Below are 230686 nucleotides of genomic sequence, written 5' to 3'. Positions count from 1 at the left end.
CTGGCTCTTTCGCCCCCTCCCGCAAGCCGCTAACCTACCGGCACTATGTCCCCCTTGTGGAAACCGTCATGAACGCACAGACCGTCAACTTCACGCCTGAACAGATCACTGCCCTGTTCATTGACGCCGCCCGTGAGGGTGACACGGACCTCCTGACCCAGTTCCTGGATGCAGGAATGGTCATCGATACACCTGACAGTCGCGGCTACACGGCCCTCATTGTCTCGACCTACAACGGACATCTGGATGCCGCGCGGCTACTCCTCGCACGCGGAGCCAATACGGAATCCGTTGATCTGAAGGGGGCCACGGCCCTGTCCGGCGTCGCCTTCAAAGGCATGACGGACATTGCACAGGTCCTGATCGACAATGGGGCTCAGGTGGATCACGCAAATTTCTCGGGCCGGACGCCTCTGATGTTCGCCATCATGTTTGGCCGTACGGACATGGCACGGCTTCTTCTGTCTGCGGGCGCCAATCCGGATCATCGGGACGGCGACGGCGTTTCTGCCCGTGACCTCGCAGAGCGACAGGGTGTGACTGGCTTTTTCGATCAGGAAACAGGCGCATGAGCCGCTTCTGGAACAAACGCGTCCACGCTCTGGACCCTTACGTCCCTGGCGAACAACCTAAACTAACCAACCTGCTGAAGCTCAATACGAACGAGTCTCCGTATGGTCCGAGCCCGCGGGTACTAGAGGCTATCCGAGAGACTGCAACGGACGACCTTCGCCTTTACCCGGACCCAACTGCAACAATCCTGTGTGAAACCATCGCGAAGCGCTTCGGTGTCACAACAGACCGGGTTTTCGTTGGAAATGGCTCCGATGAAGTCTTGGCTCACGCCTTCCGTGCCCTCTTTCACGATGACGCACCGCTCTACTTCTCGGACGTCACTTACGGCTTCTATCCGGTCTATTGCAGCCTGTTTGAACAGCCCTTCAAGCAGTTCCCGCTCAACGACGACTACGAGATCGACATCAACGCTTATGATGGCCCCTGCGGTGGCGTTGTCGTTGCCAACCCCAACGCCAATACGGGTCTGGCCCTCTCGCTTGAGCAGATCGAAACGCTCGCTCTTCGCCACCCGGATCGGACGGTCATCATCGACGAAGCATACGTGGATTTCGGTGCCGACTCGACTATCGAACTGACGAAGCGTTATGACAACCTTCTGGTCGTGCAGACACTTTCCAAATCCTACGCGTTGGCAGGCCTGCGTGTCGGTTTCGCAATTGGTTCACCGGAACTGATTGAGGGCCTGATCCGGGTGAAGGACAGTTTCAACTCCTATCCGCTTTCACGCCCGGCACAGGCAGGGGCCATTGCCGCCATCAAGGATACGGACTGGCTGGAAGAGATTACGGCCCGAGTGATTGCCAGCCGGAAAACACTTGTCCCTGAACTGGAAAATCTCGGCTTCCAAGTCCTTCCATCCTGTGCCAACTTCATTCTCATGCGCCACCCGGCGCATCCGGCCGGATCGGTTGCGAGCGCCCTGCGCGAGCGTTCGATCCTGGTGCGGCATCTTTCAACCCCGCGTATCCAGAACTGGCTACGCGTCACGATCGGAACGGACGAGGCCTGCACACGCCTGATTGACGCCCTGCGGGCCATCATTCTCACAAACCGATCCTGAACCACAGTTGGGCGGACTGATCCGCCCTCACGATCATGACCTTTCAGAGGCTGCCCGGTGTGCATTCGCGCACCGTTCCGCATTCAGTGATGATGCGGAGGCCTCTGGCGTTTCGTGCTGAAAGACCAAGACCATGCGCGCATTCCACGGACAGATGTCCGACAATCAGCCTATCCGCCGTAACCAGGCAGAGAAGGAAAAGCAGCTTCGGGACCTCAAGGAAACACTTGCTTCCATGAAGTCTCACACATCCCCTGCTCTGAAAGAGAGCGTCCAGCGCCGTATCAAGGAGCTGGAAACTGAACTCCGTGCCGCAGCCCGTGAAAAGGCTACCCGCGCCGCCAACCCGAGCGCCCAACCGCAGGACCAGCAGCGTCAGCGCCGCGCGCCGCGCCGGAACACCATTCGCTCCATGTGAAATTACGAACCGGGCAGCCTTACAGGCCTGCCCGGTTCCACGCCTCTCCCATGCACTGCAGACGAACCGGATGCATGCCGTCCGTTTCTGTCAGAACATAGAATGCTGAGTACTTTCCGGTAGGTTTGCCGGGCCTGCTTTTCAGCCAGTTAAAAACACTTCGATCTGCCGTCATCCCGCCCTGATCCTGCGGAAGAGGCTGGTTCCAGAGATCCAGAACCTCCGGAACTCTCGTCCGATCAATCATCAGACAATTCGGGTCTACAAACCCTCCAAAGGACTCGCGGAAGAGCCCCCCGCCCGGGCCCACAGATTCCCACTGATCTTCGCAGACCGGCTTTAACGTTTTGGGATGTACAAACCATCGACCTGACCAGGCCCAGTCCTTTTCCTCAATCGCTTCAAGAAGCGATGACAGATGATCCGGTGCCCACCAGTTGTCATCATCCAGATAAGCCACCCGAGGCGCATTGGAGAGCTGGCTCAGGACACTCCGCAGCACGCCTCCATCACGTGCGCGGCCAAACCCTCCATGCCGCACAGACGTGGAATATCCCGGCCATAGCACGTCCACTGACCAGCCCTCCGGACGCGCCTGACAGGCACTCTCCAGCATCTCCCGCGCTCCATCTGGTGGCGTAGTATCCGCACCGATCATGATCTGCACGCGCAGGTCACCACTCTGGGCGAAGATCGACCGCAAAGCGTGAAATAATGAGGGCCTCAGCAGGCTGGGCATGACAACAGCGACATCAAACGACTGCTGGTCCGGCTGACCATCGTCAGCAAAAATATGAAGTCCAGGACGCATTCTGCAAGACTACGGCGTGCAGCACTCTCCGTCCATGCTGGTCAACCCGGCACTTAATCTCGTCCCTGCACAAAGAGCCATGCCAACCGCACTAGAGCGAAGGTCCACCCACTTCAGGCGCCACCAGGCATGCTCTTGCGCTTCGGTCGTGCAGCCCCCACGATGAAAACAGAATTCCACTGCGAAAGAGCAAGATGTGTCCGCTACTTCCCAATTTTCGCACGAGCAGCTTCTTGACCGCCTCGGCGAAGTCGCAGTTCGCGTCGGACTGAACATCAAGCCGGGGCAGCAGCTCCTCATTACGGCACCGCTGGATGCCGTTCCGCTGGTCCGGCGCGTTACCGAACACGCCTATAAGGCTGGAGCATCACTCGTCACAACGCTGTACGCCGACGATGAGACGACACTCGCCCGTTACGTCCATGCCTCTGATGCCGCCTTCGATACAGCCCCGACCTGGCTGGCTGACGGTATTGCCCGCGCCTTCCGTGAAGGGGCAGCGCGCATGGCCATTACTGGTGCCAACCCAACTCTTCTTGCAGGCCAGGATCCAGAGCGGATTTCACGCGCAAACCGCGCAAACTCAGCAGCCAACCGCCCGGCGATGGAAATCATTACCCAGTTCGCAGTGAACTGGAACATCATCGCCTGCGCCACCCCGGCATGGGCCGCACAGGTCTTCCCCGATCTGGCTCCGGAAGACGCACTGACGGCGCTATGGAACGGCATCTTCAAAGCTTCGCGCGTGGATGTCCCAGACCCGGTAGCAGACTGGAAGGCCCACAACGCCCGCCTGCATGCCCGTGCAAAATTCATGAACGACACACGCTTTGACGCCCTGCACTTCACCGGTCCGGGCACTGATCTTACGGTTGGCCTTGCAGATGGCCATGCCTGGGCTGGCGGATCAGAAGAGGCACTGAACGGCATTGTCTGCAATCCAAACATCCCGACCGAAGAAATCTTCACAACACCGCACCGCTCCCGTGTGAACGGCACCGTCTGCAGTACCAAGCCGCTATTCCATCAGGGTACACTGATCGACGACATTTCCGTCCGTTTTGAAGATGGCCGCATTGTCGAAGCACACGCGAGCAAGGGTGAAAACGTTCTCCATCGTATTCTAGACACCGATGAAGGCGCATGCCGGATTGGCGAGGTGGCCCTTGTGCCCCACTCGTCGCCAATTTCCGCAAGCGAAATCCTCTATCGGAACACCTTGTTCGATGAAAACGCATCCAGCCACATTGCGCTGGGCCAAGCCTACACCAAGTGCATGGTCGACATTGAAGGTCTGACGCCGGAACAGCTTCTGGAGCGTGGCGTTAATGACTCCCTGATCCATATCGACTGGATGATTGGCTCGGATAAAATCGATCTCGATGGGATCAAAAACGGCAGCCGCACGCCTCTGATGCGTTCCGGCGAATGGGTAAACGCATGACTTTGAACATCAAAACGCTCACAGCGCTCGCTCTCTTCGCCAGCGCGGCTCTTCCTTTTTCTGCGCACGCACAGGGCTACCCAAGCCAGACCCAGGTTGATGGGCAGCAAGCCCAGCAGCCTGCGCAGGTTCCCCCGCAGTTCAAGGCCGACACAGAGCGCGCCATGCGCTACGCCCTGCCCGCAGACTTCATGCCACGTGCCACGAGCGCGATTGGGGAGCTTCAGGCCCGCAATATCCAGCCACCCAACTCTCAGGGGCTCGGCTTGCAGGCGATGATTAGCCAGGCAGGTCAGGTTCCCGGTTTTGCCGCTGTGCTCTCATCCCATGGCTTTACGCCGGAAAGCTTCATCACGGGCATGACGACCTTTGGCATGACACTTGCCGTAAGCAACGGACAGGTTCCAGCAGGCATGCCGTCTCCCAACCCGAACAACGTTGCGCTGTTCAAAGCCCATCCGGATCAGGTCAACGCCCTGATGCAGGCTATGGGCAACCCTCCCCACTAATTTTACGGGCGTGCTCTGACTTTATGCAGGGCGCGCCTTCTTTTCCCACTCTCTCACTGATAAAAAGCCGACATGTCTGTCGCGCTTGATCCTTCCACACTCCCTGCCGTCAACATTCTGGGGCTTGCCCAGTCTGGAGCTATTCTCCGTGCTGAACGGGACACACCGCCCGACGGTGTTCCTGCGTTCATCACAAAAGAAGGATGGGACGAGCTTGTTGCTGCACACGCCGCAGAACATGATAAGCCGCACACCATCGTCCTTCCGGCCCTCGAAAAAGCCGTAACGCGACTCTTGGCCCATGCCGCTCAGGCAGCGTCGGAAGAAGGCGGGACTGCTCCCGTCGTCAGCCTTGAAAGCGATCTTTTCCCGAGCGACGAGACTTTGATTCTCGCCTTCGTCCGTGATGAAACGCACCCTGTTGCCTGCACACTTATCGGAACGGCACACCAACTCGCAGGCGTTCTACGCTCAGCAACGTCAGTATAGGGCCCTCTGACGCAGAGCCAGTTCGTCCAGAGCGGCTTGCTCCTTACGAAGAGCGAGATAATTCATCTCAAGCCGCTGCTTATCCTGCAGTTTCTCAACAGCTTTTAGAGCTGCCTGAGCCATCAGTAGAGCCGAACGAAGACAATCCCGATCAAGTGCTGCCTCCCGGCAAAGCTCCTGTGCGTCAGCGATCGCACGCTGGCCAACGGGCAACCAGCGGCTGAATGCTTCTACTGCATCGTCATCAGCCTGCGGATCTGACGCCAGCCCCTGCTCCTGAATCAGTAGCAGATGAGCCTTGCTCAACACTGCTTCAGCAGCAGTCTCGCGCGCTACTGCTTCGCCAAACGCCTTCTCAACAGCCTCCAGTTCATGGCGCCGCAGGCGCTTGAGCGTATCCAAGGGCATCTGCTTCATTTTACCTGCTCCCATCGTGTTCAGGCCTCGGTATTCATAATGCTGGAGAGCTGTTCAAACGCTTCCGCACAGTTAGACCGTTCGCTCTTGCCTTGAGAAAGAAACTCTTCAAGCCTGGGCATAAGCCGTACAGCCTCATCGACGTCCGGCTCTGTTCCAGCCTTGTATGCCCCCAGACGAATCATATCGGCCATCCGCTCATAGGTTGCGATGGTTGCCCGCGCCTGCTTCGTGAGCCTGTTTTCCTCAGCTGAATTACATCCCGGTACGGCACGTGACAGAGACCGAAGAACGTCAATCGCGGGGTAACGCCCCTGCTCACCAATCCGCCGATCCAGCACAATATGTCCGTCGAGAATTCCACGAACGGCGTCTGCAACCGGCTCGTTATGATCGTCACCTTCCACGAGAACCGTGAACAGGGCGGTAATCATGCCTTCTCCCGGATAACCAGGCCCCGCGCGTTCGAGCAATCGCGGCAGTTCAGCAAAAACAGATGGAGGATAGCCACGCGTAGCAGGAGGTTCCCCAGCTGACAGACCGATCTCACGCAAGGCCATGCAATAGCGGGTCACACTATCCATCAGCAAAAGCACGGATTTACCCTGATCACGGAAGTGCTCTGCAATCGCCATACCCGCAACGGCAGCATCCCGACGCATCAACGGAGGGGCATCTGATGTGGCAATGACCACCACACTCCGCGCCAGCCCCTCAGCCCCCAGATCGTCTTCAATGAATTCACGAACTTCACGGCCGCGCTCACCGACCAGTGCAATGACCGCCACATCGCAGTTCGCACCGCGCGCCAGCATGGACAGCAAAGTGGATTTTCCGACACCAGACCCGGCAAACAATCCCAGCCTTTGACCACGCCGACAGGTTGTAAACGCATCCAGCGCCCGCACTCCCAAGTCTATGCGCTCTCCAAGCCGTGCCCGCGTTGCAGCGTTTGGAGGTGCCGCACTGACAGACTGTTGCTGAAATGCCGGCGCTAACGGCCCCTTCCCGTCAATCGGTATCCCGAGGGGGTCCACGACTCTTCCAAGCCAGCTTTCATTCACACCCAGACTGGCTGACTGACGCCCACTCAAAGAAATACGCGCTTCACACCCAGGCCCAATCCCTTCAAGGCTACCGAACGCCATGACCCTCGCGTGTGCATTATGAAATCCCACAACCTCAGACTGTATTGATGACCCAGAACGAGCCTTCACGTTAATTCTGTCACCAATGGAAACGAGTCCCTCCAGGCCGTGAATGGTCATGCACAACCCTGTCACATCCCGAACAACTCCGATTGCACTATCAACGCGCACGGATGAGAGCTTTTCGAGAAGACTCTTTAATCGACTTTTTTCGGCAATTTCCTGAGAGTTTTCGCGATGTGACGTCATCAAACAACCATAAGGAGCGCGACCTTAACAAACCCTGAACAAGCGCTCCTTAATGACGTAATAATGAAATTTTTACGCTTTTTGATTTGTATCTATCGACAAACACAACCTTGGGTAGTAACCATTGCTTCACCAATCCGGGAGTTGAGAAACATGCGTATCCTTCTTGTCGATAGCGATCTTCAGGCCGCAGCCCATCTGTCTCAGACCCTTCGTACGGCTGCCTTCACCGTCGATCATACGTCCTCTGGCGAGGAAGCAATCGAAATGCTCCGGCATTACGATTATGATCTGATGGTACTGGAACTGATGCTGAACGATATCGAAGGTTACGATGTCATCCGCCGTGTCCGCGCAGCCCGGATTACGACGCCCGTTCTCGTTCTCTCTGCCCTGCTCCGCCCCCAGGCCAAAATCCGTGCCTTCTCGATGGGGGCCGATGATTACATGACAAAGCCTTATGACTCAGGCGAACTTGTTGCCCGTCTTCAGGCCGTCATGCGTCGCTCTCGCGGATTTGCCGAACCTTGCCTGCGCATTGGCAATCTGGAACTGGATCTGAACGGGAAAAACGTCACTGTTGAGGGGAATCCCCTGCACCTGACGGGTAAGGAATACGCCATTCTGGAGCTTCTGGTCATTCGGAAAGGCTCTGTCCTGACCAAGGATGCTTTCCTGAATCATCTTTATGGCGGCATTGATGAGCCTGAAATGAAGATCATTGATGTCTTCATCTGCAAACTGCGCCGTAAGCTTCAGAAAGCAGGAGCCAGCAATCTCATCTCTACAGTCTGGGGACGTGGCTACATTCTGCGTGAAGAAACAGCGGCCGAGCCCCTGCCCGCCTCTGTCAGCCCAATGACCAGAGCCACATCTGAACTGACCGTCGCCTAAAACGTGATCTTCAGGATTGGTACCAGTCTGGCCGGATCGTCACACCATGATTGACCGGCCCGTGACCAGCTCCATATCCCGGCGCATCTGAGAGCGCGCGCCGTAGATAGGCATTAGCCCGACGTACCGCCGCTTCAAGATCCATGCCCTGTGCAATGCCCGTCGCAATGGCACTGGCAAGCGTACAACCCGTTCCATGAGTATGACGCGTATGAATCCGCGTTGCGCGGTGTACGTACTCATTTCCATTTGGGAAGACCAGAAGATCTTCGAGATCCTCTCCCGCCATATGCCCCCCCTTAAGCAGAACGGCCGCAGCTCCCCGCTCTTGCAGGATATGAGCTGCCCGACGCATTCCTGCCAGATCATGAATGACCTCACCCGTCATGACTTCTGCTTCGGGAATATTGGGAGTCACGACCAAGGCCCGCGGCAAAAGACGGGTCATCACAGCTTCTACAGCGTCATCAGCCAGAAGAGCTGACCCGCTGGTGGACACCATGACCGGGTCAAGCACTAGTGGGAGATGCGTATGACTTTCCAGTTCGTCAGCAACGGCATGAACAATGTCTGCCGTCGCCAGCATTCCGGTTTTGCAGCAATCTGCACCCAGATCATCGATAACGACCTGCATCTGCTGTCGAACAAATGCTGGAGAGACAGCCTCCACCCCAAAGACGCCGAGTGTATTTTGTGCCGTCAGGGCTGTAACGGCGCTCATTCCAAAGCCCCCCAGAGCGGTAATGGTCTTCAGGTCGGCTTGAATCCCGGCCCCGCCACCCGAGTCACTTCCCGCAACTGTCAGAACCCGGCCACGCATACGTCAGGCCTCCGTAATTGCTCTGATCGCCTCACAGACATGATCCACGACCTGAAGAACCAGCGCATCGTCTTCTGCTTCCGCCATTACGCGAATCAGAGGCTCGGTCCCACTAGCTCTCAGAACCAGACGACCGCGCCCGGCGAGACGTTCTTCCGCCCAGGCTTTGGCAGCCGCCAGTTCGGGACTGCTCAACGGATTAGCCCCAGAGTAGCGAACGTTTTTGAGAAGTTGCGGGAAAGGCTGGAAGACCTGACAGATCTCACTAGCGGGCTTCTTGGTCTCCACTGAAACAGCCAGAACCTGTAGAGCGGCAATCAGCCCATCTCCGGTCGTAGCGTAATCGGACAGCACCATGTGCCCGGATTGCTCCCCGCCTAGGTTCCCACCATTCTCACGCATGCGCTCGACGACGTAGCGATCCCCGACGGCCGTCCGCTGAAGCTCCAGACCATCTTCCGCAAGAGCCTTCTCCAGCCCCATATTGGACATGACCGTGGCCACAACCGTGTTGGTCCGCAGACGTCCATGCTGCTTCCAGAATCGGGCGATCAACCCAAGAATCTGGTCGCCATCAACCAGATTGCCGTTCTCATCGGCGATCAGAACACGGTCGGCGTCTCCGTCCAGCGCAATGCCGAAGTCCGCGCCATGTTCTTTCACGGCAGCACAAAGCGTCTCTGGATGGGTAGAGCCAACACCGTCATTGATGTTCAGGCCATCCGGTGAACAACCAATCTTGATGACTTCCGCACCCAGCTCCCAGAGAGCAGTTGGTGCAACGCGATATGCAGACCCATTCGCGCAATCGAGAACAATCTTCAAACCATCCAGACGCAGCCCCCGCGGGAAGGAAGCTTTGGCATTCTCAATGTAGCGGCCAGCAGCATCGTTCAAACGAGAGGCACGCCCGATTTCTGCCGGTGAAGCCAAACGCTGAGACAGGTCTTGTCCCATCATGGCTTCAATCTCCCCTTCAACTTCATCGGAAAGCTTGAAACCGTCTGGGCCAAACAGCTTGATGCCATTGTCGGTGAAGGGATTGTGAGAAGCTGAAATCATAACACCGAGGTCTGCCCGCAAAGACCGCGTCAGCATGGCAATCGCTGGCGTCGGAAGCGGACCGACAAGGATCACATCCATACCGGCAGACAGAAAGCCAGCCACAAGCGCACATTCAATCATATACCCGGACAGGCGCGTGTCCTTGCCCAGCACAACAGTATGTCGACGGCTCTGACTGCGCATGAAATACAGGCCCGCGGCCTGTCCAAGCTTCTGGGAAACTTCCACCGTCATCGGAGCGGTGTTTGCAGTTCCCCTGATGCCGTCCGTCCCGAACAGAGCCCTCTTGCTGGCCATGGTTATGAAATCCTGCCTGTCTCGATAGATAAGAAAAAGGCGCGGCACCGGAGAGGAAATTCCCCTCCAATGACGCGCCTTGCGGTGCGGTTAACGGTTTGATTAGCCTGCCTGAGGAGCCGGATCAAACGCACCCGGACGCGTCGTCGGCACAGAGGCGCGGCGATTATCGGGCAATTGCTCGTCATCGGATGGACGCTCGATCGCCTCTCCCCGCATGATCCGACCAACATCATCCCCAGTCAGCGTCTCGTACTCGAGCAGAGCCGCTGTCAGACGGTGCAGATCATCAATCCGCGTCAGAAGCAGATGATGCGCCTGCTGGTAAGCCGTATCAATCAGAGCCTTGATCTCTACGTCGATATCGCGCGCCGTCTGCTCAGACAGATTCTTGTTCTGCGTGACAGAGTGACCCAGGAAGACTTCCTGTCCGTTATCGCCATAGGAAATCATGCCGAGCTTGTCGCTCATGCCCCATTCCGTGACCATTCGGCGAGCCAGATCGGTAGCGCTCTTGATATCACCCGACGCACCGGCACTGACTTCTTCCGGGCCAAAGATGATTTCTTCAGCAACACGGCCACCCATGGCAATTACCAGACGCGCCAGGCACCATTTCCGGCTGTAGGAAATGTTGTCTTTCTCAGGCAGCGTCATCACCAGACCCAGAGCGCGCCCACGCGGCACAATCGTGGCCTTATGAATGGGGTCACTACCCGGCGTGAAGATCGCGCAGATGGCGTGTCCGGCTTCATGATAAGCCGTCGAGCGCTTTTCGTCTTCGGTCATGACCATGGACCGACGCTCTGCGCCCATCATGACCTTGTCCTTGGCCTCTTCAAACTGAGCCATTCCGACCGTACGGCGTCCCTGACGGGCAGCCATCAGAGCAGCTTCATTCACAAGGTTGGCAAGATCAGCACCGGAGAAGCCTGGCGTACCACGAGCAATCACTTTTGGGTCCACATCTGAAGACAGTGGTACTTTCTTCATGTGAACGCGCAGGATCTTTTCGCGACCAGCAACATCAGGGTTCGGCACAACGACCTGACGATCAAAACGCCCCGGACGCAGCAGAGCCGGATCCAGAACATCCGGACGGTTGGTTGCTGCAATCAGGATAACGCCCTCATTGCTCTCAAAACCATCCATCTCGACGAGCATCTGGTTAAGGGTCTGCTCGCGCTCATCATTGCCGCCACCAAGACCGGCACCACGATGGCGGCCAACGGCGTCAATTTCATCGATGAAGATAATGCACGGAGCAGCCTTCTTGCCCTGCTCGAACATGTCACGCACACGGGATGCACCGACACCAACGAACATCTCCACGAAGTCCGAACCGGAAATCGTAAAGAACGGCACATTGGCTTCACCAGCAATTGCACGGGCCAGAAGCGTCTTACCCGTACCCGGAGGGCCGACCAGCAGGGCGCCCTTGGGGATCTTGCCACCCAGACGCGTAAACTTCTGCGGGTCTTTCAGGAATTCGACGATTTCCTCTAGTTCAGCCTTGGCTTCATCGATACCTGCCACATCGTCAAATGTGACGCGGCCCGTCTTTTCCGTCAGCAGACGAGCCTTGGACTTGCCAAAACCCATCGCACGGCCACCACCGGCCTGCATCTGGCGAAACACCATGAAGCACAGGCCAACAAGCAGAAGAACGGGAAGATAATTTCCCACATACCGCAGGATGGAGTTCTCACCGCTATCCATTGGCTTGGCTGTCACTTCAACACCCGCGCCGGTCAGACGAGCCGGAAGGCCCGGATCCATCGGTGCATAGGTTTCGAAGGAGGTACCGTTCGTCAGTGTTCCAGAAATATTCTGTTCCTGGATAACCACCGAGCGCACCTGGTGCTCGTCCACATCATGGACAAAATCGGAATAGGCGATCTGCTGGGCAGCATGCTGGCTTCCACCGGGCTGGAAGGCGGTCAGCACTGCCATTCCGACCATGATGATGACCACCCAGATCGCAACGTTACGGCCTAAATTGTTCATCTCGTTCTCTGTCGTCCTTCAGACTGTCCGTCAGATGCAGCGGGGCTTCATCATCTCAACAGGCCGACGTCATAGTCTGCGTTGACTTCATAACATAGGCGGTCCTGCCCATGATCCTACCCCATCAAGGGCAGGAAAACGCATTTCCACGCATTTTGGTACGCTTTTCACCCGTTTACGCCGTTTTCGCCGGTAACTGGAACCCCTCCAGCCCAGACGAATGGAACCGTTCCGGCCCTTTCCATAAGATCTGGCAACCCTATGACATAGCCGTCGCGCCAGAGAGCGGGGAGTGCCTGTAACGCTTCGACAGGAATTCCCAATCGTCTGGCATCAAGACCCTGCGCCCCACTTCCAAGAGCTCCAATAAGAGTTCCTTCAGGCACATCCTCTTGCAGGCATCGCCAGCGCCCATCCCAGAGAGGCTGCCCGGCAGCACAGACAGATGCCTCTACAGATCGCATTTCTCTGACAAAGATAACGCCGTCCCCAAACCGCCCTGCTGCCCGCATGATCACGCCCCCGAGTGAGCCTTGTCCCTGCTTTATGAGTGACAGGACTTTCTCACGCGATGGGCGATAACGACTGCCAGAAACCAACCGCACCAGAGCAGACACGCTGTCCTCGCAAATGCCGTCTTCTCTGAGGAAAACCCAGCCTGCGGAATGCCATACGGCCGCATGCGCCAGTAATTTGGCCAAAGCAACATCTCGCGCCTCACGCGTCCGTATAGCGTCCCCTTGCCAACTGCGTGCTTGCGACCGCTCGCTCTCCGTCAGGTCCTGTCGCCATCGAACGCGCTCAAACCGGCGATTCTGATTAGAGGGATCTTCGACCCAATTTACGCCAGCAGCCCGTAAGGTCGCTCTCAGCCGTTCCGGGTGACAGGCCAACAACGGCCGAACAATCCTGATCCGCCCGCGAATAGCGGTTTCGGCAATCCCAGCCAGCCCGGCTTCGCCGCTTCCCGCACCATACCGCATGGAGACGGTCTCATCCTGATCGTGCAGATGATGTGCAACCAGAAGGTCCAGACATCCGGCAGAGACACAGGCCCGTTCCAGAGCATCAAATCTCGCATCCCGGGCTCGCTCCTGGAGCCGCCCCTTCGGGAATGGCGCCAAGGTTAACACCCGCGCCTCCACTCCCATTTTCGCAAGCCTGTCAGTTGTAAGGTGTGCCTCTGCCGCAGAATTCGGCCGCAAGGCGTGATCAACAACGAATGCGAGAACATGCGTTCGCCAGCGTCGTGCCAACCACGCGAGCGCCAGGGAATCCGCCCCTCCGGAAACTGCCAGCCCGACGGGAGCAGATGGCATATCAGGCAGCCAAGGCCCCACACGATCCATCCAGACAGAGAATTCCTCCGCCTGAATAGGATTGTTCAGATCAATGACAGGCTGCACGCCCACGGAACGTTGCTGCTGCGGATTTCACGCGAGGCGTCGGCGTTGGGAACTCAGTCTTCAGCTTATCAAGCGCCTGACAGGCTGAATTCTTATCCCCCATAGCCAGGAGAGAAGCCGCAACGCCTAACAGGGAGTCCTGTGCCTTCGGCGTTTTCGGAGCTTTGTTGTAGGCGTCGTAATAAGCAACAGCAGACTCGCGATACTGCTTCTGACCGGCCAGAGACTGAGCCAGAAGGAATTGGGAATCCATCTTGCCGGAAGCGCTCTTGGCAGTCTTTATTGCAAAGCGCGCATTCGTCTCAGCATCTTCATACTTACCCGCTTTTAAGGCCGCGTTCCCCAGCTTTAATGCATCAATAGCTGTCTTGGGAGCATCGTCAGAAGTCGGGGACACCGTTTCTGCTGCTTTCGGAGATGTTGTCGAACTGCTGGCAGCAGCCGGGGCAGACGCGGCGGCGCCATTTCCACCATTCTGCGACGCAAACTGCATGTCTGAAATCTGCTTCGACAGATTAGCCTGCGTTTCCTTCTGCGCATTGCTCAGCTGATCCAGCTCCCCGCGCATCTGACGGTTCTGCTCTTCGAGGGCAGAAACACGCTCCAGAAGCTGTGCCGTCATGTTGCCATCGGCTCCCGAGGTGGAAGAACCGCGCGACGACGAAGAGCTTGGAGCAGGCAGAGGCCCACTGTTCTGAATCTGGGAAAGCTGCTGACGGAGCGACGCAATTTCGTCCTGAAGAGCAATCGCCTCTCGGGAGGAAATACCCCCACCATCTGACGCGTCCTGAGCCATGACTGGCAGGACAGGACAAAGCACAGAAAGCGCCGTTCCGAGCATGACGGCACGGAGGGGACGGGACAGGGCCATGCAAGATCTCCTGAAACATTGTCAGCGCCCGGCCTGGGCGCCCTCTCGCAATGACCGGCGAGTTCGGTTGATGAACAGTCTTAAAACAGAAACGGCCGGGGGATAAACTCCCCCGGCCGTTCAAACTGTCAGTCCGTCAGACGGATGACCTGGGTTCAGCGAACCGAGGTGATCGCGTTACGGTTCTGAGCCCATGAGGCTTCATCGTCACCGTCAGCCGTCGGACGATCCTTGCCGTAGGAGATCGTCGTGATGCGGGAAGCGCTCACGCCCTTGGCAACAAGATAGTCACGAGCAGCATTCGCACGACGCTGGCCGAGAGCAATGTTGTATTCTTCGGTGCCGCGATCATCGCAGTTACCAGCGATCTGAACGCTGACCTGCGGATACTTCGCGAGCCATGCAACCTGCTTGTCCAGCGTTGCACGAGCTTCTTCAGAAAGCTGGGATACATTCAGCTCGTAGAAGATACGGTCGCCAACATTGGCAACCAGGTCAGCTTCGCTGCCCGGCGTCGGGCCGGCTTCCTGCGTGGCTGCGCCAGCGCCGGTGCTGTTGCCCGTATCGGTTTTGCCGTTGGAGCAGGCTGCGAGAACAAGCGCCAGACCAAGCGCACCAAACACCTTGAACTTCATGTGTCTCAACCCTGAGAACGGTTCCGTATCAGAAACCGAAATGCGGCATATTGCCGCGTTGTTCCGGACCACACACCTTTCCACTCAGGAACGCTCAAGAATCCTTAACGAACTCTCTGCGAACCACTGGAAAAGCACTGGCCACTAGCGCCCATACCCATGACTTAAATCCGGGGTCAAGCATCCTGTGAGGTGCTCCCCCCAAGCCAGAGAACGATTCTGTTTCGAAACCAGAAGATGCAACATAAATGTCACAGCACTTAGACAGGAATGTGGCGGAATTCTGCCAATTGCTTTGCTGAATATTCTTTAATCGCTTTATCATCATGCAAGACTTGCGCATCAGCCAAGCGTAGCTTGCGTGGCACATTGTGCCCGACAACTGGGGCGCTAAAGTCAGTTTATAGAAGATGCGATGGAAAGCTGGACTCTGGCGTCAGAGGAAAACACCTCAAATCGACTCCACGCGAAGCTCTTTCGCGCCTATTCCAAAAGCGGAATTGGTCTTTTATGCCCCTACGGTCGAGCAATCGCTCCAGACCTTCTCGGGGGAATACTCCCCGCTGACCATCGCCAGCAGGGAGGTAGAAACCTGCTCAGCCGTTCAGCGGAGACCAGGCCGGGTCAGACGCACCCGTTGCCGTACGGATCGGGCGCTCATTGAAGCCCGTGATGTCGATTGTACCGATGCCAGATGAGAACCCTGCTCCGCCCGCACTAGAGGCGCTCTGACGGCAGAACGCCAGAACACGACCATTTGGACAGAACGTCGGCGATTCAACCGTAAAGCCCTGCGTCAGAATACGCTCGCCACTTCCGTCAGGGTTCATGACGCCCAACGAGAAGCCACCGTGACCAATACGGGTGAAGGCAATCAGATCGCCACGAGGTGACCAGACCGGAGATCCATACTGGCCAGAGCCATAGGAAATCCGGCGTGCACCACCGCCCGATGCGCCCATGATGTAAAGCTGCGGGCTACCGCCACGATCGGAGTTGAACACGATCTGGCTGCCATCCGGGCTGAAGCACGGGCTGGTATCAATCGCACCACCGGAGCTGGTGATCTGATGCTTGCTGCGAGAAGCCAGATCCACAACAAAGATGTCAGATCCACCACCACGCGTTGCAGACAGAACAACGCGGCTTCCATCTGGAGAGAAGCGCGGCGCGAAGGAAATGCCGTCAAACTCACCCAGCATCTGCTGGCGGCCAGAGCCCAGATCAAACAAATAGACGCGCGGACGGTTGTTCGCATAAGACATGAACGCAACCTGGTCGCGAGCCGGGTTGAAGCGCGGCGTCAGCGTCAGCCACTGGCCGCCTGTCAGCATCCGGGAATTGAACCCATCCTGATCCATCAGCGCCAAACGGGTGATCTGATGGCGGCGCGGACCTGTACGGGCAATATAAGCGATACGGGTATCAAAGTACCCCTTCTCGCCCAGCATCCGCTCATAGATCACATCAGCAATAATATGAGCAATCCGACGCCAGTTGGATTGCGAGGCCGTGTAGGCCGTGCCCTGAAGCTGCTCGCCGGCTACAACGTTCCACAGACGCATTTCCACACGAACACTGCCGGAGCCGATTGCGCGCCCCGCAACAGCAGCGCGTGCGCCCTGAGCCTTGAGCCCGCTGAAGTCCGGAGTGCCCGTAGGTGACACATCGCCTGTCATCACCTTGAACAGACCGGTTCCAGCCAGATCGGAAGAAATGACACTGGAGATCTGTTCACCCATTCCGGCACCGAAGCTCGGAATGACAATGGGGATAGGCGCCTGACGGGCCTGATCTACAGTAATTTCAGCTTCTCCCGCCCCACCGGCCGCAGTTCCTTGCGCAAAAGCGGAAAGCGGGGTTGCAAGAAGACCACCAGCCGCGGCTGTGGCACCGAGGATGGAACGGCGCGACAGCAGCGCGCTCAGAGCATCAGCTTCGGAATCGGAAATGAAGGTCATGATGATTCCTCTAGGGTTTACGGCCTGAAGACAAAACGCAGCTGATGCGTCTGGCCTAGCAGGTTGGAAGGAATGGGGAGATGGGCACAGGTCGGGCTCAGAACCGCATCCCGCGCACGCTCCGCCAGCACACGATAGGACGGATCTGCCGCCATCTTCGCTGCCGTATCAGGAGCATACTTCACAAGACGCGCCTCACCCGTTGCATCCACCGTCACAATCAGATGCGCGACAAAGCTCGCATAGTTCCGCGCTTCCGTGTCTTCCGTGTAGCAACGCCGCACGGAGCCACCGATCGCCTTCTGATCCGCCATGGAAAGAGACTTGGTGATATCGCCATTCGGCACACCGCCGCCGTCCGGGGCTCCTCCCTGTGGCGGATTGGCCTTCGCCTTGGGTGCATGCGTCTGCTTCTGGTCAGACCGGAAACTATCCAGTGTGGCCAGCAGGGAGTGACTGTCCGCCTGCGTATTCTTGGACGCATTCGGCTGGGTCAAATGCGAGAACTTCGGCGTATCCGGCAGTTTGTCAGCCTTCTGTGTCTGCGGGCTCGGCGGAGCCACCATTGCAGACTTAGACGGCGGAGACGGCTTCGGCGGAGACGCAGGAACAGGCTCAGGCGACGGCTCCGTAATTTTTGGCGGAAGCTTCGTCGGCGGGAGAGGCTGAGGCTTGGTCTCAGGCGTAGGCGGAACAGGCTGCGGCGGCGGCGGCGGCGGAGGCGGTTCTTCCGTCGGCGCCTTCAAAGGAGGCGTCGGAGACGGAGGAGCCTCGTTCTTCACGGGCGCAGGCGCAGGAGCCGGCTTGGGAGCCGGATGGTCAGCCTTGATGGGATGGGTAGGAGGCCCTGCCTCCTCAAATTCCATCTGCACCGCCGGAGGCTCCGGCGGCTCAGGTGGTTTCTCGAACGGGATCCGCACAACCAGGTACAGGATCAGTGCCGCATGGACACCGACTGAACCCAGAAGCGCGTTGCGAAAGCGACGCCTGTCCGAACGACGTGGACGCACCACTGCGGTGTCCTCTTACTGGCCGCTCTGAGGCTGCTGAGCCAGCAGTGCCACATGCGTAAAGCCGCCAGACGTAATCTGTCCCATGACCTGCATCACGCGACCATAGTCGATATGTGCATCAGCCCGGACAAAGATCCGATGGTTCGGATCGTTCTGGGACTGGACCTTGAGCTGGTCCACAAGCTGCTCGGGTGTGATCGGGTCTTCCCCCAGATACAACGAACCATCGTTGCGCAGGGAAACCGTGATCGGCTTGGTGTCAGCATTGACCGGGCTGGCATCCGTCTTGGGCAGATCGACATTGACGCCACTGGTCATCATCGGCGCCGTCACCATGAAAATGATGAGCAACACCAGCATGACGTCCACAAGTGGCGTAACGTTGATCTCAGACGCGGGGCGCCGACGACGGCCACCCATACGCCCACCTCCTCCAGCGGACATCCCCATGGATCAGGCCTTCCCGCTGGACGTCTCGTCCGCACGTTCTTCCGACTGACGGGAAAGAATGGCGGCAAATTCGGTCCCGAACGCATCCATGCGGTCCGCGAACTTGTCCAGCGAGTTGCTGATGACGTTATAGGCCACATAGGCTGGGATAGCGGTCACAAGACCGATCGCCGTTGCGAACAGAGCTTCGGAAATACCCGGAGCCACAACGGAGAGGTTAGTGTTGTGCATGGCAGCGATCGAGCCGAACGCATGCATGATACCCCAGACCGTTCCGAACAGTCCGACGAACGGCGCAACCGGGCCAATCGTGGCAAGGAAAATCACGCGGCGACCCAGACGGTCGTTTTCGCGCGAAACGGTGATGTTGATGGCACGGTCGATACGGTCCCGCACGCCACCGCGCGCCAGATCAATTCCGACAATCCGTGCCGAACGACGCCACTCGCCCATGGCAGCGCCGAACACGGCGGCCATCGGATGAGTCGGGCGTGCGCCATCAGATTCGTAAAGGTCGTCCAGCGAACCGCCGGACCAGAAACGGTCTTCAAATTCCGTTGCTTCGCGATTGACGCGACGCATCAGAAGGATTTTTTCCGCAATGATCGCCCACACGCCTGCACTGCACAGGACGAGCCCGACCATGACCAGCTTAACGACGATGGACGCGTGCAGGAACAGGTCCAGAGGCGACAGACCGGCCGCACCGACCGCCCCAAGCGCACTCGAACTTACCTCATGATCCACTGTTCTCTCCTGTCCAGATCCTGTCCCTTACGGGTCAGGACTCTCCATTGCACTTCGTGAGGAAACAGGAAAGTGGGTCAGACCTCTCCAGCCTCGAGTTTTCGAACAGCATCACACCACCGAGGCGGAATTTTGGCAGGTTTCATGGCTTTGGCAGAAAGACACGCCAGCTCTACGTCAATGACGACGGCGGTTTCGTTGCTATTCGTGCTGTTTCGAACAGTTTGTTCAAGTTTCAACCGCGTTGGCGTCATTGCAACCAGTGCTGTCTCGATTTCCATTTCATCATCGAGTCGCAACGGCGCGCGATAACGCACCCCAACCTGCCGCACGACAAACGCCAGACCAAAATCGCGCAGAAGCTCCGTCACCGAAGCCCCTGCATCGCGCATGGCTTCACTGCGCGCGCGTTCCGCAAAGCCGAGATAGCGGGCATGATAGACGATGCCACCTGCATCCGTGTCTTCGTAATAAACCCGGAAACGGATCTTATGCGTTGCCATCAGTTTCTCCGCTCATTGGCAGTAGCTCTTCAGCCTGCCGTGTCGTCGTCGAGCCCGGACAGAAGATCAACCTGGCTCGCTGGCGGGTTCAGGCCCAGATGTCTCCACCCAGCCTCACCCAACATGCGCCCCCGCGCTGTCCGCAGGATGAGCCCTTCCTGAATCAGATAAGGCTCGATGACGTCTTCCAGTGTGTCACGCGCCTCTGCCAGACCGGCAGCCAGCGTCTCGACACCCACAGGGCCACCATGGTGATGCTCTGCGATACGCTGCAGATAGCGGCGGTCCATCGCATCCAGACCGCGCTCATCAACTTCAAGACGGGAAAGTGCGGCATCAGCCGTCGCGCGATCAATGATCGGCTTCTTCGCGACAAGCGCAAAATCCCGAACACGACGCAGAAGACGGCCCGCAATACGGGGAGTGCCGCGGGAACGACGGGCAATTTCCTCGGCTCCGTCATCATTCAGATGAACTCCGAGCTTCGTGGCGCCGCGTGATACGATCGCCCGTAGCTCTTCCGGCGTGTAGAACACCAACCGCAAAGGGATACCAAAACGATCCCGAAGAGGTGTTGCCAACAGACCTGCACGGGTTGTTGCGGCTACAAGCGTGAACGGCGCCAGATCAATCCGCACCGAACGCGCCGCCGGCCCTTCCCCGATAATCAGGTCGAGCTGGAAATCTTCCATCGCCGGATAGAGAATTTCCTCAATCGCCGGCTGAAGACGATGAATTTCATCGATAAACAGCACATCACGAGGCTGGAGATTTGTCAGGATTGCCGCAAGGTCTCCAGCACGCTGAATCACCGGCCCGGACGTCGCCCGAAATCCAACACCCAGTTCACGCGCCACAATCTGCGCCAGTGTCGTCTTACCCAGACCTGGCGGTCCATGCAGCAACACGTGATCCAGGGCATCTCCACGGGCCTTGGTTGCCTCGATGAAGATGGCCAGATTTTCACGGCTTGCTTTTTGCCCTGTAAAATCCGCGAGCGTTTCAGGCCGCAAGCCACCTTCGGCAATATCATCCGGCAGGCGTGCGGCGTCCGTTTCACGAAATTCGCTCATCGGGCGAGATCCTTAAGGCAAAGGCGGATTGCCAGATCAAGCGAGGCATTTTCGTTTTCGGCCAGAACACGACTGAGAACAGGCCAGGCCTCTGCCCGCCGAAAGCCGAGACCAGCCAAAGCCAGGAGCGCATCATTCTCGACGCTTGGCCCTGTCACCACGCCTGGCATCGGGGCGGACGCGCCACCACCGGGCATTTTGGCAACCTTGTTGCGAAGTTCGCTCAGAATTCGATCAGCAAGACGAGGGCCGACACCAGCCGCCCGCGTCAGCGAACCACGATCGCCCGCATTGATTGCCAGGAGAAGCTCACCGGGAGAGTTGGTCGAAAGGATCGCCAGCGCGACTTTGGCACCCACACCTTGCACGGTCGTCAACAGGCGGAACCACTCGCGTTCGTGCGTTGTCACGAACCCATACAGAAGGATCGCGTCTTCCCGAACAACGGTTTCGATCAGAAGACGCACGACTTCCGGAGGCTGCGGAACGGATGAGAGTGTGCGTGTTGACGCTGACACCACATAACCAACGCCATTGACGTCAACAATGCAGCGCTCTCCTTCGATCTGCCCGACGAGCCCTGTAAGCTGTCCAATCACGCCATCCGCCTTCCAGCCGTTACATAGGCCGCGCTTGCACGATAATGGGCATGGCAGATCGCTACAGCCAGCGCGTCCGAAGCATCAGCCTTGTAGATGGCGACGCCGGGCAAAAGCCGCTTCACCATCATCGTGACCTGTTCCTTCGTGGCAGATCCGGTTCCCACAACAGATTTCTTGACTGTCATAGCGCCATATTCCGCTACCGGGAGGCCTTCGTAAGCGGGCGTCAGAAGCGCCACGCCACGTGCATAACCGAGCTTGAGCGTGGAAGAGCCATTGCGGTTTACGTAAGTTTCCTCAACCGCTGCTTCGGCGGGAGCATACTCACGAATCAGATTCTGGAGTTTCCCGTGCAGCTCACAGAGCCGCAGGGGAACCGATTCATGACCATCTGTCGCAATCACACCAGAGGCCACATGCTTCAGGCGGTTGCCATCCACATCAATAATTCCCCAGCCCATGAAACGCAGGCCGGGGTCTATTCCCATCAGACGGATCAAGCGGCGAGCGCCTGCGCCACGTCGTCTGGAAGATCAAAGTTGGCGTAAACAGCCTGAATATCGTCGTTATCTTCCAGAACGTCGATCAGCTTCAGAACCGTCCGGGCCTTCTCTTCGTCCAGCGAGACACTGTTTTCCGGACGCCAGTCGAGTTTGGCAGACTGCGGTTCGCCAAAACGGCCTTCAAGAGCGTCACGCACTGCGAAGAAGTTTTCCATCTCGCAGGTGATCTCGTGCCCTTCCTCGGTTAGCACGGCATTATCCGCACCAGCCTCAATCGCGGCTTCCAGCATCTCGTCTTCCGAGGCAGCATCGACGGGATACGTCACAACACCCAGACGCTGGAACATGAAGGACACGGAGTTCGATTCACCCAGCGAGCCACCATGCTTGGAAAACGCGGCACGAACTTCACCGGCCGTCCGGTTCCGATTGTCGGTCAGACCTTCGACGATGATTGCCACGCCAGCCGGGCCGTAGCCTTCGTAGCGCACTTCCACATAGTCTTCGCCGCCAGCGGCGCCAGATGCCTTCTTGATGGCACGCTCGACGTTATCTTTCGGCATATTCGCTTCACGTGCTGCGGTAACAGCAGCACGCAGACGCGGGTTGGATGCCGGGTCAGGCAGACCGGATCGCGCGGCAACCGTGATTTCACGCAGGATCTTGGCGAACTGCTTGGCGCGCTTGGCATCCTGCGCACCTTTACGGTGCATGATGTTCTTAAACTGTGAATGACCGGCCATCGGTCGCTCCTTCCTCTACGGGTGTCAGAGGCTCAGACGAGCCTGCCATGACAGTGTTTGAACTTCTGGCCCGAGCCACACGGGCAAAGCGCATTGCGCGGCGTTTCTTCATACCACTGCTGAAGCGTCGCTGCATCCGGCTCGTTAACTGAGCCCGCGGCCGCAAACTGCGCCTGCGGCGCGGCAAAGCTCACAACAGGCTCTGGTTGCGTCAATGCGGGCGCTGCTGGCGGCGCTTCGAAGCTTTCATGGTGTGCTGAGCTATCGACTACTGGATACGGCGGCGGCTCACTCACAGCCTGGATACGGCACATCGTCTGCGTCACACGCAGGCGCATGTCATCCAGCATCGCCGTGAACATCTGGAAGGCTTCCTGCTTGTATTCGTTCAGCGGATCCCGCTGACCATATGCACGCAGGCCGATACCCTGGCGAAGCTGATCCAGCCCATGCAGATGCTCTTTCCAGACGGCATCGAACGTGGTGAGAACAACCTGCTTCTCGATCATGCGCATGAGGTCCGGCCCCATATTGGCCGTCCGGGCAGCCTGAGCCTTCTGAGCTTCAGCTTCCACGCGCTCGATCACGCTGTCAGCGTCCATGCCGTCTTCCTTCGCCCAGTCAGCGATCGGAAGTTCAAGATTCAGGACGCGGGAAATTTCAGCCATGAGCCCGGCCGTATCCCAAGCCTCGGCAAAGGACTTCTCAGGAATGTGGGCGTGAACCAGATCTTCGATAGTGTGCAGGCGCAGTTCCGCAATCACACCCGACAGATCTTCAGACGACATATATTCCTTGCGCTGGGAATACACTTCCTTGCGCTGGTCATTCATGACGTCGTCGTATTTCAGCGTGTTCTTGCGCATGTCGAAGTTACGGGCTTCAACGCGCTTCTGAGCCTTCTCGACGGCCTTGTTCAGCCAAGGGTGAACAATGGCCTCCCCTTCCTTCAGGCCCATCTTCTGCATCATCGCACCCATACGATCGCCAGAGAAAATGCGGATCAGATCGTCTTCAAGGGACAGGAAGAAGCGGGAATTACCCGGATCACCCTGACGTCCCGAACGGCCACGCAACTGGTTATCAACACGACGGCTCTCATGACGCTCTGTACCGATGACATACAGGCCGCCGGATTCATGAACCGCGCCATGATTGGCTTCGACGGCTGCACGGATTTCTTCGGTGATGCGCGCACGCTCTGCGTCATCCTCGATCCCATCCGTATAAGCATGGGTCAGCATCTCGATGTTGCCGCCCAGTTTGATGTCCGTTCCACGACCCGCCATGTTCGTGGCAATCGTAATCGCACCCGGCGCACCAGCCTGCGCAATGATACTGGCTTCTTTTTCATGATGACGCGCATTGAGCACGCTATGCTTGATGCCGCGCTGATCCAGAATGCTGGAGAGGTACTCACTTCTTTCGATGGACGTTGTCCCCACCAGGATTGGCTGCCCTTTGGCGCTCACTTCCTGGATCAGATCCGCAACGGCGTTATATTTTTCGCCCGCAGTCAGATAGACTTCATCGTCCGTATCAATCCGCTTGACGGCACGGTTCGTCGGAATTTCAACAACCGTCAGGTTATAGATTTCCGCAAACTCATCCGCTTCCGTCATGGCCGTACCCGTCATACCAGAGAGCTTCGGATACAGGCGGAAGTAGTTCTGGAATGTGATGGATGCGAGCGTCTGGTTTTCCTGCTGGATCTCGACGTGCTCTTTCGCTTCCAGCGCCTGATGCAGGCCATCGGAATAACGACGGCCATCCATCATACGTCCGGTGAATTCATCAATGATGATCACCTTGCCGTCACGGACGATGTAATCAACGTCCCGCGTGAAGAGCGTATAAGCGCGAAGCGACTGCTGGACGTGGTGAACGACAGCCACGTTATGAATATCGTACAGGCCACCTTCCTGCAGAACACCGTCCTGGTTCAGGAGCTCTTCGATACGGTGTGAGCCAGCTTCCGTCAGCGTAACACTGCGCAGCTTTTCATCCTTATCGTAAGCTTCCGGCTCCAGCACCAGCTTGGCCACAACCGCATCAACAGTCCGATAAAGGTCGGAGCTGTCATCTGCCGGGCCAGAAATGATCAGGGGCGTCCTGGCTTCGTCGATCAGGATGCTATCCACCTCATCCACGATTGCGTGGTTGAACGGACGCTGCACCATATCGCCGAGCGAATATTTCATATTGTCGCGCAGATAATCGAACCCGAACTCGTTATTCGTTCCGTAAGTAATATCTGCTGCGTAAGCTTCACGACGTTCCTCATCCCCCAGATTCGGGATGATCACGCCGGTTGTCAGACCAAGGAAGCTGTAAAGAACAGACATTTCCTCGGCATCACGACGGGCCAGATAATCGTTCACCGTCACAACATGCACGCCCTTGCCGGACAGCGCGTTCAGGTAAACAGCCAGCGTCGCAACAAGGGTCTTGCCCTCACCGGTCCGCATTTCCGCAATGCGACCGTCATGCAGAACCATCGCACCGATCAGCTGCACGTCAAAATGACGCTTGCCCAGAACACGGCGAGAAGCCTCACGGCAAACGGCAAAAGCTTCAGGCAGCAGTTTATCAAGGGTTTCGCCTTGGGCGACCCGCTCCTTGAACTCTACAGTCTTGTGCTGAAGCTGCTCGTCACTGAGCCCCTGAACCGTGGGCTCCAGAGCGTTGATCTCCGGCACACGGCGCTGATACGCCTTGAGCGAACGATCATTGGCGGAGCCGAAAAGGGCGCGTGCGAGGCGTGCGAACATGCTGAACCTTGAGATGCCGAGCACCCGGCCGGAAAAGCTCTTTCCACCATCGGAAAGACCTCCCAAACCGGGCAATGACGATTTTCACGTCAGGTGGAGATAGGACCCGTGTGCCCATGGGTCAATGGAGAGGGACCAGAGAAGGCCCTCAAAATACCCATTTCCGCTACGTGACGGAATGGTAAGGGTGCGCGCACTTGCAGGGTTGAGCGGCCTTTGTCATGGTGCAGTCCATTCGGTTTTTCTTATTCTTTATGGTCCGAGGTATTTTCATGCGGCTTTCCCGCTCCACTCTCGCCTGTGCAGCTCTTCTGGCTGGCACGTCGGTTTCGGCTCCCCTCGCATTTGCTGCTCCGGCCGCACCTGCTGCAACCGCTCCGGCCCCGGCTGCTGCACCTGCTCCGAACCCGGACATGGTGATTGCAACCGTTAACGGCGAAAAAATTACCTTGGGTGACGTTCAGCAGGCTGCTGGCAACCTGCCGCCGCAGGCTCGTCAGCTTCAGCCGTCCATGCTGATCCCGCTGCTGGTCAACCAGCTCGTCGATCAGAAGGCAATCCAGATTGCCGCTGGCAAGGAAGGCCTGACCAACAAGCCTGAAGTCAAGGAAGCCATGCAGAACGCCGCCAACAGCGCGCTGCAGAATGCTTATCTTGAAACCAAGGTTGGCCCGCAGATCACGGATGCTGCCCTGCACGACTACTACCAGACGCATTACGCCAACCAGAAGCCAGAGCAGGAAGTCCACGCTCGCCACATCCTCGTGGAGACGGAAGCACAGGCCAAGGACATCATCGCCCAGCTCAACAAGGGCGCTGATTTCGCCAAGCTTGCTGGCCAACTGTCCAAGGACAAGGGCTCCGCTGGTGCCAATGGTGGCGATCTGGGCTGGTTCAAGAAGGGCGACATGCTGCCGGCCTTCTCTGAAGCCGCTTTTTCCATGAAGCCGAACACAATCTCCCAGACGCCGGTTCACACGCAGTACGGTTACCACGTGATCCAGGTTCTGGGCTCCCGCACGGCTCCGATCCCGAGCTTTGACCAGATCCACGACCAGGTCCGTCAGGAACTGATCCGCGAGAAGGTTCGCCAGATCGTTCAGCAGGCTGAATCCCAGGTGAAGGTTGTTCACTTCGACGCACAGGGCAAGCCGGTCACGGCCGCTCCGGCACCGGCTCCAGTCAAGAAGTAAGACTAAGACCATGGCAAAGCCGATCCCCGTCTCTCCGCTGGCCCGTCCTCTCCCGGACCTTTCAACGGTTGCTGGTGTTCGGCTTTCCGCCGTCGCCGCGGGCGTCCGCTATCAGGGACGAACAGACCTGATGCTCGCGGAATTTGTCCCCGGCACGATTGTTGCAGGCGTTTACACCAAGAACGCCTGCCCTGGCGCACCCATCCTGTGGTGCCGCCAGGCTCAGACAACTCCCTATGCGCGCGCTCTTCTGGTCAATGCTGGAAACGCCAACGTCTTCACAGGACGGGCCGGAATTCAGGCCTGCGAAGACTGTGCAGACGCGGTGAGCAAGCTGCTCGACTGCCCCCCGCAGGACGTTTTCCTCTCATCGACAGGCGTCATTGGGGAAAAACTTCCACAGGATAGAATTATTGCGGCCCTGCCCGCCGCACAGGCTGGCCTCTCGGAAGATAACTGGGCACAGGCTGCCCGCGCCATCATGACGACGGATACCTTCCCCAAGGCCGCACGTCGTGACGTGACGATTGGTGGCAAGCCGGTTCGCCTTCAGGGTATTGCCAAGGGTTCTGGAATGGTCGCCCCCGACATGGCCACGATGCTGGCCTATGTCGCGACGGATGCGAAGCTTCCTCAGAATGTTCTCCAGTCCCTTCTGGCCTCCGGCTGCGCGCAGAGCTTCAATTCGATCACAGTCGATTCGGACACCTCCACGTCAGACACCCTGATGCTGTTCGCAACCGGCCTGGCCGATAATCCGGCCGTTGATGACGTCAACGATCCCGCTCTCGCCGAATTTACCCTCGCCCTGAATGACCTGCTTCTGGAGCTTGCCCTGCTGGTTGTCCGGGACGGTGAAGGTGCGACGAAGCAGATCCGCGTTGAAGTCACCGGTGCGGACTCCAATCTTTCCGCACACCGCATTGCGCTCTCGATTGCCAACTCGCCACTGGTCAAAACGGCCATCGCTGGTGAGGACGCAAACTGGGGCCGTGTCGTGATGGCTGTAGGCAAGAGTGGTGAACCCGCAGACCGTGACCTTCTGTCCGTCGCCATCGGCGGAACCTGGATCGCGCGCGATGGCGGCGTTGTCGAGAACTACGATGAAGCCCCTGTCGTCGCACACATGAAGGGCCAGGACATCGAAATTACAGTCGATATGGGGCTTGATGATGGACAGGCCCGCGTGTGGACGTGTGACCTGACGCATGGCTACATCGACATCAATGGTTCTTACCGCAGCTAGAGCGATCAACACGAGAGCGGGAGCGGGGGTTGTGCAGCCCTCCGCCTCCCGTTAGCACAGGTATCGCTCCAATTGGCGGGCGCTTGGTATGAGGAAACTGTCCATGTCTGCTGCAACTCGTGTCGTTGTTCTCGGTGGCGGTGTCGGAGGTCTTGAGGCTGCTACGGCCCTTGGCCGCCGAAACAACATAGCCGTGACACTCGTTGACCGCAGTCCGGTCCATTACTGGAAGCCTTCCCTGCATGAATTTGCAGCAGGCACGATGCAGCACGACGGCAACTGTATTCCTTTCGCGGAAACGGCTGGAAAATTCGGTTTCAGCTTTGTCCAGAGCCTACCTACCGCTGTTGACCGTACCGCCCAGACGGTCACGCTCGAAAACGGCAGCACCCTCCCCTACGATTATCTGGTTGTCGCTCTGGGTTCCCGCGCCAATGACTTCGGCATTCCGGGTATCGTCGATCACTGTCGCTTCATTGATAACCTTAATGATGCCGACACGCTGTACTCCGAATTTCGCAAGGCCCTTCAGGCAGCTCGCGCAGCTGGTCAGAAGCTGAGCCTAGGCATTGTTGGTGGTGGTGCCACAGGTGTTCAGCTCGCCGCCGAGCTTTGCAAAGCCATTGATGAAGCGCCCGGCCTTGGCCCATCAGTCCGCAAGACAGGCCTTGATGCTGTTCTGATCGAAACCGGGCCGCGCATTCTGCCCGCATTCCCGGAAGCCGTTTCCACAGCGGCAGCCAGTCAGCTCGAAAAGCTCGGCATCTCTGTTCGCACCGGCGCTATGGTTGTCGGCGCGGACGAGCATGGCTTCAATCTCAAGTCCGGCGAACAGATTCCTGCGACGCTCCGAATCTGGGCTGCTGGTGTCCGTGCCTCTGATGCCACCAGCCTGTTCGATGGCCTGGAACGTGGCCGCGCAGGCCAGCTTGGCGTGACGCAGACGCTTCAGACAACTGAAGACGCCAAGATCTTCGCGATTGGCGACTGCGCCCGCATTGACGCTGCGCCAGTGGCCCCAACGGCTCAGGCTGCCCGCCAGCAAGGGCAGTATGTTGGGCGTGTCCTGCCGCAGATCATTGCCGGCCAGACACCTGCCGCATTCGTTTACAATGATCGCGGCGCTGTCGTGGCATTGGGTGATTATAACGGCTGGGGTATGCTGGATGCCAACCGCAGCTTTGGTGGGGGTCTGCTGTCTGGCCTGTTTGCACGCCTCATTCACGAAGGGCTGTACCGCCAGCATCAGGCTGGTATCGTGGGTCTGGTAAAGACGGCTTGCACGACGGCGAAAGAGCATCTTTCTCCCGTGAAGCCAGACCTCGGCGCCTGAAACTGCCCGACAGATGTGACCGTCGGGCCTTGTCATCACCAAGTGAGCAGACATGACCGACGCACTTCTGCCTTCCACGTTCGATCAGACCATGCAACGGGTCGAAACGATCCTGTCTGACAAGGGCTTCAAGTTCCTCCAGGCGGACACCATGCGTCCGCTTCTGGAGCATGAAGGCCTGACAGACTGGGACACTTTTGCCGCCAGTTGGAACAACCTCGGTCTTGATCTCTATATGGCCGATGGAGGCCGCTATCGGCGTCGTCGCTATGCGACGTTTGCGGTCAGTTCCTCAAACATCACGCGCAAACCGAATCAGCCCCATTATCAAAGTCGCGATCACAACCTGCTTAATGGTGGCATCGAACGCTGGTTCGGGCCCATTGAAGACACGATCGCCACTCATCCGGCCATGCTGGCAGCCATTCGGACAATTGGTCGATTCGCAGACGCCCTGACGCCATCCGAATCACGCCCTGAAACGTGGCACGCAGAGGTTCACCAGTTCCGCATTGAAGCGAACCCCAACAGTGAGGGGCGCCCTACCCCGGAAGGCATGCATCGCGATGGCGTAGACTGGGTGCTCGTCCTGATGATCGGCCGTCACAACGTCGAGCAGGGTGTGACGACAATTCACGATGATCAGAAAGACCTTCTGGGATCATTCACCCTGACCCAGCCATTTGATGCTGCAATTGTGGACGATCATCGCGTTTATCATGGCGTGACAGCCGTCACACCACAGGATGCAGACAAGCCTGCCTATCGCGATGTGCTGGTTATTACCCTTCGCCACGAATAAACCTGAAATCTCCAATGGATCGACAGGCTTAATTCCGTGTTAAGAATAACATCATGACGATCCAGCAGATTCTTTCCCGTATCCGGCTTCGCCATCTGGCGCTGCTTACAGTCTCAGCCCTCTCGGTCGCCGCAACGGTGAGCGCTGCGACAACACATCACCGGACGCATCATACGCGTCGGGCTAACGCCGTGGGGACAGGGGCCGCACCGGTTATCCTGTCTGCCCATCCCGGCACGCAGCTTGATATTGATGCGCGCAAACTGAACACGGACGATCTGGAAGATGCCGCCAAGCATCACGATCATCCGGTCGTGCTCGTCGGCTCTGCCCCGCTATCCGCAGGCAAGAATGATGAAGCCCTGTTCGTTCAGCTTCAGTCGGCCCGCCTCTGTGGGTCTGCTGGCTGCACCACATCCGTGTATCTGCGCCATAACGACAGCTGGAAGACGGTTCTGGATTCCGTGAACGGCGATATTTCCGTTCTCCCCACACGCCACAAAGGCATGCATGACCTTCTCGTTGGCAAGAACGACAAGTGGATCTGGGACGGCAATGAGTATCAGGACACGCTCAGCGCGCCACCCATGCCCAAAATGAACGGGCCAAACTGACAATTTTCAGGAAAGTCTGGAGCGGGTGAAGGGAATCGAACCCTCGTATGCAGCTTGGGAAGCTGCCGTTCTACCATTGAACTACACCCGCGACGTCGCTACTTATACCCCCCCCTTCGCGCCTCTGCAATCCATGCCGAAGGGGTGTTGACGCAAAACCACTCCTCGGCCCATAGTCCGCTCGTGAAATGGCCATAAAGACCGTTTCATCCTCGTGATTTGAGCGGCCGGCTTGCGGCGAGGATAAATAATTGCGCTAAAGAGGCCCTGCGGTTTTCCATCCAAGATTTCCCAGGACTTCCACGGCCCGCCACATGCTTTCCGCCTGTCTGGGTGGAAACCTTATGGAGGGACTGATTTATGTCTTCAGAAAACTGGCGTACTGCCACCCGTCTCCTGCACGACGCACCGAACCGCACTGAATTCGGTGAAACGTCCGAAGCCATTTTCCTGACATCCGGCTTTGTCTACGATAGCGCTGAACAGGCTGCGGCGACGTTTACGGGTGACGTTGAGCACTTCCAGTACTCCCGCTTCGGCAACCCCACTGTTGACACGCTTCAGGAGCGCCTAGCTCTGCTCGAAGGTGCGGAAGCCTGCATCGCGACTTCTACAGGCATGGGTGCCGTTTCTTCGGCTCTTCTGGCCCATGTGAAAACTGGGGAGCGCGTTGTCGCATCTCGCGCCATCTTTGGGTCCTGTTACTGGATCGTCACCAGCCTGCTGCCGCGCTACGGCATTGAGACGGAACTAGTCGATGGTGATGACTATGAGGCATGGGAGCGCGCGCTGTCCCGCCCGACAGCCGCTGTTCTGATTGAAAGCCCGTCCAACCCAATGCTGGACGTTCTCGATATCCAGCGCATTGCAGACCTTGCTCACAAGGCAGGCGCGCTGCTGATGGTGGACAACGTGTTTGCTTCCCCCATCGGACAGTCTCCCCTCAAGCTTGGTGCTGACGTCGTGCTGTATTCCTGCACGAAGCACATTGATGGTCAGGGCCGTGTTCTGGGTGGCGCCGTTCTGGGCAGCGACAAATGGGTCAAGGAGACCCTCCAGCCCTTCACCCGCAACACTGGTAACGCGCTGTCTCCGTTCAATGCATGGGTGCTGCTAAAGGGGCTGGAAACTCTCAAGCTCCGGACCGAAGCCATGGCGCGCAATGCGGCGGATGTCGCAGATGCGCTCGCTGGCCTGCCGGGCGTCGTGAATGTCCGCTATCCAGGCCGTAGCGATCATCCGCAGCATGAGCTTGCTCAGAAGCAAATGAGCAACGGTGGATCTCTCGTCGCTTTCGAAGTCGAGAACGGCAAGGCCGGCGCTTTCGCATGCCTCAACGCCTTCGGCCTCATCGCAATTTCCAACAACCTGGGTGACGCCCGCAGTCTGGCCACGCATCCGGCAACCACGACGCATATGCGTGTTGGCGAAGATGAACGCGCACGTCTGGGCATCACCGACGGCGTGATTCGTCTTTCCGTTGGTCTGGAAGATGCCGCCGATCTGATTGCAGACGTCACCGCCGGCGCCGCCGCTGCTCACGCTGCAAAATAAGTTTTCCTGACAAAGGCGCGGGATGACATTAGAATGGCCTTATGCCTGACAAGTCATCCCAACCCCATCTCCTGGCTGATCCGGAAGCGGCAATGGCCGAAGCCATGGAAAACGCCCCCCGTTTCAGCCAGATAACGGACGACGTGACCGTAACCGTCCGCACGTTCTGGCTGGACGACCAGTCCCAGCCGGAAGACCACCGCTTTGCGTGGGCGTATCATATCTGCATTGAAAATGGTCGGAAGGACACCTTCCAGCTGATTTCCCGGAGTTGGGAAATTGTGGATGGCCTTGGACGGACTGAGCACGTTCACGGAGATGGCGTTGTTGGAGAACAGCCCATCATCGGTTCGAAAGACCAGTATGATTATACGTCTGGCGCCATGCTCACCACGCCAAGCGGTTTCATGCGCGGCACGTACCACATGCTCGAGCCGGTTTCAGGCCAGCGCTTTGACGTGCATATCCCCACGTTCAGCCTCGACAGCCCCCACGAAGCCGGGCTGCTGCACTAACTCCTGACGCCTACCCTTGACGTTGCGCGCCCGGCAGCCCATTCCTGCGCGCATGCGTATTGCTGCCCTTCTTCTCGCCGCCGGTCGTGGCCGGCGCTTTGCAGCTGGCTCGCCCGAAGGTGAGGGCTCCAGCAAGCAATTCCGGATGCTGCGGGGAAAACCCGTCATCCGCCGTGCCGCCGAAGCTCTGCTTCCACACGTGGATATCCTGCTTCCCGTAGGAGATGATCCGCTGCTGGCTGACAGTCTGGCTGGCCTGAATGTTCTGCCACCCGTATCAGGCGGCGCAGAGCGTCATGATAGTGTGCGTAACGGACTGGAAACACTCGCTAATCTGGCAGAGCCACCGGATCTTGTGCTTATCCATGACGGAGCACGCCCCTGCGTGCCGCCCGAGGTGGTTCAGAAGGTCATTGAAGCGCTGAAAACCCATGCCGGTGTTATCCCTGCCGTTGCGGTCAGCGATACGATCAAGAAGGTGGAGAACGGTATCATTGTCGATACCGTCTCCCGTGAAGGCCTGTGGCGCGCACAGACCCCGCAGGGCTTTCACTTCCCGACCCTGCTCGAACTTCACCGAACCCAACGTGATGCCCGCACCGATGATGCCGCATTGCTGGAACATGCAGGCCATCCAGTCGCCATCGTTCAGGGCTCGGACAACAATATCAAACTGACAGTTGCGGAGGATCTGATGCGTCTTGAAGGTGTAATCGACGGCAACCTGCTGCCCCGCGTTGGGCTTGGCTATGACGTCCACGCATTCGAGGAAGGCCGTAAGCTGATCCTCTGCGGTATTGAAGTTCCCCATACGAAGGGTCTGGCCGGTCATTCAGACGCCGATGTTGGCATCCATACGCTGTGTGACGCCATTTATGGTGCGCTGGCTGAGGGCGACATTGGGCGTCATTTCCCACCAACGGACAACGAGTGGAAGGATATGGATTCCGCCCGCTTCCTCATCCACGCTGGCGAACGTATCCGTGCCCGTGGCGGCTTCCTTGTCAACGCGGACATCACTCTGATCTGCGAACGCCCGAAAATCGGCCCTCATGCCAAGGCGATGCAGGATCGTCTGGCAGAGCTGCTACAGGTGAATGTCAGCCGCATCTCCGTGAAGGCCACCACATCGGAACGCCTTGGCTTCACAGGCCGTGAGGAAGGGATTGCAGCAACAGCTGCCGTCAGCATTATGGTGCCGGATAACGGAGACGCCTGAGCGTCCAGGTTTACTTTCTAGGAAAATTCCAGAGCCCATTCTTCATAGCGGAGAGTGGGCTTTTTTCTTGTCGCACTAACAAAAGCGACAGGCCTGACAGGTTCTCAGGCCCAGTTTATGGCGCTTCAACCGTGGATAGCGCAGACCACGACAATAATCGGTGTAGCGGCAAGCAGAAACCATGCCCCCATGGAGCACTTTGCTACAAGACGTTTACCCATGTGACGCATGGGACGACTGACGGATACCGACATATCTTCCTCGACTCTGACATTGCAGGACAGAGCGGAAACTGCGCCATAACTCCCCTTGGAAGCCAGTCACTAATCATCTCGTTCTGTCACAGCGCCAGATGCGCCCCGATTATGGCAAGATCATGCCCTAAACCGGGAAATCAGGTGTTTCGGGATAACTTTAGAAACTGAACGGTTTCCGCCGTATCTTTTTCCCGAATTGCCATGATGCGAATCAGCTCATCGTCCTGTCCCCAGACCAGAAGCTGCTGCCGTTCATCAGCATTTGCGACAAAGGTCGCCTCTTCCAGACTGATCGCGTCGTAAAGCAGCGCCAGAGACAGCAGAAGGCTTCCAAAACACTGTGTCAGCACCCCTAGGGCCGCGAGCTCCGTTTCTCCCTGGCGGGATAGCAGACGCTCCAGCCCCGTCACGTAATCACCAGACTGCGTTACAGGCATAAGTCCGTCTGTTACTTCCGGACGAATGCCCTGCGTCGCCAGCCAGGCAAAGACACGCTCCACTGTCGAGTCGGCGGCACCTTTGCGATAGCAGAGCCCGTCATCCAGACCCAATCGTAGAAGCGCTTCCCGCGCCTCAATCAGATCCGGGCGAATCCGCTCGATCATGGTTCCGGCAACGCGCGTCATGGAGAGCTGTTCAGGCGTAAAGGAGGCATCCTTTGGAATAGCCTCCCATTCTGCCGCAATTGCCTGCGCCAGGGACGGCGAGGCAACGGCCAGTACAGTTCCCTGAGGAAGCCGGATGGGCCGCCCGTCCAACTCAGGAGAGAACAGCCCGTCCCGCTCCCCGACTGAAACGCTCTGCCAGAATCGTTTGCGGCTGCTCAATGGAGAACTCCCAGCGCGCGCAGAATGTCACCCGCTTTGTTGTGATGATGAGACTGCTCGGACGGCGGTGGTCCAGCCTGCCCTTCACGGGCAGCCGCAAGCGCAGCTGTGCAGGGATCAGCCGGGGCTTCCCCACCAATCGAAAGCTGGAATCGGCCACCGGCATCCCTGTCCTGCTTCGCCTGTGGCGCAGACAAGGTGCCTGTTACGATAACAGGGGTGGAAGCACCGGCACCTTCGAAGTCGATACTGGGCACGAGATGCAACTGGAGTTCCTGTGATCCCAGACGGACCTCACCATGCCCAGCCGTAGAGAACCGGCCAGACTGGAGCCCAATCGTGTCCAGCGTGGCAGTATCGTTAGCAAGCGCCATGTGCAGACCGATACAACGCAGCGGCCGCACTCCGCTTCCCAGAAGGGAATCCGCGCCTGGCCCAGCAATGCGGCCCAAGATCTGGCTGTCGACTTTTCCGTCCACCATGGAGACGCCCAGATGCCCGTTCAAAGACTGCCGCAGATCCTCAGCCGTCTGGCCCTGACCCGACACTTCACCCACAAGCTGGACTGGCCCCTGAAGCAGCAATGGCAGCCCCAGGCCCTCTTCCAGAAGACCGATCGGGAGTACCAAAGGCTGGAACGTCAAATGAGTTGTGACCGGCAGATGGGATGCATCCAGATCCGCCTGTCCCGATAGAGTCAGACCTTGTCCTTGTCCGGAAATCGGCTCCAGGCGCAGATGACCGTCTGACAGGGTCAGGTGCGTGGCCAGGTTGGTGTAGTCATGCCCATAGAACACAACCCGGTCGAGCGTCAGATGAAGGTCAAGGTCCTGGGCCCGCAGACGCTTGACCCATGCAGGCACAGCCGCACTCTCCACAACACCTGCATCAGACACGGCAGGAACAGAAGACTGATCCTGCATCTGCACAGGCCGTGTCGCTGCTTTTTCTACGGTCCCCGTCGCTCCCGGAATAGGTGCAGGCGGAGCTTTCGCAGGCTGCTGAGCAGCTTTCGCATCCTTCAGCCAGACATCTCTCAGCGCATCGAGATCAAGCTGGGTTGCGTGCAGATGCCCATTGAGTAGCGGCGTAGAGTTTTCATCAGTCAGAAGATGAAGGGCGCCATCAAAGTCTGCCTCGCGGCTCTTGAAAGCCATATCATCCAGCGTGGCTTCACTCAGCCCTTTGCTGCTGACCGTACCCTGAAGCGAAACGTCATGCAAAAGAACGCGCGGCAGATGAAGCGCCTTAGCGCCGCCCTGCACTACAAGATGACTCTTCTCAGTTCCTACAGTGCCGGAGACCGTGACTTTGGCATCATCCTGAGCATTAATGGGCGGCGTCGCGCCTTCAACATTCAACGCGGTGGACAGAGACAGCGGCATGGACCGCAGTTCAGCCTCGACAGGCACTTCCGTATGGAAATGATCACGTCTTGCGAGATCCACCTGCTCGAGGGTCCCGGCTTTACCAAGAATTCTCCAGCCCGTATCGCGCCACAGCACATCTGCCGCCACGGAAAGAGGCGCAGACGCTGCATCGGCATCAAGGTGCAGATTACTGACCGCTGTTTCATGAACTGTCAGACCCGCAACATGCAGATGGATGCGGCTGGGTGCCAGACTCGCCAGTAAGGCCCGCGCCTTTTCGGTCCAGGTCGCATTCGCCACCTGCCCGGCATCACCCTGCACCGTGATGTCTCCACCAAGTCCACGCATGTCAGGCAGGCTGGCATGAGGAAACAGGCGATGAGCATCCTGCAGGTTAGGCCATTCTCCCTGCGCAGTCAGAACGAGGCCGCGCAGATTCGATGCATCATGAATCTGACCGTCCACATTCAGCCAGTCGCGCTTGGCATCCGTTCCAAGCGTCGAACCCAGGCTGAAAGTCCATGGCTTTGCGCCAGAGCGCAGAAGCGCCAGATCACCCACATGCCCCTGCACCGTGAAGGGGGTTCCGCCGTGGCTCCCCTGCAAATTGATCCACGGGCTTTGGCTTCGCAGACCAGCCAGATCCATCGTGCCAATCTGGAAGCTACCGCTCATTTTCTGAGCCTGATCGCGCCAGCTCACTGCGCTGTTCGTTAGATGTAGCGCATCCAGAGAAAGATCCCAGTGAGCCTGCACGCGCTCACCAACATGCTGTCGAACCGGCAACGGAGCCTCTGCGCCACCTGCGTCTGAACGCGATGGCTGACTGAACGTCCAGTTGGCATTCCCGTCCGCATCACGCTCCAGGGAGAGCGTGGCACCATCCACTACGAAGTCCTGAAAGCGGACCTCGCGGTGAAGAAGCGCCAGAACAGAAAGACCCGCATGCACGGTCCTGGCCTGAAACACCGGAGCCTGGCCCGGGCGCTGCAACACCAGATTGCGCGCCTCGAAAGACGGCCATGGCAGGATCTGGATGGTGGAGCTTTTCACCACCATCGAAAGACCCGTCTCTTTTTTCAGAGCCTCGGCCACACGCTGGCGCAGCACATCCTGATCAATCAGCTCATGTGCAGCAATGCTGACGCCCACGAAGGCAACGATGACCCCGATGAGCGCGCCAGTGAGTTTCCTCATTTTGCAGGCCCTCTGCTTCCCTTGATGCGCTTCGGCGCAGGTGTATCGCCCGGCACGAACCCAAGTGAACGGAACGTTTCACGCATATGCGGCGGCAGTGGTGCCGTCACGATCAGACGACCACCGGCCGGATGCGGAATATCCAGCTGACGGGCATGCAGATGCAGCTTGTCGATAAAGCCTTCCGGATGAGCGGTTTTCCCACCGTAGCGCGGATCACCCACAATCGGCGTGCCCAGAGACTCACAGTGCACACGAAGCTGATGCGTCCGTCCTGTCAGTGGAGACAGGCCGAGCCAGGAGAACTTCTTTCCCGCAGCGTCGATCGTCTCGTATTCGCTCTTGGCAGAAACCGCATCTTCTTCACCGCGGGATGCCGCCACGACAAGCGCAGCACCGCCTGCACCGATCTTGGCCAGAGGCTGGTCAATAATCCCAGACGCCTGCGCCGGACGGCCGACGACAATCGCCCAGTAGGTCTTGCCAACATCACGCCCACGGAACGCTGCTGCCAGTTTGGCAGCGACACCAGGCGTACGCGCAATCAGGAGAATACCAGACGTGTCCCGGTCAATCCGGTGCACAAGGCGCGGACGGTCTTCGTCTTCCTTGCGCAAGCCGTCCAGCATCATGTCCACATGCTTGGTGATACCCGGGCCACCTTGCGTAGCCAGACCAGATGGCTTGTCCAGCACCAGAAGATGATCATCCTGATAGATCACCATCTTCTCGATTTCGCGCACCAGCATCGGATCTGGCGGCGGCAGCGGGGCCTGACGGGTCATGTCCGGCAGCGGCGGAATACGCACGCTCTGCCCAGGAGCAAGACGTGCGTTGCTCTGGACCCGGCTACCATCAACGCGGATCTGGCCTTTACGGCACAGCTTCTGGAGCGCGCCCTGAGTGAGATTGGGGTAGTGACGTCTGAACCAGCGGTCGAGGCGCAGATCGGCTTCGTCTTCGGTTACAATGCGGTTGGAAACTTTCATGGATCGCGGGATGCCCTTTTGGCGGCCCGTATGTCCAGAAGTTTTCTGATACGGCCCTCGTAACCCCGGTCTGTCGGCTGATAGAGCGAGACCCGCTCCATGCCCTCCGGGAAATAATTCTGTCCCGAAAATGCGTCTTCGGAATCATGGTCGTACTCGTAGCCCTTCCCGTAGCCAATGTCTTTCATCAACGTCGTCGGGGCATTGAGAATATGAGACGGCGGCATGCGGGTTCCGGTCTCACGGGCCAGCTTCCGTGCGGCCTTGTAAGCCATATACACGGCATTCGACTTGGGCGCCGTCGCCAGATGAACCACGACCTGCGCCAGAGCCAGCTCACCTTCCGGAGACCCCAGCCGCTCGTAAGTCTGCCAGGCAGCTACGGCCATCGGCAGAGCGTTCGGGTCCGCCTGACCGACGTCTTCTGCTGCAAACCGGGTCAGGCGACGGGCGATATACCGCGGATCTTCGCCACCTTCGAGCATCCGGGCGAACCAGTACAGCCCTGCATCCGGATCGCTTCCCCGCAGGGATTTGTGCAGTGCAGAAATGAGATTGTAATGCTCTTCCCGGTCACGGTCATACAAAATGGCCCGTCGGGACAGGATAGCCGCAAGATCTTTCGGGGTCAGTTCCCTGTCAGAGTCCAGAACAACCAGCTGCTCCACCATGTTCAACAGGTAGCGTCCATCGCCATCCGCCATTGCCCGAAGGCTGGCACGCGCTTCCCGATCCAGCGGCAGGCGATGGCCCACGTCTTTTTCCGCATGCGTCAGCAACGCTTCCAGACTGGCATCGTCCAGCCGGTTCAGCACCAGAACCTGACATCGGGATAAAAGCGCGGCGTTCAGTGCAAAAGATGGATTCTCTGTCGTCGCCCCCACCAGAACGACCGTCCCGCGCTCGACATACGGCAGGAATCCATCCTGCTGTGCCCGGTTGAACCGATGGATTTCATCCACGAAAAGCAACGTGCCACGGCCTGTTACGTCCTGACGCCGATCTGCCTCTTCAAAGGCTTTGCGCAGTTCAGCCACACCAGAAAAAACAGCCGAAATCTGTGCATAATGAAGATTGGCTTTACCTGCCAGCAGGCGCGCAATGGTCGTTTTGCCGCAGCCGGGCCCACCCCACAGGATGAGGCTGGACAATGTGCCCCGCGCAAGCATTCGCGTCAGAGTACCTTCTGGCCCCAGCAGATGATCCTGGCCGCGCACCTCTTCCAGAGTTTTCGGGCGTAGACGATCTGCGAGGGGCTGCGTCCGTGAAGGCGGACGAGCGGGTATTTTGGGCGCCTCAATAGGGCGGGGCGGTGAAGGCTGCCGAGCAGATTGCGTGTTCCCACGGGACGGCGGCTCGCGTTCCGCAGGTCCGGGGTTTGTCCCGAACAGATCTGTCATGTCCGCCATGGCTGCCTCCTGATACGGGAACGATCATAGAACTCCCGTACATATTTCGGAACAGCTGTGCCTTTAAGGAAGAGCGCCTACTGGAGAATTTTCCGTAAAGCTCCAGGAAGAAGCATGGAAAGCGGATTGACGGTCAACTCAGGCTGACCAACAACACCCGTCACATCAAATGTCGCGGCCAATACACCGCCGCCCTTCTCTGGCGCCAGAATATGCCCGATCCCCGGTAGTTTCCCCGGCAGCGCGTTCAGGCCAAAAAGCGGCACAATAGTGCCATGCAGAGCCAGCGCTGACGTATCCAGATCCACCGGCCCTTCTACAGTAGCGCCAAGAGCCTGATTACCGATTGTTCCATCGCGCAGGACGAGCTTTCGCCCTTCCAGAGCAATCTTCGTGGACACGTGGCTTACACTGAAACGATCCGTGCGGCTTTGCGACCAGTGTAGCGGGGAAAGATCGGAAACGGCCGTGAGGGTAAAGGGCGGCTGAAGGAACTGGAACGGCCCGATTTCCAGCTGCCCCCGGAAAGGCGGAAGTCCCAGCCCAAGGCCTGACGTGCCAGCTTTCTCTCGCAGGAAATTCCCATCCAGATGTGCTGCGCCGCCGCCGATCCGATCATATAAGCCCAGCCCCTTCAGCAGTGCTCCCAGATTGTCCACATCCAGAACGAAGGGCTGCCTCCGGCCTGTATCCGCCAGAACGGCTCTCACACGCGACGGGGCATCCAGTGCAAATCGCCCGGATGTCAGGCTGCCGTTTCGTAGTTCGATATGCGACACGACGCCCCCAACCAGCCCTTTAGGACCAAAATAAACCCGCGGGGCGTGCAGATCGATTGACCAGGCATCTCCGGCACTAGCGGTCTTGTCAGACGAGCTTCCAGCTTCACGCGTAGCAATCGCAGCCGCATCGCGAGATGCCTTGCGGGATTCCGGGTCAAAAAGCGGCGCAAGATCCAGCGGATCAGCATTCAGAATGATCTGAATGGGAGAAGATGGTTCCTTGGGCAAGGTGATCTGCGCATCACCCTCACTCCGGCCCAGACGAAAGCCTTCAATGATAATATCGTTGAGCCGCCCTCCCTGCGTCACACCACGGCCAGCGACAGAAAGTGTCTGGCCATGCGCCTGCAACCCATCCAGCGCCACCATGTCATGGCCCCGGAAGCCAATATGGGCCGACGCGACAGCTGCCTCACCTTCAGGCTTGGTCCAGACCGGAACAGTAATTCCGGCCTTCTCCATGTTCAGGGAAAGAGCAAGATCCGCAAGCGTATCGGCATGCTCTATGTAATGCGCTGAAAGCGTGGCATGGCCGGTAAACAAACCCGCTGGCACAAGATGCGACTTCACTGCAGACAGGGGATCCAGAAGCGCCGTTGCACGAATATCCTGCAACACACGTCCCGGCGCTCCCTGCTGGAAATTTTCATCCAGCGCGACATGGACAGGAATGCCCGACAACCGCCCATCCCCTGTCAGGTTCAGGCCGTTTTCCGTCGCTCCGAGTGTGCCGGACGCTCCATCAACAGGCCGCCCCATCAAGACATTGCCAAGATGCACGTTGGCAAACGAGGCTTTGGCCTGAACATGAATGTCACTGTTTTTGAGACGCGCCGTCAGCGGCAGCGTTAGCCGAGCCTGAGCATCAATAGTCCCGGAAGGCTCCGTGAACGGAAGCGGATGCCGTGACAGAAGATGCAGCCTGGGATGAGAGAGAATATCCCGAAAAGCCGCGACCGATCCCTGAAGATGGGTCTTGATATCCCCTGTCGTCGGGCCTTTCTCATACAGATTACCAATGCGCACCTGACCGTCAGGGATGCTGATGATTCCATCTGGCGTGGCCTGCTGACCATGCTCCAGATCAAGAACCAGCGTATCAAATCCATCAAACCCGAGACGTGCATCGATACCCGTCGCGGGCGGCACAGGCCGCAGCCAGTGCACGGTCAGGTCATGGCCCAGCAACTGGCCATCCATGCTGGTGGGGAGGATGTGCGACAGCCCATCGCTCGTATGAAGATGGGTTCGAACCATCAGGTCCCGGCCCTGCCCGCTGGTGATGTTAGCAGCGATCCATTTCCGCCCCCCCTTGATGATACCGGAAGGCCAAACGCTCCCGAGCGTCGCAAAATCAAACCCGTCAAGACTGGCCGTCGCATCTCCATCCAGCACGTGAATATGCTGGAGATTATTGACGGTCAGATCAGCGGTCGCATGAAGGTGCGTCAGGGCATTATTGGTATCAGCAAGCGTCAGCGAACAGTCAGGAACGGAAAGTCTCGCGGCCCCCTCTGTCCCAGGTTTTGCCATAACCAGATGAAGGGACGCCTTGCCGTCACGCAGATCAACGGGCAGCGCTTCTTTCTGCGCAACATGCCCGGCTCCAAGGGCAACCTGCATCTCAATGCTGGCTGGAAGCTCTCCCATGCCATGAGGCACGACATGAATGTCCGCGCCAACGGTCAGCGGGACGTCCCATGCCGCTAGAGCCGGGGCGAACATACTTAACCCGGACGGTCGGAACGTCGTGGACGTCAAATGCCACTGGCCAGTGGTCGGGGAGGTCTGTCCGCCTTTTGCCGTCAGAAGCGTCTGGAATGATCCAACACGCACGGAACTGCGCCACCAACCATTCCACAGGTAATCATGAGACGCAGCAGCGACTTTCAGCCGCTGCCCGTGTGCTTCAATCGGCCCCAATAGCAGTCGTTGTCCATTGGGAAGCCCCAGCAGCGTAATACTGACGTTCTTGAGGTCCAAGGCCGCCAGTCGGTCCATCTGTGTCGGAACACCGCGGCCACCATGTTTCTGGGATGGCAGATCCAGATCGACATCGCCATTCGGCTGACGACGCAAAACCAGTGTGACATCCTGCAGGCGCAACCTGCGTGGGGCAATGATGCCGTGCAGAAGCGGCGCAAGTGCCAGAACCGTATCGGCCTCACCGGCTTGTTCAGCAGGCGTGCCATCCAGCCGGGCAACTGTCAGCCCGCGCGCTTCAAGCATCAGCCCGGCAGAAATACCGCCGGAGCTTGGTTGCCATTGAACACGCAGCCGGGACCACGAAAGGCGCCCAGCGGGATGCCCCGGCTTTTTGCCTGCGACAACAGACACCGGTTCAATGAGACGTGAAACCGCTGTGATATCGACTGGCCCATGCGCCAGCTTCCACAACAGGACAGCCGACAGCGCCCCGGCCACGGCGACAGGAGCAACAAAGGCAATGCAGGCCCACCGCGCAACATGCAGATGACGGGGCAAATGAAACGGGCCGGGTGTGTAAGGATCAGGCAGGGCCATGACTGGTATGCCGGGAAGCCTCCGGCGTTCTCCCTGTCTGTGAAAGAGATGGCTGGAGAGGCTCTCAGGCCCCTGAGGTCAGGCTCCGGAACGCTTCTGCCACGAGGGCAGAGTGCTCAGCAGGCTTAACTTTGCGCCAGATGTGACGGATGACGCCGCTCCCATCCACCAGAAAGGAACTGCGTTCCATACCCATGTAGGTGCGGCCATACATGGATTTCTCAACCCAGGTACCATAAGCCTCAGCCACCACATGGTCTTCATCCGACGCCAACGGGAACGTCAGTGAGTACTTTGCAGCGAAGCGCTCAATTTTTGAGACGGCATCCGGGCTAACACCGATAATGGTGAGGCCTTCACTGTCAAAAGACGGCAGATTTTCCTGAATGGAGCAGGCCTGCGTCGTACAGCCGGGCGTGTCAGCTTTCGGATAGAAATAAAGCAGATATGGCTTACCCTTCAGCGCATCGCTGCTGACGGTACCGCCTCCCGAGACGGGAAGCGAAAACGCAGGGGCCTGGTCGCCCACCTGAAGAGCATGATCTGTCATAGGCACCATGATTGCCTGACACCCTTCGCCCGATCAAGGCGGACGAAGGGTAAAAAGGGCTCAGTATTGCGGATAAACCACAACTGGCGGCGGCGGAGCATAAACGACCGGCGGCGGTGGCGCATAAACCACACGTGGCGGCGGGGCGTACACGACCGGCGGTGGTGGCGGACCATAAGAGTTGCTCAGCATAGCGCCACCAACAGCGCCGATTGCTAGACCGCCCAGAATGCCACCAACGACGGCACCGGTATTTCCACGATGACCGCCACGATGCCAGCCCGGACCCGGGCCATAATATCCACGCCCTGGGCCACCGTATCCGGGGCCGCCATATCCGCCATGCCAATGAGCTTCAGCGGCGGGAACTACGGCATTAGGGGCAACTACTGCCGTGCCGATCAGCAGGGGCGCAGCCAGAAGGACTGCACGGGTGATGCGACGCATGGCAAATCTCCTCATTACGTCAGACGGGGGATCAGAAGAGATCCTGTCCGTCCTGTGAGAAGAAATCTGCCACACGAAAATGGCAGGAAAAGGCAACAATCATGGCAAGATTTTCTCAAATTATGACTATTGCCCACCCCTCTCAGTGCTTCGGGTCAATCCGGTGATAACCGGCTGGTGGATCAAAGAGTTCTGCTGGCTGAGACGCTCGATTTACCGAGGCAGCCTGCACCACAAGCCGTCCGCTCTGGGTTGCGCCAAGTAGCAGACCATCTGCCGTGTAACAGAAGTCTGTGGGCTTGTTGTCGGTGTCCGCGGCTTCCCAGATGACGCACGGCTCCCCAGCAATTGTGGCCGGACCGACCTGTTTCCATGCCCCTGGCGCAGGTGTTCCCGGAGCAGAAAACGATTCGCCCGGGGCCTCGGTGACCGTGGCAGTTTTCAGAGCCGTATCCAGAACCATCAGACGATGAAGCCGGTAATCCGTCAGCATGACCGTTGAGGCCCCTTCCGGATCAACGCGCTGACGCCACATCTGCGAGTTCCAACGCATCCGCTGGTGCAGATGCTGCCCTCCCGGCCCCACCATGACGTAATCGATATCCGCATCGTGCATCGGTGTGACAAAGGGGGCTGTCATGGTGTCAGCAGCGTTCGCTGCGCCGACTACGAGAACAGCCAAGGTAAAGGCGGCGACCAGAGAAATACGCTTCATTCTTTCATGCCACCGTTTGCTGGTCCGCTTGGCGGCTGATCAGGTGAGGAGACCGTTCCGTCGCCAGCCGAATCATTAGGAACAGATGGCTGGGTTGTATCCTGTGACGGCGCAACCTGCCCTGGCAAAAGCGTTGGAGCCGCGGGACCTGACGTTTCTGCAGGAGTGCCTTCTGCTGCAATATGACCCGGCGTCTGCACACTGGAATCGCCCGCAGCGCCACCTTCCGGCACAGGAGACGGCGTTAGTGTGTTCGCCTGATTGCTGCCCCCCCCCTGACGGCGAGACGCTGTGCGGGGCGTGATTTCCTGGAAACCAGCCGGGGGCTGGAACGTCGCGGTAGGGAGATCCCCATAGGACAGGCTTACAGCGCGGATAGAGCCCGAGGCACCATCGGCATCCACACCATCCTCGGCGAGAATGACACCATCATCCGTCACGCAGGCCGAAGCTTTACCATGGGCTGTCTGGATATCCCAATGATCACAGACGGCCCCGGCAATCGTCTCTTTACCGCCCTTGGTGTACTTCATGCCCAGATCCAGCATGAACGGATTATGCAGTCCGTGCTGGGGACGGATATGTGCGTACAGTTTGCGCGGCACCATCACGAGCGTCACGACCTGCCCCGGCCGGTCCAGAATCGTGATGCCTTGCCCATCTGCTGAGTCGATCCGCAGCAGATCACCCGACCCTGAGAAATAGACCTTCACATCGCCGCCCTGAGAGGCCGGAGCAGACAGATGATAGGTCACGGTCGCATCACGCGCGGGCGCCAGTCTCGGATGGTCATCAGCGAGAGCCGATCCGCCACTGCCTGCGAGAAGCAGGCCAATGAGAAGAGCAGACTGATGCCGCCGGAGGAATGAAATCATCAGGATTCTCCTGGATGTGGGCGCAGAGACGCGATGTCATCGCGCAGAGCGTGCAGATTGAAATCATCCGGCCAGATGGTACGGACAGTCAAAGCCTGGTTCAGCAGCGCCAGATAATCTGCCGCCGGGATACCGATGCCCCCAAGTGTTATCAGATGGGGAGTGGTATATTGTGTATCCAGAAGGCGATACCCTCCCTTGCGTAATCCTGCAACGAGATGGACGAGTGCAATCTTGGAAACATCGCGCTGGCGGGAAAACATGCTCTCCCCGAAAAATGCTCCGCCGAGGGCAACGCCATACAGCCCCCCTACCAAGGCACCGTCGTCCCAGACTTCGATCGAATGTGCAAAACCACGCTGATGCAGAGCGCCATAGAGGTCACAAATTTTCGGGCTGATCCATGTTTCCTCCCGGCCCGGTGCAGGGTCTGCACACGCAAGCATGACGTCCCCAAAAGCCCGATCTGACGTAACCTGAACCTTGCCAGACCGGATCGTGCGCATCAGTTTTCGGGGAACAATCATTGCGTCGAGCGGAAGTACTCCACGCTCTTCCGGAAAATACCAACTGAGCTCATCACTGTCCCGATCAGGGGCCATCGGAAAAATTCCCGAGGCGTAAGCATCCAGCAGGATTTCAGGCGTAATGTCAGACATCCGGTTTCTGCTTCGCATCGTACATGGGGGATTATTCACCTTTCTGTACCCGGATGTGGTACATGGTACTCCAATCTCGATGGAGTACTGCATTGCCTATAGCGTTTGTTTATCTGATCTGTCTGATTCCGCTCGGGCTCGCACGCTTCCTGCTCCCTGAAGCTGACGGCCTGCTGATGGCACTCGTCAAAATCTGTTTTGCAGGAATTGTGTTCTGGGGCCTGCTGGACTTCTGGCGCCTTCGCCCCAAGCGAAGCTGATCGTCAGATCAGTCCGCCCAGAACCAGAAACAGCCCGATCATCGACACCCCCCAGATCAAACTGCGGATGCTTCCCAGACCCAGGGCATAGGCTGGAATATAAGCCAGTCGCCCCAGGAAGTAGAGGCCTGCTCCCCACGTCACCAGACTTCCGTCCCGACCGGCCACATGGGCCACAAGGACTGCCCCGATAAAGATCGGGAGCGTCTCCTGAAAATTTGCCTGTGCCCGCCGCATTCTGGCGGCAACGCCTGTGTATCGCGGGGCTTCGCCATCCCGGTTACTCGTAGCCCACTGCACACCATCTTGCCTGCGGCAGGCTGCTGACGTCAGAAACAGCTGCACGACAGCCAGAACCAATGTGAAACTCAGCCAAAGAAGACTGCTCGGCATCATATTTCCAGCTTTCGTTCAGCGTCCTGAAAAATCAGGAAAAGGTTTCCGATGCGGCACCTGAGCGAATGTCCACAGCAGCTTCGTGAACAGCCCGACCGTGAGTGCGCTCCAGACGACGGATCGTGAAATGTGCCCGCGCAAGTGCGCGATAATGGGCGAGGAAGGCAGCGTTAAGCGAGGCACCACACAGCGCACCTGCAACAGGAACCATCTGCAACGCGAACTTCCGCGACAGGCCAATTCCATAATGAGATGCCACTTCGGAAATCAGCATCACGACCGGGCGTCCACGCAGCAAAGCACGCGCAGAGAAGAACCCGAGCTCCCCATCTTCCTCTTCCTGACGGGCAGGGAAAGTTTTGAGTGCAAACACTTCAAGGCACGCCCGACGTGTTCCCTCATCACGCAGGTCTTCACCTTCTTCACGGGCAATTCGGGCAATTTCCCGCATGATGGTCAGAGTTGTGAACCCGACGTCAGGGGCCAGTCCGAAAATTCCACCAAAACCACCGACGGCGCCCGACACGGCAACAGCAGCCTGTCCGGCATTCTCACGCCACGGCTCACGAACGAGCGGGACGTCATTCTTGATGCCGACAATCGCAATATTGAAGGCACGTTCAATCGCGATTTCAGCCGTCTTCTGAATTTTCTGCTGCACTGTGGGTGCAAGGCCGAGGCCTTTCATCCCGAGTCGCGCAGCCTGCCCGACGGCTCCTCCCATCAGATCCGCCAGACGGACAAGGACACCACGCCCCTGTTCGACGCGTTCCAGCACGGACTGAAGTTGGGCCAACGAGTCCCCGTCCAGCGCCAGTGATGCAAATTCGCTACTCGGAAGCTGCGAGCCATTCTCTACGGTCATGACGATCAAAACTCCTGTTCGTAAGACCTGAAACCGTTTACCCGATAGCAGGTTTCATATCGCATCACGAAAGCCCCCTGCTTGACGGGTGCCCCGGCCGGGTGTGGAGAAGGACATATTATGAAAACATTTTCCCGCTGGATCCTGTCTGCCCCGCTGGTAGCCAGCCTCCTTGTGACAGCAGCCGCACCGGCCCTGTCCGCTCCACATCATGCCCATCGTAGCCATAGTACGGCCGATCTGCCACAGATCCCGCCCTCAACGGCGCATCAGCTGAACAACCCGCCAGAGAAAAACCTGACGCCCGCCCAGCAGGTTGCACTGCCAGACGGTGGAGCTCCTCCGCCGCCGCACGGCTATGTTGCCGTGGAAGACTCCGAGGAAAGACTCGCAAATTTCAGCGGCGAAGTGCGAACGCATCTTCCTGTCGGAATGCCGGGCACCAATGCTGAGCAGAAAACCAATGGCACAAACAACCTGCCATCCCACTTCAGCATTTTCGGTATGCCAGTGAAGTTTAACGCCCCCGTTACGGCGCCCTATCACAGCGAAGATCTTCCCCTGACCTACGCTGGGCACCCGTCCAACGGGCAGACCAATGTTCTCGTCAACGGAGATGCGTCAGACATTCACTGACCGGTAACGGGTCCGTCAGGCGCGGACCCACCCGCCGATTTTCGTCAGATGCTGGAACTCCTGCTCCGTCACCGGGGCGACAGAAAGGCGGGATTGTCTGAGAAGAGCCATCTCTTCCAAAGCCGGATCGGCCTTGATCTGAGCCAGGCTCACTGGAGTCGTGAAAGCACCATTCGCCTTCACATCCACGCAAACCCAACGCGGATCGTCCGCAGTCGGGTCCGGATAAGCTTCTTTCACGACCCTGACGACACCAACGATCTGCTTTTCGCTCACCGAATGATAGAAAAACGCCAGGTCCCCCGTTTTCATGGCCGCAAGATTGTTCCGCGCCTGATAGTTGCGAACGCCGGTCCATGGTTCGATGTCATTACGAACCTGTTCATTCCACGAAAAGGCTTCGGGTTCGGATTTTATCAGCCAGTACGCCACGTCTTTCTCCTGCGGAAAGTTCCCATTTCGCGCTCATTTCCGTGAAACGTGATAACAGTCATAGGAACAATGGGACAATGCGCCCCTTCCGAATGCGTGGGGTTCGGACTATTTCAAGTAGAAATATTTCTCCGAGTTGAGAGTTCCCGTGCGCCCTACGCCCAATCTGCTCCATCGTTATGCCAATCCGGGGCAATTCCTGCGTCTGGCCCGTGCGCTTCAGCCGTGGCTATCCACAGGTGCGATCATCTTCCTGACCGTCGGCATTGTCTGGGGTCTCTTTTTCGCCCCCGCTGACTGGCAACAGGGCGAGACGGTCCGGATCATGTATGTGCATGTGCCGATGGCTTGGCTTGCGTCCTCCTGCTACCTTGGCCTTGCAGTCTGCGGGCTTCTGTCGCTCGTGTGGCGACATCCGCTGGCGGATCTCGCCGCCATTGAAATCGGGCCGGTCGGGGCCTGCGCCGCAGCTCTTTGCCTCATCACAGGTTCGCTTTGGGGCCAGCCGATGTGGGGAACCTGGTGGGTCTGGGACGCGCGCCTGACATCCGTGCTCGTGCTGTTCTTCCTGTACCTGGGGCACATCGCCCTGATCCGGGCCTTTGATGAACCTGCCCGTGGACAGCGCGCCGCTGCCATTCTGGCACTGGCCGGAGCCATTGATCTGCCGATCATAAAGTTCAGCGTCCAATGGTGGAATACGCTGCATCAGCCGGACAGCATCACGCTGACCGGTGCACCGACCATGTCCATGACGATGCTCTGGCCGCTCCTCATCACAACCATCGGCTTCACACTTGGTGTCGCCGCTGTCATTTTCGCCCGGCTGAGTGCCGCAATCCACGAGAGCCGCGCGCGTCAGCTGATGGCACGCTCCAGGCTCAACCGTCCGGACAGGTCCGCAGCATGATGCACCTTCCCAATCACTGGCCCTATATCGCCGCAGCTTATGGTCTCACCATCGGCTGCTCGCTGGTTCTCGGTATCGGCGCGGCTTTGCGTCTGCGCCGTGCCAAAGCCCGGCTGGCGGCTGTCGAAAGCCAGCTCCGCCATCGTGAAAGCTCTGCATCATGACCCGCAAGACACGTCGCCTGTGGATTGTCATCGCCTGCCTCGCCTGCATCAGTTCCGCGGCAGCCCTGACGCTGAGGGCCTTCTCTTCCAACATCGTATTCTTCATGGCCCCGTCTCAGGTCAAGGCGCACCCCCCGGCGCCTGATCGCACGATCCGCTTGGGCGGAATGGTTGTTGCAGGCTCACTGCACCGCATCACGGAACACGATGCCCCGGTAAACTCCTTCAACGTGACGGATGGTCAGGCTTCAGTCGAAGTTCACTACACCGGCATCCTTCCTGACCTTTTCCGCGAAGGCCAGAGCGTAGTGGCACTCGGCACGGTGCAGAAGGATGGTGGTTTCACGGCCAGTGAAGTGCTTGCCAAGCATGACGAGACTTACATGCCCAAAGAAGTGGCCGAAGAACTGAAGCGTACCGGCAAGTGGGACCCTCGTTTTGGTAAAGCCCCTGACGCGGCAAGCTGGGACACCATGACAGCCAAGAAAACCGGAGGCTGAACGCCATAATGTTTGGACCAGAACAGGGCCATTTTGCCCTGGCCCTCGCCTGCGTTCTCGCACTCATTCAGTTTGTCGTTCCCCTCTGGGGCGCTCACAAGCGCAATGCCCGCCTTGTCGCCATGGCGCCATTTCTCGCGGTTTCACAGCTTTTCGCTCTGGCCATCTCTTTCTTCAGCCTGATCATGTGCGCCGTTCGGGATGATTTCTCCGTCCAGAACGTCGCGGCAAACTCCGCTGCCTCCAAACCGCTGCTTTATAAAATCACGGGTGTCTGGGGGAACCATGAAGGGTCCGTCCTGCTCTGGACCCTGATCCTCGGCGTATGTGGTGCAGCCGTATCGACCTTTGGACGCAATCTTCCGGACATTCTCCGTGGGCGCGTTCTGGCCATTCTTGGCGGTGTTTCAGCCGGGTTCCAGCTGTTCTGCCTCCTGACCTCCGACCCATTCGACCGTGTTTTTCCGGCGCCCATGGATGGTCAGGGCATGAACCCGCTGCTTCAGGACCCGGGCCTCGCCTTCCATCCGCCTATTCTCTACACGGGCTATGTTGGCTTTGCCGTCCCATTTGCGTTTGCCGTTGCTGCTTTGCTTGAAGGCCGGGTGGATGCCGCCTGGGGCCGCTGGGTTCGACCTTGGGCCGTAGCGGCCTGGTGCTTCCTGACCTGCGGCATCGCACTTGGGTCTTGGTGGTCTTATTATGTGCTGGGTTGGGGCGGCTACTGGTTCTGGGACCCGGTTGAGAACGCTTCGCTCATTCCCTGGCTGACCGGAACCGCACTCGTCCACTCCGCTATCGTCGTAGAAAAGCGCGAGGGCCTGAAAATCTGGACGGTTCTGCTGGCTATTGCGACATTCTCGTTCTCCCTGTCCGGCACATTCCTTGTCCGCTCAGGTATTCTAAATTCAGTCCATGCCTTCGCGAATGATCCGGCCCGTGGCGTGTTCATTCTGGCACTTCTGGCTTTGGTCATTGGCGGTTCGCTCGCTCTCTTTGCATGGCGCGCACCGTCTTTGACATCTGGCGGCCTGTTCTCACCCGTCTCGCGAGAAGGCTCGCTCGTTCTGAACAATATCCTGCTGTGCTCGATTTGTGCGGTTGTTGTGACAGGCACGATGTATCCGCCGTTCATGCAGCTTCTGGCAGGTCGCACCATTTCGGTGGGCAAGCCCTTCTTCGATGCTGCAACCATCCCGCTCACAATTCCGCTTCTTCTGGCCATGGGTGTCGGAACCGCGCTTCCGTGGAAACGGGCGCAACTGGCACGAACATTCTCCCACCTGTTTGTTGCAGCTATTCTCGCGGCCATCGGCCTGGTCCTGTGTTTCTGGAAGTTCTCTGGAGCATTGCCTATCGCCTGTGGCGCTCTGGCGATCTGGGTCATGGCGGCCTCCGTCACGGATGTTCTGCGCCGCATTGGCCTTGGTCATTCCAGCCGCAGTGACATGCTGGCGCGCGCCAAGAGCCTTCCCCGCTCAAGCTGGGGAGCAGCGCTGGCACATATCGGTGCGGGCATTACCGTGCTGGGTCTGTGTGGAATGTCTGGTGCCCAGCATGCGATCGTAGAGATCCACGTTGGCGAGACCCGCAGCCTTGCCGGGGACGACTGGACGCTCGTCAACGTTCATGACTATGCCGGGCCGAATTACCGCGCGATGCAGGCAGATATTGCCGTACGCCACAACGGCAAACTGGTCACGATGCTGCATCCGGAAAAACGGGACTTCACCACCCAGAACCAGACCACAACGGAAGTCGCGATCCATACGAACTTCATCACGGATCTTTATGGTGTCGTGGGAGACCGGCACGGAACGGGCGCCGATGCGACCTATGTGCTACGTCTGCACAAGAACCCGCTTGCCCCGTGGATGTGGCTGGGCGGGCTTGTTATGGCCATCGGCGGAGCGTTCTCGCTCTCGGATCGTCGTCTGCGCGTTGGCGCACCGAAGCGGTCTGCCGCACGGACCATGGCCAAAGCCTGAGGAGAGACACGCATGAATGCAACACGACGCGGCCTCCTGACGGCCCTTCCGATTGTTGGCGCTGGCGTTCTGGGCGTCGGGTTCTGGAAAATGCTGCAAGGAATGGAAAGCGGCGGCTTTGACCCGCGGGCCATCAAAAACCCGAATGTCGGCCGCCCTATTCCTGAATTCGCCATGCCAGGTCTGCCCGGGCTGGGTGACGGATTTACGGATAAGGAACTAAAGGCTGAAACACGCCCGGTTCTGGTAAATTTCTTTGCGTCCTGGTGCATTCCCTGCGTTCAGGAAATGCCTGGCCTACGATCCATTTCCCGCAATATGCCCATCTGGGGCATCGCATATGAAGACAAGCCAGAAAATGCGAGCGCCTTTGTTCAACGTGATGGCACGCCTTATGCCCGCGTGGCTTCTGACAGACATGGCCGCGTCGCGATCGACTGGGGTGTAACAGGCGTTCCCGAGAGCTTTCTTGTCGCCCCCGGCGGCCGGATTCTCTGGCATGGCAGCGCCGCTCTCGATCCGCAAATCTATGACGCGGAAATCCGACCAAGGCTTGCAGGATTATGATGAAACGTCTGTCTGCCCTGCTGCTCGCGGTGACACTGGCGGGAGGCGGCATCGCTCTCGCTGTTGATGACCCGTCAGAAATGCTCCCCAATCCAGTGCAAGAAAAGCGTGCGGAAGCCATCGGTGCTCACCTCCGTTGCCTCGTCTGTCAGAATGAGAGCATCGAAGACAGCAGTGCACCGCTGGCCCGCGATCTGCGCAAAGTTGTTCGCGAGCAGGTCGCAGCGGGGAAGTCTGACCAGCAGATCATGGACTGGATGGGCGATCGCTATGGCGAATTCATCCGTCTGGCTCCCCAGCTTTCATGGTCCACAGCCCTGCTCTGGCTGATGCCTGCTCTGGCTCTGGTGGCCGGTCTTGTTATTGCGTGGCGTGCGACGAGGCGTCGCATCGTTACACCTGTGCCGCTCTCAGATGATGAGCGTGCACGCCTGGATGCCCTGTCGGGCCGGGAGTAAAGTCTTGTTCTGGTTGGGAATCCTGAGTGTTGCAGCTATCACGCTGCTACCGGCCCTTTATGGCCTCCGCCGTCTCCGCCGCCGCGTGGACGCGCGGGACTCTGCTTTGACGCTCTATCGCGGCCAGCTCGCCGAACTCGACCGGGACCGGGATCTGGGCCTCGTCAACGAAGACGAATATGGGGCAGCCCGCATCGAGATCCAGCGGAGGCTTCTGGCTGCCGACGAATCTTCCGCCACACCAGACCTGAAAGATGCAACGGCCCGTTCGAAGCGTTTTCTTCCCGTTCTTGCTGTTGGTCTTGGCATCCCGGTTGCAGCATTTGCGCTGTATATCGTGAACGGGCACCCCTCTCTTCCGCCTCAGCCTCTAAGCGCCCGTCAGGTCAAGCCAGACGCTAAAGCGATGGTCATGATCCAGAAGCTTCAGGCGCAGGTCGCCACGATTCCAAAGGACAATCCGACCTACGAGACTGGTCATGTCCTGCTGGGTCAGATCGAGGCGCGCGCTGGCCTGACCTCAGAAGCCATCGCTGACTGGAAGTCCGCTCTGGACATTCATTTCACTCCAGAGCTTGCAATCCAGCTCGCAGAACTCCAGACCCAGAAGGACGGGCACATTTCCGCGAGCAGTCTTGATCTGTATCGCCGTGCCCTGGCGGCCGCCCCGGCTGATGCGCAATGGCGCCTGGCTGTGGAAGCGCGGATCGCCGTCGGTGAACATGAGGAGAATCACGGCCAATGATGGAACCCCTTTCCACAGCCGTCACAATCTGTCCGGTCTGCCGGCAAAAAATCCGGTCGACCGCAGAGCACTGTCCGAACTGCGGTGCTGAACGTCATTTCGGGCCCCGGATGATCGAATCCGCCATCTGTGCCTTCGCAGGGATGGTTCTGCTTTCAGCCGTTTCGACCATGCTCCTCCCGATCTCCCTGTGGACGATCGTCTTTGCAGCCGCAGGTCTTTGCGCGGGTTTTCTGTTCTCCCACAATCGCTTCGGTGGAGATCGCTGGCTCGGCCGTTAAAGGCCGACATCTCAGTCAGCAGTTGTCTGTGCTTCAAGCAAAAGCGCCCATCTGCTGATCGTCTGCGTCCGACAATGCTGGGGAACGTTTTTCACGCGCCCAGCCTCATCTGCGTCCCTTCCCCTGTTTTCCCCCTGATCCTTCTGGGATAGTTTCCGCGCAGGCATGAACTCCGTCCTGCAGGAAAGCTCCAGACCGCATGAGCCGTATTGAAACCGATGGCATGGGCCAGATCGAAGTTGCTGATGATGTTCTGTGGGGCGCTCAGACACAGCGCTCCCTGAAATATTTCAGCATCGGCCGCGAACTGATGCCGCAGGAAATGATCGAGGCTTATGCGATCATGAAGCGTGCCTGCGCCTCGGCCAATGCAGCCAGTGGCCGTCTGTCCCAGGATCGCGCCGATCTGATCCATACCGTCTGCGATGAGATCATGACCGGGCAGCATAACCGGATGTTCCCGCTTCATGTCTGGATGACGGGCTCTGGCACGCAGTTCAACATGAACGTCAATGAAGTCATCGCAAACCGGGCCAGCCAAATCACGGGTCAGCCGCTGGGTAGCAAGGCACCGTTGCATCCGAACGATCACGTCAACATGGCGCAGTCCACCAACTGCAACTTCCCAACCGCCATGCACATTGCGGCTGTTCTGGGTGTACATCGCCGCCTCATTCCTGCCCTCGCCAGACTGCGGGATGCCATCGCTGCCAAAGCGGAAGAGTGGAAGGACCTGGTCAAAGTTGGCCGCACGCATCTTCAGGATGCTGTCCCCATTACGCTTGGTCAGGAATGGCATGGCTACGCCGGGATGCTGACAGACAACATCGCACGCCTTGAAGCGGCCCGGGATGGCCTCCTTCCACTGGCTCTCGGCGGAACGGCGCTCGGCACTGGCGTGAACACAGACCCCGGATTTGACATCCGCGCCTGCGGAGAAATCGCGCATCTGACGCAACTGGGCTTCACGGCTGGCGAAAACAAATTTGCCCTTCAGGGCGCGCACGATGCACTTGTCCACCTGTCGGGTTGCCTGCGGACTGCGGCGGGAAGCCTGTTCAAACTCGCCAATGACATCCGCCTGCTGGCCTGCGGCCCTCGTGCTGGTTTCGGCGAACTGCTGCTGCCAGAAAACGAGCCGGGCTCTTCCATCATGCCAGGCAAGATCAACCCGACACAGGCTGAAGCCCTGTCCATGCTCGCCCTTCAGGTCATGAGCAATGATGTGGCGGTTGGCTTGGGTGGCGCGTCCGGCATGATCGACATGAACGTGTACAAGCCGCTCATGATCCACAACATCATGCAGGGCATCACGCTTCTTCATGACGGGTCAGAGAACTTCCGTCAGCATCTTGTCGAAGGCATTCGCGCTAACGAAGACAAACTGAAGCAAGATCTGGACCGCTCCCTCGTGCTTGTTACGGCGCTTTCTCCCGCCATTGGATACGACAAAGCCGCACAGGTCGCCCATCATGCGATGGAAAAGAACCTGAGCCCCAAGGAAGCTGCTCTGGAACTGGGCTTCATGACAGCCGATGACTATGATCGCGTTGCGGATCCGCGGCTGATGCTGTCTCCCAACATCAAGGCGCCTCAGGGCCAGTAACAAGACAATACCGGCCTTGCATGACGAAAACTTCATGCGGGGCCGGTGGCAGACGAGCATCCGTGCTGGTAGGGCAGAAACAACCCTGCAATTCTCATCGGAGATGACAGACAGATGATGTCCCGCCGCGCGCTGCTGCTTGCCCTGTCCCTTCTTTCCCCCGTTTCTGCCTTTCCTGCCCTGGCGGCAGATGCCCCGAAGGACACGCCCAAAGCTGACGCAGCCAAGGCCTCAGACAGCTTTACCGGTGAAGCCGCTCTGCTACCCACTGACTCGGTTACGAAGCATCATCTGAATGGCATCGCCTACACCGCGCATGCTGGCACCCTGACCCTCCGTGGCCCCGATGGGAAGCCGACGGCGCGCATGTTCTACGTGTCCTACACCAAGGACGGCGCAGCGGACGCCAAGCGTCCTGTCTCGTATTTCTTCAACGGTGGCCCTGGTGCCGCAACAGCCTATCTGAACCTTGGTGCCGCAGGCCCGGTCGCACTGACCATGCCTCCCAAGGATGCAACCGACGGCACTCACGCGAAGCTCGGTGACAATCCGGATAGCTGGCTTCCGTTCACGGACATGGTGTTCTTCGATGCCGTGGGGACAGGCTATTCACGCCCGCTCGACACTGCCAAGGCTGGAGACCAGTTCTACGGCGTCAAACAGGACGCCAGCACGTTTGCCAAGGCCATCCAGCTCTGGACAGCCAAGAACAGTCGCCAGTCCTCACCGCATTATCTGGTGGGTGAAAGCTATGGTGGCATCCGCTCCATTCAGGTGGCAAATGCGCTTCAGATGGAACAGGGAATTCTGTTGAACGGCGTCGTGATGCTGTCGCCTGCCATCGAAATGCCGCTTCTGGACACGGACGAGAACCCTCTGTCTGCTGCCCTCATGATCCCCAGCCTGATTTCGGCTCATGAAAGCCCGAACGTCACCCAACAGTCGGCTGATGCAGCATATGAATGGGCGATGGGCACTTATCTTCCCAAGGTTGCGGGCAAAATCCCCAGTGGAGAAGACGCCAAGGCGTTCTATGCCGAAGTCGCGAACCGTACGGGCCTTCCGGAAGATGTCGTAACGCGCCAGCATGGTGTCCCGGCTATCGGGTCGCATGACGTCATGTCCCAGAACGGTCGCCTTCACGGCCTGTATGACTTTACGCAGACGATTGCCGACCCTGCGGCAGACGGTCTGGACGAGAGCCCTGACCCAACGCTGTTCGGCTTTGGCCGGGCCTATGGCAACGCGTTTTCCGGTTATGCTGCCAACGACCTCGGTTTCCAGACTCCACTGACCTATGACCTGCTCTCCTTCAAGGTCAATTCAAGCTGGAAATGGAGCGAAGGCGGTCCTGCTCCTGTCCATCAGATTCCAGTGTTGAACCGTCTGCTGGCGCTTGATCCCGGTCTGCGTGTGTTCGTTGCAAACGGGTACTACGATCTTGCCTGTCCATTCGGCACAGCCCGCTGGATGAAGGACCATCTGACCGTCGGAGCGGACCGCGTTTCCCTGCATCTCTATCAGGGTGGCCACATGCTCTATACGCGCCCGGCCAGCCGTCATGCCCTGTCTCTGGACGTCGCATCCTGGATGCAGCAGGACGCAATCCAGCAGTAAGCCAAATTGACAACAGGGGGCAGAAAACCTTAAGGTTCACGATATATTCCTGTTGAATTGTCGTATTTTCACAGGGGTTTGCTTTTCGGGCAGCCCCTGCCTAGATGACAAGACCAGATACTTTCTGCATTTCCGCCAAGAGGGATTTTCAGACCTTGACCTTATCGTCGAAGATCTCTCTCCAGTCGGGGCAGCCCCTTTCAGATGCCCTGCTCACATCCTGCGATCGTGAGCAGATCCATCGCCCGGATGCGATCCAGCCCTATGGGCTTCTCCTGATTGCCAAGGCCGATACTCTTCAGATTATTGCCGGCGCAGGCGATCTGGAAGCGCGCCTCAATCCGAACTGGCTCGGCCAGAGCCTACCTGATCTTCTGAACATTCCAGCAGATGGGCTGAAACAGTCAGGCGGCAAGGCCCTGAACAATACCCGGGTCTCCGGCCTGCAGGACGAGACATTCAATGCCCAGTTCCACGTCTCTGGCGAGCACCTTCTGGTAGAGCTGGAGCCTCTGGACAGTCGTAATTTCCTGACGTGGGAAATCTTCAGCCAGATTGATGCCACAGCTGATCGTTTCGAGCGTTGCCCGGACATTGCTGCCGTGTGCCATCACGGCGCGCAGATCTTCGCCAAGCTGACCGAATTTGACCGCGTTCTTGTCTATCGCTTTCAGGAGGACGGTTCTGGCTGCGTGATGGGGGAAAAGCGCAATGAGGCTTTCCCATCCCTCATGAATCACCACTTTCCAGCCAGCGATATTCCCCGGCAGGCGCGTGCGCTTTATCTGCGCAACCGTATCCGTGTCATTCCAGACATTCATTATGAAGCTGCCCCTATTCGCCCTGTTGAGGCTGGCACCACAGGTATCGACCTGAGCGATGTGCAGCTTCGCAGCATCTCACCCGTCCATTTGCAGTATATGTCGAACATGGGGGTGGCGGCCTCAGCCTCGATCTCCCTGGTCGTGGACGGCATTTTGTGGGGCATGATCACCTGCCACAACGCGACACCGCGCATCCTCTCTGAGGACATCAGAGCCGCATGCCGGACGCTCGCTGGCGTCATGTCCCGTCAGCTTCGAAACAAGGAAGAACTCATCACGTACCAGGAGCGTTTGCGCCTGAGGAATGCCATTGAGTTCGCGACATCCCATTTCGACCCTGCCGCGTCCGTAAAGGACAACCTGCAGCGATCCGTTACGGAGTTACGCAGCCTGTTTCCCTGCGATGGCTTTGCAGTCATTGATCAGAAAGAAATCAAAACGTCTGGCAAGGTCCCCGAACATTCGGATCTCCTCGCCATCCGTGACTGGCTCCGTCTGGGCAGCAACGGGGGGATTTTCTGTAGCTCCAGTCTGGGCAAGGACTACCCCCCCGCAGAGATGTGGCCCGAGGCTTCTGCCGGAATTCTGGCCATCACACTGCCTTTCCGAACCTCCCTGACGCTTGTCTGGAGCAGGGTCGAGATCGTTCAGGTCATTGAATGGGCAGGCAATCCTCACAAAGGAGCGCCAGACCATGACGGCATTCTGCATCCTCGCAAATCTTTTGAATCCTGGGAGCAGACCGTTCTGGGTCATTCCCATCGATGGACAACAGAACAGAAGCAGGCCGCCCGTCGTCTCCGCCGCAGCCTGATTGCCGATTATCAGACCCAGCAACTCCGCGAACTGAATGCGACCCTGACGGCGACAGTTCAGGAGCGTGAGAGCCTGATTCAACAGAAAGACTTCCTGATCCGTGAGGTAAACCATCGTGTGCAGAATTCACTGCAAATGGTGGCATCTTTCCTGAAGCTTCAGGCCCGGACGTCCACGAACGAAGAAACCACCGAAGCCCTTTCTGAAGCCCAGCACCGGATTGCGGCCATCGGGCTGGTTCATCGGCGCCTGTATCGTGGCGATCAGATGGGCATGGTTGATCTGAGCCGCTACCTTGAAGAGTTGATGGAAGAGCTCTGCTCTTCACTCGGCGAGGAATGGCAGGCGCAACTTCGCATGGTTCTGTCACCCGTCTCCATTTCGGCAGACCGCGCCATCAATGTCGGGCTGGTGCTGACGGAGCTGGTCATCAATGCCAGCAAATATGCCTACGGCGGCCAGGCCGGTCCGCTTTACCTCTCACTTTCCGTCACTGGCGACCGTCTGACGCTGACTGTTTCCGATCAGGGCCGTCATGACATCAATCTGAACGGAAGCGGTTTCGGGACACGCATGATGAAAGCCGTCGTCGGCAGCCTTGGTGGCACCCTCACTTATACGCCGCTTTCCCCGGGCCTTGAGGCTGTTATGGCCGTGCCGCTCGACATCAACGGACCTGCCTCAGCGCATGAAGACATTCCTGACGGTCTGTATTCCTGAAAGCATCTGTCTGAGCACAAAAAAAGCGCCTGCTCCCTCATGAGAGCAGGCGCTTTTTTATATGGTCGCAATAGAGCGAATATCACTCAGGAAACCAGATTTCCTTCTTTATCCACGAGTGCAATCGGATAATCGCCCGTGAAGCAGGCATCACAATAGCGACCGGCCCCATCTGCACGGCTTTCATGGCCGAGCGCCCGATACAGGCCGTCGAAGCTGATGAACGCCAGACTATCGACCCCAATAACGGAAGCCATTTCTTCCATTGTGTGCGTCGCTGCCATCAGCTTGCTCTCTTCAGGCGTATCAATGCCATAGAAGCAGGGGTGGCGTGTTGGGGGAGACGTAATGCGCATATGCACTTCCGTCGCACCGGCCGCGCGCACCATATCCACAATCTTGCGAGACGTCGTTCCACGCACGATCGAGTCATCAACCAGAACGACCCGACGCCCGGCCAGAACCGGACGATTGGCGGAGTGCTTCATCTTTACGCCAAGATTTCGGATCTGATCCGTTGGCTCAATGAATGTCCGGCCGACGTAATGATTGCGGATGATACCCAGCTCAAACGGGATACCGCTCTCAGCCGCATATCCGATAGCAGACGGAACGCCAGAATCCGGCACTGGCACGACAACGTCTGCTTCGACTGCCGTCTCGCGTGCCAGCTCCGCACCGATGCGCTTGCGGGCTTCATAGACAGGCTGGCCTTCAAGCACTGAATCAGGCCGTGCAAAGTAGATGTATTCAAAAACGCAGAAGCGCCCACCCTGATCGCCAAACGGGCGAAGAGACCGAAGCCCCTCAGAGTTTATCACTACGATTTCGCCTGGCTCGATGTCCCGAACATATTCCGCACCAATGATGTCGAGCGCACAGGTCTCACTGGAAAGAACCCAGCCACCATTCGAATCTTCGTAACCCGGCATCCGACCCAGAACCAGCGGACGAACGCCCAATGGATCACGCATGCCGATCAGGCCGTCATCGGGCGTCAGGGTAATGAGGGAATAAGCCCCCTTCACCTGCTTGACAGCATCAATGAACCGATCGAGCACTGTGGTGTACAGAGAGATGGCAATGAGGTGAATGAAGACTTCCGTATCCGTGGAGGAATGGAAGATACATCCGCGCTTTACCAACGCCTGCTTCAGGGTCGCGGAGTTGGTGAGGTTCCCGTTATGGGCGACTGCCAACCCACCGAACTCATAATCCGCATACAGCGGCTGCACATTCCGGACATGCGTTCCGCCTGTGGTGGCGTATCGGTTATGACCGATTGCAACGCTTCCCGGCAGCGTCGCCATGACACGGCTGTCTCCGAAGACATCACCGACCAGCCCCAGACCTTTGTGCTGATGGAACCGTTCGTTATCGAAACTGACGATTCCAGCAGCTTCCTGACCACGATGCTGAAGCGCATGGAGTCCAAGAGCGGTCAGGGCAGACGCATCAGGCACGCCCCAGACGCCGAAAACGCCACATTCCTCGTAAGGACGGTTGAGAGTATCGGAGGCAGTCATGCAGTTCGGCCTTTCCGGACTGGGTTCACAACGACGCGTCATGACCGCTTGTGGGCGGCGATGCAAGATGTGGTTGCAATGAATGTGGCAGATAACCGGCAAGTCGGGATGCTCCGGCCTCAATATATGGCCCGGTGAAGCTTCCCTGCATCAGGTAGGAGGTCCAGGACCCGAAAAAAGACCCTGCCAGCAGATAAAGTGCGATCAGCATCACATATCCGCGCAGAATGCCGAAAATAGCGCCCAGTATGCGGTCTACGCCCCCAAAAAGAGTGCCCCTCACCGCTGCTCCTACACGCCCGGCGATCGTCGTCAGAGTTAGCAGAATGACGATGAACAGGACTGCCGCGCTTACGCTCTCCGCCAACCAGCTTTCATGCAGATACGGAGAAATCCACGGAACAAGGGCAGCGTGAAACCGATAGGTGAGAATGACGGCAGACGCCCAGGCAACAAGCCCAGATAGCTCGGTCGTAAAACCGCGCGTGAGTCCCCACAGAGCAGACAGACCAATAACGATCAGCACGCCGATATCCAGCCGGCTCAGATCATCCGGCGAAATATGAGACAGATCTGGAAGAGAGGGCATGGCTCAGGGCAGTTTGGTGGAACGGTAATGACCGCCTTTACGGGGACGGATGCCATTAGCACGAAGTTCTTCCGCCAGGCGGATTCTTTCGTTCAGTTCTGCCCAGACCTGGTCAGCATCAACACCCCGCGCCTTCCACACCTTCTCAAGAAGGCCGACAAAAGCCGCACTTTCCCGAACCAGGCCCGCACGATCATTGACCATGACATGCAGCACGCAGCTTGAAGCCGAATTGCCCAGTCGGGTCGCCAGTTTCGTGACTTTGCGGGTTTTTCGGAATGGGCGAAGGTCTTCCTTAAGCGGCATCACTCTATGATGAGGGTGATGACCTATGGACGCAAGGCCATCACCCTCAATCATTCCGCGAAGGGCGTTATTCCGCGATCGTTTCTACTTCGTTTTCTGGAACGTAGAGTTTTGCCCCATGTTCCTGAAAGACCTCACTCATCTGCGCCATACCATCCTGACGTTCTGCCTCCCGGCGAATGTCATGGCTGATTTTCATGGAGCAGAACTTCGGACCACACATTGAGCAGAAATGAGCTGTCTTGTGCGCCTCTTTCGGAAGCGTTTCATCGTGGAAGCTGCGTGCCGTATCCGGATCCAGCGCCAGATTGAACTGATCTTCCCACCGGAACTCGAACCGTGCACGGGACAGCGCATCGTCTCGTAGCTGAGCCGCCGGATGTCCCTTCGCCAGATCTGCCGCATGGGCAGCAATCCGGTAGGTTATGACACCCGTTTTCACGTCTGAGCGGTCCGGCAGACCCAGATGTTCCTTCGGCGTCACGTAGCAGAGCATCGCCGTCCCGAACCAGCCAATCATGGCCGCCCCGATACCGGACGTGATGTGGTCATAACCCGGTGCAATGTCGGTCGTTAGCGGACCAAGCGTGTAGAACGGCGCTTCCCCACATTCCTTGAGCTGCTTGGTCATGTTGACCTTGATCTTGTGCATCGGCACATGACCCGGCCCTTCAATCATGACCTGACAGCCCTTTGCCCAGGCCACCTTCGTCAGTTCACCCAACGTCGTCAGTTCAGCAAACTGTGCCGCGTCATTCGCATCGGCAATCGACCCCGGACGCAGGCCATCCCCCAAGGAGAAGGTGATGTCATACCGGCGCATGATGTCGCAGATCTCTTCGAAGTGCTCGTAGAGGAAACTCTCGCGGTGATGCGCCAGACACCAGGACGCCATGATGGAGCCACCACGGGAGACAATGCCCGTCGTGCGCTTTGCAGTCAGCGGAATATGCTGAAGGCGGACACCAGCATGAATCGTGAAATAATCCACACCCTGCTCGGCCTGCTCGATCAGCGTGTCGCGGAAAATTTCCCACGTCAGCTTCTCAGGAACACCATTCACTTTTTCCAGCGCCTGATACAGCGGCACCGTGCCGATCGGCACTGGAGAGTTCCGCATAATCCAGTCACGGATGTTGTGGATATTCCGACCGGTGGAAAGATCCATCACCGTGTCCGCGCCCCAGCGGATGGACCAGACCAGCTTCTCGACTTCTTCTGCGGCAGATGACGTCACCGCCGAATTGCCGATATTGGCGTTCACCTTCACAAGGAAGTTTCGGCCAATAATAACCGGCTCAAGTTCCGGATGGTTGATATTGGCGGGGATAACAGCCCGGCCCCGCGCAACTTCTTCCCGCACGAATTCAGGCGTAATGAAAGCTGGAATAGAGGCACCAAAATCCTCGCCATCGGCAAGGCGTTCTTCTGCCCCTTCAGCCATTTCAGCACGGCAGACATTTTCGCGATGAGCAATATAGATCATCTCTTCCGTGATGATCCCTGCCCGCGCAAATTCATACTGGGTGACGAATTTCGCGCCCTCGCCGGAATAGACCTCATGTGCCGCAGGACAGGCCGGAACAGCCTGAGCTTCGCTGGCAAATCCATTGTCTTCCGGTTTGACCGCACGAGCTGGAACCTGCTGGAAGCCCCGCTTTGCAAGCCATTCCGCCCGCGGAGCAGACAGACCCTTCTTCACGTCAATCGTGACAGACGTGTCTGTGTACGGACCAGACGTGTCATAAACTCTGACAGGCGCCTCATTGGCTGACGGATGCAGCGCGATTTCGCGATAGGGAACCAGGATATCCGGACGCCCCGGTGCTTCGGACCATTTCTTGCAGGACCCTTGGATCGGGCCTGTCGTCACATGATCTACCGCTGGTTTCTGGTTCAGGTTTTGTGGAATATCACCCATGTTCGCCCCCTCTGAGGCAGAGGGAGTAACAACACGGAACACCGGCTATGCCAGTTTCGTTGTGTCTCAACACCATTCCCTCCGCCGGTTCTAACCGGATCAGGTTTCCCGGATGCAGAATGCACCCGGCAGGGTCGTCACACCGCAGACCTTGCAGTCTTTCAGTGACCTCTCAGCTTCTTCGGGCGAAGCTCCCCCTGGTAGGGGCCACACTCATCGCATCCGCTTCGTCCTGTCAATGCGTTTCACCGTGAAGTGAGGCCGATAAACAGCTATGACCCGCTTTATTTTACTCAGGAGGGCACGCCCTTGAACCTCTATGTTTTCTATCTCGGCGGGGCAGCACCCGGCGCCAATATCGAAGTTCATGATGTTCAGTTTGCGATCGCGAACAAGCCGGAAGATGCCTATCCCTCTCTTGCGGAGCGCTGGTTTGGAGTACGAAACTCCCTGCACGTTGATGCCTATGGTGTCATTGCATGGGCTGACGGACATGCTGTCACACTCAGTCCTGAAAAGCCTGTAGGCGGCAAAACGCTCTATTTCATCAATATGGGTGGGTATGCGCCTGGCGAACTCAAGGAAGAGCACGCCTTCACGTTTCTTGTTGCTGCATCGCCAGAAGAGGCCAAGGCAACAGCCAAAAAGACCTTATTACCGGGCTATGACCACCGCCACCGCGATAACTTCATGGAAGTAGATGACTGCCTGCCTCTGGAACAGATTGATGGGCTTTACATCCATCTGACCCCACAGAAAGACGGGCAACCTGTGACAGCGCTATGGCAGGGCTACCGAAAGATCTGACGTCCCTGCGCTTTATCTCACGGCAAGGGAGCCACTCATGCCACACCCAATGTCGGTTTACCTGTTTTCTTACGGAACGCTCCAGCAACCCGAGGTTCAGCTTTCCTCATTCGGTCGCCTGCTGCATGGCGAAGAGGATGCAATGACGGGCTATCGGGCGTCGATGATGGAAATCACGGACGCTGCTGTTATCAAGGCCAGCGGCAAACGCTTTCATCCTGTTGTTCACCCGAGTAACAACCCACAGGACGAAATCACAGGGCAAGTCTTCTGCATCACTGAAGCTGAGCTTCTTGCTGCGGATGCTTATGAAGTGTCCAGCTACAAGAGGGTGCAAGTTACACTGCGCTCAGGCAAGAACGCATGGGTCTACGTGCTCGCCTAACCAGCTCGGAATCAAAAAAGGCAGCCAGTGACCCGGCTGCCTTTTCCAGAATTCAGAACGCTGTCCTACCTGACTTCAGGCAGCCTCAGAGCGCTTGAGCTGACGTTCACGCCAAAGCGTGGAGAGTGCTTCAACCAGTTCATCAATTGCTTCGTTTGTATGAAGCGGCGTCGGCGTCAGACGCAGACGCTCCGTTCCGCGCGGGACGGTCGGGAAGTTAATCGGCTGGATATAATGCCCGAAGCGGTTCAGCAACTCATCGGAGAGATCCCGGCAAAGTTCTGCCTCACCCACCATGACGGGGACGATGTGGCTCGGATTGCCGACATGCGGAATGCCTGCCTTGTCCAGAGCGGCACGCAGATAGGCAACCGCACGCTGCTGACCTTCACGCTCGACGCTGCTGCGCTTGAGATAACGGACGCTGGCCAGAGCACCCGCAGCAATCATCGGCGGCAGAGCCGTGGAGAAAATAAAGCCAGAACCAAAGGAGCGCACGAAGTCACAAAGCGGCGCGGAGGCAGCAATGTAGCCACCCACAACGCCGTAGCCTTTGCCCAACGTCCCTTCAATCACCGTCAGACGATGGGACAGGCCCAGCTTTTCAGCCACGCCCGCACCGTGATCGCCGTACATGCCAACAGCATGAACTTCATCAAGGTAAGTCATCGCACCGTATTTGTCGGCCAGATCACAGAAGGCTTCGATCGGTGCGATGTCACCATCCATGGAATAGACGGACTCAAACGCAATGATCTTGGGAACGTCTACTGGAAGTTCTTTCAGGCGACGCTCCAGATCTTCCACATCATTGTGACGGAAAATCTGCTTCTCAGCGCGGGAATGACGGATACCTTCAATCATGGACGCATGATTGAGTTCATCAGACAGAACCACGCAGTTGCGCAGACGGCCTGCAATCGTTCCCAGCGTCACCCAGTTAGACAGGTAACCTGAGTTGAAGAGCAGTGCACTTTCTTTGCCGTGCAGGGACGCCAGCTCTTTTTCCAGTTCCACATGATAGTGGTTTGTGCCGGAAATGTTGCGTGTTCCGCCTGCACCAGCACCCGTCTCATCAAGGGCGTCGTGCATCGCCTTGAGAACTTCCGGGTGCTGCCCCATGCCGAGATAATCGTTGGAACACCACACTGTGACGTCACGACCGAGCCCATGATGATAGGCTTTCGGGAAATTGCCGGACCGGCGCTCGAGTTCCGCAAAGTAACGGTAGCTGCCATCGGCGCGCAGACCGTCCAGGGCGGACTGGAACATCGCATCATAATTCATCGCGTTTTCTCCTGCGCGGCACTGTAATCCTGTGAAATCTTTCCGCCAAGTGCCTGCTCCAGATAGGCCAGCAGAACACGCAGCCGCGCAGGCATCTGCATCCGGGTGGCACCACACCCCACCACCATGAACCAGACCGACAAAACACTCCCCCGCCACTTCGGCAGAACCTCGACCACTCGCCCTGCATCCAGATCCCTCCGCAGCATGAAATCTGGCAGAAGCGCTAGGCCTGAGCCATTTCTGAGCGCCGGCAGAAGCATGTCTCCACTATTGACCATCATCCGGTTGCGAAGTCGTACAGATGCCTGCTGGCCGTTCTCATGTGTAAGGCGAAGAAGGTCTGGCAGATCGGAATTCGCGTAGAGCAACCCTGCATTGCCTGAAAGATCTTCCGGTTTTTCGATCGTCCCGAGTCTCTCCTTCATCTGTGGCGAACAGACCAGCCGCATTACGGAACGGCAAAGAAGATGAGCCCCTCCGTTGGTTACGGGAGCGAGGTCTCCCGGTGTAATGCGTACGGCAGCTTCAAACCGGCCACTCAGCAGATCGACGGTCCGGTCATCCAGATCAATTTCCATGGAAATCTCCGGATACCGGTCCATAAATTCTGGAAGAACGGGCCCAAGAATATCCAGTCCGAACCCCATCGGAGCCGCCAGACGGAGCGTTCCTCTTGGGCTGACCGAGCCTTCCCGCAGTTCTGCTTCCAATCCTTCACCATCAGCCAACATCCGCCGGGCACGTTCCAGGCACGCCACTCCGGCGGATGTCAGGGAGAGGTGACGGGCACTTCGCTGGAAAAGGGTCGTCTTTAGGCGATGCTCCAGACGCGCAATCACCTTGGACACTGTAGGCGGAGACAGCCCTAGAGTGCGCGCTGCAGAGGCGAACGAGCCGCTTTCAGCGACACGGGCAAAAACAGCCCACCCTTCAAGATCCGGGAGCATACAGCCTCTCTAAGATGCGCTTTATGGAAACTTTATATTTCCATCAATTCCATTTTCTTTACGCCACATTGCGCCCATCTTGAAGGCCATAACCTTTACTGAGGAGCGACCAATGCTCGATATCAGACCCTTCTCCTCGCTTGGCCACGCCAACCACGGATGGCTGGACGCCCGGCATCACTTTTCTTTCGCTGGCTACATGGACCGGCACCGCATGCACTGGGGCCGTCTGCGTGTCTGGAACGATGATAAAATCGAAGGCGGAACAGGCTTTGGCGCTCATCCGCACAAGGACATGGAAATCATCACCTATGTTCGCACAGGAGCCATCTCTCACGAGGACAGCCTTGGCAACAAAGGACGCACCGAAGCTGGCGACGTTCAGGTCATGTCTGCGGGCAGCGGCATTGTCCATGCCGAGTTCAACAAGGAGACGGAAGACACAACCCTGTTCCAGATCTGGATCATCCCCAATGAACCAGGCGGCACGCCCAGCTGGGGCACACGTCCATTCCCAAAAGATGCCCGCAATGGACGGTTCGTAACCCTTGCCTCCGGCTTTCCGGAAGATGATGCCCTGCCGATCCGGGCCAAGGGCCGCGTTCTGGGAGCAACCCTGAAAGCTGGCGAAACCCTGACCTTCGAAACCAGCCGGGAAAACTTCTCCTATCTCGTGCCGGCGACAGGAAGCCTGGAAATCGATGGGCGAACCGTTGCAACGCGGGACGGTGCAGCTCTGACCGATGTGGACAGTATCGTCATGACTGCGCTGGAAGATGCAGAAATCGTTCTGGTAGAAAGCGGCCCCCTCGACTGACAGGCCAAGGCGGGAACATCACGCAAAGGTGTTTCCACCTCATGCTACACACGCTCGCTTCAAACGTTGTTACTGTAGGGCCAAGTCCCCCCGGATGCGGCCAGTCTCTCTCTTGATGAGGAGTACGGGTCATGACAACCACGACCGAGACCAAAGGCCAAAAATCTACCTCCCTATTCGTCCGTTTTGGTGACTGGCTTAGCAATGCCAGCATGGACAGATCAGGGCTGACAGAAGTGACCATCCGACTGATGCGTGACGACTGTCATCTTGCGACCCGTGTGAGCGAAATTCACAATACGGAAAGCAATCCTCTCACACCCAGGGAAGTCGAAACCCTCATGGGTGAGAAACACCTCAAATATATTGCGGATCAAACGGGGCAGTCCCTTGAGGCTATCGAGGATGCTCTGACAGGCGTTCTGCCCATGCTTGCCAACTTGCTTCGCGTAGATCCAGAACGCCTGTTCCAGTACCAGTGTAAGATATGAGAACCTGAACGGCAGCTATTATCACCTATCGAAGGTAGCTGCCGTTTTCTCATTAGAGGCCTTCAGCCGTACGGGTCATGCGCCGCCTCTTTGAGCGACCCTCCACACTTGCAAAGCGCTCATTGATCTGAGCGGTCGTTTCAGCTCCAGCCAAAATGAGCCCGGACGCCTCGGAGCAACCGGTTTTCTGCACAAATTCCAGCTGCTTGGTCGTATCTACTCCTGTAGCACGAATGCACAAACCAAGCGCTTTGACAGCCTCAAGAGCGGCCCGGTAGAATACAACTGCACCTTCGTCGAGCTCTGGAACGTCGCCCTGCGGATTCCAGGTTAAGCTGGACGCTGACAGAACTGCCAGATCAAACTGAACACCGTCCAATAGACCGCTAATGGCGCGTTCTCTCAGTAAAGTCAGGCTGGAGACCGAAGACCCAAAGCCGTTCGTGAAGATCTGAACACCCCGATCACGAAGAGACGCCAGCGTGTAACAGACTTCGCGCTCCTCTTGAGCGATCCCGCTTTCCTGAAAAACCAGATCCAGACGCGAAATGGGAAACCCGCTCTGATCCAGAACACCGTTTAAACGACTGTTGAACGCTGCATCCGGTGCCTGATCGTCTTCGAGCGAGACCATCAGACGCATACCATCCGGCCAGCCTGCCGCCTGCGTACAGGCAACCTGCAGAAGCTCCAGATCAAATTCTCTCTGCTGCTGCTCAAGCGGCTTGCGGCGACTTCGCCGGACGGTGCGGCGTGGGATAGCCAGCCAGAGCTGGCTCATGTCCACCTGCGCGCCAATCAGCTTTTCCATTCCCCCCCGGCCAGCCGCCATGCGAGGCAGCCATCGCAAAGGCGGCAGAGCACTTTTCTGGCGCGCTCGACGGCTGCGCAGGGTCGTGGCAAACATCGTGGCGTTTGTCGGAGAAATGTTCGTGTCGGACCTCACAGGATCATCTCTTCGGTCTCTGGTCACAGCGCCAGTCACTTCGGGGCCAAAAGAGGCTGCATCCGCAAAACTGACATCCTGTCCTGCATCATCCAATTTCGAACATCTCCTGTTCCATCTGCGCGACAGAATGACGGGAGAAGGCTAATTTTCCCTTAACAACAGCCGTTTTTCGCTCACTTTCCCGTGGGGTTTCGACAAAATCGCCGAGGAACCAAGAGTCAAATTCTTCGTTCGCTCAATCAGGACAATTCTGCTACCGATTTTGCTCCAGCGGATTTTCCGTGCCACTTCCTTCAAGCGCGCAGGTTCAATCTGCCTGTCAGGACATTGTTGATGACGGATGCTCTCTCTCGCTCCGCCCCGAACACGTCTTCCCGCAACTCTCTCAAGGCTTTGCTACCTTTCTGGCAGGTGACGTTTGCGTCTTTCCTGGGATGGTTTCTGGACGCTTTTGACCAGACATCCCTGATGTTCACACTGCCGGACATCGCTCATGATTTCAGCTGCACCATCGGCACACTGGGGATGGTTCTGACAGCCCAATCCCTTGGACGAGCCATAGGTAATACAAGCTGGGGCTGGCTCGCTGACCGTTATGGCCGTCGTTTGGCCTTTATGCTCGGCGTTGTCTGGTTCGGTGTTTTTTCTGCCATGACGGGCCTGTCCCACAGTCTTCTGATGCTGGGTATTGTCCAGTTCCTGTTCGGCATCGGTTTTGGTGGTGAATGGACCGCCTCTGCAGCCCTCCTGATGGAAAGTGTTCCCGCCTGGACACGTCCGATGGCGTCTGCGCTCATGATGTCAGGTTATGAAGTCGGATATTTTGCAGCAGCCGGAGCGCAGGCTCTGATCCTGCCGCATTATGGCTGGCGCATGCTGTTCTTCATCGGACTGGCGCCTGCTCTTCTTGCGATTTTCATTCGCCTCGGGGTCAAGGAAAGCCCGGTCTGGCTGCGGAACCGGGCAGACCGGGCGGCCGGTCAGGCCAAAACGCCGACACAGCCTCTTCCCAAGGTAAAATTCCGCCTGAACGGAGCGGCCCTACAGGCAATTGCCTTCATGGCGTTTCTGGAATTTCAAAAAGCGGCCATTTACACATTTTACCCGACGATCCTGCGTGGGAGCCATCACCTGACACCACAGGACATCTTCATTCCCATTACCCTCTACTGCATCGGATCGTTCGCTGGAAAAATCCTGTGTGGCTGGCTGGCAGAACGATGGGGTGACCTGAAGGTCATGCTTGGGGCGATTGCGATTGTCGTTCTGACAATCTGGCCGTTCCTGAGCGCTCCGTCCTGGAGCATGCTGCTGACGGCAGCCTTCGTCATGGGCGCTGCTGCATCCGGTATCTTTGCCCTTGTGCCGCATTATCTGGCGAAATGCTTCCCTTCCGAGACACGTAGCTTCGGAATGGGGCTGGGTTATGCTCTAGGGTCTATCGGGCAGGGTATTGCCGGATGGCTGATCCCGGGAATTGGCCGGACCCCGATCACACTCCCGCTCACTGCGGAAGCCTTCGTAGTCGGGTCCAGTGCCGTCACGGCCGGTATCGCCCTGCTTCAGCCGAAGCACCTTCCGGGTGAAACCATGGAAGGCGACGAAGAAGCAGCCTCTTAAAGAGAGGCTGCCAGCCACTCGGCGGTACGGATTCCATCTATGCCGGCGGACAGAATACCGCCGGCATATCCTGCCCCTTCTCCCGCAGGGAAAAGCCCACGCAATGTTGGGCTCTGGCCATCACGGTCTCGCTGAAGCCGGATCGGGGAAGACGTACGCGTTTCCACTCCGGTCATAACAGCATCATCCATCGAGAAGCCCTTCAGCTTGCGTTCAAAACGCGGCAAGGCCTCACGAATGGCGTCCGAAACAAAATCCGGCAGACAGAGCGTCAGATCAGTCGGTGTCACACCCGGCTGGTAGGACGGCACGACGTCACCCAGCGTTGTGGAAGGGCGACCGGCCAGAAAATCCCCGACGCGCTGGGCAGGAGCACGGTAATCGCCGCCACCGGCCACAAACGCTGCCTTTTCCCATTTCCGCTGAAGTTCGACACCCGCCAGAACATCGTTCGGAAAGTCCTTTTCCGGCGTCACTTCAACGACAATTCCACTATTCGCATTCCGTTCGGCACGGGAATACTGGCTCATGCCATTGGTCACGACCTGTCCGATTTCAGACGTGGCCGCCACGACCTGTCCGCCCGGGCACATGCAGAACGAATACACAGCCCGGCCGTTCGACGCGTGATGAACCAGCTTGTAATCAGCGGCACCCAGCAGATCGTTCCCGGCGTATGAGCCGAAACGGGCTGTATCAATGACAGACTGGGGATGTTCGATCCGTACACCGATAGAGAACGGCTTGGCATCCATGGCAACGTTCGCATCGCGGAGCATTTCGAAGGTGTCGCGTGCGGAATGCCCAACGGCCAGGATAACGCGCTCGGCAGGCAGGGTCTCTCCCGTTGATAGGCGTAGGCCTCGCAGACGGCGTTCTGTTCCCTCACCTTCCATGTCAAAACCATCGACGCGCGTCTCAAACCGGTATTCACCGCCGAGACGTTCGATTTCCTCACGGATGAACATCACCATCGAGACCAGTCGGAACGTCCCGATATGAGGCTTGGAGACGTACAGGATCTCTTCCGGCGCACCGGCCCGAACAAACTCTTCAATGACACGTCGGCCCAGATTGCGGGGATCGGACACGCCAGAGTAGAGCTTGCCGTCAGAGAACGTCCCGGCTCCGCCTTCGCCAAACTGCACATTGCTCTCGGGCGTCAGAACGGATTTCCGCCACAAGGCAAACGTATCAACCGTTCGGGCGCGAACCTCTTTTCCACGTTCGATGATGATAGGCTTGAGACCGGTCTGCGCGAGCGTCAGCGCCGCCATGATCCCGCAAGGACCTGCCCCGATAACCACAGGGCGCGGCATCCCCTCGGGCAACGTGGCTTGGGGAAGATGATAGGTTGTGTCAGGCGTGGAGCGAACATGCTGGTCCGCTTCGTGGGCCGCAAGCACAGACGCCTCGTCCGTCACGTCACAGTCGATGCTGTATACCAGAACGATGTGACCGCGCTTGCGGGCATCGTATCCGCGTCGGGCGATCTTGAAACTTTTCAGGGCCTCGGACGGGATATTGAGGCGCGTCAGCACCGCCTCCCGGAGCGCCTCTTCCGAGTGCTCCAGCGGTAGGCGCAGTTCTGTCAGGCGAATCATGCGTCGTGCTTTTCTTTGTGCTGGGCGGCGTCAGGCTGCGGATCGGCGTGATGCGTATCCGGCGAACCTTCCATGATGCGATCCATGACGGCCATCAGAACACCGGACACAACGAAGGCCAGATGAATCCCGACGCTCCATTCCAGAGCGCGCGTGGAGGTGTCATCCACACGAATGAAATCAGCCAGAACATGGATGGCAGACATGGCGACGATGGACGCCATGAGCTTGATCTTGATATCCCCGAACGTCACGTGACCAATCCAGGACGGATAATCTTCGTGCTGGCGGATATCGAGACGGGAAACAAAGTTCTCGTAACCCGAGAACATGACGATCAGCAGCAGGTTCGCCAGCAGGACCAGATCGATCAGATCCAGCACACCAACAAAAACGTCATCGAAATCCAGGCCGGTTGCCTTGAGAACAAGACCCAGAAGCTGCTGGAAGAACTTGAAGGCCACCAGCAGCAGCCCGATGGTCAGGCCGAAATAAAGCGGTGCGGCAATCCAGCGGGTTGCGAAGAAGGCACGTTCCATGACGTGTTCTGCGCGTCGCGAGGACAAGGGATTGCTGCCGGGTTTCTGGCCCTGTGGGGAAGAAGGAGTCGTCATGGTCCTTCTGTACGATTTTGCGAGCCTTTCCGCCAATGCCTCTTTGCTGCGCCGTATCGATTATCCAACCCGACGCAACGCAACAGTCTGACCAACGGCGGAACTGGAACCTGACTGCACGCGACGTTCCCGGTCCAGATAGCGAAGGCAACTGACCCTTAGGAACGACGCCATATTCGGCAGTTCACCACGCAGTTCGAGAATTTCGTCCGAAAGCTTGGTGATAAGTTGATTGACGGTCATGCCATCTGCCGCCGCGATTTCCGTCAGGATGTCCCAGAACATGTTTTCCAGCCGGATCGTCGTTACGACCCCATGAATCCGCAGTGACCGCGTACGGCTTTCATAAAAGATCGGATCGGCACGGACATAGAGTTCACACATATGGGCTCTCCCGACGGAACAAAGGCTCAGGCTTCGATTTTGGTTCCCAGAACCTTCAGGAACTGACCAATCCATGCCGGATGTGCTGGCCACGCCGGCGCTGTTACGAGCTTGCCGTCTGTCACTGCACCATCAATTGCGATGGCCTGATAGTCAGCCCCTGCAAGGATCATTTCAGCACGACAGGCCGGATAAGCGGAGACCTTGCGGCCTGAGATGACATTTGCTGCGGCGAGAAGCTGCGGGCCATGGCAGACAGCGGCAATCGGTTTGTCAGCCGTGACGAAAGCGCGGATCAGGTCCAGCACGCTCTCATCGGTGCTGAGCTGCTCCGGAGCACGACCACCTGGAATGACCAGTGCGTCATAGTCTTCCGCTTTTGCGCCTGCATAAGTGGCGTTCAGCGTGAAGTTATGACCGCGCTTTTCAGTGTACGTCTGATGGCCTTCGAAATCGTGGATGGCCGTTGCTATCTGTTCTCCAGCCTTCTTGCCCGGTGACACCACATCAACCTTGTGTCCCACCATCAGCAGCGTCTGGAATGGCACCATGATTTCGTAATCTTCAACGAAATCACCTGCGAGCATGAGAATACGTTTACTGGCCATTGGATCATCCTGACGATCAAGTTCACAACACTGCTCCCTTCTTACTGTATCCGGGAAGCGCGTGGGTAATAGGTGGTGATGACATTCCGCTCTGTCACCATTGCCTCCCACTTGCCTGAAGATGAGAGCTCACGCAGAACTATTATTCCGTTCAGTCATGGCACCCTGGTGCCGTCAGAAGGCCCTGTTCCGTCATGAAGAATGCTGCCGCGATTGAGGTGCATGACCTCCGCAAGACATATCAGGTCCGTGATGGCGGCAGCTGGCGTGGTAAAACGCGCGAAATCACGGCTCTGGACGGCATTTCTTTCACAGTCCCTGCAGGCGAGATTGCCGGTTTCATCGGGCCGAATGGCGCTGGAAAATCCACTGCCATCAAAATTCTGGCGGGTATCCTGCGCCCGACCTCCGGGACCGTCCGCGTTGGCAACCTGATCCCTTGGGAAAACCGGATCGCACATGTCGCGCGGATTGGCGTGGTGTTTGGCCAGCGCACGCAGCTCTGGTGGGATCTCTCTGTTGGGGAGGGACTGGCGCTTCTCCGGGATATTTACAGCGTGGAGCCAGCGAGGTTCCTCCGCAACCGGGAGCATCTGGCGGATGCGCTGGATCTGCACGGCATCATGGATCAGTCCGTCCGGCAGTTGTCTCTCGGCCAACGCATGCGGGCAGAAATCGCAGCAGCCCTGATCCATGATCCGGATGTGATTATTCTGGATGAACCTACGATTGGGCTGGATGCCCCATCCAAGCTGGCGGTACGCGCTTTTGTGCGGGATCTGCGACGCGAGCGCGGCACAACGGTGCTTCTGACCACGCATGACATGCATGATATCGAAGCCCTGGCAGACCGGGTCATCGTCATCGGTCACGGTCGCATTCTTGCGGATAGCCCGTTTGAAGCCCTTCAGGCGACCACCCTCTCGGAACGTATTCTGGAAGCAGATTTTACCGGGCCGCTGCCAGACCTGCTTCTGCCAGATGGCGCAACAGAAACAGCGCGTGGCTCTCGCAGCGTGACGATCACGTTTGATCCGCAACGCCTGCCCGCGCCTGTGCTTGTGGCGCATCTTTCGACACTGCCGGGCTTGGGTGATCTGCGGATCGGGCGCCCGGCGATTGAAGAAATTATTACACGCTTCTACGCGGACCACGCATCGTGACCATCAAACCCTATGTGACGTCTTTCGTCCTGCAATGGAAAATTGGTCTGCGATATCGTCTTGCAGTACTGGCGGGGCTTGTGGCGCAGATGTGGTTCGGCGCGATTTCCCTCATGGCCTATGCCGCGGTTTACCATCATGCCCCCGGCGTAGATGCCCCCATGACGCTGCGTCAGGCCATGACTTACACCTGGATCCAGCAATCCCTCTTCACCCTGCTTCCTCTTGGCTGCCTCCCCGCTATTGGTGAAGCGGCCAAGAGCGGAGCAATTGTCTATGACCTGTTGCGCCCCGTCGATCTGTGGAACTGGTGGCTCTCGGCTTCGCTTGCCCGTCTTCTTGGCAACGCCATCCCGCGCGCAGTCCTTCTTGCTGCTGTCGCAGGGCCACTTGCTGCCCTCGTTGGGCTGAATGGCTGGAGCCTTGCCCCGCCAGCCTCATTGTGGGCCGCAATGCTGGCTCTGTGCTCCTTCATCCTCGGTGCTTTCATCTCTGCAAGCATCGTGATGTGGTGGAATATCGTAACGGCCCGAACATTATCGCCTCTCGGAACGTATGCTGTCGGCACACCCTTGGCTGTTCTGCTCTCAGGAATGCTCCTGCCGCTGCCGCTTTATCCCGATTGGGCGCGTGAGTTGCTCCTGTTCCAGCCTTTTGCCGGAATTTCTGACATTCCCATTCGGCTCTACATGGGCATGGCCATCCCGGGCGGCGTTCTGACCGCGTTGGGCATTCAATGTTTCTGGCTGGCCGCACTCACACTTGTGGGGCGCTTCTGGATGCATCGCACCATCTCCCGGATGGAGGTTCAGGGCGCATGAATGCGTTTTCACTCTATCGACGGATGGCAGCGGCCTCGATCAAGGCACAACTGCGATATCCCGGAACATTCGCGCTTCAGTTAATTGGAAATTTCGTCACCACTCTGCTGAGCTTCTTCGGAATCTGGAGCCTGTTCCAGCGGTTTGGCAGCATCGCTGGCTGGGATATTGGCGCCGTGGCCGTTCTATACGGACTGGTAAACGTGTCCTTCGCGATTGCCGAAACCCTTGGCCGCGGCTTTGAAGTTTTTGGCGGCGAATACGTCAAGACAGGTTCATTTGACCGGCTTCTTCTTCGCCCACGCTCGACACTCGTCCTGCTTCTTGGCCACGAACTGAGACTTCGCCCGATCGGCCGCTTCCTTCAGGGGGCATTTGTTATGGGAGCAGGTTTCTGGCTCTCGCCACATGTCTCATGGGCGACAGTCTGGCTTTTGCCTTGGGCAGTGACGGGTGGGGCCGCCATGTTTCTGGGCGTTCTGATCGGACAGGCCGCCCTGTGTTTCGTAACGGTCGAAGGGCTGGAGGTTGTAAACGTCCTGACCTATGGCGGCGTGGAAGCAGGACAATACCCGCTCACCATGTTCGCGCGCTGGCTCCGTCGCTTCCTGACATGGGCGCTCCCGCTATCAGCCGTCTGCTACTACCCTGCTCTCGCCATGCTGAACCATCCTGACCCTTTGGGCATGCCCATCTGGTTCGGCCTGCTCTCGCCGGGAATGGGCTTTACGTTCCTTGGCCTGATGGTTCTGTGCTGGCAGAGAGGTGTAGCCGGATATGTTTCAAGCGGAAGCTAAGGCTATTTGGCCGGATAGCCCCATTTGTTGATCCGGTAGTCCGTGTCGAAGCACATCATGATCAGCAACGGAATAGTTCCGATCACTGTAAAGTATAATAGCACCCACCAGCCTGAGCGTCCGGTGTCGTGCAACCGTCGGACTGACACGCTGAGATCCACCACGAACAGATAGAGCCACGCAAAAAAAGCTGCGATACCCAGTAACGCGACAATGCCGCCGCCTCCATGCCTGAGGTCACTGGAAATCATGGAAATGACGATGGAACACAGGATCCCGAAAATCCTGAAATACCAGTATTCCTTCCGGCGGGAGCGGCCTTGAAAATCCGTTGCCCGGCGCAGACAGGCCCTGACAGCATCCGTAAAAGACATGTCCGCAGCAGGCAAAGACGTAAACTGCCCGAACTGAATATCCAGAAACACATTGTTGGCCATTGTGCCCCAGGGCTCGAAATCCACCCGCTGCCCCTTCATGGGCGCCAGAGTGTCCCGCCAGTTCATTTTCGAAAATGCATACCGAACGTCCTGATCATTCAGGATCACGCCTTCGCTCGTCTGAACATCAAATCCGAGAACGGTGCCTTTCATGGACACTCTCCCTGCAAGTGCCCCTCTGCTGACATTACAGGGTTAGGCCTCCTCTTTGTTACGGAATATAACCGGCGCGTCCAGCCACGGCATGGGAAAACTACCCTCCTGCCGGCATCAACCCCGACAATTCTGCAAGAGCCAGATCATCGCTTGGGTTGATGGAACGAGATGCTATATGATGCGACACTCCAGCCACAGATTTGCCCGGACATGACATCAGATCACAGCCACACGTGCGCACACGGCCATGACCACACCGATCATGACCATTCTCATGCAGATGGGCACGACCATGCCTCTCGTGATCACCAGGATCATGACCATGAAGGCTGTGACGGGCACGATCATGGGTTTGGTTTCGGGCGTCCACATACGCATGCACCGGCGAATTTCGGCCGTGCCTTCGCTATCGGGATCATCCTGAACACGGTTTATGTCGTTGCCGAAGCCCTTTGGGGCGTCTGGGCACACTCCCTGTCCCTTCTGGCAGACGCAGGACACAACCTGTCGGACATTCTGGGCCTTGGCGCAGCATGGCTGGCCGAAAGTCTGGCCCGTCGTGCCCCTACCACACGCTTCACCTATGGCCTGCGCCGTTCCACCATTCTTGCGGCCTTCGTGAATGCGACAGTCCTGCTACTGGTGACAGGCGGGATCATCTGGGAATCCATCGTTCGGCTTTTCGCCAACGCGCCTGTTGAGGGAACGGTCGTCAGTTGGGTGGCGCTCGTCGGAATTGCGGTCAACGCATTTACTGCCCTCCTTTTCATGAAGGGGGCCTCGAACGACCTCAATATTCGCGGCGCGTTCATGCATATGGCATCTGATGCCATGATGGCCTTTGCCGTTGTGATTGCAGGGCTCCTGATCACATGGACCGGCTTTCAGATCATTGACCCGATCGTCAGCCTGATTGTCTCTGTGTCCATCATTGTCGCAACATGGTCCCTGCTTAAAGGGTCGGTGTCCCTATCCCTTGATGGCGTTCCTGCCGGAATTGTACCTGCTGACGTTCAGGCCGCCCTATTGGCCGTTCCCGGCGTAAGTGGGCTGCATCACCTGCACATCTGGCCCATGAGCACGACGGAAACCGCTCTGACTGTGCACCTCATCCGGGATGAGACCACATTGCAGAGCCCTGAGCAGATCATCACGCAGGCCACAATCCTTCTGCGAGACAAGTTCAAAATTTCTCACCCCACCTTCCAGATCGAAAGTTCACCAGCATCCTGCGATCTTCAACAGGTCTGCTGCTGAGAACTTCAATGATTTCAACGCGTATCAAGATTGCCTACGCTTCCATCGGGGTGAGCGTAGTGGTTCTGGCCATCAAGTACGCAGCATTCTGGGCGTCCGGCTCAGATGCCCTGCTGTCCGATGCCATTGAGACCATTCTGAATGTCATTGCGGCATTTGGCACTTTGTGGGCACTTTCCATTGCGGCTCTCCCAGCCGACGACAACCACCCTTATGGCCATGGCAAGGCAGAATACCTGTCCGCCGTCATTGAAGGCGTTCTGGTTGTTCTGACGGCACTCGGCATTCTCGTTGTTGCTGTGCATGACTGGATGCACCCCACGCCGGTCCATGCCCCGTTCCAGGGCGTTGCACTGAATGCGCTGGCCGGTGTCGTCAATCTGGTTTGGGCACGGGTTCTCATCGGGTTTGGCCGGAAGAATTCATCACAGGCTCTGCTGGCTGCGGGCGAGCATGTTCAGTCTGACGTCTGGGCGACTGTCGCCTTGGTCATTGGCGTTTCCCTGATCCCGGTCATCAAATGGGACCGTCTGGATGCAGTTCTGTCCGCGCTGGTCGCCCTGAACGTTCTGCGAGCCGGCTTCTCGATGATGAGCCTGTCCATGTCAGGTCTTATGGATGAAATTCCGGGCACAGAAGCCGTGGAAACCGTAAAGGCTGTCATTTCCTCAAGCGGAACGGGTGCTCTCGAAGCGCATGATCTGCGCCTGCGAAAGGTCGGGGTATTGCATTTCGTAGAATTCCACCTTGTGGTCCCGAGCGAAATGAGTGTGCATGACGCTCATGAAATCTGTGACCGGATCGAGGCAGGCCTGAGGGAAGAACTGGGCCGAGCTTCAATTCATATTCATGTCGAACCTGCTGACAAGGCCAAGCATTCTGGCATTCTGGTTCTCTCCTGAACGGCAAATTTTACTACCATTATCAGTCTCTTTGACCAGAAGTCTCCAATCTCAGACCACGCCTTACAGTGGAAACCAAACTATAAGGCTTTGACTGTAAAAGGGGCGGCCCTCCGAACATGCTTTTGCTGCGACAGTCTTTCCGGTTTCGGGTTGTACAGGCCTCTGATTTTTCTACTTGATCGGTTCAGACTTCTTGACCCGGCGCGAAGAAGGCTGGCAGGACCGGACATGTAACGCGCGGAGTTTGGTCCGGGCGTATCTTCCCTTGCCCGACACTCCTTCCTGGACGTCCTCCATTGGCCGATACTTTGCCCCCTTCTTCAGGCTCCGCTCCCAAGCCTCTCCCACCGGGGCATCTGTCCTCGCAGCACGCCCTGCGCCGTAAAGACCGTATTCATCATCTGAGACGTTCAGCCCGCGCCACGACAACCCAGTGGCGGCGCACTGTCATCTATTGGATCGGTGCCGTTCTGATTGGTGTTGTTGCCGTGCTTTTCGCACGCATGGGCGATGCAGCGGCTGATCTGAGAACGCGAATTCTGGAATGGCACCCCTGGGCGATGCTGTTCGTCGCTCCAGCAGGGCTTGCCTTCATCACATGGATGACCCGAACCCTTTTCAAAGGCGCACAGGGGTCAGGCATTCCGCAAACAATCGCCACCCTGCACATCGAGAATTACACGATGGTGGACAGGGTTCTGGCGCTCAAGATTTCTGTTGGAAAGATTCTTCTAACCTGTCTGGGCCTGCTGTGCGGTGCTTCGATCGGGCGCGAAGGCCCGAGCGTTCAGGTCGGGGCATCCATCATGCATGCCTTTTCGCGCCTGCTGGGACAATCCAACATCGCTGCAAAGCGCAGCATGATCCTTGCCGGTGGCGCCGCTGGTATGGCCGCAGCATTCAATACGCCCCTGGCCGGCATCGTCTTTGCGATCGAGGAACTCTCACATTCCTTCGAACAGCGTACATCCGGACGGACACTGACCGTCGTTGTCGTTTCCGGTGTGACGGCAATCGCGCTGTTGGGAAACTACACCTATTTCGGCCATGCAGACGTTGATATCCCGGTTGGCACAGCGTGGATCGCGGTGCTGACCTGCGGCATCCTCGGCGGACTGGCAGGCGGAACGTTTGCAGCACTGGTTATCAAGGCATCGCGGGGCCTTCCTGGCCCCGTCGGACGTTTCGCCGGGAAACGCCCCATCGCGTTTGCTGCGGCCTGTGGTCTTGTACTGGCTATCATTGGCCTGATCTCCAAAGGTACAACCTATGGAACGGGCTATGCACAGGCTCGCGCCATCTTTTCAGGAACAGAGCACTATCCAGCCTCTTTCTTTGTCCTGAAATATCTAGCGATGCTGGTGTCCTATTGCTCAGGCATTCCGGGCGGCATGTTTGCGCCATCACTGGCGATTGGTGCTGCCATTGGAGGCTGGGTTGAGCAGTTTCTGCCCCACACTACACCCGGCGCAGTCGTACTGCTGGGCACAGTCGCCTATTTCTGCGGCGTCGCGCAGTCGCCCCTCACAGCGACCATCATCGTCATGGAGATGTGTGACAATCAGCAGGTCACGCTTGCGCTACTGGCCACATCCTTTCTGGCGTTTGGCGTTTCTCGCATGGTGTGCCCTCGTCCACTGTACACCGCGCTGGCTGACAGATTCATGGAAGCCAACGAACATGCCCTGCGACCGCCCAGACCTGGGGCGCCAGAATCGAACACAGAAAGCACCGACAATAAAAAAGCGCTCTAAGGAGCGCTTTTTTATTAAGAAACGTCGCCTGAGATTCTTTTCGTTAATAAGTAATTAATCCAAATTCAAACTCTTCCAATATGCCTCGATATCTCTATCGAGAGATCAATTCATTTTACTGCGTGATAACGGCTAGATTACCCTGAGTTTTCCGCCATTTCTTCATCTCCACAGATGCCGATCTTAGAAAAAAAATTTCACATAAAGATACAAAAAACAAAACTTCTTATTGTTTTWAAAATCTGAACATGCCATTGAACCGCCGTGCCTGAAAAGAACACGGATTCAGGAGCCTCAAGGCAATAACAACTCCACATGCCCATAATCAAAAATATCTTTGATTGACCCAGTGGCATTCATTATGGCGCGCAACCGCGTCTTTCCCCAAGAAAAGACATCATAGTGAACCATAGAACTCCTTCCCGATATCCTGATCCTTGCCATAATGGACTGACACGTAGACAGCATAATACGACCGTCAGTGGACTCTATATTTCAGGAAAGAATGACTACCTCGTCGTGCAATCCGGTGGCACAGCCATCGACACAACAGTCACAGCAGGTGGTCACCTGCAGGTTTACTCTGGTGGCAAGACCATCAGTTCCATTCTCACAGTCCCCGATACGGAAGAGGTCATCTATTCCGGCGGAACCGCGACCGGCACAATTGCCACCAGAGGAGCGGGTCAGACCGTCAACAAGGGGGGCGTTGCCAGCAGCACCGTTGCAAGCAATGGCAATCAGTTCATCTTCGGTGGTTCGAGCTTCAATGCGTCCATTCAAAGCGGCGGCAAGCAGACCCTGACCTCGGGAACAGCGACGGCCAACACCGTTACCTCTGGCGGCACAGTGGTCGCGACTGGCGGCACGACAGTTCGCGATCGTATTCTGGCAGGCGGTGTTGAGAACATCAGCCAGAATGCTGTTGCTTCCGGTGCGACTGTATCTGGCGCTGCTGCGCGTCTGAACGTTTCGAGTGGTGGCAGTGCCGTCAACACGATCGTCAATGCCGGAGGCAACATTGTTGTCGGCAATAAAGGCACAGCGAGCGGGACGATCGTCTCTTCGGGTGGCTCTCTTGTCATTCAGGGCGGCAGCATAACCGGCACGATGCTTGTACCCGGCGGTCAGATTGACGTCAGCACGCTGGACTATCAGGGCAACACGGCCGCAAAGATCGTCGACAATGTCCTGACCGTAACTCAGGGTAAAGCATCCTACACCATCAAGCTCGTAGGCGATTACTCCAAGTACCACGCCCATTTCTCTCCAGACCGGAATGGAAAGACAGTCATCTCTCTGGATAAGGGAGCGGAAGTCTGCTTCCTCGCGGATACGATGATCCGCACCACGACCGGTGACATGCCCGTTCAGGACATCCAAATTGGCGCCAAGGTTCTCGCGTGGACACCTGAGGGAGAACAGGCTCGCCCAGTTGTGTGGGTGGGTCGGAAGCACGCCATCGTCCGTCAGGGACTGGCTCCGGATGTAGCGGGTTATCCTGTCCGCATCTGCAAGAATGCGATTGCGGATGGCGTTCCGTCCAAGGACCTTCTGGTTACGCCAGAGCATAGCCTGTTCATTGATGGCGGCCTGATCCCGGCCCGTATGCTCGTGAATGGCCGCAGCATTATTTACGATACCTCCATCACATCCTACGATTACTTCCATATCGAGACGGATGTGCATTCTGTCCTTACGTCTGACGGAATGCTGACCGAGAGCTATCTCAATACAGGCAATCGTGATGGCTTCACGCAGGACAATGCCGTCGTCAGCCTGAGCAGCCCTGTACGAACATGGGAAGCAGATGCCGCTGCCCCGCTGACCGTCAGCCGTGACAAGGTTGAGCCCATCCATCACGCTCTTGCCCAACGCGCGATGGACCTCGGTCTTGCAGACGTTCGTGACGTCAGAATGATCGTAACAGACCCGGACCTGCATCTGATCACACCGGCAGGCAAAATGATCCGTCAGTCCCGTGAGAGCAATGGCCGTGCGATCTTCATGCTGCCGTCAAACGTGGGCAGTGTGCGCCTTGTTTCGAGAACGGCAAAACCATCTGATGCCATCGGGCCGTATGTGGATGACCGTCGTGACCTAGGCGTGCTGGTTGGGGACATCACCCTGTATGCCTCGGAAAGCACACGCAGGATCACATCTCATCTGGAAGCATCCGAGCTTCCAGGCTGGGCTGACAAAGACAACTCCGCCATTCGCTGGACACTCGGCGATGCCGAACTCGATCTTGGTTCCAGCCCTGTACCGCACGGCATGTCTCTTCTTGCCGTAGAAATCGTTGCTGGCGGCCCATACATCGACCAGCAGACCACTGAAGTCTCTGTTCTTCAGGCATAAAACTGAAAGCGGCCACCATAAACAGGGTGGCCGCATGACAGAGATTCAAAAACAATCCGGCCACAGGACTTCATGCCCCTGGCCGGATTTTTATTATTCAGACAGAATGGAATGTGCAGCAGCGTCTGCTTCTGCAGCACAATCAGCAGCGTCTGGTGCAGGGGCCGTAGCCTTCATGGCGCGCAGCTCTTCCCGGGCGGCAGCAAGATCATCCTGCAATTCTGGAGCAGCAAGAAGCGCATCCATTTCAGACGATGCATTCAAAAAGCCAGCCTGCACGTCTGATTTCCAGTGCGCTCCACAGACAATCCGACTCTCGCCAAAAACACGCCCACGCTGCAGAAGCATGGTGGCATGTTCAGGCATCAGGTGGGCCAGCACAAGCGCCATGCCATATCCTGCCGTCGTGTGGCCGGACGGATATGAGGAATGAAGGCCCAACCCCTCCGGCGAGGTGCAGATCGGGAGGTTCGTACCAACAAACGGACGCGTCCGGTGCCAGTAATGCTTGGCTTCAGAGGTCCGGTGGATGATGGGATTTTCCATCCGCTTCAGGACGATGGCCAGATGCGGCGCTTTGGCCAGATCCAGCGTGTAACCAACGGCGCAGGAAAAATCGCGCACCAGATGCGGTACTTCCAGATCTGCATCTTTCTGCGCCAGCACCCAGCGCGGCGTATCTTTCAAGGCGCGCGTCTCATGAAAAACCCTGTCATCATCCGCCTGTGCAGCACTTCCCACCCCTGGCGGAGGCGGCAGCACAAGCCGAACATCCGGTGCTGCAGTTTCCGGCAAAGGCTGCCGAGAGGGTGCTTCACAAGCTGAGAGCAGAGTAGCGCACATCAGAAGCGCAACAGGCAGGCGAACAGAAGAAATCATGCGGTGCAGGGTCTCGCAAAATGGAAAAGATGATCCACTTTCATAATGTTCTCTTCCCGTCGGGGGAAAGTGTTTCTTTATGACCGTTGCACGTCATCCCTGAAGACACATCTGACAGATGGCAGAGTTGCCGTGCTGTGCAATGATGATCCTCAACGTTTCACCCCGGGAGAAAAGACATGTCCTCCACTGCACCGCGCGTCTCAATCCGATATTGCACGCAATGCAACTGGCTTCTGCGGTCTGGTTGGATGGCTCAGGAACTGCTCTCCACGTTTGGGCAGGCTCTCGGGGAAGTCGCCCTGATCCCTGATACTGGCGGCCGCTTTGAAATTCACGTTGATGACGTACTCGTCTGGGAACGCAAGCGCGATGGTGGATTTCCTGGCCCAAAAGAGCTCAAACAGCGTGTCCGGGACGTCATCGCGCCTGAGCAGGACCTTGGTCACACAGACCGCTGATCCTCATCCCGGAGAAACACCGTCAGGTCATTGGATGGCCAGTTCTCCGGGATCTGCTTAAGCATGTCGCCTACAAATCCCCGGTGGTAAGTGGCATGATTGACGACATGAAGAATGATCTGCTCACGGGTCATCCGCCCAGGCTGTCCATCAACAAATGTAAATGAAACCGGACAGTTCAGATCGTCCACGCTCCATTGTTTCACGGCAGCCAGATACCACTCGTTCATGGACTGTGTTGCCTGCCAGAGCGTCTTGAGATCAGGTATCTGGTCGGTCTGACGTGACCGATAACCGTGATCCTTCCCCTGAAGATGATGACGAAAAATGTCGTCAACGACATACACATGGTTCAGCGTACCCAGAATGGTGCTGAACGTCGTCTGCCGCGGCTTCACAATCTCCAACCGGGGCAACTGTAACAGCGTTTCGTATGCCAGCCTGTCAGCCCAGGCGCGGTATTCCAGAAACAGAAAAAGCGTCTTTAAATGAGGCGGAAGAGACAGTCTGGACATACAGGCACCTCATTTCGATTTCGTTTCATACATGCCGTATTGGGGCATTTGAGGCAATTCGCTCCGCTCATCATGCCTCATTATTAGAACGCTTCAATCATATTTATAATATATCAGAGAACGCATGATCCATGGAATGCTCTGCGAGTCCGTTCTTCAGCCCGCGGGGACCCTAACCATGACCGCAGCCTGCGCCAGCCTCTCTGCCGCATCCGTTGACCTGCCACGGAACTGTACGTTCGAACCCGCAGACTGGCAGATCCTTGCCAAGTCCTGGCACCCGGTCGCCCTCTCCCGTGAACTCGGGGAGCGCCCGCTCGGGGCAGTGCTGCTGGATGCACCTCTCGTCATTTACCGCTCTGGAGATGATATCGTCGTTGCCGATGATCTGTGCCCTCATCGTGGTGTGCCGCTAAGCATGGGCAATGGAAACGGCGAGACGATTGCCTGTGCCTATCATGGTTTCCGGTTTGGTCAGGATGGCCGTTGCGTGCGTGTGCCTGCCCATCCGGACAGCAAGATCCCGCCGAAACTTCACCTGAAGACCTACCCAGTTGTAGAGCGGTTCGGCCTCATCTGGACATGCCTGCGCCCCGAAGGAGAAATCAATCTCCCACCGATGCCGCATTGGGACAATCCAGCCTTCCAGCAGATCACTTGCCCGTCCATCGACATCAAGGGCTTCGCAGGACGTCAGGTCGAAGGCTTTATTGACGTGGCACATTTTGCTTTCGTCCATACCGAGACTTTTGCAGACCCTGAAAACCCGATCGTTCCATCCTATTCACCCAAGCTGACGGAAACGGGTTTCGAGGCTGAATACCGTAGCAACGTTTCCAACTTTCCACATGGGCTTCTGGGCGTTGAAGAGTTTGCGGACTTCGAATGGCTCCGGCATTTCCGGGTTTTCCTGCCCTTCACGGCAACGCTGGAAATCCACTTCCCGAACGATGGCAGGCTCGTCATCATGAATGCAGCCTCACCGGTTTCGGCTCGTGTGACACGCATGTTCGCGCCGATCTGCCGGAATTTCGATACGACCGGATCGGTTGAGGATGTTTATGAATTCAATCGCCGTGTCTTTGAAGAAGACCGCCAGATTGTTGAGGCGCAGAAGCCGGAAAACCTGCCTCTTGACCCCAACCTTGAGGCGCATGTGATGGCAGATCGCAGTTCCATCGCCTATCGCCGGGGCTTGCGTGGGATGGGGCTGAGCCAGTTTTTCACGGCCTGAACGCAAAAAAGGAGGCCCGAAGGCCTCCTTTTCATGACGGTCTGAACCGACGCTCAACTTGCAGCGGACAAGTCCACAACACCAACTGTTCCATCTTCCGTTCCGAAGATGATAGCCCCGCCCTGCGGGGTAAAGGACACGGACGTCACCTTGCCACGGGCAGCTTTCTGGCCTGAGCAGAGAGGCAGCACACGCTGGTCCCCACCCCCGATCTCAGCCAGAAGAACAGTCCCGTCTTCGTAGCCGGCCGCAATGATGTCTTCCTTCGGGTTCGGACACACAGCGCTGACAAACAGCCCCGGAAGACGGGCCAGCTCGGACGGAGCCTTGCCCATCGGGCCGCCACCGAAGAACGGCCACAGGACGATGGCATCTGCGCCAGACGTTGCCAGCCAGCGACCATTGCGCGTAAACGCCATGGACCGCACCTGCTTCGGATAGCCGCTCATGCGCATGTTGTGCCCATCGGCCAGACGCCAGCCATGCAGATCGTTTTCCTGCATGGACGTGACCAGCGCTTCCCCACCCGGATGAATGGCAATGCCAATATGGCTGCCTTTCCATTCGAACGGGCGCACAGTATCGACCTTGGCCTGCACGAACCAGACAGACGCACCGTTGTAATGCGAGGCCGCAACGCGCTTGCCCTTGGCATCAAAAACAATGCCCGTCACAGATGACGGATGATCCAGCTTCTTGAGCGTTGTCGTGCCTTCAGCCGCCCGGACTTCAAGCTCCCGGCCAGCCGAGAACGCGAAATGCGTGGTGGATGACGCAATGCAATCGACCCACCGGCGCCCTTCGCTCAGAACCTCCGTCCGGCCATCGGCATAAGTGCGGACAAGTTTTCCGTCCTCGCCGCCCGTTAGAAAAGCATCCGGCAGGCTGTCCTGTGACAGGCACAACGCCCCCTCGTGAACCGAGAGAACCGTCCAGGCGCCAAGCGTATTCATCTTGTCGCGCGGAATGAGAATGATCTCACCATCCGCCGTGGCAGCGGCCAAAGTCTTGCCATCACGTGACGACACAACGCCGATAATCGGGCTTTCGAAGCGACGTTCTGCGCCGCGATCTTCAATGATTTCCCGTGTCATTCCGCGATGCAGCTTTCAAAGCCGCGACGAAGCTGCGGACGATTCAGATTACGGCCAATGAAAACCAGACGGGAATCCCGGCTTTCTCCCTCACGGTAGGGGCCAATGAAATCACCATCTGCCATCATATGCACGGCCTGAAACGCAAAGCGCTGATCTTCACCCTTGAAGTGCAGGATGCCTTTGGAGCGCAGGATATCACCACCCTGTTCCTGCAGGAGCGCACCAATCCAGGCTTGGAAACGCCGCTGGTCAATCAGCTCCTTCACAGAGAGGGAAATGCTGACGATGCCCTCTTCATGGGAGTGATGATCGTTTTCCAGAAAGTCCGGCATCGTGGACAGGGCACGCTGAAGGTCGAAGCCGCCACGATCCAGAATGTCCGTCAGCTTCACACCGCCATGCTGGGCTTCGTGAATTTCAGCCACGGCATTGATCTGGCGAATGCGGGCAACGATTTCCTTGCGGCGCTCTTCATCGGCAAGGTCGGTCTTGTTCAGAACGATCACATCCGCAAATGCGAGCTGACTGATCGCTTCCGGGCTTTCGTCCAGCGTTTGCATGATGTTGAAGGCATCAACAACTGTCACAACAGCATCAAGACGGGCCTTCTCGCGGATGTTTTCATCCACAAAGAATGTCTGTGCGACGGGGGCCGGATCGGCAAGGCCGGTCGTCTCGACGATGATCCCGTCAAAACGACCACGACGGCGCAGCAGCCCGCCGAGAATGCGGATCAGATCGCCACGCACGGTGCAGCAGATGCAGCCGTTGTTCATTTCGAACACTTCCTCGTCGGCATCCACCACGAGGTCATTGTCCACGCCAAGCTCACCAAACTCATTGACGACCACGGCATATTTGCGGCCGTGCTCAGCAGTCAGGATATGGTTCAGCAGGGTGGTTTTACCGGCGCCAAGAAAGCCGGTCAGAACAGTAACGGGAACGGTTCCGGCGCGTGCCGGATCACTGGTGCTGGACATTGGGGTGCCTCCGTAATCTGCTTACGATATAGGCCCGCGCGCGGTGTCTTGAAAGCCGTTGCGATAGGCCAACCCCAGACCGAGCATCAGAAATCCCCATCCACCCAACGGCAGATTCATGAAATCCGAAGAGGACGCGATGGGCCATTCCTGAATGAAGACCGCGGCAAAAAGACCGATTGCAATGGCTGAACCCTGCCGCCCTGGCCAGAGCGCCTTGAGCCAGCAGGCCACCATCAGCACAAACAGGATCAGGCCCGGAATACCAGCATTTACCAGAGCCTGAAGATAATGATTGTGCGGATGCTGAACACAGAGATCGCGCCAGCCTTTTTCTGGCGTTGCCATGGAAAGCCACGACAGACCGTGGAACGTCGCCGGGTCATCACAGTGATGGCGATAGGCGTCATAGCCCTGCCCCAGCAAAGGATGTTCCTGCGCCATCACCACAGCATGAGTGTAAATCTCGCCGTAAGGAGACTGGCTAAAATGCGTCAACTGCTGCCGGGCAAGCACAACGAGATGTGAGAAGCTACCGGGCGACAGCGCACTTGCGGCAAAGATCAGAAGCGGCATCATTGCCGCCGCGACAAGCGCTGCCGGGCGCATCGGCCGATACAGAAGCGCGCAGATACCAATTCCAAACAGCGCAAGCGCGAATGGCATTCTCTGCCCCGCGAGGACCATGACCGCCACGGCAAGAACCGTCGCAGCACAAAGTCCCAGAGTGCGGGACCAACGACTTTTCCACCCCTCGATCAAAGTACAACCAAGCATCAGCATCGGCAGAATAAGGCGTGACAATGGGGCAGCGGCACGGGGGTGCGTGTAAGGGCCTGTGAGAGTGCCATCATGGAAGCGCGGCACGCCAAACAGATTTCGGCCGAACGCCGCCTGAACCATAATCTGGAATGCAATGTAAAGCCCGCATCCACACGTGACGCAGAGCGCCCTTCTGCGCCAGACGTCATCGCGCAACAGCCAGCAGCCCAGCGCTGCGGCAGCCAGCGGAAAGCGGATGGCTGCCAGAGACTGGCCCAGTGCCCCATGACCGGGCGAGACCCAGACTGTGCACAAAACCTGCCAGCCCCACCAACAGAAGGTCGCGATGACCCAGGGCTCTCTTGCCCAGTCCCATTGCCGCGTTCGTGCCGACTGCACCAACAGCAGAACGGCAAGAATATCGAGGTCTGCTTCCGCCAGCCCTCTGAGATGCGTGAGTGTCAGCGGCAGCAGAACAGCAAGCCACTGGCCGAGGCGGGTCAGGGAAAAAGAAGACAGGCGCATGGACATTGTGGATGGCGGGTTTCGACTTTCCATGCAACCACCTCCATCCGAATGCGCTTTTTTGAAACAGTCCCTTTCTTATGGAGACAGGCATGTCCTCAGACACCATTCTCATTCCCGGCATCGACACTCCGGTTTCCCGCGTGGCTCTTGGCACCTGGGCCATTGGCGGCTGGATGTGGGGCGGGCCGGACGATGAAAACGGCGTTCGCACCATCCATGCAGCTCTCGATGACGGCATCAATTTCATCGACACAGCCCCCGTCTATGGCTTCGGGCACTCAGAAGAAGTTGTTGGCCGGGCACTGGCCGAAAAGCCAAACAAGGCTTTCGTCGCGACAAAGCTGGGCCTGAACTGGACGGATGATAAACCCGAAGACCGCAAGGTTTTCCGTGATTCCCGCCCTGCCCGCATCCGCAAGGAAGTGGAAGATTCCCTTCGCCGCCTGCGGGTCGAGACGATCGATCTCGAACAGATCCATTGGCCCGATGACAAGACGCCCATTGATGAAAGCGCACGCGAACTGCAGAAACTTCATCAAGAAGGTAAGATCCGGGCGCTCGGCGTCAGCAATTTCTCCCCAGAGCAGATGGATATTTTCCGCGAAGTTGCTCCACTCGCAACAATTCAGCCCCCGCTAAACCTTTTCGAACGCACCTGCGAAAAAGATATTCTCCCATACGCCAAGAAGAATAACGCCGTGGTGCTCGCTTATGGCGCACTGTGCCGCGGGCTTCTCTCCGGCAAGATGAACAAGGATACGACCTTCCCGAAGGACGACCTGCGTTCAGGTGATCCGAAGTTCCAGAAGCCGAAGTTCGAGAGCTATCTCGCCGCTGTCGAAGACTTCAAGGAGCTGGCCGCCAAGCGCGACAAGTCCGTTCTCGCCTTCGCCGTACGCTGGGTTCTGGATCAGGGGCCAGTCATCGCTCTTTGGGGTGCACGCAAGCCTGAACAGGTCTCCGGTGTGAAGGATGTCTTCGGCTGGTCTCTGACCGACGAGGAAAAGAAGGCCGTGGACGAAATTCTGGCACGTCACGTCCCGGACGCGATTGACCCGACCTTCATGGGGCCGCCGAACCGCGACTGAAAGCAATGGCTGCCTGACGCAACGCGACAAGGCGCGCGCGGGCAGCCTCCAGACTGAACAGAGCGGCCCGTTCGCGGCCTTTACGCCCAAGCTCCGCTCTGAGTGCCGGGTTATCCATCAGTTGACCCAGCGCGGCCTCTAGCGCTCCGGAAGCATCCGGGGCCGCTAGCAGGGCCGCCTCTCCGACTACATCCGGTAGCGCGCCAAATGGCGAGACGATCACAGCCGCCCCGCACGCCATGGCTTCCAGCGCCGTCATGCCAAATGGCTCCGGCCAACGGCTTGGCACAACAACAATAGCCGCTTCCGTCATGGCTTCAAGAACATCCGGATGGGACCGATAGCCCGTCATCAGAACATCAGCCTGTGCCGCCTGAGGGCGCAGCCGGGTCAAAAATGGAGTTTCCGGTGAATCTGGGCCAAATCTGTCAGCGCCCATAATGACAGCTGTCCAGTCCGGATACTGATGCCGCAGACTTGCCCAGACTGAGACAAAAGCATCTGCCCCTTTGTCTGCAACGACCCGTCCCGCGAACAGAACCTGTTTTTTCCGCGGGCGCTCAGCTGGTAATACGGACAGATCCACACAGTTTGGCTGAATTTCGACGCGTGGCGGCGTATCGCTGCCTTCTGCAAAACACGTCGCAACCCATTGCGAAACAGCGCAAACCAGCACTTTCGTAGCGAGCCGAGACCTTTCTGTCGCAGTTTTGGCGCCCCTCATGGAGCGCGGATCATTGTGCAGGATCAACCGAACGGGAGCGACACGGGACAGAGCCATGGCCAGATCCGGCCTGTTATGAACCTCGATCAGATCAGGCCGAAAGCGTCGGGCTGCGCGAACGCAGGACAATGCATATTTCAGGCGTTGAGGAAGCGGCCATATGACACGCTTTAGCGGAACAAATTTGCCGCCCGGCAACGGAACGCCCAATACAGCTCTACCGATAATCCGATCATCACAGAGGGCCATGCGGCTGACGAGCAGGGAAATCGCGCCAGCGTGGCCTTCAGCGTAGAGTTCACGCGGCGGCAGAACCGTCAGTACACGCAGAGACACTACTCATGCCCTTTCCAGATCCGACCCGGCAAAACAGGACCCGAGCAGCGGAAGAGGCTTAACAGCCTGAGGCAGAAGAGTGAAAGAGGGCGTGCTCAGGAAGAAAGCTGACGCTTTTCCTGCTCAAGTTTCCGGCGGCGCACCACCTTACGATTCTCTCGCAGCTGCCGGTATTTTTCCAGAGCCGTCATGTTGTCGGACCTGCTTTTTGTGGAAAGACGTGATTGAGCGTCAGACGCGCGCACGGCGGTATTTCCGGGGTTCACGAGAGAGGCCATTATCTTTCCCTACAGCTAGAAAGAGAATCCAGACATGAAACGTAATACAATTCATACTACTGGTTTCTGGACCCTCGCAAGGCAATATCCGCCTAACGCGCAATACGACCGGGGGGTTTCTGCTCTTGAGTTCACCGAATGTATCGCGCACATGCGCTATAAGACGTTTTTTCTGTTCCGCGCCCTGAATGTCGGAGCGCCTCCCAGGAGCACTCAATGAAGATCAATGGCATTGCCTATCGCAGCATCTGGCGCCCGTCTGACGACGCCAAAAGCATCCGCATTTTCGACCAGACCCGCTTCCCATGGGAAGTGGAGGTGCTTGAACTCCGCGACGTAGGCGCTGTCGCGCATGCAATCCGCAGCATGCAGGTTCGGGGTGCTCCGCTGATTGGTGCCGTCGCAGCCTATGGTCTGGTTTTTGCCCTTCAGAACGACGCATCCGATGCTGCGCTGGGAAAAGCAGCGGCTGATCTGATCGAAACACGCCCGACTGCCATCAACCTGCGCTGGGCCATTGAACGCATGGTGACGCGTCTGCGCGCGCTCACGCCAGCAGAGCGCGTTGAAGCCGGATATGTGGAAGCCGATGCGATCTGTGATGAAGACGTGCAGGTCAATGAAGCCATCGGCCGCCATGGACTGGACCTGATCCGCGAAATCTGGGAGCGCAAGGGTAAGACAGGCCGCGTCAATCTTCTCACGCACTGCAATGCCGGCTGGATTGCCACAGTAGACTGGGGAACAGCACTAGCCCCCATCTACATGGCGCACGACGAAGGCATCCCGGTGCATGTCTGGGTGGATGAGACACGCCCCCGCAATCAGGGCAGCCTACTCACGGCCTGGGAACTCGGCAGCCATGGTGTCGCGCATACCGTCATCGCGGATAATGCCGGCGGCCACTACATGCAGGCTGGCGATGTGGACATGGTCATCGTTGGCACGGACCGCGTAACGGCACAGGGCGATGTGGCCAACAAGATTGGCACCTACCTCAAGGCGCTCGCAGCCAAAGACAACAACGTCCCGTTCTGGGTGGCACTCCCGTCTTCCACGATCGACTGGCGTGTTCGGGACGGCGTGAAGGAAATCCCGATTGAAGAGCGTAGCCAGAACGAAGTCCTATTCATGACAGGTCTGACGGATAACGGTGCTCCGGGGCGCGTCCGTATTGCACCAGAAAACAGCTCGGCGGCCAATCCGGCTTTTGACGTAACACCAGCCCGTCTGGTGACCGGACTGATCACCGAACGTGGCCGGTGTGATGCTTCCGGAGAGGGGCTAAAGACCCTTTTCCCGGACAACTGATACAGGCACATTGTAACCATTCGAATCGTTTGAAACGAATGGTTACATGCACGCCCTGCCCCACATTCCACCAGAGCGTGTCCTCCCGCCTGCCCCCTTGCGTCCCCACTCCCAAGTCTTTCGGACGTTACTTATCGTCTATGCAGGTTTGAGTTCATGGCTCGTCAAATTGATACCTTTATTCCTCGCTGGTTTCATGATGGGCTGGGACCCAGAAGAGCATCAAAGTCTCGGCATGATTTCCTGGGCGTTGGGTCTCATGACCTATATCTGTCTTGCTCCAGTCATTTCGGTTGTTGCTCTGGTTTTCCTTCTCCTGTCCTTTCGAGCCGGTCCGGATAAGGCCAGAAGATGCCTAAAACATATATTTTTTCTTCTTATACCTTTTGCACCCGCCATTCTGATTGAAGGAGCCGTACGGTTCTTTCCTTCCGTTCTCTAAATAAACAGCCTCTCTTTCTCACATGCGAGGCCCTGCCCTTGACGCTCCATCGCACTTGCCGTTCAAGATGCAGGTTCATCGAGCCAGCATGAGGATGATTGTGTCAGACTCGCATATTTTCTGGCGAACAGCTGCTACGGCCGCCCTGTTCGCACTGACCGGCTGCGCCAGTCAGAACAGTGTCCGTCCGTATCCGGCCCAGACTCCCAACGCACAGTATGCGAACGGCACAACAGGCCCGGTGGGCTACAACAGCCACGTTCCGGACTTTGCCAGCCGTAATTTTGAGCCTTTCAACCGTCAGGACGTCGCAGCTATTGCCCTGCGGGAATGGCGCATGTTCGGCGGACCTGTAGCTGATGACGATCCGGAAGACCGACCAGAACCCACGGATCCTGCCCTGAAGCCGGAACGTATTCCCGGCTTGTGGCAGCGCGTGGGTGAATACTGGTGGATCGGCCAGGACCCGTATGAAACGGAAGCTGGCTGGACGGGTAAGACCGATGCGAACGGCACACGCTTCGACGCCGCGCATGACGGGCACTACGCCTGGTCGGCAGCGTTCATTTCCTACGTCATGCGTGTCGCAGGAGCGAATGACCGCTTCCCGTATTCACCCAACCACGCGACCTATATCAACGCGGCCGCCAGTGGGCAGTCCAGCGGTGTCAGCGCACATGATCCGGGAAGCTACACCCCAAAAATCGGCGATCTGATCTGCGTAGGCCGTGGCCGTAGCAAGACCGTGACGTTCTCGATGCTTCCGACGTCTTACGGGTTCCCGGCTCATTGCGGCATCGTCACCGCCGTCAATCAGAATGACCAGCCTTTCGGTCATGAGCTGAGCATCGTTGGCGGCAATGTGGACGACGCCGTGTCTCTGACACATGTTCCCACAGATGCGAACGGGCGGGTCGCTGATGGCTCAGGTCACAGCTACGACAGCCGCTATCCGTGGTGCGTCGTCCTTGAAGTCCGTTATGACGCCGATCAGGAACCTGACAGCGGCATGTGAACGTATGGCAGTCCCCCGGCGCGCCAGCCCGTGCCGGGGCCATGCTTGTCTTCGAAGCCGTCGACGATATTGCTTACATCCGCATATCCGGCATGTTCAGCCAGAAGCGCTGCATTATGGGAGCGCATCCCTGACCGGCACAGAAACAGGACGCGACTGTTCTGATCAGGCACAGCATTCAGCAGTCCTTCCAGAAACATCTGTTCCAAACCCGGCTGCCACGTCAGACACACAACGGGCCTTGGCAGGGCAGAAGAATCGGGCAGGCCAATTTCCGCCCATTCCAGTGGCGTCCGCACATCGACGAGGATGCTGTCGGCTTCATTTGCAAGCACGTCCCATGCCTGCTTTGCTGTCAGTACCTTCATGGCCTTCCTCATCCTTACAAAACGCGGTCTATAATTCCGTTAGCACAGGAGTGAACGTATGACTGACATCACCAGCCCACACCAGTCCGTTTCGGCAGGGTGGCAGAGCACCTCCTCCAGCATGACGGCCGCCATTGGCGGAACGCCGCTCATCCGTCTGAAGCGCGCCTCCGAAGAAACCGGTTGTGACATCTACGGCAAGGCGGAGTTCATGAACCCCGGCGGATCGGTCAAAGACCGTGCGGCACTTGCCATCATCGAAGATGCTTTCCGCACTGGCGCTCTCAAGCCCGGCGGAACTGTTGTCGAAGGAACGGCGGGCAATACTGGCATCGGACTGACACTGGTAGCTCAGGCCATGGGCTGCAAGGCGATCATCGTCGTGCCGGAAACCCAGAGCCGCGAAAAGCTCGACTTTCTGCGCATGATCGGCGCAGACCTGCGACTGGTCCCCGCCAAGCCCTTCCGTGACCCGGGCAACTACGTCCATGTGTCACGTCGTCTGGCTGAGGAAACCGGTGCTTTCTGGGCTAACCAGTTCGACAATACTGCCAACCGCGAAGGCCATCGCACCACGACAGCCGTCGAAATCTGGAACCAGACGGGCGGAAAGATTGATGCCTTCACCTGCGCCTGCGGCACCGGCGGCACTCTGGCAGGCATCGGAATGGGCCTGCGGGAACAGGCTGCGGCAGCAGGCAAAACGGCCCCAAAGATCGTTCTGGCGGACCCGGAAGGTTCCGCACTCTATGGCTGGGTGAAATCCAACGATCTGACCATCAGCGGCGGCTCCATCACGGAAGGTATTGGCCAAGGACGTGTCACAGCCAATCTTGAGGGCTGCGCACCTGATGATGCAGAGCGAATTGCGGACCCGGAAGCGCTGGAGCAGATCTTTGCCCTGACCGCAGAAGAAGGCCTGTCCGTGGGTGGTTCGTCAGGCATCAATGTTGCAGCAGCTATCCGAACTGCAAGGAAGCTTGGTCCTGGACATACGATTGTTACAATCCTGTGCGATGGAGGGGCAAGGTATCAGTCCAAGCTGTTCAACCCTGAGTTCCTTCGTGCGAAAAACCTCCCGGTTCCCTCCTGGCTGGCGTAAGCACGAAAGTGGCGCGGCGGACCTGAACCGCGCCACAAGCCGATGGAAGGTAACATCATCATGGGTACAGAAACCCTTCCCCATCTTCTGGTCGTCGATGATGACCGTGAAATCCGGGAGCTTCTGAGCAAGTTCCTTGAACGGAACCATTTCCGCGTCACGGCTGCGCGCGATGGTCGTGAAGCCCGAAAAGCCTGGGCCAACGGTCATTACCAGCTTGTGGTTCTGGACCTGATGCTTCCGGGCGAAAGCGGCCTTGAGGTCGCACGGTGGCTGCGTACCCAGGATAATGTTCCCATCATCATGCTGACGGCCATGAGCGATGAAACCGATCGGATCATCGGTCTGGAATTTGGCGCGGACGATTACGTTGCCAAGCCGTTCAATCCCCGCGAACTCCTCGCCCGCATTCGCGCTGTTCTGCGCCGGACAGTTGATGCGTCTGAAAAACGTCAGGCCACAGATACCCGCAAGATCATGTTTGCCGGCTGGTGCCTCGATCCTGTCCGCCGCCGTCTGCTCAACCCTGATGGAGCAGAAATCTCCCTGACGGGTGGCGAATACGATCTTCTGATCGCGCTGCTGGAACGCGCCAACCGCGTCCTGACCCGAGACATGCTGCTTGAGCTGCTTCGCGGCCGTCAGGCTGGACCGTTCGACCGTGCCATTGACGTCGCCATCAGCCGCCTGCGTCGCAAGCTGGAAGATGACGGCAGGAATGCACAGGTCATCAAGACCGTGCGCGGTGGCGGCTATGTTCTTGCAGCAGAAGTCGAACGCGTCTGAAAGTGCGCTTTTTTCCCAGTTCCCTTGTCGCTCGCACCAGCCTGCTTCTGATTGTCGGGCTGGCCGTCATTGAACTTGCAGGACTGGGAATCCACGCGCTCGACCGTCTTGATCTGGCTGAACGCAGCCAGATGCATGACTACCAGATCCAGGTCTTTTCCATTTATCGCACAATTGCAGAAACAAAGGAGGAAGACCGGAAGAACGCCATAGACGACCTGCACATCCCGTCGAATACAACAGTTCTTCTGCTTGGGACGCCGGATCAGGACATCCATAGCCACAAAATTCCGCTTCCCTTTTTCGCGCCGGGCGGGCTCGCTCCCGGGCGCTTTCATGCCCCGCCTCCCGGTTTCGGTCCCGGCCCGGCTCCGTTTGGCCCCGGTGGGTTGATGGAACCAGGAGGCCCTGGGGCGCTACCGCCCGGGGAAGAGAGCAGGGAACACCCTTTCGGCTCCCCTGAACACCCGCCCTTCCCTAATGAACACGGTTTTGATCGTCCTCATGAAGGCTGGTACGGGCCGGGAAGCAGCGGGCGTGAAGGATACCGAGAGATCCCCCCCTTCATGCGGGGATCGTTCCTCCCTTCCTCTCTTTACCCACTGGAGATCTGGGCCGGCCAGGAACTTCGGACACATTCCACATCCATGCTGTTGCCGGATGGTCATTGCTGGCTTGTCGTCCGTTACGTCATGCCGCTGCCCAACCCGCTCGAAGCTCCGACATTCATCATCGCATTCCTGATGATGTCCCTCTTCGGAGGGGCGCTGATCGTCTGGGCCACACGCCGCCTGATCGCCCCGGTCACGACATTGGCCACTGCCGCGGAAGCGCTTGGTCGGGACGTCAACAGCTCAACGGTTCTACCTGAAAACGGCCCCTCGGAGATCCGCCGGGCGGCGATTGCTTTTAACACGATGTCCATGCGGATCCGCCGGTTTGTCTCGGACCGGACGCTTATGCTGACCGCAATCGGGCATGACCTGCGCACACCAATTACACGGCTGAAGCTACGTGCCGAATTCATTGACGATGACGAACTGCGCAACAAGATTCTGGCGGATCTTGATGAAATGGAAGCCATGGTGGCCGCCACACTGGCTTTCGGTCGTGACAGCGCCTCGAATGAACAGGTTGTCTCCCTTGATCTGCGCACCCTGCTGCAAACCATCATGGACGAAGCGGCAGAAAGCCACCCGCAGCAGGCAGATGCGCTGGTCTATGAGTTGCCCGTACAACCAGTCCGGATTCAGGCCCGGTCCGTAGCGCTGAAACGCGCACTGAACAATCTTATTCTCAATTCTCTGAAGTATGGTGGCAGTGCGCATGTCACGCTCATTCCGCCCTCCCAGAAGAAAGAAAAAGACCGCATCGCCCGCATCATTATCGAGGACAACGGCCCCGGCCTGCCTGAAGGTGAGCTAGAGCGGGTTTTTGAGCCGTTCGTGCGGATCGAGACCAGCCGGAACCGTGAGACTGGGGGCACCGGCCTGGGGCTTTCCATCGCCCGGACAATCCTGCGGGCACAGGGGGGTGACGTACGCCTTCAGAACCGCGGCGAAGGCGGCCTGCGGACGATCATCACGCTGGCGGCGTAGCCCCCTCTCCTCATCACTTCTCTGCCATCCATAGCCTGAACCGCTCAAAGGCGGTTCCAATCTGTTCAGCATGTCTTTTTATGTCAGGGACGCCTCAACACAGGAGAGCCAGACATGAGTGACCAGAACTTCCGCAGCATTCTGACAGGATCATTTTCGACACCATGCGCAGACAATCCAACCGTCGCCATGATCGAAGCCGCATACATCCATGAGGGACTGAACGCGCGTTACATCAACTGTGACGTCAAGGCAGACAATCTGGCTGACGCCGTCAAAGGTGCCAAAGCCATGGAATGGGTCGGGTTCAATTGCTCCCTGCCCCATAAGGTCGCGGTTCTGGAACATCTCGATGCTTTGGATGAGTCAGCAAAACTGATCGGAGCGGTCAACTGCGTCGCCATCAAGGACGGACGCCTGACGGGCCATAACACGGACGGCAAGGGGTTTCTGGCGTCCTTGAAAGAGATCACAGATCCAGCCGGAAAACGCGTTCTTCTTCTTGGCGCAGGGGGAGCCGCACGTGCGATTGCCGTTGAACTGGCACTGGCGGGCGCCGCCCATCTCACCATCGTCAATCGTGACGTCAAGAAAGCCGAGACCATTGCTGCGCTCGTGCGTGACAACTCAAGCGCAGATGCCGAAGCGAAGCCCTGGCAGGGCGATGTTTCCGTTCCCGAAGGCACAGATATCGTCATCAATGCCACATCCATTGGCCTTGGTGATCCGGAGGCGATACCGCCTGTGGACATTAAAAGCCTGACCAAAGGGCAGATTGTTGCGGACGTCATTCCCAACCCACCGCAAACACGCTTCCTTCAGGAAGCTCACTCGCAAGGCTGCACGACCCTCGATGGCTTGGGAATGCTGGTCAACCAAGGCCTGATTGGTGTTGAGATCTGGCTGGGCAAAACGCTCGATGGAGACGTGATGGCCCAGACACTGGAAGAAATTTTTGAATCATCCGGAGACTGAACTCCGAGCCCCCTCCGTCTGGCACACAGACGGAGGGTTTTAGATTTTGCCTAGATAGGCTCTGCCCGGCGACGCAGCCAGACTGTCAGAACGAGACAGACCGCCGCCAGCAACACACCCCACCAAAGTGAAGGCATCGAAAACAGGGCTAGAAAGTCCAGGTGTCCGGTTACGATCTTATCTGTTGGCGTATGCTGTACATCAAACCCATCAGACTGGGTGGCGATGATCTTCATCTGGGCATCGTGGAAACCGGTCCCGGGAAAATGCAAAAAGCGGTCCCATATGATGCCCGTAATATGGTTCGTACGCAGACCAATGGCTTCCACAATATAGAGACCCGCCAGTCCCCCTAATACCCACACGGCAGGCACGGTTCTGACACTGGCTGAGACCAAGAACAGAACGGCATAAATCGGTAACCACCACAGAGTATTCAGCACGATATAGGCAATATCATAGATCATCAGATGACCTACACTGGCTTGTTCTGCCAGACCCACCGGAGAAATTCCGTATGCCTGTGCAGTCGCGACAATAAGAACGATCGTCGCCACCCAGCTTAAAAACAGCGACAAAAGAGGGCCGATCGCAAGCACAACACTCGCCTTGGCCGCGACGCTCAATCGGTCCGAGACAGGCAGAGACTTCCAGAAAAGCACCGACAGGTCCTTACGTTCATTATAGAACGTACCGAGCGCATAGATGCACCCCACCGTCAGGGCTGCGACATTGGCGATCCCAAACAGCATTTCCGCCGTGATCCTGAACAACAGGGTTGGTGGAACAATTTCTGCCGTCCCTTTTATGACCTTGAGGTGGCTCGTGTGCAGCTTCAAGCAGAGAAGAACCAATGGCAGACAAACCATTACCAAGGGGCCGAGTATCAAAAACCGGTTTCCCCAAAGCTCTCGCCTGACAGTCCAGACGTATTGCTTCAGCGGCCACGTCATTTTTCCATATTCGCTCATGCCCCTGCCCCTTTCCTGTTCCCACGGTTCTGTCCCATCAGCACCAGAAACAGATCGGCCAGTCGCGGCTGGCGTGTTTCGCCAAGGGCCGCCAGTTCACTGTGCGGCACCCCATCGAAAAGCATGATCGGCTGCCCCATGATAAGCCTTTCACTGATCGGCCCCAGATGTCGGGCAGTGTCCGAAGTCTCCGCTCTGGGTTTCAGTTCCACGAAACGCTGCGCCAGATTTTCCATGCTGTCCTGTAGGGTGATGCGACCATCCCCGATCAGGATCACATCCGTGAGGATATCCTCGATTTCCTCGACCTGATGGGTCGTCACCAGAATGGTGCGGTCATGGTCGAAATAATCATTAAGAAGCGTGATGTAGAATTCGCGACGATACAGCAGGTCCAGCCCCAGCGTCGGCTCATCAAGCACCAGCAGCTTGGCATCAATAGCCATGACCAGCGCCAGATGAAGCTGCGCGACCATACCCTTGGACAAATCCCGCACGCGAGAACGCTTCTGAATGTCTGTCCGGGAGAGAAAGTGCTCCGCCCGGCTCCGGTCAAACCGTGGATGAACGCCTTCGACATAGTCCAGAACCTGCCAGACCTTCATCCAGCGCGGCAGCAAAGCCACATCGGCAATAAAGCAGACATCCTGCATCATTGCTTCGCGCTCACGCCAGGGATCACGCCCCAGAATCTTGAGGGAACCTTCATAGGGGACAAGACCCAGAATGGCATTCAGAGCTGTCGTCTTGCCTGCGCCATTCGGTCCGATCAGCCCAACAATTCGGCCCGATGGAATACTGAGGTCAATGCCCAGAACACCTTTGCCCCCGCGATGCACTTTTCGCAGACCCTGTGCTTCAATACAGATCATGCGACATCTCCCTTTTTGAGAAGATCATTCAGGCTGAGACCAAGACGACGGATTGTCCGTAGCGTTTCCGGCCATTGTTCCGTCAGGAATTTCTGACGTTCGCTCTCACCGAGCCGCGCCAGCGCACCCTGCGCCACGAACAGTCCAAGACCACGACGCTTCTCGACCAGCCCTTCATCAGAAAGCTGCTGATACGCCTTCATCACGGTCAAAGGATTCACCTGGCATTCGGCTGCAACCTGTCGAACCGACGGGATTGCGTCACCCTCAGCGACAGCACCATCCAGCATCATGCCGACCACCCTGTCCCGGAGTTGCTGATAGATCGGCTGGCTCTCATTCCACGCACCATCCACAACACACCTCCTCAAATCTCTCTGCCCGGGACTTCATTTCGTACGCCTCATTTCCGTTCTGGTGATTTACATAACTATATCACCAAATCGGAAGCAAGGAGATTTCCGCACCGGCCTGCCCGCGACGTTTCCAACCGCAGGTCAGGTCCTTTCAGGTCTGGACAAAAATAAAGCGCCATCTCCCAAGAGATGACGCTCTAAAAAACCTCAGATCCAGCCATGCAGCAGATTAGAACATGGCGCGATCTGGAATTGTATTTCCATAAGGTGAAATGTTCTCAATTGTCTGAGAAAATTTTTCATTATTCTTGGAAGAATCGGAGAATCCGCTACCAGAACATGCAGACATCACCAGAAACAATGGAATAAATGCCAGAGCAAATACTGGTTTTACTGCCTTGTTTTTTTCGGACCATACTCCTTAAAAAAATATTAGAATTAGATATTTTGGATCATGAAAACCTATTTATAAAAAAAATTATAAAAGAATTTGACACTACAAAAGCGCATGTGCATTAAAATTATTCTGTTTGTTTTCATATCCTTAGAGGAAACAAGCGCACTTTTATAAGACCCAAAAGGCTCTCCATCTACGCATTGAGGTACGATTTCGCAGTAAATATTCGCAGGTTGAGCGGGCAACCTTCGCACGAAAGCATTTTGCATATTATTTCTAAAATATTGGTATTTTCGGAGCGAATGCAAAAAAAAGCCCGCCTGAAAAACAGGCAGGCTTTAATTCTTAGGCGCGGATTAATCTGGCGGCAAAGAAGCCATCCATTCCGCCCCGATCCCACCAGAGACCGGGATGTGTTCGGAAAAATCCTTCCGGCGTCCGGGCAATCGCCATGTCCGCCAGTTCTTCATCCGTGAACGGCACATGCTTCCAGCCCCCGCGTGCAAGCGCGGCTGCAATGCGATCCGGACCCTCTTCATCCTGAAGAGAGCAGACGGCATACATCAGCATGCCACCCGGCTTCAGCATGTCACGCGCTGCGTCAATGAACGCGTCCTGACCTTCCGCCAATGCCGTGACGTCACGCGGGCGTTTGATCCACAGCACATCCGGATGACGGCGGAACGTCCCCGTTGCTGAACACGGCGCATCCAGCAGAACCGCATCAACCGGTGCTTTCGGGCGCCATTTCAAGCCATCTGCAACAATCGTCTCAGCGGTTGCGCGCATCCGGGTGATGTTCTCACGCAGGCGAACCGCGCGGGACTCTTCCTTTTCGATGGCCGTGACATTTGCGCCGGCAGCAGAAAGCTGAGCCGTCTTGCCTCCTGGGGCTGCACAGAGGTCAATCACCGTCTTCCCAGCGACATCCCCCATAAGCTTCACAGGCATGGCAGCAGCCACATCCTGCGCCCAGAACTGCCCCTCTTCGAAGCCTTCCATTGTCGCAATCCGTGTCCCAGCCGGATAACGCACAGTCCCCGTCGGCAGGACATCGCCACCTTCAGGCGCTGTTGCCCCCGGGCGCAGGCTCAGATCCAGCGGCGCCTCACGATGCAGTCCGCGGGAAATGGACCGTGCGCGATGACCCCAGGCGCTCCACAACCACGCCGGAACATCCAGTCTGGCGTCATCGAGCCCTTCCAGAAGATCGCGCCCTTCACGCGCCACACGCCGAAGCACAGCATTCGCCAGCCCGGCGAAAGGCGCCAGACCGCGACGACGCAGCAGGTCAACAATCGTGCCTACCGCTGCATGTGGTGGCGTTTCCAGATGCAACAGCTGCGCCACACCCAGAAGCAACGCACACCGAACAGGCTCGGGCGGTTCACGGCGCAGCATCGGCTGAAGAATTTCAGTCATGCTCCCCATGTACCGTAGCGTTGTTGCCGCCAGACGATGCGCAGAAGCACGATCCCGCGGGTCCATCGGCCCGGCACGGTCCAGCGTCGTTTCGAGCATACGGCGATGTTCGACCACACCGCAGACAATGTCGAAGGCAAGATCACGTGTCGGATCCGGACTGGGGCGGCGCTCCTGTCCCGGCTTCGGACGGCGTCCTCCCTGGCGGGACGCGGACGGGTTCTTCGGACGGCCGGAGCCGCGAGGGGGCGTATTCTGTGTCATTATCGGGCGTTGATCTCTCGCATGCTGCCGAAATCGCATCTTGCGGCGCCGGACGCAATGGAGTCTTCTGCCGCAATGTCCGATCAGATTGCAGAAAATCTCTCCGCCATCCGTAGTCGCATCATTCAGGCCTGCGAAACATCAGGCCGCCCTGCCACGGATGTGGGCCTCGTTGCCGTTAGCAAATTTCATCCGCAGGATGCCGTGGAAGCGGCCTTGAAGGCCGGTCAGCGCGTCTTTGGTGAGAACCGCGTTCAGGAAGCTGCCTCCAAATTTCCAGCGCTTCGTGAGACCTGGCCAGACCTGCGCCTGCACATCATCGGTGGCCTCCAGACCAACAAGGCCGTAGATACCTGTCGCATCGCAGATGTGATCGAGACTCTGGATCGCCCAGCCCTTTCTGATGCGCTGGAAAAGGCTGCAGAGAAGACAGGCCGCCTTCCGGAGTTGCTCATTCAGGTCAACACAGGGAACGAGCCGCAGAAATCTGGCATCCCCCGCGATGAAGCGGACGCGTTCATCAAGGCCTCAATGCTGCGCTTTGGAGCGAAGGTGCGTGGGTTGATGTGTATCCCGCCAGAAGATGAAGATCCCGCTCCACATTTCCACTTCTTGACACAGCTTGCACAGCGCCACGGACTCCCCGTGGTATCCATGGGCATGTCGGCTGATTTCGAGACAGCCATAGCCGAAGGCGCCACCCTTGTAAGGGTTGGAAGTGCCATTTTTGGCTCCCGCCCCATGACCGGATCCTAACGCGCACCTTGCATCCCTGTAAGAAATCTTGTCATGAGGGGGAATAGACCACGCTTCGACACATCCCTGTGAGGCGATGGTTTCCTGCGATGCCCGTAAATGGAACCACCGATGCCAGAACACGACGGCGATCACGCTTCCCCTCCTTACCCCGGCGCCGGGGTTCCGGTGGACAGCGGCGAAGTCCTTCAGACCATCGAACAGGCGCACAAAGACGGAAATACTTCTGAACTCGGTGACACAGAGGGCGCTGGCGGCCACAAGAAGCCCGGCGGCTTTGGCGCGCTTCTGGCTGTTCTGGGTGTCGTGTATGGCGATATCGGAACGAGCCCGCTCTACGCCCTTCAGTCTTCCGTCGGCATTGTAGGATCTGCCAAGCATCCGGCAGCCGCTTGGGAAGTCATGGGACTGGCCAGCCTGACGTTCTGGGCACTCATGCTGATCGTGACGTTCAAATACGTCATCCTCATCATGCGGGCAGACCATGACGGTGAAGGCGGCATCATCGCCCTGATGTCCCTCGCCCAGCGCGTCTGCAAATCCCAGAAATTCCGATGGCTATTCGGTCTCGTCGGCATTGCAGGCACCTGTCTTTTCTTCGGTGACAGCATCATTACGCCGGCCGTGTCGGTGCTTTCTGCCGTTGAAGGCATCGAAATCGCCGTCCCCTCTGCCAGCCATGTCATCATCCCGATCGCGATGGTGGTTCTGGTCGCACTCTTTGCGGCGCAGGCCCTCGGAACGGGCAAGATCGGCAAGGCGTTCGGGCCGATTATGGTGCTCTGGTTCACCGTTCTTGCCATTCTCGGTGTCCGCGGGATTCTGCTTTACCCGCACATCCTGCTGGCGCTGTCTCCCACCTTTGCCCTCGAATTCATTGTCCTGCACGGATACCTGTCGTTTATCGCGCTGGGATCTGTCGTGCTGTCCGTGACGGGTGCAGAAGCACTTTATGCTGACATGGGCCATTTTGGCCGGGCCCCGATCCGCAAGGCATGGCTGTTTTTCGTGCTGCCATCCCTTACCCTGAACTATTTTGGTCAGGCGGCTCTGCTGATCCATGATCCGGCAACACTGGCCAACCCGTTCTATCATCTCGGGCCACACTGGGCGCAGATCCCACTTCTGATCCTTGCCACTTTCGCAACCGTCATTGCATCTCAGGCCGGTATTTCGGGAAGCTTCTCGCTCTGCCGCCAGCTCATTCAGCTTGGCTACCTGCCCCGTACCCGCATTGTGCACACCAATGCCTCAGAAGAAGCACAGATTTACCTGCCGTCCCTGAACTGGATCCTCGGTTTCGGCGCACTGGTACTGGTTCTGTCCTTCCGGTCCTCCGCTGCACTGGCCGCTGCATACGGCATCGCCGTGACCGGTACGTTCCTGTGCACCTGCGTTCTGGCAATGGTCGTGTTCCGCCGCACCTTCAAGTGGAGTGCTGCTGCCGTCGGCGCCGTGTTCGGACTGTTCTTTGTCGTGGATGCAGTGTTCTTCTCCGCCAACGTCCTGAAGATCCCGGATGGCGGCTGGGTCCCACTCGCCATCGGTATTATCAGCACCATCGTCATGACCACCTGGAAGCGCGGACGTGGCCTGATTGCCGCCAAGCAGCAGGCTGACTCCATGCCTATGGCCTCGTTCCTGGCCCGCCTGCCGCAGTCCCGCACCATCCGCGTTCCGGGTCTTGCGGTCTTCCTAACAGCCAATCCGGACGTGGTCCCGAACTCGCTGCTGCATAATCTGAAGCACAACAAGGTGCTGCATGAACATGTCATGTTCGTGACCGTGCAGAACCTTGATCAGCCGGAGGCTGAGCGTGGCCACCGCACGATCGTTCAGGAACTGGCTCCGAACATCAATCGCGTGATCGTCCGCTACGGCTTCATGGAAATGCCAAACCTGCCGCGTGCGCTCATGGAGCTGAAGGCACTTGGTGTGGCGTTTGATGCCATTCAGGCTTCGTATTTCACATCCCACGAGCTTGTGGTTCGCTCCCGCGTTCCCAAGATGCAGCTCTGGCGGATGTGGCTGTTCCTGCTTCTCCTGCGTAATGCTGCCTCGACCACGGAATTCTTCCGTATCCCGCCTGATCGCGTGGTGGAGTTTGGCGTCCGGATTGCAATTTGACCGAACCTCTTTCTCTCTACATTCACTGGCCATTCTGTCTGGCGAAGTGCCCTTACTGCGACTTCAATTCCCACGTCCGGGATGAAATTCCGCAGAAGCGCTTCGCCGCAGCCTTGCGTCGTGAACTGGCGCATGACGCGGCCCGTCTGGGCCGCCGTCCACTCCGCTCCATTTTCTTCGGCGGCGGCACACCGTCCCTGATGGCTCCGGAAACGGTCACAGCTCTTATCGAAGATGCGCATCAGCTTTTTGATGCCGAGCCGGATCTGGAAATTACGCTCGAAGCTAATCCGACCAGCGTCGAAGCCGGAAAATTTGCGGCTTTCCGTCAGGCAGGCGTAAACCGCGTCTCGCTCGGCGTGCAAAGCCTTCGTGACGACGCCCTGAAAATGCTCGGTCGGGAACACTCTTCAGGACAGGCTATTCGGGCACTCGAAATTGCACGCACGCTGTTTCCGCGCATTTCGTTTGATCTGATCTACGCCCGTCCCGGCCAGAGCGATGCTGATTGGCAAAATGAACTGTCCACCGCGTTGGATCTGGTGGCGGACCATCTGTCGCTCTATCAGCTCACGATTGAACCCGGCACGAAGTTCGAAGCCCTGCACCGGCGTGGAGAGCTGACGCTCCCGGATGCCGAAGACGCTGCGCGCCTTTATGACCTCACCGGCGATACGGCCGCAAAGCACGGTCTCCTCCCCTATGAAGTGTCCAACTATGCCCGGCCCGGCGCGGAAAGCCGCCACAACCTGACCTACTGGCGCTACGCCGATTATATCGGCATCGGCCCCGGCGCGCATGGTCGCCTGACTTTGGATGGAGAGCTTTACGCAACCCGTCGTCACCGCGCCCCTGAACCCTGGGCGGACCGCGTTGAAAAAACGGGTTCTGGCAGTACGGACGAAACCCTTCTGTCTGCGGAAGAACGTGGCCGGGAAGCGCTTCTGATGGGGCTGCGTTTGTCTGAAGGCATCAATGAAGCCAGATTTACCGAACGCACGGGTAGACCGATGGAAGAGTGCGTCGATCCGTTCATGCTTGAGGCTTGTCTGGAAGAAAACTACCTCACCCGTGACGGCGGAATTCTGAAGGCGACGGGTGAAGGAAGACTTCGTCTTGAAGCATTACTGGCAAGATTGGTCACATGAAGGCATGATCGGGCGTTAATTAACAGGACGAGACCATGCGCCGATCCATTCTCTCTGCCCTCCTTGCTGCCTGCGCTCTGACCGGCATTGCGTCCGCTGCCCCTGTGGCTCCGGGATATTACATTCAGGATAACGACTATCTCGGCCCAGGCGGCTCAGACATCCAGTCCGTCATCCCGCTGCTTAACCGCGAAAACGTCAATCTTCTGGCTCTGACCGTGACGATCGGAGACGACTGGGAGAACGCTGAATCCGCACATCTCCGTCGCTTCCTGGAAATTGCAAAGCAGACTCAGATCCCCGTAGCGGATGGCGCTACCATGCCACTCGTCAACACCGTGGCGGCAACGAAGCTTCGTGAGAAGCAGTACGGCACTATTCCCTGGAAGGGCGCATGGGGTGGTCTGGGCTCCATTGACCACACTCCAGAGACACAGCCCGCACTCGGAAAGATGGCCGAAGGCACACCACACATGGCCGTCGATCCGCTCCCCGCGGCGATGGTGCTGATCAAGGCCGTCCATGATCACCCACATCAGGTCACGATCATCGCGGCAGGTCCTTTGACCAACCTTGCTCTTGCCATCCGGCTGGACCCCACCTTTGCCGCTACGGCCAAGCAGCTTGTATTCATGGGTGGTCTGCTGGACTCCAGCATGATGTCCATCACAGGCAATGCGGACTTTGCCTCAGACTTCAACATGATCGGCGATCCGGAAGCAGCCCACATCACACTGACCGCGCCGTGGGCTGCCATCACATGCGTCGGCAATGTCTCCAACGACATCATGATGACGCATGAGCTGATGAACCGCATCGCGGAGAAGAAAACGCCGGTCACTGAGTATCTTCAGAAGTTCTACGGCCCCCTTCCGCTGTGGGATGAACTGACCTCTGCAATTGCTGTAGAGCCAGATCTGGTTACGAAGTCTGTCGATGCCTATATGGACATCAACACGGCACCCGGCATGGATTACGGACATGCGCATGTCTGGCCGGATGCGACTGCACCCAAGGGCATGGGCCTTCGCAAGGTGAAAATCGTCCAGTCCGTGGATACGAAGCGCTTTATCAACGAGTTCGTCGCCCAGGCTCAGAATGCCATGGGAACGCACTGACACCAGACTTTCCAGAAGGGCACCCGACATGCTGAACATCATCAAGCTGGCCGTCGGTTGCCCGACCATCGAAGTGCTGCGTGAGCGCATGCAGCACCCGCGTGTGAACGGTCATGGCGCCGTCCCCACGCGGACAATGCCCAAGCGTGCAGCCGAAGTCCTAGACGGCGGCTCTCTTTATCGCGTGATGGACGGCATGATTCTGTGCCGTCAGCCCATCATAGGGCTTGAAGCCTGCCGTCGCCCGGATGGGACGGAAGGAACACTGATTGTAGTCTCAGACGACATCATCCCCGTTCAGCCCCGCACCATGCGTCCCTTTCAGGGATGGCGATATCTGGACCCAAAAGATGCGCCCCCTGATCTCGGCCAGTCAGCGGGCAGTGATGGGGTGGCTGATCTTCCGCCTCAACTTCGCAGAGAGCTGGCAGAACTCGCTTTAATCTGAAAACGCTCCCTCAAAAGGGCCGATATGGAACAATACAGTCATTCAAACGTTCACCCTGAACGCCGAGACTGCATTGCAGGCTCTCTCCTGCCCTGAAGGAGATTTTCCTTGCCTCCGTTCCATTCAATTTCTCGCAAAAGACTGCGTCACGCGTCCCTGTTCCTGGCCGGCAGTCTGTGCCTGGGTGCGGCTCCTGCCCTTCAGGCCGCTGATGCACCTGCGACCGCCAGTGCACCGTCAAAGGCGCAACTCCTGCCGGGCAAAATTGTCTATGCCCAACTCACAACGCCAGACCTCAAAAGCGCCAAGGCTTTTTACGGTTCGCTTCTGGGGTGGACCTTTCAGGACGTTCCCGTCTCAAAAGGGCAATATGCACAGGCGTTGGTGAACGGAGCGCCAGTCGCAGGACTGGTCGAGCTTCCGCGCATGGCACATCATGGGGACCCGCTTTGGCTCCCGTTCATTTCCGTGTCAGACGTAAAAGCGGCCGCAGAAGCAACGAAAATCTGGGGGGGCCATATTCTCTTCAAACCTCAAATGGTTGAAGGACGGGGCCACGAGACTGTTCTGGCAGATCCGCAAGGGGGTCTGTTCGCCGCACTGCATTCCAGTGCAGGTGACGAGCCGGATGTTGAGACGCCACCCGCTCAGGGAACCTGGATCTGGAGCGCCCTGCTGACGAACAATCCCTACGCAGCGGCCGGATTTTACCAGAAGCTGTTTGGATATACGGTCGAAGCAGTTCAGGACGCCACGCGTGGCACGGCTTATTTGCTGGAATCCCAGTCCTTTGCGCGTGCTACAATCAATCCGCTCCCCGCTCGCCTCCCGGAAGGGGCACACGCACGCTGGATGAACTTCGTGCAGGTGGACAGTGTGGATGCTGCGGCCAAGAAAGCCGTGACGCTTGGCGGGACAATTCTCGTACAGCCCAATCCAGATCGGCAGAACACCACCATTGCCATTGTCGCCGACCCTGCAGGCGCGGCCTTCGGGCTGATGGAGTGGCATGACCCCAACGCATCGGGGGACGCAAAATGATCAGACGTTTATCTCGCACACTGGCCCTCATGGGCGCCTTCTCCCTCGTCCCGCTTTTGTCAGGCTGCGTCGGTTATGACGGCTACGACGGATATTCCGGCGGGGGTGGCTACGGCGGCAGCTACTACAACACTGGCTGGGGCGGCGGTGGCTGGGGCGGCTGGGGACCGGGCTATGCTGTCGGACCGGCCGGAGGCGGCCGCTGGAGAGGTGGATACCGCGGTGGCGGCCGACCTGGGGGTGGCCCACCCCCAGGCAGACCCGGAGGAGGCGGTCGTCCAGGCGGAGGCTTCTCTGGTGGTGGCCGTCCCGGCGGCGGTGGCTTCCATGGCGGAGGTCCGGGCGGCGGAGGAGGTCCTGGAGGGGGCGGACATGGTGGTGGCGGTCACGGTGGCCCCGGTGGTGGTGGACGCCACTGACACCCTGCTCAGGGGCCGGAGAGAACCGGTCCCTGAGCTTCTTCACTTGCAACGGGTCGATCAGAACGCTTCAGCGCCGCAATGCTCGACATGATTTCACCACTCTCAAGCTGCCCCGCAATTTCCGCGAGGGGCTCTCGTGCTTCAAGAGCTTCGGCCTTTTCCTTCCAGAACTGACCGGTCTGAGGATCAGGCGCACATAACCCGGCAGCCATATCAAACCGAAGCAGCGTGACTTCTCCGCTCAGGCTTCTTAGCGCGCGTAACAAGGCATGCATGCGCTCCGCACCCGGTCCCACACCAGAAAGCCCACCAAGAAGCGGAAGCGAGCCACGGGCGAATTCAGCCCGCGTGGTATCAATCCCCGCCTGACGCTGCGTCCGATCCGTGGAAACCGTATCATCGCCATTCAGCACGGCCGACAGATAGCGGATATTCCCAACAATCGCGGCCCGCAACAGACCATCCATGTCCTGCGTCTGCCGTTGTGGAAAGAGTGCAAAAGCGCAGCCAAGGCCAATCAGGCTGCCAAGCGTGTTATCCAGAATACGGAGCCATGCGACACCATCAGACGGCATCGTCATTTCCGTGACGATAATGAAATGTGCGCTCAGGAACAGAACCAGAAGCGTATAATTCACTGCGCGCATTGCAATCGCGCCAATCACGAACAGCGCAAGCGCGACCATCATTTCGGTCGGCCCCGGCAGGAACGGCGTTGCCAGAAGTGCCAGAACACCCCCGCCGATTGTTCCCAGAACGCGCTCTAGAGCCCGCACCAGGGTTGTCTGGCCCGAGGGCTGGATAACAAGCAGTACGGCCACGAGAGCCCAGAAGCCGTAACTCAGGCCCAACCACTGCGTCGCCAGATAAGTCCCCAGGAGGCCAACAACCATGCGGAGGGCATGACGCCAGATAACAGGCGTCAGCCGGGCAACGTGCTTGGGCGCATCAGCATCAAAAGGGAGCCTCGCTTTCTCAGCCAGACCATCCGCAAGCGTGCCAAGCGTCCGTGCGCTTGTTGCTACCAGTTCTCCGATCGTGCCGGAGCGCACACGAATACTATCCGCCAGACCCAAAGCCTCTCTGGAAAGGCGTTTCAGATCCGGGCTGGGAGACAGAGCGGCCTCACTGGCATGCTGGCAAAGTGCCGAAAATGCTGCGAGTGTTCCCCGTGCTTCAAAATCTAGCCCACGCGTTTCAACAAGATGCTCAACAGCAAGCATCGCCGTGAAAAGACGTTCTGCGCCAGCAAGAGAGGCAATCAGGCGACCACGCATGCTGTAACTGGCATGGCCTGCATCAATCTGAAGGGCAACGCCTCTCGCCCGCTCAATGGCTGTGCGGATCGTCTGACGATGAACCGTCTCCTGAAGACGACCTGCGGCCAATTCTCCAGCCATAACGGCAAGAAGCTGATAGCAGCCGCCAACCGCCCGTCGTGCAGGCGCATAGGGATGCTGCGGCCACAGAATCAGGCACAGCACGATCGCCCACGTTCCACCGCCACCGAAGGCAAGCGCAATCGTCAGGGCATCGTTGAATGAATGCACCGGAAACCCGATCCCGGCGAGCATGACGCAGCCCAGCAACGCGCACAGGAGTGCCATGCTGGGGACTAAGGCACGCGCCAGCCCCGCGAACAGGCCCGTCACGATCAACCAGGGAATGACCCCCCAGTACGGGAATGTCGCAATCAGGGACGTCACACCGCCCAGTACCGCACCCGCAACCGTAAAGATGCCGATGATGCGCAACTGCTCACGCGGTGTGCCACCGGGTTCGATCAGACAGCACCAGAACGCTGCAAAAGCAGCCCAGGCAAAAACAGCCTGATGAAAATAAAGAGCAGGAAGAAGGGCAACAACCGTTGCAAGGGCCGCCCGGACACCCTCAGCAGGAGCAAGTTGCTCCGGGCTGAGGGGAACGGAATGACGGGCCAGAAACTGTGACAGGAAAGTCAGATGACGGGTGCGGTTCAATGAAGCCTGTCGCGCCAGTGGATCACGCACCGTCATATTATCGTCCTGTCAGAATACGCTCCACGAGCTGACCAACTGTAGGAACAAATCCATTCGCATAGAAAGGATCAGTTCCGAAGCGCCAGGCATTCGTGCCACCAAACATCAGGTTGTGGTCAACCACATCGTCCGCATGCTCGTCATTCGGAGCATGCGCAATCGTCTGAAGCGTCTTCTGAATGCAGAAAGACCGAGGATCAGCCTTTTGACCGTTGGTGTATGGCTCACGCTGCATCCAGTTGGAGAACTTACAGGCAGACAGGCAGCCCATGCAGTTCGTCTGGTCAGCCAGGATTTCACGGGCACTGTCAGGGGTGACAAAAACCAGCGTGTCATCAGGCGTACGGAGCGCCTCGGTGAAGCCCGCGGCCTCCCAACCTGCAATATGCTGACGGTCGGTTGAGGACACGAACACTTCGCGCTTACGTGCACCGACGCCGTAAGCTGCATCAAGCTCTGCCGTAGCCTCCGGGCTGTACGCAACCTGACGCTCCGAGCGGCCTCGCAGGTCATGCATGAAGCTATTGTTGACAGCAGAGGAATAAAAGCCGGTCGGAGAGAAGCGGTTCAGATAAACATCCCCCTTCTTCAGCGTCAGAAGACGGCGCTTCCAAGCCTCGGGAATCGGGCTTTCCTTTGTCAGCAGCGGACGCGTTCCGAACTGAAAAGCGATTGGCCCGAGATCCGGGTTACCAATCCAGTCCTGCCATTCTCCAAGAGCCCAGACACCACCCGCCATGATAATGGGCGTTTCATCTAGGCCATACTGACGCAGAACCCGACGAAGCTCGAGCACACGCGGGAACGGATCTTCCGGCTGTAACGGATTTTCCGTGTTGGAAAGACCATTATGGCCACCTGCGCGCCACGGATCTTCATACACCACGCCACCCAGCAGTTCCGGTGCCTTGCTGTACGCACGGCGCCAGAGTGCATTGAAGGCACGTCCGGATGACACGATCGGGTAGTAGGGAATACCGTGTTTGATCGCGATGTCAGACAAACGATATGGCATGCCAGCGCCACAGGTCAGGCCGTTGATGATGCCTGGAGCGCCTTCGAGGATACCCTCGATAATTTCTTCAGCGCCGCCCATTTCCCACAGGATATTGGCGTGAAGGCGTCCTTTGCCACCTGAGATCTCACGGGCAATCTTCGCTTGGGCAATACCGCCATCGATGGCGTAGCGGATCAGTTCGCGCTGCCGTTCACGGCGGGTCCGTCCGTGGTAAATCTGGGGAACAGGACGCCCCTGTTCGTCGTAGCTGTCAGCGTTGACGGCGGAAATGGTTCCAATTCCGCCGGCAGCGGCCCAATGACCTGCCGAAGTACCGGTGGAGACAGAAACACCTTTGCCCCCCTCGACGAGAGGCAGAACATCCTGACCACCAAAACGAAGGGTGTCGATCAACTTCATGGGGACTCGATGTCTCCGATACTCACACAAAAAAGGCGGGGCCTTGCGAGCCCCGCCCGAGGACTCACTCGGCGTCGCGACGGGGCGGACGGCCGGCCTTGGCCCCCACGCTCTCCGTGATATCGGCACCAGTTTCCTGATCGACAACCCGCATGGACAGCTTCACCTTGCCGCGGTCATCAAAACCGATGACCTTGACCTTCACGGCGTCGCCCTGCTGGACGACGTCGGACGTCTTGGCAACGCGACCCTGCGTCAGCTCGGAGATGTGCACCAGGCCATCACGCGGCCCAAGGAAGTTCACGAACGCACCGAAGTCGGCCGTCTTCACAACCTTACCATCGTAGATGCGGCCGATTTCCGGCTCAGCCACGATGCCTTCAATGCGAGCAATAGCCTTCTGGGCCTGCTCGTCATTGGACGCAGCGATCGTGATCGTGCCGTCATCCCCGATGTCAACCTTGGCACCGGAATACTCGACGATCTCGCGGATGACCTTGCCACCGGAACCGATCACATCGCGGATCTTTTCCTTCGGCACGGACATCGTCGTGATCTTCGGCGCATTGCCGGAGACGTCGTCACGACCTTCCGTCAGAGCCTTGGACATTTCGCCAAGGATATGGATCCGGCCTTCACGAGCCTGCTCAAGAGCAATTTTCATGATTTCCGGCGTGATGGACGTGATCTTGATGTCCATCTGCAGAGCGGTCACGCCGTCTGCCGTACCGGCCACCTTGAAATCCATGTCACCAAGATGATCTTCATCACCCAGGATATCGGACAGCACAGCGTAGCCACGGTCTTCCTTGATCAGACCCATAGCGATACCAGCAACCGGACGCGGCAGCGGAACACCAGCATCCATCAGCGCCAGAGACGAACCGCAGACGGTTGCCATGGATGAGGAGCCGTTGCTCTCCGTGATCTCGGAGACGACACGCATCGTGTACGGGAACTGCTCCTTAGACGGCAGCAGCGGGTGCAGCGCACGCCATGCCAGCTTGCCGTGACCGATTTCACGACGACCTGGGGAACCCATACGACCACACTCACCGACCGAATACGGAGGGAAGTTGTAGTGCAACAGGAAGTTCGAGCGGTATTCGCCTTCGAGCGCATCAATGATCTGCTCGTCCTGGCCCGTGCCAAGCGTTGCAACGACCAGAGCCTGCGTTTCACCACGGGTGAAGAGCGAGGAACCGTGCGCACGCGGCAGGATGCCAACTTCTGCAAGGATCGGACGAACCGTCTTCAGGTCGCGGCCATCAATACGGATGCCGGTCTTGAGGATGGAGCCACGAACAACCTGGGCTTCCAGCTCCTTGAGCATCGGCTTGGCCAGCTCAACGTCAAGACCTTCTTCAGCAAGGATCTCGTTGATACGGTCCTTGGCTTCAGCAACCTTCTTGTAGCGTGCCTGCTTGACGCGCTCCTTGTAGGCATCGGCCATCAGCTTGTTGCCGACCTTCTCGACGCGCTTGCGAAGGGCAATTTCTTCCTTCGTCAGCGACGGCAGATCCCACGGAGCCTTAGCTGCGTGTTCGGCCAGAGCGATAATGGCTTCGATCACAGGCTGGAAGGACGTGTGACCCAGGGTCACGGCTTCCAGCATGGTCTCTTCCGAAAGCTCGCTGGCTTCAGACTCAACCATCAGCACGCCTTCAGACGTACCAGCCACGACGAGATCCAGCGTGCTGTCCTTAACTTCGGACAGCGTCGGGTTCACGACGAGCTTGCCATCGATGCGACCAACGCGGGCAGCAGCAACCGGACCGAAGAACGGAATACCGGACAGCGTCAGGGCAGCGGAGCAACCGATCAGGGACACGATCGCCGGATCGTTTTCCATGTCATGGCTCAGAACCGTAGCTGTAACCTGAACTTCATTGCGGAAGTTGTCCGGGAACAGCGGACGGAGCGGACGGTCAATCAGACGTGCATTCAGCACTTCTGCTTCAGACGGACGACCTTCGCGCTTGAAGAACCCGCCTGGGATCTTGCCAGCAGCGTAAGCTTTTTCCTGATAGTTGACCGTAAGCGGGAAGAAATCCTGTCCCGGCTTGACGCTCTTGGCACCAACAGCCGTACACAGAACGACCGTGTCACCATAGGTGATCATGACAGCGCCGTCAGCCTGACGGGCAATCTTGCCGGTCTCAAGAATAAGCGGGCGTCCGGCCCACTCGATTTCCTTACGGAAATAATCGAACATATCGTTCTCCTAGATTAGGAACGAGCCATCATCTGGACATCCGGCAGGTGACGGAGCAGCGTTTCGGACGGCATGGCGGTGGTAGCGGGACAATTCCCGCAACGACACCATGTGGCCTGAAACGCCGGTCGCGCACCCCACCCCCGGAAAGACCGATGGCAGGGGTGTCCGGGAGCAAGCCCCCGGACGACGTATCAGCGACGCAGGCCGAGACGCTCGATCACGCTCTGGTAACGAGCCTGATCCTTGCGCTTCAGATAGTCCAGCATGCTACGACGCTGACCGACCATCATCAGAAGACCACGACGGGAGTGGAAGTCCTTCTTATGGGTCTTCAGGTGCTCGGTCAGGTTAACAATGCGCTCGGTCAGGATCGCAACCTGAACTTCCGGCGAGCCCGTGTCGGTCTCGTTCTGGCGGTATTCAGCGATCAGAGCCGTGCGGCGTTCTGCAGTAATCGACATCGTGTTCTCCAAAAAACTCGTGGTTTTCCAGCATCCGTGCTGCCCTGAGCCGTCCATCGCGGATCTGACACAAGCCAATCACGTGCTCTCCGATCATCGCACGCCACAGATGGTCTCCCTCCTGTGACACGGCCGGCAGAGAATATGTGAGATCCGAGGGGTCAAGAGACTGGCCCCAGATCAATATTCTTCCCTCCGCTTCGGTAACGGCCAGCGCCGGGATGTCGACCAGCGCGGTCGCTACATCCAGCAGAGGAGCCGGAAGAGCATCGGCGTTGTCCACAGTTTGAGTCGATTTGTCCAGTGCTATCTCGTCAATCGTCATGGCATGGGACAGATCAAACGGCCCGCATTTCGTTCGACGCAGGACAGAAATATGCCCCACCGTTCCACACGCAAGAGCGATGTCTCGCGCCAGAGACCGCATATAAACGCCCTTGCCAGACTGCACTTCAAAAACCGCAGTATCCGCATCCGGACGCTCTACCAGCGTTATCGAATCTATCCGGGCCGGGCGTGGCGGAAGCTCCGGTGGACGGCCGGCACGTGCGAGATCGTAAGCTCGTTTTCCACCAACTCTCAATGCAGAGAACACGGGGGGAATCTGCATCACATCGCCCGTCAAAGCAGGGAGACAGGCGCGTAGATCGTCATCTGTTGGACGATGAACCGACGTCGCAAGAACTTCCCCCTCGCGATCATCGGTTGTGCGGCTTTCCCCCAAAGAAAGGGTAAAGCGGTAACGCTTTGTCGCATCCATAATATAGGGGATTGTTCGCGTGGCCTTGCCAAATGCGATCGGCAGGACGCCCGAGGCCAAGGGGTCGAGCGTGCCGCCATGGCCCGCTTTTTTCGCGTCAAATTCCCAACGCAGTTTATTGACCATGTCCGTAGACGTTGGGCCAAGCGGCTTGTCGAGAATCAGCCATCCGTCAATCTCGCGTCCGCGTTTTCTTGCCACTGGTCCAGCATCCCTCACTCATGATCGGGCGCTGATAGACCAGTCTGACCTGTAAATGCAAAAACACCCCTGACCCGAAGGCCAGAGGTGTTGTGCAAAATCAGTCTTCCAGATCTCGGCTAACTTCCGGTGAACGAAAGAGCTGATCCAGTTCCATCGCATTATCCAGCGCCGTATCTGGCTGGAAATGAATTTCCGGAACACTTCGCAGTCGAAGCACTTTGGCCAACCCGGAGCGAAGGAAAGGAGAAACCCGCTTTAAAGCGGGAAGAACTTCTTCCACATCGCTTCGGCCCAGTCGGGTCACGAACACTGTCGCGTGACCAAAGTCTGGGGAAACCCGCACTTCCGTAACCGTAATGCGAACATCCAGCAGGTCAGGATCACGAAACTCCGTGCGGGCGAAGATGTCCGCCAGAGTCCGGCGAACCTCTTCTGCCACCCGAAGCTGGCGCGTGCTTGGCCCTTGGGCAACAACGCCTGCCGGGCCTTTCAGGTCATTTCTGGAACGTGAGCTCAAGCCGGGATCACTTCCATCTCGTAGCACTCGACGACATCGCCTTCGCGCAAATCATTGTAACCTGCGAAGGAAAGACCGCACTCATACCCACGAGCCACTTCCTTGACATCGTCCTTGAAGCGCTTGAGCTGGCTGAGTTCACCCTGATGGATGACCACGTTCTCACGCAGCAGACGCACACCACAGCCACGCTTGACGAGGCCTTCGGTGACGTAGCAACCAGCGACCTTGCCAGTCTTCGTGATGTTGAAGACCTGACGGATCTCCGCATAGCCGAGGAATTTCTCGCGATGCTTGGGCGCAACCTTGCCCTTCACGAGCTGCTCTACGTCGTCCGCCACCTGGTAGATGATGGAGTAGTAGCGGATATCCACACCTTCACGCTGCGCCAGTTCACGAGCCTGCGTCGTCGCACGAACGTTGAACGCCACGATGATGGCATCAGAAGCCTTGGCGAACTGGATATCGCTTTCCGTGATCTGACCGACACTGGCGTTCAGGACGCGGATTGCAACTTCCTCATGAGCCAGTTTCTGGACTGTCGTGGAGATTGCTTCCGCAGAGCCCTGAACGTCCGCCTTGATAAGAAGGGCAACTTCCTTCTGATCACCGGCCTGAATACGAGCCAGCATCTGGTCGAGTGTGCCACGGGCAGCAACCTGCGTCGCAGCCTGCTTTTCCTTGATGGTACGCTGACGGAATTCGCTGATCTCACGAGCGCGGACGTCGTTTTCAACAACAACGAACGGCTCACCTGCACCCGGAACACCCGCGATGCCGAGAATCTCGACAGGCATGGATGGGCCAGCGTCCTTGAGCTGACGGCCACGATCATCGAGAACCGCACGAACACGTCCCCACTCCGCACCAGCGACAACAATATCGCCGCGACGCAGTGTGCCCTTCTGAACAAGAACGGAAGCCACTGGGCCACGCCCGCGATCAAGGCGGCTTTCGATCACCGTACCTTCGGCCATACGATCCGGGTTAGCTCTCAGATCAAGCATTTCAGCCTGAAGCAGAATAGCCTCTTCCAGCTTGTCCAGACCCGTACGCTTCAGTGCCGAGACTTCGACATCCTGCGTATCACCGCCCATATCTTCGACCACGATTTCATGACTCAGAAGTTCCTGACGGACACGGGTTGGGTTGGCGCCTGGCTTGTCCATCTTGTTGATGGCGACAATGATCGGGGCATTCGAAGCCTTGGCATGCTTAATGGCTTCGATCGTCTGCGGCATGACACCGTCATCGGCCGCAACCACCAGAACGACCACGTCCGTCACGGATGCACCACGAGCACGCATGGACGTAAATGCCTCATGGCCCGGTGTATCGATGAAGGTGATCTTCTTCCCGGAAGGTGCCGTGACCTGATACGCACCGATGTGCTGCGTGATACCGCCGGCTTCTGCGCCAGCCACATCAGCAGAGCGGAGTGCATCGAGAAGAGACGTCTTACCGTGATCGACATGACCCATAACGGTCACGACCGGAGCACGCGGCGCCAGATCTTCTGGGCGATCTTCAACGCCCTTGATGCCGATTTCCACATCGCTTTCAGCAACGCGCTTCACACGATGGCCGAACTCTTCGACGATCAGCTCAGCAGTATCGCCGTCGATGCTCTGGGTTGCCGTCGCCATAACGCCCATTTTCATGAGCGACTTGATGACATCACCCTGACGGGACGCCATACGGTTGGCCAGCTCAGCGACCGTGATGGTTTCCGGAACAATTACGTCACGCACAACGCGCACCTGATCAGAACGAAGACGTTCAAGCTCAGCCTGGCGACGTTCACGATCGCGCTGACGGCGAACTGAAGCCAGCGAACGGGTTTTGCCGTCATCGCCTTCAATCGCTGCACGCACATCAATGCGACCGCTACGACGGTCATTGCCGCCCGGGCTCTTGCGAGGAGAAGGCTGGGTGGAACGACGCTGAGCCGGACCACTGGGTGCACCACCACTGCGGCGAGCAGGAGCACGACGCTCTTCTTCGCCACCCGCCGCGGCTGCGGGAGAACGCAGATGAAGCGTCTCACCACCACGGGGCTGTGCAGGAGTTGCAGCCGCAGGACGTGCGGTCTGAACCGGACGCTCCGGCATAATTGCGCGCTCTGCAAGAGGACGCAGACGCTGCACGGGGGCTGCTAGCTGCACGCCACCCGTTGAATGCGTACGCGGGTCAAGCGGAGCAGCACGCTGGGCTTCTTCAGCTTCACGTTCTGCCTGACGCGCAGCGCGCTGGGCTTCTTCTTCAGCGAAGATGCGCGCGTCTTCTGCGGTTTTGATCGCCTGACGATCACGCTCGATGCGTGCAGCTTCTTCAGCCTCTCTCGCCTCTGCGGCAAGACGTTGTTCTTCCTCGGCACGGCGGGCTGCTTCTGCAGCCGACATGATCTGGATCTTTTCGGCTTCGCGGCGTGCAGCCTCTTCAACCGCAGCTTTACGCTGTGCTTCCAGAACGCGCTGACGCGTTGCAAGCTCCGCAGCCGTCAGGGCGCGACCGCCAGCACCAGCACCACGACCACCACGTGCACCGCCAGCAGCCGAGCCACCCGGACCGGAAGCTGCGCGCTTGGGCTTGCGAACTTCAACCTGCACGACCTTTGAGCGGCCGTGGCTGAAGCTTTGACGCACGGAGCCAGCGTCGACTGTACGACCGACCTCCTGACGTCCTGCGGGGCGTAGGGACAGGCGGCCAGTCTTGTTCTGTTCGCCGCCCTGTGATGGGGTCTGTGTTCCGTCCTGGTTGCGCTCGTTGCCGTCGCTCATAGTTCCGCCTGTTCCTTACTGACCCCTTTGGGGTCTGGGAGTGAACGTCCTGCCACTCCCGAAAATCTCTCATGTTCGGCGATCAGGCGCTGTGCCAGCGCACCCGGCGCCATCACCGCATAGACCGCCCGGTCCCGGCCGAACGCCGAAGCCAGGACGCGATCGGGAACTGTCACCACCGGCAGAGATCGCCGGCCCGACACCAGTCTGGAGAACTCGTCCAGGCTTGCACCTTCGGAACGGATCACCACCCCTGCCCTACCGGAAATGAGCCACTCCCGGCATTTCTGAAACCCGCAGACAACCTGCCCCGCTCTTCGGGCCAGACTGACAGCGTCCAACATCCTCTGTCCCAGTGCCGCCTCGACGAGATCCGCCAGACAGTCCGGTACAGACACCTGGGCCTTCGCAGCACGTGCAAAAGCCTGTCGGGTGCGGGGGCTATCTAACACATCCCGGCTGGCACTCAACCACATTCCCCGACCTGGCAGCTTTGCAGCCAGATCTGGCACAACCCGATTATCCGGGCTGACCACGAAACGGATCATGCTTTCAGGCGGCCTCTGCTCTCGGGTCACGAGGCAGCGACGCTCTGAACCGCGGCGCCCTAAAGCACCGCGAATGGGACCATTATCAGTATCAGAAATATCAGACGTCGGTCGACTCCCCGTCCTTCTTTTCGGCTTCAGCCGATTCGTCACCCTCAAACCAGTGGGCACGGGCTGCCATGATGACTTCATTCGCGGCATCTTCATCCATGGCGTCTGCGCCAAGAATGTCCACGAGTTCATCACCTGCCAGATCCGCCAGATCGTCGAGCGTTTTCACACCCTTCTCACCAAGCGTCACCAGCATCTGGTTCGTGAAGACTCCGAGATCGACAACATCGTCCGTCACGCCAAGCTCTTTGCGCTTGTCGTCCAGCTCGTGTTCCTTGCCAGCCAGATACTCGTTTGCACGCAGCATCAGCTCTTCGGCAACACTCTCATCGAAGCCTTCGATGTCATGCAGTTCGCCCGGCTCCGTATAAGCCAGTTCTTCGATGGAGTGGAAGCCCTCTGTAACCAGAAGGCTGGCAATCACATCGTCCACATCCAGCGAGTCAACGAACAGTCCAGTCCGCTTGCGGAACTCTTCCTGACGACGCTCCGATTCCTCGGCCTCCGTCAGAATATCGATGTCCCAGCGGGTCAGCTGGCTGGCCAGACGCACGTTCTGTCCGCGGCGACCGATCGCGAGCGAAAGCTGCTCATCCGGCACCACGACCTCAACACGCCCTGCTTCCTCGTCCATCACCACCTTGGTGACTTCAGCAGGTGCCAGCGCATTCACAACGAATGTTGCAGCCTGCGGGCTCCAGGGAATGATGTCGATCTTCTCGCCCTGCAACTCAGCTACAACGGCCTGGACACGCGAGCCGCGCATACCAACGCACGCACCGACCGGATCAATCGCCGCGTCACGGGAAATGACAGCCATCTTGGCGCGGGACCCCGGATCACGGGCAACAGCCTTGATCTCGATGATACCGTCGTAAATTTCCGGCACTTCCTGTGCGAACAGCTTGGCAAGAAATGCCGGATGCGTCCGTGACAGGAAGATCTGCGGACCGCGCGGCTCGTCACGTACATCATAGATATACGCGCGAATGCGGTCCGAATTTCGGAAAGACTCGCGGGGGATCAGTTCATCACGACGCAGAAGGCCTTCGGCATTGCCGATTTCGACCATCATGTTGCCGTACTCGGTCCGCTTGACGGTACCGTTAACGATCTCGCCTACGCGATCCTTGAATTCATTGAACTGACGCTTGCGTTCATATTCACGCACGCGCTGCACAATAACCTGCTTGGCCGTCTGCGCTGCAATACGACCGAAATCGATCGGCGGCAGTGGATCAACGAGATGTTCGCCAATCTGAATTTCCGACTGGAACTTGCGTGCGATGTGAATGGGGATCTGTGTGTCCTCATTCTCCACCTGCTCGACAGCTTCCGTCCAGCGGCTGAGACGAACCTCGCCCGTCTTGCGGTCGATGGTCGCGCGAATGTCCTTCTCGTGACCATACTTGGCGCGGCCAGCCTTCTGAATGGCCTGCTCCATCGCTTCCAGCACTTCTTCGCGGTCGATGTTCTTCTCGCGCGAGACTGCGTCTGCGACCAGCAGCAGTTCAGGGCGGATAACAGATGTGTCCATCAGATCGGACCTCCAGCCAGCATGAGACGGGTCATTGTTTCTTCTTCCCCGGCTTCTTCGGATTCAGTTTCGGAACGCGAGGCGCCTCGCCGTCACTCTCCGCTTCAGGTGTGACACCCGAAAGGGCAGCACTTGCCTCAATCAGGGCATCCGTCAGGATCAGACGGGCTTTGCGAACTTCCGCCAATGGCAGCTCCGCTTCAGTCCCGTCGTCCAGACGAATCACGCCCTTGCCATCCCGCGTGCCCATCACCGTTCCAGAGAAACGACGACGGCCATTGAGCGGAACATCAAGCTCAGCCTTGGCCAGATGTCCGGCGAATCGCTCCCAGTCCTTTGCACGCGTCAAAGGGCGGTCGATTCCAGCTGATGAAACTTCGAGCATCCATGCGCCTGGTATCGGGTCATCCACGTCAAGGATGGCACCGACGGCGTGACTGATCTGCTCGCAGTCCTCCACCGAGATCAGGGAGCCGTTTGCACGGTCCGCCATGATCTGAATGGTCGGGGTGTCGCGCCCGAGAACGGAAAGACGGACGAGCTCGTAGCCCAGGTCCGCCAGCGTCGGTACGATCCGCTCCGCAATGCGGGCTTCAAGGCCCGTCAGATGAGGCAGTTCGAGGCCGGAAGATGTGTTCTGTTGAGACAAGACAAAAAAGGCGGCCTGTCAGGGCCACCCCCCGAAAAGAAGCGGAAGATGAATGGAATGACCTCTATCTAGGCCCTCCACCCTCGCAATGCAAGTAGAACGACAGGGATACAGCCCTCCAAGCTTATCGAAAGATTTGTTTACATTTCTCATGACGGAGAATGCTTGCCTTGAACGAACAGTCAGGGTGAGATGAAACCCTGATGACAGCCCCACACGAGCCTAAACCACATCTCCTTCCGCAGCAGGATGCTCCCCGGAGCCGACCTCTCTGGGCGGGAGGTAGTCTGCTGGCCGTGGTCACCATTGGTGCAGGGGCATTTTTCTACACTCATACCACGTCACCCAAGGCAGCAGTCCCGGCCCCTCCGCCAGACAATTCTGCCGTCGGCACGGCACCGGCGCTTCAGGCGGCGGTTCAGCTTTCCATGCTCTCCGCACAGAATGCCCCTAAGGCGCTTGCTGCCACCAGCTTCAATGCCCAACAGCGAAGCCAGATTTTAGCGGCCGTGCAGCGTGGCGATATGCGTCTTGTCGAAATGCCGGTTCTGGATGCCGCAGGCGTGACAGGGCAGACCGTTGATGTCACAGTATCCGGATTGACCCAGCGCGTTGTTTTGACAGGAAAATTCCAGCGGCTCATTCTGCCGATTGCCGAAGCCGCACAGGTTACGATTGATCCTGTCACAATGCCGCACGCATCCGCTCTCACCATTGGTGCCATGACGGCCCTTGGCCCCGAAGCCCTGCCAAGTCTGACTGCGCTGAGTCAGCGTATCGTGCTTGGTGTGATTGTTCAGTAAAGGCTACCCCGGTGTTCAAGTCTCTCGTCCCCATGCTCAACCGGGCCATGCCAGTTATGATGGCGGCCTTCCTGATTCTGGCGGTCATTCAGGTGGCCGTCATGCTACACCTGTCTCTGGATGGTTTCTGGAGAGCTCTGAACTGGGCACGGCCTGCCTATCTCCCCCTCGCAGGGATCGGCGCCCTCCTGACCGTCATGGGTCTGGGATACGAAACTTCTGCAGAAAAACTGGCGCGTCGTGGACTGCGCAGGAGGAAAGGTCTGATCATGGATGTTCTCAGCCGGCTGACCAATCGTGGTGCGCTTGAAGAACTCATGGCCCGCGAACAGCGCGAAACCGTCATCGATGCGGAGGAGCTTGCCGCATCTCTTCGGGCCCGCGTCATCGGGCAGGACCGTGTCTGCGAAGACATTGCCCAGCAGCTTCGCCGCCGCCTCGCTCTTCAGGTTCGTGGCAAGCCCGTCGGCATTTTTCTGCTGGCAGGGCCTCCAGGGACTGGCAAAACCTATCTGGCCAAGCAGATCGCTCGCCAGATGGAACGTCCTCTGCTCCATTTCGATATGACGCAGATGTCCAGCCCCCATGCAGCCACACAGCTCTTCGGCTCCCCGAAGGGCTATGTCGGCTCAGATACTTTCGGCAAGCTGACCGGCGGTCTCAAGGATCAGCCAGATGCCGTCGTGCTGCTGGATGAAATCGAAAAGGCCCATCCGGACGTGTTCAAGAAGTTTCTCACTGCATGGAACGATGGTCACGTTACGGAAGCGTCTACAGGCGAGCAGGTCTCCACAACCCGCGCCATCTTCATGCTGACGTCCAACATCGCAACGGACGCACTGACAGAAATTGCGGACCGTTTGGAGAATGAGCCCGACAAGATGCGCGCGGAGTCGGTGGAAGCACTCAAGCGGGCAGGCTTCGCTCCTGAGGTTCTGAACCGCCTCGACAGGATCTTCGTATTCCGCGCTCTCCGCGGTCTGGATCTGGCCCGTGTGGCCGCTCTGGAAATTGAAGCCATGATCGAAAGCTATGGCCTGCACGTTGAAACAGGCGGTATTGATCCGGCCCTGCTCTTCCAGGTCATGGTTAAGCAGAAGAATCTGGGCACCGGCGCCAGCGCTCGTGATCTGGTGCGGTCCATTGAAGATATGGTGAGCGAAAGCCTGATTATCGCCCGTCAGCAGGGCGCCAAGACGGTTCGCCTGACGGCAGGGGATAATGGCGTTGTCGCGGAAATTTCCAAGGATACCGAAGCGCAACTCGGCCGCCTGAGCCACTGATCCATGACAGCATTTGGACGACTCTGGCGCCGCGCGCCTCTCTGGCGCACAAGCCTTATCATGATGGTCGGCGGAATCGGGATGGCCTCGCTTTTCCCGACCCCGGCTTTGAAGAAAGCCATGCCCTGGCTCCCAGGACATGCTCCAGGTGCAAACATACCCCCTGCAACGGCCGCTAGCCCCCAAAACGCGGCTAGCGGCAACGCCTCAGACGGTGGCGTAGATCAGGTCGGTGTTCCCGATCCCGGCATCACACTCCGGCATAGCCTGAAGATTGCCGGGCGCACTATTCCGCTCCCGACCGGAGACTGGCACACCATCCTGACGGCCCGAAGCGGCCCTCACGGAGAAATTTCCCAGCAGGTTCTGGCGCGTACGGATAGTGGCGTTGTCTCGGCAGTGATTGTTGTCCGAGCCAGCCAGCAGACCCTTCCGCAGGAAGTGACGGATGGGCTGGAAACGCCGTGCCATGATGATCGCAACTATGCGTCACGTATCAGCGGGAAGCCCGGCGCTTCTGAAGAATGCAGCTATATGGGGAACGCAGTTCTGGCGAACAATACAGTCAGCCCAGACCCATTCATCACAGCGGCCTTCAACCGCATGGCAACACTCGGCTTTCCCATTCCACCACTCATGATCAATGTTGGATGGTATCGCGCGGCCCTTCAGGGCACGCAAGGCGTTCAGGTCGAGACTGTAGAGACGCTTATTGCTCCGATTGAGCATGGGTCCCGGCAGTTGCTGGCGCCCATTAACATCTGGGGCAAGGGCACAGTTCATTCCAATCCGGACTCCTCGCGCTTCATCACGGATCTGGATCGGTGGATGCTGAAATGGGCGGACGTTCTGCGACAAGGGTTTGACGGGACGCTTGACCCGAATACGCTTACACCATCCATCACGAGTGATCCGTCAGCGCCCAAAGCGTCCTGACAAAAAAAGGCTGCCCCCCAACAGAGAGGCAGCCTTTTTTAATTCATTGAACGAGGCGTCTTTCATGCCTACCAGTCAGTGGTGGCCAATATTGCCACCCATGCCGCGGCCCATGCGCCGTTCTGCCATACGGGCCAATCTCACGAACGGTAGCCCAAGCAGAAGATAAGCCGCACCCACCATCAGCCCCGTTCCGAAATAATCGTAATAGGTGGATGACAGACGGACATAGGTCTGACTGAGTTCCGTCAAGGTGATGACGGACACCAGCGAACTGTCTTTGAGCAACGAAATAAAGTCATTGGTCATGACCGGCACAACAGTACGGAAGGCCTGCGGGACCACGACCAGGCGAAGCGCCTGCCAGTGCGTCATGTTCAGGGCGATAGCGGCTTCCATCTGGCCGCGGGGGACAGACAACAAACCTGCACGGTAATTCTCGGCTTCATAGGCAGCGTAATTGAGCCCCAGTGACAACACGCCTGCCATAAAGGGAGACAGCCGGATACCAAAGGCTGGCAGCCCATAGAAAATGAACAGAACCTGAATCAGCAGCGGTGTACCGCGAACAATTTCCACATATAGCCCCGCCACAAGCCGAGGGACCGTCCCGCCATAATGCCGCGCTAACGCAAGAAGCAGACCCAGGGCGACCGCAATCACCATAGCGAGCGCTGAAACGGCCAGCGTCATCAAGGCAGCCTGGCCGATCAGAGGCAGGAACCCGACATAGCGGTGAATCAGAACTTTCCAGTTCCCACCGGTCGTGCTGGCCATGGCGGCCCGATACCGATCCCATTCCACCGGGGCAATATCCGGATGGGTATGGTCCCCCGTGTAGTTCTCCATCAACGGAGTCCACAGGTTCCAGCGTGCCAAAATCTGGTGAAGCGTCCCGTCCTTGATAAGATCTCCGAGGGCGGCATCCACCTGATCCCGCAACGCGCGGCTACCAGGCGCAAACGCAATGCCATATTCCATGCTGCCGATCGGTTCGCCCACCAGCTTCATGTCATCGGAAATGCTGCCGTAATACAGGGCGATGGGCGCATCCAGCAGGATCGCGTCCAAACGTCCGTTCCGCAGATCCGAAAAGGCATTTGTCTCTTCTTCATAAGACCGGATCGTAGAGCCACCCTGCCGGCGCAACATTCGCTCGGCTGTGGTGTCCTTGATCGTGCCAATCTTATGCCCTTTGAGAGCCTCCAGCGTGTCGAGACCCGTTTCTTCCTTGCGAAGAATGATCCGCTCGCTTGTCACATAGTAAGGACGGGAGAACAGGACCGCCGCCTTGTGCTCCGGCGTCATTTCGATGCCGTCTGCAACCATGCTGTAAAGGTCACGCGACAGGCCAGGAATCAGGCCATCCCAGTCATTCTGAATGAAACGCGCCTTGCGGTGCATTTTCTCCGCGATGGCATTGACCAGATCGTATTCGAAGCCCGTCATCCGGGATTCATGCTCGGGATCATGGAACACGTAAGGCACATTGGCCTCACCATCCGAGGCCCAGGGCAGATCGGTGTTATCCCGAGCCCCCGGCACGACCAGAGCGTCTGGCGCGGATGCGACAGTCTCGTCAGCTGCTACGGCATGAACGGAGGGTGCCAGCATGAAAGCCAGCGCCAGTAGACACGCAAAAAACTTGTTCATCACAGGAGCGTCCGCAGGAAGCGCCGTGTGCGCCCCTCTTTCGGGTTGGCGAACATCAGGTCCGGGTCACCGCTTTCAACGATTTCACCAGCCTCCACGTACAGCACGCGATCCGAGGCGGCACGGGCAAAGCGCATGTCATGCGTTACGACAAGCTGCGTCATCCCATCATCATCCAGATCCCGCATCACCGACAGAACTTCTTCTGAAAGTTCCGGGTCAAGTGCGGATGTCGGCTCGTCGTACAACATGACAGATGGCTTCATGGCGAGCGCACGGGCAATTGCCGCGCGCTGCTTCTGGCCGCCCGAAAGACTGTCCGGGTAGCGGTTTTTAACACCCGCCAGCCCCACTTTTTCCAAAAGCGTACAGGCGGTCGCCTGCGCCTCATCCCGTGAGACACCTTTCACGCGCATCGGCGCCATCATAACGTTATCAATGACGGTTCTATGAGGGAAAAGATTGAAGGCCTGAAAGACCATGCCGACATGCGCCCGCAAGCGATGGGCCTGTGCCTCATTGGCACGTGTCCAGCTTTTGCCAGTGCAGGCGAGTGTAACATCTTCAATACGGACAGTTCCGGCGTCAGGATGCTCCAGAAAATTAAGGCACCGCAGGAACGTGGACTTGCCACAGCCTGAAGGCCCGATAATCGAGATCAGCTCGCCACGTTCAACATCAAGTGACAGACCACGAAGAATTTCGTTGCCGTCAAAAGACTTGGCGATCCCGCTCGCCTGTAACACCAGATCAGTCAGTTCCAGACATCCCTTAACAAGACGTGTGATCATAATACCGTTCAGCCCTCTTAACGGACCTCGCACTGGCTATCGAGACCTTTCCTGCATGCGGGAATGAGAATTCACCAGATTGCAGCTTTTCAGACGCCCCCTTGCAGTTCCCGCGCTCAGAGGGTCTAAGCTGATGAGACCGTGAACCGGACAGAACGCTTCCCATGACGACCCAGCCGCCCGACCCGACAACACCTTCCGTGCTTCTGGATGTCAGGGATATTACGGTTTTCCGTGGAGACCGGCTGGTTCTGGATGATGTGAGCCTTTCGCTTGCGCATGGCGATGCCATGATACTCACCGGCCCGAATGGTGCGGGAAAATCCACTCTTCTCAGAACAATCGCAGGCCTTCGCAAGCCTGATGGTGGCACGATTGAGCGCTATGGAGCACTGGCCTGGCTGGGCCATCAGGATGCTCTCAAGCCTGGCCTGACGCTGGCGCAAAATCTTGCCTTGGCCGATCGCCTGGGCAGCGGAAGCATGGAAGACGTGTTGGAAGCCCTTGATCTGGCATTCCTGACTGACCTTCCAGCACGCCTCCTGTCCTCGGGGCAGAAACGCCGGGCGGCTTTTGCACGCGTCATGCTGTCAGGAGCGCCGCTCTGGCTTCTGGACGAACCGACCGTTGGTCTGGATGTGGCGAGCATCGAACGGCTTGGAGCGATCATGGCCAAACACCGTGACAACGGGGGCGCCATGATTGTTACGACGCATGTTCCGCTCCCTCTGGACAACACGCGTTCGCACGAACTCCCTTCCCTTGCTCACGCTGAACCGCTTTGGCTGTCATGACCGCTTTCTTTGCCCTGATCGACCGTGACCTGCGACTTGCCTATCGGTTTGGGGCGGATACGCTCGCGTCCCTGCTCTTCTTTATATTGTGTGGCAGCCTTTTCCCTCTGGCCCTTGGTCCCTCACCAGATCTGTTGCGTCATATGGGGCCGGGCATCATCTGGGTCTGTGCACTGCTCGCATCGCTGCTCCCGCTGGACAGACTTTTCGGCTCCGAACTGGAAGATGGCTCACTGGATCTGCTGATGCTCACGGGCCTTCCAGCGTATGCCGTTGCATTTGCTAAAATGATTGCTCACTGGCTGACAACTGGCCTGCCTCTTCTTGTTGCAGCTATCCCGCTTGGCATCATGCTGGGCGTAAAAGGGAGCGAACTCCCGCTTCTTTTGTTCGGGCTGATGCTTGGAACGATGTGCCTGTCCCTGATGGGTGGCATGGCAGCCTCAATCGTGTTGGGCGCCCGTCGTGGTGGTGTTCTTTTGCCACTTCTTGTTCTACCTCTCGCAACGCCGGTACTGATTTTCGGTGCGGCTTCGTCCTATGCCGGGCAGCTTGGTGCATCATCAAGCGCCGGATTCGACCTTCTGGGAGCATGTCTTTTCGCAATGCTGCCTCTTTGCCCACTTGCAGCAGGCTATGGCCTCAAATCTGCGGTTGGCTGATTTTTAATACGTTAATTTCCTTATTTAATTGAGTTTTTTTCGCTTGAGGCTTCGCAAGAGTCTCAACGGGCGATCCATAGTGCCGCCTCCGGTCCATTACATACTGTTAGAATTTTTCAAATCATTATTGACTGTTAGTTTTGTTCCAACTTATTGATGCAAATAAGTCATGACCTCTCACCGCATCAAGTCGCTGATACGGCAAAACAAGCATCCTTTTTTGATTGGAAAAAAAATATCGTGTCTAATACAATAGACTGGTCAAACATTCCCCAAAGCGGCGGTGATATTGGAACAGATGGTCAGGAAACCATCGTTACTGGTCACCCCACCACGGCCGTGAACAGTCTCACCATCCATGGTACCGTTACGCTAGACAATAACCAGAATGTGGAGGTTCAGGGCCTCACAATCGGCAGTGCCGCGAAGCTGGTTATCGCCACTGGTACCAACTTCAAGATGAATAACAGCACCCTACCTGCTGGTACTATCAAGGTAGATGGTGGCTCCTTCACGAACACCAACGCTTACAGTGCTTCCGGCCCGCTGACGTTTGAGTTCGGGGCCCCGGAGGCAGGGAGTGCCGTAACAGTCAACGCATATGCTACGAACGTGAGCTTCAGCAATGTTGCGCCCGGCGACAAGATCACCTTCGTGAATTCATATGGCGCTGTGAAACTTGTTGATGCAGGAAACGGCGTTGTTAAGGTCACAAATAGCAACGGTCAGACTCTCAGCACTCTTAACACTGCCAAGAACCCACAAGGGAACTACTACAAGGCTGCAGATTTCAGCTCTTCAAGCACCGGCAACGATTCAACCCTAACGTGCTTTTTGACGGGCTCCCTCATCCGCACCCAGGATGGTGAAGTTGCTGTCGAGGCTCTGCGGTTTGGCGACAATGTGGCCGTATATGTTAATGGCCGTGAGGAAATTCGTCCGATCACATGGGCAGGCCATCGTCACATGACGGTTCGTGCTGGCGCTCCTGCTGACGAAGCGGGATACCCGGTCCGCATCATGAAAGATGCCATCGCATCCGGCGTACCCCACACGGACCTGCTGGTAACCCCGGAGCATTGCCTGTTCCTTGATGGGCAGTTTGTTCCAGCTCGTATGCTGGTGAACGGTCGTTCCATCCATTACGACCTGAGCATCACGTCATACGACTACTTCCACATCGAGACGGCAGATCACTCGGTCATCATGGCAAATGGCCTGCTCACCGAGAGCTTCCTGGACACCGGAAACCGTGGCAGCTTCCAGCAGGACGGAAACGTCTTCAGCATTGGTAGCAACGTCAAGAACTGGGCCGACAATGCCGCCGCACCTTTGACGACGGATCGTGCAGCGGTAGAGCCTCTATTCCGCGACATCGCAGCGCGCGCAGACATGGCCGGCCTTGAATCCGTGGTCGCCGACACGGTCCTGACAGAGGATGCAGACCTGCATCTCATGACGGAAGACGGAACCGTCATTCGCAAGATGCGTGAAACCAATGGCTACGCCATGTTCATGCTTCCGCAGAATGTCCACTCCGTACGTCTGATGTCCCGCACCAGCCGTCCGTCCGACATTGTCGGTCCGTTCGTTGATGACCGCCGTCAGCTTGGCGTGCTCGTTGGCCATATTGCTCTTTATGATGCTGGCAGCACCTCTGCGCTTTCTGCTCACCTGACGGAAAGCGAGCTTGCTGGCTGGAGCGTACAGGAAGGCAAGGCGTCTCGCTGGACCACAGGGAACGCTGAGATCCAGATCCCGAACCGCGCTTCCCATAGCATTGCCATGCTAGGTGTGCAGATCCTCTCCAACAGTTCCTACGTGCTGGAGACAGAAGATAAGGTCACGGCTCTGACTGCCTGATCCGCTTCTTCACGGCAGATCACGAAGCGCCAGCCTATTACGGGCTGGCGTTTTTTGTTTTCTCGGCATCAAAACGCACCTGCCGTCTCGACGGCGATATGAAACCGCAGCATCATCGACGGATATTTTCATATGAGAAGTCCTTCACATCATGCGGTTTTCCCTCCGACGTTCCCTTCTCTCATGCGCGGCTCTTCTGGGGTGCACCTACGGGCTGACCGCCCAGGCTGAGCCCGGTTATTTTAGGGAGCCGTCAGTCACGGGGCAGACCGTTCTTTTCAGCGCGGAACAGTCAGTCTGGAGTGTGCCCCTGACGGGAGGTACAGCCCAGCGCCTGACCAGCGCACCCCGTGGCGCCAATGCTGTTGACCCGCAGCCTGTCCTCTCCCCCGATGGCAAAGAAATCGCATTTCTGGCGAATTTTGATGGGCCAACAGAGCTCTATATCATGCCAAGTTCCGGCGGCACGCCCCGACGTATGACGTTTGAAAACGCGCCAAAACTTCATATCGCAGGGTGGGATGCTCATGCAGGCATCCTTTACTCCATGCCGGACGCAACTGGCCCTTACTACAGCTATAATGTCGCAGCTCTGGATCCAAAGACGGGTGCAAAGCACGTCTATCCGCTTGCCAACGTCAATGACGCTTCCATTAGCCCGGACGGTAAATGGCTGTATGCCGTGCGGTTCGGGCTCGCCGTTACAGGCGATCATATGCGGGCCTATCGTGGAGGAGCACTCTCGCAACTCTGGCGGTTTGATCTTCAGTCCGGAGCCGAGGCCGAACGTATCGGCACACGCACAGCGAACCTCATTCGCCCCATGCCGTGGAAGGATCGTCTGATCGTTATTTCCGACGAAAACGGGCGTTACAACCTCTGGAGCACCGCCACAGACGGAACAGATGCCCGACAACTAACCCATTTTACGGATTACAGCGTTCTGGAAGCGTCACTCTCAGGCGACCATGTTGTATTCCGCAAAGGGGCGGATCTGTTTTCGCTGGATCTAACCTCTGGCGAGAGCCACCAGATCCCCGTTAATTTGGTCTCGGACAATGCACCTCGCGCACCGTACTGGCTGGATCGACCAACCCGCTTCACCACGTCGGAGACCATTTCTCCCAAAGGCGATGCCGCCATCTTCACTATGCGCGGCCACACGGTCGTGGCAGCAGCTTCCCCGCGGCGTCTGATCGTCCTTCCCACCCCGGACAATGTCCGCCTGCGCCTTGCCCGCGTGACGCCAGATGGAAAGTCCGTCATTGCGTTCAGTGATGCGGATGGAGAATCTGCGCTGTGGCGTTTTTCTGCTAATGGCAGCGGCAAAGGAGAAGCACTCAGCCAGCCATCCTCAACCGAACCTGTCGCTCTCGAAATCTCACCAGACGGAAAATACGCCGCACATACGGATCTGCTGGGGCGCCTGTGGTTGCTCAACCTTTCCAGCAAAGCTGAGAAGCTCGTTGATGATGCCACTCAGGACGGCACGAACGTTTTCGATTCCCTTTCATGGGCCGCAGACGGAAAGGCCCTCGCCTTCGTACGCACGCGCGGCTCCAATCTGCGACGTCAGATTGCCCTGTATTCTCCGGAAACAGGACGGACGGAGTGGGTGACGAGCGATCGTTACGAATCCTATAGCCCAACCTTCTCCCCAGATGGGAAATGGCTGTGGTTCCTGTCTGATCGCACATTCTCGCTGGCTAACGGTTCTCCCTGGGGAGACCGCAATCTGGGACCGGCGTTTCCACATCGTACAGGCATCTATGCCCTCGCACTCCAGGCCGGAGAACGCTTTCCTTTCCAGGCGCCAACCGAGCTGGATCATGATGACAGCAAGGAAAAGAGCGACAAGAAAGATGAGAAGAAGGACGCTCCCAAGAAGCCTCTTCCCGCGTTTGAATGGAGCGGATTGGCAGATCGTCTCTATCAGGTTCCCGTCCCTGCCGCGGATTATCACGGGCTGGCAGCCGCCAGCGATTATCTGTTCACCGTGGATGGTGCGGACGATGACGCCAACCCTCTGAAGTCCATCCATATCGATAACAACGAGCACAAGATCGAAACCTTCTCTCCCAAGGTTGAAGATTTCAGCCTCTCCGCAGACGGCAAAACGATCATGACCGTGGCCCCTCGCGCGAAGCTGGCGCCCGAAGTTCTTCTGCTGCCGGTCGGGGCCAAGAAGCCTGATGATGTCGCAGGAAAAGCGGTCAGCTTTGAGGGACTACGACTGCGCATCGACCCTGCTCAGGAATGGTCAGACGAATTTGTCGATGCCTGGCGCCTTCACCGTGATCATTATTATGACCGCGATCTGCATGGCGTAGACTGGAAAGCCGTTCGAGCCCACTTCGCACCATTTGTGGATCGACTTGGAGACCGTGCGGATCTGGATGATCTGCTTGGCCAGATGGTTGCTGAAATTGGCGCCATGCACTCCCAGCTCCGGCCGGCACAAAGCCTCGAAGACCCGGCTGCGAACCTGATTGCCGGACTGGGTGCACAGATTACCCGCGAAGCAAAAGGCTTCCGCATCACACATATTTATAGAGGAGACTGCGATCTACCGGATCAGAAGTCTCCATTGGCTGCTTCGGGCGTTGATGCGCAGGACGGAGATCTGATTGTTGCCGTGAACGGACAATCCGCAGCCGACGAGCCCGACCTTTCTACGCTTCTGGCCAATCAGGCTGGGAAACAGGTTCTCCTGACCCTTCTGCGCAATGGCAAAGAACACAAAACAGTCGTGACAGCCGTAAGCTGGCGCAAGCAGAAGTCCTTGCGCGCACGGGACTGGGAAGTCAGCCGTGCTGATCTTGTAGATCGTGCCAGCCATGGACGCATTGGCTATCTGCATCTGCAAGCCATGGTCGGCGATGACATGGAGGCATTCGCCCGCGAGTTCTATGCCAATATCGACAAGGATGGACTCATTGTTGACGTCCGCGGCAATAATGGCGGCAACATTGACAGTTGGGTTCTGACGCAGCTCATGCGCCGGTCCTGGATGTTCTGGAGCCGCTATGGCAACGCTCCGGCCATCGACATGCAACAGGCGTTTCAGGGCCATCTCATCGTGATTTCAGATGAAATGACCTACTCGGACGGTGAAACCTTCTCTCAAGGCATCAAGTCTCTCCATATTGCTCCGCTCCTTGGGGAACGCACAGCAGGCGCCGGTGTCTGGCTTTCGGACGGTGACCGTCTGATTGACAACGGCAATGCCCGGACAGCCGAAAACCCCTATTTCGACATGAACGGCCACTGGCTGGTCGAGAACAAGGGTGTCTCACCGGATATCGAGATCGAGAACATGCCGGTCGCCACCTTCAAGGGGCAGGATCAACAGCTTGATGCAGCAGTTTCGTATCTGAAGAAGCAGATGGCGGATCATCCGCGCCCTGCTCTCAAGGCTGAGCCTTTCCCGGTTCAGCAGCCTGCTTCACCGCAATAAGGCAAAAAGTCCATGGCCTCTGCACACATCTGCAGAGGCCTTTTTATTCAGAGCATCATATCCATGACCTGATCCCGCCGGGAAAAACGGTGCATCAGCGCCGCCACACAATGCCCGGCAATCAGAACACCAAGAATCCAGGCAGAAAACTGGTGCATGACACCCAGGATCGGCGCGAACAGCGCAGTTTTCTGAATGAGCGCCGGCAGGTGCACCGTCCACAGCATCTGGACTGGCGCACCGTGAGCAGAGGCCATCAGCCACCCCGTAAGAGGCGTAGTCAGCATCAGTAGATAAAGGCATCCCTGAAGCACGCGCGCCGCAATGCGCTGCTCTTCCGGAATAGTGTCAGGTAATGCTGGCGGCCGATGTGTTGCGCGCCAGGCCATTCTGAGAACAACAAGGATTACAACTGTCGATGCGATCTCCTTGTGAATGGAAAGCAGTTCTCCCTTCAAAGGAGAAGCCCCACGCGGCAACAGGCGCCCCGCATAGAATCCAATCATCCAGACCGGGATAATGATAGCAGCCATGCCCCAGTGAAACAGGCGGGCCAGAAGAGAGTAACGTTGGGGCACAGGGGATCCATTTTCAGAAAAGGAAGAGCTTTGTGCTTCCTTTACCCTGTTTTCCGAAGCAATGAATTTTCATTCAGTGACAGAGAAGGATAGGAAGACCGGATATTCCTCCACAGGACCAGACCGTGATCCATTCCCTCTATCGTCGCATCACCGACCTTGCTGCCTCACCCAAAGCCGTATGGTGGCTTATCATTATCGCCATGGCAGAAGCGTCGGTCTTCCCAATCCCCGTTGACCTGATGCTCGTTCCCATGATCCTGACGCGACAGGACAGGGCCTGGTTTCTTGCAACAGTCTGTACTGTTTCTAGCGTAATAGGTGGCGTGATCGGATGGCTGCTCGGCGCTTTCCTGATGAAGCATATCGGTATGCCCATCGCCCATTTTTATCACGCAGATGGGCGCATTCTGGCGTTGGAAGACCTGTTCCGCCGATATGGCATATGGATCATTTTAGGGAAGGGCCTCACACCTCTCCCCTACAAATTCGTCACACTGGCTGCAGGCGCGGCACACTTCCCGCTGCTGCCGTTCATCGCTGCCAGCATCACAACGCGCGGGGCACGTTTTTTCCTGGAAGCCGCCCTTCTCAAAGCCTTTGGGGAACCTGTGCGTGAGTTCATCGAAAAACGCCTGACAGTGATTTTGCTGATTCTTCTTGTGGTGATCGTTGCAGGCGTTGCGCTTGTTGAGCTCTTCTAACGAGATAGTCACACCAGATCATGCTTTGTTGGCATAAAAAATAACACAAATACTATTTGAATATAACAGATTCATGTTATCGTTTCTGCGATCGTACTCACACGGTTATCGGTAACGGCTTTCCTGCAGGCATGCCTGCCCCGTTCTCCTCATGCCAGAACGTCTCCGACGAGAATGACATGAAGAGAAAAGGATTGCCGGCCTCCGAACGACAACCCGAACACACATTCCCGCTGTCAAAGGAGTTCGCCATGTTCAGAAAAGAGCCTATCTTTATCGCTAAACGTTTTAACATCCTGCCGCCCGCATCACGCTCGGCAGGTGTGTTCAGTGGTATCGAAGCGCAATTTCTTGGACTGGCTTCTCCCGGGCTTGTCACATTGCGAGCCCCACTGGAAAGCACCGACCTGCCACCGTTGCCGTGTGAAGACACTCCATCCTCCCTTTCCCTCAGGAAGGCATGACATTCATGAGTGCCACAGAGCTTTCTCCACCCCATCAAGCAGTCATCACCAAATCCCGCATCCTCTGGGGCATGCCGGTGATGCTGCTGTGGGGTTATATCGCTGTTGCCCTGTACATGACGGGCGACGGCATCGAAGTTGCGTTCCTTGCCAAATACGTCACGCAGATCGGCTTTACGCCCAAACAGGCAGGAATGCTCTTCACCATTTACGGTGCAACAGCCGCCATTTCGAGCTGGCTGTCTGGCGTGCTGGCAGAAGTTTATGGCGCACGCCGCATTATGGCGATCGGCACCATCTGGTGGGCACTGTGCCACGTCGCGTTCCTCGGACTCGGCCTCGGACAGCACTCCTTCCCGATGATGATGCTGTTCTATGGTCTGCGCGGCTTCGCATACCCGCTGTTCTTCTATGCGTTCTTCTTCTGGATCGTCCAGAAAACCCCCGATCATCGTCTGGCCTCTGCCATCGGCTGGGTCTGGTCGATGTTCACGCTGGGTTACGGCATCATCGCGTCCTTCCTACCAAGCTGGACCATCCCCGCTTTCGGATTCATGCCGACCCTGTGGATGTCTTTGGCCTGGGTTCTGGCTGGCGGCGCACTGGCTTGCCTGACCATCCGCGAAGATCCCTCTGAAGCCAAGCCACTGGCAGCCAAGGTATCAGTCAAGGAACAGCTGATCGAGATCAGCCGCAGCCTGACGCTGATTGTTGAGAACCGCGATATTGCATTGGCACTCATCACGCGCGTCATCTGCAATCTGTCTCTCTTCGGCTTTCCGGTCATCATGCCGCTGTTCTACACGTCTCCGGAAGTTGGCTTTACCATGCCGCAATGGCTGCGGATCTATGGTGCGTTCTTCCTGGTTCAGCCTGTGACCAACGTGGTCTGGGGCCTTATTGGAGACCGGATCGGCTGGCTGCGTCAGATGCGTTGGTTCGGCTTTGTCGGCTGCGCAATGGCAAGCCTTGCCTTCTATTTCATCCCGCACCTGATGCCGGGCAACATGTTCACTGCGATTATCGGTGCCTTGTTTCTGGCTTTAACGCTCAACGCATTTGTGCCCATGGGAGCAATCTTCCCCGCTATTGCGCCCGATCACAAGGGTGCCGCGGTTTCCGTGCAGAACCTTGGCGGTGGCCTGAGCAACTTCCTGGGCCCGGCACTGGCAACACTGTTTGTTACTGGCTACGGCACGCAGGGCGTCGTTTACATCTACGCAGCACTGTATTTGCTTGCCGCAGTCATCACCTGCTTCATCCGCTTGCAACAGCCCAAGGGAGCTTCCGCCATGGAGGTTTACTCTTCCGCCAAAGCGTCCGCAGTTCATGAAGAAATGGAAGATCTGGGCATCCAGACTCAGAAAAGCTGAGCTTCAAACATAAAAAAGCCCGGCACTCAGGCCGGGCGATTTTCTGAAAAGACCTCGCATCAAAACGCTGATGCGAGGTTTTTTTATTCTTAGTTCAGCGCCATCTGCTCATGAGCCAGAGCCTGCTCCGCGCCAAATGATGGCCACTCAGAATGCGTCAGCGCTTTCAGAGACGGCGAAGAGAGCCCCATCTTATGTGCATACAGCCACGTATACGTCAGGGCGCGATGCACATAGTCACGCGTTTCCGTGTTGGGCAGCGTTTCCATAAAGAACAGCGGATCATGCAGATCTGCCGTCTGCGCGCTTTCCCAGCGGGCGATAGCGCCAGGCCCTGCGTTGTAAGACGCCAGAACCCGTACAAGATCGCCGCCCTCAGGCCGCGCCGACAAAGATGTATGGCTCGACTGAGAGGCCAAATACAGCACGTAAAGCTGACCAATTTCCAGATTGGATGACGGGTTGTGGAGGCGGTTTACCATGTCAGGCGGCACGGGAATAACAGCCATCCCATGGGCATCATATGTCTGGTGATGCAGGGTGATGAAGCTTGCCGTGATCGGTCGGATCTGCATCAGCCCATGCGCACCTGCCCCGGATGTAGCGGCAGCATCGAAATTCGATTCAACGCGCGTGAGGGCATAAACCAGAGCCGGGTTCATCCGGAAACCATGGTTCGGCTTGAGACGGGGCATCGGCAAATCCGCACCAGCCGCTTGTGGCCGGCTCTCCCCATTCATGATGAGCGACGCGAGTTGTTCGGACAGATCTTCAAATCCGGCAGTCTGGGCAACAAGCTGCAAGGACCGGGACCGTGCACTATCAGGCGCCACGTCCGTCCACATCCGTCGCATCAGCGCCTCGGCGCGTGCACGCTCGCCAATCTGAAGCAGGGCAAACAACTGTCGGCCCTGCGGAAGCGCACTGATGGCCTCGACGTCAATTTCCCCAAGAACCGGAACAGGATCACGGAGCGTGATTTCCGTTACGCTGTCTGGCAGGCGGGCATGCCCCTTACGTCCGAGCTCCAGTGTCTGAGCGGCGAGCATCCCATAAAATGTTTCATGATGGTTCGCTGCACGATGGAGCCAGGACACGTATGCCGCCATTGCGTGACGGCGAATTTCTGCACGTGCAGCCCAGAACGCTGCGGCTGCATGAAGCTCGGGCGATGTAACTGGAGCATTCGCCGCCGATTCAAACAGCTCATATGCCGCATCAAGATGACCCTGACGCCAGGCAGCCAGACCAGCAACATAAGCAGGAAGACCAACCTGATGGCCTCCTCGCTCGAAGCCGGCGCAACCATGACGCAGCGCGCTTTGAGCATCTCCCTGGGAGAGCAGCCCCAGAGAAATTTCTCCGTAAAGCTGCCCTGCATAGGCAGGGGTCATGCCAGGCGTAATATCCACAAGGTGCAATGCACTGGCTGCGCCCTTCACGCCCTGCATCACCCTCTCCTGAACCGTACGATCCAGAAGAGGGTTACGCGTGAAGGCATGCGCCAATGGATCCGCAGGGGAACTATTGGGCAGGTGGACAGTTTCAGGACGATCTTCAGGCGCCAGAGACCTCACAAAATTCTGGACCTGAACGGAGCCTGCCGGAGCAGTCCTTACCAGAAGCCCCTGAATTGCAGGGGCGTCCGGTTGGGTTGAATAGTTTTTCAACCAGTCGCGAAGCTGGTCCGCTCCTGGATGAGCACCAGGCGCAAGATAGCGATCTGCCAGAACATCGCCCAGCAGGACGCGATCCGTAAGCAAACGCGTCTGCTCCATGGCTTCTTGCAGGTCACCACGACGCTGCGCCTGCAGGATCAGACGATATCGACTGGCCATAGTGGCCGTCAGAGGGTGTGGCAGCGATACAATGCCGTCCCCACCGAGGCTGGGACGGGCTTCTGCAAACGCTGTTTCATCGCCAGCATGGTCTGGCTGAGGGGGCAGAGTCTGCACACCGTCAGCACGCACCGGGGAGAAAGTTCCACCGGTCAGAATCAGCACACTCACAAGCAACGCTCGCGCCGTGCCACCTGAGATGAAAGGGGTAATCCTTCGCATAGCCGCCGGGTGCTACCCGGTTTCTGGCACGCTGGCAAGTTTTGGTTAACCAGAACAGAGCCTCGGACTAAGCGATGATATCGTCACACACTGGAACAATCCAGTGGCAAACACCTGTTTTCGAGTAGTTTTTTGCGTTTTCGCGAAGTTTTTTACAGGTTTAAATCAGGACGTGTTTAGTTCTGTATTTTCCGCACTCAATCGCTCCATCAAAACCAGAAGATCCTGCCACGCATTCCGGCGTGCAGCAGGGCTGGCAGCGAGTTGTAACGGGTGTCGCATAGGCAGCAGAGCAACCGGTGCATCCAGCTCGGGAATCCGAATTTCCGTCCATTTGCCACGCAGCCGATTCAGCATGGCCTGATCCCCCAGAAGCAGCCGCAGAGGCGTTACTCCCATCGTCACCAGAAACGGTGGTCGGCACAGGGCGATCGTTTTCAACAGCAACGGACGACAGGACCGCATCTCCTGATCCGTTACACCACGCCCTCCTGGCGGCCGCCATGGAACTGCTGGTGCCATTGAGAGCACGGAGCGTTCCAGCCCTGCAGTGGCCAGCATTCGATCCAGAAGCTCACCGGCACGCCCCGCAAAAAGTTCTCCAGAGCGATCTTCATCCGCATCCGGCGTCTCTCCAATCAGCATGAAGCGAGCAGCATCGACAAAAACGGGCTTGAGCCGATGCGTTGCCGTCCGCGCCAGAAACAGATCATCAAGCGTTTCGCTCGCCCGAATCAGGGCCGGCAGATCACGTGCCTGTTCCAGCCCGGGTGATACCGGCGCAGGCGATGGCACTTCCCTGGGTAACGCTGGTCTGGCGTGTAAGGTGTCCACTCGCGCAGGCAGACTCCGAGGCACATCCGAAAGGCGGTCAATCGTCTCTTCCGAAAGAACCTCGTCCACACCCCAGTCATATTGCAGCTGTAGCGCGGCAAGCAGTTCTGCCCGGCTCGGAACAGGCTGGGGTGTCATGAAAAATCCGTTCAGGTTGGCGTATGACCGCATGCGGTCTAGAATTGACCCATTATGCAGATCACGCGCGGCTGGCCCAGATCAATTCCGGTTTTTTCGCACTCGCTTCGCGCGGGTCTCTCGGCACTTCTGCTGGCGGGAACCCTCCTGCCCTCAGCATTTGCGGCCCCTCCTCCGGAAACACTGCCCGCTATTGATCCCGGGAAATCCCTGACCGGCTGGCTGCTGGCGTCGAGCGTCATGATGCAACGCGGTGAGATCGACGCTGCCTATAACGCGCTTTCACATGTCCTGACGTTATCTTCCCGCGATCTGAAGCTGCGCGAAGATGCTCTGCGCTACGCTGCCATGACCGGACATGAAGATGAGGCTGTGACGTTCGCCAAAACGCTTCCCGCCAGCGATATTGCCACCCTCGTCCTTGCCCAGAACGCGGTTACTCGGAAATCCTGGACGGAAATGCGCCAGACCCTGAGCCGCAATAACCATCGAGGCCCTCTGGTCTCTGTTGCAACGCCAGTTCTTCTCGCATGGGCGCAGACAGACGAAGGCCATGTCGAGCAGGCACTTTCCACTCTCAACGCCGCTGCGACCTTTGCCCCGACACGCCGCCTCTACCTGTTCCATGCTGCGCTGATTGCAGAGCGACTGCCTTCTCAGCATCAGGCTGAACTTCTCTATCAGAAGACTGGCAACAGCCCCGATGATCCGCTGACGCTCCAGATTCTTTACGCCCAGATTTATGGTGGCTGGCTGGAAAGTCAGGGCCAGCATAAGGCAGCACTTGATGCCGTTGCTGCGCTGGGCGTGAGTTCCCCTCTCGCCTCCATGATCATTGGGCCACTTCAGCATAACCTGAAAAAACGACCTCCCCTTTCTCCCTCTCAGGGTGCGGCAATTTTGAACCTGCAACTTGCCCTGATGATCACGGACGTTATTCAGCAGGAAGGCATTCCTCACGATCCGGCCATCATCGCATTGCAACAGGCCCTCTATCTTGATCCCACCCTCACGGTTGCACGCATTTTCCTTGCCGACACCTTCCGTGACGGCAATCAGATCTCGAAGGGCCTCGAGACACTCAATTCGGTTTCCAGCACGGACTCTCTGGCAGCGCTGGCGGCCCAAGAGCGAGTCAATCTGGCCAGCCGCTCCCACGATCTTCCACTTCAAGCCGATGCGCTTCATCGCGCGCTGACCCTGCTTCCGGGTAACCCGCAATTTCTGGTTCAACTGGCTGAAGTTCAGGATCAGATGGGCCATCATGCCGAGGCGATCGATCTTTATACGAAAGCTCTCAAGGCCTCCCCTCCTCGAAAGGAGATTGCCTGGCCGATACTTCTCGGTCGCGCCATGGCTGCCCAGGAAAACGGAGACTGGGCCATGATGCAGGAAGATATGCACCATGCGCTGGAACTCGCCCCTGACCAGCCAGAAGTTCTTAACTTCGTCGGTTATGCCAGTATCGAACACGATATTGACCAAGACCACGCCTTACAGTTGCTTAAGCGCGCGGTGGAACTTCAGCCTAACGATCCATCTATTCAGGACAGCTACGCCTGGGCCCTTCTCAAGGCCAAAGGCGACCTGAAAACTGCACTACCCATTCTTATTCAAGCTGCGGAGCATGCCTCGAGTGATGCCGAAATCGGCTATCATCTGGGCGTTGCATATTGGTATCTCGGTCGCCACACGGAGGCTCAGGATCAATGGAACCAGTCTCTGGATGACAATCCGCAGCCTCAGGATCGCACTCTCATTCTGAATGCCCTCCAGCAGGGCGGCCCACATCTCAAATCATTCGAACAGAACAAATGACCCGTCTTCAAGATACCGCCCACGCCAAAATCAATCTCTATCTGCATGTCACTGGGCGGCGGCCTGACGGGTATCATCTGCTCGACAGTCTCGCAGTCTTCGCCGGGGCAGCCGACACGATCAGTGTGGGAGAAAAGTGCGATCGGTTTTCTCTGTCCATTGAAGGACGATTTGGCAAAGGCCTTGAAGCCGACGACAGCAATCTCGTTCTTAAGGCCGCCCGTGCGCTTCAGGCAAAAAGCGGCTCTCATGACGCATACCGGCTGACACTGAAAAAGGATCTACCTGTCGCATCAGGTATTGGCGGCGGCTCCGCTGATGCCGCGTGTACACTGCGCCTCCTTTCACGCGTCTGGAACGCAACAGAGTCCGATCTTTGCACACTTGCAGAGCCCCTTGGTGCCGACGTTCCCGTCTGCGTTCGCCAGCAAGCGACACGCATGGAAGGGATTGGGGAAATTCTGACCCCAGCACCAGAAATACCGAACGGCGGAATTCTGCTGATTAATCCAGGCGTTGGTGTGTCAACGCCCGATATCTTCCGCAGCTTTGCCGCAATGGGGGGTATCGTCCAGCGTACAAAACCGGTGCTCCCCAGCCAATGGTCGTCAATGCGGGACCTTGTGGATCTATTACGGCAAACGGCGAATGACCTTCAGGCACCCGCGATTGCTCATGCCCCGGTTATTTCTGACGTTCTCACTGCGATTCAAAGTCAGTCGGATTGCCTTCTGTCGCGTATGAGCGGATCAGGCGCTACCTGCTTTGGCCTCTTCCCTACCCCACAAAAAGCCCGCGAAGCAGAAGAAGCTCTTACCCAAACGGCTACACGCTTGGGTTGGTGGACATGGAGTGGTCCATTCCATCAGAATTCTCCCGTTGGAACCCCCTGAAAAGAGGCGCTCGAGATGACTAGCAACCCGCGCATGCAGGTAACCCGCTCAGAAGACGGGCAAAAGATCATTCTCTCCTTTTTGGATGGAAGCGGTCTGACCGGTGACATTTCTCTGGATGAAGCCCAGTTGAACCAGTTGATTACCAGCTTGGGGATGGCACGCACAGCGCTACTGGAAAAGCGTCCGCCAGCGCCGATTGAAGGAGCGCGCTTCGCTCCTGTTTATAAAACGAACTGGGCCTTACAGATTGATGCCTTGACTGAAGGGTCCTTACTGGCCTTTCAACATCCTGCATACGGTCCCGTCGGTTTCGTCTTTACCCCCTCAGACGCGGAACAACTTCTCCGTGGCCTCCAGAAGCATCGGACAATGGTTCATTCTCAGCCGGGAGACGCTAGTAAACCAAGCTAAATGGACACTAAAATAATTCTACATCAGCGCCAGCAGCATATGAGGCAATAGGACGCCCTCTGAGCACTCCGCGAAGGTGAGACAGCGTCAAATGTTCAATCGCGCGGTCAGAAATTTGCACACCCTGCACATCTGACTGCATTGAAAGGCGATGACACAACACGCTCATTTGCTCCAATTCCTGCATCAGAACATCCAGTCCCTGCAGGGAAGTACCCTCTTTTTGGCAGCAAGCATCAAGCAGAATTGCCTCAAGGCGTCTGCATTCTGAGAATGCTTTGGCATACTGCATTGCCATTCCTTCCAGCAAAACAGCCAGCTCGACCTGAGCCATGGGGTCAAGCTCCACAGATTGGGCCAAACACTGCCTCGATCCGAGATTTTAACGAACTCGTTGTAAAAGGCTTAGCCAGAAAATTATTTACTCCAGCCGAAATAGCCTGCTGCACCAACTCTTTATTCGCTTGGCCCGTCAACATGATGAACCCCGTTTTCCCAAACGCAGGCGAAGAGCGAACCGCCTTCAACAACTCCAGACCATCCATATCTGGCATATTGAAGTCTGATATAATCAGATGCGTTGCATTAGCCTTCAGATGGTCAAGAGCCTCCAGTCCGTTACGGACCCCAGAAACTTTGACAAAGCCTAATTGAACAAGACTATTCCTCAACAACGAGCGAATAGATGTCTGATCATCCACAAGAAGAACAGACATGGATGAGGCAGAAATCATTGATAATTCTCCATTGCATGCCGCTCAGCTAACCGCAAAATAGCAGGTCCGATTTCGCTTAAGGGAAGTTGCGTTTCCACAGCACCGCACTCGAATGCGGCTCTCGGCATACCGTAAATGACTGACGTCTGTTGATCTTGGCCAATCGTTCGAGCGCCCGCCTCTCGCATAGCCAATAATCCTTTAGCGCCGTCAGCTTCCATCCCTGTCAAAATCACGCCAACGGCTTGGGGACCAGCGGCTTGGGCCACAGAGAAAAAAAGAGCGTCAACCGAAGGTCGATGACCATTCATCGGGGGTTGGGACACCAGACGGCAAACATAAGAACCAGTTTTTTCAGCCTGAGAAATTTCTGTATGCGCCGGTCCGCCCGGTGCAATCAAAACTTTCCCACGTTCCAGTCGGCAAAAATCCTTAACTAGACCAACTTGTGGGCGTGAAATTGAATTCAGGCGTCGAGAAAAGTTCTCCGAAAACTGCTGTGGCATATGCTGCACAATTACCGTAGGCGGGCAGTCAACCGGGAAACTTTCCAGCACTTCAGAAAGCGCTTCAACCCCTCCTGTAGACGCGCCAATTGCCACAATGACGTTTTGAGCCTCCTCTTCAATTAAAGGAGCCTTTGCATGTCCTCCCGGTCTACAGAATGCCGCCTGAACCACAACGTCTGCCAACCCAGAGAAAGCGTCTTCTCCATGCAATACAGGTATTTTGGAGAAGCACCGTACAGCACCCATCTGCCGGGCCCGCTCTGTGATTTCTCCATAAGGCGACAAAAGACTGGAGACCATGACGACTGGCATCGGACGTAGGCGCATGATCTTTTCGAGAAACTGCAAACCGTTCATCCCCGGCATCTCAACATCCAGGGTCAATACATCTGGCTTTAACCTGACAATCAGATCTCGTGCCTCCAGTGGTGTACTTGCAGTTCCTACCACTTGAACCCGTTTGTCTTGCTTCAGCGACAGCGTTATGAGCGCTCGACTTGTCAAAGAATCATCTACAACCAAAACTGAAATTGGTTGTCGGGACGACATACAGTCTGAAATTTTGTAATCTAACCGTATCATAAGACCTTTTTGTACGCATTCGTTCCAATGGGCCGAAGGCCTAACTCTTGAGAATTTGGTATTCGCTCTGAATGTCCAATATAAATCTCACCATTAAGATGAATTCGGCTAGATAACCTCTTCCAGAGAAGATCTGTTGTTTGTTTGTCAAAATAAATTGAAACATTCCTACAAAAAATCGCATGAAATTTTGATTGAAATGGCCAATCCCTTGTAATATTTAATATTTTAAAAATTATTAAGCCTTTGATATTCTCCGACATAGAAAACGTATCTATATTGTTTACGCAAAATTTGTTAAATTTTTCTGAAGGAATTTTTGAAGCGTGATTTTTACAATAAATTCCGCTCCTCGCCTTCCCGATCATTTCTGGATCGATATCAGTACCAAGAATTTTAATTGTTTTTGAAGGCAAGCCACTCAACGACTCAACTGCCGTCATTGCGGCAGAATACGCCTCCTCTCCACTAGAACATGCAGAAGACCAAATACGAATTTCTTCTCCTGAATAAGCGTCCCTATAAAAATCATGCCGCAAAAGTCTGTCTAAATAATTAAAATGTTTCTTTTCTCTAAAAAATTCAGTCACATTTGTTGTAATGTCAGAAATTATTTTTATCCTTTCATCATTTCCTCTCCTGGAATTAATAAATTTATAATAATCCTCAATACCATTAATATTATTATCCATTATTCTACTTGATATTTTTGAAATAATAAGATTGTTTTTTCTTTTTCCTAAAGAAATGCCGGTTAATTCCTTAACCATTTTCGAAATAAGAAAAAATTCTTCTTCTCTTATTAAGAATTTATTTTTAGTCTCCATGGATACAATCTTTTATAAACAACGATTCATCTATTTTGAAAATATTTCTATTCTCTAAATTAATAATTCCCTCGAAAAAAGAACAATTTTCATTTAAATTCAAGTTAGAAAAATCTTTCAAATTCTCCTGTTCAAAATCTAATATTTCTAAAACATCCTCCACAGAGAATGAAATTATTTTATTATTTCCCTCCACAACAATAATTGCTTTTTTTTCATGTTTCATACCTGAAGCATTAATTTTTTTCGAGAAATCAATCAAAGGAATGACAGATCCACGGATATTAATGATGCCTTCAAGAAACTCTGACGAATCTGGGACAGGTGTCGAATTAATCCAATTTCTTATTTCTTTTACGCAACGTATATCAATGGAGTACTCTTGATTGTTCGATGAAAAAATCAAAATTTGCGACATACTTCCTCCTACACCTCGTCAATAATATTGCTTATTTCAATTAATAATTCGCAAGAGAATCTACGTCGACAATTAACGCCACGCTCCCATCTCCCAAAATACTAGACAATGAAAATCCTGATATTTTTTTATAGTTTTTTTCTATAGATTTAATAACAAATCTAGATTGATCTATTATTTCATCCGCCATTATAGCTAGTTTTGATTTTTTTTCATTCTCCACTACAATGCATATTTTTTCTTTTCTTGTTTTATCTGAAATTTCATTTTCTTCATTGAAATCTATCGGGATTATTTCATCACGATATGAATATCCCCATTTTTTTTCTGAAATTTTAAAAGTTCTTTTTCTATTAAATACAAAAGCTTCCACAACATTCGGGACAGGTATAATAAATTTTTGATTATTTATTTTAAAAATCAATCCCTCCAAAACAGAAAGTGTTAAAGGAAGAGAAATAGAGAATTTAGTCCCTTCTCTTTCTTTAGAGGAAATGATAATTTTTCCGCCGATATCTGATATTGAATTTTTTACAACATCCATCCCTACACCGCGCCCAGATAAGTCCGAAACAATTTCGACTGTAGAAAATCCTGGTGAAAAAATTAAATTTTGAATCTCTTTTTTTTCCATAGGAATTCCAGGAAAAATAACTTTATTTTCAATGGCTTTATTATAAATTTTCTTACAATCCAACCCTGAACCATCATCTTCCACTTCAATAATAACGCGGCCAGAATGATGAAAAGCTCTCAAATAGAGATTTCCTTCATATGTTTTACCTTCCATACTTCTGACATCTGCATTTTCTAGGCCGTGGTCTATTGCATTGCGAACCATATGCATCAATGGATCAAAAAGCTTTTCAAGTATTGATCTATCAATTTCTGTTTCTTCACCTTCTATATGCAATAGGACCTGCTTTCCAGAAAGACGGGCTGTCTCTCTCACAATTCTTCCCATGCGCTGAAAAACAGTCCTAATAGGATGTGCGCGCATCGCCATTACATTTTCTTGCAATTCGTGGGTGAGTTGATTTAACTCCGCGATTACTGCATCGAGCGAAGAACCTGGCTGGATACCGTATGATTGCATCTGGGTGCGAATAGCTCCTTGATTAATAACCAATTCACTTACTAAATCTACGAGTTTATCCACTCTGCGCGTATCAACACGAACTGTAGGGTTTTCTTTATATTCAGCTTTCGAAATCGGGGAAATTACAGGCGATACAACTGAACTACCCTCGAGATTTTCGTCTCCCACAAACGGATTAGCCGCTTTTTCTTGAGTATTTTCCTTATGAAAAAAATCGACAAATCCTACTTTAAGATCTTCTCCTGACCATTCAAATATTTCTTCAATATTTTTCCTGCCCTCAGAAGTCTTTAAGGTAATATTCCACTGTAAATATGTCACATCCGGCTCGAATGCGTCCAAAAGTGGAATTTTGTGGGGCTTTACTTCAACAGAAAGAAAACCCTTTTTTTGTAAAAATTCGAAGAGATTTCTTACATCGTCGCCATGAGAATACAACGAAAATAAAGGCTGCACCTCAATATAGAAGGTGTTTTCCTTTGGAACGTCGATATCTATCTTAACAGGCTGAAAATGAATTCCATCTATGTCTTCCAGGATGGTCGGGTTCAGTTCTGGCTGTGCACATAACGCAGAATTATCTTCCAAGCACAGGCTAAGGTCCCTCCAGACATCATCTTGGTTTTGTAATGGCGTCCCGAAGCGATAAAAAGCGACAATATCGGCTAAAGCATCCGTTGCTTTCAAAAATATTGCGATTTTATCCTGATCGATGCTGCATTGCCCTGAACGGATTTTCTCAAGGACTGTTTCAAACAGGTGAGCAGCGCGCACCAGATTTTCCATGCCAAAAGCACCTGCTCCTCCTTTGATGGAATGAACAGCCCGAAAAATCGTATTAATTTTTTCAGAAGACGAGTTAAACGTCTCAAGTTCATTTTCTAGCGCAGATAAATGCTCTTCGCACTCTTCGAAAAAAACCTGACGAATGCTTTCCAGTTCATCCATAGAGCCATTCTCACTCATGGTGACACACGCTCAATAGTCTCAAGCAGACGGTCCGCAGTGAATGGTTTCACTATCCATCCTGTCGCGCCAGCTGCACGACCTTCCTTCCGAGCCTCTGGACTTCCTTCGGTCGTTAAAAAAAGTATTGGTAAATATTGTGTTTTCTTTTCAAGACGCAGCTTTCTGACAAGCTCCAGTCCATTCATCCGTGGCATATTCAGGTCTGTAATAATAATATCCGGATCAAACTCTACTAATTGTGCCAGAGCATCCACACCATCTTCTGCCAGACAAACGATATGCCCTGCCGACTGCAGTACATTCCGCAAAAGATCCCGGATTGTTCTGGAATCATCAACGATCATGATATTCATGGCGTATCGCCTTCTTCTAGTAAGAAGGTCCCACCCATCGTTTCCAATGCTTGCGTGAATTCGGCTGATGGGTTTTGGATTAGAAAACGAGACTGCCGGGCATGAGCTGTCTTCTGAGCTGAAAGTAGAACTTCAAAACATCGTCCTCCCAGGCGTTTAACGCTTCCAGCATTCAACGTAATGTCTGTCGATTGCTCTCTAAGCTCCTGCAAAAGCGTTACCGCAAATACAGTCCCCATATCTTCTGGGAGACAAAGCACCGCCATTACCGAAATTCCTCCCAGCCTTCATCAGATGTTTGAAAATCATCCGTCGAGAATAGTGGTGACGATGGCACCAAATTATAGTCGGTCTGATGGCGTCCGGTTCCGATCAAGTCACGCTCCCCAACATGAAAATGATGGACAATCTGCACCAACTCCTTGGCTTCTTCACTAAGGTTATGACTTGCTGCGGTCGCTTGCTCGACCATCGCAGCATTCTGCTGAGTATTCTGGTCCATCTGATTTACGGCCAGACTTATCTCAGAGAGGTCATTTGCCTGGCTTTGCGCTGCAGTCGCAATTTCGCCAATCAGGACACTGATTTCGCCGACATTCTCAACGATCGTCTTCATTGCAGCACCAGTTTCCTGAACGAGTGCTGTCCCTTTGCCGACTTGCTGAGTGCTGGATGTAATCAGATTTTTGATATCTTTCGCCGCATTGGCTGATCTCTGTGCAAGGGCCCGGACCTCTGTGGCGACAACAGCAAATCCCTTCCCTGCTTCTCCCGCCCGTGCCGCCTCGACACCTGCATTTAACGCCAAGAGATTTGTCTGAAACGTAATGTCGTCAATCAGTCCTAAAATTTGACCAATTTGCTTGGACGATTGTTGAATATCCAGCATCGCAGCCGTTGCAGCAGCCATGATTTCACGAGAGCTCTCAGCTCGCTCCCGCGTCTGGGTAACGACAATACTTGCGTGCATCGCCGCATCTGCGGTCTTCTTGACTGTCTCGGTCACACTTCCAACGGAGTGTGTTGTCTCTTCAAGACGACTGACTTGCTGTTCCGTTCTACGGGCGAGGTCATCGGCGGCAGAAGCAATCTCGGCAGATCCAGAAGAAATCGTTCCTACACTATCGTTTAGAGACACTAGGATCTTCTGAAGGTCCGCAAGTGTCTCATTGAAATCTCGCCGCAACCGTTCGTATTTTTCCGGGAAAGCCTCTTCCAGTTTCTGGTCAAGACGCCCTGCTTTGAGGTTTTTCAAGGCACTCCCGAGCACCTCGATCATTTCATCGCGCGAGCGGGCTTCAGTCATCGCCTCGCTTTGTGACCGACTGGCTTCTTCCTGAGCATGACGGGCGGAAGTCTGCGCTTCAGCAACCTGCCTCTGACTTCTCTCCAGATCAGTTTGAAGACGTTGAAGACGCTCGCGCACGCCATCAAGAGCTGGAACCGTTATAGAGGTAGGAATGCTTTGATCTGCAAGTTGATGCGCAGCCTGTGCAAGCTGTTGAGCTGGACGAAAGACTGAAAAGAAAATTAGGATACCAGAGAGGCTTATGCCAAGGAAAATTAAGGCGTCAGGCGCAAGGAACTCGAAGAGCCTGTTGCCTGTCACGCTTCCTGCCATTCCTCGCACACGCCAATATGCCGCACAACAAAGAAGCAGCATGGGGAACAGCAGACCTATCCACAGCAGCGCTGGAGTTACGCCGCTGCTTTTAGTGCTTACGGGCTCGCGTGAGAAAGACATTCCAGATCACCCAGTCAAAACAGAACCTGCCCCCACCGTGCACAGCACAAAGGACATGAAGGACTGTCTTACCCGTGACTGATTGATACTCCGTTAACAGCACTTCCCGGATATTTCAGAGTTACGGCTGTCGAGCCGCACTCTGATCAGCCTCTCCAGCAGGGATGTCTTTATCGTGCTGAGCGTAAAGATAATCATCCCGAGAAATCCAGAGCCGATAGTGTTTCAGGAAATCACTCCCAAGAAGAGCCTCACTGCCCGGAAGGCTTTCAACGACATCCAGCCTGATATTCTTGAATGCGATATCTCCTACCTCCAACGTAGAGAAGAGATGTCGATAAATTTTTATCGGTTCGCGGGTAACACCATAGCCAGGAAAGACAGGATCGTTACTCAGCATCGCTCGAGTGACCCCTGCCCTCCGTGCAACGCTCATTGTCACAAGGCTGGAAGAGGCCCCGGTATCCAGAACAGCATCGGCTGATTTGCCATTGATCTTGATCTGCAGCCTTGTTTTCAACCCATCATTAGCTGAATGGGTGACAGGAATTTTGTGGATTGTGCCTTCCCATCCTGGCGTTGCAACCGCGCAGTCTTCGGTGCGAACCAACTGGACAACATGATCAGGCATGTCGACGATTGTGTCGTAATTGGCAAGAAACTCCTGCCCGAAAAGACCCACCACCGGAAGGCCGTCAGCTTTCTCCCCGAATTTTCCACCTGCAATGGTGACAATATTTCTGGCGCTGGAAGGCCCCATTTCCAAGCTTTTGATCATAACAGCCTGAACAAGCTCGCTTCCCCCCACACCCGTCATAGTGCCCACTGGGCCCATAACTTCCAGTCCAAGGGGCAAAATGTAGGAGCTTCCAATAACCGACGTAGCAGCCCCTGTGTCGATGATGAGTGCGGCTGGGTGACCGTTGATACCAGCCCTGACAATCGGAGATCCCGAGCTATTAATGATTGGCATGACGCCGCTGATATACAGCTTACATTGATGCGGCCCCGTCGGCGCACAAGCCGACAGAGCCACAGCAAGCAGCCCAACGGCTCCCAGTCGCTTCAACACCCACATTCCGGCACACATCCACCAAACGTTTCAAACAGTTACACTGTTCGCACCTCACGTTTTTCCTGCAAGTCATTTTTTTTGCTCGAAAAAAGCATTTTTTTTAAAAACGCTCTTGCCACCCCCAGAGCACACTGCTAAATCACCGCCACCGACCGAGAGGAAGCCAACACGGCCTCGAACGGACGGTCCAAAAATCGCCTAAAGCGATTTGCGGGTGTAGCTCAGTTGGTTAGAGCGCCGGCCTGTCACGCCGGAGGTCGCGGGTTCGAGCCCCGTCACTCGCGCCACTCTTTAAAGAGTGGCGCTGATTAACTCCCCCTAAAAATTCTATCTTTATCAAGCATAGAGCTTTTCCGTTTTTCTCGTATACGGAAAGAAGTGTTACGCTTGGCTACAAAGAGCCATCGGTTTCGTAAGAAATCCTTAACCGGCGAGGCAGACACTCTAAGCATCCCTCATCTTTGCAGGATGCAATTTATGTCTTCCATCTCCTCTCTTGACGCAGTTTCCAATCTATCGACGCTCTATGGCACAGCCGCGAATCAGAGCTCGAACACGACGCCCTCCTCTTCGGCCGAAGAGACAACCACGACGACAAACGCCGATGGCTCTGTCACCACCACGATTACGGATTCTTCGGGCAATATCATTTCTGAAACAACGACGAACAGCCCGTCTGACGCTACAGACAACCACAGGGACCTGCATATTACGGCCTGATCCCAAGGCAATCAGGCCGTCAGATAAACTTCCAACACCTCATCTGGAGGACCATCCATCCGGATCTTCCCATTTTCCAGCCAGATAACCCGTGTGCACCATTTCCGCATGATGTCTGGCTGATGGGTCGAAATCACAAGAATATCTGCATGCTGGACCATGCCTTCCAGCCGTTCTCTTGCCTTGTTCATAAAAGCACCATCGCCAGCCAAAAACCATTCATCCATCAGAAGAATTTGTGGCGTCATGGCCGTTGCCAAACCAAAAGCCAGGCGAACCGTCATTCCTGAACTGTAGGCTTTGACAGGCATATCCATATAGCTGCCCAGATCTGCAAATGCCTCAACATCCCGATCCAACTGAGCCGTCTGCTGCTTGGAAAGACCGCCGTGCAGGCCGAACAGACGGATATTCTCACGCCCAGTCAATTCTGTGTTCATGCCAAGACTGCTATCCAGCAGCGTCCCAATCGAACCTTCCAGCCGAACACGCCCCTGTACGGGTTCGTAAATGCCTGCAAGCGCACGGAGAAGCGTGGTTTTGCCCGCGCCATTGCGTCCAATCAGACCCAGTCGCTCGCCGGGGGCAAGACTGAAGCTGATATCCTGCAAAACACTGACAATGGTCCGCTCCCGGCCATCCTGCACCAGATGTGCCGCCGGAGAGCCGGGACGAAAACTGGAAAGCTTGTCCCCGACATGCCGCTTCAACGAGCGGCTTTGCCCATGATACAGGGGAAAATCGATCCGAAGCTGATCAACGACAATACTTGGCATTCTATCAGATCCAGTACGGAATACGGGCGCGCATACGACAGAACAGCGCAGCGGCGCCCCCCCAAAGAAGAATGCCCTGCCCGATTGCAGCATACCAGAGGACGGGCCGAACTTCGTATCCCATCAATGGGCCACGCATGATTTCCAAAATGGGGTAGAACGGATCCAAAAGAAGGTACTGACGTCCCACATAGATCAGATCCGGTTTCCAGATCACGGGTGTGACGAAAAAGAAGATCTGCAGAAGTGACGCCATGATGGGTGCGATATCTCGAAAACGCGCCCCAAGCATCCCGATCAGCAGAATGATCGAAAAGCTGTCCAGCAGCCAGAGCGGCACACTCAGCAGCAGGCTCCAGCTGTGCTTCGGCCAAACGTGATAGATGCCGAACACAACGACAATGACCACAACGTTGTGGAGCAACATCAGCACGTTACGGACAATCAGTCGAATGACCGGCAGTGTGGCGGGAATCCGTCTGGCATGAAACAGCGATGTACTCTGCGTAAAGGCCGTCGCAGCATCGTTTATGACGCCGCTGATATATCCCCACAATACAATTGAAAGCGATAGAAACGGCAGGTAATGCGGCAGATCCATATGGAAAAGATAGCCGTAGACCACCCCCATGGCTGCCGTCATGATCGCGGTCGAAATTGTCAGCCAGAATGGCCCCAGCACTGACCCGCGATATCGGAGCTTGATGTCCAGCCAGCCAAGAGCAACAGCCAGTGGCAGCAGCCGAAAGCCGGCCTTCAGGTCATCCAATGCGGCCCGGATACGGCCGAATCCCTTCTGCGGAGCCAGATCGAGTATGGGAGTACGGGAGTTGCTGTCTTCCATGGGCTTCTCCCTACCATGAAAGACGTTTCTGCCCACCCCTGCGGGCCGTCGAAACATCTGTCCGCAGATAAAAGAATGTTTTCCCTTGCATCTGGCCGCGTCCTCGCCGAAATGCTGCGGTCATGTCTTATGCTGTGAAGGAAATGTTCGTCACCCTCCAGGGAGAGGGTGCGCAGACGGGTCGCGCCTCGGTATTCTGCCGGTTTGCCGGGTGCAACCTGTGGTCAGGCCGAGAGCAGGACCGTGAAACGGCAGCATGCCGCTTCTGCGACACGGATTTTATTGGAACCGACGGTGAAGGAGGCGGCCGCTTTCAGGACGCAGCCACTCTGGCGGATACGATCGAACAATGCTGGCAAAGCGTCGCTGATGCTTCGGGCCGCCGTTATGTTGTGTTCACAGGAGGAGAGCCACTTCTCCAACTGGATGCGGAACTGATTGCTGCCGTGAAGGCCCGGGGGTTTGAGATTGCCGTTGAAACCAACGGAACAATCGCCGCACCGGACGGGATCGACTGGATCTGTGTCAGCCCCAAACCGGGTGGCGCCCTGGTCCAGAAAAATGGCTCGGAGCTGAAGCTCGTATATCCACAGATCGAGCTCCCACCCGAACTGTTCGACACGCTGTCCTTTCAGCACTTCTGGTTGCAGCCAATGGATGGACCGAACCGCCTGGAGAACACGCAGGCTGCTGTTGCGTATTGTCTGGCACATCCGCGCTGGCGCCTTTCCCTGCAAACTCACAAGATGATCGGAATTCCATGAGCAACGCCGCCCTCGTCCTGTTTTCTGGCGGCCAGGATTCAGCAACCTGCCTCGCCTGGGCTCTCTCCCGTTTCGATCGTGTTGAGACCGTAGGTTACGCTTACGGACAACGACATCTTGTCGAGCTTGAGTGCCGTGCCACCCTGCGCGCGCAGATGGCAGCCCATTCTGCAGAATGGAAAGCAAGGCTGGGTGAAGATCATACCATTGATTTGGCATCCCTTGGCGCCCTGTCCGAGACCGCTCTGACCCGAGAAGCCGAAATTGGCTTCAACGAAAGTGGTCTGCCCAATACCTTTGTGCCAGGTCGTAACCTGATCTTCCTGACGTTCGCAGCCGCATTGGCTTATCGTCGCAACGTCAAGCATATCGTTACGGGCGTCTGTGAAACCGATTATTCGGGCTACCCGGACTGCCGCGACGATACGATCAAAGCACTGCAGGTTGCCCTGAACCTGGGCATGGACCAGCGCTTCGTGCTGCACACGCCCCTGATGTGGATCGACAAAGCTCAAACTTGGGATCTGACGGAAGAACTCGGCGGAAAAGCGCTCGTAGATCTTATCAATCAGGAGAGCCACTCCTGCTATATGGGAGATCGCACACATCAGTACGCCTGGGGCTATGGCTGTGGCACATGCCCGGCCTGTCAGCTCCGTGCTGAAGGCTGGCGCCGTTATTGCGAGAGCAAAGCATGACCGCAGAACTCGTCTTTACGCGCCGTTTCTGCATGGGCCACAGGCTTATTACTGGCACCAGTGAGAAGTGTGCGGTTCCGCATGGGCATAATGAATATGTGAAGGTGACACTCCGGCCCGTTGACGAGAAACGGCTGGATGGTCACCAGAACATGATCCTGCCATTCGCAGAGGCCAAAACCCGCTGGCATGATTTCGTAGACAACAGTCTCGACCATGCTTTGCAGTTATCGGAGCGAGACCCGCTGCTGGCATGGTTCCGGGATCACGAGCCTGAACGCGCACGCAGGATCGTCGTCACGCCAGGCGACCCCACGACCGAAGTCATGACCGCGCTTCTGCTTGCCAAGCTGACAGCCATTCTCGCCGATCAGGGCGGAAAGCTTCGCGTTCATGAAATTGAGCTTGAAGAAACCCCGACCAACACGGTCAAGCTCAGCGGCGATCCCTCATTCTATCTTCCGCAAGTCGAGCGCGCTGCCCAAGCCTGCTGGTGGAACCGGGCAGACATGAGCATATCGGATCTTTAAAGCCTTTCAGCTTCGCAGAAGAGACAGGATCTCCATGCGGGCTGCATGGTCATGCTTCCAGGTTCCACGGGCAATCATTGTAACCGTAGTGGAACCCGGCGAGCGTACACCGCGCATACTCATGCACATATGCTCGGCTTCAATCACAACGAGCACAGCTTCCGGCGCCAGCACATCCTCCATGGCCTGCGCGACCTGATCGGTCAGGCGCTCCTGCAACTGGGGACGTCGAGCAAAACCTTCCACAACGCGCGCCAGCTTACTAAGGCCCGTCAAACGCCCGCCTGCCGGCAGATAGGCCACATGCGCCTTACCGTGCACCGGGAGAAGGTGATGCTCACACATGGAATGGAAATGGATATCCTTGACGATAACCGCACCATGGTGCTGGTCTGCTGAGAACTGCGTCTTCAGATGATCGCGCGGGTCTTCATACAGACCTTCGAACACTTCCAGATACATCTTTGCCACGCGCTGAGGCGTGTCATGTAAGCCCTCGCGCTCCGGATTTTCTCCGAGCGCTTCCAGAATTGTACGAACTGCGCCCGCAATCCGCTCCTGCGCATCGGCAGGCCGAGACAAGCCTTCGAGCGGGCGCAGGTCTTCATTGCTGGCTTTTGCAGCCGTGGCGTTCCGGTCAGTCATGTCGGGTTTCAGGCTCCTTCGTTCCCCGAAGCGGCACGATCCGGGTCACGCCGGGTCACATCTCCGCTGGTTCGAGGCAGGACTGCTAGCGCGTCCGCCACCCGACGTCCACCAATCACACGCCCTGCCGCTATTTCCGCCAGAGGTTCGAGAACAAACGCCCGTTCAAACAGATGGGGGTGCGGCAGCGTCAAAACACGGTCAGAAATACTGCATTCATCATAATGAAGAAGATCAATATCGATAGCCCGTGCCCCCCAGCGGACACCCGGCTGCCGACCCAACTCCCGCTCAATCCGCTTACAAATCGTCAGCACTGCATGAGGACGCAGCGTTGTCTGACCCGTTACACACAGATTGACGAATCCCGGCTGATCGATCCCACCCCACGGTGCACTATCGTACAGGGACGAGACGTTCAGAAGCTGCAAGCCGCTCTCCAGAGACAAACAATCTATTGCAGCTGCCAGGATTGCCTCACGGTCCCCCAGATTGGCGCCCAGCGAGAACGCAACCTCATGAACCCGCTGGCGCTCAACTGTCGTCGCGGTTTCCGATACGGGATAGGGCACGGGTGCAGACGGCTTGCGCACGGTCACAAGAACCTGCTCAACACGCCCCAGACGCCTCAAAACCTCATCAGCAATCCGTCCCGCCAGGGCCTCTATCAGGCCCATGGGCTTTCCGGTCACGATGTCAGAAGCGATATCGCACAAAGTGCCGTAGCAGACGGCCTGAAGGTAGTCGTCTGTTTCGATAGCCCCTGAGAGATCTGCACGAATCTCGATATCAATGATGAAGCGTTGCCCGATCCGGTTCTCTTCCGGCAACACGCCATGATAACCGAACAGACAAAGATCCCGAACAAAGACGGCAGTCAGCGGGGCGGTAATCATTTACAGTCCTTCAGGATCTGGCGCATTGCCAGCGCATCTGCATGCTCCCGAACGTCATGAACACGCAGAATATCAGCGCCAGCATCTGCACCGAAAAGATTGGCAGCCAGGGTTCCCGCCAGCCGTTCGTCTACAGGGCGCCCTAGAAGATATCCAAACATAGACTTCCGGGAGAGCCCCAGAAGGACAGGCAGACCATACTCCTGTTTCAGAATACCAACGGAGGCCACAGCCTGAACGTTCTGATCCTGTGTTTTTCCAAAACCAACTCCCGGGTCCAGAATCAGAAAGTCTTTCTTTACCCCGGCCTTCTCAGCCAGATTGAGTGAATGATCAAAAAACCGGTGCCAGTCCGCCAGTAGGTCCAGTTGATCATCGCAATCGTGCCGATTGTGCATGAGAACCGCCGAGGCTCCCCTGTCTGCCACCACGAACGCCATATCTGGATCGGCCTGAAAGCCCCAAACATCATTGATAACTCGTGCACCCGCCTGAAGAGATTTCCGAGCTACCACGGCTTTCGTTGTATCGACCGAGATCGGAACGCCCTCAGGCGCAAGACGGTTAATAATCGGCTCAAGCCGTGCCCATTCTTCATCGGCCGGCACTGAGCGAAAACCAGGTCGCGTTGACTCCGCCCCGATATCCAGAATGTCGGCACCATCAGTGAGCATGGACCGGGCGTGTGCCAGCGCTGTTTCCGGGGCCTGAAAATGACCGCCATCAGAGAACGAATCCGGCGTAACATTCAGGATACCCATCAATAAGGGCTGTCTTCCTGAAGGGGAGCCAGAAAGACGTGAAGCGCTATTTTCAGACGGAAACAGAGAGAACAGTTTCGATATACCTTAGTGCAAGAAGAGCCGGAGAATCCCAGCTTCTTCAACTGTAAGAGACCTGCATCGTAGTCCGCCCGCATGTGAACGGACAGTGGCGAAATTTTCGCCTTTCTACATGGAAGACGATCTTCACAAGAACGCCTCCATGCTCATATGGCACTCAATTACGGCACTAATTGGGATCCGAAATTTACGCTTTTCACATTCCCGGCGATGGCCCTTCCGGCACCTAAGAACTTCTCTTAAGAATTCAGGATTTTCTAGCCTGCTCCAGGAAGGCTTCCATCTGCTCTTCATTAAGAGCACCTGGAGCAACGGCAGCCGAACCGAAAATAAACGTCGGCGTCCCGTCAAGATTGATGGCACGGCCCTGATCCAGATTGGTCGTAATCAGAGCGACAGTTGCCGGCGAGCTCATATCTGCTTTCAGGCGATCGGCATCCAGACCGTTTGCCTTCGCAAGCTCCGTGATCCGTTCCATGGTCGGCTTGGTGGTATCTGCCATCAGAGCCTGACGCATCACGTCATATTTCCCCTGCGCGCTGGCAGCGAAGATGGCACGGCTATCGAGCACGCTGCCGCTCCCCAGCACTGGAATAACCTTTTCAACCAGACGGACATCTGGATGACGGGCCAGAAAACGATCAACTTCCGGCATCATGGCCCGGCAATACGAGCAGCGCGGATCAAAGAATTCCACCACGGTAATTTTTCCGTGCGGATTACCCCGAACAGCATAGTCGGGAGCCGTCTGTAGATCATGCAAATGCGTTTTGACAGCCTCAAGAGCCGAATCCTGCTTCTGCTGCTCCGCCTTCTCTCGCAGGGAGCGGATGGCATCCGTCAGAATGGAAGGATCTTCTTTCAGAGCCTGCCGAAGGATCTGAACCACTTCGGCACGCTGTGCAGGCGTAAAGTTTTCTGAGGGGCTTCCCGAAGCGGCCATCGCAGCATTCCCGTAGGAAGAAAGCGCAGCAAAAACGGCAAAAACCGTTGCGGACAGGCGATGTTTCACAGAAGGCTCCGGATTGCAGAAGACGCGGCACCGTAACTGTCCGCGGCCATTAATGAAAGACTGTCACAAAGAGAAGCGACCAAGACCTCTCCCACAACAGAGGGATTACCGTTATGACTGAGCAAACTGAATGTGAGGTCTCTTCCGAATGGGGTGCATCTCACTTGCCGGACCCGAGACCAGATAGTGGAGAAACGCCAGGTGGCGCACCGTCGAAACCAGATTTCCCTCCGCGGCTCCCGTAAGGCAGGCCGCGTGTCGTTCCACCTTCTGGCTTCGGTAGCCTCAGGGCTCCTGCTGACCGCCTGCTCAAGTATTCCTGGCTTCACGTCCCTCGTGGGCACAGCTCCCGCCCCGGCTCTCACAGGCAGCATCGGCACAGTGGTCGCTGACGAACCACAGGCAGCACTTGTTGGCCACGATGTTCTGGCACGCAAAGGCAATGCTGCAGACGCCGCCGTGGCCACAGCCATTGCCCTTGGTGTGACCCTTCCCTCCCGCGCGTCTCTGGGCGGTGGAGGCGCATGCCTCATATCCCAGCCCGGCGCCCCCGCGCAGAGCATCAGTTTCCTGCCCGCCGCTGGCAGCAGTGTGGGCGGCAATCGCCCGGCATCTACTCCCGCTACGCTTCGCGGCCTGTTCCTGATCCATCACCATTATGGCTCGGTTGAATTCAACGACCTGATCGCCCCCTCGATGAACCTTGCCAGCAACGGCATTACCGTCAGTCGCGCCCTCGCCTCCGATCTGGCAGTTGTGCGGACGGCCCTTCTGGCTGACGAGAATGCCCGCGCTATTTTCGGACGTGGCGAAGCAGGAACCTTGGCGTCTGGTGATAATCTGATCCAGCCTCGCCTGGCTGGCTTCCTGGAGCGTATCCGTTCGGCCGGCATTGGCGATCTGTATAATGGTGCCCTTGCAGACGTTTACAGTACGGCTGCTCAAAAAGCTGGTGGGGGTCTCAACACCAGTGACCTGCGGAAAACGCTCCCGGTCGAGACGGTCGCTCTCACCACACAGTCCAACGGCATCAGCGCTTCGTTCCTTGCACCACCCGCTGATGGTGGCCTTGGCGCAGCCATTCGCTATACAACCGGTTCATCAGCCCAAGGCGCTGTCAGCGCCTGGCGCGCTTCGGGCGCAACGGATATCGCTACCGCACAGGCAGCTCTGGATAACGGCAAGACAGGAGGTAGCGCTCTTCCTGCACTTCCCGCCTCCACATCCTTTGTCGTCACGGACCGTAATGGCATGGCCGTTGCTTGCAGCCTGAGCGAGAATAATCTGTTTGGAACAGGCCGTATCGCTGGCAGCACAGGCATCGTGCTTGGTGCATCTCCCGCCGCGACACCTCGCCCCCTCCTCGCAGCGGCAATTCTGAGAGACCGTCGCGGATTGAAGGCTGCGATTGCGGCATCTGGCCAGAATGACGCTGCGGATGCTGTGGGCGATGCGGCACGGGCCGCAACTCAGGGGGCAGAAATTGCCCATTCTGGCTCAGGTCGCGTCAATGCCGTGACATGCACAGGCGGCAATAACTGCCACGGAAACACTGATCCACGCGGCGCAGGCCTTGCCGCTGGAACGACGAACTGATCACCCGGTAAAACTTCTTACCAAGCTCCCCGCCACCAGCGACCAGCCATCAACGATCACAAAAAAGATCAGCTTGAATGGCAAAGACACTGTGCTGGGGGGGAGCATCATCATGCCAAGGCTCATCAAGACACTCGAAACAACGAGATCGATGACGAGGAATGGCAGATACAGCAGAAATCCCATTTCAAAACCGCGCCGCAGCTCTCCAATCATGAAAGCCGGCACAAGAACACGCCACGGTGTGTCCTCAATTTTTTGAGGCGGCTTTTCATGGGCAATGTCCAGAAAGGTTGAAATGTCTGCAGGCCGTGCCGTAGCGGCCATGAAATCATGAAAAGGCTGCGCAGACCGGCTTAGCCCTTCCATCTCACCAACCTGCCCCGCCATCATGGGAGCAACGCCTGTATCCCAGGATTTCTGAAGCGTAGGCTGCATCACAAATAACGTCAGAAAAAGCGCCAACCCGATCAGAACGGTGTTCGGCGGCGTGCCCTGCGCGCCGAGTGCGCTTCTCAGCAGCGACAACACAATCACGATCCGCGTAAAGGCTGTCACCATCACCAGAAGACTGGGGGCAAGCGACAAAACGGTGATGAGAGCACTAAGCTGCACCAGCCTGCTGGTCGTTCCAGCCCCGCCGGACTGCCCCAGATCAATACTGACGGCCTGACCATATGCCAAATGCGGGCACAACAGACAGAGCAGGAGCGCAAACAGGAGAAGGCAGGACTTCACGAAGCCTCCTCCAGTGCTGCAGCAAAACCGGTTCTGTCACCATGCCATTCCAGCAGCACATCCTGACTGCCACCAGTCAGTACCAGAACCTCACGGCTACCGTACCGTATGACTGAAAGTCGCCGGGTGCGATCCAAGGCCATCTGTCCCACAAGAGACAGCCCCGCACCGGACTTTCCATGCCCTCCCCGGCGCGAACTGACGAGCTTCAGCAAAGGCTTCAGACAGACAAGAAGCACAATTATGAACATCAACGCCGAACAGGCAGTCAAACCGTCATGTAAGGTCATGGCACCGTATTTCCTTCACTTTGGAAAAGAGTGCCGGATAAAGATTAATAGACGCCTAATAACTGCCGAAATTCTCCTCATCAGGACCCGGATTATTATCGGAGGCCGGAGAATCATGGATGGTATCAACCATTCATTAAGCACTTTCCGCCATGATCAACTCTATCGGGCCGAAACAGGGTTCTGCATGGAGGGAAACTGCAGCAATGCGCAACACGGACACCACAGCGACCAGTGGCACAAACCTGTTTGCCCTTGGTCAGGACCGTCTGAACTGGCTTCAGGCGCGTCAGCAGGTTCTTGCAGGTAACATCGCCAATGCAGATACCCCTGATTACACGCCCAAGGATGTCTCCCCTTTTGAAGCGGCATTAAGCCAGTTCGAGATCACGCCCACGGCGACGCAGCCTCAACATATAGGCTCATCAGCCTCCGTCACGCATGTGCAAGACGTTGAAACCGAGCAGTCTCTGGATGGCAACCAGGTTTCCCTCGATCAGCAGATGGAACAGGTGGCAGACGTGAGCGACCAGCAGCATCTCGCAGTCAATATCTACGGAAAATACATGAGCATGTTTCAGACAGTTCTCGGCAAATAAGGGGAGCTGACCCATGAACCTCTCCAACACCATCGGCATTTCTGCCAGCGGGATGGATGCTCAGGCCCAGCGCCTGCGGATTGTGGCCGAAAACCTTGCCAACCAAGACACGACAGGCTCCACACCCGGCGCGGATCCCTATCGACGAAAAACCATCACCTTCGCAGAACACGTGGACAACGACACTGATCGTTCCACCGTCGATGTGCAGGAAATCGGCCGGGACATGTCTGACTTCCAGACAAAGTATGACCCGTCTCATCCTGCGGCCAATGCACAGGGTTACGTAAAAATTTCCAACGTGGATTCAATGGTGGAGATGATGGACATGCGCGAAGCCGAACGCTCGTACGAAGCCAACCTCAACACCATGCAAAGCACCCGTACCATGCTGTCCCGCACACTGGACCTGTTGAAATAACTCATGATCACGTCCCTCTCCCAAGCGCATAGCGCATATGCCCAAAGCCTTCAGAGCCGCTTTCAGACAGGAGTGACGGACGACGTTCCTGATGGCACGGCTGCCTCAGGCGATTTTGGCTCTGTCATGTCGCAGGCGGTCAGCAGCGTCCTCAACACTGGCCATGACGCAGAAGCACAGTCTGCTGCCGGACTGCATGGCGGCGGGGACATGACCCAGATCGTCACAGCCGTATCCAACGCCCAGCTCGCGCTTCAGACGTCCACGGTCCTTCGAGACCGAATGGTGCAGGCGTACCAGGACGTTATGAAAATGACGATCTGACCAATGCAGGCAATCGATCTGGGCGCGATTCTGGAGCAGACCTTCATTGTCGCCCTCAAACTGAGCGCTCCGGCTCTCCTCACTGCGCTGGCCGTTGGTCTGTTGGTGTCACTCTTTCAAGCCGTCACGCAGCTGAATGAGAGCACATTGTCCTTTGTCCCCAAAGTGATCGCCATCGGTGTTGTCATGATGATGGCAGGCTCCTTCATGACGGCAACCCTGCTGACGTTCACCCGACATCTGTTTGATCAGCTCATTCTCGTCGGAACAACGTGACATCGTTTCCTTTTCCAACGGATCTGTCCGGACAGGTTCTGACAGAATGGGCCTTGGCGTTTGTGCTGGTTCTTTGCCGAACAGGTGCAACAGTCATGGTGATGCCAGGACTAGGGGAACAGTCACTCCCCATGATGATCAGAGCAGGAATTGCCCTGACACTTACCTTTCTGATCGTGCCGTTGGTCCTCCCTTTGCTGAACACCTCTCAGCTCGACACACTTGGCCCGATAGCTCTCGCAGGAATGATCTCTGCGGAGCTTTTCGCTGGCCTGCTGATCGGATGGATTGCACGCCTGATTACGATGGCGCTCCCTATTGCCGGTCAGATGATCGCCATGTTCATCGGTATTTCCAGCGTGCTCCAGCCAGACCCCGACCTTGGCTCCAGTAGCTCAGCGCCCGCTCGCTTCATGAATCTGCTCGCCCCTCTGATCCTGTTGATCACCGGTGCCTACCTTTTGCCAATACACGCAGTGATTGGCAGCTACGGCCTCATTCCACCGGGAGGGCCCCTCATGAATCATGCGGCAGTTCCGCACTGGCCCATTCTGGGAGATGCCGCTCGCAGTATTATTCAGATGACGGGCAAGGCTTTCACTCTTGGCCTGGAACTCAGTGCTCCATTTCTGATCCTGTCGCTTATCTGGGAAATGATGCTCGGCATCATGACGAGGCTGCTCCCCAATCTACAAATTTATAATGCCGCCAACCCTTTACAAATGTTGGGGGGCATTGCGCTCCTGGGGTTAACACTTCAGGCCATGCTGACAGTCTGGCAAGGACAGGCTTTTGATGTGCTCCGCGCACTGCCGGGGCTTTAACGCGTGGCAGACGCAGAAGACAGAACAGAAGCCCCTTCGCAACAAAGGCTCCAGAAAGCCCGAGACGACGGACAAATCGTTCTTTCTCGAGAAGCCATGAGCTTTACTGTCCTGCTCGGTGGCCTCCTGGGTATTTTCGCGCTTCTTCCGTTTTTGGTGCCCAACTTTGTGCACAGCATGAAAAGTCTCATGGCCAATGCCGGAACCATTTCGATGGTACAGGGCGACCTTCTTTCCACAACACAACACACCATCACCGCAGGGCTTGCACTCGCCCTTCCCGTAGCAGGGCTCATCACGGCACTCACGCTCGGTGTGGGCTTCCTGCAAACCGGCTTTCTGATTCATCCCGGATCATTGCTGCCCAAAATGTCCCGCGTTTCTCCTATGGGAGGTCTAAAGAGGATTCTGGGCGGCGACACCTTGCCGGATACGTGCAAAGCGCTCGTCAAACTGCTGATTTTCGTAACTGTACTCTGGCACTTGGCGAAAGGCATTATCCCTGACGCCCGGAGTATGACAGGCCTCAACGCAAGCGCCATTCTGACGACTGTTATTCGTCTGGGGCTCAGTGGCGCCACAGGCATGATTTTGGCTCAACTTGTGATTGCTGGAGGCGACATCTTCTGGATGCGATTTCGGCATACAGCCAAACTCAAAATGAGCCGGGAAGAGCTCAAGGAAGAATACCGAAATACTGAAGGCGACCCGCACGTTAAAGGAAAACTGAAAGCCATGCGCGCCAAGGTGGCCAGGCAGCGCATGATGGACGCCGTAAAAACCGCCACGGTCATTGTGACTAATCCAACGCACTATGCCGTCGCACTTGTTTATGAAAAGGGCGCATCAAGTGCCCCTAAGATCGTTGCCAAAGGTGTTGACGACGTAGCCGCGCGCATTCGAGAGCTAGCACAGGACCATCGCGTACCCATCGTAGCGAATCCTCCTTTGGCCCGCGCTCTTTATCCCTTGCCTCTCGAAAGTGAAATTCCGGCAGAGCACTTCAAGGTCGTGGCCGCAGTCATTGCTTATGTGTGGAAACTCAGAAGGCCAGCGGGCAACCATTCTCCGATCAGATAAAAAGAATCTTCTTTTTTCTAATGCTACCCCCTTGGCGAAGCCTCTTGTTCTCATGATATGGTGACCAGAACATTTGTGAACACGACACCTCAGAACACGATGAAATTCTCTCCGGTGAGAGGTGCCCTCCTATGCGGAGGGCGTGGCAAGGTCTATCGTGTTCCTACCCACCAGCCATGAACGATTACGAGGATTGAATGGACAAGACCAAGGCGCTTGAAGGCGCTCTCAGCCAGATCGAGCGTGCGTTCGGCAAAGGGTCGATCATGCGGATGGGCCAGCGCCCGAAAGAGCAGGCTGACGTCATTTCAACCGGTTCCCTAGGGCTTGATATCGCCCTCGGAATTGGCGGCATGCCCCGCGGCCGCGTTGTCGAGATTTATGGGCCGGAAAGCTCGGGCAAAACCACGCTGGCACTGCATGTTCTGGCTGAAGCACAGAAAAAGGGCGGTACGGTCGCCTTTATCGATGCGGAACATGCGCTTGACCCTGGATATGCCAAGAAGCTCGGCGTTAACGTCGATGACCTTCTGCTGAGCCAACCGGATGCCGGTGAGCAGGCGCTGGAAATCGTCGATACGCTGGTTCGTTCCGGCGCCATTGATGTTCTGGTTGTGGACTCAGTGGCCGCGCTGGTTCCGCGAGCAGAACTCGAAGGCGATATGGGCGACAGCCACGTCGGCCTTCATGCCCGCCTCATGAGCCAGGCCCTGCGCAAGCTGACCGGAACCGTCTCACGATCGAACACACTGGTCATCTTCCTGAACCAGATCCGCATGAAAATCGGCGTGATGTTTGGTAATCCGGAGACCACAACCGGCGGTAACGCACTGAAGTTCTACGCTTCCGTTCGTCTGGATATCCGACGCATCGGCTCCATCAAGGACAAGGATGAGGTCGTTGGAAACCAGACGCGCGTCAAAGTGGTCAAGAACAAGATGGCCCCGCCGTTCCGTCAGGTTGAGTTCGACATCATGTACGGTGAAGGCATCAGCAAGGTCGGTGAGCTTCTTGATCTGGGCGTGAAAGCGAACATCGTCGAGAAATCAGGCGCATGGTTCTCTTTCGATAGCCAGCGCATTGGTCAGGGACGTGAAAACGCCAAGCAGTTCCTGCGAGACCATCCTGAAATGGCGCAGGAAATCGAACGGCGTGTCCGTGCTGAAGCCGGGGTCGTGGCAGAAGCCATGATGACAGGCCCAGAGAGTGACGACGACGCATCAACTGCAGACTAATTTCCGCAAAAAGAGGCTCCAACAAGGGGCCTCTTTTTTTGACTTTTCGTCGAGGCGCAGAAGCCCGCACCTCATTGCCCCTTCCCCAACCACGAACGACCAAGCTTAATCAGGGTATAAAAAAAGGATCAGGCGAACCTGATCCTTTTACCGTGCCGAATTTCCAGAAATTATTTCAGGCAGCAGACTTCACGGGGCATAGCTTGCTGCGCAGACATGCCCATGTTTTTGCTCCCTTGATAATCGCTCTCGCAATGGCCGGAGTGGTTGTCGGCCGAAGCAACCGCGGATCATAGCCCGCAAAGCGGCGGTCATTCTCATCAAGGCAGAGCTGCATCAGGTCAGGAACATTGACGTCCATATTCGTCATGTCCTTGGCCCCAGTGACCGTGAAATTATTGTCCTGCGTGTGCTCTTCACCGCTTTCGTCGATGCTGCGCGCCAAGCCCATGCGCTCATACGCCAGGAAGATCCAGACGCCGATAACACGCGCTTCAAACCATGGACGCTTCCAAAACGGCATTGTTGCCCGATGCCAGGCCAGCCAGTTCGCAAACAGCAGAATATGGCGGCATTCTTCCTGCATCACAGGCTCAAATGTCTCGATCAGTTCCGGCGGGAAGAGTCCTGCACGCTCAGCCAAGGCAAAAAGGCCAAAGGCGAAGAAACTGTCCACACATTCAGAGAAGCCCGTCACCAGATAGGCCCATTCCGTGTCTTTCGGCTCCACATAGGGAGGCTCAGGCGCCATCGGAATTTTGTAGGCTTCAACCAGCTTGGTCAAAACTTCCTTATGGCGATTTTCTTCCCAGGCATTGCGGGACAGAGCGTCCTTCATGTCCGGGTCATCAATCATCGCCGCATAGGCGGCCATACGGAGGCGTGCCTTGCCTTCAGTCTGAACAGCGATATCCCAGATTGGCAGGGACGTAATGCGGTGCAGCGTTTCCGGATCAAGTTCCGGCCAGTCAATGACCGAAGGCTTGTATGGATTGAACGTGTCGCGGAACATCTGCGCGACAGCCTTCTTGTGCTCTTCCGTTCCCGGCTTGAGAGGCCCCTTGATTGGGCTGCTCCAGTGGCGCGCTTCATAATCGACGCGCTCAAGCGTCTTCTCCGACGGTGCGTCGGGAAGGTGGGAATAGATTTCGGCCAGGCTTTTCATGATAGTCTTCGCGGCGTGCCCTGCGGCACGCCGTGCCCCTTGGAGCTTGTAGTTTTACTTCAGGTCGGTCGCGGAGTGGATGATACGGTGAACAAGCCCGTAGTCGATCGCTTCCTTCGCGGACATCCAGTAGTTGCGGTCCGTATCCTTGGCGACCTTCTCGTATGTCTGTCCCGTTTCCTTGGCGAAAATCCGGTTCAGACGCTCACGCATCTTGATGATCTCACGGGCTTCAATGTCGATATCCGTTGCCGGACCGCGCACACCGCCCATCGGCTGATGAAGCAGGAACCGCGTATTTGGCAGGCAAACGCGACGCTCCGGGCGGCCCGCTGCATAAATCAGCGCACCTGCGGAGGCGACCCAGCCAGTACCAATCATATTGATGGGCGCAATCGAATCCACGAAGCGGATCATGTCATGGATGGTGTCGCCACTCTCCACATGTCCACCCGGGGAATTCACATAGACGTCGATCGGCTTGTCGGACGAACCGGCCAGCGCCAGAAGGCGCCCCGTCACGTCACGGGCGATCTTGTCGTTGATCCCACCAAAGATCAGAACCTTGCGCTGGTCGAACAGGCGGCTTTCGAGTTCGCTGATCGGGCTGTTCAGCGTCTTGTTGTCGTCTTCCGGGGCCTCTGGGGCATCGGGCTCGTCGTCCAGACGGGTAAGGGTCATTCTGGTGATGTCCATGTCGTTTCCAGATCCATCGTGCGTCTTCATCCCCCTATCCTGCTCTTCGTTTGCCTTCATGCCAAGTCCGGGAAAGACGAAGTCTCGCCATCCCGATCACGAACGGCTAGTCTCCGCCCTGTTCAGAGATTTGGCGAAGGCAGGAACGGCACAGTGGGTTCAGGGAACATGACGCATCCCGGGAGAGCGGTAACGCGCAGAAATACGGGAAAGATCCCGTTCATGCTGCTGCTGGCCACTCCCCTCTTTGCCGGCTGCCAGCATCAGGACCCCGTCGACGTACCAGCGGGGTGGTGGCATAGCTTCGAAGGTGGAGAAATTGCCAAGCTGCGTCCGCCTCCGCCGGGCCAGAACGAGCCCTACCCGCATGTAGGGCGCACCCCCACGAAACTGCCGGAGATGCCGTCCCCGGAAGCGCGCATCAACCTCACGATGCAGCTGGAAGCCCAGCGCAATCTTGCCCAGCGTGAAACCGCAGCACGTGGCACATTGCCGGTAGCGCCGCCGCCGCCTCCCCGGACAGCCCCTTCAGCCGTTAATCCAACGGGCACGGACTCAGACGAACAAAACAGCCTGACCATGACCTCTGCCGGCCAGCCCGCTCAGGATGCTGCCGCAACAGATACGGCGACGAGCGCGCCCGTAATGCCCGCCAAGGCGCCCGCACCGGTGAAGACTGTAAAGTCTGAGCAGCCAGAAGCAGAGCTTCCTCCCGTCATCGCCAAATCGATCCCGCCAACACCTCCGGGAGAATATCCGCAGATTGGCGCATTACCGCCACCGCCGCCTCAGTTCCCTGGCTTTGACATTCCGATGGACGCCAATCTGAGCGGCCCGCTTCGCCCGGATATTGACAGCTCCACGCCCGAAGGAACGCTGATCCGCTTTCAGCCTTCCACAGATCATGTAGTGGGCGACCCGTCTGGAGATTACCAGCGTCTGCTGTCCCATCGTGGCAAACAGAAAGTAACGATTCTTGGCTTTGGGGCAGCCATGAGTGCGGATGCAGGGCTTTCCGCCGCAGATCAGGCAAGAGAAATCTCTCTGGGCCTTCTGCGTGCCCGGACCGTAGCTGATGCTCTTGTCAAAAGAGGTGTTCCGGCATCTGACATCAGCATTCATGCGGAAGCCATTGGGGACGGTGTGCGCGTACGGATTGGGGGCTGAGCCCCTCCCTGTGCTGCGGGACCGTAAAGGACTGTTCCTCTTACGGAAAAACCTGTCTATCGTGCCTCCTCCCTTAATCTTCTCACCTTGAGCTGGTCATGACCGAAGAGTTCCACCGCATCCGCCGCCTGCCGCCCTACGTGTTCGCTGAAGTGAACAAGGCCAAGGCTGCCGCGCGAGCGGCCGGTGAGGACATTATCGACCTCGGCATGGGCAATCCGGACAGTGCTCCGCCGGCTCACGTCGTGCAGAAGCTGGTCGAAACCGTGGGTGATCCGCGCGCGCACGGCTATTCTGTGAGCCGCGGTATTCCCGGTCTGCGCCGCGCCATGGCGAACTATTATGAGCGCCGCTTCAACGTCTCCGTCGACCCGGAGACGGAAGTCATCGCAACGCTGGGATCCAAGGAAGGTCTGGCCAATCTGGCCGCCGCCATCACCAGCCCCGGTGACACGATCCTCGTGCCGAACCCCTCCTACCCTATCCATCAGTTCGGGTTCATCATCGCAGGCGCGTCCGTGCGCTCCATTCCGGCCACACCAGATGAGGACATGCTGCGTGCGCTGGACCGCGCCGTGCGCCACTCCGTTCCGAAGCCGACTGCGCTGATCGTCAACTTCCCGTCCAACCCGACGGCATTCGTCGCCAATCTCGATTTCTACAAGGAAATCGTAGCCTTCGCGCGGCGGGAAAACATCTGGATCCTGTCGGACCTCGCTTACAGCGAGATCTATTTCAACGCAGATGAGCCACCGCCATCCCTGCTGGCCGTGCCGGGCGCAAAGGACGTGGCCGTGGAGTTCACCTCCATGTCCAAGACATATTCCATGGCGGGCTGGCGCATGGGCTTTGCCGTTGGCAACCCAAAGCTGATTCAGGCCCTGACACGCATTAAATCCTATCTGGACTACGGTGCTTTCACGCCAATTCAGGTGGCCTCGGTTGCGGCTCTGAATGGCCCGCAGGATTACGTGTCGGACATCCGCGCCATGTATAAGGATCGCCGGGATGTTCTGCTGCGTGGCCTGAGCGCTGCTGGCTGGGACGTTCCTGCCCCCGCCGGATCCATGTTCGCATGGGCCCCTATTCCCCCCGCTTTCGCTGACATGGGGAGCGTGGAATTTTCCAAGCTCCTGCTGAAAGAAGCTGGCGTGGCCGTCGCACCCGGTCTGGGCTTTGGCGAATATGGCGAAGGGTTCGTCCGGATCGGACTTGTCGAAAATACTCAGCGGCTGCGTCAGGCGACGCGGGCCATCAAGAGCTTCATGAGCCGGCACGGTGCCGGCGCATCGACCGCTGACCTTCTTGGAGCTGCACAATCGTGAAACCACTGCGGATCGGACTGGCCGGACTAGGGACTGTCGGTGTCGGCGTCATTCGTCTCCTGCGGGAGAACGCTGAAACGATTACCGCCCGCGCTGGCCGCCCGATCGAGGTTGTGGCGGTTACAGCACGCAGCAAAAGCAAGGATCGCGGCGTCGACCTGTCTGCCACCCGCTGGCATGACAACGCCGTATCCGTTGCTCAGGACCCGGAGATTGACGTTGTTGTCGAACTGATCGGCGGCTCTGAAGGTCCGGCGCGCGATATGGTGGAAACAGCCCTGACGCGTGGTCTGCCTGTCGTGACCGCCAACAAGGCGCTCGTGGCCCTGCATTGCTCCACACTGACACGCCTTTCAGCCGAAAATAATGCGCCTCTGCTGTTTGAAGCCGCTGTTGCTGGCGGCATCCCCGCCATCAAACTTGTGCGTGAAGGTCTGGCTGCAGATCGTCTCCACAGCGTGGGCGGCATCCTGAATGGCACCTGCAACTATATCCTCACGGAAATGCGCACGACTGGCCGGGATTTCGGAGATGTTCTGACCGAAGCTCAGGCCAAGGGCTATGCGGAGGCTGAGCCTTCCACGGATGTGGACGGCTGGGACACGGCTCACAAACTGGCCATCCTCACAGGCATCGCGTTTCAACCCATCGAATTCGACACCCTTCCTGTCCATGGTATCCGAGATGTGACAGCTGCGGATCTGACGTTCGCCAACGAACTGGGATACCGTATCAAACTGCTCGGCATGGCTCGTGCCAGCAAAGACAGCGGGATCGAGGCGTGGGTTCGCCCATGTCTGGTCCCCGCCAAGGCAGCCATCGCCGCCGTGGAAGGGGTATTCAATGCCGTCACCACACAAGGCCCGTTCAGTGGTCCTATCACCATTTCCGGTCGTGGAGCGGGCGAAGGCCCGACAGCCAGTGCCGTGGTAGCAGACCTGATCGATCTGGCCCGTGGTGCAGACCTTCCGGTCTGGGGCGTTCGAAATACACCAGCCCCCGTTGCCTGCACCAGCCTCGGGGAACTGAAGAGCGCCTTCTATATTCGTCTGGATGTGGAAGATCGCTCGGGTGTCATGGCTGATCTGACATCGGTTCTCCGGGACCATGATGTTTCCGTGCACTTTGTCTCGCAACATGATGCTGCAGCGGGACGTGCATATCTGGCCCTGGTGACTCATCAGGCCCCAGAAAAGGCTATTTCTGCAGCTATCACAGCACTTTCCGCGCTCCCTGTTGTTAAGGGAGCTCCCCTGGTGCTCAAGATCGAGGATTCTCTCCAGTGATCGATCCTACAAATGTTCTTCCCTACCGCGTAACTGACCGCAACCTGGCGCTGGAGCTTGTCCGCGTCACGGAAGCGGCCGCCATTGCCTCTGACCGCTGGACAGGCCGCGGCCTGAAGAACGACGCCGATGGTGCGGCTGTTCAGGCCATGCGCGCCGCCTTTGATACGGTCGCCATTGATGGCGTCGTCACCATTGGTGAAGGCGAAATGGACGAAGCGCCGATGCTTTACATCGGTGAGAAGGTCGGCTCCGGCGGCCCAGCCATGGACATCGCGGTCGATCCGCTTGAGGGCACGAACCTGTGCGCCAAGAGCCTGCCGAATGCCATTACGGTGGTCGCCCTCGCCGAGCGCGGCAAGTTCCTGCACGCCCCGGACATCTACATGGAAAAGATTGTCGTCGGCCCGGACCTGCCGGACGATGTCGTCAATCTGGACTCTTCCATCGAAGAAAACCTGCGCAACCTGGCAAAGGCCAAGAAACGTGATGTTTCTGACCTCGTGCTCTGTACGCTGGACCGCGAACGCCATGAAGAACTGATTGCCCGTGCCCGTCAGGCTGGTGCCCGCGTTCAGCTTCTCAGCGATGGTGACGTTGCTGCGGCTATCGCAACCTGCATCGATGGCGGCGGCGTAGATCTTTACGCAGGTTCCGGCGGTGCTCCTGAAGGTGTTCTCGCAGCAGCCGCAATCCGTTGCATGAATGGTCAGATGCAGGGCCGTCTGCTGTTCGAAGACGATGCACAGCGTGAACGCGCCCGCGAAATGGCTGACGGCAAAGACCCCACGCGCCTTCTTGGTCTGCACGACATGGCCGCCGGTCACGTTTTGTTTAGCGCTACAGGCGTCACCACCGGCTCTCTGCTGAAGGGGGTGGAACGGATCAGCCCAACCCGCGCCAAGACGCATTCGATTGTCATGCGTTCAAAATCAGGCACAGTTCGCTATATTGAAAGCCATCACGACTTCAGTCTGAAGACAAATCGACCATCCTGAATGGAGTAGCATGTTAGAAGACGATACGGGCCTGGTCCTCGGCGTATCCCGCAGCGCAGGCAACCGTCGGTGGATCTGGCGTGATCCACGTTTGGCAGAGGCGGATAACCGCCTTGCCCTTGGAATGGCTCAAAGAGCAGCCATTCCGGAACTTCTGGCCCGTATCCTGACTGCCCGTGGTGTTACAGCCACGGAAGCAGCCTCCTTTCTGGACCCGCGCCTGCGGGATCTCATGCCTGACCCTTCCTGTCTGCAGGATATGGACAAAGCTGCCGACCGGCTTGCTCGGGCTGTCCGCAACCATGAACATATCGGCCTCTTCGGCGACTACGACGTGGATGGCGCCTGCGGCACTGCACTGGTTTGTGATACTCTCCGGGAACTTGGCTGCACCGTCAGCACCCATATCCCAGACCGCATGACCGAGGGCTACGGCCCCAACACACCAGCCCTCGAAAAACTGGTTTCCGAAGGCGCAACCCTGCTCGTCTGCATCGATTGCGGCACTGCTGCGATCGACATTCTGAACGGCTTTCACGGCCAAACGGACGTCATTGTGCTTGATCATCACAAGCCGGATGGTTCGATCCTGCCGAAGGGCATTGTCGTCAACCCGAACCGCCTCGACTGCACCTCTGGTCTTGGCGCAATCTGCGCAACGGCCGTCGCTTTCCTGACCATGGTCGCCACAGTACGTCTTCTTCGACGAGATGGCTGGTTTACGGATGGACGCGTTGCCCCTGACCTTCTTAAGCGCCTTGATCTCGCGGCCCTTGCCACGATCTGTGACGTCATGCCTCTCACCGGGCTGAACCGTGCACTCGTCATGCAGGGTTTGCGCGTCATGGCGCGAGGAGAGCGCTTGGGACTAGCCACCCTTTCTTCTGTGGCAGGCGTGAAGGAAGAAGCCAGCGCGATGGCTTGTGGCTTCGCTTTGGGGCCACGCATCAACGCGGGAGGCCGTATTGCCAAGGCCAATCTTGGCTTGCGACTTCTACTCTCCGAAGACGTCGTGGAAGCTCGTGCTCTTGCGGATGAGCTGGATAACGTGAACCGGCAACGTCAGAGCGTCGAGGCTGGCATTCTTGCCCAGGCTATGGAACAGGCTGAACAGCAGATCGAAGCCAATCATGCGGTGATCTTCCTGCATGGTGAAACCTGGCATCCGGGTGTTGTGGGAATTGTCGCGGGACGGCTGAAGGAGCGATTCAATCGTCCGGCTTTGGTCGGCGCTCTCGCGGACGGGATTATCAAAGGATCTGCCCGCTCTGTTCCTGGACTGGATATCGGTGCCGCAATCATCGCGGCCAGACAGTCCGGGCTTCTTCTGACGGGTGGTGGCCATGCCATGGCTGCCGGCTTCTCGCTGGAAGCAGGCAATGCGGCCACTTTCCATGAATTGCTGGACAACACGCTTTCCGAAGCCCGCGCTCTTCCGGTTCAGGACGCATTACGGATCGATGGCCTCACCACACTCAGAGGCGCTTCGCTTGAAGTCGCTGCTCAGCTTGCGCGGTTGGCTCCCTTCGGACCCGGCAATGAAGAGCCCGTTCTGGCAATCAGCAATGTGCGATGCGTCAAGACTGATCGCATTGGCAAGGACGGAAACACCCTGCGCGTGATGTTCCAGGGTGAAGACGGCGGGACACGCCTGAAGGCACTTGTCTTCCGTGCGGGGGACAAACCATTTGTCCCCTTGCTTGAAGATCGGACGATGCCGCTGTTGCATCTGGCAGGGCATTTGAGGGTGGAAACCTGGCAGGAACGACAAAATCTAACTTTTTTCATTTCTGACGTTTCAAGTGCTTGACGGCACAAATGAACCCCCTTATACACCCGCTCACGCCTCCAGTCCCGTTCGTCTAGAGGCCTAGGACACTGCCCTTTCACGGCGGCAACACGGGTTCGAATCCCGTACGGGACACCAAATTTTTTTGGTAATGATATCAGCAATTTAGAGCTGTATCGGGCGCCAAAACAAAAAAATTAAGTAGCGATTTTGGACCAATTCTGGACCAATGACGATTCCGTCCCCTTTCGGAGTTCGTCTCATGGCCCGCATAAAGTCCGCCGAAAATGCTAAAGATCCCGCCACGGGACGTCCGCTGCCCGATGGTGTGAGTTGCCGGGGGCCAAAGCAATACAGGGCCCGCAAGCTGGTCAACGGCCAGCGGATCATCAGAACATTTGACACCGCCCGCCTCGCCCGCGCCTGGCTCGAGGAAACCTCGGTCAAAGTGCGTGAAGGGCGTCATATCGACGTCCGGGCCTTGGACGGTCTCGTGCTTAGAACCCTGATTGAGCGCTACCGTGACGAATGCATGGCTCACCGCGACGCTGACCGGACAGGCCATATCCCGGCACTGCTTCGCGATCCCATCGCAGACCTGAAGCTCTCTCGCCTGACGGTTCCAGCGGTTCGAGGCTTTCGCGACCGGCAGGGCAAGGATCTGGCTGCTGCGACAGTCGTCAAGCGGCTCAACCTCCTGGCCTCCATTCTCAATCATGCCATGAGCGAATGGGATGTCCCGCTCTCGCTGAACCCGGCTTCGGGACGCATGATCAAGCGGCCGACAGGCGCCGATCGCAAGCGCAACCGACGACTGCAGGAAGACGCTCCGGAGAGCCCAACGAGCCCCATTCCTCCCAACACGACAGAAGCCAGCGAATATGACCGCCTGCTTGCCGCAGTGGCGTCCGAAAGCCATCCGGATGACGTCTGGTTTGTGAAATGGGCCATTGAGCAGGCCACGCGATTAGGCGAAGCCGCGTCCCTGCGCTGGCGCGATGTCAATCTTGTGGCGCGAACAATTTCGCTCCGACACACCAAGACCCTGCATCTTGCCGAGGAAATGGGCCCGGAACTGCGCCCGCTGATGCCCGGGGCACGAGCGCTGCTCTACGACAAGCTGAACACGCTTCCTGCTTCCCCTGATCCGGATGACCTGATCTTCCAGATCGGCGATGAACGCGCTTTTTCAGTACGATACGGTCGGCGTGTTAAGAAAGCAGGGCTCGCCGATCTGACGTTTCACGATCTCCGTCATGAAGCCACCAGCCGTCTTGCCAGATTTTTCCCCAATCCTTTGGACCTGTGCAGGGTCACCGGGCATCGCGATCTCAAAAGTCTGGACCGCTACTACCAGCCCGTATTGACAACCCTTGCTGAGGATGCGGAAGAGCGCGCCCGTGTACTTGGCTTCATTTATGACAGCGATGAAAGCGCGGCCAGGTAAATCCGGCCCACAGGATACATATGTGAGCATGACAAAACCCGCATTGAAATATTTTGTTATAATTCTTGCTGCTGCGGAAATTCTCTCTGCCCAGAAACTGAAAACGCCCCGCAAAAATAATATTCGTAACGAAAGCGGAAATACTTCCTTCGGTTTCCTGTTGAATTTTACTGGATACTTCCGACTATCCTGAATGCGGCACAGGGAAGCAGTGAGGACGGACGTGTGGATCACCGGAATAACGGCAGCGCCTGCGAGGTCATGACTTCGAGAGAAGCGGCGGAATATCTACGAATATCATACGATGCCTTTCGCACAATGCGATCCCGCGGCCAGGGGCCGACCGTCTTTATTGCGATCGGTCGACGGCTTCGCTTTCGCAAACAAGATCTGGACGCTTTTCTGGCATCGCACGTTCAGCGCAACACCCCTGTACCGGACATGAATAACTCTGCTGCAGCTGACCTGCATGGTCTTGCGGTCAGGCGTAAAAGAGGTCGCCCGCGAGCGACAGGCCAGATCGTGGTCATGCCGGCGTCTGTTTATGTAAATGCCGGTATTCTGCTCGTTTTGGCTATTGCCGGGCGCATTATCAGTCTTTTGTTTTCCTGAAAAGCCAGTGCTGACCTCGGAAAGAGTGAACTTCAGTCATGAGCGTCTGCAAAACTATGAGCCATGTAAACAGTAACCCTTTGGACGTCCTCCCGCACTGGCACATAAAGACGCCTCACATCCTGCAGGAAGCTGTCTCAGAAATCGGAAATTTTGAACCGGCTCAACGCATCATCGCTGAAACGCTGTTGCCTCGATTTCCGCGCTGGACAGAGACATGTAGCGCATTCAGCGAGCAGGATAACCGCGTTCCGCTTCCTGTTGCAGTTCATCAGAACTACCTGTGTGCGAATACACGGCAAGCGCGCAATATTTTGATCTGCCTTCTCAACCCGGGCTGGGAGACGCGCCTTGACTTGCTCCCGATCTCTGTCCGCCCCTGGATCATAAGAGATCGCATGACCGGAAAGGTTTTTGCAGTCCTATGGCTTGAGGATCCCGTCATTTTAGGAAAAGGGGCCAGAAAGGCACCGCAGCGTTACGCTGACCTCGCGGAAAGCCTGATAGGAAAATTTTTAGGAGCAACACCTCAGCCCTCGGAAACACTCATCCCTGCGCCCTGGGGGACACATATCGAGACTACGTCAGGAACTACACCGGTCGATCTGCATTTTCTCAATTGTGCATTACTGAAGCTTCTTGCAAAGCAGCCCACCATTAATGAACCTCTCGACGAGGGTTTGTCGATTCCCGAGCGAAACAGGCTGCTTTTTGACATCGTGCGTCTACGGTTTCGGAAAGCCACACCTCTTGAGACCATTTTACGCTTTGCCTACCAGACCAACGCTCGTTTCACGTCTCCCCTGAAGCGCCTGAATGTCCGTGAGATGTGCGAGCGTATTCAGGCCTATCGGGTAATCCAGGCCGAGAAGGATGCTCGCGACAGTATTCCGGGCCGGGAGCGACAGGCGGCAGCAGGACGAGAAAGTGCACGGCGCAGATCCGAAAGTTTTATTAAGCTGCTCGTCGACACCGTCCGCGTGTGGCCAGCAGGGAAGAAGATCACACAGACGGCTCTGGCCGAAAAAACCGGAGTCAGCGAGCGTACGGTCCGGAAATATTGGCGGTCAATACCATGTCTTACGGCGGACTCAACCGGCAAGACGCTTTGTCCATCTGGTAGTAATCCTGAAAAAGATAAGAATCTTTATAATGCGCCTCTCACTGCTCACATTTTTTGCCGCGAAACAGAGGTGAGGGATTGCTTGTATTATAAAGCACACTTCGCCAGTCAAAACCGGCGAGGCGCGCAGCCGGAAATGCCGCGCACTCCGGATTCTGGCTGGGATAATCCGGAAATTGCGATGGCGTATCGGGCGTCGGAACTAGCTTATGAAGATGCCTTACGGCGCGCGAGGGCCAGAACAAATGCTCACAGTCGCAAAAAGCTGAAGCACCAGTTGGGCATCGCGGGCGTCCAAGGAAACAAGGCGAAATTACAGGAAGCGATTGCCTTGGCGCGAATGAAATTCGAGGATCTACGCCAGATCCGAGAGACTTTGATTTCTCAATCAGCTTTTTTCAAATACCTTGATTATATTGAATTTCGGTCAATTTATGCACTTCGGCAGGCATACCGACGCGGGGCCGTTGCTAGAGCGATGTGCGAAAGCAGAATGGCCACAGCGACGTGCAGGAATGAATGCCATTCCTGAATGTCGAAAAGGGTATTTATTCACTTTTGGGCAGACTGGTTTGCAAGCCTGAGAATTCGAACAAGGTTGAAACTCTCCGACACAGTCGCTGACAGACAGTATCGTCGAGCAGGCTGCGGAAGGCCTGATCTGACAGGTGTCATAACAGCTCTATCATCTCGAAACCGGACCTCTCATCAAGGCTTCTCTCAACCCTCGACGTTCAGGGTCTGATCGGGCAGATTGTAACGACCTGTTCTGTCAGCCTGAAAGCCTGTTCCTATGCCCCGTGGCCGCCCCCGCAAGAACCCGGATGCCGCACCGGCTCCAAAGAAGACGACACGGACAAAAGCGAAGACAACAGCCGCCAACCTTGGCTTCGAACAGCAGATGTTTCTGGCAGCTGACAAGCTGCGCAAGAACCTCGAACCGTCCGACTACAAGCATGTCACGCTCGGACTGATCTTCCTGCGCTATATCTCCACGGCGTTTGAGGCGTATCACGAGATCCTTCTCCACGATGACCCGGCAGCAGCGGAAGATCCGGACGAATATCTGGCCGAGAACATCTTCTGGGTGCCAGAAACTGCCCGCTGGTCGCACCTTCAGGCCAATGCCCGCTCGTCCGGCATCGGCAAAATGATCGATGACGCCATGCTGGCCATCGAGCAGGCCAACCCTGAACAGCTCAAGGGCGTTCTCCCCAAGGATTACGGACGTCCCGCGCTGGACAGTGTCATGTTGGGCGAACTGATCGACCTCATTTCCGAGATCGGCATGGGTGGAAGCGAGGATCAGGCCCGTGACGTGCTGGGGCGCGTTTATGAATACTTCCTCGGTGGCTTCGCGGGCGCGGAAGGCAAGCGCGGGGGTGAATTCTACACCCCATCCAGTGTCGTCTGCACACTGGTCTCCATGCTCGAACCCTATAAGGGGCGCGTCTATGACCCCTGCTGTGGGTCGGGCGGCATGTTCGTACAGTCGGAACGGTTCGTGGAATCCCACGGCGGCAAACTGGGCGACATCGCCATTTACGGGCAGGAAAGCAACCACACGACCTGGCGTCTGGCGAAAATGAACCTCGCCGTCCGGGGCATCGGCGCGGACATCCGCTGGAACAACGAAGGCAGCTTCCTGCGGGACGAACTCAAGGGCCTGCGCTTCGATACCATTCTGGCCAATCCGCCATTTAATATCTCGGACTGGTGGAACGCCTCGCTGGAGGAAGACCCGCGCTGGCAGTATGGCAAGCCTCCTGCGGGCAATGCCAACTATGCATGGCTCCAGCATATCCTGTGGCACCTCGCCCCGAACGGGACAGCGGGCGTCGTGCTGGCCAACGGGTCCATGTCGTCCAACCAGAACAGCGAAGGTGAGATCCGCCGCCGCATGGTCGAGGCTGACACCGTGGACTGCATGGTCGCCCTCCCCGGCCAGCTTTTCTATTCGACCCAGATCCCGGCCTGCCTCTGGTTCCTGACCCGCACCAAAAACCCGAAAGGATGGCGCGACCGTCGCGGGGAGATGCTGTTCATCGATGCCCGCAAGCTCGGCACGATGGTCGATCGCACCCGCCGCGAACTGACGGATGCGGACGTCGCCCGCATCGCCGACACCTACCATTCCTGGCGCGGCGAGAAGGACGCGGCCCCCTATGAGGACATCCCCGGCTTCTGCAAGTCCGTCACGCTCGACGAGGTAGAGCAGCACGGCTTCGTCCTGACACCCGGCCGCTATGTTGGTGCAGAAGAGGCTGAAGAAGACAGCGTGCCTTTCACCGAGCGCTTCGCGGCGCTGGAGAAAACCTTGCAGGATCAGTTCCGACAGGGCGAGGAACTGAACGCGAAAATCACCGCGTCCCTGAAGCTGATCGTCCCGCAGGAGGCTTCATGACCCTGTACCTCACGCCACTGGAACGGGCGCTGGATCGTCTGAAGGAAGGCTGGGCGCGGCATGTTGCCCATCCTGATGATGAGCAGCTACGCGATGGGCTGATCCAGCGTTTCGAGTTCACCTATGAACTCAGCCACAAGACCCTGAAGCGATTTCTGGAAGCCAACGCGGCCTCTCCGGAAGAATATGACCGCATGGGCTTTCCGGACCTGATCCGCTCCGCCAATGAAGCCGGCTTGCTCAAAAGCGCCTGGCCGCAATGGAGCGTGTTTCGCAAGATGCGGAACATGACCAGCCACACCTATAACGAAGCCTCCGCAAAGCAGGTCGTGGCGACGATACCTGATTTTATCGACGAGGCGGCGTTTCTGCTGGCCGTTCTGAAAGACCGGACCGCGTGACGGACCGGATCGACATCACGCCTGAAGAACGGGCCATCGTACTGCATATTCTCAACGAGATTGTGCCTGACCGGGAGGTGCGGGCGTTCGGCTCGCGTGTGACGGGCAAGGCCAAGCCGTTTTCTGATCTGGATCTGGCGGTTATGGGGGATGAACCGCTGCCGTTGGAGACACGGGGGCGGCTCGAAGAGGCGTTTTCAGAGTCCGATCTGCCGTGGAAAGTCGATGTGCTGGATTGGGCGCAGGCTGAGAGGGATTTTCAAAAAATTATTGCAGATACTCATCTTCCATTGAAGGGAAGACATTAAAATGCATTTCTCACTTCTTCCTCTGTCAGAAAACTTAGAATTCAGAAATGGTAAAAGCTCTCCCGAACGTAGTGATAGCGGAGAATTTTTCGTCTATGGGTCGAATGGGATTATTGGAAAATCCGATCAAAACAATAGCTCAGAAAATACAATAATAATTGGAAGAGTTGGTTCTTATTGCGGCAGTTTATACTACAGCAATATCCCATGCTGGGTTACTGATAATGCAATCATATGCAAATCCAAAAATGGCGATGATCGATTTTGGTATTACGCACTGCTAAATTTAAACCTATCGCGATTGTCGTCGGGCTCCGGGCAGCCTCTTATCAATCAAGGTGTTCTACAAAGAACGGTTTGTGCAACTCCGCTCCTTGAAAAGCGCAGACAAATAGCCTCCGTTCTCGGTGCCCTCGACGACAAGATCGACCTCAACCGTCGGACGAACGAGACGCTGGAGGCGATGGCGCGGGCCTTGTTTCGGGACTGGTTTGTCGATTTCGGCCCGACACGGGCAAAAATGGCCGGGCAAACGCCTTACCTCGCCCCCGAACTCTGGGAGCTTTTCCCCAACAGGCTGGATGATGAGGGGAAGCCGAAGGGGTGGACGAGTTCAACGGTCGGGCAGGAAGTCGATGTTGTCGGTGGATCAACGCCCAGCACCAAAAATCCCGCCTTCTGGAGTGGCGAGATTTTTTGGGCCACCCCAAAAGACCTCTCTTCACTACGCAATCCGGTTCTATTGGAAACAGAACGCAAAATAACCGAAGAAGGACTTTCTCAGATAAGTTCGGGACTACTTCCTGTCGGAACAGTCCTTCTTTCATCGCGCGCACCGATTGGCTACACGGCCATTACACAGGTTCCCGTGGCAATTAACCAAGGCTTTATCGCCATGGTCTGTCAAAAACGCCTGAGCAATACATTTATATGGCTATGGACGCTGGCGAATATGGAAACGATTCATCAGAAGGCGAATGGATCGACGTTTCAGGAAATCAGCAAAGCCAATTTCCGTCCGATTGAGACGATTGTTCCGTCCTCAGATGTCCTTCGCGTTTTCGATGAGAAGGCCGGATTTTGGCTTGAAAAAATCGTGTCAAATGAAACAGAATCCCGCACACTCGCCCAACTCCGCGACCTGCTCCTCCCGAAACTGATGTCCGGCGAAATCCGCATTCGTGACGCTGAAAAAATGCTGGCCGACGCGCTATGAGCTTCCTGTCCGAAAACGAGATCGAGGACTGGGCCTGCGAGATCCTGCGGGAATGTGGCTACACCGTCACCACCGGGCCAGAGATTTCCCCCGGCGGTGCCCATCCCGAACGCGCTTCGTTATCGGACGTCATTCTGGCCGCCCGCCTTCGGGCCACCATTGACCGCCTGAACCCGCATCTGTCACAGGCCGCGCGGGATGAAGCCCTGCTGGCCCTTCGCCGGGAAGACACGCCGGATGTCGTGGACGAAAACCACCGTCTGCATGGGTATCTGGTCAATGGCGTTCCCGTGGACGTGGTGCGCGAGGACGGCACGCAATCCGGAGACCGGGCGCGGCTGGTCGATTTCGCCCATCCCGAGCGCAACGACTTTCTCGCCGTGCGTCAGTTCGTGGTGGAGAAGGACGAAGCCAACCGGCGGCCCGATCTCGTGCTCTTCGTCAACGGCCTGCCTCTGGGCGTCATCGAACTGAAAAGCCCGAGTTCCGAGAACGCCACGCTGGATTCCGCCTGGAACCAGTTCCAGACCTATCGCGCCTTCATCCCGTCCCTGTTCCGCTTCAACGAAGTGCTGGTGATCTCGGACGGCACCGAGGCCCGCGTCGGCTCGCTCACGGCGGACCGCGAGCGGTTCATGCCGTGGCGCACGGTGGATGGTGAAGAACTGGTGGCAAAGAACCATCAGGAAATGGAAACCGTGTTGCGCGGCGTGTTCACCCCGCGCTGGCTGCTCGCTCTGGTGCGGGACTTCGTGCTGTTCACGGAGATGAACGGCGGCCCGATCAAGATTCTGGCCGCCTATCACCAGTTCCATGCCTGCCGCAAAGCCGTGGCGCAGACCGTCCGGGCCACGGCACAGGGTGGCGACCGCAAGGCTGGCGTCATCTGGCATACGCAGGGTTCGGGCAAAAGCCTGCTGATGACGTTCTATGCCGGGGTCATCGCCCGCCATCCGGAGATGGAAAACCCGACGATCGTCGTTCTGACCGACCGCAACGATCTGGACGATCAGTTGTTCGCAACCTTCTCCGGCGCACAGGCGCTTCTGCGTCAGACACCGGAACAGGCGGACAGCCGGGACGATCTGCGCAAACTGCTCCGGCGGGCGTCCGGTGGCGTGATCTTCACCACGTTGCAGAAGTTCCAGCCCGAGGGCGACGAAGAGACCGTGCCTCTGCTGACGGACCGGCGGAACATCGTGGTCATGGCGGATGAAGCGCATCGCAGCCAGTACGGGCTGGAAGCGAAATTCAACCGCGAGACGGGCAAGGTCTCCTACGGTTTTGCCAAACACATGCGAGACGCTCTGCCCAACGCCTCCTTCATCGGCTTTACTGGCACGCCGATTGAAACTGCGGACGTAAACACCCGTGCGATCTTCGGCGATTACATCGACATCTACGACATCGCGCAGGCGGTGGAAGACGGCGCGACGGTCCCGATCTATTACGAAAGCCGTCTGGTCCGCATCGAACTGGATGGGGACGTCAAAGAAGAGCTTGACGACGAGCTGGCCGGGATCGTCGAGGGCTTGTCGGAGAGCGAGGAGCAGAGGCTCAGCCAGAAATACTCGCGGGTTGAAGCGCTGGTCGGCGCGGAGCCGCGTCTGAAGCGCGTGGCCGAAGATCTGGTCCGGCATTTCGAAAACCGGCTGGAGGCGCTGGACGGCAAGGGCATGATCGTCGGCATGAGCCGGGCCATCTGCGTGGCGCTTTATGACGAGATCATCCGTCTGCGTCCGGACTGGCACAGCGACGACGACAACGAAGGCGTCATCAAGGTCGTGATGACGGGCAGTTCGGCCGATCCCGCCGGGTTCCAGCCACATATCGGCAAGCGCCCCAGGACAAGACGCGAATTGCTGGCCAAGCGCATGAAGGACAACGCTGACCCGCTAAAGCTGGTGATCGTCCGGGACATGTGGCTGACGGGGTTCGACGTGCCGTCCATGCACACGATGTATGTGGACAAGCCCATGCGTGGTCATGGTCTGATGCAGGCCATTGCCCGCGTGAACCGGGTGTTCAAAGGCAAGCCGGGTGGTCTGGTCGTAGATTATATCGGCCTCGCGCAGAACCTGAAGGCCGCGCTTGGCGAATACTCCGCCGGAGACCGGGAGCAGGTCGGCATTGATGAGGCCGAGGCCATCCGGGCTTTGCAGGAGCGCTATGAGATTGTCCGGGCGATGTTCAATCCCGAACAGGCCAGCGGGTTTGATTACCGCCCTGCCCTTGTTCCCGGCACGTCTGCCAGGGTGAAGCTCACGATCATGGCGGGCGCGCTAGATCATGTGCTCGGCCAGCAGCAGCGGGAGAGTGCGCAGGCGACGAGTGATGAAGCGCGCAAGGCAGCGCAGAAACGCTTTCCCGAGGCGGTCAAGACGCTTTCGGTCGCCTTTGCGCTGGCCTCTGCCAGTGATCAGGCCGCAGCCTTGCGGGATGAAGTCGGGTTTTTCGAGGCCGTACGGGCGGCTCTGGTGAAACAGAGCGGGGATGACTCAGATAGGAAGAGCCCGCAAGAGCGCGAACTGGCGATCAGGCAGTTGGTCAGCCGGGCCGTGGTGTCCACGGATATCATCGACATCATGGAAGCTGCCGGGATTGGTCGGCCGGACATTTCCATCCTATCCGACGGATTTCTTCAGGAAGTCCGGGAAATGCCCCAGCGCAATCTGGCTATCGAGGCGCTGCGAAAGCTGCTGGAAGGCCAGATCCGCAGTCGCAGCCGGTCCAACCTGACCGAAGCCGAGGCCTTCTCGACGCGCCTTGAGCAGGCGGTCGGCCGGTATCACACCAATGCTCTGACGTCCGCGCAGATCCTTGATGAACTCATTCGGCTGGCGCATGAAATGGCGGCGGCCCGCTCACGAGGAGAAGAACTCGGGCTGACGCCGGAGGAAGTGGCGTTCTATGACGCCCTTGCGCGGAATGACAATGCCCGCGAAGCGATGGGCGATCCGGGCCTGCGCGTGATCGCGGCGGCCCTGGTCAGGACCATTCGTGAGAATGCGACGGTGGACTGGAACGTCATGGCCCCGACACGCGCGAGAATGCGCACGGCGGTCAAACGCCTACTCCGGAAGTACGGCTACCCACCAGATATGCAGGATGAAGCGGTGCAGAATATTCTCAGGCAGGCCGAGGAGTTCGCACCGCTATGGGCAGGGAGTGTTAGGTAAGCCACAGGCGTCTTATTTGGGGGGGGAAGCCGGTCTGTCCGCTTTGCGACTGCACGCTTTGAAAGCGGACGTTAACGCGGTTCACCCAACTTGCTTAGGTCGAGCGGCCAAGCCAAGTTATCTGTATGGACTGACGCTAAATCTGCCTCGTCGGATAGCGCACGTCCGAGGGACGCCGCCGTTACCTATCGTAGATCGTGAGAAGCAACGGGTATAAGATCACTGGGATCAGTTTTCCGCTGACGGAGGCGCATCATTCAACGCCAGAATTCTGCCCTTGAAGGTATAGATCCTCTTACTCACGCGAGCAGCATCGCCACTCAGACCGACCTGTACGGCTTTCTCATCTACGCTGACCCCCGCCTTAAATTTTCCTGACAGATCGTAGAATTCTTCGATTTCTACGGTTTCGGCTTCGGATATACGCTGCGCTATGGCTAACTCTTGAGCAATCTTTGCTTGCTTCTGCTCAAACTGTAGGCGCATTTCCTGCTTCGTGATTTCAGCCTGCAGTTCCTCGACGCCTTTATCAGCAGCTTTATCGATATTTTTGGTGGCAGCTTTGAGCGCTTCAGTAATTAGCATACCTGCGGGGTTGAATGCCCACCCTGCATATTTGACTATATTACTCAATGCGAAGGCACTCCTTATTATGCTCAAAGGGCGAGCGTGAAACCGTTAGAATTATACATCAACTCGTCGGTTTTCATAGCTGCATAGCTCGATGAAGACTTCTCCCGAACAGCGATGAATTACGTCGGATCGAGGGGGGCAGCGGATCTTGCCCTGGTGTCCGGAAAGAGGGCGATTGTCGCCTGTCTGCTTACGACGGGCTAAGCAGACCTCCCGCTTACGCCCTCATTTGGGACATTGTGAGCACTACGGGTTCATACCAAAAGCAGACGCTTTACGTGGCCGCTGGCTTTGAGAGGTGCTTGAATCGCGGAGACTTCGCGTTCATAGTCCCCAGCGGATCGCAATGGGCCAAGATCAGGGTGAGGTTTGACTTTGACGCATTCGGCATCGCGCAAGAAAGCCATCCGGACGGCACTGGAACTGAAGCTGCGAAGAGCAAAGGGTATACGGCTTCAGGAGTTCCTCACCGAACTGATGAAGGTGATTCACGGCGACAATTTCCAGCCCATAGGTACAGACTACTCTCGCGGTGACCTTCAATGCGATGGACTTCTGCAGAATCCGCTGACTATTTTCGCTTGTTATGGGCCGGTCAATGCAGGTGCGAACGCGACTGAGGCAGCCATGAAGACAGCCGTTGCCAAAGTCGGCACAGACTTCGCCGGGGCGCTCAAATACTGGTCGACGCTCAAGGTTTGGAAGTTCGTCCATAATTATGTCGAACAGCCCCCAGCACAAATCGTTCAGAAGATCCTAGAACTGCGTGCTCAACATAGCGCGATTGCAATCGACTTGTTCGGGAAGGAGCAATTCGAGGCTGCGTTACTTTCCCTGGATGCCGAAACGATCACCGAACTTGTTGGAGATGCCGCGAGTGACGAAGATTTTCGTGCACTTCAGCCGTCGGTTGTGCTGGCCGTCGTCGATAGCACCATGAAAGTCGTGGATCATCGTCAAGCCCCGGACGATGCCCCCTTGGAGGTTCCCCAGCAGAAGCTGCACTTCAACGGCTTGTCTGCTCATTCGCAGGACCGGATCGTGAAGGGTATGCAGAACGCTGCCCGCGTAGCTAAGCTGATCCAAGACCATCAGGATCCCATGCTCGAGAGTGACCTCGCTGGCGCTTTTAAGGGTAAGTACTTGGAACTGAAGGCACAGAGCCTCGATCCCGACGATATTCTCTTCAATCTGTACGATTTCTCAGCTGGCGGACACAGGACGTCTGCCGCCCTTGACGCCGCGGTATGGAGCTTGTTGGCCTATCTATTCGAGAAATGCATGATTTTTGAGGATAAGCCAGTAACGCAGGTAGCGGCATGATTCTGCCGACCAAAAATCTCCAACCCGACAGGGCGCTCCTCACGATCGGCGGCGAAATCCTCGCCGCCCTTGATGAACGGAGCTCTGTGTCCTCGGTTTGGGAAACCGTGCGATCGCGCAGGGCAGAGCGTGAGAACGCTTCGCCGTTGCCGTTCGACTGGTTCGTTCTGGCACTGTCCTTACTCTACGCCATCCGGGCTATCGATCTGGATGGCGATCTGCTGAGCAGAAGGTTGGCGGCATGATCCGCTCCATCAGCAGCACGTTGCCTACGTTTAAGGCTCTTAAATTTAGTCCCGGCCTCAACATTCTTCTGGCCGATGTCGCTGAGCGCTCTACGGACCGACACACCCGCAACTCGGCAGGCAAGACGAGTTTGGTCGAAATCCTTCACTTCTTGCTCGGCAGCGAAGCCGGAAAGGCGTCGCTCTTCAAGCACGAGGCGCTGATCAACCATAGCTTCACAGTCGAACTCCTGCTTGGGGGACGCTGGGTGCGTGCCACTCGCTCCGGTGCCAGCGACGATAAGATAACCTTGTCCTCGGCGGATGCCGAGGCGCTCGGTCTCGCTTCGCTACGGGATGTGTTCGATAGCGACGACACGCCGACTACGATCTCGCTCGATAGCTGGAAGGAAATCCTGGGCTCTCTCTGGTTCGGCCTGCCGGTGCACCAGCGTGACTCAAGCTTAGATGCCAAGGGAGCTCCAACTTTTCGGCAGCTGGTCGGATATTTCGCGCGCCGGCGAAAGGTCGGCGGATTCAGCACCATCGAGAAGAATAGCGGAGACCAGCAGCCAAGCAGCTGGCAGGTTTCCCTGTCCTACCTACTGGGCCTTGATTGGCGCGTCGCCCGCAAATTTCAAAACATGCGGGATCGCAAGAAGGTAATTGATGCACTGAGAAAGGCGATCAAGGATGGAGATCTCGGACATATATTCGGTTCCACTGCGGAGATCCGACCCGAGTTGGCACGGGTTGAAGATCAGGTCGAGAAGCTCCGGGTGCAGGTCGACAACTTTCAGGTCCATGAGAGCTATCGCGAACTCGCCGCTCAGGCGTCGGCACTGAAGGATCGTGCCAACGAAATCACCTTCGCACTCGCCGAAGCGAAATCGGCAGTAGACTATATCACCAAGGCGCTTGAGCAGGAGACACCACCCGGCTATGCCGATGTGGAACGGCTCTATGCCGCGGTCGGCGTCGAGCTTCCTGACGTCGCGCTACGCCGTTTCGATGAAGTTAAGGCGTTTCAGGCCTCGGTCGCGACCAATCGACGCCTGTACCTCCAAAAGCAGATCGACGAGGTCGTCGCCCGGCGCGACGATCTAAGCCACGAGCTTAAAGACGCCGCGGATAACCGAACTGGCATCCTTCAGACACTTGAGGGTACGGGGGCATTCGAAGACCTCATTCGCCTGCAGGAGCAGTTCGGAGAACAGGTGAGCCGCGCTGAAACCCTCCGCAGTAAGCTTCAGCACGCCGCAACGCTTGAGAGCAGCAAAACTCAACTCAAGGCCGAGGTCGCAGATCTGGAACTGACGCTCCAGCACAGCTACGAGCAGGCAGAAGGCTGCATCAAACGGGCGACCGTTCTAGTCGACCACGCAATCACGAAGCTCTATGATGATCGCACTGGCAACCTGATCATCGAAGCGTCGCGCACTGGCCCAAGATTCAGGATCGAGATTCAGGGTGGCGGCAATAAGGGCGGCATTGATATGATGAAGCTCTTTTGTTTCGACACTGCACTCCTTCGTATCGCATACGACCGCTTTGAGCCGGGGCCCCGGATACTCGTGCATGACAGTCACCTGTTCGATGGAGTGGACTCTAGGCAGGTCGCGCAGGCACTGGTCTATGGAATGACAATCGCCGAGGAAATAGGCGGACAATACATCGTAGCGCTCAACAGCGACGAATTCGACAAGGCTGACCGTGCAAGCGACGTTTCGTTCAAGCCTTACGTGAACCGGGTGAAACTGACTGACGACGAAACCGGCGGTTTATTTGGATTCCGTTTCGATCTAGAATAGAGCGCATGCACTCAGCACACGCCGTGATATTATAACTAGAAACAGCTTTCGGGGAAATTACTCAAGCTTCCTGATTGGCCAAGATAAGGGCGACAGCGGCAGGTCTGCTGTCGCCTACGTGTGAGCCGTTCAGTGTGATTTAGCGCTCACCGGATAACGGACATGATTTGTTCAATCCGTTATGGTTATGTCAGCGGGCACTTTCAAACTCTGGAAGTTTATGGTTTCTCTAAAGCCTTGATAGCCGAAATCACTTCAGATCCAAGCTGGCGGGTATTTTTCTTATTTCCTGTATTATTGAGAAGATTGACATTTAATGATGTGGCTAGTTCACGCAAAGCCGGCTTTGTGATCCTCTCGGGAATACCGTCTTTTTCCACTTGGATTGTGCCGCTTTCATATTCGATTACCTTGCAAGCTCCATAGGAAGCTTCCTGAACGACGCTCTGATCATGTATGGGCACGGAGACTTTTTGTCGACGTGGGGAGTAAATATAGACGCCTTCTCCTTCACGGCATAAGGCACGAAAATCAGATGATGACATATCAACGACCTCTTCGATTGATATGTCATCATCATCAAAATTTAATCGTAGAACGACGACACGGTGAACGACATCGAACGTGTTTCTGTTAAATCTGACGTGTTGGGTAGACGTGACAGTTTTGACGGATATCTGTTCGCCTTCGGCTGAAACAACATCGTAGCCCTTCTGATTGACTTCTGGTGCCATTTGGCCACGGGTTTTCATGGCGACGTACAGTTCGCCAATTCGGCCGGTTAGGTGGCGTAATTCGGCAGGATTGACGCCCCATTGGATTTCCTTTTCAAGCCAACCCAAAGCATCCCCAAGCGAACGAATAACCTGTATCTGAGAGAGGGCCATCAGAATCTTCGCGTCCAATCTAAAAATTATATCTAATCAGTTTAGCTGGTGATTTGGAGCCGAGGAATATCGAACCGTGCCTGCATTGATAACCTCCGTTTTCAAGTGGCGCTTGGCTCGAGGCAGGTACGTCGACGTACTGATCCGTCTTTCTGGTCAGGGATGTGAACCAGACAGGCGGCAGACGCCGTCATGTAGGACAAAAAGCTGAGGAGCTGTATTTCCTTAAACCGGACATACTCACCAAGACTGAGCTAATGCTGTAAAAAAATAAGTCGACATCGCAATGGTAACGTAACCCCGTGGCCGCGCCAGGTGGATAATTTAAAACATCTAATTACGTCCTATCAGACCAAAACAATTATCCAATACCTATCAATAAAAAATGCACTAATCATAAAAATATTTCCTATGTAAATCTACTTTTCAGTAAAGAGATATTTCCTTTCGAGAATACTCGATTGGATTTCCATGCGTAACAGCAGGAAGGCCGTATGCAATCCTTCTCATGACTGGGATACACAGTATGGTGATCGTATTAAGGATCGTTGTATTACTGAGCTCACGATTTGATAGATGATATTCTGATTCCTTGTTGTGAACGATAGAACATCTTATCTTGTAAATAAGGTTGGCGATTAAGTTAATGCGGCATTGAGGCTCGCTGAGGCCGCTCGGCGAGGCTATCATCAGGGCATTGAAAAAATTTAAAAGATTAGGTTCTGCAAGACCCTGTGGTCCGAGTAAGGCTATTAATGCATTAACTTGGCCAATAACGTAATTCTCAAGACTCAATCCGCCAATTATAAGGCTCTTGCATATTTTAAACAAATTCCTAAAATTGTCTTGTTCAGTTTTATCGACAGCGGAGTAGATGCTGCGAAACTGGCGCACACCGAACAAGGTTTGAGATTGATGAGCGCGCTCGACCTCTACTATTTTGGCTCTTATCATATAATTTTCCAGCGAATGGTAAGTGCTTAAAAATGCATCTAGCACAGTGCTGCGGCTATTAATCTCGCTCAACATTTCAAACGGTTCTATAAACTGTTCGTAGCGTCCAGAACGTTGCACAGTTTCTGCAATGTTCTCTGTGCCCGAATAGGAAGGGGACATGACCGGTGCAGTAAGAAGATATCCTGAAAGTAGCGCGTGGTACCGTAGAAGAGCCAAGCGTTTCTCTTCATTCTGGTTAGACGACATAACCCATCGATGTCCGGAGAGTGCTTCGTCTACGCGGCAAATTGCGGAGACTATAATTGCATTTAGCTCTCTCGAATGGTCGAATTCATCATCAGTCAATTCAGTATTGACTGCGCTAAAATCAAGATATTGAAGTGATTCACCGAGAGATTTGGCATTGTAATATGCAAAACTTGACAATGGCTTTCCATCGGTAAAATACAAACCATTTATAGAGGTTACTTTGTAAATTATAAAATCTACATGCAGCGGGCTCATTTGAGTGTCGAGTTGTTCGCTTGTAAGTGCATTTGCAAATTCTAATGCAAATATAAGATTTTTTGATTTCGGTAAAACTAACGTAGCATCAACACCGATTTCACCCAATACACTCAGCGCGCTGCTTACTTTATCAATGTAGACTGATCCGTTCTCAGAAAAAATATTCTCGATATCTGAAGAAATATCTATCAAACTCAAAAGAGTATCATTGGCTTTCTCTAAAATTTCATCAGGCAAATCCTCGATGGCCGATGTATCCTGCTCGAAGAGTGTCCTGACAATTCGTGCAATCTCAACCCGGACTGTCATGACAAAGTCCTAAAATAAGAATTCCATTTTATTGCATTGGTATTATTTTTCTTGAGAAAATCTAAAGTGGCTCTAAATACAGCAATCCTATTTACGGATCCTAAATTGACCTTAGAGAGATCAAGGCTGTTTCTAGAAAATTCAAAATCAGATAGGTTTAATATTTGTACGTAATCCTTAATATTATTGTCAAAGTTTTCTAGTGCGTTTTTTAGTGAACAATTTTTCTCATATGCATAAGCACCAATAGCACCAAAAATACCCACCAAGACAACTTCTCGTCCAAGCCACTTTATGCCTTCCTTATCCGTAAGTGCGGCGTCAAGATGTTTCAACACCCTGGAAAATGATATGAGAATTTCACTATCGGTATCCAGTAAGTTATCACTATCAATGACGTCATCAAATGACCTTTCAGCAGAAAAATCTGCGTTGGTCATAATGGGCTTGCCAGAGTTAAGCGATATGAAAGCAGATATCAGATGAGAGAAATGAAAGCCCCCAGCTTCTCTGTCTTTGCTATATGATATTGAGCTTTGCTTATTTTCTCTTATTATCTTTGTATCTCCTAATTCTTTCTGGAGAATTGACAAATAACCGATAAACAATAACTCGACTTGGTGTTTAATGTTTACTGACTTGTGTCCAGCATTTAGGATCAACATTTTCTGAATCTGTTGAGAATCAGTTAGACCAAACCAAAGTTCTAACCATATATTGTTGTTTTCAAACAATTTAGTTGCCCGAACTCCGTTTCTTTCCGTTTTTATAACCTTCTGAAATAAAGCAGAGTTGATGCCTTTTTCCTTTAGATCTTTGCCGCACTGCCTAGCAATTCGCACCGGGGAAATATCTGAATCATCTTTTATCGAAATATAGAAATTAGCTGCATCCCAAGCTTCCTTTAGACGGTGGCTGCGTTGTAGGCCGTCGAGAATTTTAAAGGAGATTATCTGATCAATTTCGTCGTTAATAGATGCTTCGGGGGATTGACCTTCACACACAAGGACAATTGATGGAATGTGCTTATTGTTCTCAAGTGTGTCCCAAAGGTTGTCAAGAAACCGGTTCGCTACAATGCCTCGTTGTACATAGTAGTCCCTAAAGTCGTCAGGTAGAGACTGTACATACTCAGATAGGCTCGTCCGGCAAAGGATGCAGGTGGCATTACCTTCCTTGAACTGGTCTATGATTGTGAATTTCATCTTATTTTTGATCCATTACGCATGATGTTTCCTTCTTATAGAGGAGCGTTTATAAAATAATTGAAGCCATAATAATTGAATGGATTGTAAAGTAAACCTGGTCTAGCATCATAGATGTCTGCTTCTGATTATTTTCAACGGAAAGCTGACATTCCGTTCTCACCCCCATAGCTGACAAACTTCTCCTACCCAGCACCCCTCAGAACCTTGAGAGCAGGATATTCCCCCGGCTGCGAGAACGGCGTTCATACCCACAGCGCCGCAGCACCGGAAAGACATCCTGGGCCCACCGGCCATGCTCGGTGTCTTCCATAATGATATGATCGGGCCACAACGTCGCAGGCGCCTCGCGGAAAAACGGTAGCAGCGCCCGGTCTTCATAACCTTCGATGTCAATTTTCAGCACATGCACGGCGGTCACATCGCAGGCCTTTAGAATGTCCAGAACCGGACGGATCCGCACCGCAGCACCGTGCCCTGCACCGATCCGACCGCCGCCAAAATCCCCGTTCACCTGCACGAGCTGACCAGAGCCCTCCTGATCTCCCACCGCGACACGCAAGAGATCGGCCCGCATCCCGTTCAGCCTCATATTGATGGCCAGACGCTCGAAAAGGATCGGGTTCGGCTCGATGGCGATGACACGGGCCTCCCGCTGGACGGCATAGAGGGAGAAGAACCCCATATTCGCGCCGACATCCACAAACGTGCCGCCTTTCGGCAGATGACGCCGCAGCCATTTCAGCTCGCGATGATTGTAGCACGTGCCACACACCGCTGATTTTGCGTCCGTCTGGTTATCCTGCGGATAAAACCGCACCTTCAGCCCGAACAGGGTCGCATCAACAGGACCTGAGGAGCAGTCTTTCTTGAACCGCTCCATGAAGGGCCGTCGCAGACGGCTGTATCCTAAGGGCGTGTTGAAGAAGACTTTCCGGATCTTCTTCTGCGCCTCTGTCAGCGGATAGGTGCCAAAAGGCACGGTACGCGCAAGGCCGTGTCCGTCCAGCACAATGTGCTCAGAAGACCGGTCTGAGTGTTCTGACATAAGAGATTGATGACCGTATGGAAGGGAACAACAGGGCTTCGACGAAGCCAGGCGGCAGGGTCAGGACGCGCTGTGTCCGATGGACCGTTCCATCACAGCTTCCCGACCTCGCGGCAGAGCTGGAGCAGACCGCCCATCCGCTGCTGCAGCACGGCCCCGAGCACCATCACACCCTCCAGCAGGCGCGCGCCTTCCGTGTCCGCCCGAAGGCTCTCCAACCGCCCTTTGAGCAGCGCATGCTCGATCTCGATCAGACGCAGGACATCGTGCAGGCCGGCATGCAGGTCCTCAAGACCGGCTGGACGGGGTGGTGGCAACAGTGGATCTTCAGGCATGACAATCCCTTGGACAAAAATGTCGGTTTCATGCGAGGATCTGACGATGACGAGTCACGGGCCACGCAACATTTCGATGCCAAGAGATACGGTTTTCCGACTTCCATATCAAGCGGAATATCGTATTCATGCCTCATTTCCGAATGAGGAACTTCTGCGTGCCCCGACATTCCAGGCGAAAGCGTAAACTCATGGACGACCAGATCCGCCTGATGCGCGAGCGCGGCGAGCGCCTCCGCGAAGCGGCCCAAAGTATTGGCATCACCCATGCCGCCAAGGCGGCGGGCGTGCCGTATACGACCCTGAGAGACTACATGAATGGCGGGGAGATGAAATTCTCCGCTCTTGCGTCACTGGCCCGGGTCTGCGGCGTGTCCCTGGACTGGATCGCCTTTGGCACGGCTGGCGGTTCACCTTCCGGGGCGCCAGAGGTCCAGACCACGTCGACCCGTCAGATCGTCGTACCCTGGTATGATCATCATGAAGACGGTCTGCGGATTGGCCGCGACTGGTTGCAGAGCGTCATTCCCCGGGATCTTGCGTCCCTCTGCCTCATCAGCAATGCAGGCGATGCGATGGAGCCGACCCTGTCCTCGGGTGATCTGGTCATCGTGGACCGGAGCGTCACGACCGTGACGGGCAGCGCGCTCTATGCGCTGGAGAGTGCTGGCGCCATCCTGATCCGTCGCCTTGACCCCAAACTCGGTGGCGGGGTCCGAGTGATTGCTGACAATCATCGCTACCCGCCTCAGGACGTTGAGGCCGATCGCCTGGAGTGCTTCAAACTGCTCGGCGAAGTGGTCTGGATCGGCGGCGTGCCTCATCCCTGAGGCGTTCTTGATATACGGGAACCTGTTTCTCGAAACGGGCGTGAATCCGTATTGACGACACACGGGAAATCGTAGATCATTGGGTTCGTTGAGTTCGCTTTGTGTGCAGGGCTGTCCTGCCACACAGGAACTGCAAGGAGCTGGCGATGATGTCTCTGTCCCGTTGTGTCTTCTGGTCTGCCCCCTGTTTTAGCCTGTCAGGGGGCGTCTGACATGGTCGTCTCCATCCTCCTTGTCCTGATCGTTCTTCTCCTGCTCGTTCTGGCGCTGGGGTCGTCGGTCAGGCTGTTCGCGTGGCTGAAGGCCCGCGACATTCTGCCGCCCGCGGCTCTGATGCTGGGTACGGCATTGGTAATCCGGGTCGTCTTCCATGCCCACTGGGGGAGATAAGCGCTCATGACGTCTTCAACAGACGGTCTGTACAGCGAAGCGACCGAAGCAAAACGCGCGGCCCGTTTGGCTGCCTATCTCGAAGAGTATGGTGCCGAGGAAGACGAGACGCGGCTTCTGCTGAGATATGTCTCGTGGTTCGGAGCGGGCATCTGTCTTTTGTGCGGCATCGCCCTGGCTCTGCCCTGGCATCCGCTCTTTGCGTTCATTCTGGGCATGAGCGTCTGGAGCGGGTCGCGTGAACCGTTTCTCCGGAAACTGAAAGCCGCTGAAGACCGCCGCAGGCTTCGCGGGCTGGACTGAGACGGTTCGTTCGTTTTTCGGCAGGTCGCCCGCTCTTTTCCAATTTTCCCGTCATCGACTGTTTTTGCAAAAACAGCAAAGGATCCCGCATGTCTGCACGTCTTCTCAGAACCCTTGCCGTGACGTTGTCTCTCACCGGGCTGATCGCCCTGACAGGCTGTGCCTCGGAAGGAAACGAAACCATCAAAAACGAGACCGGTGCGTCCATCGATCAGAAGATCCATGATGGCGTGACCACCAAGGACCAGATCCGGGCCCTGTTCGGAGATCCTCGCGAGAGCACATTCACCGATAGCGGTCATGAGCAGTGGCGCTATGCGTTCACCAATGCCTCGTCTGACGCTGCCAACTTCATTCCGCTCTATGGCGACCTGCATCAGGGCACCCATGGTACGGAAAAGACACTGACCGTGATCTTCAACGGCGATGTCGTCTGGCATCACACGATGAATGCTTCGGCTGTCAAAACCGGTCGCGGGCTGTTCTGAGGCTAAATAAAAGAAAGTCCCCTCCGCCGTTGCAAGCAGAGGGGGTTAACCCAGGCCGCTGAAGAGCTGGATGCATCGTCCGGGTCTGAGGACATTCTCAAACCTTCCCAAGTCACGGGCGACGCCTCCGCTGGTCACTCAGTCTTCCAGCATGGCGGGGCCTTGAGGCAGACAGCCCCACTCTGCGGCCTGGCCGAAAGGTTCCTCCTCGCCAGGTGGTGGAGAGACGACATTGCCTGACAGCACCAGCAGCCGGTTCAGCGGCTCCCATTCCAGCAGTGTCTCAAGCAGCGCGGCTGCGCAGTTCAAACGCAGGAAAGGGCTGTCCCGCGTCAGTTCTGTCATCAGGTCTGTCCGTAGTTCGAGGACGGATTCCTGCAACCCGCACGGCCGCAACCAGGACGCCCGCTGTCGTGCGAGCCGGTACAGACAGAGATCATGAGGCGGCCGGTCCTGCGGTCCACCCAGCACGCGATGCAGGAACGACATGTGAAACCCTGCCAGAACAAAGGGTCGCGGGGCATCCACCGGCATCAGGGCCCGGAACAGGGGATCGCTGATGGTCAAGGCAGGCTGACCATGCTCGTCGGGACTTTCTTCCAGATGACCCGAGGAACGCCGGGGCTCACTCAACCAGAGCAGGCTTCGCCCTTCGACAAAGCCGTCCCTTTGCAGCAGCGTGACGGGAGCGCCCGCATAGGGCGCTCCTTTCTGATCCGGCGTGATATCGAGCAGTTTCAGGCGCGTGACGGGCCAGCGCGGCAGCCGGATCGGACCAGGGGTCATGATCTGCCTCCCAAGCGCAGCTGCGCTACCAGGGCAAGGAAATGCTCCTGTAACTGCGCTGGCTCAAGAAGATCGTTGAGATACCAGATCTCGGGCTTAAGGCACTTCTGCCGGTAGACCTCCAGCCGCCGGTCAAACTGCGCCAGCAAATAGGCTTCCCAGTCATTGCGTGTCACGCGGTCCGCACCGCAGGCGCCCACGATCTCGATATGCATCACACGGGAGCCGTAACGGATGGCGAAATCGGAATAGAACCGCGGCTGCTGCAACGGGTCGAGGGCGATTTCCAGATCCAGCGCAACATCCCGCGGAACAATGGGTTTGATCGCCTCATAGGCAATCCGCTCCGGGACGGAATTCAGCCGGGTTCCATCAGACGCAACAGAGCCTTGGCTGGGCAGATCCGGCCAGCGCTGCTCGACCCTGCGCAGGAGACAGGCCCAGACACTAGGTCGTTCATCACCGAGTTGCATGAGATGACGCCCCGCCGGTTGAAGGTAGCGGAACAGGCTTGAGGGCGGTTGCGCCTTCAGTCTGACGCTGATGTCGCGATACAGATCGAGATCGTCATCCGTGGGCTCGAAGAAAGAGCGCGCGTGACGGGACACGGTCGCCGCAGCGACCGGGGTTTTTGTAAGAAGCATGAAGCCTCCAGATTTTTGTGGGGAGAAAATGAGAGGCCGGAGTTGTCCGGCCTGTCGGTGTCAAGTGTTACGGGCGATACTTGAGGCCGCTCCCAGGCACCTGTCCGGTCCAAAGGGTTTCGATCAGTCGGGCCGCGGCATGAATGCGGACGAGATCGGAAGCCGGATGAACGCCCGAGCGGTCTTCCGCTGCAAACCGGGCCAGAAGTCTTTCCGGATCATCTCCAATCCCTGCCAACTCTGGCGCAAGCTGGTGCATCAGATCGGCAAGGGTCATGACCTGCGCTGTTTTCGTTGAGCAGGGACCAAGCCAGGCCGTCTCCTGCACCCCCATGAGCAGAACGAGATCTGGATGCAGGCCAGGAGAAAGAAAAGCGCCATCTTCAGTGTCCTCCGCTGCACCGACTGGTAACGGCATGGGCTGCTGCAGGATCTGGTCCCGCAGAGCCTGTCTGTGTGCCGGTCCCTGATCGACCTCCTGACAGGGAAACCACAGACCCAACTGCTCAGCCACAGCGAAGGGCTCAGTCCGGGACAGAACAAGATCGTACAGACAGATCGCAGTCCCGGTCGGCCGGAGCGGAGCGTCCGGGCGATCGCGGGAGGAGACAAGACCCATCAGGCGGACAGCCAGGTCCGTGCGCAGGAAGGACGTCATGCCATCCCCTCCCCTACTGAAAAACGGTGCGAACCTTCTGAGTGCGTGCTGTCCGTTGCCGACCCCGCGAGATCGAGATTCTCCGCAAAAACCTGGTTCAGGTCCGCCGCAAGGTGCGTGATGACAACCAGCGCACCCTCCAGGCGTGCATCGTTCAGGGCCGCACCCGGAGAACTGATGACATCACGCAGAACGGGCAAAACGACCCCCTGCAGCACAACCGTCGCATCATACAGCTGATCGAGCGGGGCATATCCCGGCTCGAAGAATTTTCTGGATTTCATCATGAGTGATCTCTTGAAAAAGGAGACCCAAGAGAGAGAAAAACTCTTTCGTTCGTAAAGCGAACCACGGCCACAGGCCGCTCTGGGGTGAGGACGACAATGTCCTCAACCTGCGAAGCCAGGAGAAATCAAAAACAGACCAGAAATGAATTCCACAAAGATAAAATAACGGACAAGATTCTATGAAAATATGCAGACCAGGAAAGAAAAAGTCTTACATATCCATACTTCTGTTGCGCTGAGAGCGAATTAATTGCTTCCTTCGAAGCGCCTTTTTCTTTTTCTCCGTGTCAGCCTCCACTCTCGCGCGCTCTTCATCAGTACTGTGTCTGTCTTCGTGTCCCGTCTCCTGATCCGGCAACGACACAGTCTCACTCGCCTCGCGGGTCTTTTCCGCTGCTTCGGGCGCCTCGTCGTCGGAGGTACGACTTTTACTTTCATTCAAAAGAGCGCTTTTCTGACGCTCCTTTTCCTGTTTCTGAACCCGTGCGGCCAGTCTCTCTGGCTCGTCCCGCTTTCTCATTTTTTCCCGTGCCGCCAGAGTAATATCCATCATGGCGCGCGTCGCTCTTGCCCGGGCTCTAAGTTTCTCCTGCAGGGTCTGGTGTGCCAGCCCAGTCGGATCGCCAATTCCAGACAGATAGTCGTCCGTCATTCTGTCCATGCTCTTCTGCATGCCAGGCGTCACAGCGGTGATGTGATCATGGCGGTTTCTGTCATATTTCGGATTGATGCCGGTGGAACGACCCTGTCTTTCCTTTTTGCCCTTCTTTTCAGAGTTCTCGTCTGCAGCGTTCGGAAAGGAAACCAGTGAACAGGAAGGGCTATTCTTCCATGAAGACGGTGCAGGCGTATCATTTTCCCTGTGGTCGCCAGGATTCGGTCTCGGCCGACTATCTTCTTCTGTGGTGTCGATATCATCAAGGTAGCTTCTGGCCGCATCTCTCCATCTGGCGGAAAAGGAGCGATCTCTCCTTTTCTCTTTTCGTTCGTCTTCCTTCATTCTGGTACGATGCAGAGCCAGTTCGTACCGGGCAGCTGCGTGCAGGCTGTCCAGGTCTTCGATGCTGATGTCCGGATCCAGGCTTTTCATCGGCTTTCTGGAGCCGGGTGCCCTTTTCGTATCCGTCGCCCTGATAATGGACGTCAGCGCACTCAGGGTCGCTTCATTCGTCAGGCGTCTGGCAAGCTTGCCCCGTTCGATCTTTCGCCTTTCAATCATCGCCAGGCGGCTTTTCTCGGCCGTGAAAACTTCATGCCCGGAAAGGCGGATAGACCGAGGCAAACAGTTCTTGTGCTTCTGGACGCCGGAATACCCTTTGGTCGCAACTTCAATCGCATGTTCGACATCCTGGATTTTCACCCACAACGCATCTCGACGTTCTGCTGCGGCGGCTATTTCCTGACTAATCATCCGCCGCGTCCATTCGGAATCCATGACAGCGAATTTCGCGCTTTTGGATTTGTCTGCGATAATCCGCCTGACGTTTTTCATGGGAGCCACGTCCAGTCCCATGTCTTTGTACGAACGCGGGTCGTATCGGACGTCTGACTGGTCTTCTGTCATCACGCGGTTAACGATTTTCGAGAATTTTATCCTCTGGTTTTTGACGTTATGGATATCGTAGATTCGGGCCGGTTTCGTCTGTTTATAGGGACGACGTGTTCTCTGGTGGTTGCATTTTGAGATGTATGTCTCGACGATTGAAAAATCCCATTCCAGCTTTCCAGTCTTCGGGTTGATGATTTTTTTGGCCGGACGGGGCCCATAGACAATATGCGCATGGTAGTTTCTGGAATCATTGTCCTTTGTCGGTTTGTGGATGGCGACCCAGTAGGGAATTCCGGCGTCCTCAAATTCCTTTGCAAAGTCTCTCATTATCAGAAAGCGGCTTCTGTCATTGGCTTCATGAGGAAGTTCAATTGTCATGCGGTTCTGGAGGCGGCCGTTTTTTGGAGCGGCCTCTTCTGTCAGTCGCCAGAACTCTGCCCGTTCTTCCGGGGTAGCGCCAAGTGTTCCAAAGGAGTTCGTAGTTCCTGTCGTTTGATTGGCGGGGTCCATCTTGGAGACGTTTTCAATGTAGGCCTGCATCGCGCCAGCAGAAGCATTCTCTTCAGGAGTACCGTGTGACTTCCCCGTGCTGCCTGCGCCAACACTGTCTTTGGCAAAACCCGAAGCTTTCATGCTTTCCAAGTCACCGGGTCTTCTGAATCTGCCCTCGCCGGTTATGGGATCGGGCTCATGGCGGCCGGCATCCAGTATTCTGAAATCAATGCGCCCGCCATCCTGAAGCGCGGTCTCTCGTTCAATATAGCGCTGGTGTTTGTCCAGGGCGCTTTCTTCACCAAAGGCGTTTTCGATATCTGTTCCGATTTTGCTGGATCCGCTTTTCTTCGCGCCAGGCCCGCTCTTTCCACTAGCACCGTTTGCGCCTTTTCCGGATTTTCCGGATTTCTGTTCCACGGAAGGTTTGGCGTTTGTCTGATTGATGAAGCGGTGTGAAAAATGAAACGGACGCCCGCCTGTATCCGGAGCCTTCAGGCGGATTGACGGCAGACTCTTCACCTGCCGTCCCTGGGTTTCGAGTGCCCTTTTCAGGATTGTTCCCAGGATCCCAGTTCTTTTGCTGTGATACGCAAGATCGGACAGCAGATCGTTTGTCAGCTTCTGCGCGTCATGCTGCTCTTTCTTCCGGGCACGGACGATCGTTCTGCGAATGGCAGCCTCTCTCGTGAGGGCAAAGATTTCTGAAGGGTCCAGGCCTTGGGACATGACGCGCTTTCTGCAGACTGATCCAGTTCAGCGTAACAGCCGCGTCTTAGGACGCAATCACATTAAGCATTTCCAGTGTTTCGATCGGATGCGGGTTGTTGTTTTTCGACTTTGAGCGATCACTTTCCGTGAGAGGATCCCTACCCGGGCTTCTTGGTTTCACCCGTCAGCACTGTTCTCTTCGGGAATGTCTAAGGTCAGCGAACCTCAGATCAGGCAATTCAGAAATCAGAAAGCGGTTGTCATGGACTCTCTGCACTGCCGGAACCTTACAGGGGCCGGCGCGACACCAGAAGGTGGCGCGTGCATGAAGAGTGACGCGCACGAAGGGCGCCGACGCCCCCGGCAGGGCAAGGAAGAAAACATGAGCTTAAGCATTTGTTTTCTTTGGGTTTTTGCTGCCATGCGGCAAAAACCTGTTATCGTGCCTTCAAGCTATCTTTTCAGTCTAAAGGTGAATCTTTTGAACGTGTCTTTCTATTCTGTATCTGTTTCGCGTTCACTCCAGACCTCCCTAAGACTGAAAATTGTGCGGTTTTCAGGGTTTTTTAGGCCCGTATGAGGGATCTGAGGGCCTTCTGGAATCCTGTATCGGTTGGCCCGGGGTGTAGCCCTGAGGGCTTAAAATATGGCTGTTTTCTGCGGCTCTTTTTTCGGGTTTTTCGGTTTCACTGATTTTTCTCGAAAAGCGCGCGTAAATGGCGATTATGTGTCGATTTCTGGCTGTTTTTGAAAGAAGTCCTGTTTTGAGGCTTTTTATGACCAGCTTCGGATTTCAGCAGCGATGTTGAATGTCAGTACTGGTTTCTGAGATTTTACATGAAGATTCGGGAAACGACCGTTGATTCTCGACGTGTGTGTGTTTTGCCCTGCACATTCATGCACACGTCATGTTTCTGCTGTGTTGTTGAATGTCGGTACTGGTTTTTGAGATTTTACGTGAAGATTCGGGAAATGGCCGTTGCTTCTCGACGTATGTGTGTTTTGCGGTGTGCGTTCACCGGCACATCAGGTTTTCACAGTTTTGTTGAATGCTGATGCCGGTTTCTGGGATTTCAGATGAAGATTCGGGATCTGCTATGGTTGGCTGAGCGTATTCGGATTTGCGGATTTTTTTGAACGCTGTCTGATTTCGACCGTGATGCTGAAGGCGTGTGGTGGTTTCTGTCGTATTTGCGATGCTTCGCGATCTGGCTGAAGTGGTGAGCGTTCGACCTGTTTTTTCGTGTTTGTGTATGCATCCGGAAACAGGGCTGTTTTTGAATGTATGGTTCAGCCGGGATCGAGACGATTTCGGCTGAGGCTGGTGTACAGGACTACCAAAGCGGCATCATGAATCATGCCGAGCGCAGATTTTGGAGGCGTCGACCCCCGCCTATGAGTTGGACCAATTCTGGACCAATCCCCGCTTCACCGCGTGACACAACGCGACACACGTCGACACCATAAGGTACTGTTCTAATTATATTTATTTAAAAATATCTTTGATATGAAAAGGTTTAATTCGCCCTTTCACGGCGGCAACACGGGTTCGAATCCCGTACGGGACACCAAGCTTTTCAAAAGCTTACAGGCACATTTCTCAAAATGAAATGACGCAGATATCCAGCTTTGATCGTACTCTGTACGGTCTCAGAGCTGGAATTTTCTGTTTGTGCCCTCTGCATGAGACCGCGCTTATCGTTCAGGCATCTCAAGACTACCCCTCCCTAAAAATCGTCGTCCGACTCTGAATTTCTCCTGAAGTCTGAAACCTTTTTTAACTCCTGCAATCACAATTCCGTGTCATAGACCAGACATCTTTTGACATGGAGAGCGTACTTGTCCCGTTTCCCCCTGCACATGGCCTGCCGCTCTGTTTTTTCTATCCGCGGGCTCCTGATGATGAGCACAGCGTTCGGTCTGCTCGCAGCACCTTCGCAGGCCTACGCAGATGATGATGTGATGTCTCGTATGGAAAAGGAGATGCACCGCCTTCAGGAAGCGCAGGCGCATGTTCAGCAGGAACAGGAAGAGATTAATCGCGATCTTGTCATGCTCCGCTCAGAGATGGCCAAGCATCATCACATCGTTCACCCTGCAGACAAGACAACGACGAACACGACAACAGTCGCGCGGAGCACACCGTTGGGGTCTGCTCTTCAGGGAGCAGCGCCTCATCTGGCACATCTGCATTCGTCCCTACATCCAACGGAACTTGCTGCGGGGGAGACACTCGCATCACATGCCAGTTCTCCCGGGAAACGGGCTTCACACATTTTACCCTCACCTGAGGAAAGAGACCGGGTGGCGCTGGATCGTCGCGACCACGGGGTGACTGAGTCTGGCGCCGGATCTGAACTGGCCGTGGTCGGGAAGCGGACAGAAGATGTCATGGTGCGTTTCGCTGAAAACGGCGTCGGTCCCCATCCGCGTGAAACAATCGGCGCGCAGTCCGCAGGCGCCGTGGGCGACCATGGCGTGTTTCACCTTGGCCCTGTCACGCTCATGCTGGGTGGATTTGTGGACATGGCAGCCGTTCTTGAGAACCGCCATGTCGCATCTGGCACATTCAATTACTGGCAGGACATGCCGTATCCGAATGAACCGCGGTATCACACCAACAATTTTGAAGGGAGCGCCCGGTATAGCCGCCTCTCCCTCCTGGCACGCGGCAACATCAATTCCGAAGCCACCATTTCAGGCTTCTTTGAATCCGATTTTGGTGCTGGTGCGGTTACGACAGATCCGTATGAAAGCAACAGCTATGCGTTCCGGATGCGTCAGGCCTATCTAGCCTATGATGACAACAAAGCGGGCTGGCATTTCCTCGGCGGACAGGCCTGGAGCCTTCTGACACCTGGACGTATCGGGATCGTAGCCCGTCAGGAAAGCCTTCCGGAAACCATTGAGGCCTCCATGCTGGCGGGTCAGACCTGGGCTCGGCAATGGCAGGTGCGCGTCGTCAAGGATTTCATGGACCACCGCCTCTGGGCAGGTTTCTCCATCGAAAACCCGGCGACCCTGTATGACACCACTGGCTTCACGAACACCAACGGCACGGTGTCCCTGCCAAACGGCAACACGGCAACGATTGGCGAAAAAGGCGTTGGTCTGACGAATGACACAGCGAACTTCTCAAACGAAATCGCGCCAGATCTGATTGGCAAACTGGCTTACGATCCCAGTTGGGGCCATTACGAAGTCGAAGGGATTCTGCATTTCCCGCATGATCGCGTGACCATCAATCATACAGGCCACAACAACACCGCCATTGCGGGTGGCGCAGGGGGATCGCTGATCCTGCCAATCATTTCAGGCAAGCTGGAGTTCCGCGCGGCCGGCCTCGCGGGATGGGGCATCAACCGCTACGGTTCCGTGCTGCTTCCGGATGCGACCCTGAATGCCAAGGGAGACCCGGTGCCCCTCTTCGGTCTTCAAGCCCAGGCAGGCCTGATTGCACATCCCAACCCGCATATTGATGTGTATGGATATTTTGGCACACAGCGTGTGGGACATGCTTATTTCAACAGCGATGACTCGTCTTACGGCTACGGCAACCCACTGTATTCGAATGCTGGTTGCCTACAGGAGCTTTCGTCCCTCACCTGCTCCGCCAATACACGCGGCGTTTCAGAGGCGACGATCGGTGCCTGGTGGAGGTTCTTCAAAGGTCGTTTTGGCACTGTTGAAGGTGGCACCCAGCTTGCCTACGCACGACGGGATATCTGGAAAGGTATCGGCGGTGATCCGCATACCAGCATGAGCCAGATCTTCTTCGACTTCCGCTATCTGCCCTTCCAGTAAAATGCGCCTGCCCAAAAAGCCGCATGTTCAACACACGCGGCTTTTTCCATTTTCAGCCCTTCGTCCAGTACCCGGACGCCTTGATCCACTGCGGCGAAATTCCACGCTCGTTTTCCAGAACAGTCCGAATGGCGCGTGCAACGGATGCTTCCGCCGCAACCCAGATGAATGTCTGCGGCGCGATCTGAATGGTTTTCAGGGCGCGCAGGAACGGCTCGGCCTGATGCGCCTGTTCGCTTGGACGATGAACCCAGACAGGTGTGTAGGACGCCTTCGTTTCGAAGGACTGTTCCTCTGAGGCATCTGTCACCGCAGCCAGTGTGGTGACAGGCGTTCCGGCATCTAGTTCTTCGATGCGCCTGCCAATAGCCGGAAGTGCGGTTTCATCCCCGATCAGAAGCCAGTTCCAAATATCACCCGTAATGACGCGCGATCCTTTGGGGCCACCAATAGCCAGATGATCGCCGGGCTTGGCGCGCCGGGCCCAGTCCGCCGCCGGTCCGCCATCATGGTCCACAAAATCCAGAACCAGCGTACCAGCAACGCGGTCAAACACGCGCGGCGTGTAATCCCGACGGGCCATGTCCCCATCACCCTGTGGAACAAAGATCTTGATGTGATCATCTGGTGACAGGCTGGGAAAATCCCGAAGGCTCTCGTCCTGAAGCATGATGCGGATCATGTGTGGCGTCACGCGCCCGACGTCCACCACGGTCAGATCACGGCGTTTCAGCTCGTGCATAACGCGACGGATTTCCGGGGGAGCAATGGCTGTGGTGTCAGTAACGGTCATCTTCTCATCCTTGAATTAACCCTGAGCAACGGGTCTGAGGACTGCATGACGACAGACGCACAGGCCCGGCACAGCGCAGGGGCTGTTCGGTTCTGTGCGTTGATTGACGTTAACGCTTACGGAAACTGGAGACGTCCAGCCTCGATGTCATCTCCAGCCACGATCTGACTGGAGCATTCCTTCAGCTTTTCCCTTTACTGGTCCTCGACCGAAAATTCGATAGGAACAGTGAGAGAAACTGTCGCCCCTGCAATCTCTTCCGGGGGCGGCGGGAACGGCTCTGCACGCCGGACAACCGCCAGTGTTTCTTCGTCCAGCAATGCAAAACCGCCACTTTTCCGGATTTTTGCAGATAAAACATGTCCACGCCGATCCATGACGAAAAACAGCACAGGAGCTCCCTCCTGATGCTGCGCCAGAGCGTCTGCCGGGTAACGCTTGAAACGTTCGAGACGCGCCAGAATATCGCCCTGCCAGGTCACGGGCGCGTTGCTGGAGTGACTCGCGTGAGAGGCAGACGCTGCGCTACTGCTCTGGGAGGGCGTACTATCGGCAGCAGGCGGCGCTGTCATCTTGTCGGCAACAGGAGCCTGCATCGGGACCGGTTTCACCGGCTGAGGCGGGCTCTTTGCTGTCTTCTTGTGAACCTTGACCTTCTCCACCTTTGGAACTGGCACAGGCGGATGTGGCGCCGGAGACGGCGGGGCGTCCACCTGTTGAGGCGTGTCCGGCTGCGGTTCCGGCTGTGTGACCATCTGCTGTGGACCGGGATCGACATCCTGCGGAGGAGCCGGTGCAGGTGTTGGCATGGGGGACATGTCAATCGCGATTGCAGGCGGGGGAGCTGCACTTGGTGCCGCAACCTGTGGCGGCGCATGTGCCACGGCCCACCAGAGTGCCACGCCTGTCAGAATAGTCATGGCAGCACCAGACAGGCCCCAGACACGGACACTGCGCTGGTCTTCGGTCTGCTGATACGACTGATACCAGTCCCGGAAGGTCGTGGGGAGAGACGCGTGTGAAGAACTCACGGCCCTTCCCCAGCCTCCTGCCCCTGAAGCGTGACAAGCGCGACCTTAAGGAAACCAGCCTTCCGAAGCTGCCCCATTACGTCCATCAGCGTTCCATAATCGACGGTCTTGTCCGCCCGCAGAAAAATGCGCTCTTCCTTGTTTCCCTTACTGGCTTTGCCGAGTGCATCAACGAGCTGATCCGAACTGACGGCATCTTCGCCCAGAGCCAGCGTATGGTCAGCCTTGACGGTCAGGAACACCGGTTCATCCGGGCGGGGAGCAGGCGTTTCAGTAGAAGATGGCAGATCAACCGGCACGTTGACCGTCGTCAGAGGTGCCGCGACCATGAAGATCACGAGCAGAACCAGCATGACGTCGATAAACGGCGTCACGTTGATTTCATGCGCTTCCAGCACCGCCTCATCGGCATGACGAATGTGAATAGCCATGCCTGCGATTACTCCGCAGCAGCCATGAAGCGGACGACATTGCCGCTTGCTGCAAGCGCCGCGCGGGCCAGATCACGGGAGACCAGACGCATCACAAGTGACGTCAGATCCGCGACGCAGGCGCGACAGGCCGCCGTCTGACGGGCCAGATGATTGTAGATCACAACGGCAGGAATGGCCGCGACCAGGCCAAGTGCCGTGGCCAGCAGGGCCTCGGCGATACCAGGAGCAACAACGGCCAGGCTGGTCGCATGAGCAGCTGCAATGCCCGTGAAGGAGGACATGATGCCCCACACCGTTCCGAACAGGCCAATGAAAGGAGACGTCGCACCAATCGTAGCGAGCACGCCGGTTCCTCTCATGAGGCGGCGGCCTTCGGCAGCTTCCAGACGCTCAAGATGCAGGACAATCCGCTCTTTAATGCCTTCACGATCGGCAGGAATATCTTCCGAGCGACGGCGCTCCGCTTCTGCGGCCAGCACCATGGCATGAGCGATACCCGCACCATCGCGCGTCCATTCTTCCCCCAGATGCAATGTGTCTGCATCTTCCAGAGCCGTTTCTGATTTCTTGAGCTGTCCGCGCAAGCGAACCAACTCAACGGTTTTGGCAATGAAGATCGTCCATGTGACGACGGATGCCGCTGCCAGAAGTGTCATGACACATCGGACAACCGGCCCGGCGCCCAGAAACATCTGCCAGGGAGAGAACGTAAGAGACATCAAATAGGCCTGTCGGGGCGACTCTATGCGCCCTCCTGTCTCGAGGTTGGAACACCATATCCTTGCAGAAAACCGACATCTATCTCGCGCAGTCCGGGCGACACGCACCACATGGATTGCAGAAACCCGCAAAGACCTTTAAGGGACGATAATGAGAGTCATTCTTAATTACAAGCAAGATTCTCAACCGCTTTGAAAAAAGCCCCGAGAGCCGTCCAAGGAAGACCACACCCATGTTGATCCACATCCCGAACGTCCTGTCTCCTGAAGAGGTACGCTATTGCCGCGACCAGCTTGAGACGGCGCAGTGGACAGACGGACGTGTCACAGCGGGAGAACAGTCTGCAAAGGCAAAACTGAACCTTCAGATTCCGCAGGATTCAGATGTGTGCCGTGAACTGGGCGAAATTGTTCTGAGGGCTTTAGGCCGCAACCCAACTTTTAATAGCGCGGCCCTGCCCCTGCGAGTTTATCCACCACTTTTCAACCGATACGACACCGGAATGCATTTCAACGCACATGTTGATAATGCCATCCGCCCTATTCCAGGCGCTGGTTTCCGCATCCGGACGGACGTTTCCTCCACACTATTTCTGTCCTCCCCGGAAGATTACGACGGTGGAGAACTCGTCATTCAGGACACGTACGGCAATCAGAACGTCAAACTCCCTGCGGGCGACATGGTGGTCTATCCGTCTACCAGCCTGCACAGCGTTAACCGCATTACGCGCGGTAGCCGCTGGGCGTCGTTCTTCTGGTCGCAATCCATGATCCGCGACGATACAAAACGCGCTCTTATGTACGATTTTGACCGCTCCATCATCGAAACACGCAAGGCGCTACCCGATGATCACCCAGCGGTTCTGGGTCTGACCTCAACCTATCATAATCTTCTGCGGCAATGGGCGGAGCTCTGAAGTCGTCAGCTCTCCCTTAAAACGAATGAACCAGCACCCGGTATGATCGTTCGCCGGGTGAGATTTATGCCGGAACAGCGCTGAGCCGTTTCACGAGACCCAACTGACGAACAGCCTGCGCACCAATGCTTTTTAAAGCAGGATCAGCATAAGGTTGGACAGCAGCAATGATTGCTCGACAAACATCTGGCAACCCTGTCTTCAAAGCCCGTTGAAGACAGGAGGCTGCCACTGCAATGTCCTGATGAGCGAGCGCAAGACGTGAAAGATTAATCTCGGCCCAGCAATCTCCCCCCTCAGCCGCTGCTTGAAAAAAGATTTTTGCACCTTCCAGGTCGGGCGTTCCGGCAATCCCTTCCTCATGAAGCAAACCAAGCATATTGAGCGCTTTTGCATTTCCTTTTTCAGCAGAAAATACATACAGCCGATATGCTCGCGCACGGTCTTTGGGAGCACCATCGCCGAGTAACAGAAGATCGGCCAGGTTAAACATGGCCCATGCATCCCCGAGCTGTGCCGCTTCTTCAAAATATAAAGACGCCTGCCCTGCATTACGGGCGACGCCCCAACCGCGCTCATAAGCGCGTCCCAGCATGTTCAATGCTATAGGATGGCGACTTCGCGCGGCTGCTTCAAAGTATGGGAAAGCGTCTGCAAACCGTCCTGTATCCACATGCATCTGCCCAAGAAGAAGCTGAGCCTGCACCTGAGGAGGACAGGTGATGGCCGGTATTTCCTGTTCAGAACAAAAACCGGCTGACCGCCCGCACGAAGCCATATTTATCTACCGTTAATTCAGCAGAAAGCCCTCCCGGCCAGAAGTCGGAAGGGCTGAAACTGCTCTTGTCGTGACTAACCTCAGAAATTGAGGCCAAAGCTTCCCATGAACGTCCGCCCCGACATGGGAACGGCACGCCCTGTGTTGAAAGCCGAACCATAGTTCAGATGGTTGGTCAGATTGTTGGCATTAAACTGCGCATGGTAACGACCGTAGTCGTAGGACACGATGCCATTCAGCGAGAAGTTGTAAGGCATCCGCGCTGTATTGGCTTCGTTAGCCCAGTAGCCTGAACTGTACTGGGCACCGCCACCAGCCTTCAGAGTGCCCTGCCCCGCTCTCAACACCAGATGGGACAGGTTATAGGTGCTCCACACCGAGAACGAATTGTGCGGAAGCTGGGGCGCCTGATTGCCGTGCAGCGTAGCGCTATGCGTCACCTTGCCGCCCATGTAAGCGTACGTCGCATAAAGATCCCAGTTCTGGGTAATCTTTCCAGTTGCGCTCAGTTCGGCACCACGAATGCGACGGCCGGTTCCCGCATCCTGGAAGCCTGTGATGATGTTGCCATCGTCATCATAGGTGTAGGAATTGTTCTGATTGATCTGGAACAGGGCGCCCGTTACGCCAAGGCGCTTGTTAAAGAAGTCGAGCTTACTTCCAACTTCAAACAGATCACTACGCTGTGGCTTGAGGTCACGCCCGTTATTCGCGACATCCGCGCTCCCGGCATTATTCGTCACAATAGACGAAGCATCCGTCCCAACCGGCTTATACGAGCGCGCGAACGTGAAATAAACGGTGGCATCCTTGGTGATGTCATACATCACGCTCGCAGACGGGCTGAACTTGTTCGAAGATTGGGATTGCGTTCCCGCGGCAGACGTCGTCGCACTCCAGAACTTGCTCTGATAGCTATCCCACCGGAACGTTCCGAATACGGACAATTTGTCGGTCAGATGGATCTTGTCTGCAAAGAACAGGCCCAGATCCCGAAAATCCGTCATGCGCCGGCCGGTTGATGGCCACGTGATGTATGTTGAGGGAGAGGAATAGTAAGGGCTACGGATTGTCTGATTGTTTGATCTGTTGACGTAGGTTCCCATGCTACGGTCATCCTTGGTGTAATTGATATCCACACCAGCCCGGATGTCGTGCTTCAGGAAGCCTGTATTGAATTTCGAACGCCCCATCATGACATTCTGAATGCCCCAACCGTCCTGCTGGTAGGCAACGCCGCCACCTGCGCCATAGGGCAGAGTAGGATTTCCACCAGATAGAAAACTCGAAGCACATGCGCCGGAACACGCACTCGGGGTCGTCGCGGCATATTCACGATGATAATGGCTGAAGCGCGTGTCATTGCTCAGCGTCAGCCACCGGGCAATTTCGGTCGCAAACTTTGAGGTGACCATGTGAATATTAGAATTGTCGCGATCAAAGCTGCGCGTATATGTCGTATCGCGATTCAGCCCGTGTTCTGTAATGGGCGAATACGTATTACCCGTCAGGATCATTGGCACGCCATAATCCGGCATTCCGCGGCTGCCGAGCCACTGATAGTTCAGGTGATAGGTGGTTTTCGTTCCCAAACCAAAACCAAGATCAGCCGCCACACCATAACGATCTGACCGCACATTGTTCCGGTCTGCCACATCCTGCTTGTTATACATGCCGTTCACACGAAGGGCTGTATGCTTGCCAAGCTGGTAATTGACGTCTGCCGCACCGCGATACTGCATGCCGCTGCCAATCGACTGATCAAAAGCATAATGGTTTCCCAGATGCGCCTTTTTCAGCGTCTGGTTGATCACACCACCAACGTTACCGGCACCGAAATATTCACCACTCGGTCCTTTAACCACTTCAACACTTTCCGTATTGAACGTGTCACGAACATACGTTCCAAAATCACGCAGACCGTCTTCGTAAATATCGCCACGCGCCTGCTGACCACGAATGCGGAACTGGTTGCCATTCATGCCGCCATTGCCCTCCCCCGTAGACATCGTAATACCGGGAACATTGGCCAACGCCTGATCCAGAGTGAACAGACGCTGCTGTTCGATCAGAGCCTTGGGCACAACGCTGATGATCTGGGGCGTCTCCCGCACGGTATCCGGCATACGCCCGATATCCAGTGTCGTGTTGTTCGTATTCGTGGGTTCGGGTGTGGCCGTTTCGGTCTGTCCGTGAACCTTGACGGCAGGCAGACTGACAGACGCCGTATCATTCGTAACTCCGGCATCCTGCGCGTCTGCTTCTCCGGTTTCCGTCACACCGAGACCCGCGCCTAAAGCCAGAAGCACCAGTTTCTGCCACTTCCCAGAGGAAGAATGAGCTGCCTCAGTGAAAACCTGGCCCTCTGTCAGAGCGTGCGGGCTAAAATGTTCGTTTTTCGACGGCATGGAATCACCTGAACTCATGGACCTGACAATGTGCCGAAACAGAAACAGGCAGCTGGCCCGGGGATGGCACTCCCTTCCGTCACGATGGGTACATCGTCTCCAGGAATTCAGAGGTCTCTCATGGTCAGGCAAAGCCCAGGTTCAGCACACTGAAACTGGCGCTATCTTCCTCAGAAGAGTTGTTAATGCAACTGATTCTCATTAACTAGGCCATGACATAACATTTCACCTGGCTCCCAGGCGTCCCATTTCCCCACGAATGGCCTGTGAAACCGTATCCCGCATCCATCGATGAAGCTGATCCATGTCCAGTCGTGGATGCCAGGCCTGAAACGCGTGGACTGGTGGAAGTACAAAAGGAAAATCAAACGTTTCAAGACCCATCTCCGCCAATGGCAGACAGTCAATAACGATCCGCGGTAAAGGAAGGATCATGTCTGTTCCACGCAGTGATTCGATAAGCGAATAATACGTCGGAACCACCATCGCGATGCGACGTGAGAGCGCATATCGCTCCTTCAGGATGACATCGATCGGGCCAAACGCACGCCCTTTCCGCGACACACTGACATGATCGTAAGCCACAAGCGCATGAGGGGTGATTTTCCCCTTAAGGATCGGATGCCCCGCCCGGACGAGGGCACTGAAAGACGTGTCGAACAGGGCCTTGCGCATGATTTCCGGTCGCAGATCGTCAGTCGCCCCAATATAGAGATCTATGCGACTTCCACGCAGGGCTTCGCTGGCGGTCTCTTCAGACTCCGGAGAGAAAACAATGCGGCATTCCGGGCAATCCTTCCGAAGGGCCAGAAGAATTGCAGGCCCGAAAGCACCCACAACAATATCATTGGCGCGAATGGTGAACTTTGGAGACATCGCCTTCAGATTCAGCTCCGCCCCTTCATTGAGCAGATCATCCGCATCCCTCACCAGTCCCTGAACACGGTCCCGGATACGGTTGGCGAAAGCCGTTGCAACCATGCGCCGACCGGACATGACAAGGATGGGGTCATTAAAAACACTTCGCAGACGCGCCAGATGCCGGCTCATGGCAGGCTCACTGACCTGTAATCTACGCGCGGCGAGCGAGACGCTCTGCTCTTCCACCAGCACCTGGAGATAACGCAACAGATCCAGGTCGTAGCGGCGCCCTCCTGACTTCCGGTTTGCCATACACTTATCTCCCCTAATCGTGAGCGCCCTGTTCCAGCCGCATCAAACAGGAATAACGCAGTCCAACATACAGAAATGAAAGGCTTAAGAGAAACACTTCCAGAAAGTGGAATCCTCATCTGCCTGAAGTGTGGGTTTTTCTCCACCTGCGCATCGCCGATAGAAGCTCTCTGGCATCACGAGAGCACCTTATGGCTTTACCTTCACCCACCGCAGCAGCACCCGAACAACCCTCCTACATACCGCCGTTCGGAATGCGGACCATTATAGGGTGCCTTGGCATGTTGCTGGCTGTGCATGTTGCCGGATTCAACGAGCACATTACCGAAATCGGCCTGTCAGACATTCGCGGCGCCATGCATATCGGTCATGACGAAGGCACGTGGTTCATCTCGACCTACGAGGCCTTCAACATTGCCGCCATGGCCTTCACGCCATGGTTCTACATGACATTCTCGATCTACCGGTTTTCGATCTTCATGACGGCAGTGCTTGCCCTGCTGTCCATTCCGCTGCCGTTCATGCCTGACATGATTTCCTTGTGTTTCCTGCGCGCTGCACAGGGTCTCAGTGCAGGGTGTCTGCCGCCCGTCCTCATGACCGTGATGCTCAAATACCTGCCGCCGCCTATCAAGGTGTTCGGTGTGGGTGGATACGCCATGAGCGCGACATTCGGCCCTAATCTGGGTGGCCCACTGGAAGCCCTGTGGTTTGAGCATTTCGGCTGGCACTGGCTGTACTGGGAGGTCATTCCACTCAGCGCCATTGCCATTGCCATGATGGCTTATGGACTTCCCAAAGACCCGGTGCATCTCGAACGCTTCATGAAGTTCAACTGGCGCGGCTTCTTCATCGGTGTGCCGTCCATTTTATGCGTCGTCACAGTCCTTTATCAGGGTGATCGACTGGACTGGTTCCGCTCTCCGATTATTTCCCATCTGACGTTCTGGGGCGGAGCGCTGTTTGTGGGCTTCCTGTTCCACGAATGGCACCATCACAGCCCGTTTTTCCGACTTCAGTACTGGAAGAACCGTAACATCGCGATGGCCATGCTTACTCTTGTAGGCGTTCTGGTCATCTGCAGTCTGATGATACAGATTCCGTCCACCTATCTGGCGGAAGTTCGCGGATACCGTCCGTCCCAGACAGCCCCTATTGCGCTGATGGTCGCTCTGCCACAGCTCATCATGCTTCCGTTGACTGCAGCCCTCTGCAACATGCGCTCGGTGGACTGCCGCTATCTGCTCGGCATCGGCATGAGCTGCCTCGGGCTGGCGGCGTTCCTCGGAACCTGGCTCACACCGGACTGGGTACGGGATAATTTCTATCTTCTGCAGGGCCTACAGGTAGTGGGGCAGCCCATGGTGGTCATTCCCGTTCTGGTGCTTGCAACCATGTCCCTCGGGCCGGCGGATGGGCCATTCATTTCCGGCATGGTGAACATGCTCAAGGGAATGGCCAGCGCCGTAGCTGTGGCTCTATTCGAGGTGCTGCTCAGACGTCGTGAGCAATATCATTCAAACATGCTGCTGGACCGCTCCGGCAATAACGCGACGTCCCTGTCCGGCATGGGAAACCCGATCGAAAACGCGATCCAGAACACCTCGCCAGATACAGCGCATGTCTCCCGCAATGCGTTGGAAATCTTCCATGACTACCTGCACGAGCAGTCTGTCGTGCTTGCTCTGGCGGATATCTACCTCGTCGTTGCGGTGGTGTGCGCCGTCTACGTTGTTTTGAATTTCATTCTTCCGAAACGCGTCTATCCACCCGGCAAAGGCCCGGCACCAAAACCTGCAGCAACTCCCACTCCTGTTCCGGCGGCTCCCGTGACCGCCCCCGCACATTAAGATCCGGATCTCTCAGACATGATTTATGGAAAGCCTCTTCTTCTCGCCGGTTGTGCAGTCGTGGTTCTGACCGGACTGGCCTGGAGCGCCGATCGTTTCTTCGTGGGTGATGGCGTTCACCAGAAAACCAATGATGCCTATGTAACGGCAGACTTCACGACCGTTGCTCCCAAGGTTTCGGGCCGGATCGACCGCGTGCTGGCGGAAGATAATGAAAACGTTCACGCTGGCGAAGAACTCGCCCATATCGAAGACGATGACTATCGCGCAGCCCTTGCCGCCGCCAAGGGTGACATGGCAGCCGCAGAAGGTGATGTAAGCAACCTTCAGGCCATGCTGGCCCGTCAGGACAGCCTGATTGCCGCCGCTTCGGATACGGTTAAAGCTGACGAAGCGAGTCTGGCCTTCGCGCAGCAGAACGCCACCCGCTATCACAATCTTTCTGCAGGTGGGGCCAGCACGCTCGAGCAACAGCAAGGTGCCGATGCTCATCTTCGGGAAGCCATGGCAGCCCTCGCCCGCGACAAGGCTGGCGTTGACAGTGCCCGACAGCAGATCCCGGTTCTTCAGGCACAGATCCAGCGTGCACAGGGCGCCCTTCTCAAAGCACAAAGTACCGAACATCAGGCAGAGCTGAACCTGTCCTACTGCACCATTCCAGCACCGGTAGACGGCATTGTCGGTGAGCGTGGCGTGCGCGTTGGTGCTTATGTGCATCCGGGTACAGGTCTACTCGCTGTGGTTCCGGTTCAGAAAGCCTATGTGCTGGCCAATTTCCAGGAAACCCAGCTGACCAAGATGCAGACAGGCCAACGGGCCACCATCTGGGTTGATACCTTCCCCGGTCATCCGCTCCACGCACATGTGGACAGTCTGGCCCCAGCAACGGGCGTAGCCTTCGCTGCGATTCAGCCAGATAATGCGACAGGCAACTTCACGAAGGTCGTCCAGCGCGTTCCCGTCAAACTGACAATCGATGCAGGACAACCACTGGCAGCCAAGGTTCGCGTCGGCATGTCTGTTGAAGCGGAAGTGGATACGGCCTCGCAGCCGGAAGGCCCACATGCCCGTGACAACCGCTACGCCTGGCAGTGAGACAGTCCATGCGCTTTTCCCTATCGCCGCGAATAACTATCCTTCTGTCTGTTACAGCGTTGAGCGCCTGTACGGTCGGACCGGACTATCATAAGCCCACTGACAACGCGCCCGCGCACTACCATGAGAGTGTTGCCCCAGCGACAGACCGCCCGACAGAAGCCACTCTCGACCCGCAATGGTGGCACCTCTACAACGACCCGGTGCTCACGCAACTTGAAGCAGACGTTGTTCGCAGCAATCTGGACCTGCGGACAGCCGCGCTGAACCTGGCTGAAAGCCAAGCAGAGCGCCGGATTGCGAGTGCCGCGCAAATGCCGCGCCTGGATGGCGCAGCCTCCTACGCACGGGAACGCGCCAGCACCAACGGTATTCTGGGGCTACTAGGAACAACTGAACAGGCTAGCCCTGGCGATATTGCCAGTGGTGCACAGGGGTTTGGCCCTGCCGCTGCCGACGGCGCCAAAGGAAATCCAGCCTTTAACCTGCCTCAGTATGGCTTAAGTGCCTCTTGGGAAGTCGATTTCTGGGGACATGTCAGAAGGCAGGTTGAAGCAGCCACAGCTGCCATGCATGCAACAGAAGACATGCAGCGCAATGTCCTGGTCTCCCTGATGGCCGAGACAGCACAGGACTATATTGCGCTCCGCAATGTGCAGGCACAGATTGCCATTACCCAGCAGAGCATCGAAATTGCCCGTCACAGCGTGGACCTGACAACACTGCGCTTTACACAGGGAACCGCTACCAAACTGGACGTCGCCTATTCCCGCGGACAGATGCACAGCTTCGAAGCGCGGTTGCCGCCCTTAAAAAGCCAGAGCGTGCATCTCATCAATGCCCTCAGCTTCCTTGTCGCACGCGAACCGGGAGCGCTGGCCAGCACATTGAATAAGCCCGGCATTATTCCACCCGTGCCAACCAACATTCCGACGGGCCTGCCGTCTCAACTCGCGGACCGGAGACCAGATATCCGCGCGGCAAGGGAACGTCTGCATGCTGCAACGGCAAGTATTGGCGTGGCTATTGCAGACTTCTACCCCCGTGTAACGCTATCCGGCAGTTTGGATATTCAGGCACTCCAGTTCAGCGGACTTGGGTCCTGGGCATCGCGTCAGTATGGCTTCGGCCCAACCATGACGCTACCGCTCTTTGAAGGCGGCCGCCTTACAGGACAGCTTCATCTTCGGAAAGCGCAGCAGAAAGAAGCCGCCATCGCGCTTCAAAAGACAATCCTGCATGCATGGGAAGAAATCGATGATGCCATGACGGATCTGAGCACAGCTCAGGAGCGTCAGAAGCGGCTGGAAGAAAGCGTCACCGAGAACGAAACGGCCGTTCACATTGCCCAACTTCAGTATAGTCAGGGTGCCGGGGACTTCCTGAATGTCCTGACAGCACAGAGTGCGCTTCTCTCGACGCGAAGTGCCCTGTCAGAAGCCCGTGCAGGCGTCTCCGTTTCAATGACGCATCTTTACCGCGCCCTAGGGGGCGGCTGGGAAGGCTCTCTTTAAGCGTACTGGGTATTTCCCAACCCTTCATTCTGTCGTTCGGCGAGAGACGTCGCAGCCGGACGACAGATCTGACACCCTTCACGGTGCATCCCCGGCTGAGGATAAATTCAGCAAATCCATGAAATACTGCGCCCTTAGGATTTTTTGTATTTTCCTGACGGCCTTTTCTACCGAACAAAAAGATTTTGCCTTGACGCTTTTGGCTTAAAAAAGGTCTTTTTGTGATATTATCTTTCAGATATACCCTCTCAAAAGCACCTTGTTAGTATTTTTTTAGTGTTTTCTCGCGACACTCGGACCTATGGCCAAGCGGGACAGACTTAGTGAACACCTATCAGGAACAGAATTTCGGAACTTATCTTGAATCACTTCAGGCATGGTCCGAAAGTTCTCATGATTCCTTTGTTCTCCATGCTCTTGATTGCTCGGCTATTGTCGCCGTAACGAATACTAAAGGAAAAATTCTCTCAGTTAATGAAAAATTTGTCGAGATCAGTGGCTATTCCAGGGCTGAACTGATCGGACAGGACCATCGAATGCTTCACTCGGGCGTTCATGATTCCAATTTCTTTCAGAAAATGTACAGAACCATTGCACAGGGGGGCGTCTGGCATGGTGAAATCTGCAATAGAAAGAAAAACGGAAAACTATACTGGGTCGATACAACAATTGTTCCCCGATGCAATGAAAAAGGGAAGGTCATTAATTATGTGGCGATCCGCTTTGACATCACTGCCCGCAAACGTGCCGAACAACGCCTGACAGCCAACCGGCTGAAATTGCAGGAAGCCGTCAATACTGACTTCCTCACGAATATTTCCAACCGCACATCATTCTCACAGTACCTGAAAGTGCTTTTCGCACAGGAACATCCAGACAACCGGCATTTCTGTCTGTGCCTGCTCGATATCGATACGTTCAAAATCATCAATGATACATCTGGCCATGAATCCGGTGATCGCCTGCTAAAGAAAATTGCAGGGCGCCTGAAGACTTTCCAATCTCCCGACTGTTTCATTGCCCGTATTGGTGGAGACGAATTTGCCATCATCATGGTGTCAAACGACCCGCAGACATTTGAACTCAAGCTCCAGAAAATTCTTGAGGCTATGCGCTTCCGGTTTCGTAGCGGAAGTCTGACGCATCTTTGTAGTGCCAGTCTGGGCTATGCGGTCTCGAAGCTGAACGACAGTCGAAAACGCGAAATTCTGCGCTGTGCAGACCTTGCACTTTATGAAGCCAAAGCAGACGGTCGCAACAGAATCAAAAAATACGCGCCCTTCATGAAAGAAAAAACCGAGCGCCGCTCTCGACTGAGAACAGCCATGCAGGCCGCTCTCAAGAAAAAGCAATTCAAACTTTTCTATCAGCTTGTTCTCCCCTTAAATCAGGACAGCCCGCCCTCTTTCGAAGCTCTCCTGCGCTGGGATCATCCAGAGCGCGGACTGCTGAGCCCACAGTATTTTTATGATGCTTTTGACGATGCAGAACTGAGCATCGCAATCGGAAATTTCGTCTTGCGGCAGGCACTCACGGATATCCGGTATCTTCTGCAGCACAAAATCCCGTTTGACCGCATTTCCATCAACGTAACGTCAGATGATTTTCGGGATCACAATTTCACGGAACGGCTTTTCCGTGAAATGAAAAAACATGGTGTTCCGGCTGAAAAACTGACCATTGAGATCACAGAGAAAATTCTCTTTGGTCAGCACAATCAGCATATTCTGGATGAACTCAAGAAACTCCATCGTGCTGGTGTTCAGATCTCATTAGATGACTTTGGTACCGGCTTTGCGTCTCTGACCCATCTACGCACCGTGACGTTCGATCATATCAAGATTGACCGGGTCTTTACGTCAGGCGTTACGGAGCGCGGCATTGATACTGCTATTATCCGCGGCGTTATCGATATTGTTCACAGCATGAACCGTGTTGTTGTGGCTGAAGGCGTGGAAACGGCCGAGCAAGCCGAAGAACTGCGCCTGATGGGATGTGACTTTTTACAAGGATGGCATTTTTCAAAAGCGGTTCCACTGTCCCAGATTCCACATGTTCTCAACATGGATGGACCGCCCTGGATCAAAAGTGAGTCGATCGTCCCTGAAATGGACGTTGCAGAATAGGTCGTCCCACCTCTCGATATAAAAAACGGGGGCAAGCTGCTTTCGCAACCGCCCCGCCTTCAACTTCAGACAGTCCCTAAAATTAGAACCGCTGATCAATGCCGGTCAGGATGGTACGACGCAGGCCATACTGTGGCGCCCCCACGCCAATGCCGCTGCCGTCACGCAGCAGGTACGTCCTGTCGAACAGATTGGTGACATCCAGACGAAGCTGCGTCTGCTTCAGGAATGGAACGTGGAACAGATCCTTGAAGGACTGAACCAGAGACAGATTGAATGTCGCATACTGCGGCACAGAAGCACCATTCGGCGTCGCGCCATCAGCTCTCAGACCACTTCCATAAACCATTGTCGCAGACAGGCGCAGCGGGTGGCCGGTTCTGTAGAAAGCCGTGTAGCTTGTCCCCGCAGACGCCGTCCAACGTTGGTCATGATCAAGATGCACCCAGCGGTTCTTGATGTAAGACAGATCTTCAGGATCGAAGTTCCACTCACCCGACACCACGTCCTTGCCAATGGCACGTGACCAGGAGAAATTGCCATAAACACTGAAGGCGCCACGCGTGTAATCCGTGGAGAACTCGTATCCGTGCACCTGTCCACGACGGTAGTTGAACACTGACAGAATAACAGGCGAGCCAAACTGCCCCTCATCAATCATGTTCTTCGCCAGTTTGACGTAGGCATCAAACGAAGCGTGCCAGCCTGGCAGGATCGTTTGAGAGAAACCGGCGTCAAAGTAGTGATCGCGCTCAGACTTGACCGTGCTGTTCTTGTAATTGGCAGGCTCAGCAGAGGTTCCCGTGTATTTATACAAAGCCGTTCCGGTCACGAGTTCAAACGGCGGCGGCGTGAAGTAACGGGAATAGCCCGCATGGAAGGTTCCACCGTGCCAAGGCTTGTAAACGATATTGATACGCGGGCTGACCTGCTTTGAATGTGTGTATTCATCCACACCATCAAACCGCAGACCATAATTGATGGTCAGGTTCTTGATCGGACGCCATTCATCCTGAGCGTACAGCCCGTACATCCAACCCGTACGGCCGGAGCCATCATGGATGTTCGCCGTATCGCCGGAGTAAACAGCGTTGCCGTCCTCGTCCTCACCGGACTGCGTATAAACTGTTGAGTCAGACTTGGACGTATTACGCTCAACATAGATCTGATAGCCGAAACGAACGGTATGATTTCTTGCAGCCTGCCAGGTTGCATCCGTCTGTGTTCCGGTTGAGAAGACGGATCGCGCAGCACGCTGTGCAATGCCGTTATATACCAGATCGCCTAGCGGATCAGGTGAGTATCGCAGAGAGCTGTATCTCAGCACGGCGGACGTCTGGAAACTGAGACGCCCCATATCCTTCTGCAAGGAAAGTATGCCGAAATCCGTGATTTCCTTCTGGTGCTCGCTCAGGCTGCTGCTGTCCCCTGTGCCATACTGGCTCTGGGACAGGGTGCTTCCGAGATAGGACGGATTGGCGAACTGGCGCTGCTGACCCGGATTGTTCGGGAGCTGATACTCAGCATTCGAAACACCGGCGGTTAGACTGATCCGGGTATTTTCATCAACCGTGTACCGAGCATGCCCCAGGAAGTGGTACTGGTTCGTCAGATCGTGGATCGCATTGAAGCTGGGGGTCGTGTTTTCAATGCCAACACGGTTGTGAATATAGTCAGCGGTAGCAAACCAGTCCCACTTCCCCTTGTGGCCACCATATTGCAGTGACGGAAAGAAATAGTCCCGGGCGCCGCCATAAATGGAGACACTACCGCCCGCATCGGAATAGCCATTCTTGGTGTTGATATCGATCACACCGGCCTGAAGAAATCCGTACTCGCTGGGAAGCGCGCCCGTCGTGAGGGACATGGAATGTGCAAAGCGGGTCATGAGCGCCTGACCGAAAACACTCATGCCTTCTGGCAGCGCCACACCATCCAGACGGAACTGGACTTCGTTATGGTCGCCACGGATATGAATCTGACCGTAGCTGTCCTGCGCGACGCCTGGTGCCTGAAGAAGAACAGACGTCAGGGGCGCGTTATCGCCACCCGGATTAGTCTCGATGTCCTGACGGCTGAAACGATAGGTCGTGGCCCCTGTGGAAGACTGAAGAGCGTCCCGGGCCCGTTCCAGATGAGCATTGACGACAAGATCGTCTTCACCTGTGCGGCTCGTTTCCGTCACGGTCGTTCCGTGCTGGTTGTCAGAATGACCGAAACTGGAACGAGAGGTTTCCGTATCGGTACCTGTCGTTCCAGCCGTTGTTTCCTGAGCATGAGCAGCGCCACACAGAGCCGTCGTGCATCCAAGAAGCACAAGGAAAGATCGGGCAGACACAAAAGGCAGCATGAGGTCCTCAACAGACGAAAGGTATTTTCAGCGCCAACTCTCTATTATGTTATATCATAACAGATCAAGCAGAAGCGGACCTTTTTCCTCCTGATTGTTTGCTCTGGCATCCCGGTGAGATATAAAAGCCACAATTCTGCCGCTGCCCGGCATTTTCCTTTCAGAAGAGCATCTTTTTCCATGGCGTTTCGCAGGGTTCTTTTTCTTGGCGTCAGTCTCCTGGGAGCGTCTTCAGTTCTCGCGGCAGCGCCTCCTGTTCAACACAATAAGAAACAGCGTCACGCTGCTCCAAAATCTCTTGAAGCTCATACGGACGAAACCATTAAAGTCAGCATCAAGAGAACGGATTTTGCATTTCAATCTGCCCAGAAACAGCCGGATGCCGATACCCGCCTGACTGCGGAACGCCTGATCGAGCGTGGTGTCGTGACGTTGCGCGACGTCGAGCGCGTGGCACCCAACCTGACCATTCAGTCCATCAACGGAACGGCTTCCACGAATTTCTACCTTCGCGGCGTGGGCTTTAACGACTTTACCCAGAATAATATCCCAACCGTTCTGACCTATTTCGATGACGTGCCTTTCGCGTTCTCAACCATGGCCAGCGGCCTGATGTTCGATCTGGCAGACGCGGCCGTCACACCAGGCCCGGTCGGCACGACACATGGACAGTCGGACACTGGCGGTGAAGTGCGCTTCCGTACGGCGGACCCGACCAGCAGCTGGCATTACGGAGCCAGCGAAGATATCGCCTCCTATGCCCGTAGCCGAAGCGAGGCCTATGTGTCAGGCCCGCTGGCGAAAGGACTCGATTTCCGACTTGCGGGTCAGACACGACAGGGCGGTGGCTGGCAGACCAACCCCCTGACGGGGGCTCATCTGGGCGATGCAGATTCCTGGGCTTTACGTGGAAAGCTGCGCTGGCGCCCTGACAGCCGGACCACAATCATGCTGTCAGGTCACTTTGTGCAGGACAACAGCGAGCTCGTCGCTGGCGTTCCGGTGCACCGCCTGATTGGCTCTCAGGGACTACCCTCACTGGAACATCAACAGGCAGAATGGTCTCTACGACCTCAGTTTGCCGATCTGATCGGGCGCCCCCGTAGCCTCAAACCAAGTGAACACAATCAGTTCTGGGGCTGGGATCTGCATATTGACCGTGATCTCGGCTTTGCAAAAATTACGTCCGTCAGTGCCTTCGAGACAGAACGGCAAGGGGAATATACGGATCAGGACGGCACAGCCGCTTCGCAGGCCGATACATATCGAACGATCAGCGCGAACGCTTTTACGCAGGAGTTGCGCCTGTCTTCAAACGATCCGAACAGCCGTTTGCAATGGGTTGTCGGAGCATTTTATCAGCGCAGCCGGATGAAACAGCGCTTCCTGTTCGATTACACAGACTACTCGGCCCGCGGCTATATGATGTCCACCAATTTCGGCATGAATCAGGAAAGTACATCCGAATTTGGTCACATCAGCTATCGCCTGCCGCATAACGTCACGCTTTTTGGTGGCCTTCTGCATGAAATCGACGACCGCGCACTCACAGGTCTGAAATCAGAAATTTTCGCTGGCTCGACACATATCTTCCAGCCTGAGAGCACTGCCTCTGCCCAGTTCGCAGGTCAGGTTGGAGTGTCGTGGCAGATGCTGCAGAGTACGATGGTGTACTACAAGCTGAGTAAGGGCTTTAAACCCGGCGGCTTCAGCGCCAACAATACTCAAATTCAGGCCCAGCTTGATCCGTTCGGCCCGGAGACAGTCCTGACCCACGAGGTCGGCTTCAAAAGCGATCCAATCCCGGGAAAGCTCCGCCTGAATGGTGCGGCATTCTATAATGATTTCCACGGGCAGCAGGTTGTCGGAACCGTGATGATTCCGAATTACGGGCCACTCAGCGAGATTACCAATGTTCCCAAGTCAGAGAGTTGGGGCTTTGAAGGCACCCTGGAAATGCACCCGGTTCGGCATGTTTTTGTCACACAGAACATTGGCTGGCAGCGTGGAAATTATCAGGATTTCCCGAACGTCAATCGGGCTGCCACGAACGCTTATTATGCCAGAACAGGCGTCTGGAAGGCCATCAACAACAATTTCGCTGGGGTTGATAACGGTCAGCCAAAACTCACCCTGAACGGACAGGCAGAGTGGCGGCAGGCACTGACTGACCACCTGGGGTTGGATATTGGCCCGGATTGGTCTTATCGCGGCAGTCAGGCCATTGCCGTAGGAGGAACCGGCTTCTATCGCCTGCCTCCCTACTTCCTACTCGGCGCCCATGCGACCCTTCGCCCCTCATCCGGGCACTGGGAAGCAACGATTTACGCCTCGAACATTCTGAACCGCCAGTATTTCGAAAGCGGAGGAATGGCGACAACAACGTATTTCTACATTCCCGGCACACCACGCTTCATCGGCGGCCGCGTCTCCTGTGGCTTCTGAAACGCTCCGCTTGGAACCCGCCTATTGGCGCGTTCCAATCAGGCAACGGACCAGAGCCTTGAGATCCCGGATATTGACTTCGGTTTCAATGCTCTGGCTCCACAACGTATCCATGGCACGAAAGTGGATGGTGCTGAGAATCACATCCAGAACCGTATCCGCCGGATAACAGAAAGCTTCTTCATCGCGCTTTTTTGCGCGCTCAAGAAAGCGATGCATTTGCTGTCGGGCCGGCTCAATACTGACTTCGCGCAGCACAGTCCCGAACTCCGGGTTATGCACGGCTTCACCTAGGAGCGTACCGTATGTGCGGCCCAGCGGCGTTGCCAGAAAGCGGATACGCGCTTCGATCAGCTGATCGACATCTCCCAGAAAACTGCCTGTATCGATTTCAGGCGTGAGGCTGAACTTCCATTGACGGATGGCATCAAAGAACATGGCCTGCTTGGTAGGCCAGCGACGATAGACCGTGGCAGTAGAAACACCGGCCTCTTTGGCCACTTTTCCGATCGTGAGGCCCTGATACCCTTCTTCTGTCAGGACCGCGGCAATCGCTGAAAGAATCGTATCCTTCAGCAGAAGATTGATTGGCCTGCCCGGTGAGCGACTGACCCTCATATCTGCCAGATGCGGCGGAAAAGCTTCCTTTACCGCTAAAGATGATGACTGGGACATGCCCTGCCTCCCTGATTGAATAAGGTCTTGTCTCTAGCCTTAACGAAACCGAGAGGCTTTCCACAAGCCTTAAGATTGGTGCGTTTCTCCTAAAAAACACCCCTCATGAAATTGTGAGCAGTGACCGGGAAAGTTAAGACCACCTCATTTCTGTCTGGTTGGGACAGTATAGCGAAGTGTGTCCAACCTCTTTATAGATTTCTGCCAACGCGAGCCGGACTTTGCGATCAGGCGCCCGACCCGTCTGCATTGCAATTCTGGAAACATT

General features: G+C 56.5%; 223 protein-coding genes, 4 tRNA genes and 2 riboswitches (1 of these 229 running past the window's edge). Of the genes, 114 read left to right on the top strand and 113 right to left on the bottom strand.

Annotated features, from left to right (window positions below; genetic code table 11):
- The 4 genes from KP702_RS01845 to KP702_RS01830 all read left to right on the top strand — a co-directional run.
- Positions 1-33: the end of an MBL fold metallo-hydrolase gene (locus KP702_RS01845; protein WP_373687825.1), read on the top strand. It extends 987 nt beyond the left edge of the window; only the last 33 of its 1020 coding nucleotides appear in the window; its start codon lies beyond the left edge, outside the window; its stop codon occupies positions 31-33.
- A gap of 35 nt (positions 34-68) precedes the next feature.
- Complete coding sequence (locus KP702_RS01840) at positions 69-572, top strand: ankyrin repeat domain-containing protein (RefSeq protein WP_046899923.1); 504 nt, start codon at positions 69-71, stop codon at positions 570-572.
- Complete coding sequence (hisC, locus tag KP702_RS01835; RefSeq protein ID WP_202206422.1) at positions 569-1639, top strand: histidinol-phosphate transaminase; 1071 nt, start codon at positions 569-571, stop codon at positions 1637-1639. The genes KP702_RS01840 and hisC overlap by 4 nt, the downstream gene beginning before the upstream one ends.
- Before the next feature lie 133 nt (positions 1640-1772).
- On the top strand, positions 1773-2057 hold the full coding sequence (locus KP702_RS01830; protein WP_202206421.1) for a hypothetical protein: 285 nt from the start codon (positions 1773-1775) through the stop codon (positions 2055-2057).
- Between the two features lie 19 nt (positions 2058-2076).
- Here KP702_RS01830 and KP702_RS01825 read toward each other — a convergent pair whose 3' ends face one another.
- Positions 2077-2868 (bottom strand): glycosyltransferase, encoded by a 792-nt coding sequence (locus KP702_RS01825; protein WP_215768417.1) that lies wholly within the window; start codon positions 2866-2868, stop codon positions 2077-2079.
- Positions 2869-3064: 196 nt separating this feature from the next.
- Between KP702_RS01825 and KP702_RS01820 the strand changes: the two genes are divergently transcribed.
- From KP702_RS01820 to KP702_RS01810, 3 genes are all read left to right on the top strand, one after another.
- A complete protein-coding gene (locus KP702_RS01820; protein WP_202206419.1) occupies positions 3065-4312 on the top strand; it encodes an aminopeptidase in 1248 nt (415 codons plus the stop codon).
- The gene (locus KP702_RS01815; RefSeq protein ID WP_052750021.1) at positions 4309-4821 is read left to right on the top strand and encodes a hypothetical protein; all 513 of its coding nucleotides are present in this window, start codon (positions 4309-4311) and stop codon (positions 4819-4821) included. Before KP702_RS01820 ends, KP702_RS01815 begins: the two co-directional genes overlap by 4 nt.
- Positions 4822-4893: 72 nt before the next feature.
- Positions 4894-5310 (top strand): hypothetical protein, encoded by a 417-nt coding sequence (locus tag KP702_RS01810; protein WP_202206418.1) that lies wholly within the window; start codon positions 4894-4896, stop codon positions 5308-5310.
- Here the strand turns inward: KP702_RS01810 and KP702_RS01805 are convergent.
- The gene (locus tag KP702_RS01805; protein ID WP_086634489.1) at positions 5302-5727 is read right to left on the bottom strand and encodes a flagellar export protein FliJ; all 426 of its coding nucleotides are present in this window, start codon (positions 5725-5727) and stop codon (positions 5302-5304) included. The two genes, KP702_RS01810 and KP702_RS01805, sit on opposite strands and share 9 nt — an antisense overlap.
- Before the next feature lie 20 nt (positions 5728-5747).
- Positions 5748-7124: a flagellar protein export ATPase FliI gene (gene fliI, locus KP702_RS01800; protein ID WP_215768416.1), complete on the bottom strand. Its 1377-nt coding sequence runs from the start codon at positions 7122-7124 to the stop codon at positions 5748-5750.
- 153 nt (positions 7125-7277) lie between these two features.
- Here fliI and KP702_RS01795 point away from each other — a divergent pair, with 153 nt between their 5' ends.
- Complete coding sequence (locus KP702_RS01795; RefSeq protein ID WP_202206416.1) at positions 7278-8018, top strand: response regulator transcription factor; 741 nt, start codon at positions 7278-7280, stop codon at positions 8016-8018.
- 10 nt (positions 8019-8028) lie between these two features.
- Here the strand turns inward: KP702_RS01795 and thiD are convergent, their stop codons facing one another.
- The 16 genes from thiD to secA all read right to left on the bottom strand — a co-directional run bounded on the left by thiD (position 8029) and on the right by secA (position 25485).
- Entirely contained in the window at positions 8029-8838 is an 810-nt protein-coding gene (gene thiD / locus KP702_RS01790) for a bifunctional hydroxymethylpyrimidine kinase/phosphomethylpyrimidine kinase (RefSeq protein WP_215768415.1), read from the bottom strand.
- A gap of 3 nt (positions 8839-8841) precedes the next feature.
- The gene (gene glmM, locus KP702_RS01785; RefSeq protein WP_086634403.1) at positions 8842-10200 is read right to left on the bottom strand and encodes a phosphoglucosamine mutase; all 1359 of its coding nucleotides are present in this window, start codon (positions 10198-10200) and stop codon (positions 8842-8844) included.
- A gap of 102 nt (positions 10201-10302) precedes the next feature.
- Positions 10303-12207 carry an ATP-dependent zinc metalloprotease FtsH gene (gene ftsH / locus KP702_RS01780; protein ID WP_064273855.1) on the bottom strand — a complete coding sequence of 635 codons (1905 nt, stop codon included), beginning with the start codon at positions 12205-12207 and terminating at the stop codon, positions 10303-10305.
- Between the two features lie 167 nt (positions 12208-12374).
- A complete protein-coding gene (gene tilS, locus KP702_RS01775) occupies positions 12375-13619 on the bottom strand; it encodes a tRNA lysidine(34) synthetase TilS (RefSeq protein ID WP_373687824.1) in 1245 nt (414 codons plus the stop codon).
- On the bottom strand, positions 13597-14484 hold the full coding sequence (locus tag KP702_RS01770) for a tetratricopeptide repeat protein (RefSeq protein ID WP_215768414.1): 888 nt from the start codon (positions 14482-14484) through the stop codon (positions 13597-13599). Before KP702_RS01770 ends, tilS begins: the two co-directional genes overlap by 23 nt.
- A gap of 155 nt (positions 14485-14639) precedes the next feature.
- Positions 14640-15119 (bottom strand): peptidoglycan-associated lipoprotein Pal, encoded by a 480-nt coding sequence (gene pal, locus KP702_RS01765; protein WP_202206413.1) that lies wholly within the window; start codon positions 15117-15119, stop codon positions 14640-14642.
- Positions 15120-15715: 596 nt separating this feature from the next.
- Entirely contained in the window at positions 15716-17080 is a 1365-nt protein-coding gene (gene tolB / locus KP702_RS01760; protein WP_215749046.1) for a Tol-Pal system beta propeller repeat protein TolB, read from the bottom strand.
- Between the two features lie 17 nt (positions 17081-17097).
- Positions 17098-18093: an energy transducer TonB gene (locus KP702_RS01755; protein WP_086634400.1), complete on the bottom strand. Its 996-nt coding sequence runs from the start codon at positions 18091-18093 to the stop codon at positions 17098-17100.
- Positions 18094-18105: 12 nt separating this feature from the next.
- Positions 18106-18543 (bottom strand): protein TolR, encoded by a 438-nt coding sequence (gene tolR, locus KP702_RS01750; RefSeq protein WP_046899937.1) that lies wholly within the window; start codon positions 18541-18543, stop codon positions 18106-18108.
- Positions 18544-18546: 3 nt separating this feature from the next.
- Complete coding sequence (tolQ, locus tag KP702_RS01745; protein WP_046899938.1) at positions 18547-19290, bottom strand: protein TolQ; 744 nt, start codon at positions 19288-19290, stop codon at positions 18547-18549.
- 77 nt (positions 19291-19367) lie between these two features.
- Complete coding sequence (gene ybgC, locus KP702_RS01740) at positions 19368-19793, bottom strand: tol-pal system-associated acyl-CoA thioesterase (protein WP_215768413.1); 426 nt, start codon at positions 19791-19793, stop codon at positions 19368-19370.
- 29 nt (positions 19794-19822) lie between these two features.
- Positions 19823-20866: a Holliday junction branch migration DNA helicase RuvB gene (ruvB, locus tag KP702_RS01735; RefSeq protein ID WP_046899940.1), complete on the bottom strand. Its 1044-nt coding sequence runs from the start codon at positions 20864-20866 to the stop codon at positions 19823-19825.
- Positions 20863-21465: a Holliday junction branch migration protein RuvA gene (gene ruvA, locus KP702_RS01730; protein WP_202206411.1), complete on the bottom strand. Its 603-nt coding sequence runs from the start codon at positions 21463-21465 to the stop codon at positions 20863-20865. Before ruvA ends, ruvB begins: the two co-directional genes overlap by 4 nt.
- Positions 21462-21968 carry a crossover junction endodeoxyribonuclease RuvC gene (gene ruvC / locus KP702_RS01725; RefSeq protein WP_046899942.1) on the bottom strand — a complete coding sequence of 169 codons (507 nt, stop codon included), beginning with the start codon at positions 21966-21968 and terminating at the stop codon, positions 21462-21464. Before ruvC ends, ruvA begins: the two co-directional genes overlap by 4 nt.
- Positions 21965-22714 (bottom strand): YebC/PmpR family DNA-binding transcriptional regulator, encoded by a 750-nt coding sequence (locus KP702_RS01720; RefSeq protein ID WP_215768412.1) that lies wholly within the window; start codon positions 22712-22714, stop codon positions 21965-21967. The genes ruvC and KP702_RS01720 overlap by 4 nt, the downstream gene beginning before the upstream one ends.
- 32 nt (positions 22715-22746) lie before the next feature.
- Positions 22747-25485 carry a preprotein translocase subunit SecA gene (gene secA, locus KP702_RS01715; RefSeq protein ID WP_215768411.1) on the bottom strand — a complete coding sequence of 913 codons (2739 nt, stop codon included), beginning with the start codon at positions 25483-25485 and terminating at the stop codon, positions 22747-22749.
- A gap of 272 nt (positions 25486-25757) precedes the next feature.
- On the opposite strand from secA, the gene KP702_RS01710 reads away from it, so the two are divergent.
- From KP702_RS01710 to KP702_RS01690, 5 genes are all read left to right on the top strand, one after another.
- A complete protein-coding gene (locus KP702_RS01710) occupies positions 25758-26678 on the top strand; it encodes a peptidylprolyl isomerase (protein WP_099211107.1) in 921 nt (306 codons plus the stop codon).
- A gap of 10 nt (positions 26679-26688) precedes the next feature.
- Positions 26689-27924: a bifunctional glutamate N-acetyltransferase/amino-acid acetyltransferase ArgJ gene (gene argJ / locus KP702_RS01705; RefSeq protein WP_046899945.1), complete on the top strand. Its 1236-nt coding sequence runs from the start codon at positions 26689-26691 to the stop codon at positions 27922-27924.
- A gap of 103 nt (positions 27925-28027) precedes the next feature.
- Positions 28028-29257: an NAD(P)/FAD-dependent oxidoreductase gene (locus tag KP702_RS01700; RefSeq protein WP_202206408.1), complete on the top strand. Its 1230-nt coding sequence runs from the start codon at positions 28028-28030 to the stop codon at positions 29255-29257.
- Positions 29258-29309: 52 nt separating this feature from the next.
- Positions 29310-30059: a 2OG-Fe dioxygenase family protein gene (locus tag KP702_RS01695; protein ID WP_202206407.1), complete on the top strand. Its 750-nt coding sequence runs from the start codon at positions 29310-29312 to the stop codon at positions 30057-30059.
- 53 nt (positions 30060-30112) lie between these two features.
- The gene (locus tag KP702_RS01690; protein WP_202206406.1) at positions 30113-30673 is read left to right on the top strand and encodes a hypothetical protein; all 561 of its coding nucleotides are present in this window, start codon (positions 30113-30115) and stop codon (positions 30671-30673) included.
- 17 nt (positions 30674-30690) lie between these two features.
- On the opposite strand, the gene KP702_RS01685 is transcribed toward KP702_RS01690, so the two are convergent.
- Positions 30691-30764: transfer RNA gene (locus KP702_RS01685), tRNA-Gly, on the bottom strand.
- Positions 30765-30874: 110 nt separating this feature from the next.
- Positions 30875-30954, top strand: a riboswitch (SAM riboswitch).
- Positions 30955-31033: 79 nt separating this feature from the next.
- Between KP702_RS01685 and metZ the strand changes: the two genes are divergently transcribed.
- The 3 genes from metZ to KP702_RS01670 are packed head-to-tail and all read left to right on the top strand — an operon-like array spanning position 31034 to position 33961.
- Positions 31034-32227 carry an O-succinylhomoserine sulfhydrylase gene (metZ, locus tag KP702_RS01680; protein ID WP_211501942.1) on the top strand — a complete coding sequence of 398 codons (1194 nt, stop codon included), beginning with the start codon at positions 31034-31036 and terminating at the stop codon, positions 32225-32227.
- Between the two features lie 41 nt (positions 32228-32268).
- Positions 32269-32742 (top strand): Co2+/Mg2+ efflux protein ApaG, encoded by a 474-nt coding sequence (apaG, locus tag KP702_RS01675; protein ID WP_086634393.1) that lies wholly within the window; start codon positions 32269-32271, stop codon positions 32740-32742.
- Between the two features lie 52 nt (positions 32743-32794).
- On the top strand, positions 32795-33961 hold the full coding sequence (locus tag KP702_RS01670) for a bifunctional 2-C-methyl-D-erythritol 4-phosphate cytidylyltransferase/2-C-methyl-D-erythritol 2,4-cyclodiphosphate synthase (RefSeq protein WP_215768539.1): 1167 nt from the start codon (positions 32795-32797) through the stop codon (positions 33959-33961).
- 125 nt (positions 33962-34086) lie between these two features.
- Here KP702_RS01670 and KP702_RS16370 read toward each other — a convergent pair whose 3' ends face one another.
- The 11 genes from KP702_RS16370 to aat all read right to left on the bottom strand — a co-directional run bounded on the left by KP702_RS16370 (position 34087) and on the right by aat (position 46561).
- Complete coding sequence (locus KP702_RS16370) at positions 34087-34215, bottom strand: hypothetical protein (RefSeq protein ID WP_255376441.1); 129 nt, start codon at positions 34213-34215, stop codon at positions 34087-34089.
- A gap of 140 nt (positions 34216-34355) precedes the next feature.
- Positions 34356-35045 (bottom strand): ATP12 family chaperone protein, encoded by a 690-nt coding sequence (locus KP702_RS01665; protein WP_215768410.1) that lies wholly within the window; start codon positions 35043-35045, stop codon positions 34356-34358.
- On the bottom strand, positions 35042-37612 hold the full coding sequence (locus tag KP702_RS01660) for an AsmA family protein (protein WP_215768409.1): 2571 nt from the start codon (positions 37610-37612) through the stop codon (positions 35042-35044). Before KP702_RS01660 ends, KP702_RS01665 begins: the two co-directional genes overlap by 4 nt.
- Positions 37609-38601, bottom strand: coding sequence for an RluA family pseudouridine synthase (locus KP702_RS01655; RefSeq protein ID WP_202206402.1), 993 nt, complete (start codon positions 38599-38601; stop codon positions 37609-37611). The genes KP702_RS01660 and KP702_RS01655 overlap by 4 nt, the downstream gene beginning before the upstream one ends.
- Positions 38598-40010 carry a replication-associated recombination protein A gene (locus tag KP702_RS01650; protein WP_202206401.1) on the bottom strand — a complete coding sequence of 471 codons (1413 nt, stop codon included), beginning with the start codon at positions 40008-40010 and terminating at the stop codon, positions 38598-38600. Before KP702_RS01650 ends, KP702_RS01655 begins: the two co-directional genes overlap by 4 nt.
- A 77-nt stretch (positions 40011-40087) precedes the next feature.
- Complete coding sequence (locus KP702_RS01645; protein ID WP_215768408.1) at positions 40088-43315, bottom strand: DUF3971 domain-containing protein; 3228 nt, start codon at positions 43313-43315, stop codon at positions 40088-40090.
- A 64-nt stretch (positions 43316-43379) separates the two neighbouring features.
- Positions 43380-43865, bottom strand: coding sequence for a thioredoxin-dependent thiol peroxidase (gene bcp, locus KP702_RS01640; protein WP_086634387.1), 486 nt, complete (start codon positions 43863-43865; stop codon positions 43380-43382).
- A gap of 60 nt (positions 43866-43925) precedes the next feature.
- On the bottom strand, positions 43926-44312 hold the full coding sequence (locus KP702_RS01635; RefSeq protein WP_046899957.1) for a hypothetical protein: 387 nt from the start codon (positions 44310-44312) through the stop codon (positions 43926-43928).
- Between the two features lie 142 nt (positions 44313-44454).
- Positions 44455-45027, bottom strand: a complete 573-nt coding sequence (locus KP702_RS01630; RefSeq protein WP_202206399.1) for a hypothetical protein — start codon at positions 45025-45027, stop codon at positions 44455-44457.
- Positions 45024-45902 (bottom strand): hypothetical protein, encoded by an 879-nt coding sequence (locus KP702_RS01625; protein WP_202206398.1) that lies wholly within the window; start codon positions 45900-45902, stop codon positions 45024-45026. Before KP702_RS01625 ends, KP702_RS01630 begins: the two co-directional genes overlap by 4 nt.
- The gene (gene aat, locus KP702_RS01620; RefSeq protein ID WP_215768407.1) at positions 45902-46561 is read right to left on the bottom strand and encodes a leucyl/phenylalanyl-tRNA--protein transferase; all 660 of its coding nucleotides are present in this window, start codon (positions 46559-46561) and stop codon (positions 45902-45904) included. The genes KP702_RS01625 and aat overlap by 1 nt, the downstream gene beginning before the upstream one ends.
- A 62-nt stretch (positions 46562-46623) precedes the next feature.
- Here aat and KP702_RS01615 point away from each other — a divergent pair, with 62 nt between their 5' ends.
- Positions 46624-46821 carry a hypothetical protein gene (locus tag KP702_RS01615; RefSeq protein ID WP_202206807.1) on the top strand — a complete coding sequence of 66 codons (198 nt, stop codon included), beginning with the start codon at positions 46624-46626 and terminating at the stop codon, positions 46819-46821.
- A gap of 3 nt (positions 46822-46824) precedes the next feature.
- On the opposite strand, the gene KP702_RS01610 is transcribed toward KP702_RS01615, so the two are convergent.
- On the bottom strand, positions 46825-47217 hold the full coding sequence (locus KP702_RS01610) for an MAPEG family protein (RefSeq protein ID WP_252347239.1): 393 nt from the start codon (positions 47215-47217) through the stop codon (positions 46825-46827).
- Positions 47218-47248: 31 nt separating this feature from the next.
- On the bottom strand, positions 47249-48082 hold the full coding sequence (locus tag KP702_RS01605; protein ID WP_215768406.1) for an EcsC family protein: 834 nt from the start codon (positions 48080-48082) through the stop codon (positions 47249-47251).
- Positions 48083-48202: 120 nt separating this feature from the next.
- Between KP702_RS01605 and KP702_RS01600 the strand changes: the two genes are divergently transcribed.
- Positions 48203-48718, top strand: coding sequence for a hypothetical protein (locus KP702_RS01600; protein ID WP_202206396.1), 516 nt, complete (start codon positions 48203-48205; stop codon positions 48716-48718).
- A gap of 15 nt (positions 48719-48733) precedes the next feature.
- Here the strand turns inward: KP702_RS01600 and KP702_RS01595 are convergent, their stop codons facing one another.
- Positions 48734-49150, bottom strand: coding sequence for an EVE domain-containing protein (locus tag KP702_RS01595; RefSeq protein WP_202206395.1), 417 nt, complete (start codon positions 49148-49150; stop codon positions 48734-48736).
- A gap of 148 nt (positions 49151-49298) precedes the next feature.
- Here KP702_RS01595 and ccmC point away from each other — a divergent pair, with 148 nt between their 5' ends.
- The 11 genes from ccmC to KP702_RS01540 all read left to right on the top strand — a co-directional run bounded on the left by ccmC (position 49299) and on the right by KP702_RS01540 (position 60346).
- The gene (gene ccmC / locus KP702_RS01590) at positions 49299-50060 is read left to right on the top strand and encodes a heme ABC transporter permease CcmC (RefSeq protein WP_086634380.1); all 762 of its coding nucleotides are present in this window, start codon (positions 49299-49301) and stop codon (positions 50058-50060) included.
- Positions 50057-50224 (top strand): heme exporter protein CcmD, encoded by a 168-nt coding sequence (locus KP702_RS01585; RefSeq protein WP_143412318.1) that lies wholly within the window; start codon positions 50057-50059, stop codon positions 50222-50224. Before ccmC ends, KP702_RS01585 begins: the two co-directional genes overlap by 4 nt.
- The gene (gene ccmE / locus KP702_RS01580) at positions 50221-50724 is read left to right on the top strand and encodes a cytochrome c maturation protein CcmE (RefSeq protein ID WP_064273832.1); all 504 of its coding nucleotides are present in this window, start codon (positions 50221-50223) and stop codon (positions 50722-50724) included. Before KP702_RS01585 ends, ccmE begins: the two co-directional genes overlap by 4 nt.
- Positions 50725-50732: 8 nt before the next feature.
- Positions 50733-52712, top strand: coding sequence for a heme lyase CcmF/NrfE family subunit (locus KP702_RS01575; protein WP_215768405.1), 1980 nt, complete (start codon positions 50733-50735; stop codon positions 52710-52712).
- 12 nt (positions 52713-52724) lie between these two features.
- Positions 52725-53279: a DsbE family thiol:disulfide interchange protein gene (locus KP702_RS01570; RefSeq protein WP_046899968.1), complete on the top strand. Its 555-nt coding sequence runs from the start codon at positions 52725-52727 to the stop codon at positions 53277-53279.
- Positions 53279-53737 (top strand): cytochrome c-type biogenesis protein, encoded by a 459-nt coding sequence (locus KP702_RS01565; RefSeq protein ID WP_215768538.1) that lies wholly within the window; start codon positions 53279-53281, stop codon positions 53735-53737. The genes KP702_RS01570 and KP702_RS01565 overlap by 1 nt, the downstream gene beginning before the upstream one ends.
- Before the next feature lie 4 nt (positions 53738-53741).
- Positions 53742-54482 (top strand): c-type cytochrome biogenesis protein CcmI, encoded by a 741-nt coding sequence (gene ccmI / locus KP702_RS01560; protein ID WP_215768404.1) that lies wholly within the window; start codon positions 53742-53744, stop codon positions 54480-54482.
- Positions 54479-54763, top strand: a complete 285-nt coding sequence (locus KP702_RS01555) for a hypothetical protein (protein WP_046899971.1) — start codon at positions 54479-54481, stop codon at positions 54761-54763. The genes ccmI and KP702_RS01555 overlap by 4 nt, the downstream gene beginning before the upstream one ends.
- A gap of 199 nt (positions 54764-54962) precedes the next feature.
- A complete protein-coding gene (locus KP702_RS01550) occupies positions 54963-56369 on the top strand; it encodes a lyase family protein (RefSeq protein ID WP_215768403.1) in 1407 nt (468 codons plus the stop codon).
- A 114-nt stretch (positions 56370-56483) separates the two neighbouring features.
- On the top strand, positions 56484-57986 hold the full coding sequence (locus tag KP702_RS01545; protein ID WP_202206391.1) for a S10 family peptidase: 1503 nt from the start codon (positions 56484-56486) through the stop codon (positions 57984-57986).
- Between the two features lie 155 nt (positions 57987-58141).
- Complete coding sequence (locus KP702_RS01540; RefSeq protein ID WP_202206390.1) at positions 58142-60346, top strand: histidine kinase dimerization/phosphoacceptor domain -containing protein; 2205 nt, start codon at positions 58142-58144, stop codon at positions 60344-60346.
- Between the two features lie 86 nt (positions 60347-60432).
- Here KP702_RS01540 and purF read toward each other — a convergent pair whose 3' ends face one another.
- The 4 genes from purF to thiC are packed head-to-tail and all read right to left on the bottom strand — an operon-like array spanning position 60433 to position 64688.
- On the bottom strand, positions 60433-61872 hold the full coding sequence (gene purF / locus KP702_RS01535) for an amidophosphoribosyltransferase (RefSeq protein WP_202206389.1): 1440 nt from the start codon (positions 61870-61872) through the stop codon (positions 60433-60435).
- Positions 61873-61897: 25 nt separating this feature from the next.
- Positions 61898-62461 (bottom strand): CvpA family protein, encoded by a 564-nt coding sequence (locus tag KP702_RS01530; protein WP_202206388.1) that lies wholly within the window; start codon positions 62459-62461, stop codon positions 61898-61900.
- Positions 62462-62464: 3 nt separating this feature from the next.
- Positions 62465-62821, bottom strand: a complete 357-nt coding sequence (locus KP702_RS01525) for a hypothetical protein (RefSeq protein WP_215749078.1) — start codon at positions 62819-62821, stop codon at positions 62465-62467.
- Between the two features lie 13 nt (positions 62822-62834).
- Positions 62835-64688 (bottom strand): phosphomethylpyrimidine synthase ThiC, encoded by a 1854-nt coding sequence (gene thiC, locus KP702_RS01520; protein ID WP_237389820.1) that lies wholly within the window; start codon positions 64686-64688, stop codon positions 62835-62837.
- 58 nt (positions 64689-64746) lie between these two features.
- Positions 64747-64896: riboswitch (TPP riboswitch) on the bottom strand.
- A gap of 101 nt (positions 64897-64997) precedes the next feature.
- On the opposite strand from thiC, the gene KP702_RS01515 reads away from it, so the two are divergent.
- Both KP702_RS01515 and KP702_RS01510 read left to right on the top strand, forming a co-directional pair.
- The gene (locus KP702_RS01515; RefSeq protein WP_202206386.1) at positions 64998-65495 is read left to right on the top strand and encodes a DUF1543 domain-containing protein; all 498 of its coding nucleotides are present in this window, start codon (positions 64998-65000) and stop codon (positions 65493-65495) included.
- Between the two features lie 37 nt (positions 65496-65532).
- On the top strand, positions 65533-65880 hold the full coding sequence (locus KP702_RS01510) for a gamma-glutamylcyclotransferase family protein (protein WP_202206385.1): 348 nt from the start codon (positions 65533-65535) through the stop codon (positions 65878-65880).
- A gap of 75 nt (positions 65881-65955) precedes the next feature.
- Here the strand turns inward: KP702_RS01510 and hemA are convergent, their stop codons facing one another.
- Positions 65956-67167, bottom strand: a complete 1212-nt coding sequence (gene hemA / locus KP702_RS01505) for a 5-aminolevulinate synthase (RefSeq protein ID WP_202206384.1) — start codon at positions 67165-67167, stop codon at positions 65956-65958.
- The gene (locus KP702_RS01500) at positions 67164-68117 is read right to left on the bottom strand and encodes a LysR family transcriptional regulator (RefSeq protein WP_202206383.1); all 954 of its coding nucleotides are present in this window, start codon (positions 68115-68117) and stop codon (positions 67164-67166) included. Before KP702_RS01500 ends, hemA begins: the two co-directional genes overlap by 4 nt.
- A gap of 112 nt (positions 68118-68229) precedes the next feature.
- Here KP702_RS01500 and KP702_RS01495 point away from each other — a divergent pair, with 112 nt between their 5' ends.
- Positions 68230-68934 carry a pirin family protein gene (locus KP702_RS01495; RefSeq protein WP_202206382.1) on the top strand — a complete coding sequence of 235 codons (705 nt, stop codon included), beginning with the start codon at positions 68230-68232 and terminating at the stop codon, positions 68932-68934.
- Positions 68935-69065: 131 nt separating this feature from the next.
- Positions 69066-69425 (top strand): YidB family protein, encoded by a 360-nt coding sequence (locus KP702_RS01490; RefSeq protein ID WP_202206381.1) that lies wholly within the window; start codon positions 69066-69068, stop codon positions 69423-69425.
- Between the two features lie 52 nt (positions 69426-69477).
- Here the strand turns inward: KP702_RS01490 and KP702_RS01485 are convergent, their stop codons facing one another.
- On the bottom strand, positions 69478-70467 hold the full coding sequence (locus KP702_RS01485; protein ID WP_237389819.1) for an EAL domain-containing protein: 990 nt from the start codon (positions 70465-70467) through the stop codon (positions 69478-69480).
- A gap of 240 nt (positions 70468-70707) precedes the next feature.
- Between KP702_RS01485 and KP702_RS01480 the strand changes: the two genes are divergently transcribed.
- A complete protein-coding gene (locus KP702_RS01480; protein WP_202206380.1) occupies positions 70708-71994 on the top strand; it encodes an MFS transporter in 1287 nt (428 codons plus the stop codon).
- Here KP702_RS01480 and KP702_RS01475 read toward each other — a convergent pair.
- From KP702_RS01475 to KP702_RS01460, 4 genes are read right to left on the bottom strand one after another with little or no spacing between them, the layout of a single operon-like run.
- Positions 71991-73598 (bottom strand): NAD(P)/FAD-dependent oxidoreductase, encoded by a 1608-nt coding sequence (locus tag KP702_RS01475; RefSeq protein WP_202206379.1) that lies wholly within the window; start codon positions 73596-73598, stop codon positions 71991-71993. The two genes, KP702_RS01480 and KP702_RS01475, sit on opposite strands and share 4 nt — an antisense overlap.
- A complete protein-coding gene (locus KP702_RS01470; RefSeq protein ID WP_064273814.1) occupies positions 73595-74212 on the bottom strand; it encodes a TIGR00645 family protein in 618 nt (205 codons plus the stop codon). Before KP702_RS01470 ends, KP702_RS01475 begins: the two co-directional genes overlap by 4 nt.
- Positions 74213-74272: 60 nt before the next feature.
- Positions 74273-74596 carry a ribbon-helix-helix domain-containing protein gene (locus KP702_RS01465; protein ID WP_046899987.1) on the bottom strand — a complete coding sequence of 108 codons (324 nt, stop codon included), beginning with the start codon at positions 74594-74596 and terminating at the stop codon, positions 74273-74275.
- Between the two features lie 26 nt (positions 74597-74622).
- Positions 74623-75204 (bottom strand): DJ-1/PfpI family protein, encoded by a 582-nt coding sequence (locus KP702_RS01460; protein ID WP_202206378.1) that lies wholly within the window; start codon positions 75202-75204, stop codon positions 74623-74625.
- 194 nt (positions 75205-75398) lie between these two features.
- Here KP702_RS01460 and KP702_RS01455 point away from each other — a divergent pair, with 194 nt between their 5' ends.
- The 3 genes from KP702_RS01455 to KP702_RS01445 are packed head-to-tail and all read left to right on the top strand — an operon-like array spanning position 75399 to position 77985.
- A complete protein-coding gene (locus KP702_RS01455; protein ID WP_202206377.1) occupies positions 75399-76367 on the top strand; it encodes an ATP-binding cassette domain-containing protein in 969 nt (322 codons plus the stop codon).
- Positions 76364-77188, top strand: a complete 825-nt coding sequence (locus tag KP702_RS01450; RefSeq protein ID WP_086634362.1) for an ABC-2 family transporter protein — start codon at positions 76364-76366, stop codon at positions 77186-77188. Before KP702_RS01455 ends, KP702_RS01450 begins: the two co-directional genes overlap by 4 nt.
- On the top strand, positions 77185-77985 hold the full coding sequence (locus tag KP702_RS01445; protein WP_202206376.1) for an ABC transporter permease: 801 nt from the start codon (positions 77185-77187) through the stop codon (positions 77983-77985). Before KP702_RS01450 ends, KP702_RS01445 begins: the two co-directional genes overlap by 4 nt.
- A gap of 2 nt (positions 77986-77987) precedes the next feature.
- Here the strand turns inward: KP702_RS01445 and KP702_RS01440 are convergent, their stop codons facing one another.
- Positions 77988-78575, bottom strand: coding sequence for a DUF805 domain-containing protein (locus tag KP702_RS01440; protein WP_202206375.1), 588 nt, complete (start codon positions 78573-78575; stop codon positions 77988-77990).
- A 213-nt stretch (positions 78576-78788) separates the two neighbouring features.
- Between KP702_RS01440 and KP702_RS01435 the strand changes: the two genes are divergently transcribed.
- From KP702_RS01435 to KP702_RS16365, 4 genes are all read left to right on the top strand, one after another.
- Entirely contained in the window at positions 78789-79835 is a 1047-nt protein-coding gene (locus KP702_RS01435) for a cation diffusion facilitator family transporter (RefSeq protein WP_202206374.1), read from the top strand.
- 8 nt (positions 79836-79843) lie between these two features.
- Positions 79844-80737, top strand: a complete 894-nt coding sequence (locus KP702_RS01430; RefSeq protein WP_202206373.1) for a cation diffusion facilitator family transporter — start codon at positions 79844-79846, stop codon at positions 80735-80737.
- Between the two features lie 299 nt (positions 80738-81036).
- Positions 81037-82494 carry a chloride channel protein gene (locus tag KP702_RS01425; protein WP_202206372.1) on the top strand — a complete coding sequence of 486 codons (1458 nt, stop codon included), beginning with the start codon at positions 81037-81039 and terminating at the stop codon, positions 82492-82494.
- Positions 82495-82896: 402 nt separating this feature from the next.
- Entirely contained in the window at positions 82897-84852 is a 1956-nt protein-coding gene (locus KP702_RS16365) for a Hint domain-containing protein (RefSeq protein ID WP_215768402.1), read from the top strand.
- A gap of 93 nt (positions 84853-84945) precedes the next feature.
- On the opposite strand, the gene KP702_RS01415 is transcribed toward KP702_RS16365, so the two are convergent.
- On the bottom strand, positions 84946-85731 hold the full coding sequence (locus KP702_RS01415) for a phosphatase PAP2 family protein (protein WP_202206370.1): 786 nt from the start codon (positions 85729-85731) through the stop codon (positions 84946-84948).
- Positions 85732-85910: 179 nt separating this feature from the next.
- Here KP702_RS01415 and KP702_RS01410 point away from each other — a divergent pair, with 179 nt between their 5' ends.
- A complete protein-coding gene (locus tag KP702_RS01410) occupies positions 85911-86192 on the top strand; it encodes a SelT/SelW/SelH family protein (protein ID WP_063904605.1) in 282 nt (93 codons plus the stop codon).
- Here the strand turns inward: KP702_RS01410 and KP702_RS01405 are convergent.
- On the bottom strand, positions 86177-86707 hold the full coding sequence (locus KP702_RS01405) for a DinB family protein (RefSeq protein WP_202206369.1): 531 nt from the start codon (positions 86705-86707) through the stop codon (positions 86177-86179). The genes KP702_RS01410 and KP702_RS01405 overlap by 16 nt on opposite strands.
- A gap of 178 nt (positions 86708-86885) precedes the next feature.
- Here KP702_RS01405 and KP702_RS01400 point away from each other — a divergent pair, with 178 nt between their 5' ends.
- The gene (locus KP702_RS01400) at positions 86886-87941 is read left to right on the top strand and encodes an aromatic ring-hydroxylating dioxygenase subunit alpha (protein WP_202206368.1); all 1056 of its coding nucleotides are present in this window, start codon (positions 86886-86888) and stop codon (positions 87939-87941) included.
- A gap of 53 nt (positions 87942-87994) precedes the next feature.
- Here KP702_RS01400 and KP702_RS01395 read toward each other — a convergent pair whose 3' ends face one another.
- Genes KP702_RS01395 through KP702_RS01385 form a run of 3 tightly spaced genes read right to left on the bottom strand, consistent with a single transcriptional unit; the run spans position 87995 to position 91338 of the window.
- Positions 87995-89035: a WD40 repeat domain-containing protein gene (locus tag KP702_RS01395; protein WP_215768401.1), complete on the bottom strand. Its 1041-nt coding sequence runs from the start codon at positions 89033-89035 to the stop codon at positions 87995-87997.
- On the bottom strand, positions 89032-90018 hold the full coding sequence (locus tag KP702_RS01390; RefSeq protein WP_215768400.1) for a GTP-binding protein: 987 nt from the start codon (positions 90016-90018) through the stop codon (positions 89032-89034). The genes KP702_RS01395 and KP702_RS01390 overlap by 4 nt, the downstream gene beginning before the upstream one ends.
- 21 nt (positions 90019-90039) lie before the next feature.
- Positions 90040-91338, bottom strand: a complete 1299-nt coding sequence (locus KP702_RS01385) for an O-antigen ligase (protein WP_252348485.1) — start codon at positions 91336-91338, stop codon at positions 90040-90042.
- Positions 91339-91397: 59 nt separating this feature from the next.
- Here KP702_RS01385 and KP702_RS01380 point away from each other — a divergent pair, with 59 nt between their 5' ends.
- Entirely contained in the window at positions 91398-92396 is a 999-nt protein-coding gene (locus tag KP702_RS01380; RefSeq protein ID WP_202206365.1) for an aldo/keto reductase, read from the top strand.
- Here the strand turns inward: KP702_RS01380 and KP702_RS01375 are convergent.
- Both KP702_RS01375 and KP702_RS01370 read right to left on the bottom strand, forming a co-directional pair.
- Complete coding sequence (locus KP702_RS01375; protein ID WP_252348520.1) at positions 92371-93450, bottom strand: glycosyltransferase family 4 protein; 1080 nt, start codon at positions 93448-93450, stop codon at positions 92371-92373. The two genes, KP702_RS01380 and KP702_RS01375, sit on opposite strands and share 26 nt — an antisense overlap.
- 101 nt (positions 93451-93551) lie before the next feature.
- On the bottom strand, positions 93552-93734 hold the full coding sequence (locus tag KP702_RS01370) for a hypothetical protein (RefSeq protein WP_202206364.1): 183 nt from the start codon (positions 93732-93734) through the stop codon (positions 93552-93554).
- A 216-nt stretch (positions 93735-93950) separates the two neighbouring features.
- Between KP702_RS01370 and mtnA the strand changes: the two genes are divergently transcribed.
- Both mtnA and KP702_RS01360 read left to right on the top strand, forming a co-directional pair.
- Positions 93951-95045, top strand: coding sequence for an S-methyl-5-thioribose-1-phosphate isomerase (gene mtnA, locus KP702_RS01365; RefSeq protein WP_202206363.1), 1095 nt, complete (start codon positions 93951-93953; stop codon positions 95043-95045).
- A gap of 536 nt (positions 95046-95581) precedes the next feature.
- On the top strand, positions 95582-96502 hold the full coding sequence (locus tag KP702_RS01360; protein WP_202206773.1) for a DUF2272 domain-containing protein: 921 nt from the start codon (positions 95582-95584) through the stop codon (positions 96500-96502).
- On the opposite strand, the gene KP702_RS01355 is transcribed toward KP702_RS01360, so the two are convergent.
- Complete coding sequence (locus KP702_RS01355; RefSeq protein WP_202206362.1) at positions 96478-96870, bottom strand: rhodanese-like domain-containing protein; 393 nt, start codon at positions 96868-96870, stop codon at positions 96478-96480. The two genes, KP702_RS01360 and KP702_RS01355, sit on opposite strands and share 25 nt — an antisense overlap.
- 58 nt (positions 96871-96928) lie before the next feature.
- Between KP702_RS01355 and KP702_RS01350 the strand changes: the two genes are divergently transcribed.
- From KP702_RS01350 to aroE, 4 genes are all read left to right on the top strand, one after another.
- A complete protein-coding gene (locus KP702_RS01350; RefSeq protein WP_086634001.1) occupies positions 96929-97972 on the top strand; it encodes a cysteine synthase A in 1044 nt (347 codons plus the stop codon).
- Between the two features lie 60 nt (positions 97973-98032).
- Positions 98033-98758: a response regulator gene (locus KP702_RS01345; RefSeq protein WP_046900890.1), complete on the top strand. Its 726-nt coding sequence runs from the start codon at positions 98033-98035 to the stop codon at positions 98756-98758.
- Between the two features lie 2 nt (positions 98759-98760).
- Positions 98761-100356, top strand: a complete 1596-nt coding sequence (locus KP702_RS01340; RefSeq protein WP_202206361.1) for an ATP-binding protein — start codon at positions 98761-98763, stop codon at positions 100354-100356.
- Positions 100357-100470: 114 nt separating this feature from the next.
- Complete coding sequence (gene aroE / locus KP702_RS01335) at positions 100471-101331, top strand: shikimate dehydrogenase (protein WP_202206360.1); 861 nt, start codon at positions 100471-100473, stop codon at positions 101329-101331.
- A 50-nt stretch (positions 101332-101381) separates the two neighbouring features.
- Here aroE and KP702_RS01330 read toward each other — a convergent pair whose 3' ends face one another.
- The 4 genes from KP702_RS01330 to KP702_RS01315 form a co-directional block, all read right to left on the bottom strand.
- Positions 101382-102302 carry an ABC transporter permease gene (locus KP702_RS01330; protein WP_202206359.1) on the bottom strand — a complete coding sequence of 307 codons (921 nt, stop codon included), beginning with the start codon at positions 102300-102302 and terminating at the stop codon, positions 101382-101384.
- Complete coding sequence (locus KP702_RS01325; RefSeq protein ID WP_202206358.1) at positions 102299-103174, bottom strand: ABC transporter ATP-binding protein; 876 nt, start codon at positions 103172-103174, stop codon at positions 102299-102301. The genes KP702_RS01330 and KP702_RS01325 overlap by 4 nt, the downstream gene beginning before the upstream one ends.
- Positions 103171-103530, bottom strand: coding sequence for a GntR family transcriptional regulator (locus tag KP702_RS01320; protein ID WP_202206357.1), 360 nt, complete (start codon positions 103528-103530; stop codon positions 103171-103173). Before KP702_RS01320 ends, KP702_RS01325 begins: the two co-directional genes overlap by 4 nt.
- A 742-nt stretch (positions 103531-104272) precedes the next feature.
- Positions 104273-105613 carry an RsmB/NOP family class I SAM-dependent RNA methyltransferase gene (locus tag KP702_RS01315; RefSeq protein ID WP_202206356.1) on the bottom strand — a complete coding sequence of 447 codons (1341 nt, stop codon included), beginning with the start codon at positions 105611-105613 and terminating at the stop codon, positions 104273-104275.
- Positions 105614-105634: 21 nt separating this feature from the next.
- Here KP702_RS01315 and KP702_RS01310 point away from each other — a divergent pair, with 21 nt between their 5' ends.
- The 7 genes from KP702_RS01310 to KP702_RS01280 all read left to right on the top strand — a co-directional run bounded on the left by KP702_RS01310 (position 105635) and on the right by KP702_RS01280 (position 112670).
- The gene (locus KP702_RS01310) at positions 105635-106369 is read left to right on the top strand and encodes a YggS family pyridoxal phosphate-dependent enzyme (protein WP_373687823.1); all 735 of its coding nucleotides are present in this window, start codon (positions 105635-105637) and stop codon (positions 106367-106369) included.
- Between the two features lie 99 nt (positions 106370-106468).
- Positions 106469-108496 (top strand): potassium transporter Kup, encoded by a 2028-nt coding sequence (locus tag KP702_RS01305; RefSeq protein ID WP_064273768.1) that lies wholly within the window; start codon positions 106469-106471, stop codon positions 108494-108496.
- Positions 108493-109644, top strand: a complete 1152-nt coding sequence (gene hemW, locus KP702_RS01300) for a radical SAM family heme chaperone HemW (RefSeq protein WP_202206355.1) — start codon at positions 108493-108495, stop codon at positions 109642-109644. The genes KP702_RS01305 and hemW overlap by 4 nt, the downstream gene beginning before the upstream one ends.
- A 35-nt stretch (positions 109645-109679) precedes the next feature.
- Positions 109680-110762: a nucleoside hydrolase gene (locus KP702_RS01295; RefSeq protein ID WP_215768399.1), complete on the top strand. Its 1083-nt coding sequence runs from the start codon at positions 109680-109682 to the stop codon at positions 110760-110762.
- Positions 110763-110790: 28 nt separating this feature from the next.
- Positions 110791-111210, top strand: coding sequence for a DUF1489 family protein (locus tag KP702_RS01290; RefSeq protein ID WP_046900021.1), 420 nt, complete (start codon positions 110791-110793; stop codon positions 111208-111210).
- A gap of 108 nt (positions 111211-111318) precedes the next feature.
- On the top strand, positions 111319-112251 hold the full coding sequence (locus KP702_RS01285; protein WP_215768398.1) for a VOC family protein: 933 nt from the start codon (positions 111319-111321) through the stop codon (positions 112249-112251).
- On the top strand, positions 112248-112670 hold the full coding sequence (locus KP702_RS01280) for a hypothetical protein (protein ID WP_202206352.1): 423 nt from the start codon (positions 112248-112250) through the stop codon (positions 112668-112670). Before KP702_RS01285 ends, KP702_RS01280 begins: the two co-directional genes overlap by 4 nt.
- Before the next feature lie 8 nt (positions 112671-112678).
- Here KP702_RS01280 and KP702_RS01275 read toward each other — a convergent pair whose 3' ends face one another.
- The 10 genes from KP702_RS01275 to rimP all read right to left on the bottom strand — a co-directional run bounded on the left by KP702_RS01275 (position 112679) and on the right by rimP (position 125893).
- Positions 112679-114688: an FUSC family protein gene (locus tag KP702_RS01275; RefSeq protein ID WP_215768397.1), complete on the bottom strand. Its 2010-nt coding sequence runs from the start codon at positions 114686-114688 to the stop codon at positions 112679-112681.
- A 1-nt stretch (position 114689) separates the two neighbouring features.
- The gene (locus tag KP702_RS01270) at positions 114690-116108 is read right to left on the bottom strand and encodes a nitronate monooxygenase family protein (RefSeq protein WP_202206350.1); all 1419 of its coding nucleotides are present in this window, start codon (positions 116106-116108) and stop codon (positions 114690-114692) included.
- Positions 116109-116172: 64 nt separating this feature from the next.
- Complete coding sequence (pnp, locus tag KP702_RS01265) at positions 116173-118323, bottom strand: polyribonucleotide nucleotidyltransferase (protein WP_215768396.1); 2151 nt, start codon at positions 118321-118323, stop codon at positions 116173-116175.
- A gap of 194 nt (positions 118324-118517) precedes the next feature.
- Positions 118518-118787 carry a 30S ribosomal protein S15 gene (rpsO, locus tag KP702_RS01260; protein WP_007283842.1) on the bottom strand — a complete coding sequence of 90 codons (270 nt, stop codon included), beginning with the start codon at positions 118785-118787 and terminating at the stop codon, positions 118518-118520.
- Positions 118747-119748, bottom strand: a complete 1002-nt coding sequence (truB, locus tag KP702_RS01255) for a tRNA pseudouridine(55) synthase TruB (protein WP_202206348.1) — start codon at positions 119746-119748, stop codon at positions 118747-118749. Before truB ends, rpsO begins: the two co-directional genes overlap by 41 nt.
- Before the next feature lie 100 nt (positions 119749-119848).
- The gene (rbfA, locus tag KP702_RS01250; protein ID WP_046900027.1) at positions 119849-120268 is read right to left on the bottom strand and encodes a 30S ribosome-binding factor RbfA; all 420 of its coding nucleotides are present in this window, start codon (positions 120266-120268) and stop codon (positions 119849-119851) included.
- The gene (gene infB, locus KP702_RS01245) at positions 120265-123048 is read right to left on the bottom strand and encodes a translation initiation factor IF-2 (protein ID WP_202206347.1); all 2784 of its coding nucleotides are present in this window, start codon (positions 123046-123048) and stop codon (positions 120265-120267) included. Before infB ends, rbfA begins: the two co-directional genes overlap by 4 nt.
- The gene (locus KP702_RS01240) at positions 123045-123749 is read right to left on the bottom strand and encodes an RNA-binding protein (RefSeq protein WP_371823798.1); all 705 of its coding nucleotides are present in this window, start codon (positions 123747-123749) and stop codon (positions 123045-123047) included. Before KP702_RS01240 ends, infB begins: the two co-directional genes overlap by 4 nt.
- The gene (gene nusA, locus KP702_RS01235) at positions 123697-125244 is read right to left on the bottom strand and encodes a transcription termination factor NusA (protein WP_215768395.1); all 1548 of its coding nucleotides are present in this window, start codon (positions 125242-125244) and stop codon (positions 123697-123699) included. Before nusA ends, KP702_RS01240 begins: the two co-directional genes overlap by 53 nt.
- 31 nt (positions 125245-125275) lie before the next feature.
- Positions 125276-125893: a ribosome maturation factor RimP gene (gene rimP / locus KP702_RS01230; protein WP_215768394.1), complete on the bottom strand. Its 618-nt coding sequence runs from the start codon at positions 125891-125893 to the stop codon at positions 125276-125278.
- A 203-nt stretch (positions 125894-126096) separates the two neighbouring features.
- Here rimP and KP702_RS01225 point away from each other — a divergent pair, with 203 nt between their 5' ends.
- From KP702_RS01225 to KP702_RS01215, 3 genes are read left to right on the top strand one after another with little or no spacing between them, the layout of a single operon-like run.
- Positions 126097-126696 carry a hypothetical protein gene (locus tag KP702_RS01225; protein ID WP_215768393.1) on the top strand — a complete coding sequence of 200 codons (600 nt, stop codon included), beginning with the start codon at positions 126097-126099 and terminating at the stop codon, positions 126694-126696.
- A 32-nt stretch (positions 126697-126728) separates the two neighbouring features.
- Positions 126729-127979, top strand: coding sequence for an AAA family ATPase (locus tag KP702_RS01220; protein WP_215768534.1), 1251 nt, complete (start codon positions 126729-126731; stop codon positions 127977-127979).
- Positions 127980-127982: 3 nt separating this feature from the next.
- Entirely contained in the window at positions 127983-128915 is a 933-nt protein-coding gene (locus tag KP702_RS01215; RefSeq protein WP_215768392.1) for a hypothetical protein, read from the top strand.
- 75 nt (positions 128916-128990) lie between these two features.
- Here the strand turns inward: KP702_RS01215 and KP702_RS01210 are convergent, their stop codons facing one another.
- Positions 128991-130568 (bottom strand): ABC transporter substrate-binding protein/permease, encoded by a 1578-nt coding sequence (locus tag KP702_RS01210; protein ID WP_215768391.1) that lies wholly within the window; start codon positions 130566-130568, stop codon positions 128991-128993.
- Positions 130568-131359, bottom strand: coding sequence for an amino acid ABC transporter ATP-binding protein (locus tag KP702_RS01205; RefSeq protein WP_064273747.1), 792 nt, complete (start codon positions 131357-131359; stop codon positions 130568-130570). Before KP702_RS01205 ends, KP702_RS01210 begins: the two co-directional genes overlap by 1 nt.
- Positions 131360-131523: 164 nt before the next feature.
- On the opposite strand from KP702_RS01205, the gene ccmA reads away from it, so the two are divergent.
- The 4 genes from ccmA to KP702_RS01185 all read left to right on the top strand — a co-directional run bounded on the left by ccmA (position 131524) and on the right by KP702_RS01185 (position 138135).
- Positions 131524-132153, top strand: coding sequence for a heme ABC exporter ATP-binding protein CcmA (gene ccmA / locus KP702_RS01200; RefSeq protein WP_064273745.1), 630 nt, complete (start codon positions 131524-131526; stop codon positions 132151-132153).
- Positions 132150-132815 carry a heme exporter protein CcmB gene (gene ccmB / locus KP702_RS01195; protein ID WP_086634019.1) on the top strand — a complete coding sequence of 222 codons (666 nt, stop codon included), beginning with the start codon at positions 132150-132152 and terminating at the stop codon, positions 132813-132815. The genes ccmA and ccmB overlap by 4 nt, the downstream gene beginning before the upstream one ends.
- A gap of 240 nt (positions 132816-133055) precedes the next feature.
- Positions 133056-134678: a Hint domain-containing protein gene (locus tag KP702_RS01190; RefSeq protein ID WP_215768390.1), complete on the top strand. Its 1623-nt coding sequence runs from the start codon at positions 133056-133058 to the stop codon at positions 134676-134678.
- Positions 134679-134829: 151 nt separating this feature from the next.
- Positions 134830-138135: a S41 family peptidase gene (locus tag KP702_RS01185; protein WP_215768389.1), complete on the top strand. Its 3306-nt coding sequence runs from the start codon at positions 134830-134832 to the stop codon at positions 138133-138135.
- Between the two features lie 47 nt (positions 138136-138182).
- Here KP702_RS01185 and KP702_RS01180 read toward each other — a convergent pair whose 3' ends face one another.
- On the bottom strand, positions 138183-138713 hold the full coding sequence (locus KP702_RS01180) for a cytochrome b (RefSeq protein WP_202206342.1): 531 nt from the start codon (positions 138711-138713) through the stop codon (positions 138183-138185).
- Positions 138714-138838: 125 nt separating this feature from the next.
- Between KP702_RS01180 and KP702_RS01175 the strand changes: the two genes are divergently transcribed.
- The 3 genes from KP702_RS01175 to KP702_RS01165 all read left to right on the top strand — a co-directional run bounded on the left by KP702_RS01175 (position 138839) and on the right by KP702_RS01165 (position 141254).
- Positions 138839-139417, top strand: a complete 579-nt coding sequence (locus KP702_RS01175; RefSeq protein WP_046900041.1) for a YqaA family protein — start codon at positions 138839-138841, stop codon at positions 139415-139417.
- A 179-nt stretch (positions 139418-139596) separates the two neighbouring features.
- Positions 139597-139881, top strand: a complete 285-nt coding sequence (locus KP702_RS01170; RefSeq protein ID WP_215768388.1) for a hypothetical protein — start codon at positions 139597-139599, stop codon at positions 139879-139881.
- 5 nt (positions 139882-139886) lie between these two features.
- Positions 139887-141254: an MFS transporter gene (locus KP702_RS01165; protein ID WP_215768387.1), complete on the top strand. Its 1368-nt coding sequence runs from the start codon at positions 139887-139889 to the stop codon at positions 141252-141254.
- Between the two features lie 89 nt (positions 141255-141343).
- On the opposite strand, the gene KP702_RS01160 is transcribed toward KP702_RS01165, so the two are convergent.
- Together KP702_RS01160 and KP702_RS01155 are read right to left on the bottom strand one after the other, a co-directional pair.
- Complete coding sequence (locus KP702_RS01160) at positions 141344-143269, bottom strand: transglycosylase SLT domain-containing protein (protein WP_215768533.1); 1926 nt, start codon at positions 143267-143269, stop codon at positions 141344-141346.
- 210 nt (positions 143270-143479) lie between these two features.
- Entirely contained in the window at positions 143480-144286 is an 807-nt protein-coding gene (locus KP702_RS01155) for a uracil-DNA glycosylase family protein (protein ID WP_215768386.1), read from the bottom strand.
- Positions 144287-144340: 54 nt separating this feature from the next.
- Here KP702_RS01155 and KP702_RS01150 point away from each other — a divergent pair, with 54 nt between their 5' ends.
- Genes KP702_RS01150 through KP702_RS01140 form a run of 3 tightly spaced genes read left to right on the top strand, consistent with a single transcriptional unit; the run spans position 144341 to position 147411 of the window.
- Positions 144341-146104, top strand: a complete 1764-nt coding sequence (locus KP702_RS01150; protein ID WP_215768385.1) for a tetratricopeptide repeat protein — start codon at positions 144341-144343, stop codon at positions 146102-146104.
- Positions 146101-146997, top strand: a complete 897-nt coding sequence (locus tag KP702_RS01145) for a 4-(cytidine 5'-diphospho)-2-C-methyl-D-erythritol kinase (protein ID WP_202206338.1) — start codon at positions 146101-146103, stop codon at positions 146995-146997. Before KP702_RS01150 ends, KP702_RS01145 begins: the two co-directional genes overlap by 4 nt.
- A gap of 15 nt (positions 146998-147012) precedes the next feature.
- Positions 147013-147411 (top strand): hypothetical protein, encoded by a 399-nt coding sequence (locus tag KP702_RS01140; protein ID WP_252348483.1) that lies wholly within the window; start codon positions 147013-147015, stop codon positions 147409-147411.
- A 7-nt stretch (positions 147412-147418) separates the two neighbouring features.
- Here KP702_RS01140 and KP702_RS01135 read toward each other — a convergent pair whose 3' ends face one another.
- The 10 genes from KP702_RS01135 to KP702_RS01090 form a co-directional block, all read right to left on the bottom strand.
- Positions 147419-147745, bottom strand: a complete 327-nt coding sequence (locus KP702_RS01135; RefSeq protein WP_202206337.1) for a hypothetical protein — start codon at positions 147743-147745, stop codon at positions 147419-147421.
- Between the two features lie 4 nt (positions 147746-147749).
- Positions 147750-148145 carry a response regulator gene (locus KP702_RS01130; RefSeq protein WP_202206336.1) on the bottom strand — a complete coding sequence of 132 codons (396 nt, stop codon included), beginning with the start codon at positions 148143-148145 and terminating at the stop codon, positions 147750-147752.
- Positions 148142-149218 carry a chemotaxis response regulator protein-glutamate methylesterase gene (locus KP702_RS01125; protein ID WP_304599222.1) on the bottom strand — a complete coding sequence of 359 codons (1077 nt, stop codon included), beginning with the start codon at positions 149216-149218 and terminating at the stop codon, positions 148142-148144. Before KP702_RS01125 ends, KP702_RS01130 begins: the two co-directional genes overlap by 4 nt.
- A complete protein-coding gene (locus KP702_RS01120) occupies positions 149215-150045 on the bottom strand; it encodes a protein-glutamate O-methyltransferase CheR (protein ID WP_202206335.1) in 831 nt (276 codons plus the stop codon). Before KP702_RS01120 ends, KP702_RS01125 begins: the two co-directional genes overlap by 4 nt.
- Positions 150035-150463 carry a chemotaxis protein CheW gene (locus KP702_RS01115; protein WP_202206334.1) on the bottom strand — a complete coding sequence of 143 codons (429 nt, stop codon included), beginning with the start codon at positions 150461-150463 and terminating at the stop codon, positions 150035-150037. The genes KP702_RS01120 and KP702_RS01115 overlap by 11 nt, the downstream gene beginning before the upstream one ends.
- 40 nt (positions 150464-150503) lie before the next feature.
- Entirely contained in the window at positions 150504-152528 is a 2025-nt protein-coding gene (locus KP702_RS01110) for a chemotaxis protein CheA (RefSeq protein WP_202206333.1), read from the bottom strand.
- A complete protein-coding gene (locus KP702_RS01105; RefSeq protein WP_202206332.1) occupies positions 152525-152884 on the bottom strand; it encodes a response regulator in 360 nt (119 codons plus the stop codon). The genes KP702_RS01110 and KP702_RS01105 overlap by 4 nt, the downstream gene beginning before the upstream one ends.
- Complete coding sequence (locus tag KP702_RS01100) at positions 152881-153150, bottom strand: STAS domain-containing protein (protein ID WP_202206331.1); 270 nt, start codon at positions 153148-153150, stop codon at positions 152881-152883. The genes KP702_RS01105 and KP702_RS01100 overlap by 4 nt, the downstream gene beginning before the upstream one ends.
- A complete protein-coding gene (locus KP702_RS01095; protein WP_237389815.1) occupies positions 153150-154493 on the bottom strand; it encodes a methyl-accepting chemotaxis protein in 1344 nt (447 codons plus the stop codon). Before KP702_RS01095 ends, KP702_RS01100 begins: the two co-directional genes overlap by 1 nt.
- 256 nt (positions 154494-154749) lie before the next feature.
- Positions 154750-155706 (bottom strand): retroviral-like aspartic protease family protein, encoded by a 957-nt coding sequence (locus KP702_RS01090; RefSeq protein WP_202206330.1) that lies wholly within the window; start codon positions 155704-155706, stop codon positions 154750-154752.
- Between the two features lie 207 nt (positions 155707-155913).
- Between KP702_RS01090 and KP702_RS01085 the strand changes: the two genes are divergently transcribed.
- Positions 155914-155990, top strand: a tRNA-Asp gene (locus tag KP702_RS01085).
- Positions 155991-156180: 190 nt separating this feature from the next.
- Positions 156181-156423, top strand: coding sequence for a hypothetical protein (locus tag KP702_RS01080; protein WP_202206329.1), 243 nt, complete (start codon positions 156181-156183; stop codon positions 156421-156423).
- An 11-nt stretch (positions 156424-156434) separates the two neighbouring features.
- On the opposite strand, the gene KP702_RS01075 is transcribed toward KP702_RS01080, so the two are convergent.
- Together KP702_RS01075 and KP702_RS01070 are read right to left on the bottom strand one after the other, a co-directional pair.
- Positions 156435-157199 (bottom strand): ABC transporter ATP-binding protein, encoded by a 765-nt coding sequence (locus KP702_RS01075; RefSeq protein WP_202206328.1) that lies wholly within the window; start codon positions 157197-157199, stop codon positions 156435-156437.
- 4 nt (positions 157200-157203) lie between these two features.
- Positions 157204-158043: an ABC transporter permease gene (locus KP702_RS01070; protein ID WP_202206327.1), complete on the bottom strand. Its 840-nt coding sequence runs from the start codon at positions 158041-158043 to the stop codon at positions 157204-157206.
- A gap of 122 nt (positions 158044-158165) precedes the next feature.
- Here KP702_RS01070 and queE point away from each other — a divergent pair, with 122 nt between their 5' ends.
- The 3 genes from queE to KP702_RS01055 are packed head-to-tail and all read left to right on the top strand — an operon-like array spanning position 158166 to position 160035.
- Positions 158166-158807, top strand: a complete 642-nt coding sequence (gene queE, locus KP702_RS01065; RefSeq protein WP_211499893.1) for a 7-carboxy-7-deazaguanine synthase — start codon at positions 158166-158168, stop codon at positions 158805-158807.
- Entirely contained in the window at positions 158804-159505 is a 702-nt protein-coding gene (gene queC / locus KP702_RS01060; protein WP_202206325.1) for a 7-cyano-7-deazaguanine synthase QueC, read from the top strand. Before queE ends, queC begins: the two co-directional genes overlap by 4 nt.
- Positions 159502-160035, top strand: a complete 534-nt coding sequence (locus KP702_RS01055; protein WP_202206324.1) for a 6-carboxytetrahydropterin synthase — start codon at positions 159502-159504, stop codon at positions 160033-160035. Before queC ends, KP702_RS01055 begins: the two co-directional genes overlap by 4 nt.
- Before the next feature lie 6 nt (positions 160036-160041).
- On the opposite strand, the gene folE is transcribed toward KP702_RS01055, so the two are convergent.
- From folE to KP702_RS01035, 4 genes are all read right to left on the bottom strand, one after another.
- The gene (gene folE / locus KP702_RS01050) at positions 160042-160680 is read right to left on the bottom strand and encodes a GTP cyclohydrolase I FolE (RefSeq protein ID WP_202206323.1); all 639 of its coding nucleotides are present in this window, start codon (positions 160678-160680) and stop codon (positions 160042-160044) included.
- A gap of 8 nt (positions 160681-160688) precedes the next feature.
- Positions 160689-161576 (bottom strand): 2-amino-4-hydroxy-6-hydroxymethyldihydropteridine diphosphokinase, encoded by an 888-nt coding sequence (folK, locus tag KP702_RS01045; protein ID WP_202206322.1) that lies wholly within the window; start codon positions 161574-161576, stop codon positions 160689-160691.
- Positions 161573-162337, bottom strand: a complete 765-nt coding sequence (gene folP / locus KP702_RS01040; RefSeq protein WP_202206321.1) for a dihydropteroate synthase — start codon at positions 162335-162337, stop codon at positions 161573-161575. The genes folK and folP overlap by 4 nt, the downstream gene beginning before the upstream one ends.
- A 328-nt stretch (positions 162338-162665) precedes the next feature.
- Complete coding sequence (locus tag KP702_RS01035; protein WP_167386101.1) at positions 162666-163430, bottom strand: DsbA family protein; 765 nt, start codon at positions 163428-163430, stop codon at positions 162666-162668.
- A gap of 201 nt (positions 163431-163631) precedes the next feature.
- Here KP702_RS01035 and KP702_RS01030 point away from each other — a divergent pair, with 201 nt between their 5' ends.
- On the top strand, positions 163632-165026 hold the full coding sequence (locus tag KP702_RS01030; RefSeq protein ID WP_202206320.1) for a gamma-glutamyltransferase: 1395 nt from the start codon (positions 163632-163634) through the stop codon (positions 165024-165026).
- Here the strand turns inward: KP702_RS01030 and fliP are convergent, their stop codons facing one another.
- Positions 165027-165764: a flagellar type III secretion system pore protein FliP gene (fliP, locus tag KP702_RS01025; RefSeq protein ID WP_202206319.1), complete on the bottom strand. Its 738-nt coding sequence runs from the start codon at positions 165762-165764 to the stop codon at positions 165027-165029.
- Positions 165761-166054 (bottom strand): flagellar biosynthetic protein FliO, encoded by a 294-nt coding sequence (locus KP702_RS01020; protein WP_202206318.1) that lies wholly within the window; start codon positions 166052-166054, stop codon positions 165761-165763. Before KP702_RS01020 ends, fliP begins: the two co-directional genes overlap by 4 nt.
- A gap of 206 nt (positions 166055-166260) precedes the next feature.
- Between KP702_RS01020 and flgB the strand changes: the two genes are divergently transcribed.
- The 7 genes from flgB to recA all read left to right on the top strand — a co-directional run bounded on the left by flgB (position 166261) and on the right by recA (position 170813).
- Positions 166261-166653, top strand: a complete 393-nt coding sequence (flgB, locus tag KP702_RS01015; RefSeq protein ID WP_046900068.1) for a flagellar basal body rod protein FlgB — start codon at positions 166261-166263, stop codon at positions 166651-166653.
- A gap of 13 nt (positions 166654-166666) precedes the next feature.
- The gene (gene flgC / locus KP702_RS01010; RefSeq protein ID WP_046900069.1) at positions 166667-167074 is read left to right on the top strand and encodes a flagellar basal body rod protein FlgC; all 408 of its coding nucleotides are present in this window, start codon (positions 166667-166669) and stop codon (positions 167072-167074) included.
- A gap of 3 nt (positions 167075-167077) precedes the next feature.
- Entirely contained in the window at positions 167078-167398 is a 321-nt protein-coding gene (locus KP702_RS01005) for a flagellar hook-basal body complex protein FliE (protein WP_202206317.1), read from the top strand.
- Between the two features lie 3 nt (positions 167399-167401).
- Positions 167402-167674: a flagellar biosynthetic protein FliQ gene (locus KP702_RS01000; RefSeq protein WP_046900071.1), complete on the top strand. Its 273-nt coding sequence runs from the start codon at positions 167402-167404 to the stop codon at positions 167672-167674.
- Positions 167671-168498, top strand: coding sequence for a flagellar biosynthetic protein FliR (locus tag KP702_RS00995; RefSeq protein ID WP_215768384.1), 828 nt, complete (start codon positions 167671-167673; stop codon positions 168496-168498). The genes KP702_RS01000 and KP702_RS00995 overlap by 4 nt, the downstream gene beginning before the upstream one ends.
- Positions 168499-168501: 3 nt before the next feature.
- A complete protein-coding gene (locus KP702_RS00990) occupies positions 168502-169578 on the top strand; it encodes a flagellar biosynthesis protein FlhB (protein ID WP_202206315.1) in 1077 nt (358 codons plus the stop codon).
- Positions 169579-169775: 197 nt separating this feature from the next.
- Positions 169776-170813 carry a recombinase RecA gene (gene recA / locus KP702_RS00985; RefSeq protein ID WP_202206314.1) on the top strand — a complete coding sequence of 346 codons (1038 nt, stop codon included), beginning with the start codon at positions 169776-169778 and terminating at the stop codon, positions 170811-170813.
- A 175-nt stretch (positions 170814-170988) separates the two neighbouring features.
- Here the strand turns inward: recA and KP702_RS00980 are convergent, their stop codons facing one another.
- Both KP702_RS00980 and KP702_RS00975 read right to left on the bottom strand, forming a co-directional pair.
- Entirely contained in the window at positions 170989-171978 is a 990-nt protein-coding gene (locus KP702_RS00980) for a ferritin-like domain-containing protein (protein ID WP_202206313.1), read from the bottom strand.
- Positions 171979-172032: 54 nt separating this feature from the next.
- On the bottom strand, positions 172033-172674 hold the full coding sequence (locus KP702_RS00975) for an ATP-dependent Clp protease proteolytic subunit (protein ID WP_046900896.1): 642 nt from the start codon (positions 172672-172674) through the stop codon (positions 172033-172035).
- A gap of 168 nt (positions 172675-172842) precedes the next feature.
- Between KP702_RS00975 and KP702_RS00970 the strand changes: the two genes are divergently transcribed.
- From KP702_RS00970 to KP702_RS00900, 15 genes are all read left to right on the top strand, one after another.
- A complete protein-coding gene (locus KP702_RS00970) occupies positions 172843-173841 on the top strand; it encodes a hypothetical protein (protein ID WP_202206312.1) in 999 nt (332 codons plus the stop codon).
- A 98-nt stretch (positions 173842-173939) separates the two neighbouring features.
- A complete protein-coding gene (locus tag KP702_RS00965) occupies positions 173940-175166 on the top strand; it encodes an LL-diaminopimelate aminotransferase (protein ID WP_063904432.1) in 1227 nt (408 codons plus the stop codon).
- On the top strand, positions 175163-176452 hold the full coding sequence (locus tag KP702_RS00960; protein WP_202206311.1) for a homoserine dehydrogenase: 1290 nt from the start codon (positions 175163-175165) through the stop codon (positions 176450-176452). The genes KP702_RS00965 and KP702_RS00960 overlap by 4 nt, the downstream gene beginning before the upstream one ends.
- The gene (gene glpX, locus KP702_RS00955) at positions 176449-177450 is read left to right on the top strand and encodes a class II fructose-bisphosphatase (RefSeq protein WP_202206310.1); all 1002 of its coding nucleotides are present in this window, start codon (positions 176449-176451) and stop codon (positions 177448-177450) included. The genes KP702_RS00960 and glpX overlap by 4 nt, the downstream gene beginning before the upstream one ends.
- A gap of 10 nt (positions 177451-177460) precedes the next feature.
- On the top strand, positions 177461-179260 hold the full coding sequence (gene recJ / locus KP702_RS00950) for a single-stranded-DNA-specific exonuclease RecJ (protein ID WP_202206309.1): 1800 nt from the start codon (positions 177461-177463) through the stop codon (positions 179258-179260).
- A gap of 41 nt (positions 179261-179301) precedes the next feature.
- Positions 179302-179377: transfer RNA gene (locus KP702_RS00945), tRNA-Glu, on the top strand.
- A gap of 91 nt (positions 179378-179468) precedes the next feature.
- A complete protein-coding gene (locus KP702_RS00940; protein ID WP_215768383.1) occupies positions 179469-180686 on the top strand; it encodes a site-specific integrase in 1218 nt (405 codons plus the stop codon).
- A 28-nt stretch (positions 180687-180714) separates the two neighbouring features.
- Positions 180715-180879 carry a hypothetical protein gene (locus KP702_RS00935; RefSeq protein ID WP_167506379.1) on the top strand — a complete coding sequence of 55 codons (165 nt, stop codon included), beginning with the start codon at positions 180715-180717 and terminating at the stop codon, positions 180877-180879.
- 125 nt (positions 180880-181004) lie between these two features.
- Positions 181005-181298: a hypothetical protein gene (locus KP702_RS00930; RefSeq protein ID WP_252348482.1), complete on the top strand. Its 294-nt coding sequence runs from the start codon at positions 181005-181007 to the stop codon at positions 181296-181298.
- An 827-nt stretch (positions 181299-182125) separates the two neighbouring features.
- Complete coding sequence (locus KP702_RS00925; RefSeq protein ID WP_215768382.1) at positions 182126-182953, top strand: hypothetical protein; 828 nt, start codon at positions 182126-182128, stop codon at positions 182951-182953.
- A gap of 261 nt (positions 182954-183214) precedes the next feature.
- Complete coding sequence (locus KP702_RS00920) at positions 183215-184825, top strand: class I SAM-dependent DNA methyltransferase (RefSeq protein WP_215768381.1); 1611 nt, start codon at positions 183215-183217, stop codon at positions 184823-184825.
- Positions 184822-185226, top strand: a complete 405-nt coding sequence (locus KP702_RS00915) for a nucleotidyltransferase substrate binding protein (protein WP_146863794.1) — start codon at positions 184822-184824, stop codon at positions 185224-185226. The genes KP702_RS00920 and KP702_RS00915 overlap by 4 nt, the downstream gene beginning before the upstream one ends.
- Positions 185223-185534, top strand: coding sequence for a nucleotidyltransferase domain-containing protein (locus KP702_RS00910; RefSeq protein ID WP_215768380.1), 312 nt, complete (start codon positions 185223-185225; stop codon positions 185532-185534). The genes KP702_RS00915 and KP702_RS00910 overlap by 4 nt, the downstream gene beginning before the upstream one ends.
- Before the next feature lies 1 nt (position 185535).
- Complete coding sequence (locus KP702_RS00905) at positions 185536-186750, top strand: restriction endonuclease subunit S (protein WP_215768379.1); 1215 nt, start codon at positions 185536-185538, stop codon at positions 186748-186750.
- Complete coding sequence (locus KP702_RS00900) at positions 186747-189929, top strand: type I restriction endonuclease subunit R (RefSeq protein WP_215768378.1); 3183 nt, start codon at positions 186747-186749, stop codon at positions 189927-189929. The genes KP702_RS00905 and KP702_RS00900 overlap by 4 nt, the downstream gene beginning before the upstream one ends.
- Positions 189930-190157: 228 nt before the next feature.
- Here the strand turns inward: KP702_RS00900 and KP702_RS00895 are convergent, their stop codons facing one another.
- Positions 190158-190562 (bottom strand): hypothetical protein, encoded by a 405-nt coding sequence (locus KP702_RS00895; RefSeq protein ID WP_215768377.1) that lies wholly within the window; start codon positions 190560-190562, stop codon positions 190158-190160.
- A 369-nt stretch (positions 190563-190931) separates the two neighbouring features.
- Here KP702_RS00895 and KP702_RS00890 point away from each other — a divergent pair, with 369 nt between their 5' ends.
- The 3 genes from KP702_RS00890 to KP702_RS00880 are packed head-to-tail and all read left to right on the top strand — an operon-like array spanning position 190932 to position 193920.
- Positions 190932-191885 (top strand): ABC-three component system protein, encoded by a 954-nt coding sequence (locus KP702_RS00890; protein ID WP_215768376.1) that lies wholly within the window; start codon positions 190932-190934, stop codon positions 191883-191885.
- On the top strand, positions 191882-192130 hold the full coding sequence (locus tag KP702_RS00885; protein WP_215768375.1) for an ABC-three component system middle component 6: 249 nt from the start codon (positions 191882-191884) through the stop codon (positions 192128-192130). Before KP702_RS00890 ends, KP702_RS00885 begins: the two co-directional genes overlap by 4 nt.
- On the top strand, positions 192127-193920 hold the full coding sequence (locus KP702_RS00880; protein ID WP_215768374.1) for an ABC-three component system protein: 1794 nt from the start codon (positions 192127-192129) through the stop codon (positions 193918-193920). The genes KP702_RS00885 and KP702_RS00880 overlap by 4 nt, the downstream gene beginning before the upstream one ends.
- Positions 193921-194138: 218 nt before the next feature.
- Here the strand turns inward: KP702_RS00880 and KP702_RS00875 are convergent, their stop codons facing one another.
- The 5 genes from KP702_RS00875 to KP702_RS00855 form a co-directional block, all read right to left on the bottom strand.
- On the bottom strand, positions 194139-194807 hold the full coding sequence (locus KP702_RS00875; protein WP_215768373.1) for a DUF6998 domain-containing protein: 669 nt from the start codon (positions 194805-194807) through the stop codon (positions 194139-194141).
- Between the two features lie 426 nt (positions 194808-195233).
- On the bottom strand, positions 195234-196580 hold the full coding sequence (locus KP702_RS00870) for a hypothetical protein (RefSeq protein ID WP_215768372.1): 1347 nt from the start codon (positions 196578-196580) through the stop codon (positions 195234-195236).
- The gene (locus KP702_RS00865) at positions 196577-197785 is read right to left on the bottom strand and encodes a hypothetical protein (RefSeq protein WP_215768371.1); all 1209 of its coding nucleotides are present in this window, start codon (positions 197783-197785) and stop codon (positions 196577-196579) included. The genes KP702_RS00870 and KP702_RS00865 overlap by 4 nt, the downstream gene beginning before the upstream one ends.
- A 199-nt stretch (positions 197786-197984) precedes the next feature.
- On the bottom strand, positions 197985-198833 hold the full coding sequence (locus tag KP702_RS00860; RefSeq protein WP_215768370.1) for an FkbM family methyltransferase: 849 nt from the start codon (positions 198831-198833) through the stop codon (positions 197985-197987).
- A 92-nt stretch (positions 198834-198925) separates the two neighbouring features.
- Positions 198926-199168: a hypothetical protein gene (locus KP702_RS00855; RefSeq protein ID WP_007284186.1), complete on the bottom strand. Its 243-nt coding sequence runs from the start codon at positions 199166-199168 to the stop codon at positions 198926-198928.
- A gap of 191 nt (positions 199169-199359) precedes the next feature.
- On the opposite strand from KP702_RS00855, the gene KP702_RS00850 reads away from it, so the two are divergent.
- From KP702_RS00850 to KP702_RS00835, 4 genes are all read left to right on the top strand, one after another.
- Positions 199360-199998 carry a LexA family transcriptional regulator gene (locus KP702_RS00850; protein ID WP_215768369.1) on the top strand — a complete coding sequence of 213 codons (639 nt, stop codon included), beginning with the start codon at positions 199360-199362 and terminating at the stop codon, positions 199996-199998.
- 213 nt (positions 199999-200211) lie between these two features.
- Positions 200212-200388: a hypothetical protein gene (locus KP702_RS00845; RefSeq protein ID WP_194285332.1), complete on the top strand. Its 177-nt coding sequence runs from the start codon at positions 200212-200214 to the stop codon at positions 200386-200388.
- A 6-nt stretch (positions 200389-200394) separates the two neighbouring features.
- On the top strand, positions 200395-200691 hold the full coding sequence (locus KP702_RS00840) for a hypothetical protein (RefSeq protein WP_215768367.1): 297 nt from the start codon (positions 200395-200397) through the stop codon (positions 200689-200691).
- Between the two features lie 89 nt (positions 200692-200780).
- Positions 200781-201179 (top strand): outer membrane protein assembly factor BamE, encoded by a 399-nt coding sequence (locus KP702_RS00835; RefSeq protein WP_215768366.1) that lies wholly within the window; start codon positions 200781-200783, stop codon positions 201177-201179.
- Between the two features lie 138 nt (positions 201180-201317).
- Here the strand turns inward: KP702_RS00835 and KP702_RS00830 are convergent, their stop codons facing one another.
- The 5 genes from KP702_RS00830 to KP702_RS00810 form a co-directional block, all read right to left on the bottom strand.
- Positions 201318-201965, bottom strand: a complete 648-nt coding sequence (locus KP702_RS00830; RefSeq protein ID WP_215768365.1) for a hypothetical protein — start codon at positions 201963-201965, stop codon at positions 201318-201320.
- Entirely contained in the window at positions 201962-202609 is a 648-nt protein-coding gene (locus KP702_RS00825; protein WP_215768364.1) for a hypothetical protein, read from the bottom strand. The genes KP702_RS00830 and KP702_RS00825 overlap by 4 nt, the downstream gene beginning before the upstream one ends.
- Before the next feature lie 67 nt (positions 202610-202676).
- On the bottom strand, positions 202677-203267 hold the full coding sequence (locus KP702_RS00820) for a hypothetical protein (RefSeq protein WP_215768363.1): 591 nt from the start codon (positions 203265-203267) through the stop codon (positions 202677-202679).
- Positions 203264-203554 carry a hypothetical protein gene (locus KP702_RS00815; protein WP_215768551.1) on the bottom strand — a complete coding sequence of 97 codons (291 nt, stop codon included), beginning with the start codon at positions 203552-203554 and terminating at the stop codon, positions 203264-203266. The genes KP702_RS00820 and KP702_RS00815 overlap by 4 nt, the downstream gene beginning before the upstream one ends.
- Positions 203555-203765: 211 nt before the next feature.
- On the bottom strand, positions 203766-206324 hold the full coding sequence (locus tag KP702_RS00810; RefSeq protein WP_215768362.1) for a MobA/MobL family protein: 2559 nt from the start codon (positions 206322-206324) through the stop codon (positions 203766-203768).
- Positions 206325-207811: 1487 nt separating this feature from the next.
- Between KP702_RS00810 and KP702_RS00805 the strand changes: the two genes are divergently transcribed.
- A tRNA-OTHER gene (locus KP702_RS00805) sits at positions 207812-207877 on the top strand.
- A gap of 391 nt (positions 207878-208268) precedes the next feature.
- A complete protein-coding gene (locus tag KP702_RS00800) occupies positions 208269-210110 on the top strand; it encodes a hypothetical protein (RefSeq protein ID WP_252348509.1) in 1842 nt (613 codons plus the stop codon).
- A gap of 52 nt (positions 210111-210162) precedes the next feature.
- On the opposite strand, the gene KP702_RS00795 is transcribed toward KP702_RS00800, so the two are convergent.
- A complete protein-coding gene (locus KP702_RS00795) occupies positions 210163-210903 on the bottom strand; it encodes a siderophore-interacting protein (protein ID WP_215768361.1) in 741 nt (246 codons plus the stop codon).
- A gap of 45 nt (positions 210904-210948) precedes the next feature.
- Here KP702_RS00795 and KP702_RS16360 point away from each other — a divergent pair, with 45 nt between their 5' ends.
- Complete coding sequence (locus KP702_RS16360) at positions 210949-211071, top strand: hypothetical protein (RefSeq protein WP_255494173.1); 123 nt, start codon at positions 210949-210951, stop codon at positions 211069-211071.
- Between the two features lie 26 nt (positions 211072-211097).
- Here KP702_RS16360 and KP702_RS16505 read toward each other — a convergent pair whose 3' ends face one another.
- From KP702_RS16505 to exbB, 3 genes are read right to left on the bottom strand one after another with little or no spacing between them, the layout of a single operon-like run.
- Positions 211098-211934 carry a TonB family protein gene (locus tag KP702_RS16505; protein ID WP_215768360.1) on the bottom strand — a complete coding sequence of 279 codons (837 nt, stop codon included), beginning with the start codon at positions 211932-211934 and terminating at the stop codon, positions 211098-211100.
- A complete protein-coding gene (gene exbD / locus KP702_RS00785) occupies positions 211931-212365 on the bottom strand; it encodes a TonB system transport protein ExbD (RefSeq protein WP_064273675.1) in 435 nt (144 codons plus the stop codon). The genes KP702_RS16505 and exbD overlap by 4 nt, the downstream gene beginning before the upstream one ends.
- 8 nt (positions 212366-212373) lie before the next feature.
- A complete protein-coding gene (exbB, locus tag KP702_RS00780) occupies positions 212374-213087 on the bottom strand; it encodes a tonB-system energizer ExbB (RefSeq protein ID WP_215768359.1) in 714 nt (237 codons plus the stop codon).
- Between the two features lie 233 nt (positions 213088-213320).
- Between exbB and KP702_RS00775 the strand changes: the two genes are divergently transcribed.
- Positions 213321-214004 carry a Fe2+-dependent dioxygenase gene (locus KP702_RS00775; RefSeq protein WP_202206305.1) on the top strand — a complete coding sequence of 228 codons (684 nt, stop codon included), beginning with the start codon at positions 213321-213323 and terminating at the stop codon, positions 214002-214004.
- A gap of 64 nt (positions 214005-214068) precedes the next feature.
- On the opposite strand, the gene KP702_RS00770 is transcribed toward KP702_RS00775, so the two are convergent.
- The 3 genes from KP702_RS00770 to KP702_RS00760 form a co-directional block, all read right to left on the bottom strand.
- Positions 214069-214782, bottom strand: coding sequence for a tetratricopeptide repeat protein (locus KP702_RS00770; RefSeq protein WP_215768358.1), 714 nt, complete (start codon positions 214780-214782; stop codon positions 214069-214071).
- A gap of 80 nt (positions 214783-214862) precedes the next feature.
- Positions 214863-217190, bottom strand: a complete 2328-nt coding sequence (locus tag KP702_RS00765) for a TonB-dependent siderophore receptor (protein ID WP_215749202.1) — start codon at positions 217188-217190, stop codon at positions 214863-214865.
- A gap of 225 nt (positions 217191-217415) precedes the next feature.
- Positions 217416-218363, bottom strand: a complete 948-nt coding sequence (locus KP702_RS00760) for a LysR family transcriptional regulator (RefSeq protein ID WP_215768357.1) — start codon at positions 218361-218363, stop codon at positions 217416-217418.
- 191 nt (positions 218364-218554) lie between these two features.
- On the opposite strand from KP702_RS00760, the gene KP702_RS00755 reads away from it, so the two are divergent.
- The 4 genes from KP702_RS00755 to KP702_RS16500 all read left to right on the top strand — a co-directional run bounded on the left by KP702_RS00755 (position 218555) and on the right by KP702_RS16500 (position 224948).
- Positions 218555-220213 (top strand): MFS transporter, encoded by a 1659-nt coding sequence (locus KP702_RS00755; RefSeq protein WP_215768356.1) that lies wholly within the window; start codon positions 218555-218557, stop codon positions 220211-220213.
- An 18-nt stretch (positions 220214-220231) separates the two neighbouring features.
- Positions 220232-221308, top strand: a complete 1077-nt coding sequence (locus KP702_RS00750; protein ID WP_202206300.1) for an HlyD family secretion protein — start codon at positions 220232-220234, stop codon at positions 221306-221308.
- Between the two features lie 8 nt (positions 221309-221316).
- Positions 221317-222822 carry an efflux transporter outer membrane subunit gene (locus KP702_RS00745; protein ID WP_202206299.1) on the top strand — a complete coding sequence of 502 codons (1506 nt, stop codon included), beginning with the start codon at positions 221317-221319 and terminating at the stop codon, positions 222820-222822.
- 323 nt (positions 222823-223145) lie between these two features.
- Entirely contained in the window at positions 223146-224948 is a 1803-nt protein-coding gene (locus KP702_RS16500) for a GGDEF domain-containing phosphodiesterase (RefSeq protein WP_202206298.1), read from the top strand.
- A gap of 82 nt (positions 224949-225030) precedes the next feature.
- Here KP702_RS16500 and KP702_RS00735 read toward each other — a convergent pair whose 3' ends face one another.
- Positions 225031-227298 carry a TonB-dependent receptor gene (locus KP702_RS00735; protein WP_202206297.1) on the bottom strand — a complete coding sequence of 756 codons (2268 nt, stop codon included), beginning with the start codon at positions 227296-227298 and terminating at the stop codon, positions 225031-225033.
- Positions 227299-227478: 180 nt separating this feature from the next.
- Between KP702_RS00735 and KP702_RS00730 the strand changes: the two genes are divergently transcribed.
- Positions 227479-229743 (top strand): TonB-dependent receptor, encoded by a 2265-nt coding sequence (locus KP702_RS00730; RefSeq protein ID WP_215768355.1) that lies wholly within the window; start codon positions 227479-227481, stop codon positions 229741-229743.
- A gap of 21 nt (positions 229744-229764) precedes the next feature.
- On the opposite strand, the gene KP702_RS00725 is transcribed toward KP702_RS00730, so the two are convergent.
- The gene (locus tag KP702_RS00725; protein WP_202206295.1) at positions 229765-230418 is read right to left on the bottom strand and encodes a TetR/AcrR family transcriptional regulator; all 654 of its coding nucleotides are present in this window, start codon (positions 230416-230418) and stop codon (positions 229765-229767) included.
- Positions 230419-230686 lie beyond the last annotated feature (268 nt).

The organism is Gluconobacter sp. P5B12 (assembly GCF_018812035.1).
Classification (GTDB): Bacteria; Pseudomonadota; Alphaproteobacteria; order Acetobacterales; family Acetobacteraceae; genus Gluconobacter.
Note: the sequence above shows the minus strand (reverse complement) of the source record. Positions and strands in the feature narration are given on the sequence as shown.

Bases quoted from the DNA above. Each gene is read 5' to 3' on its own strand.
- KP702_RS01005 (WP_202206317.1), top strand. From the start codon at position 167,078: ATGATCACGTCCCTCTCCCAAGCGCATAGCGCATATGCCCAAAGCCTT.
- KP702_RS01465 (WP_046899987.1), bottom strand. From the start codon at position 74,596: ATGTGTGAACTCTATGTCCGTGCCGATCCGATCTTTTATGAAAGCCGT.
- KP702_RS00900 (WP_215768378.1), top strand. From the start codon at position 186,747: ATGAGCTTCCTGTCCGAAAACGAGATCGAGGACTGGGCCTGCGAGATC.
- hemA (WP_202206384.1), bottom strand. From the start codon at position 67,167: ATGAATTATGATGCGATGTTCCAGTCCGCCCTGGACGGTCTGCGCGCC.
- KP702_RS01630 (WP_202206399.1), bottom strand. From the start codon at position 45,027: ATGAAGCGTATTTCTCTGGTCGCCGCCTTTACCTTGGCTGTTCTCGTA.
- KP702_RS01220 (WP_215768534.1), top strand. From the start codon at position 126,729: ATGCTCAACCGGGCCATGCCAGTTATGATGGCGGCCTTCCTGATTCTG.
- KP702_RS01825 (WP_215768417.1), bottom strand. From the start codon at position 2,868: ATGCGTCCTGGACTTCATATTTTTGCTGACGATGGTCAGCCGGACCAG.
- KP702_RS01400 (WP_202206368.1), top strand. From the start codon at position 86,886: ATGACCGCAGCCTGCGCCAGCCTCTCTGCCGCATCCGTTGACCTGCCA.
- KP702_RS00840 (WP_215768367.1), top strand. From the start codon at position 200,395: ATGACGTCTTCAACAGACGGTCTGTACAGCGAAGCGACCGAAGCAAAA.
- KP702_RS00820 (WP_215768363.1), bottom strand. From the start codon at position 203,267: ATGACGTCCTTCCTGCGCACGGACCTGGCTGTCCGCCTGATGGGTCTT.
- KP702_RS00860 (WP_215768370.1), bottom strand. From the start codon at position 198,833: ATGTCAGAACACTCAGACCGGTCTTCTGAGCACATTGTGCTGGACGGA.
- KP702_RS01810 (WP_202206418.1), top strand. From the start codon at position 4,894: ATGTCTGTCGCGCTTGATCCTTCCACACTCCCTGCCGTCAACATTCTG.
- folE (WP_202206323.1), bottom strand. From the start codon at position 160,680: ATGACTGACCGGAACGCCACGGCTGCAAAAGCCAGCAATGAAGACCTG.
- KP702_RS01510 (WP_202206385.1), top strand. From the start codon at position 65,533: ATGCCACACCCAATGTCGGTTTACCTGTTTTCTTACGGAACGCTCCAG.
- KP702_RS00760 (WP_215768357.1), bottom strand. From the start codon at position 218,363: ATGGCAAACCGGAAGTCAGGAGGGCGCCGCTACGACCTGGATCTGTTG.
- KP702_RS01690 (WP_202206406.1), top strand. From the start codon at position 30,113: ATGACGATCCAGCAGATTCTTTCCCGTATCCGGCTTCGCCATCTGGCG.
- KP702_RS01055 (WP_202206324.1), top strand. From the start codon at position 159,502: ATGACCGCAGAACTCGTCTTTACGCGCCGTTTCTGCATGGGCCACAGG.
- KP702_RS01145 (WP_202206338.1), top strand. From the start codon at position 146,101: ATGACCCGTCTTCAAGATACCGCCCACGCCAAAATCAATCTCTATCTG.
- KP702_RS01525 (WP_215749078.1), bottom strand. From the start codon at position 62,821: ATGATTGAGGGTGATGGCCTTGCGTCCATAGGTCATCACCCTCATCAT.
- KP702_RS00730 (WP_215768355.1), top strand. From the start codon at position 227,479: ATGGCGTTTCGCAGGGTTCTTTTTCTTGGCGTCAGTCTCCTGGGAGCG.
- metZ (WP_211501942.1), top strand. From the start codon at position 31,034: ATGTCTTCAGAAAACTGGCGTACTGCCACCCGTCTCCTGCACGACGCA.
- KP702_RS01455 (WP_202206377.1), top strand. From the start codon at position 75,399: ATGAAGAATGCTGCCGCGATTGAGGTGCATGACCTCCGCAAGACATAT.
- KP702_RS01275 (WP_215768397.1), bottom strand. From the start codon at position 114,688: ATGACGGTGCGTGATCCACTGGCGCGACAGGCTTCATTGAACCGCACC.
- fliI (WP_215768416.1), bottom strand. From the start codon at position 7,124: ATGACGTCACATCGCGAAAACTCTCAGGAAATTGCCGAAAAAAGTCGA.
- KP702_RS01345 (WP_046900890.1), top strand. From the start codon at position 98,033: ATGGGTACAGAAACCCTTCCCCATCTTCTGGTCGTCGATGATGACCGT.
- KP702_RS00855 (WP_007284186.1), bottom strand. From the start codon at position 199,168: ATGCCTGAAGATCCACTGTTGCCACCACCCCGTCCAGCCGGTCTTGAG.
- KP702_RS01695 (WP_202206407.1), top strand. From the start codon at position 29,310: ATGACCGACGCACTTCTGCCTTCCACGTTCGATCAGACCATGCAACGG.
- KP702_RS01625 (WP_202206398.1), bottom strand. From the start codon at position 45,902: ATGATTTCATTCCTCCGGCGGCATCAGTCTGCTCTTCTCATTGGCCTG.
- KP702_RS00800 (WP_252348509.1), top strand. From the start codon at position 208,269: ATGTCTCGTATGGAAAAGGAGATGCACCGCCTTCAGGAAGCGCAGGCG.
- KP702_RS00845 (WP_194285332.1), top strand. From the start codon at position 200,212: ATGGTCGTCTCCATCCTCCTTGTCCTGATCGTTCTTCTCCTGCTCGTT.
- KP702_RS01565 (WP_215768538.1), top strand. From the start codon at position 53,279: ATGAAACGTCTGTCTGCCCTGCTGCTCGCGGTGACACTGGCGGGAGGC.
- KP702_RS01225 (WP_215768393.1), top strand. From the start codon at position 126,097: ATGACAGCCCCACACGAGCCTAAACCACATCTCCTTCCGCAGCAGGAT.
- pnp (WP_215768396.1), bottom strand. From the start codon at position 118,323: ATGTTCGATTATTTCCGTAAGGAAATCGAGTGGGCCGGACGCCCGCTT.
- KP702_RS01770 (WP_215768414.1), bottom strand. From the start codon at position 14,484: ATGGCCCTGTCCCGTCCCCTCCGTGCCGTCATGCTCGGAACGGCGCTT.
- KP702_RS01120 (WP_202206335.1), bottom strand. From the start codon at position 150,045: ATGGAGACTAAAAATAAATTCTTAATAAGAGAAGAAGAATTTTTTCTT.
- KP702_RS01020 (WP_202206318.1), bottom strand. From the start codon at position 166,054: ATGACCTTACATGACGGTTTGACTGCCTGTTCGGCGTTGATGTTCATA.
- KP702_RS00875 (WP_215768373.1), bottom strand. From the start codon at position 194,807: ATGGCCCTCTCTCAGATACAGGTTATTCGTTCGCTTGGGGATGCTTTG.
- KP702_RS01115 (WP_202206334.1), bottom strand. From the start codon at position 150,463: ATGTCGCAAATTTTGATTTTTTCATCGAACAATCAAGAGTACTCCATT.
- KP702_RS00980 (WP_202206313.1), bottom strand. From the start codon at position 171,978: ATGAAAAGCCTGGCCGAAATCTATTCCCACCTTCCCGACGCACCGTCG.
- glmM (WP_086634403.1), bottom strand. From the start codon at position 10,200: ATGGCCAGCAAGAGGGCTCTGTTCGGGACGGACGGCATCAGGGGAACT.
- purF (WP_202206389.1), bottom strand. From the start codon at position 61,872: ATGACTGCCTCCGATACTCTCAACCGTCCTTACGAGGAATGTGGCGTT.
- KP702_RS00925 (WP_215768382.1), top strand. From the start codon at position 182,126: ATGTGCGAGCGTATTCAGGCCTATCGGGTAATCCAGGCCGAGAAGGAT.
- tolR (WP_046899937.1), bottom strand. From the start codon at position 18,543: ATGGGGATGTCCGCTGGAGGAGGTGGGCGTATGGGTGGCCGTCGTCGG.
- KP702_RS01370 (WP_202206364.1), bottom strand. From the start codon at position 93,734: ATGGCCTCTCTCGTGAACCCCGGAAATACCGCCGTGCGCGCGTCTGAC.
- KP702_RS01150 (WP_215768385.1), top strand. From the start codon at position 144,341: ATGCAGATCACGCGCGGCTGGCCCAGATCAATTCCGGTTTTTTCGCAC.
- ccmB (WP_086634019.1), top strand. From the start codon at position 132,150: ATGACCGCTTTCTTTGCCCTGATCGACCGTGACCTGCGACTTGCCTAT.
- mtnA (WP_202206363.1), top strand. From the start codon at position 93,951: ATGAAGATCAATGGCATTGCCTATCGCAGCATCTGGCGCCCGTCTGAC.
- KP702_RS01205 (WP_064273747.1), bottom strand. From the start codon at position 131,359: ATGATCACACGTCTTGTTAAGGGATGTCTGGAACTGACTGATCTGGTG.
- secA (WP_215768411.1), bottom strand. From the start codon at position 25,485: ATGTTCGCACGCCTCGCACGCGCCCTTTTCGGCTCCGCCAATGATCGT.
- KP702_RS01090 (WP_202206330.1), bottom strand. From the start codon at position 155,706: ATGTGGGTGTTGAAGCGACTGGGAGCCGTTGGGCTGCTTGCTGTGGCT.
- KP702_RS00930 (WP_252348482.1), top strand. From the start codon at position 181,005: ATGCGATCCCGCGGCCAGGGGCCGACCGTCTTTATTGCGATCGGTCGA.
- KP702_RS00815 (WP_215768551.1), bottom strand. From the start codon at position 203,554: ATGATGAAATCCAGAAAATTCTTCGAGCCGGGATATGCCCCGCTCGAT.
- exbB (WP_215768359.1), bottom strand. From the start codon at position 213,087: ATGTCTCTTACGTTCTCTCCCTGGCAGATGTTTCTGGGCGCCGGGCCG.
- thiC (WP_237389820.1), bottom strand. From the start codon at position 64,688: ATGGGTGATATTCCACAAAACCTGAACCAGAAACCAGCGGTAGATCAT.
- KP702_RS01475 (WP_202206379.1), bottom strand. From the start codon at position 73,598: ATGATTCGCCTGACAGAACTGCGCCTACCGCTGGAGCACTCGGAAGAG.
- KP702_RS01610 (WP_252347239.1), bottom strand. From the start codon at position 47,217: ATGATGCCGAGCAGTCTTCTTTGGCTGAGTTTCACATTGGTTCTGGCT.
- KP702_RS01530 (WP_202206388.1), bottom strand. From the start codon at position 62,461: ATGCCCTCTCTTCCAGATCTGTCTCATATTTCGCCGGATGATCTGAGC.
- KP702_RS01295 (WP_215768399.1), top strand. From the start codon at position 109,680: ATGCGCCGATCCATTCTCTCTGCCCTCCTTGCTGCCTGCGCTCTGACC.
- KP702_RS01815 (WP_052750021.1), top strand. From the start codon at position 4,309: ATGACTTTGAACATCAAAACGCTCACAGCGCTCGCTCTCTTCGCCAGC.
- KP702_RS01645 (WP_215768408.1), bottom strand. From the start codon at position 43,315: ATGGCCCTGCCTGATCCTTACACACCCGGCCCGTTTCATTTGCCCCGT.
- ccmE (WP_064273832.1), top strand. From the start codon at position 50,221: ATGACCCGCAAGACACGTCGCCTGTGGATTGTCATCGCCTGCCTCGCC.
- KP702_RS01170 (WP_215768388.1), top strand. From the start codon at position 139,597: ATGAAGAGAAAAGGATTGCCGGCCTCCGAACGACAACCCGAACACACA.
- KP702_RS16370 (WP_255376441.1), bottom strand. From the start codon at position 34,215: ATGTCGGTATCCGTCAGTCGTCCCATGCGTCACATGGGTAAACGTCTT.
- KP702_RS01075 (WP_202206328.1), bottom strand. From the start codon at position 157,199: ATGCCAAGTATTGTCGTTGATCAGCTTCGGATCGATTTTCCCCTGTAT.
- KP702_RS01830 (WP_202206421.1), top strand. From the start codon at position 1,773: ATGCGCGCATTCCACGGACAGATGTCCGACAATCAGCCTATCCGCCGT.
- KP702_RS00935 (WP_167506379.1), top strand. From the start codon at position 180,715: ATGACAAAACCCGCATTGAAATATTTTGTTATAATTCTTGCTGCTGCG.
- KP702_RS01430 (WP_202206373.1), top strand. From the start codon at position 79,844: ATGATTTCAACGCGTATCAAGATTGCCTACGCTTCCATCGGGGTGAGC.
- KP702_RS00975 (WP_046900896.1), bottom strand. From the start codon at position 172,674: ATGGACATCACCAGAATGACCCTTACCCGTCTGGACGACGAGCCCGAT.
- folP (WP_202206321.1), bottom strand. From the start codon at position 162,337: ATGGGTATCCTGAATGTTACGCCGGATTCGTTCTCTGATGGCGGTCAT.
- rpsO (WP_007283842.1), bottom strand. From the start codon at position 118,787: ATGTCGATTACTGCAGAACGCCGCACGGCTCTGATCGCTGAATACCGC.
- KP702_RS01355 (WP_202206362.1), bottom strand. From the start codon at position 96,870: ATGAAGGTACTGACAGCAAAGCAGGCATGGGACGTGCTTGCAAATGAA.
- infB (WP_202206347.1), bottom strand. From the start codon at position 123,048: ATGAGCGACGGCAACGAGCGCAACCAGGACGGAACACAGACCCCATCA.
- KP702_RS01555 (WP_046899971.1), top strand. From the start codon at position 54,479: ATGATGGAACCCCTTTCCACAGCCGTCACAATCTGTCCGGTCTGCCGG.
- KP702_RS01550 (WP_215768403.1), top strand. From the start codon at position 54,963: ATGAGCCGTATTGAAACCGATGGCATGGGCCAGATCGAAGTTGCTGAT.
- KP702_RS01600 (WP_202206396.1), top strand. From the start codon at position 48,203: ATGAAAACATTTTCCCGCTGGATCCTGTCTGCCCCGCTGGTAGCCAGC.
- KP702_RS01315 (WP_202206356.1), bottom strand. From the start codon at position 105,613: ATGACACAGAATACGCCCCCTCGCGGCTCCGGCCGTCCGAAGAACCCG.
- KP702_RS01305 (WP_064273768.1), top strand. From the start codon at position 106,469: ATGGAACCACCGATGCCAGAACACGACGGCGATCACGCTTCCCCTCCT.
- KP702_RS01575 (WP_215768405.1), top strand. From the start codon at position 50,733: ATGTTTGGACCAGAACAGGGCCATTTTGCCCTGGCCCTCGCCTGCGTT.
- KP702_RS01105 (WP_202206332.1), bottom strand. From the start codon at position 152,884: ATGAATATCATGATCGTTGATGATTCCAGAACAATCCGGGATCTTTTG.
- KP702_RS01440 (WP_202206375.1), bottom strand. From the start codon at position 78,575: ATGAAAGGCACCGTTCTCGGATTTGATGTTCAGACGAGCGAAGGCGTG.
- KP702_RS01700 (WP_202206408.1), top strand. From the start codon at position 28,028: ATGTCTGCTGCAACTCGTGTCGTTGTTCTCGGTGGCGGTGTCGGAGGT.
- KP702_RS01405 (WP_202206369.1), bottom strand. From the start codon at position 86,707: ATGTCCAGACTGTCTCTTCCGCCTCATTTAAAGACGCTTTTTCTGTTT.
- KP702_RS01380 (WP_202206365.1), top strand. From the start codon at position 91,398: ATGTCCTCAGACACCATTCTCATTCCCGGCATCGACACTCCGGTTTCC.
- aat (WP_215768407.1), bottom strand. From the start codon at position 46,561: ATGTCTGACATTACGCCTGAAATCCTGCTGGATGCTTACGCCTCGGGA.
- tolB (WP_215749046.1), bottom strand. From the start codon at position 17,080: ATGACCTTCATTTCCGATTCCGAAGCTGATGCTCTGAGCGCGCTGCTG.
- KP702_RS01585 (WP_143412318.1), top strand. From the start codon at position 50,057: ATGATGCACCTTCCCAATCACTGGCCCTATATCGCCGCAGCTTATGGT.
- queC (WP_202206325.1), top strand. From the start codon at position 158,804: ATGAGCAACGCCGCCCTCGTCCTGTTTTCTGGCGGCCAGGATTCAGCA.
- thiD (WP_215768415.1), bottom strand. From the start codon at position 8,838: ATGCGTGGCCGGGTTCTGACAGTTGCGGGAAGTGACTCGGGTGGCGGG.
- KP702_RS00770 (WP_215768358.1), bottom strand. From the start codon at position 214,782: ATGGCTTCGTGCGGGCGGTCAGCCGGTTTTTGTTCTGAACAGGAAATA.
- KP702_RS01125 (WP_304599222.1), bottom strand. From the start codon at position 149,218: ATGATACGGTTAGATTACAAAATTTCAGACTGTATGTCGTCCCGACAA.
- KP702_RS01490 (WP_202206381.1), top strand. From the start codon at position 69,066: ATGACAACCACGACCGAGACCAAAGGCCAAAAATCTACCTCCCTATTC.
- KP702_RS01500 (WP_202206383.1), bottom strand. From the start codon at position 68,117: ATGCTCCCGGATCTTGAAGGGTGGGCTGTTTTTGCCCGTGTCGCTGAA.
- bcp (WP_086634387.1), bottom strand. From the start codon at position 43,865: ATGACAGATCATGCTCTTCAGGTGGGCGACCAGGCCCCTGCGTTTTCG.
- KP702_RS01325 (WP_202206358.1), bottom strand. From the start codon at position 103,174: ATGATCTGTATTGAAGCACAGGGTCTGCGAAAAGTGCATCGCGGGGGC.
- ftsH (WP_064273855.1), bottom strand. From the start codon at position 12,207: ATGAACAATTTAGGCCGTAACGTTGCGATCTGGGTGGTCATCATCATG.
- KP702_RS01470 (WP_064273814.1), bottom strand. From the start codon at position 74,212: ATGACGACTCCTTCTTCCCCACAGGGCCAGAAACCCGGCAGCAATCCC.
- KP702_RS00750 (WP_202206300.1), top strand. From the start codon at position 220,232: ATGATTTATGGAAAGCCTCTTCTTCTCGCCGGTTGTGCAGTCGTGGTT.
- KP702_RS01460 (WP_202206378.1), bottom strand. From the start codon at position 75,204: ATGGCCAGTAAACGTATTCTCATGCTCGCAGGTGATTTCGTTGAAGAT.
- KP702_RS01445 (WP_202206376.1), top strand. From the start codon at position 77,185: ATGAATGCGTTTTCACTCTATCGACGGATGGCAGCGGCCTCGATCAAG.
- KP702_RS00865 (WP_215768371.1), bottom strand. From the start codon at position 197,785: ATGAAATTCACAATCATAGACCAGTTCAAGGAAGGTAATGCCACCTGC.
- KP702_RS01140 (WP_252348483.1), top strand. From the start codon at position 147,013: ATGACTAGCAACCCGCGCATGCAGGTAACCCGCTCAGAAGACGGGCAA.
- aroE (WP_202206360.1), top strand. From the start codon at position 100,471: ATGAGTGACCAGAACTTCCGCAGCATTCTGACAGGATCATTTTCGACA.
- KP702_RS00915 (WP_146863794.1), top strand. From the start codon at position 184,822: ATGACCCTGTACCTCACGCCACTGGAACGGGCGCTGGATCGTCTGAAG.
- KP702_RS01570 (WP_046899968.1), top strand. From the start codon at position 52,725: ATGAATGCAACACGACGCGGCCTCCTGACGGCCCTTCCGATTGTTGGC.
- KP702_RS01290 (WP_046900021.1), top strand. From the start codon at position 110,791: ATGCTGAACATCATCAAGCTGGCCGTCGGTTGCCCGACCATCGAAGTG.
- KP702_RS01070 (WP_202206327.1), bottom strand. From the start codon at position 158,043: ATGGAAGACAGCAACTCCCGTACTCCCATACTCGATCTGGCTCCGCAG.
- nusA (WP_215768395.1), bottom strand. From the start codon at position 125,244: ATGGACACATCTGTTATCCGCCCTGAACTGCTGCTGGTCGCAGACGCA.
- KP702_RS01840 (WP_046899923.1), top strand. From the start codon at position 69: ATGAACGCACAGACCGTCAACTTCACGCCTGAACAGATCACTGCCCTG.
- KP702_RS01720 (WP_215768412.1), bottom strand. From the start codon at position 22,714: ATGGCCGGTCATTCACAGTTTAAGAACATCATGCACCGTAAAGGTGCG.
- KP702_RS00810 (WP_215768362.1), bottom strand. From the start codon at position 206,324: ATGTCCCAAGGCCTGGACCCTTCAGAAATCTTTGCCCTCACGAGAGAG.
- KP702_RS00870 (WP_215768372.1), bottom strand. From the start codon at position 196,580: ATGACAGTCCGGGTTGAGATTGCACGAATTGTCAGGACACTCTTCGAG.
- hisC (WP_202206422.1), top strand. From the start codon at position 569: ATGAGCCGCTTCTGGAACAAACGCGTCCACGCTCTGGACCCTTACGTC.
- ybgC (WP_215768413.1), bottom strand. From the start codon at position 19,793: ATGGCAACGCATAAGATCCGTTTCCGGGTTTATTACGAAGACACGGAT.
- KP702_RS01650 (WP_202206401.1), bottom strand. From the start codon at position 40,010: ATGGCGGACATGACAGATCTGTTCGGGACAAACCCCGGACCTGCGGAA.
- KP702_RS01480 (WP_202206380.1), top strand. From the start codon at position 70,708: ATGACGGATGCTCTCTCTCGCTCCGCCCCGAACACGTCTTCCCGCAAC.
- KP702_RS01280 (WP_202206352.1), top strand. From the start codon at position 112,248: ATGATCAGACGTTTATCTCGCACACTGGCCCTCATGGGCGCCTTCTCC.
- KP702_RS01410 (WP_063904605.1), top strand. From the start codon at position 85,911: ATGTCCTCCACTGCACCGCGCGTCTCAATCCGATATTGCACGCAATGC.
- KP702_RS00830 (WP_215768365.1), bottom strand. From the start codon at position 201,965: ATGACCCCTGGTCCGATCCGGCTGCCGCGCTGGCCCGTCACGCGCCTG.
- ruvB (WP_046899940.1), bottom strand. From the start codon at position 20,866: ATGAGCGAATTTCGTGAAACGGACGCCGCACGCCTGCCGGATGATATT.
- KP702_RS00920 (WP_215768381.1), top strand. From the start codon at position 183,215: ATGCCCCGTGGCCGCCCCCGCAAGAACCCGGATGCCGCACCGGCTCCA.
- KP702_RS00725 (WP_202206295.1), bottom strand. From the start codon at position 230,418: ATGTCCCAGTCATCATCTTTAGCGGTAAAGGAAGCTTTTCCGCCGCAT.
- KP702_RS00755 (WP_215768356.1), top strand. From the start codon at position 218,555: ATGGCTTTACCTTCACCCACCGCAGCAGCACCCGAACAACCCTCCTAC.
- KP702_RS00825 (WP_215768364.1), bottom strand. From the start codon at position 202,609: ATGCTTCTTACAAAAACCCCGGTCGCTGCGGCGACCGTGTCCCGTCAC.
- flgC (WP_046900069.1), top strand. From the start codon at position 166,667: ATGAACCTCTCCAACACCATCGGCATTTCTGCCAGCGGGATGGATGCT.
- KP702_RS00745 (WP_202206299.1), top strand. From the start codon at position 221,317: ATGCGCTTTTCCCTATCGCCGCGAATAACTATCCTTCTGTCTGTTACA.
- KP702_RS00885 (WP_215768375.1), top strand. From the start codon at position 191,882: ATGATTCTGCCGACCAAAAATCTCCAACCCGACAGGGCGCTCCTCACG.
- KP702_RS16360 (WP_255494173.1), top strand. From the start codon at position 210,949: ATGACGACAGACGCACAGGCCCGGCACAGCGCAGGGGCTGTTCGGTTC.
- recA (WP_202206314.1), top strand. From the start codon at position 169,776: ATGGACAAGACCAAGGCGCTTGAAGGCGCTCTCAGCCAGATCGAGCGT.
- KP702_RS00965 (WP_063904432.1), top strand. From the start codon at position 173,940: ATGACCGAAGAGTTCCACCGCATCCGCCGCCTGCCGCCCTACGTGTTC.
- KP702_RS01545 (WP_202206391.1), top strand. From the start codon at position 56,484: ATGATGTCCCGCCGCGCGCTGCTGCTTGCCCTGTCCCTTCTTTCCCCC.
- KP702_RS01795 (WP_202206416.1), top strand. From the start codon at position 7,278: ATGCGTATCCTTCTTGTCGATAGCGATCTTCAGGCCGCAGCCCATCTG.
- KP702_RS01415 (WP_202206370.1), bottom strand. From the start codon at position 85,731: ATGATTTCTTCTGTTCGCCTGCCTGTTGCGCTTCTGATGTGCGCTACT.
- recJ (WP_202206309.1), top strand. From the start codon at position 177,461: ATGTTAGAAGACGATACGGGCCTGGTCCTCGGCGTATCCCGCAGCGCA.
- KP702_RS01310 (WP_373687823.1), top strand. From the start codon at position 105,635: ATGCTGCCGAAATCGCATCTTGCGGCGCCGGACGCAATGGAGTCTTCT.
- exbD (WP_064273675.1), bottom strand. From the start codon at position 212,365: ATGGCTATTCACATTCGTCATGCCGATGAGGCGGTGCTGGAAGCGCAT.
- flgB (WP_046900068.1), top strand. From the start codon at position 166,261: ATGCGCAACACGGACACCACAGCGACCAGTGGCACAAACCTGTTTGCC.
- KP702_RS01605 (WP_215768406.1), bottom strand. From the start codon at position 48,082: ATGACCGTAGAGAATGGCTCGCAGCTTCCGAGTAGCGAATTTGCATCA.
- KP702_RS01135 (WP_202206337.1), bottom strand. From the start codon at position 147,745: ATGGCTCAGGTCGAGCTGGCTGTTTTGCTGGAAGGAATGGCAATGCAG.
- KP702_RS00940 (WP_215768383.1), top strand. From the start codon at position 179,469: ATGACGATTCCGTCCCCTTTCGGAGTTCGTCTCATGGCCCGCATAAAG.
- KP702_RS01435 (WP_202206374.1), top strand. From the start codon at position 78,789: ATGACATCAGATCACAGCCACACGTGCGCACACGGCCATGACCACACC.
- KP702_RS01080 (WP_202206329.1), top strand. From the start codon at position 156,181: ATGTCTTCCATCTCCTCTCTTGACGCAGTTTCCAATCTATCGACGCTC.
- ccmA (WP_064273745.1), top strand. From the start codon at position 131,524: ATGACGACCCAGCCGCCCGACCCGACAACACCTTCCGTGCTTCTGGAT.
- KP702_RS00795 (WP_215768361.1), bottom strand. From the start codon at position 210,903: ATGACCGTTACTGACACCACAGCCATTGCTCCCCCGGAAATCCGTCGC.
- KP702_RS01495 (WP_202206382.1), top strand. From the start codon at position 68,230: ATGCTCGATATCAGACCCTTCTCCTCGCTTGGCCACGCCAACCACGGA.
- KP702_RS01130 (WP_202206336.1), bottom strand. From the start codon at position 148,145: ATGATTTCTGCCTCATCCATGTCTGTTCTTCTTGTGGATGATCAGACA.
- folK (WP_202206322.1), bottom strand. From the start codon at position 161,576: ATGATTACCGCCCCGCTGACTGCCGTCTTTGTTCGGGATCTTTGTCTG.
- KP702_RS01330 (WP_202206359.1), bottom strand. From the start codon at position 102,302: ATGAGCGAATATGGAAAAATGACGTGGCCGCTGAAGCAATACGTCTGG.
- KP702_RS00850 (WP_215768369.1), top strand. From the start codon at position 199,360: ATGGACGACCAGATCCGCCTGATGCGCGAGCGCGGCGAGCGCCTCCGC.
- KP702_RS01670 (WP_215768539.1), top strand. From the start codon at position 32,795: ATGCGTATTGCTGCCCTTCTTCTCGCCGCCGGTCGTGGCCGGCGCTTT.
- KP702_RS00765 (WP_215749202.1), bottom strand. From the start codon at position 217,190: ATGCCGTCGAAAAACGAACATTTTAGCCCGCACGCTCTGACAGAGGGC.
- queE (WP_211499893.1), top strand. From the start codon at position 158,166: ATGTCTTATGCTGTGAAGGAAATGTTCGTCACCCTCCAGGGAGAGGGT.
- KP702_RS01215 (WP_215768392.1), top strand. From the start codon at position 127,983: ATGACAGCATTTGGACGACTCTGGCGCCGCGCGCCTCTCTGGCGCACA.
- KP702_RS01615 (WP_202206807.1), top strand. From the start codon at position 46,624: ATGGTACTCCAATCTCGATGGAGTACTGCATTGCCTATAGCGTTTGTT.
- argJ (WP_046899945.1), top strand. From the start codon at position 26,689: ATGGCAAAGCCGATCCCCGTCTCTCCGCTGGCCCGTCCTCTCCCGGAC.
- KP702_RS01100 (WP_202206331.1), bottom strand. From the start codon at position 153,150: ATGGCGGTGCTTTGTCTCCCAGAAGATATGGGGACTGTATTTGCGGTA.
- KP702_RS01710 (WP_099211107.1), top strand. From the start codon at position 25,758: ATGCGGCTTTCCCGCTCCACTCTCGCCTGTGCAGCTCTTCTGGCTGGC.
- KP702_RS00880 (WP_215768374.1), top strand. From the start codon at position 192,127: ATGATCCGCTCCATCAGCAGCACGTTGCCTACGTTTAAGGCTCTTAAA.
- KP702_RS01395 (WP_215768401.1), bottom strand. From the start codon at position 89,035: ATGACACGGGAAATCATTGAAGATCGCGGCGCAGAACGTCGCTTCGAA.
- KP702_RS01000 (WP_046900071.1), top strand. From the start codon at position 167,402: ATGCAGGCAATCGATCTGGGCGCGATTCTGGAGCAGACCTTCATTGTC.
- apaG (WP_086634393.1), top strand. From the start codon at position 32,269: ATGCCTGACAAGTCATCCCAACCCCATCTCCTGGCTGATCCGGAAGCG.
- pal (WP_202206413.1), bottom strand. From the start codon at position 15,119: ATGAAGTTCAAGGTGTTTGGTGCGCTTGGTCTGGCGCTTGTTCTCGCA.
- KP702_RS00970 (WP_202206312.1), top strand. From the start codon at position 172,843: ATGACGCATCCCGGGAGAGCGGTAACGCGCAGAAATACGGGAAAGATC.
- KP702_RS00735 (WP_202206297.1), bottom strand. From the start codon at position 227,298: ATGCTGCCTTTTGTGTCTGCCCGATCTTTCCTTGTGCTTCTTGGATGC.
- KP702_RS01210 (WP_215768391.1), bottom strand. From the start codon at position 130,568: ATGAACAAGTTTTTTGCGTGTCTACTGGCGCTGGCTTTCATGCTGGCA.
- KP702_RS01635 (WP_046899957.1), bottom strand. From the start codon at position 44,312: ATGCGTCGCATCACCCGTGCAGTCCTTCTGGCTGCGCCCCTGCTGATC.
- KP702_RS01385 (WP_252348485.1), bottom strand. From the start codon at position 91,338: ATGGAAAGTCGAAACCCGCCATCCACAATGTCCATGCGCCTGTCTTCT.
- KP702_RS01350 (WP_086634001.1), top strand. From the start codon at position 96,929: ATGACTGACATCACCAGCCCACACCAGTCCGTTTCGGCAGGGTGGCAG.
- KP702_RS01165 (WP_215768387.1), top strand. From the start codon at position 139,887: ATGAGTGCCACAGAGCTTTCTCCACCCCATCAAGCAGTCATCACCAAA.
- KP702_RS00905 (WP_215768379.1), top strand. From the start codon at position 185,536: ATGCATTTCTCACTTCTTCCTCTGTCAGAAAACTTAGAATTCAGAAAT.
- KP702_RS01360 (WP_202206773.1), top strand. From the start codon at position 95,582: ATGATTGTGTCAGACTCGCATATTTTCTGGCGAACAGCTGCTACGGCC.
- KP702_RS01110 (WP_202206333.1), bottom strand. From the start codon at position 152,528: ATGAGTGAGAATGGCTCTATGGATGAACTGGAAAGCATTCGTCAGGTT.
- KP702_RS01155 (WP_215768386.1), bottom strand. From the start codon at position 144,286: ATGACACCCCAGCCTGTTCCGAGCCGGGCAGAACTGCTTGCCGCGCTA.
- KP702_RS01660 (WP_215768409.1), bottom strand. From the start codon at position 37,612: ATGAGGAAACTCACTGGCGCGCTCATCGGGGTCATCGTTGCCTTCGTG.
- KP702_RS01270 (WP_202206350.1), bottom strand. From the start codon at position 116,108: ATGAAGTTGATCGACACCCTTCGTTTTGGTGGTCAGGATGTTCTGCCT.
- KP702_RS01390 (WP_215768400.1), bottom strand. From the start codon at position 90,018: ATGTCCAGCACCAGTGATCCGGCACGCGCCGGAACCGTTCCCGTTACT.
- KP702_RS00835 (WP_215768366.1), top strand. From the start codon at position 200,781: ATGTCTGCACGTCTTCTCAGAACCCTTGCCGTGACGTTGTCTCTCACC.
- KP702_RS01185 (WP_215768389.1), top strand. From the start codon at position 134,830: ATGCGGTTTTCCCTCCGACGTTCCCTTCTCTCATGCGCGGCTCTTCTG.
- KP702_RS00775 (WP_202206305.1), top strand. From the start codon at position 213,321: ATGTTGATCCACATCCCGAACGTCCTGTCTCCTGAAGAGGTACGCTAT.
- KP702_RS01805 (WP_086634489.1), bottom strand. From the start codon at position 5,727: ATGAAGCAGATGCCCTTGGATACGCTCAAGCGCCTGCGGCGCCATGAA.
- KP702_RS01655 (WP_202206402.1), bottom strand. From the start codon at position 38,601: ATGAAAGTTTCCAACCGCATTGTAACCGAAGACGAAGCCGATCTGCGC.